Origin of the sequence: Arenibacter algicola, from assembly GCF_000733925.1 — a bacterium.
GTDB lineage: Bacteria > Bacteroidota > Bacteroidia > Flavobacteriales > Flavobacteriaceae > Arenibacter > Arenibacter algicola.
Window position 1 is genome coordinate 2,941,242 of record NZ_JPOO01000003.1, and the last position, 230,686, is coordinate 3,171,927.

192 protein-coding genes (2 of these 192 only partly in view) are annotated in these 230,686 nt (G+C 39.0%); 99 read left to right on the forward strand and 93 right to left on the reverse strand.

Annotation, left to right across the window (positions count from 1 at the left end; genetic code table 11):
- The 3 genes from U735_RS0123220 to U735_RS0123230 form a co-directional block, all read right to left on the reverse strand.
- Positions 1-1,253, reverse strand: the 5' portion of a protein-coding gene (locus U735_RS0123220; protein WP_051892314.1) for a T9SS type B sorting domain-containing protein. The gene continues 15,802 nt to the left of window position 1, outside the view; only the first 1,253 of its 17,055 coding nucleotides appear in the window; its start codon is at positions 1,251-1,253; its stop codon lies off the left edge, out of view.
- A gap of 606 nt (positions 1,254-1,859) precedes the next feature.
- On the reverse strand, positions 1,860-3,947 hold the full coding sequence (locus tag U735_RS0123225; RefSeq protein ID WP_031446104.1) for a PorP/SprF family type IX secretion system membrane protein: 2,088 nt from the start codon (positions 3,945-3,947) through the stop codon (positions 1,860-1,862).
- Between the two features lie 6 nt (positions 3,948-3,953).
- Complete coding sequence (locus U735_RS0123230) at positions 3,954-6,221, reverse strand: T9SS type B sorting domain-containing protein (protein WP_031446105.1); 2,268 nt, start codon at positions 6,219-6,221, stop codon at positions 3,954-3,956.
- Positions 6,222-6,472: 251 nt separating this feature from the next.
- On the opposite strand from U735_RS0123230, the gene U735_RS0123235 reads away from it, so the two are divergent.
- The 4 genes from U735_RS0123235 (at position 6,473) to U735_RS0123255 (ending at position 9,441) form a co-directional block, all read left to right on the forward strand.
- Positions 6,473-8,158, forward strand: coding sequence for a glutamine--tRNA ligase/YqeY domain fusion protein (locus U735_RS0123235; protein ID WP_031446106.1), 1,686 nt, complete (start codon positions 6,473-6,475; stop codon positions 8,156-8,158).
- A 375-nt stretch (positions 8,159-8,533) separates the two neighbouring features.
- Positions 8,534-8,863 carry a YtxH domain-containing protein gene (locus tag U735_RS0123245; RefSeq protein WP_031446107.1) on the forward strand — a complete coding sequence of 110 codons (330 nt, stop codon included), beginning with the start codon at positions 8,534-8,536 and terminating at the stop codon, positions 8,861-8,863.
- Positions 8,864-8,874: 11 nt separating this feature from the next.
- Positions 8,875-9,219 carry a phage holin family protein gene (locus U735_RS0123250; protein ID WP_031446108.1) on the forward strand — a complete coding sequence of 115 codons (345 nt, stop codon included), beginning with the start codon at positions 8,875-8,877 and terminating at the stop codon, positions 9,217-9,219.
- A gap of 6 nt (positions 9,220-9,225) precedes the next feature.
- Entirely contained in the window at positions 9,226-9,441 is a 216-nt protein-coding gene (locus U735_RS0123255; RefSeq protein WP_031446109.1) for a DUF6327 family protein, read from the forward strand.
- A gap of 85 nt (positions 9,442-9,526) precedes the next feature.
- Here U735_RS0123255 and U735_RS0123260 read toward each other — a convergent pair whose 3' ends face one another.
- Together U735_RS0123260 and gltX are read right to left on the reverse strand one after the other, a co-directional pair.
- Positions 9,527-10,456 (reverse strand): SPFH domain-containing protein, encoded by a 930-nt coding sequence (locus U735_RS0123260; protein ID WP_031446110.1) that lies wholly within the window; start codon positions 10,454-10,456, stop codon positions 9,527-9,529.
- 160 nt (positions 10,457-10,616) lie between these two features.
- On the reverse strand, positions 10,617-12,128 hold the full coding sequence (gene gltX / locus U735_RS0123265; RefSeq protein ID WP_031446111.1) for a glutamate--tRNA ligase: 1,512 nt from the start codon (positions 12,126-12,128) through the stop codon (positions 10,617-10,619).
- Positions 12,129-12,238: 110 nt separating this feature from the next.
- Between gltX and U735_RS0123270 the strand changes: the two genes are divergently transcribed.
- The 9 genes from U735_RS0123270 to U735_RS0123320 all read left to right on the forward strand — a co-directional run bounded on the left by U735_RS0123270 (position 12,239) and on the right by U735_RS0123320 (position 24,553).
- Positions 12,239-15,691 (forward strand): hypothetical protein, encoded by a 3,453-nt coding sequence (locus U735_RS0123270; protein WP_031446112.1) that lies wholly within the window; start codon positions 12,239-12,241, stop codon positions 15,689-15,691.
- Positions 15,684-16,103 (forward strand): rRNA maturation RNase YbeY, encoded by a 420-nt coding sequence (gene ybeY, locus U735_RS0123275; protein ID WP_031446113.1) that lies wholly within the window; start codon positions 15,684-15,686, stop codon positions 16,101-16,103. Before U735_RS0123270 ends, ybeY begins: the two co-directional genes overlap by 8 nt.
- Before the next feature lie 5 nt (positions 16,104-16,108).
- On the forward strand, positions 16,109-17,977 hold the full coding sequence (mnmG, locus tag U735_RS0123280; protein WP_031446114.1) for a tRNA uridine-5-carboxymethylaminomethyl(34) synthesis enzyme MnmG: 1,869 nt from the start codon (positions 16,109-16,111) through the stop codon (positions 17,975-17,977).
- A gap of 747 nt (positions 17,978-18,724) precedes the next feature.
- Positions 18,725-19,555, forward strand: a complete 831-nt coding sequence (locus U735_RS0123285) for a class I SAM-dependent methyltransferase (RefSeq protein ID WP_031446115.1) — start codon at positions 18,725-18,727, stop codon at positions 19,553-19,555.
- A gap of 298 nt (positions 19,556-19,853) precedes the next feature.
- Positions 19,854-20,360: an OmpH family outer membrane protein gene (locus tag U735_RS0123290; protein ID WP_031446116.1), complete on the forward strand. Its 507-nt coding sequence runs from the start codon at positions 19,854-19,856 to the stop codon at positions 20,358-20,360.
- Between the two features lie 947 nt (positions 20,361-21,307).
- Positions 21,308-22,006, forward strand: coding sequence for a TIGR04282 family arsenosugar biosynthesis glycosyltransferase (locus U735_RS0123300; RefSeq protein WP_031446117.1), 699 nt, complete (start codon positions 21,308-21,310; stop codon positions 22,004-22,006).
- Positions 22,007-22,205: 199 nt separating this feature from the next.
- On the forward strand, positions 22,206-22,541 hold the full coding sequence (locus tag U735_RS0123310; RefSeq protein ID WP_031446119.1) for an arsenosugar biosynthesis-associated peroxidase-like protein: 336 nt from the start codon (positions 22,206-22,208) through the stop codon (positions 22,539-22,541).
- Positions 22,542-22,670: 129 nt separating this feature from the next.
- Complete coding sequence (gene arsS, locus U735_RS0123315) at positions 22,671-23,726, forward strand: arsenosugar biosynthesis radical SAM (seleno)protein ArsS (protein WP_031446120.1); 1,056 nt, start codon at positions 22,671-22,673, stop codon at positions 23,724-23,726.
- 212 nt (positions 23,727-23,938) lie between these two features.
- Positions 23,939-24,553 (forward strand): TetR/AcrR family transcriptional regulator, encoded by a 615-nt coding sequence (locus U735_RS0123320; protein ID WP_031446121.1) that lies wholly within the window; start codon positions 23,939-23,941, stop codon positions 24,551-24,553.
- 223 nt (positions 24,554-24,776) lie between these two features.
- Here the strand turns inward: U735_RS0123320 and U735_RS0123325 are convergent, their stop codons facing one another.
- From U735_RS0123325 to U735_RS0123335, 3 genes are all read right to left on the reverse strand, one after another.
- A complete protein-coding gene (locus tag U735_RS0123325; protein WP_051892362.1) occupies positions 24,777-25,787 on the reverse strand; it encodes a glycosyltransferase family 9 protein in 1,011 nt (336 codons plus the stop codon).
- 150 nt (positions 25,788-25,937) lie between these two features.
- Positions 25,938-26,540, reverse strand: coding sequence for a DUF4254 domain-containing protein (locus tag U735_RS0123330; RefSeq protein WP_031446123.1), 603 nt, complete (start codon positions 26,538-26,540; stop codon positions 25,938-25,940).
- Between the two features lie 163 nt (positions 26,541-26,703).
- Positions 26,704-27,642: an LTA synthase family protein gene (locus tag U735_RS0123335; protein ID WP_031446124.1), complete on the reverse strand. Its 939-nt coding sequence runs from the start codon at positions 27,640-27,642 to the stop codon at positions 26,704-26,706.
- A gap of 39 nt (positions 27,643-27,681) precedes the next feature.
- Here U735_RS0123335 and U735_RS0123340 point away from each other — a divergent pair, with 39 nt between their 5' ends.
- Positions 27,682-27,903, forward strand: coding sequence for a DUF6341 family protein (locus tag U735_RS0123340; protein ID WP_031446125.1), 222 nt, complete (start codon positions 27,682-27,684; stop codon positions 27,901-27,903).
- 241 nt (positions 27,904-28,144) lie between these two features.
- Here U735_RS0123340 and purD read toward each other — a convergent pair whose 3' ends face one another.
- From purD to U735_RS0123495, 28 genes are all read right to left on the reverse strand, one after another.
- Positions 28,145-29,416: a phosphoribosylamine--glycine ligase gene (gene purD / locus U735_RS0123345; RefSeq protein ID WP_031446126.1), complete on the reverse strand. Its 1,272-nt coding sequence runs from the start codon at positions 29,414-29,416 to the stop codon at positions 28,145-28,147.
- Between the two features lie 47 nt (positions 29,417-29,463).
- Positions 29,464-30,441: a UDP-glucuronic acid decarboxylase family protein gene (locus tag U735_RS0123350; RefSeq protein ID WP_031446127.1), complete on the reverse strand. Its 978-nt coding sequence runs from the start codon at positions 30,439-30,441 to the stop codon at positions 29,464-29,466.
- Entirely contained in the window at positions 30,438-31,610 is a 1,173-nt protein-coding gene (locus tag U735_RS0123355) for a glycosyltransferase family 4 protein (RefSeq protein WP_034248711.1), read from the reverse strand. The genes U735_RS0123350 and U735_RS0123355 overlap by 4 nt, the downstream gene beginning before the upstream one ends.
- 40 nt (positions 31,611-31,650) lie before the next feature.
- Positions 31,651-32,847, reverse strand: coding sequence for a glycosyltransferase family 4 protein (locus tag U735_RS0123360; protein WP_031446129.1), 1,197 nt, complete (start codon positions 32,845-32,847; stop codon positions 31,651-31,653).
- A 4-nt stretch (positions 32,848-32,851) separates the two neighbouring features.
- Entirely contained in the window at positions 32,852-34,435 is a 1,584-nt protein-coding gene (locus tag U735_RS0123365) for an alginate lyase family protein (RefSeq protein ID WP_031446130.1), read from the reverse strand.
- A complete protein-coding gene (locus tag U735_RS0123370) occupies positions 34,417-36,537 on the reverse strand; it encodes a bi-domain-containing oxidoreductase (protein ID WP_031446131.1) in 2,121 nt (706 codons plus the stop codon). Before U735_RS0123370 ends, U735_RS0123365 begins: the two co-directional genes overlap by 19 nt.
- Positions 36,538-36,688: 151 nt before the next feature.
- Positions 36,689-38,044, reverse strand: a complete 1,356-nt coding sequence (locus tag U735_RS0123375) for an O-antigen polymerase (protein WP_031446132.1) — start codon at positions 38,042-38,044, stop codon at positions 36,689-36,691.
- Positions 38,045-39,268, reverse strand: coding sequence for an O-antigen ligase family protein (locus U735_RS0123380; RefSeq protein WP_031446133.1), 1,224 nt, complete (start codon positions 39,266-39,268; stop codon positions 38,045-38,047).
- Positions 39,269-40,387, reverse strand: coding sequence for a glycosyltransferase family protein (locus U735_RS0123385; RefSeq protein ID WP_031446134.1), 1,119 nt, complete (start codon positions 40,385-40,387; stop codon positions 39,269-39,271).
- 40 nt (positions 40,388-40,427) lie between these two features.
- The gene (locus U735_RS0123390; RefSeq protein ID WP_031446135.1) at positions 40,428-41,354 is read right to left on the reverse strand and encodes a hypothetical protein; all 927 of its coding nucleotides are present in this window, start codon (positions 41,352-41,354) and stop codon (positions 40,428-40,430) included.
- Between the two features lie 292 nt (positions 41,355-41,646).
- Positions 41,647-43,500: an asparagine synthase (glutamine-hydrolyzing) gene (asnB, locus tag U735_RS0123400; RefSeq protein WP_069858091.1), complete on the reverse strand. Its 1,854-nt coding sequence runs from the start codon at positions 43,498-43,500 to the stop codon at positions 41,647-41,649.
- 102 nt (positions 43,501-43,602) lie between these two features.
- Positions 43,603-45,093 carry an MATE family efflux transporter gene (locus U735_RS0123405; protein WP_146032778.1) on the reverse strand — a complete coding sequence of 497 codons (1,491 nt, stop codon included), beginning with the start codon at positions 45,091-45,093 and terminating at the stop codon, positions 43,603-43,605.
- Positions 45,068-47,011, reverse strand: a complete 1,944-nt coding sequence (locus U735_RS0123410) for an alginate lyase family protein (RefSeq protein ID WP_031446139.1) — start codon at positions 47,009-47,011, stop codon at positions 45,068-45,070. Before U735_RS0123410 ends, U735_RS0123405 begins: the two co-directional genes overlap by 26 nt.
- A gap of 19 nt (positions 47,012-47,030) precedes the next feature.
- A complete protein-coding gene (locus U735_RS0123415; protein ID WP_031446140.1) occupies positions 47,031-49,148 on the reverse strand; it encodes a bi-domain-containing oxidoreductase in 2,118 nt (705 codons plus the stop codon).
- 1 nt (position 49,149) lies between these two features.
- Positions 49,150-50,772: a hypothetical protein gene (locus U735_RS0123420; RefSeq protein ID WP_031446141.1), complete on the reverse strand. Its 1,623-nt coding sequence runs from the start codon at positions 50,770-50,772 to the stop codon at positions 49,150-49,152.
- Positions 50,773-50,778: 6 nt separating this feature from the next.
- On the reverse strand, positions 50,779-52,152 hold the full coding sequence (locus U735_RS0123425; RefSeq protein ID WP_180994007.1) for an MBOAT family O-acyltransferase: 1,374 nt from the start codon (positions 52,150-52,152) through the stop codon (positions 50,779-50,781).
- 74 nt (positions 52,153-52,226) lie between these two features.
- A complete protein-coding gene (locus tag U735_RS0123430; protein WP_031446143.1) occupies positions 52,227-52,766 on the reverse strand; it encodes a hypothetical protein in 540 nt (179 codons plus the stop codon).
- A 5-nt stretch (positions 52,767-52,771) separates the two neighbouring features.
- A complete protein-coding gene (gene wecC, locus U735_RS0123435) occupies positions 52,772-53,986 on the reverse strand; it encodes a UDP-N-acetyl-D-mannosamine dehydrogenase (RefSeq protein WP_031446144.1) in 1,215 nt (404 codons plus the stop codon).
- Between the two features lie 92 nt (positions 53,987-54,078).
- Positions 54,079-55,212 (reverse strand): non-hydrolyzing UDP-N-acetylglucosamine 2-epimerase, encoded by a 1,134-nt coding sequence (wecB, locus tag U735_RS0123445; RefSeq protein ID WP_031446145.1) that lies wholly within the window; start codon positions 55,210-55,212, stop codon positions 54,079-54,081.
- A gap of 8 nt (positions 55,213-55,220) precedes the next feature.
- Complete coding sequence (gene rfbD, locus U735_RS0123450; RefSeq protein WP_031446146.1) at positions 55,221-56,036, reverse strand: dTDP-4-dehydrorhamnose reductase; 816 nt, start codon at positions 56,034-56,036, stop codon at positions 55,221-55,223.
- A complete protein-coding gene (rfbC, locus tag U735_RS0123455; protein WP_031446147.1) occupies positions 56,015-56,560 on the reverse strand; it encodes a dTDP-4-dehydrorhamnose 3,5-epimerase in 546 nt (181 codons plus the stop codon). Before rfbC ends, rfbD begins: the two co-directional genes overlap by 22 nt.
- An 80-nt stretch (positions 56,561-56,640) precedes the next feature.
- Positions 56,641-57,504 (reverse strand): glucose-1-phosphate thymidylyltransferase RfbA, encoded by an 864-nt coding sequence (gene rfbA / locus U735_RS0123460; protein WP_031446148.1) that lies wholly within the window; start codon positions 57,502-57,504, stop codon positions 56,641-56,643.
- Positions 57,505-57,644: 140 nt separating this feature from the next.
- On the reverse strand, positions 57,645-57,953 hold the full coding sequence (locus U735_RS24770; RefSeq protein WP_051892316.1) for an endonuclease domain-containing protein: 309 nt from the start codon (positions 57,951-57,953) through the stop codon (positions 57,645-57,647).
- Positions 57,954-58,052: 99 nt separating this feature from the next.
- Positions 58,053-59,096, reverse strand: coding sequence for a dTDP-glucose 4,6-dehydratase (gene rfbB, locus U735_RS0123475; protein ID WP_031446149.1), 1,044 nt, complete (start codon positions 59,094-59,096; stop codon positions 58,053-58,055).
- Positions 59,097-59,099: 3 nt separating this feature from the next.
- Complete coding sequence (locus U735_RS0123480; protein ID WP_031446150.1) at positions 59,100-60,158, reverse strand: hypothetical protein; 1,059 nt, start codon at positions 60,156-60,158, stop codon at positions 59,100-59,102.
- A 3-nt stretch (positions 60,159-60,161) separates the two neighbouring features.
- Entirely contained in the window at positions 60,162-61,847 is a 1,686-nt protein-coding gene (locus U735_RS0123485) for a DUF6909 family protein (RefSeq protein WP_031446151.1), read from the reverse strand.
- A 151-nt stretch (positions 61,848-61,998) separates the two neighbouring features.
- A complete protein-coding gene (locus U735_RS0123490) occupies positions 61,999-63,504 on the reverse strand; it encodes a GH3 auxin-responsive promoter family protein (protein WP_031446152.1) in 1,506 nt (501 codons plus the stop codon).
- Between the two features lie 6 nt (positions 63,505-63,510).
- A complete protein-coding gene (locus U735_RS0123495; protein ID WP_031446153.1) occupies positions 63,511-64,380 on the reverse strand; it encodes a M23 family metallopeptidase in 870 nt (289 codons plus the stop codon).
- A gap of 198 nt (positions 64,381-64,578) precedes the next feature.
- Here U735_RS0123495 and U735_RS0123500 point away from each other — a divergent pair, with 198 nt between their 5' ends.
- From U735_RS0123500 to tnpA, 6 genes are all read left to right on the forward strand, one after another.
- Positions 64,579-64,764 (forward strand): Sec-independent protein translocase subunit TatA/TatB, encoded by a 186-nt coding sequence (locus tag U735_RS0123500; RefSeq protein ID WP_031446154.1) that lies wholly within the window; start codon positions 64,579-64,581, stop codon positions 64,762-64,764.
- Positions 64,765-65,112: 348 nt separating this feature from the next.
- The gene (locus U735_RS0123505) at positions 65,113-70,302 is read left to right on the forward strand and encodes a T9SS C-terminal target domain-containing protein (protein ID WP_031446155.1); all 5,190 of its coding nucleotides are present in this window, start codon (positions 65,113-65,115) and stop codon (positions 70,300-70,302) included.
- 36 nt (positions 70,303-70,338) lie between these two features.
- Positions 70,339-71,259: a PorP/SprF family type IX secretion system membrane protein gene (locus U735_RS0123510; protein WP_031446156.1), complete on the forward strand. Its 921-nt coding sequence runs from the start codon at positions 70,339-70,341 to the stop codon at positions 71,257-71,259.
- 10 nt (positions 71,260-71,269) lie between these two features.
- Positions 71,270-73,930 (forward strand): OmpA family protein, encoded by a 2,661-nt coding sequence (locus U735_RS0123515; RefSeq protein ID WP_083260556.1) that lies wholly within the window; start codon positions 71,270-71,272, stop codon positions 73,928-73,930.
- Between the two features lie 425 nt (positions 73,931-74,355).
- Positions 74,356-74,526, forward strand: coding sequence for a DUF6747 family protein (locus tag U735_RS26160; protein ID WP_316933036.1), 171 nt, complete (start codon positions 74,356-74,358; stop codon positions 74,524-74,526).
- Positions 74,527-74,816: 290 nt separating this feature from the next.
- Complete coding sequence (gene tnpA, locus U735_RS0123520) at positions 74,817-75,251, forward strand: IS200/IS605 family transposase (RefSeq protein ID WP_031445594.1); 435 nt, start codon at positions 74,817-74,819, stop codon at positions 75,249-75,251.
- Between the two features lie 77 nt (positions 75,252-75,328).
- On the opposite strand, the gene U735_RS0123525 is transcribed toward tnpA, so the two are convergent.
- The 3 genes from U735_RS0123525 to U735_RS0123535 form a co-directional block, all read right to left on the reverse strand.
- Positions 75,329-76,321 (reverse strand): DUF4837 family protein, encoded by a 993-nt coding sequence (locus U735_RS0123525; RefSeq protein WP_031446158.1) that lies wholly within the window; start codon positions 76,319-76,321, stop codon positions 75,329-75,331.
- A 12-nt stretch (positions 76,322-76,333) separates the two neighbouring features.
- Entirely contained in the window at positions 76,334-77,971 is a 1,638-nt protein-coding gene (locus tag U735_RS0123530; RefSeq protein ID WP_034248714.1) for a lytic transglycosylase domain-containing protein, read from the reverse strand.
- Positions 77,972-78,085: 114 nt separating this feature from the next.
- Positions 78,086-79,276 (reverse strand): phosphoglycerate kinase, encoded by a 1,191-nt coding sequence (locus U735_RS0123535; protein ID WP_031446160.1) that lies wholly within the window; start codon positions 79,274-79,276, stop codon positions 78,086-78,088.
- Positions 79,277-79,507: 231 nt separating this feature from the next.
- Here U735_RS0123535 and U735_RS0123540 point away from each other — a divergent pair, with 231 nt between their 5' ends.
- From U735_RS0123540 to U735_RS0123550, 3 genes are all read left to right on the forward strand, one after another.
- Entirely contained in the window at positions 79,508-80,659 is a 1,152-nt protein-coding gene (locus tag U735_RS0123540; protein ID WP_031446161.1) for a DNA polymerase III subunit, read from the forward strand.
- Positions 80,660-80,688: 29 nt separating this feature from the next.
- Positions 80,689-81,087: a hypothetical protein gene (locus tag U735_RS0123545; protein ID WP_031446162.1), complete on the forward strand. Its 399-nt coding sequence runs from the start codon at positions 80,689-80,691 to the stop codon at positions 81,085-81,087.
- Between the two features lie 404 nt (positions 81,088-81,491).
- Entirely contained in the window at positions 81,492-82,271 is a 780-nt protein-coding gene (locus U735_RS0123550; protein ID WP_031446163.1) for a patatin-like phospholipase family protein, read from the forward strand.
- A 52-nt stretch (positions 82,272-82,323) separates the two neighbouring features.
- Here the strand turns inward: U735_RS0123550 and U735_RS0123555 are convergent, their stop codons facing one another.
- Positions 82,324-83,373: a ferredoxin--NADP reductase gene (locus tag U735_RS0123555; RefSeq protein ID WP_031446164.1), complete on the reverse strand. Its 1,050-nt coding sequence runs from the start codon at positions 83,371-83,373 to the stop codon at positions 82,324-82,326.
- Between the two features lie 128 nt (positions 83,374-83,501).
- Between U735_RS0123555 and U735_RS0123560 the strand changes: the two genes are divergently transcribed.
- The 18 genes from U735_RS0123560 (at position 83,502) to U735_RS0123650 (ending at position 100,756) form a co-directional block, all read left to right on the forward strand.
- A complete protein-coding gene (locus U735_RS0123560; RefSeq protein WP_031446165.1) occupies positions 83,502-84,974 on the forward strand; it encodes a DUF5687 family protein in 1,473 nt (490 codons plus the stop codon).
- Between the two features lie 6 nt (positions 84,975-84,980).
- Positions 84,981-85,676: an ABC transporter ATP-binding protein gene (locus U735_RS0123565; RefSeq protein ID WP_031446166.1), complete on the forward strand. Its 696-nt coding sequence runs from the start codon at positions 84,981-84,983 to the stop codon at positions 85,674-85,676.
- A gap of 247 nt (positions 85,677-85,923) precedes the next feature.
- Positions 85,924-88,467: a type IX secretion system periplasmic lipoprotein PorW/SprE gene (porW, locus tag U735_RS0123575; RefSeq protein WP_031446168.1), complete on the forward strand. Its 2,544-nt coding sequence runs from the start codon at positions 85,924-85,926 to the stop codon at positions 88,465-88,467.
- 19 nt (positions 88,468-88,486) lie between these two features.
- On the forward strand, positions 88,487-88,918 hold the full coding sequence (locus tag U735_RS0123580) for a bactofilin family protein (protein WP_031446169.1): 432 nt from the start codon (positions 88,487-88,489) through the stop codon (positions 88,916-88,918).
- On the forward strand, positions 88,896-89,126 hold the full coding sequence (locus tag U735_RS0123585) for an AtpZ/AtpI family protein (RefSeq protein ID WP_031446170.1): 231 nt from the start codon (positions 88,896-88,898) through the stop codon (positions 89,124-89,126). Before U735_RS0123580 ends, U735_RS0123585 begins: the two co-directional genes overlap by 23 nt.
- Positions 89,126-89,512: a DUF6168 family protein gene (locus U735_RS0123590; RefSeq protein WP_031446171.1), complete on the forward strand. Its 387-nt coding sequence runs from the start codon at positions 89,126-89,128 to the stop codon at positions 89,510-89,512. The genes U735_RS0123585 and U735_RS0123590 overlap by 1 nt, the downstream gene beginning before the upstream one ends.
- A 124-nt stretch (positions 89,513-89,636) precedes the next feature.
- The gene (gene atpB, locus U735_RS0123595) at positions 89,637-90,713 is read left to right on the forward strand and encodes a F0F1 ATP synthase subunit A (RefSeq protein ID WP_031446172.1); all 1,077 of its coding nucleotides are present in this window, start codon (positions 89,637-89,639) and stop codon (positions 90,711-90,713) included.
- Positions 90,714-90,746: 33 nt separating this feature from the next.
- Positions 90,747-90,938 carry an ATP synthase F0 subunit C gene (gene atpE, locus U735_RS0123600; protein WP_031446173.1) on the forward strand — a complete coding sequence of 64 codons (192 nt, stop codon included), beginning with the start codon at positions 90,747-90,749 and terminating at the stop codon, positions 90,936-90,938.
- Between the two features lie 89 nt (positions 90,939-91,027).
- On the forward strand, positions 91,028-91,528 hold the full coding sequence (locus U735_RS0123605; protein WP_031446174.1) for a F0F1 ATP synthase subunit B: 501 nt from the start codon (positions 91,028-91,030) through the stop codon (positions 91,526-91,528).
- Between the two features lie 10 nt (positions 91,529-91,538).
- Complete coding sequence (gene atpH, locus U735_RS0123610; protein ID WP_031446175.1) at positions 91,539-92,078, forward strand: ATP synthase F1 subunit delta; 540 nt, start codon at positions 91,539-91,541, stop codon at positions 92,076-92,078.
- A gap of 58 nt (positions 92,079-92,136) precedes the next feature.
- Positions 92,137-93,711: a F0F1 ATP synthase subunit alpha gene (atpA, locus tag U735_RS0123615; RefSeq protein ID WP_031446176.1), complete on the forward strand. Its 1,575-nt coding sequence runs from the start codon at positions 92,137-92,139 to the stop codon at positions 93,709-93,711.
- Positions 93,712-93,815: 104 nt separating this feature from the next.
- Positions 93,816-94,676, forward strand: coding sequence for an ATP synthase F1 subunit gamma (gene atpG / locus U735_RS0123620; protein ID WP_031446177.1), 861 nt, complete (start codon positions 93,816-93,818; stop codon positions 94,674-94,676).
- Between the two features lie 189 nt (positions 94,677-94,865).
- Entirely contained in the window at positions 94,866-96,329 is a 1,464-nt protein-coding gene (locus U735_RS0123625) for a lipopolysaccharide biosynthesis protein (protein WP_031446178.1), read from the forward strand.
- Entirely contained in the window at positions 96,326-96,760 is a 435-nt protein-coding gene (gene dut / locus U735_RS0123630; protein WP_031446179.1) for a dUTP diphosphatase, read from the forward strand. Before U735_RS0123625 ends, dut begins: the two co-directional genes overlap by 4 nt.
- A gap of 178 nt (positions 96,761-96,938) precedes the next feature.
- Positions 96,939-97,871 carry a tetratricopeptide repeat protein gene (locus U735_RS0123635; protein ID WP_031446180.1) on the forward strand — a complete coding sequence of 311 codons (933 nt, stop codon included), beginning with the start codon at positions 96,939-96,941 and terminating at the stop codon, positions 97,869-97,871.
- Positions 97,872-97,875: 4 nt separating this feature from the next.
- A complete protein-coding gene (locus U735_RS0123640) occupies positions 97,876-98,661 on the forward strand; it encodes a DUF4292 domain-containing protein (protein WP_031446181.1) in 786 nt (261 codons plus the stop codon).
- Between the two features lies 1 nt (position 98,662).
- The gene (locus tag U735_RS0123645; protein ID WP_031446182.1) at positions 98,663-99,907 is read left to right on the forward strand and encodes a murein hydrolase activator EnvC family protein; all 1,245 of its coding nucleotides are present in this window, start codon (positions 98,663-98,665) and stop codon (positions 99,905-99,907) included.
- 12 nt (positions 99,908-99,919) lie between these two features.
- Positions 99,920-100,756 carry an aldo/keto reductase gene (locus U735_RS0123650; RefSeq protein WP_031446183.1) on the forward strand — a complete coding sequence of 279 codons (837 nt, stop codon included), beginning with the start codon at positions 99,920-99,922 and terminating at the stop codon, positions 100,754-100,756.
- On the opposite strand, the gene U735_RS0123655 is transcribed toward U735_RS0123650, so the two are convergent.
- Positions 100,753-101,265, reverse strand: a complete 513-nt coding sequence (locus tag U735_RS0123655) for an acyl-CoA thioesterase (protein ID WP_031446184.1) — start codon at positions 101,263-101,265, stop codon at positions 100,753-100,755. The two genes, U735_RS0123650 and U735_RS0123655, sit on opposite strands and share 4 nt — an antisense overlap.
- 57 nt (positions 101,266-101,322) lie before the next feature.
- On the reverse strand, positions 101,323-102,273 hold the full coding sequence (locus tag U735_RS0123660; RefSeq protein ID WP_031446185.1) for an HU domain-containing protein: 951 nt from the start codon (positions 102,271-102,273) through the stop codon (positions 101,323-101,325).
- Between the two features lie 104 nt (positions 102,274-102,377).
- Between U735_RS0123660 and dprA the strand changes: the two genes are divergently transcribed.
- Positions 102,378-103,481, forward strand: a complete 1,104-nt coding sequence (dprA, locus tag U735_RS0123665) for a DNA-processing protein DprA (protein ID WP_031446186.1) — start codon at positions 102,378-102,380, stop codon at positions 103,479-103,481.
- Positions 103,482-103,666: 185 nt separating this feature from the next.
- On the opposite strand, the gene U735_RS0123670 is transcribed toward dprA, so the two are convergent.
- Both U735_RS0123670 and trpS read right to left on the reverse strand, forming a co-directional pair.
- Entirely contained in the window at positions 103,667-107,416 is a 3,750-nt protein-coding gene (locus U735_RS0123670; RefSeq protein ID WP_031446187.1) for a carboxypeptidase-like regulatory domain-containing protein, read from the reverse strand.
- Positions 107,417-107,481: 65 nt separating this feature from the next.
- Positions 107,482-108,450 (reverse strand): tryptophan--tRNA ligase, encoded by a 969-nt coding sequence (gene trpS / locus U735_RS0123675; RefSeq protein ID WP_031446188.1) that lies wholly within the window; start codon positions 108,448-108,450, stop codon positions 107,482-107,484.
- Between the two features lie 71 nt (positions 108,451-108,521).
- Between trpS and U735_RS0123680 the strand changes: the two genes are divergently transcribed.
- Positions 108,522-109,262: a lysophospholipid acyltransferase family protein gene (locus tag U735_RS0123680; protein ID WP_031446189.1), complete on the forward strand. Its 741-nt coding sequence runs from the start codon at positions 108,522-108,524 to the stop codon at positions 109,260-109,262.
- Between the two features lie 36 nt (positions 109,263-109,298).
- On the opposite strand, the gene U735_RS24775 is transcribed toward U735_RS0123680, so the two are convergent.
- The 4 genes from U735_RS24775 to recA all read right to left on the reverse strand — a co-directional run bounded on the left by U735_RS24775 (position 109,299) and on the right by recA (position 113,073).
- Positions 109,299-110,798, reverse strand: a complete 1,500-nt coding sequence (locus tag U735_RS24775; RefSeq protein ID WP_034248718.1) for a porin family protein — start codon at positions 110,796-110,798, stop codon at positions 109,299-109,301.
- 38 nt (positions 110,799-110,836) lie between these two features.
- Positions 110,837-111,379, reverse strand: a complete 543-nt coding sequence (locus tag U735_RS0123690; RefSeq protein WP_031446191.1) for an RNA polymerase sigma factor — start codon at positions 111,377-111,379, stop codon at positions 110,837-110,839.
- Positions 111,380-111,399: 20 nt separating this feature from the next.
- Positions 111,400-111,876, reverse strand: a complete 477-nt coding sequence (locus U735_RS0123695) for a hypothetical protein (RefSeq protein WP_051892317.1) — start codon at positions 111,874-111,876, stop codon at positions 111,400-111,402.
- A 189-nt stretch (positions 111,877-112,065) separates the two neighbouring features.
- On the reverse strand, positions 112,066-113,073 hold the full coding sequence (recA, locus tag U735_RS0123700) for a recombinase RecA (protein WP_031446193.1): 1,008 nt from the start codon (positions 113,071-113,073) through the stop codon (positions 112,066-112,068).
- 580 nt (positions 113,074-113,653) lie between these two features.
- Here recA and trhO point away from each other — a divergent pair.
- From trhO to U735_RS0123740, 8 genes are all read left to right on the forward strand, one after another.
- Entirely contained in the window at positions 113,654-114,685 is a 1,032-nt protein-coding gene (gene trhO / locus U735_RS0123705) for an oxygen-dependent tRNA uridine(34) hydroxylase TrhO (RefSeq protein WP_031446194.1), read from the forward strand.
- Positions 114,686-115,017: 332 nt separating this feature from the next.
- Complete coding sequence (locus U735_RS0123710; protein WP_031446195.1) at positions 115,018-116,187, forward strand: PSP1 domain-containing protein; 1,170 nt, start codon at positions 115,018-115,020, stop codon at positions 116,185-116,187.
- Entirely contained in the window at positions 116,180-116,665 is a 486-nt protein-coding gene (locus tag U735_RS0123715; protein ID WP_031446196.1) for a gliding motility lipoprotein GldH, read from the forward strand. The genes U735_RS0123710 and U735_RS0123715 overlap by 8 nt, the downstream gene beginning before the upstream one ends.
- Before the next feature lie 4 nt (positions 116,666-116,669).
- Positions 116,670-119,012, forward strand: coding sequence for a penicillin-binding protein 1A (locus U735_RS0123720; protein WP_031446197.1), 2,343 nt, complete (start codon positions 116,670-116,672; stop codon positions 119,010-119,012).
- 120 nt (positions 119,013-119,132) lie between these two features.
- Positions 119,133-119,834, forward strand: a complete 702-nt coding sequence (locus U735_RS0123725) for a CoA transferase subunit A (RefSeq protein WP_031446198.1) — start codon at positions 119,133-119,135, stop codon at positions 119,832-119,834.
- Positions 119,835-120,001: 167 nt separating this feature from the next.
- Positions 120,002-120,358 carry a four helix bundle protein gene (locus U735_RS0123730; protein ID WP_031446199.1) on the forward strand — a complete coding sequence of 119 codons (357 nt, stop codon included), beginning with the start codon at positions 120,002-120,004 and terminating at the stop codon, positions 120,356-120,358.
- Positions 120,359-120,467: 109 nt separating this feature from the next.
- A complete protein-coding gene (locus U735_RS0123735) occupies positions 120,468-121,121 on the forward strand; it encodes a 3-oxoacid CoA-transferase subunit B (RefSeq protein WP_031446200.1) in 654 nt (217 codons plus the stop codon).
- Between the two features lie 456 nt (positions 121,122-121,577).
- The gene (locus U735_RS0123740) at positions 121,578-122,093 is read left to right on the forward strand and encodes a GNAT family N-acetyltransferase (RefSeq protein WP_031446201.1); all 516 of its coding nucleotides are present in this window, start codon (positions 121,578-121,580) and stop codon (positions 122,091-122,093) included.
- A gap of 27 nt (positions 122,094-122,120) precedes the next feature.
- Here the strand turns inward: U735_RS0123740 and U735_RS0123745 are convergent, their stop codons facing one another.
- The 6 genes from U735_RS0123745 to U735_RS0123770 all read right to left on the reverse strand — a co-directional run bounded on the left by U735_RS0123745 (position 122,121) and on the right by U735_RS0123770 (position 127,856).
- The gene (locus U735_RS0123745; RefSeq protein WP_031446202.1) at positions 122,121-123,278 is read right to left on the reverse strand and encodes a methionine aminotransferase; all 1,158 of its coding nucleotides are present in this window, start codon (positions 123,276-123,278) and stop codon (positions 122,121-122,123) included.
- A gap of 30 nt (positions 123,279-123,308) precedes the next feature.
- A complete protein-coding gene (locus U735_RS0123750; RefSeq protein WP_031446203.1) occupies positions 123,309-123,782 on the reverse strand; it encodes a very short patch repair endonuclease in 474 nt (157 codons plus the stop codon).
- Positions 123,783-123,893: 111 nt separating this feature from the next.
- Complete coding sequence (locus U735_RS0123755; RefSeq protein WP_031446204.1) at positions 123,894-124,640, reverse strand: succinate dehydrogenase/fumarate reductase iron-sulfur subunit; 747 nt, start codon at positions 124,638-124,640, stop codon at positions 123,894-123,896.
- A 109-nt stretch (positions 124,641-124,749) separates the two neighbouring features.
- On the reverse strand, positions 124,750-125,112 hold the full coding sequence (locus U735_RS0123760; RefSeq protein WP_031446205.1) for a four helix bundle protein: 363 nt from the start codon (positions 125,110-125,112) through the stop codon (positions 124,750-124,752).
- A gap of 38 nt (positions 125,113-125,150) precedes the next feature.
- Positions 125,151-127,166, reverse strand: a complete 2,016-nt coding sequence (locus U735_RS0123765) for a fumarate reductase/succinate dehydrogenase flavoprotein subunit (RefSeq protein ID WP_031446206.1) — start codon at positions 127,164-127,166, stop codon at positions 125,151-125,153.
- A 12-nt stretch (positions 127,167-127,178) separates the two neighbouring features.
- Positions 127,179-127,856 carry a succinate dehydrogenase cytochrome b subunit gene (locus U735_RS0123770; RefSeq protein WP_031446207.1) on the reverse strand — a complete coding sequence of 226 codons (678 nt, stop codon included), beginning with the start codon at positions 127,854-127,856 and terminating at the stop codon, positions 127,179-127,181.
- Positions 127,857-128,243: 387 nt separating this feature from the next.
- On the opposite strand from U735_RS0123770, the gene U735_RS0123775 reads away from it, so the two are divergent.
- A complete protein-coding gene (locus U735_RS0123775) occupies positions 128,244-128,609 on the forward strand; it encodes a hypothetical protein (RefSeq protein ID WP_031446208.1) in 366 nt (121 codons plus the stop codon).
- Between the two features lie 70 nt (positions 128,610-128,679).
- Here the strand turns inward: U735_RS0123775 and U735_RS0123780 are convergent, their stop codons facing one another.
- Positions 128,680-130,401 carry a M28 family peptidase gene (locus U735_RS0123780; protein WP_031446209.1) on the reverse strand — a complete coding sequence of 574 codons (1,722 nt, stop codon included), beginning with the start codon at positions 130,399-130,401 and terminating at the stop codon, positions 128,680-128,682.
- Between the two features lie 186 nt (positions 130,402-130,587).
- Between U735_RS0123780 and U735_RS0123785 the strand changes: the two genes are divergently transcribed.
- Both U735_RS0123785 and U735_RS0123790 read left to right on the forward strand, forming a co-directional pair.
- On the forward strand, positions 130,588-131,880 hold the full coding sequence (locus U735_RS0123785) for an aminopeptidase P family protein (RefSeq protein WP_031446210.1): 1,293 nt from the start codon (positions 130,588-130,590) through the stop codon (positions 131,878-131,880).
- A gap of 360 nt (positions 131,881-132,240) precedes the next feature.
- Positions 132,241-133,146: a sugar phosphate isomerase/epimerase family protein gene (locus tag U735_RS0123790; protein ID WP_051892318.1), complete on the forward strand. Its 906-nt coding sequence runs from the start codon at positions 132,241-132,243 to the stop codon at positions 133,144-133,146.
- A 97-nt stretch (positions 133,147-133,243) separates the two neighbouring features.
- Here the strand turns inward: U735_RS0123790 and brnQ are convergent, their stop codons facing one another.
- The gene (gene brnQ, locus U735_RS0123795; RefSeq protein WP_031446212.1) at positions 133,244-134,536 is read right to left on the reverse strand and encodes a branched-chain amino acid transport system II carrier protein; all 1,293 of its coding nucleotides are present in this window, start codon (positions 134,534-134,536) and stop codon (positions 133,244-133,246) included.
- Positions 134,537-134,800: 264 nt separating this feature from the next.
- On the opposite strand from brnQ, the gene U735_RS0123800 reads away from it, so the two are divergent.
- On the forward strand, positions 134,801-135,052 hold the full coding sequence (locus U735_RS0123800) for a hypothetical protein (protein ID WP_031446213.1): 252 nt from the start codon (positions 134,801-134,803) through the stop codon (positions 135,050-135,052).
- Between the two features lie 178 nt (positions 135,053-135,230).
- Here the strand turns inward: U735_RS0123800 and thiL are convergent, their stop codons facing one another.
- Entirely contained in the window at positions 135,231-136,274 is a 1,044-nt protein-coding gene (gene thiL, locus U735_RS0123805) for a thiamine-phosphate kinase (protein ID WP_031446214.1), read from the reverse strand.
- Positions 136,275-136,444: 170 nt separating this feature from the next.
- A complete protein-coding gene (locus tag U735_RS0123810; protein ID WP_031446215.1) occupies positions 136,445-137,899 on the reverse strand; it encodes a Gfo/Idh/MocA family protein in 1,455 nt (484 codons plus the stop codon).
- A gap of 344 nt (positions 137,900-138,243) precedes the next feature.
- Here U735_RS0123810 and U735_RS0123815 point away from each other — a divergent pair, with 344 nt between their 5' ends.
- From U735_RS0123815 to U735_RS0123880, 14 genes are all read left to right on the forward strand, one after another.
- Positions 138,244-141,177: a PA14 domain-containing protein gene (locus tag U735_RS0123815; RefSeq protein WP_051892319.1), complete on the forward strand. Its 2,934-nt coding sequence runs from the start codon at positions 138,244-138,246 to the stop codon at positions 141,175-141,177.
- Between the two features lie 398 nt (positions 141,178-141,575).
- Positions 141,576-141,905 carry a HesB/IscA family protein gene (locus U735_RS0123820; RefSeq protein WP_031446217.1) on the forward strand — a complete coding sequence of 110 codons (330 nt, stop codon included), beginning with the start codon at positions 141,576-141,578 and terminating at the stop codon, positions 141,903-141,905.
- A 99-nt stretch (positions 141,906-142,004) separates the two neighbouring features.
- Positions 142,005-143,450 carry a Fe-S cluster assembly protein SufB gene (sufB, locus tag U735_RS0123825; RefSeq protein WP_031446218.1) on the forward strand — a complete coding sequence of 482 codons (1,446 nt, stop codon included), beginning with the start codon at positions 142,005-142,007 and terminating at the stop codon, positions 143,448-143,450.
- Between the two features lie 132 nt (positions 143,451-143,582).
- Entirely contained in the window at positions 143,583-144,335 is a 753-nt protein-coding gene (sufC, locus tag U735_RS0123830) for a Fe-S cluster assembly ATPase SufC (RefSeq protein ID WP_031446219.1), read from the forward strand.
- A 61-nt stretch (positions 144,336-144,396) separates the two neighbouring features.
- Entirely contained in the window at positions 144,397-144,759 is a 363-nt protein-coding gene (locus U735_RS0123835; RefSeq protein WP_031446220.1) for a four helix bundle protein, read from the forward strand.
- 51 nt (positions 144,760-144,810) lie between these two features.
- On the forward strand, positions 144,811-146,127 hold the full coding sequence (gene sufD / locus U735_RS0123840; RefSeq protein ID WP_031446221.1) for a Fe-S cluster assembly protein SufD: 1,317 nt from the start codon (positions 144,811-144,813) through the stop codon (positions 146,125-146,127).
- 40 nt (positions 146,128-146,167) lie between these two features.
- Positions 146,168-147,394, forward strand: a complete 1,227-nt coding sequence (locus U735_RS0123845) for an aminotransferase class V-fold PLP-dependent enzyme (protein ID WP_031446222.1) — start codon at positions 146,168-146,170, stop codon at positions 147,392-147,394.
- Between the two features lie 106 nt (positions 147,395-147,500).
- Positions 147,501-147,923 (forward strand): SufE family protein, encoded by a 423-nt coding sequence (locus U735_RS0123850; protein WP_031446223.1) that lies wholly within the window; start codon positions 147,501-147,503, stop codon positions 147,921-147,923.
- A 61-nt stretch (positions 147,924-147,984) separates the two neighbouring features.
- Positions 147,985-148,317 carry an SUF system Fe-S cluster assembly protein gene (locus tag U735_RS0123855; protein WP_031446224.1) on the forward strand — a complete coding sequence of 111 codons (333 nt, stop codon included), beginning with the start codon at positions 147,985-147,987 and terminating at the stop codon, positions 148,315-148,317.
- 94 nt (positions 148,318-148,411) lie between these two features.
- Complete coding sequence (locus tag U735_RS0123860; RefSeq protein ID WP_031446225.1) at positions 148,412-148,915, forward strand: DUF2480 family protein; 504 nt, start codon at positions 148,412-148,414, stop codon at positions 148,913-148,915.
- A 70-nt stretch (positions 148,916-148,985) separates the two neighbouring features.
- The gene (locus U735_RS0123865) at positions 148,986-149,918 is read left to right on the forward strand and encodes a DUF3078 domain-containing protein (protein WP_031446226.1); all 933 of its coding nucleotides are present in this window, start codon (positions 148,986-148,988) and stop codon (positions 149,916-149,918) included.
- Positions 149,919-150,639: 721 nt separating this feature from the next.
- Complete coding sequence (locus U735_RS0123870) at positions 150,640-151,464, forward strand: alpha/beta hydrolase (RefSeq protein ID WP_146032777.1); 825 nt, start codon at positions 150,640-150,642, stop codon at positions 151,462-151,464.
- A 15-nt stretch (positions 151,465-151,479) separates the two neighbouring features.
- The gene (locus U735_RS0123875) at positions 151,480-152,976 is read left to right on the forward strand and encodes a leucyl aminopeptidase family protein (RefSeq protein WP_031446228.1); all 1,497 of its coding nucleotides are present in this window, start codon (positions 151,480-151,482) and stop codon (positions 152,974-152,976) included.
- A 164-nt stretch (positions 152,977-153,140) separates the two neighbouring features.
- Positions 153,141-154,340: an ATP-grasp domain-containing protein gene (locus U735_RS0123880; RefSeq protein ID WP_031446229.1), complete on the forward strand. Its 1,200-nt coding sequence runs from the start codon at positions 153,141-153,143 to the stop codon at positions 154,338-154,340.
- Positions 154,341-154,387: 47 nt separating this feature from the next.
- On the opposite strand, the gene U735_RS0123885 is transcribed toward U735_RS0123880, so the two are convergent.
- The 6 genes from U735_RS0123885 to hflX form a co-directional block, all read right to left on the reverse strand.
- Positions 154,388-155,581, reverse strand: coding sequence for a hypothetical protein (locus U735_RS0123885; protein ID WP_031446230.1), 1,194 nt, complete (start codon positions 155,579-155,581; stop codon positions 154,388-154,390).
- 11 nt (positions 155,582-155,592) lie between these two features.
- Complete coding sequence (locus U735_RS0123890; RefSeq protein ID WP_031446231.1) at positions 155,593-156,417, reverse strand: type 1 glutamine amidotransferase; 825 nt, start codon at positions 156,415-156,417, stop codon at positions 155,593-155,595.
- Positions 156,418-156,430: 13 nt separating this feature from the next.
- Complete coding sequence (locus tag U735_RS0123895) at positions 156,431-157,525, reverse strand: carboxylate-amine ligase (RefSeq protein WP_031446232.1); 1,095 nt, start codon at positions 157,523-157,525, stop codon at positions 156,431-156,433.
- 36 nt (positions 157,526-157,561) lie between these two features.
- Positions 157,562-158,740, reverse strand: a complete 1,179-nt coding sequence (locus U735_RS24780; RefSeq protein WP_034248721.1) for an ATP-grasp domain-containing protein — start codon at positions 158,738-158,740, stop codon at positions 157,562-157,564.
- Positions 158,741-158,760: 20 nt separating this feature from the next.
- Positions 158,761-159,465 carry an esterase family protein gene (locus U735_RS0123910; RefSeq protein WP_031446234.1) on the reverse strand — a complete coding sequence of 235 codons (705 nt, stop codon included), beginning with the start codon at positions 159,463-159,465 and terminating at the stop codon, positions 158,761-158,763.
- A gap of 243 nt (positions 159,466-159,708) precedes the next feature.
- Positions 159,709-160,920 carry a GTPase HflX gene (hflX, locus tag U735_RS0123915; protein WP_031446235.1) on the reverse strand — a complete coding sequence of 404 codons (1,212 nt, stop codon included), beginning with the start codon at positions 160,918-160,920 and terminating at the stop codon, positions 159,709-159,711.
- Positions 160,921-160,997: 77 nt separating this feature from the next.
- Between hflX and U735_RS0123920 the strand changes: the two genes are divergently transcribed.
- Together U735_RS0123920 and U735_RS0123925 are read left to right on the forward strand one after the other, a co-directional pair.
- Positions 160,998-161,972, forward strand: coding sequence for an endonuclease/exonuclease/phosphatase family protein (locus U735_RS0123920; protein ID WP_031446236.1), 975 nt, complete (start codon positions 160,998-161,000; stop codon positions 161,970-161,972).
- Between the two features lie 151 nt (positions 161,973-162,123).
- Positions 162,124-164,328 (forward strand): S8 family serine peptidase, encoded by a 2,205-nt coding sequence (locus U735_RS0123925; RefSeq protein ID WP_034248723.1) that lies wholly within the window; start codon positions 162,124-162,126, stop codon positions 164,326-164,328.
- Positions 164,329-164,354: 26 nt separating this feature from the next.
- On the opposite strand, the gene U735_RS0123930 is transcribed toward U735_RS0123925, so the two are convergent.
- From U735_RS0123930 to hemA, 14 genes are all read right to left on the reverse strand, one after another.
- Positions 164,355-165,068, reverse strand: coding sequence for a 3'-5' exonuclease (locus U735_RS0123930; RefSeq protein WP_031446238.1), 714 nt, complete (start codon positions 165,066-165,068; stop codon positions 164,355-164,357).
- A 306-nt stretch (positions 165,069-165,374) separates the two neighbouring features.
- Positions 165,375-165,848, reverse strand: a complete 474-nt coding sequence (locus U735_RS0123935) for a methylated-DNA--[protein]-cysteine S-methyltransferase (RefSeq protein ID WP_031446239.1) — start codon at positions 165,846-165,848, stop codon at positions 165,375-165,377.
- Positions 165,848-166,969, reverse strand: coding sequence for a CNNM domain-containing protein (locus U735_RS0123940; RefSeq protein ID WP_031446240.1), 1,122 nt, complete (start codon positions 166,967-166,969; stop codon positions 165,848-165,850). The genes U735_RS0123935 and U735_RS0123940 overlap by 1 nt, the downstream gene beginning before the upstream one ends.
- 48 nt (positions 166,970-167,017) lie before the next feature.
- Positions 167,018-168,334: a serine hydrolase domain-containing protein gene (locus tag U735_RS0123945; RefSeq protein WP_034248904.1), complete on the reverse strand. Its 1,317-nt coding sequence runs from the start codon at positions 168,332-168,334 to the stop codon at positions 167,018-167,020.
- A gap of 10 nt (positions 168,335-168,344) precedes the next feature.
- Positions 168,345-168,857, reverse strand: a complete 513-nt coding sequence (locus U735_RS0123950; RefSeq protein WP_031446242.1) for a DinB family protein — start codon at positions 168,855-168,857, stop codon at positions 168,345-168,347.
- Positions 168,858-168,929: 72 nt separating this feature from the next.
- Complete coding sequence (gene hemB, locus U735_RS0123955) at positions 168,930-169,904, reverse strand: porphobilinogen synthase (RefSeq protein ID WP_031446243.1); 975 nt, start codon at positions 169,902-169,904, stop codon at positions 168,930-168,932.
- A 75-nt stretch (positions 169,905-169,979) separates the two neighbouring features.
- Complete coding sequence (locus tag U735_RS0123960; RefSeq protein WP_031446244.1) at positions 169,980-170,366, reverse strand: YchJ family protein; 387 nt, start codon at positions 170,364-170,366, stop codon at positions 169,980-169,982.
- Positions 170,367-170,418: 52 nt separating this feature from the next.
- Complete coding sequence (locus tag U735_RS25840; RefSeq protein WP_180994006.1) at positions 170,419-170,586, reverse strand: hypothetical protein; 168 nt, start codon at positions 170,584-170,586, stop codon at positions 170,419-170,421.
- A gap of 19 nt (positions 170,587-170,605) precedes the next feature.
- Positions 170,606-171,508: an oxygen-dependent coproporphyrinogen oxidase gene (gene hemF / locus U735_RS0123970; RefSeq protein WP_031446245.1), complete on the reverse strand. Its 903-nt coding sequence runs from the start codon at positions 171,506-171,508 to the stop codon at positions 170,606-170,608.
- Between the two features lie 252 nt (positions 171,509-171,760).
- Positions 171,761-172,510 (reverse strand): EI24 domain-containing protein, encoded by a 750-nt coding sequence (locus U735_RS0123975; protein WP_031446246.1) that lies wholly within the window; start codon positions 172,508-172,510, stop codon positions 171,761-171,763.
- A gap of 174 nt (positions 172,511-172,684) precedes the next feature.
- Entirely contained in the window at positions 172,685-173,716 is a 1,032-nt protein-coding gene (hemE, locus tag U735_RS0123980; protein WP_031446247.1) for a uroporphyrinogen decarboxylase, read from the reverse strand.
- 85 nt (positions 173,717-173,801) lie between these two features.
- Positions 173,802-174,479, reverse strand: coding sequence for a uroporphyrinogen-III synthase (locus U735_RS0123985; RefSeq protein ID WP_031446248.1), 678 nt, complete (start codon positions 174,477-174,479; stop codon positions 173,802-173,804).
- Positions 174,480-174,509: 30 nt separating this feature from the next.
- Positions 174,510-175,421 (reverse strand): hydroxymethylbilane synthase, encoded by a 912-nt coding sequence (gene hemC / locus U735_RS0123990; protein WP_031446249.1) that lies wholly within the window; start codon positions 175,419-175,421, stop codon positions 174,510-174,512.
- On the reverse strand, positions 175,418-176,674 hold the full coding sequence (hemA, locus tag U735_RS0123995; RefSeq protein WP_031446250.1) for a glutamyl-tRNA reductase: 1,257 nt from the start codon (positions 176,672-176,674) through the stop codon (positions 175,418-175,420). The genes hemC and hemA overlap by 4 nt, the downstream gene beginning before the upstream one ends.
- 204 nt (positions 176,675-176,878) lie before the next feature.
- Between hemA and U735_RS0124000 the strand changes: the two genes are divergently transcribed.
- On the forward strand, positions 176,879-177,769 hold the full coding sequence (locus U735_RS0124000) for a helix-turn-helix domain-containing protein (protein ID WP_031446251.1): 891 nt from the start codon (positions 176,879-176,881) through the stop codon (positions 177,767-177,769).
- 201 nt (positions 177,770-177,970) lie between these two features.
- Positions 177,971-178,780, forward strand: a complete 810-nt coding sequence (locus U735_RS0124005) for a ThuA domain-containing protein (protein WP_034248725.1) — start codon at positions 177,971-177,973, stop codon at positions 178,778-178,780.
- Positions 178,781-179,443: 663 nt separating this feature from the next.
- Here the strand turns inward: U735_RS0124005 and U735_RS0124010 are convergent.
- Entirely contained in the window at positions 179,444-180,409 is a 966-nt protein-coding gene (locus U735_RS0124010; RefSeq protein ID WP_034248727.1) for a glycoside hydrolase family protein, read from the reverse strand.
- A 421-nt stretch (positions 180,410-180,830) separates the two neighbouring features.
- On the opposite strand from U735_RS0124010, the gene U735_RS0124015 reads away from it, so the two are divergent.
- From U735_RS0124015 to U735_RS0124045, 6 genes are all read left to right on the forward strand, one after another.
- A complete protein-coding gene (locus tag U735_RS0124015) occupies positions 180,831-181,613 on the forward strand; it encodes a glycoside hydrolase family 16 protein (RefSeq protein WP_031446254.1) in 783 nt (260 codons plus the stop codon).
- 78 nt (positions 181,614-181,691) lie between these two features.
- Positions 181,692-182,138, forward strand: a complete 447-nt coding sequence (locus tag U735_RS0124020) for a GNAT family N-acetyltransferase (RefSeq protein WP_031446255.1) — start codon at positions 181,692-181,694, stop codon at positions 182,136-182,138.
- 429 nt (positions 182,139-182,567) lie between these two features.
- Positions 182,568-184,034 (forward strand): Gfo/Idh/MocA family protein, encoded by a 1,467-nt coding sequence (locus U735_RS0124025; RefSeq protein WP_031446256.1) that lies wholly within the window; start codon positions 182,568-182,570, stop codon positions 184,032-184,034.
- A 159-nt stretch (positions 184,035-184,193) separates the two neighbouring features.
- On the forward strand, positions 184,194-184,655 hold the full coding sequence (locus U735_RS0124030) for an FKBP-type peptidyl-prolyl cis-trans isomerase (protein ID WP_031446257.1): 462 nt from the start codon (positions 184,194-184,196) through the stop codon (positions 184,653-184,655).
- Between the two features lie 658 nt (positions 184,656-185,313).
- Positions 185,314-185,808 carry a GyrI-like domain-containing protein gene (locus U735_RS0124040; RefSeq protein WP_031446259.1) on the forward strand — a complete coding sequence of 165 codons (495 nt, stop codon included), beginning with the start codon at positions 185,314-185,316 and terminating at the stop codon, positions 185,806-185,808.
- 2 nt (positions 185,809-185,810) lie between these two features.
- Entirely contained in the window at positions 185,811-187,598 is a 1,788-nt protein-coding gene (locus tag U735_RS0124045; protein ID WP_031446260.1) for an SGNH/GDSL hydrolase family protein, read from the forward strand.
- A 179-nt stretch (positions 187,599-187,777) separates the two neighbouring features.
- Here the strand turns inward: U735_RS0124045 and U735_RS0124050 are convergent, their stop codons facing one another.
- From U735_RS0124050 to U735_RS0124060, 3 genes are all read right to left on the reverse strand, one after another.
- Positions 187,778-188,620, reverse strand: a complete 843-nt coding sequence (locus U735_RS0124050) for an N-acetylmuramoyl-L-alanine amidase-like domain-containing protein (protein WP_031446261.1) — start codon at positions 188,618-188,620, stop codon at positions 187,778-187,780.
- Between the two features lie 310 nt (positions 188,621-188,930).
- Positions 188,931-192,464, reverse strand: coding sequence for a TraB/GumN family protein (locus tag U735_RS0124055; protein WP_031446262.1), 3,534 nt, complete (start codon positions 192,462-192,464; stop codon positions 188,931-188,933).
- Between the two features lie 123 nt (positions 192,465-192,587).
- On the reverse strand, positions 192,588-193,661 hold the full coding sequence (locus U735_RS0124060; protein WP_031446263.1) for a mechanosensitive ion channel family protein: 1,074 nt from the start codon (positions 193,659-193,661) through the stop codon (positions 192,588-192,590).
- Positions 193,662-193,981: 320 nt separating this feature from the next.
- Here U735_RS0124060 and hemH point away from each other — a divergent pair, with 320 nt between their 5' ends.
- Together hemH and U735_RS0124070 are read left to right on the forward strand one after the other, a co-directional pair.
- On the forward strand, positions 193,982-195,013 hold the full coding sequence (gene hemH / locus U735_RS0124065) for a ferrochelatase (RefSeq protein ID WP_031446264.1): 1,032 nt from the start codon (positions 193,982-193,984) through the stop codon (positions 195,011-195,013).
- Positions 195,013-196,401: an MATE family efflux transporter gene (locus U735_RS0124070; protein ID WP_031446265.1), complete on the forward strand. Its 1,389-nt coding sequence runs from the start codon at positions 195,013-195,015 to the stop codon at positions 196,399-196,401. Before hemH ends, U735_RS0124070 begins: the two co-directional genes overlap by 1 nt.
- Before the next feature lie 84 nt (positions 196,402-196,485).
- Here U735_RS0124070 and U735_RS0124075 read toward each other — a convergent pair whose 3' ends face one another.
- Positions 196,486-197,265: a hypothetical protein gene (locus tag U735_RS0124075; RefSeq protein WP_031446266.1), complete on the reverse strand. Its 780-nt coding sequence runs from the start codon at positions 197,263-197,265 to the stop codon at positions 196,486-196,488.
- Positions 197,266-197,504: 239 nt separating this feature from the next.
- On the opposite strand from U735_RS0124075, the gene U735_RS0124080 reads away from it, so the two are divergent.
- From U735_RS0124080 to U735_RS0124100, 5 genes are all read left to right on the forward strand, one after another.
- The gene (locus U735_RS0124080; protein WP_031446267.1) at positions 197,505-198,056 is read left to right on the forward strand and encodes a CopD family protein; all 552 of its coding nucleotides are present in this window, start codon (positions 197,505-197,507) and stop codon (positions 198,054-198,056) included.
- A gap of 116 nt (positions 198,057-198,172) precedes the next feature.
- Positions 198,173-199,597: a sensor histidine kinase gene (locus tag U735_RS0124085; RefSeq protein WP_031446268.1), complete on the forward strand. Its 1,425-nt coding sequence runs from the start codon at positions 198,173-198,175 to the stop codon at positions 199,595-199,597.
- Between the two features lie 67 nt (positions 199,598-199,664).
- The gene (locus tag U735_RS0124090) at positions 199,665-200,447 is read left to right on the forward strand and encodes an enoyl-CoA hydratase/isomerase family protein (protein ID WP_031446269.1); all 783 of its coding nucleotides are present in this window, start codon (positions 199,665-199,667) and stop codon (positions 200,445-200,447) included.
- A 22-nt stretch (positions 200,448-200,469) separates the two neighbouring features.
- Complete coding sequence (locus tag U735_RS0124095) at positions 200,470-202,041, forward strand: hypothetical protein (protein ID WP_031446270.1); 1,572 nt, start codon at positions 200,470-200,472, stop codon at positions 202,039-202,041.
- 113 nt (positions 202,042-202,154) lie between these two features.
- A complete protein-coding gene (locus tag U735_RS0124100) occupies positions 202,155-203,228 on the forward strand; it encodes a PA0069 family radical SAM protein (protein WP_031446271.1) in 1,074 nt (357 codons plus the stop codon).
- A 653-nt stretch (positions 203,229-203,881) separates the two neighbouring features.
- Here U735_RS0124100 and U735_RS0124105 read toward each other — a convergent pair.
- From U735_RS0124105 to U735_RS0124115, 3 genes are all read right to left on the reverse strand, one after another.
- Positions 203,882-204,538, reverse strand: a complete 657-nt coding sequence (locus U735_RS0124105; RefSeq protein ID WP_031446272.1) for an HD domain-containing protein — start codon at positions 204,536-204,538, stop codon at positions 203,882-203,884.
- Positions 204,535-205,272 (reverse strand): lysophospholipid acyltransferase family protein, encoded by a 738-nt coding sequence (locus U735_RS0124110; protein ID WP_031446273.1) that lies wholly within the window; start codon positions 205,270-205,272, stop codon positions 204,535-204,537. Before U735_RS0124110 ends, U735_RS0124105 begins: the two co-directional genes overlap by 4 nt.
- Positions 205,273-205,353: 81 nt before the next feature.
- Positions 205,354-205,764: a BrxA/BrxB family bacilliredoxin gene (locus U735_RS0124115; protein ID WP_031446274.1), complete on the reverse strand. Its 411-nt coding sequence runs from the start codon at positions 205,762-205,764 to the stop codon at positions 205,354-205,356.
- Between the two features lie 137 nt (positions 205,765-205,901).
- On the opposite strand from U735_RS0124115, the gene U735_RS0124120 reads away from it, so the two are divergent.
- The 4 genes from U735_RS0124120 (at position 205,902) to U735_RS0124135 (ending at position 209,547) form a co-directional block, all read left to right on the forward strand.
- Positions 205,902-206,639 carry a tellurite resistance TerB family protein gene (locus U735_RS0124120; RefSeq protein ID WP_031446275.1) on the forward strand — a complete coding sequence of 246 codons (738 nt, stop codon included), beginning with the start codon at positions 205,902-205,904 and terminating at the stop codon, positions 206,637-206,639.
- Between the two features lie 37 nt (positions 206,640-206,676).
- Complete coding sequence (locus tag U735_RS0124125) at positions 206,677-207,261, forward strand: HupE/UreJ family protein (RefSeq protein WP_031446276.1); 585 nt, start codon at positions 206,677-206,679, stop codon at positions 207,259-207,261.
- 210 nt (positions 207,262-207,471) lie between these two features.
- Positions 207,472-207,906 (forward strand): deoxycytidylate deaminase, encoded by a 435-nt coding sequence (locus U735_RS0124130; RefSeq protein ID WP_031446277.1) that lies wholly within the window; start codon positions 207,472-207,474, stop codon positions 207,904-207,906.
- Positions 207,907-207,921: 15 nt separating this feature from the next.
- Complete coding sequence (locus U735_RS0124135) at positions 207,922-209,547, forward strand: S41 family peptidase (protein ID WP_031446278.1); 1,626 nt, start codon at positions 207,922-207,924, stop codon at positions 209,545-209,547.
- Here U735_RS0124135 and U735_RS0124140 read toward each other — a convergent pair.
- Together U735_RS0124140 and U735_RS0124145 are read right to left on the reverse strand one after the other, a co-directional pair.
- A complete protein-coding gene (locus tag U735_RS0124140; protein ID WP_031446279.1) occupies positions 209,544-209,747 on the reverse strand; it encodes a hypothetical protein in 204 nt (67 codons plus the stop codon). The genes U735_RS0124135 and U735_RS0124140 overlap by 4 nt on opposite strands.
- Before the next feature lie 20 nt (positions 209,748-209,767).
- Positions 209,768-210,346: a MarC family protein gene (locus tag U735_RS0124145; RefSeq protein WP_031446280.1), complete on the reverse strand. Its 579-nt coding sequence runs from the start codon at positions 210,344-210,346 to the stop codon at positions 209,768-209,770.
- Positions 210,347-210,496: 150 nt separating this feature from the next.
- Between U735_RS0124145 and U735_RS0124150 the strand changes: the two genes are divergently transcribed.
- A complete protein-coding gene (locus U735_RS0124150; protein WP_031446281.1) occupies positions 210,497-211,069 on the forward strand; it encodes a DUF3109 family protein in 573 nt (190 codons plus the stop codon).
- Here the strand turns inward: U735_RS0124150 and U735_RS0124155 are convergent.
- Positions 211,059-212,810: a tetratricopeptide repeat-containing sensor histidine kinase gene (locus tag U735_RS0124155; RefSeq protein ID WP_232233323.1), complete on the reverse strand. Its 1,752-nt coding sequence runs from the start codon at positions 212,808-212,810 to the stop codon at positions 211,059-211,061. The genes U735_RS0124150 and U735_RS0124155 overlap by 11 nt on opposite strands.
- A 237-nt stretch (positions 212,811-213,047) precedes the next feature.
- The gene (locus U735_RS0124160; RefSeq protein ID WP_031446283.1) at positions 213,048-213,782 is read right to left on the reverse strand and encodes a LytR/AlgR family response regulator transcription factor; all 735 of its coding nucleotides are present in this window, start codon (positions 213,780-213,782) and stop codon (positions 213,048-213,050) included.
- 318 nt (positions 213,783-214,100) lie between these two features.
- Between U735_RS0124160 and U735_RS25640 the strand changes: the two genes are divergently transcribed.
- From U735_RS25640 to U735_RS0124180, 4 genes are all read left to right on the forward strand, one after another.
- Positions 214,101-214,274: a hypothetical protein gene (locus U735_RS25640; protein ID WP_157365041.1), complete on the forward strand. Its 174-nt coding sequence runs from the start codon at positions 214,101-214,103 to the stop codon at positions 214,272-214,274.
- A gap of 495 nt (positions 214,275-214,769) precedes the next feature.
- Positions 214,770-218,768 (forward strand): two-component regulator propeller domain-containing protein, encoded by a 3,999-nt coding sequence (locus U735_RS0124170; RefSeq protein ID WP_051892322.1) that lies wholly within the window; start codon positions 214,770-214,772, stop codon positions 218,766-218,768.
- Between the two features lie 699 nt (positions 218,769-219,467).
- Entirely contained in the window at positions 219,468-220,454 is a 987-nt protein-coding gene (locus tag U735_RS0124175; RefSeq protein WP_031446286.1) for a ribonucleotide-diphosphate reductase subunit beta, read from the forward strand.
- Positions 220,455-220,585: 131 nt separating this feature from the next.
- Positions 220,586-223,057 carry a ribonucleoside-diphosphate reductase subunit alpha gene (locus tag U735_RS0124180; RefSeq protein ID WP_031446287.1) on the forward strand — a complete coding sequence of 824 codons (2,472 nt, stop codon included), beginning with the start codon at positions 220,586-220,588 and terminating at the stop codon, positions 223,055-223,057.
- Between the two features lie 481 nt (positions 223,058-223,538).
- Here U735_RS0124180 and U735_RS0124185 read toward each other — a convergent pair whose 3' ends face one another.
- From U735_RS0124185 to U735_RS0124195, 3 genes are all read right to left on the reverse strand, one after another.
- Positions 223,539-224,453, reverse strand: a complete 915-nt coding sequence (locus U735_RS0124185) for a hydroxypyruvate isomerase family protein (protein ID WP_031446288.1) — start codon at positions 224,451-224,453, stop codon at positions 223,539-223,541.
- Between the two features lie 108 nt (positions 224,454-224,561).
- Positions 224,562-225,209 (reverse strand): gluconate 2-dehydrogenase subunit 3 family protein, encoded by a 648-nt coding sequence (locus tag U735_RS0124190; RefSeq protein WP_031446289.1) that lies wholly within the window; start codon positions 225,207-225,209, stop codon positions 224,562-224,564.
- A complete protein-coding gene (locus U735_RS0124195) occupies positions 225,209-226,921 on the reverse strand; it encodes a GMC oxidoreductase (RefSeq protein ID WP_031446290.1) in 1,713 nt (570 codons plus the stop codon). Before U735_RS0124195 ends, U735_RS0124190 begins: the two co-directional genes overlap by 1 nt.
- Positions 226,922-227,056: 135 nt before the next feature.
- On the opposite strand from U735_RS0124195, the gene U735_RS0124200 reads away from it, so the two are divergent.
- The 4 genes in view from U735_RS0124200 to U735_RS0124215 are tightly spaced (at most 18 nt apart) and all read left to right on the forward strand, a layout consistent with a single transcriptional unit that may run on beyond the window.
- Complete coding sequence (locus U735_RS0124200) at positions 227,057-228,046, forward strand: sugar phosphate isomerase/epimerase family protein (RefSeq protein WP_031446291.1); 990 nt, start codon at positions 227,057-227,059, stop codon at positions 228,044-228,046.
- Positions 228,047-228,057: 11 nt separating this feature from the next.
- Entirely contained in the window at positions 228,058-228,501 is a 444-nt protein-coding gene (locus U735_RS0124205; RefSeq protein WP_031446292.1) for a DinB family protein, read from the forward strand.
- A 16-nt stretch (positions 228,502-228,517) separates the two neighbouring features.
- Entirely contained in the window at positions 228,518-229,747 is a 1,230-nt protein-coding gene (locus U735_RS0124210) for a nucleoside permease (RefSeq protein ID WP_083260558.1), read from the forward strand.
- Between the two features lie 18 nt (positions 229,748-229,765).
- Positions 229,766-230,686: the 5' portion of a Gfo/Idh/MocA family protein gene (locus U735_RS0124215; RefSeq protein ID WP_031446294.1), read on the forward strand. The gene runs 216 nt beyond the window's last position; 921 of the gene's 1,137 nt are visible here — the first part of the coding sequence; the start codon lies at positions 229,766-229,768; its stop codon lies beyond the right edge, outside the window.

Here is a 230,686-nt window from a genome sequence, read left to right on the forward strand (position 1 = left end):
TCATTTCCAACGTTTTGGAATGTTAACACATAATCCAAGGTCTGTCCCAGATTTACTCCTTGTCCGGTAATATCATTGCCGGCAATATCTTCAACTGTTTTGGTTAAATTAATGATGGGTTCAATAATTTCAACATCAAAGGAGGTAAAGAAAATATCGTATTTATCCTGTGAGGAACTTGCCCTCAATGTTGCCCCTGTTTCACTGTTGGGGATAACACCATTTAAGGGGTTGTTGATATTAAAAAAGTCAACATCCCAGCCCAAAGTATTTATGGAGTTTGGGTTCCTGTCCATGACAATGGCATTGGCACGGGTAATATTGCTGTTAAAGAAGTTATTGGTCGGGTTTACCGTATTTCCTAAAGCTGTGTATGTAAGGTTAGAGTTGGCCTTAATGGAAAGTCCGTCACCGCCAATTCTGTTATCCCCTTCCAAAGTACCCACCCCAAGCTGAGCAATAACTGGAAATGGAGCGGGAAGGGTTGTAAAACCGTTTACAGGAATGTCTACGGTTTGTCCAGATTTGATGCCTGCGTAACCGTCAAAAGTGGTGATATATTTTCCTGGTAAATTAGGGTCTTCATAGACTACGACCATTTTCCATCCTCCGGAAACACCTCCGGAAATACTGCTTCCTGAACTTGCCCTTATGTTGGCGGCAAAATATTCCCCATTGGGGTCGGCCATTCCGGCAACGATGGAAGTAACATCCTTATAACAGGCGTATGGGCTGTAATAGCCAAAATCGGCGTCTCCTGCACCGTCGAATAATATTTCATCTGCCGTTAAGTCTTGATAAGTACCTCCTGGAATCTTAAATTTAAGTTGGTCGAAACCTGTTCTGTTACTTGCGCTGAATACTGCCGACCAGTAAAGTCCGGCATAACGTACTATGGCGCAATCGGGGTTGGGAACGGTTAAAATTGCACTACTGGAACTAAATGTTGAGGCATCGCCGTCGATATCGATATACTGCATATCCAGGTCGTCGTTGTATTCCGAAGAGCTACCTGTGTCATTATAAGGATCGTTTGGACCCACTGCCGGCACCCAGACTCTATTGTTACCTTTTCCCTGCCAATAACCATCAGCCTGTCTGTTGACGATATTGTTGGCTATAAACGTTATATCACCACGGAGTTCATTTTCATAACGAACATCAAAGTTGTTTTTTACTTGAGAATAGGCAGAGAAGAAGCCTAATAGTAAAAAACAGGTCAGCAGTAATTTTTTAGTATTTTTTGATCCCATTAGGTAAATTAGTTTGGTATGGCATACATTATTAAGTGATTTGGGTCGCTTATAATGTTTACTTGGAAGGTTGGGTTTTTGTGAACTTTACCGAGAATTGTTAAAAACATTCTTGATAAGTTTCCAAAAACCGAACATTCATAACAAATATTAACCTTAATAGTGAGCTGTGGAATTTAATGTTGTAGGGGTGTTCTAATATGTTGTGAAATGCTTTTATTGTATGGTTAGGCATTTTTTTAAAAGCAGCTTGTAAGAATTTAATTTTGAAGGAACTATGTATTATTGCTAGTTAAACCCTTGCTTAGTTGGAATAAAATAGGACCTTTTAGATACAGGAGTATAGAACAGAGATGATAGATTTACCTTAAAGGAAAATATTTTTAATAATCAATTTGTTGTCAAAGGCAAAACCTAATATCAATATTTTCACCTGAATGGGATTGCCCAGGATGATGTTGTTGTAAATGATGAATGTCGGAATTTAATATCTCTTTGCCATATTGATCACAACGGTATTTCGATTATCAAACTTGCAATCTTAAGTTTAGGATTATATACACTTGAATAGATTGGTTATTCCATTTTTTAAATTGACCCACCCGATCATGTCATTTGATTTGGCGTTACCCGCATGATCCACATTTTATCGTTGTAAGTATCGTTGATCTTGGAATAATAGGAAACCAAGGCATTGTTCCAGGATTCGTGCCTCTTAAGATATACATATCTATAGTTATTTTCAGGGTTAATGAAATAACTGGCACTTAGTCCTTGTGCATTTAACATTTTTACAAATCTATTGGCATTGTTGGCACTGGCGAATACATTGGCAATAATATAATATCCGGTTCCAAGACCATTTATTTTGTACACTTTGGCCGTAGGATCATTGGAGGTTACATTGTCTTTAACCACAACATTTTTCTGAAGTTTGTCCAAAGCATATTGTGATGATTTTTCCTTGATTTTGTTTACGTTTTGTACATAAGCCCTATCAGCGTCCGTATAACGGGTGTTGTCCACATTCATAATCCACATATCCTTGGAATAGGTTCCATTGATGTTGGATTTATGTGCGGCCAATGCCTCCTGCCATGTATCATACCTTTCTAGGTATACATATTTAAGTCCATTGTTGGAATTTTCGAAATAGTCTGCCCTTACTCCATCATTGGCAAGTTCCGTTACAAACTTATTAAGATATTTTTCGCCCTTATAGACATTGGCTACAACATAGTAACCGTCGGCTACCCCGTCCAAATTTCTAAATTTTCTACTCTTAATATTGTTTTGTTGTGCTACCCTTGTAAACTCATCTTGTTCAGCTTCTTCAGCCTCTGCTTTGGGAGTGATTTTGGTTTCAACTGTTCTTGTCGCTATAGCATCCTTGGTTTTGTCCACAGGTTTTATAACGTTTGGTTTATTTTCTTTTGGATCGGGCTTGGAATTATTCACCAGACCCCCGTTTTCATTGTTAACGAGATACATTTTTTTGGCTTTTTCCTCAATGTCCGGACGCTTGCCCTGCGTTTCTTCGCGGACCATTCTCATTACCATTTCAAATCTGCGTTCCAAATCTTTTTGACGGTTGGTTTCCGATGAATCCTGACGGAACATTAACTCGGCCAATATTGCATCATTTTCTGCCAATGCCTTCTTCAGTTTTTCAATTTCCAGTTGTTGTGCAGTAAGGGTATCTTCCTGTTCTTCTTCATTTTCTGCCAATTCCTCGTAACCTTCTTCCAACATTACACGATCTTCTGTAAGGTTTGGGGTTATGGAGTAGGCAAAGGATATTTCATGTGTTAATCCAAAATTGTCAAAATTGTTGGACATACCTTTTTCCATAGTATAGCCTAAAGAGATCCGGCGGTTTATGTTAAAACCTATACCTGCGGAGGCACCATAGAAACTATCATAACCACCTTGTAACCAACCCAGTTTTGGCAGGTCCAGGATAAGGCTTCCACCCAGCACTACCTCTTCATTCCCAATTTTTCTAACCCTGGCCAAAGGCATTAAACGACCTGCTTCAAAAATGCCGGCACCGTTTTCAAACTGATGGGTATATTGTAAATGTCCTGAGAAGGTTTTATCTCCAAATTCCGTTATTGTTTCACTGCTCTTAAGGTTGTAATCAAATAGGTTTTCTGCGAAAACACCAAAATCAAACTTGCCATAAGAAATATTGAATCCCGGTTGAAAGGACAAAAGGTTGGAATCCTGTAACCCGTTTAGGGCTGGATCATTGGGATCCAAAGCATTGGCGCGGTTTCTATCAAATCCACTGTTGTAATAAGCTAGATTTGCTCCAAAAGTAAAATTACTCTTGTCGCTTAATTTAATGCCATATGCATAGTTGGCCATAACGCCGTAGTTGGATATTAATCCCTCCCTTTGTGTATATAGGCTAAGTCCCAAACCGCTACGGTCATTAACACGACCACTGTAACTAAGGAAATAGTCTTGGTTGTTATCATTGAAAGATACCGATTGGTTTCTGTGTAATAGATTTATATAGGACTTGTCTTCCCTTACCGTAGAAAATGTGGGGTTAATAAGAAACCTATTGAATTTTAAGAGGTTCTGTGAGGGAACATCGTAAGAAACAAACGGACTTTCCTCTTGCCCCGTAACCTTGGAAAGACAGAGTAATAAAAAGATTATATATAAATAGTTTTTCTTGAACATGGTGCATTAACGTATTACTGTAATAGTACCTTTCTTTAGAGTTTCCTTGGCATTTTTAATGGTATAATAAAACACCATATTTTGCTTTGGGAATTTCATGGAAGCTTCTGGCCAGTTATTCTTGTATTGGTTCTGGCTAAGTACTTCCTCTCCTTTGTCATTATAGATAATAACTGAAATATTGGGGTCTTTAGTATATGTATTGGGAATAATCCATTGGTCGTTATACCCGTCCCCGTTGGCAGTTATTACATTTGGAATACCAAAGGTGTCTTGATAGGAGGCGGAAAATGATTTGGAAACCTCGCAATTGTTTATCGTAGCAATTACCATATAATTACCTTCCTGTGTAATGGAAACGGTGTCCGTATCACTCAGCAAAACATTGTTTTGGTCGTACCATTTATAAGTTGTGGCCCCGCTGGCTGATATAATTTTGCTACCTCCTTCGGGAAAGACCACTTCGTTATTGGCTGTGCTGAGGGCTATCAAGGAATCGTCTAAGGGAGAAATAATAATCTCGTTGGATCGAAGATCACAACCGTTTTTCTGTACTATTAGTTGATAGGTTCCGGCTGCGTTAACAGATAGTGATTCGCTCAAGGTATTTAAGTTTACCCCATCTTTAAACCAATCAAAACTTTCTCCTGTTAATGTTGTGGTTGTTGAAATGTCTATAGTATCGCTGGAATTACAGATGACGGTACCAGTGGATGATATGGTCAAGGTTTCGTTGGTCAATAAACGTACCGGTAATACATTGGAAGTTGAATTAAAACTGTCCAAGCTGCCCTGAACCCTATATTCCCCGTTTTCATTGGTATTCGTTAAACTTATATTGCTTCCGTTGGCAGCTGTAATATTGGCTCCGTCCTTCGTCCATTGGTAAGAGAAATTGCTTTTAAGATCGGCGGTCACATCGGTTTTGGTACCATCTGATAGGACGGCGTTGATTCTACTGACCTCTATGGCTACACTTGTATTAATACAATCGGTATATTCTGTGGTATAGTTGGTAATCAATTCAAAGGAATCAGGATTTACCAATGTAGTAGTTTCCGTGTTCTTGGTGGCAGACGTACAGGCACCTCCGCTTAGAGTTACTTCCGCATAATAATTGCCTACTGCATTTGCTGTATAGGAACTGTTTGTTGCCCCAGGAATTAAGGTGTCATCCTTATACCATTGGTAGGTTACGGAGGAGGCATCGGAGGATGCGGATAAATTTGCAGTTGCTCCTGGCAGTATGACCATGTTGGCCGGGTTGTCCCTAGACACTGTAAAAAGTCCGGCATTGGTAATGCTTACGGTATTGGACGTTTCTGTACAAATGCCATCTCCCTGTATCTTTACAGAATAATCGCCAGGAAAATTGGCATCATTGGTATCTATGTTATAGGTATATGCTCCTAAGGTACTTGGTTGTACAATTGTTGATCCCTTATACCAGGTGTAGGCAAGGTCCGGATAGTTCATGTTTGCCTCAAGTGGCGCGTAACTTTGACCTGAACACAATGCAGTTTCGGCCGGTGGGTTTAGGGCCAAGCCTACACTGGTTCCTATTTCAACCTCAATGGAAAGCGATTGGGTATTGGCCGATCCTGAACAGGTGGACCCGTAATCCAATTCAACAACATAATAACCACTTTCGGAAACTTCTATGGAAGTACCGCTTCCGCTACTGGTAAAGGGTGATGTATTCTTATACCAATTATACCGATAAGTTTCTGGATTGGGTACATTGTATACTTCCAGGGTGGTTGTTCCCCCATTGCACAATTGTATTTTCTGCGCTGGCGGCGCTCCAGTGTCGCCCAATTCCCTGATAGCCAGTGTGGAATTGAAGTCTATATAATACATTTCAAAGGCATCCGATACGGGACTTGTTTTGGCAGGACTTGTACTTCTTACCCTAAATCTGTAGGCATCTCCCCTGGTATCTGTTGGCAATGCAAATGAAAATTCAAAGTCAAAGTCCGAATTCTTGTCCGCTACCCTGGCCAGTTCCGTAGGGCTGCCAAAGGACCCGGAGGCATCGGATAATTCCAAAACAAATTGATTATCACTGTTTACAGTGGGTAGCCAAGTGAAGTTTATAAAATATTCATTGAAAGTTGCAGATGCACAGGCAGCGGTCCAAACCGAATTGCCCGCTAGATTAGGGTTATCGGCTGGAGTAGGTTTGTTCAGGGTCTGGGCTGAAATTGAGCTTGCACCCAACAGCATCAATGTTAGAACGAAAGGTAGTAGGTTAATATTTTTGTTCGGCTTCATGAGATGTTGTAGTTAGGGGTTACTACCAGCTTTTATTGTTGATAATTATCAGATAACTTTTTGAATAAATTGGGAACACATTGAATTACAAAGTATTCAACAACAAATATGTTATATAATTATAATACTGGAAATTTAAAGTTGTAAGGGTATTTAAATCTGTTGTGAAACCCACTTAATTGTATGCTATGCGTATTTTATCGTCGGCTTTACCTGCATTTTCCCTACATTTGCGCATCAAAAAGGAGAATATGAGTGAAGCATTAAAATCGCTAAATTTTATTGAACATATTGTTGAGGAAGATTTAGGGAACGGCTTTCCAAAAGAGAAGCTAAGATTTAGATTTCCACCTGAGCCAAATGGTTATTTACACATTGGTCATGCGAGCTCAATTTGCCTTAATTTCGGTTTGGGACTAAGGTACGGGGCTCCTGTAAATTTACGTTTTGATGATACCAATCCGGCCAAGGAGGAACAGGAATATGTAGATGCCATTAAGGAGGATGTTAAGTGGCTTGGTTATGAATGGGATACGGAATGTTTTGCTTCGGATTACTTTCAACAGCTTTATGACTGGGCTATAGAGTTAATAAAAACTGGTAAGGCCTATGTAGACAGCCAAACTTCAGAGGAAATTGCCGTGCAAAAGGGAACTCCCACAGAGCCTGGAACACCAAGTCCATTCAGGAACCGGTCCGTAGAGGAGAATCTACAGTTGTTTCAAGGGATGAAGGAGGGTAAGTTTAAGGAAGGAGAGCATGTTCTAAGGGCAAAAGTGGATATGTCTTCCTCCAATATGTTGATGCGCGATCCTATAATGTACCGTATTTTGTATAGGGCACACCATAGAACAAATACCGATTGGTGTATTTATCCTATGTACGATTGGACACATGGGGAGAGCGACTATATTGAGCAGGTTTCCCATTCCTTGTGCACGCTAGAATTTGCTATGCACCGGGAGCTTTATGATTGGTTTTTGGACCAAGTGGTAGATAAAAATTTGGTACGGCCCAAACAAAGGGAGTTCGCCAGAAGAAATTTTAGCCATACTGTAGTAAGTAAGCGCAAGTTGCTTCAATTGGTGGAGCAGGGTTTTGTGAAGGGTTGGGACGATCCCAGAATGCCTACTATATCGGGGTTGAGAAGAAGGGGCTATACTCCAGAATCCATCAGGAATTTTGCAGATACTATCGGTATAGCTAAAAGGGACAATGTTGTGGATGTTTCCTTGCTGGAATTTCATGTTCGCGAACATTTGAATAAAATTGCTCCTAGGGTTATGGGTGTTTTAAATCCGTTAAAGGTTGTATTGACCAATTACCCCGAGGGGGAGGAAGAATGGTTGGAAGCGGAAAATAACCCGGAGGATGACTCGGCAGGCTTTAGACAGCTTCCATTTTCTAGGGAACTATATATTGAGAAGGAAGATTTTATGGAGGAGGCCAATAGAAAATTCTTTAGGTTAAAGCTCGGAGGCGAGGTTCGATTAAAGAATGGTTATATTATAAAGGCCGAATCCTGTACGAAAGATACCGATGGGAATATTATTGAGGTGCAATGTACTTATGATCCTAAGAGTAAAAGTGGAAGTGGTACGGAGGAGAGCTTAAGAAAAGTTAAGGGAACCTTGCATTGGGTTTCTGCAAAGCATGCCCTTAGCGCTGAAGTGAGATTGTATGATCGTCTTTTTACTGATGAAACTCCGGATGCACACAAGGACAAGAATTTCTTGGATTATATTAATCCTGATTCCTTGCAGATTATCACGGCTTTTGTAGAACCGAGTTTGGCCAATGCAGCAATTGGGGATCGCTTTCAATTTCAACGCATGGGTTATTTTAATATTGATCCGGACAGCAAACCTGAAAAGTTGGTTTTTAATAGAACTGTAGGTCTAAGGGATACCTGGGCCAAAATTCAGGAAAGAAACTAACATAAGTTAAGTTTATACCTTTTGATATAACAATTGGTATTTTCTATAAAAAATGAAGGCCACAGCTCGCGAATGCTGTGGTTTTTTTTTGGGCCAAGGTAATTCCATAACAGTTGGTATTTTGGTCTGTTGTAAGGCCTTTAATTGGATTTTGGTTGAAATATTATCGATTTAGGGAGTTTGAATCAAAAGTTTGATGGATAGCGTCAATCAGTGATCCTCCTTTCCTTTAATTTTGAGTTTTACGCCTTATAAGAATATTTCAGAACACGGAATTTCAATTATGTAGGTTTTCCTCAATTTGAAAAATAGAAGTATAGGAAATTCATATGGGGCTCCCAAATTTATTATTAATAACAATATAAAAATAAAATTATGACAAACGATAGTGGGAATACTTTATTAGCTTTATTAACAGGTGCAGCCATAGGTGCAGGAATAGGAATTTTGTATGCACCTGATAAAGGGACCAAAACTAGAAAAAGGATTAAGAAAAAGGCCATGGAGACAACAGATGACCTAACTAGTAGAATATCCCATGCAAAAGAAGAGCTTACCAAAACGGCAGAGGCCAAGAAAATAGATTTTGAGCAGAAGTTGGAAGAGACTATTTCCAATATGAGCTACAAGGCAGACGACATTATAATAGCACTGGAAAAGAAGTTGGCCGATCTTAAGAATAAGAATGCACAACTGCAAAAATAAGAGACGACTATATGGCCTTAGAGGAAATTAAGGAAAATCTTTCTGAAGTTGATGGGGATATCCGATCCTATTTGGAAAATACCGGGGAGTATTACAAACTTCAGGGGTTTAAAATTGGAATGCGGAGTATGACCTCTTTTGCCAAGATGTTGATGTTGGGAAGTATTGCCTTACTTGCCTTGTTTATGTTGTCTTGTGCGGCTGCATTCGGCATTGGAGTTTGGTTGGAAAATACTTTTTTAGGGTTTTTGTTCGTGGGTCTGTTTTATGGTTTAATTGGAATCATATTTTATTTATACAGAGATATGTTGGACAAGCCTATGCTAAAGAAATTTTCTGAATATTATTTTGATTGATGAGTTATGGCAAAACAGGTTTTCACTTCTTTTGATGAAATAGATCAAAGGTTGACTATTTTAAAATTACAGAGAGAAATTGACAAAGAGCAGTTACGACTGCACCTCAATAGGACAAAGGCTAATTTTTATCCTACAAATTTGTTGGGGGGCGTTAGTGGAATAGCCCAGAAATTGATTATTTCCTTTGTTGCAAAGAAAATATTGAAAAGATTTAGCTAGTTCCCTTTTTTAGGCTAATAAAAAACCTTTTACGACTTGTTTTCTACAAATTGTAAAAGGTTTTTGATTTAAAAGGTCAATTGGACTACTTGGGGTCTTTCTTTTTGTTTTGCGTTTTCATAGATTCCCCTATCATATTACTGGCTGTAAAGGAGGCTACCATATTGTTTAACATATCACTCCCGGCTTGTGGCGAATTGGGCAACAGAATTAAATTTGTGTTTGTAGCTTCCCCAATAGATTGTAGTGTATCATAATGTTGTGTAACCACAATTAGTGCAGAGGCTTCTTGGGAGTTTATGCCCACTTTGTTCAATACTTCTACAGATTCCTCCAATCCACGTGCAATTTCCCTACGTTGATCTGCAATACCTTGTCCTTGCAATCTTTTGCTTTCAGCTTCGGCCTTTGCCTTTTCAACTATTAGAATACGCGCTGCATCACCTTCAAACTGGGCCGCAATTTTTTCCCTTTCAGAGGCATTAATGCGGTTCATGGCTTCTTTTACCTGAGCATCAGGGTCAATATCCGTTACCAAGGTCTTTATAATATCATAACCATAATCCAACATGGCATCTTGAAGCTCTGTTTTTACAGCAATGGCGATATCGTCCTTTTTTACGAAAACGTCATCCAGCTTCATTTTGGGAACTTCCGCACGGACAACATCGAAAACGTAGGAGGTTATTTGATCATGTGGATATTCCAATTGATAAAAGGCTTCATATACTTTGTTCTTAAGAACAACATATTGGACGGATATTTTAAGTTTTACAAATACATCGTCCAAAGTTTTGGTCTCAACAATCACATCCAATTGTTGAATTTTAAGCCCAACGCGGGCTACAATGCGGTCTACCAGCGGAATTTTCATGCCTAAACCGGAAGTTCTCACGCTATTGAATTTACCAAAGCGCTCGATGATAACAGCTGTTTGTTGTTTTACCGTAAAGAAGGAAGAAAATAGAATAACAAAACCGATAAGTAATAACGGTATCAGTAAAAATGAACCCATGATTTAGTGTTTAAAATTAGCTAATGAATTTACAAAAGACTTTGTTGATATGTTGCAATTTTGGCAAATATGTTACAAAGCTTTTGTAATACTATTAAAATAGTACTCATCTAAATGACTAATGCATATTCATATTGGGCAGATTACTATATCGTTTATTTTAAAGCACTGTGATGGCCGTTTTAATTCTATTGATACTATCTGTTTTGCCTATAAGTGCCATTATATCAAAAATATGAGGTCCTTTCATCTCACCAACTATGACCAATCTTAGAGGGGGCATTACTTTTCCGAAAGATAGCTCATTTTCTGAGATCCATTGTTTTACTTGAGATTCAAGATTTTCCGATCCAAAGTCTTCTGTTCCTTCTAATAGGGATATCAATTGGGTCATAATGGCAGCAGTGTCTTCTTTCCACTGTTTTTTAACGGCCTTTTCATCATATTCACTTGGAGCCAAAAAGAAGTAACTTCCCAATTCCCAAAAATCCTTGACAAAAGTAGCACGTTCCTTGATCAAGGAAACCACTTGCTTTATGTAATCGCCATTATTCTTGTCCTTTGGCAAATCCAATTCCTTGTTTTTAAGGCTTAGCATAAATGCATTGGCTAGATCGGTATTGTCATAGGTTTGCATATAATGCTGATTGTACCATTTGGTTTTGTCTGGGTCAAAACGTGCTCCAGATTTGTTTACCCTTTCCAAACTGAAAGCGGAAATAAGTTCCTCTAGGGTAAAAATCTCCTGTTCGGTGCCAGGATTCCAGCCCAATAAGGCCAAAAAGTTGGTAACAGCTTCCGGAAAGTACCCTTCCTCTCTATAGCCAATGGAATCGTTCCATGAAAGGGGAAATACGGGGAAACCCATTTTCTCCCCATCCCTTTTGCTAAGTTTACCTTTGCCCACAGGTTTCATTATTAGGGGTAGATGGGCAAATTTTGGTGCTTCCCATCCGAAGGCATCATATAGTTGTTTATGGAGGGCCAAAGAGGGTAACCATTCCTCTCCGCGGATAACATGGGTAATTTCCATTAAATGATCGTCAACAATATTGGCCAAATGATATGTGGGCATGCCATCGCTCTTAAACAGTACCTTATCGTCCAAGGTATTGGTGTCTATTTTAATATCGCCCCTTATAATATCGTTTAGATGTAGTTCGGTATCCTGAGGTGTTTTAAAACGTATTACAAATTCTTCTCCAGCTTTGAGTTTAGCATTTGTTTCTTCTGTGCTTAGGGACAAGGAGTTGGAAAGTTTTAACCTGTTGTGATAGTTGTATATGAAGGTTTTACCTTTTTCTTTATGGTCTTTTCTGTGAAAATCCAAATTTTCACTGGTATCGAAGGCGTAATAGGCGTGGCCTTTATCAATAAGTATATCCGCGTATTTTTTATATAGTTCTTTCCTATCACTTTGTCTGTAGGGACCATAGCCGCCATCTTTTCCTGGGCCTTCGTCGTAGGGTATATTACACCAATTTAGGGAGTTTATTATGTATTGTTCGGCCCCCTGAACATATCTAGTTTGGTCTGTGTCTTCTATTCTTAGAATAAAGTCGCCCTTATGCTTTTTGGCGAAAAGATAATTGAATAAAGCGGTTCTTACACCGCCTATATGTAGAGGTCCTGTTGGACTGGGAGCAAAGCGAACTCTTACTTTCTTGGTCATGAAGTATTATTTTTGCGCAAAGATACATAAAGCGTTCTATTTTGGGATTCGGTTTTGGGGCCTTTGGGACTAGGTTGCTTTTTTGTACCTTGGTTATAAAATGATCTATTTTGGATAATTATAGTAATATTTTAGAAAAGCTTAATGCCTTTATTGCAAAGTTCTATACCAAGATGTTGCTTAAGGGTGTGCTTCTTTTTATAGCCTTTGGGTTGCTTTTCTTTTTGTTGGTTTTAGGTATAGAATATTTTTTGTGGTTAAATTCTGTTGGACGTTTGCTACTGTTAGTACTATTTGTTGGAGTGGAGTTCTACCTAGTTTGGAAGTTTATTATTACGCCTTTATCGTTTTTATTAAAATGGAAGAGAGGTTTGAGCAATAAGGAGGCATCCTTGTTAATTGGAGAGCATTTTCCGGAGGTAGAGGATAAGCTTTTTAACCTTTTAGATCTGGCTGAAAGTAGTGAGAAGTCAGAATTGCTTTTGGCGAGTATTCAACAGCGATCTATGGACTTGAGTGTTGTTCCTTTTGTAAAGGCTGTGGATCTTAAGGAGAATATGGGATATGCCAGGTATTTGCTCCTTCCTCTGTTAGTTTTTGGGTTAATTTGGATCTCGGGTGATATAGCTTCCTATTTCGGTTCTTATAAAAGAGTGGTGAATTACGACTTGGCTTACGAGCCGCCGGCACCTTTTGCCTTTAAATTGCTTACTTCTGATCTGGATGTATTGGAGGGCGAGTCCTTGACCGTTTCTGTGACTACCGAGGGACGTGTAAAACCTGAGAATGTTTCTATAGTTTTAGATGGGGAAGAGTTTCTTTTGCCATCTAATGAGGGATTTTACCAGTACAAGTTTAATTCGCCTTTGGAGGGTACTTCTTTCTATTTTGTTTCAAATGGCTTTAGGTCCAAGGAGTTTTTTTTAAAGGTAATTGCTGTTCCCAGTATAGTTGATTTTGATTTGATTTTGGATTATCCGGATTATACCGGAAAGCGGGATGATATAATAAAAAGTACTGGTAATGCGGTTTTTCCCGAAGGTACATTTGTTTCGTGGAGGATGAAGACCAGGACTACCGAGGAGGTGCTTTTTAGGGTGGGGGATAGTATTGAAAATTTTAAAAGGTCAGGAGATGCTTTTAGTTTGGACAAGCGTGTCTTTTCCGATTTGGATTACGAATTGTCTATTTCTAATGCTAACGTAGATAATTATGAGAGTTTGGGATATCGCTTTACGGTTGTTAGGGATGCCTATCCCAGTTTGCGGGTAGATCAGGTGCTGGATTCCTTAAACCCTAATGTGTCTTATTATGTGGGGGAGGCAACGGATGATTACCAGTTAAGTGCTGTTAGGTTTATTTATTATAAGAAAGGGCAAGAGAAGAAGAATGTTTTGGTTCTGTCCAAACCAAATGTTAATTATAACAAGTTTTATTACACCTTTCCATCGGGTTTGGATTTGGAAGAAGGCGAGGCGTATGATTACTATTTTGAAGTGGTGGATAATGACGCTATTCACAAGGGCAAGGTTACTAAGAGTCAGGTGTTTAGCTCGGCATTTATGAACGCTAACCAGCTGAAAGAGAAGGGGTTGGAGTTTCAAAAATCTGTTCTTAAGAATTTGGATAGATCTTTGGAAATGTCTAAGGAACAACAGGAGAGCTTAAAGGAAATTAATAGGCAGGAAAAGGAAAACAGTATACTTAGTTTTTCTGATCAGAATAGAATTAAGGATTTTTTAAAGAAGCAAGAGTTGCAGGAGGACTTAATGAAGAAGTTTAGTGGGCAATTGAAAGATAATCTTAAGAAGACCGAAGAGGATAATAAATTAAAAAAACTGTTGGAGGAGAGGTTGGAAAGGATGGAATTAGAGGCGAAGAAGAATGATAAGCTCTTGGAGGAGCTGAGTAAATTGACAGATAAATTGGATAAGGATGAATTGGCTAAACGCTTGGAGGAGCTTGGAAAGAAGCAGAGGAATGCGGATCGTAACCTAGAACAGTTGTTGGAACTTACTAAGAGATATTATGTTCAGCAAAAGGCTGAGCAATTGGGGGTCGATTTGGATAAATTGTCCAAGGAGCAGAAGGATATGGCTGAGAAGAAGTTGGGTTCGGAATTGGAGCAAAAGGAACAGGATTCCATAAAGGCTAAATTCGAGGAGATTAGTAAAGAGGTTGAAGAATTGATTAAGGATGTTGCGAGTTTAAAGAAACCTATGGAATTGAAGGTTGATATGGGTAAGGTTGAGGAAGTAAAGAAGGATCAAGAGGATGTAATGGAAGAACTTTCCAAGCAACCTTATGGTGATAAATCTTCTTCTGAAAAGGCTAAGTCTAAACAAAAATCGGCGGCCAAGAAGATGAAAGAACTATCACAGGATTTATTGTCCGCTTCTTCGGGCGGTGGAGGTGGTTCTACTACCGCCGAGGACGCTGAAATGTTAAGGCAATTGTTGGACAATTTGATTACTTTTTCGTTTAAGCAGGAAGGTTTGTATAGGAGCTTGGGGGAATCGGAAATGTCCGGTAAGGTAAATACGCTTAGTATTAAAAGGCAGCAGGAATTGAGGGAATTGTTTAAACACGTTGATGATAGTTTGTTCGCCTTATCCTTAAGACAGGCCGAACTTTCCGAATTTGTAAACGAACAAATTACTGAGGTGTATTATAATTTGGATAAGGCCTTGGAGAGTATGGCAGAGAGTGAAATGTATCAAGGTGCGTCTTATCAAAAATATGTTTTGAATGCTTCCAATAGTCTCAGTGATTTTTTGGCGAATGTCTTGGAAAATTTGCAACAGAGTATGAGTGCCAGTTCGGGTAAAGGGAAGGGAAAGGGTTTTCAATTGCCGGATATCATTATGGGGCAGGAAAAGTTGGGTGAGAAAATGGGTGAAATGGGTAAAAAGGGTTCAGAAGGAAAGAGTTCTGGTGAAGGAAAAAAGGGTAGTGGACAGGGAGGTGAGTCCGGAGAGAAAGGTAGCGAAGGTGGGGATGGGAATGGTCAGGAAGGTGAGAATGGAGAGAAAGGTAGTGAGGGCAAAGGTAAAGGTACTAAAGATGGTGAAGGCTCCAATAGTGGTGGAGGTGGAAAAGGAAGTGAGATGGGTTCTGGAGGTAGTGGGAATGGACCTAACGAAGAGGAGCTTAATGAGATTTATGAAATTTATAAGGAGCAGCAGTTGTTGCGTGAGCAATTGGAAGAGCAATTAAAGAATCTTATAAACAATGATGACCGTGAGTTGGGTGAGAAATTGGTACAGCAGATGGAGGATTTCCAGAACGATTTATTGAGAAATGGGGTTACCCAGCAAACTATGAGTAAAATGAATAACATTAACAGGGAAATGTTAAAGTTGGATAATGCTGCTTTGAAACAGGGAAAGACCAAGGAAAGGGAGAGCAATAGTAGTAATGATTTGTTTCAGAACCCGATTCTTACTAGGCCTTCAATATTAGATAATTATCGTAATGATTTGGAGATTTTAAATAGACAAGCATTACCTTTGCAGCAAAATTTTCAGATTAGGGTTAAGGATTATTTTAAAATTGATGATTGATTTTCACTACGAGACGGATTTTGGTATTGACAATGAATCCAAGTTTGCCGATTGGGTTAGTAGGATAGTGCTTTCTGAGGATAAGGCTTATTCGCAATTGGATTTTATTTTTTGTGATGATGAGTATCTTCTGAAGATCAATCAGGACTATCTTGATCATGACACTTATACGGATATTATTACTTTTCCTTATGAAGATATGAATGGAATAGCGGGTGATATCTTTATATCTGTTGATCGTGTCAAGGAGAATGCGTCTGATTTTGGTGTTGAGTTTGATCTGGAATTGAAGAGAGTTATGGCTCATGGGGTACTTCACCTTTTGGGGTTTGGCGACAAGAGTGAAGAGGAGGCCTCGCAAATGAGGTTAAAGGAAGATGAAAAAATTAAATTGTTCCACGTGGAACATTGAAAGTTATGTTTGAAAAGGAATACGATGTTATAGTGGTTGGTGCGGGTCATGCTGGAGCTGAAGCTGCTGCTGCTGCGGCTAATTTGGGCTCTAGGACCTTGTTGGTTACCATGAACTTGCAGACTATAGGGCAAATGTCCTGTAATCCGGCTATGGGAGGAATTGCTAAGGGTCAGATTGTTCGTGAGATTGACGCTCTTGGTGGATATAGTGGTATTGTTAGTGACAAGAGCGCTATACAATTTAAAATGCTTAATAAAAGCAAGGGTCCGGCTATGTGGAGTCCCAGAACACAAAATGATAGGATGCGCTTTGCTGAGGAATGGCGTATGGCTCTGGAGAATACTCCCAATGTGGATTTTTATCAGGAAATGGTGTCTGGTCTTTTAGTGGAAAATGGCAGAGCTGTGGGGGTGAAGACTTCTCTTGGTTTGGATATCAGATCTAGGTCCGTTGTTCTTACCAACGGAACTTTTCTTAATGGTTTAATCCATATTGGTGACAAGCAGTTTGGTGGAGGAAGAGCTGGTGAAAAGGCGGCTACTGGTATTACCGAACAATTGGTGAGTTTGGGTTTTGAGAGCGGTAGAATGAAGACTGGTACTCCACCTAGAGTGGATGGTCGTTCCTTGGATTATTCTGTTATGATTCCCCAACCAGGGGATGAAATACCTGAGAAATTTTCTTACTCCAATACCAAGGCCTTGACCCATCAGCGGGATTGTTATATGACCCATACGAGTCTTTTGGTTCACGATTTGTTAAGGGAGGGTTTTGATCGTTCTCCTATGTTCAATGGTAGAATTAAGAGTTTGGGCCCTAGATATTGTCCCTCTATTGAGGATAAGATCAATCGGTTTGCAGATAAGGATAGCCATCAGTTATTTGTTGAACCGGAGGGCTGGAATACGGTGGAGGTTTATGTTAATGGATTCTCAACTTCCCTACCTGAGGATGTTCAGTATAAGGCTTTAAAATCTGTAAAAGGGTTTGGGAATGTTAAGTTTTTTAGGCCGGGTTATGCCATCGAGTATGACTACTTTCCACCCACACAGTTAAAGCATACCTTAGAGACCAAGCTTATTGAAAATCTTTATTTTGCTGGTCAGATTAATGGAACTACAGGTTATGAAGAGGCCGCATCCCAAGGTCTTATGGCTGGTATAAATGCTCATTTGAAAATTAATGAAAGGGAGGCATTTATACTTAATAGGGATGAGGCATATATTGGAGTTTTGGTGGATGATCTTATAACGAAGGGCACAGAGGAGCCATATAGGATGTTTACTTCCAGGGCTGAATATAGGACCCTTTTGCGACAGGATAATGCCGATTTAAGACTCACTCCAAGGAGTTATGAAATGGGACTGGCTAAGAAGGATAGGCTTGAAAAGATGGAGGAGAAGGAGCGAAAATCTAATGCTTTTGTGGACTTCTTTAGGGAGACTAGTTTTAAACCGGAAGAGATAAACCCTATTTTAGAAGGATTGGATTCATCCACGGTTAAACAGCCTGATAAGATGTTTAAAGTGTTTTCAAGGCCGAAAGTTACTATGGATCATATGTTGCAATTGGAAGGGGTTTCAGAGTTCGTTTCTGATAATAATTTGGATAGGGAGGTGCTGGAACAGGCAGAAATTCAGGTTAAATATTCAGGATATATTGCCAAGGAAAAGAACAACGCGGATAAGCTCCAACGATTAGAGAATATTAAAATCCCTAAGGATTTTGATTATAGTAAGCTTAAATCCCTTTCTTATGAAGCACGGGAAAAGCTTAAGGCAATACAGCCTGTGACTATTTCCCAAGCATCTAGAATTAGCGGTGTTTCTCCTAGCGATATTAGCGTTTTACTGGTCTATATGGGCCGATAATTTGCCAAGGGAATTGAATGTTCCACGTGGAACATTTCTATTGTTAAAGTCGTTTTTAAGGCTGATAAAACGTTTAAAAATATAATTTTTTAGAAGGGTGTTTGCGTACTAAAATTGGCAAACATTTTTTTTTATGGCAGTCGTTTTTGTTTAGGCATTGTTTTGGAAGAGCATAAAATTTGGATTAAATAATTCAATTTTTGTGCCCAGAAATCCTAAGTGAAATTATGTAATTCCCTAGCATGTCTAATTTAAAATTGTAGAACATAAATGGACAGAGGAATTAGGATTTCCAATTAGGTGGAAATTATGGTTTATTATTTTCGATAATTAGTAATTTATTTCAGGATTGGTTTAGTTAGAATTCAATCTAGATGGATTAAGTAATATTTTGTTTCTTTCACAAATGTAATTGTCCATGGTGCCATAATTGTTTTTTAATTCTTTGGATTTGTTCTTTATCTGGTCTTTGTGATTTCAATTTATGATTTAGTCCAATAATTGGTGCTACTTATTAAATTCTTTTAGCTAGGCTGGGGTTGCAGTATAAAGTAAACTACCTTGGGAACCCACGACGCATTGAAAGGAAATTCAAGTTGAATTTCTCGGCCCGCCTGAATGGAACGGGCGGGCAGGTTTAAATCTCGGTTCTCGAGTAGAATCTTCCTGTGATTTCACTTTCATGTACTACTGTTTTGAAGTATCTTCGTTGCTTCTAAAAACAAATATTATTCACCCATCGTAACCATGAAAGTTTATTTGGAAACCAAAGATTATACCCTCACAGGAGAGTCGTTTAAATTACTGCACGATCCTGTCCTGGACATGTTGGTTACTGAACCGCAACCGGAAAATCTCGCGACATATTATGAGAGCGAAGATTACATTTCCCATACAGATGCCAAGAAGTCTTTGGTAGATAAGATTTATCATACCGTAAAAGGATATAATCTAAAAAGTAAGTTGTCTCTGATTGATTCTTATGCTGCTTCAAATAAAAGACTTTTGGATGTTGGGGCCGGTACTGGAGATTTTTTGGCTGTAGCTAAGAAATATGGCTGGGAAGTTGCCGGAGTGGAACCCAATGAATTGGCTAGGCTTAAGTCAAGTGAAAAAGGGGTGGTACTTTTGCAGAATTTAGACGCTATTCCAACCAGTGATAAATATGAGGTCATTACACTCTGGCACGTTTTGGAGCATTTGCCCGATCTTGAATCCCAAATTGCAAAATTGGTCGGACTCCTAACTGATAATGGAACCCTAGTTGTGGCTGTTCCTAATTTTAAATCCTTCGACGCAAAGTACTATAAAGAATTTTGGGCGGCTTTTGATGTACCTAGACATCTTTGGCATTTTTCCAAAAGGAGTGTGCAGAGCATCTTTGCAAAACATGGAATGAAATTGGTGCGGACGAAGCCCATGTTTTTTGATGCTTTCTATGTTGCGCTGCTGTCGGAAAAATATAAGAACGGTAAACAGAATTATATTAGGGCATTTTGGATTGGGCTTATGTCTAATATACGGGCTTTGGTTTCTAAGGAGTATTCTTCGTTGATTTATATATTGAAGAAGGCTTAATAGCTATTTTAAGAGGCTTTAAGGGGGTTTTATCGAGTGAAACGACTAACGGCATTAAGCGCACCGGAAGGGCTTTAAATGGCCACCCTAAGACCCTGTACAAAATAAATTGTATTGATTGTGTTGTGTTTTTCAATCAATTTTATCTATCGATGTGGTTTGTGCTAGTTTCAATTGCTCAAATGGGTATAAAGGGAGGTATTGGATCTGTAGGAGCCGGCTATTAGGAATAATTATAATTTTTCTCTTATTATAAAAAAGCTTTTCTATTTTTGCCCAAATTTAAACTAAAGAGAAAATGAAAAAATTAGTTTTGGCGTTGGTATTAATAGGAGCAATATCTTGCCAACAAGAAAAAATAGCTTTTGTAGATAATGTGAAGTTAATGGATACTTATCAGGAGAAGGTGGATATTGAGGCTAAGTTCAAAACAAGAACTGAAACTTTTGGTAAAAAGAGGGATAGTATATCCCAAGCTTTTCAAATGGAAGCCCAAGCTTTCCAAGCCAAGGCACAAAAAATGGCCCAGGCTAAGGCACAAGAGGAGTATGGTCAGTTACAGCAGCGTAGTCAGTTTATAGGACAACAGTTGCAACAAGAAGAACAGCAATTACAGATGCAGGGCCAAACAGAGATGGATAGTCTCGTATCTAAGGTTAAAAGGGAAATTAAAGCATATGGGGAATCAAACGGCTATTCCTTTATATTAACCGGTGGAGATGGGGGTAGTGTTCTTTACGGGAAAGAGGCACATAACGTAACCGATGCCATCGTTAAAATTCTAAACGATAATTATAAGAAGTAGTATTTTATAAAAAGCTCTTTAAATAGGGCGCATTTATAAAACCTCCGAAGTGATCTTCGGAGGTTTTATATTTTGATATAAAACCATTCTCAATCGTCTTTTCTTCCTATCCTATAGACCTACTTTTTATTAATCCCATACCGTGTAGAGGATGAATACATTTGTGTAAGAAACGTGAGTTCGACATAAAATATTATCAATACATTGATTTAATGTAAGTTATAATAAATGCTACGGTCCCCTCGAGCGGAGTCGAGAGGTTATTTTACTGTAATGTATTTACAATGAGGTCTCGACTCCGCTCGACCAGACAGATGTCATATAAACAATTGATTTTAAATAAAATACATATCGAACTCACGTTAAGATGTAAACATTATGGGTGAATTTTCCAGAGGTTCTTTATTCGGTTTTGGGCAGCGACTCTAAAATTTTCCACACTTTATGGTCTGCCAAATTATAAAAATGAATATTCATTTAGCTTTTAGAATCTGCACCAAAACTGCTGAAAAGATTGAGTTTTATTTTTGGTTTTTCTTTAGAAATTTAAAAGTTGACTCCCTTGGAATTCCTTTGTTTTATGATCACTTCATGGTAGGGCACCGTGCTAATTAATGAACTTCGGATATAAGCTGAGGAGTCAAAGGAAATGCTTTGATCTGGCATTCTTCCTATTTTTGTTCCAATAATTCCACCAACTGAGTAGTCGGGCTCCAAGCATTTAAAAGTTCCTGGGAGACCATTTATGGGGCTTAGTCGATATATAGGGGCACTTTATCTATATATTTCAATTGGAAAGTACTTTATTCCGGATAAAAAACCGACTTATTAGTTTAATTTTGAATAAAAGGTAGATTCAATTGCATACTTGCCGTAATGAAATTGAATCAAAAGCGACTATACATAGGTGTAGGTTTTTAGCCAAGGATTATGCAACTGTAGTATCAATGCTGGAACATTATAAAATAGATAGTACCGCAATTCTGATATTTGCCAATTCCTCTAAGGAGGAATTGAAATATAAGACTATACCCAAGGGCAGTATTTTGTTTGATGGGTTAACAGAAAATGCCTTGAACACAGCAAGGAAAACGGGTCTTCCTTATTTTCTAATATCGGAAAAAGAACAAAAGGGAAGTTCCTTTGGAGAAAGGTTTGTTAATGCCATTGGTTCCATTTTTGCTATGGGCTTTGATAATGTAATTACTATTGGCAATGATACACCCCAATTAAAAGTCTCCGATCTTGCCAGAACTTCGGAACTAATAGGTGCACGGAAATTTGTCTTGGGTCCTTCCAAGGATGGTGGATTTTATTTAATGGGACTTCATAAATCCCATTTTGATACCAAGGCTTTTAGGCAATTGCCTTGGAGAACAAATACACTTACCAATAAAATAACGGGTTTAATTGAAGGCTACAACGTAGATGTAATTCAACTTCGAGTCTTGTTGGACTTGGATACCACCGCAGATTTAAAGAGGATCCTAAAAGGATTAAAATTTAGTACAGGGAAGATCTATCAAATAATCCTTTCCTTAGTTATACCTATCGTAAAAATTAATGTTCAGGGATCCATTCTGCAAAGTTTTCATTTTAATAGTACTTATTTTAACAAAGGCTCCCCTGTCCACTTCATCAACTAGTACTGGTTAAGGAAATCTATTTCCAATATACTCTTCACCCATATCCTGGTAAACTTTAGTAAGCGGACAAAAGCCCGGTATAGGGTTTTGCTGCCCTAGTTTAGGTTTCACTTTAATGTTGGGTGAATAAAATAAATTATTAATAGTGGAAGCCAAAAACAACTTAGGGTTTCCATAATAACTATATAAAATATATATCATGGCAGATTCTTATTATGACCCGGCAGATTTACGGAAGTTTGGAAAAATTACGGAATGGAGCGAAGAACTGGGAAACAAGTTTTTTGATTACTATGGAAAGGTATTTGAGGAAGGAGCCCTTAGTGCGAGGGAAAAATCCCTAATCGCCTTGGCGGTGGCCCATGTGGTCAAATGCCCCTATTGCATTGATGCCTACACCAAAGACGGTTTGCAAAAAGGAATAACCAAGGAAGAGATGATGGAGGCGGTACATGCAGCTGCGGCTATTGAAAGCGGTGCTACCTTAGTACATGGAGTTCAAATGATGAACAAGTACAATAAGCTATCCATGTAAAATATATGGCACTGCGAATAATTTTTGAACAATGTTATAGCGAAAATTTTGCTGGCTTATGGGTTGAAATACCGGGAGCTTTGTTATTATTTAAGGCTATTACATGCTAAATATCGAATACACAGTAGAATGGCAACAAAATCTTTAAAAGCAAGGCATAATCCCCTTGTCACAGATAATAAACAATTGGAAATTCTAGAAGGCGGTATTTTCGAAAATAGGGAATTACCCTATTTTAAGGATAAAATCGCCCAAATAGGACGGTTTCCATTGCGCCCCAAAAAATTGGAAATCCTACAGATCAATGTTGGTTATATGTGCAATCAGGTTTGCGAACACTGCCATGTGGATGCAGGTCCGGATAGAAAAGAAATAATGACCCGGGAAACCATGGAGCAATGTTTGGAGGTTATACGCAATACCGGTGCCCATACCTTGGATCTAACAGGAGGTGCCCCTGAGATGAACCCTAATTTTAGATGGTTTGTGGAAGAGGCTGCCAAGGCTGGAGTACAGGATTTCATAGTACGTTCCAACCTAACTATTATTAGAGCCAATAAAAAATATCACGATCTTCCGGAGTTTTTTAAAAAGCACAATATCCATGTTATTTCCTCAATGCCGCATTATACCCGTGGCAAAACGGACAAACAGCGGGGGGAAGGAGTGTTCAACAAGTCGATCAAAGCACTTCAGGAATTGAATGCAGTGGGATATGGTATGCCGGATAGTTCGTTGAGATTGGATCTGGTCTATAATCCCTCTGGCGCTTTTTTACCTGGTGACCAGTCGGCGCTGGAGCGCGACTTTAAGAAGGCGCTAATAGAGGATTTTGAAATTCAATTCCATAATCTCTTTGCCATAACAAATCTACCAATTGCACGTTTTTTGGATTATTTGATGGCTTCAGGGAACTATGAAGATTATATGTATTCCCTAGTAGAGGCGTATAACCCGTCTGCTGTGGAAAATGTTATGTGTACCAATACCATTTCGGTGAGTTGGGATGGATGGTTGTATGATTGCGACTTTAATCAGATGTTGGGCCTGAAAGTGGCCAGCAAAATCAAACACATAAAGGACTATAACGAAGAGGCTCTTACAGATAGGAACATTATAGTTTCACAACACTGTTTTGGTTGTACGGCAGGAGCGGGGAGTAGTTGTCAGGGGTCCGTTACCTAAAATCGCTATTTAATATTATGCCAAAGAGGTTCCTTGCAAATCGCTGGCGAAAGGACCAATTGGTTTGTTGAGGTTAAAAAAATTGCTTAACTAAAGTTTTTTAGTGCCTTTTATCGATTTAAACTTAATTTTAGCACTTTTTTTTAAATAAAAGGCCATAATTGGAGTTAGGGTAACAGACTTAAAGGTCTGTTTACCGAAAACCAAATCTTATGGATAAACAATTGAAACGCATGGCTACCATGCAACGTATACAAACTACTGGCTTGGAGGTTTTTTACCAAAAGGGCTATTTTAATACAAGTATAGACGACATTTTAAAGGAACTCTCCCTATCCAAAGGGGCCTTTTATTACCATTTTCAATCCAAGGAGGAGTATTTTATAAGTATTGTCCAGAACCTGCTTTTTAGAAGGGTGTACAGTAGTTTAATTGAACCTATTGAAGGCCAAGAAGATCCCTTGAACAAGATTGTTGCCTGTTTTGATGATGCCTTGGAAACTGCAGAGCACAACTTTCTGGATTACGGATTCGTTTTGAGCAACTTCATTACTGAATTTAACGGGAAGAACCCCGACATAATGAACTACCTACAGGATATTTTGAAGGTATGGGAAGTTAATTTGGTAACGGCCCTTCAAAAAGGAAAAACGGATGGATATGTAGACAGGCATGTAGATAGTGAAGCTGTGGCTACCTACCTCATTTCGTCCTATATCGGGATTCGGACTTTAATGGTTGAAGGTAACAGTAAGATGTTGCGATATAAGTATATTCAACAACTTCGTCAATACTTTAAATTAATAGAGTACAAAGAGCCGGCATAATTTAATAATTAGATTGAAGTGGGTATCGTTGTCATTTCGACCAGAGGGAGAAATCACACATGTGGCTCAATTCATCTAGGATAGAATTCCCACGTTGCCCAAGGTCTTCGGATTATAAGGCTACTTGTGCGACTTCTTGGAGCTCATGCTGTACTCTGTCGATGTGACTAGGCTAGTCAACCCAGCTGCTTACATTTCACGCTTCGCAAAATCACCCGACTATCTACGGTAATATTTTCTTGTTTAGGATTTCCTCAATTTTTGAAAGAACATTCTCAGGAGCAATGGAGCGCATTGCATTTTCATACCCAGGTGGGTATTTGTTTCCATAGACCGAAGTTGGGATCAATGGAAATTGCTCCCTATCCGCCAATAAGGCATTTCGGGGATCTTGTTTAAACGGATAGAATCCTGCATAGGGATGGGTAACTCCCCACAAAGTTATGGTAGGGATCCCAAATAATGCTGCCAAATGGGCATTGCCACTATCCATGGCCAACATCAGATTTAGCTGGGAGATTAAGGCCAATTCCTCCATGAAGGTCAATTTACCCACCAGATTAGTACTATTGCGGAATTTATCGGCCCATTTATCCAATAGTTCCTTTTCCTTTTCCCCACCACCAAAAAACAGAATTCTGTAATGATCGGTTGCGTTTAATGCAGTAACGACCTTTTCCATCAAATCCAAAGGATACATTTTACCATCAAAGGCTGCAAAAGGAGCAATGCCTATCCATTTTTGCTCTTTGCCCTTAATTAATTCCATTGTGGAAGGAGTTATTGCCCTTTTAGGCAGTGGACCAGCATTTTCCAAATCTATAGGTATTCCCAATTTCCCAAAAACATCCGCATATCGCTGGTGGGTAGTTTTCAAGGGTTCAAAAACCTTATTGATCAGGGAGGTCAATGCCTTCTTCTCTGCCCTGCCCTTATCTACTTGGATAAACGGAATGGATCCCAGCCTAAAATATTGCTTAAGAATGTTGCTGCGCAGCACATTGTGCAAATCGGCAACCATATCTATGTTCAGGCCTTTAAGTTCCTTGTAGAGCTTCCAAAGTCCAAAAACACCTTTGTGTTGGCCCTTTACATCCGCTTCATAAACCCTTACATTGTTAAGTTCAGAAAAAAAGGGGCTAAAAAACGCTCTGGTCAGTACGGTAACTTTAATGTGTGGATGTTGTTCCACCAAGGCCGATATAACAGGAACGGTCATGGCCACATCACCCATGGCCGACAATCGAATTACCAGAATATGTATTCCATTCCCGGTTAAAGAGGCAGGTTTTGCACTGCCATTTCTGGAGGTAACGGGAGTTTTTGGCGCTATTTCCATTTATATGTTCGATGATCCCTTAAATAGGGGATGGCAATTTTTGGTTTAGGGAGCTTTGCGGAGAACAGGATTTAGTTCATTATCATTGTACATTTTCATCTGCTTGTACACTTTCATGTATTTTTTCCCAGATTCGATGTCTTTTAATAATTGATCTATAGCAGAACATAGGTCCTTCTTTTGTTCCAATAGTACATTAAGTTTATTTTGGCATTTTTGGATATGTTCTTGGGAGGCATCCGTTCTATTTACCTCTTCCTGCATATGGTATATTTTCAGGGCCAAAATCGAAAGTCGGTCTATGGCCCAAGCCGGACTTTCGGTATTTATAGTGGCATCCTTCCTTTTTTCTACCAATTGGTATTTATTCAGAAAGTAACTGTCAATAAATTCCACCAGGTCTGTCCTATCCTGATTACTGGCATCAATCTGTCTTTTTAATTTTAGTGCGGCTACCGGTTCAATATTGGGGTCACGTATAATATCTTCATAATGCCATTGTACCGTATCTATCCAATTTTTGCGATATAGGAGATGGGATATATCGTCCTTTGGATAGGGGTTGTTAAACTCTTGGGATACGTCATCCTTTAGATGATATTTTTCGATGCTTTCTTCAAATATTTTAAAGGCAAAATCACTGAACATAAAGACAATATTTTACGGCAAAGATACCTTTTATTTAAAAAACGGATTTTATTTATTTAAAGGCTATTTCTGCCTAGTCCTTTTGTGTAATTATTTGTGTAAAGGGGAATGTTTTATGGAGTTCTCATTATAGATTGGTAAAAGAGCACTGCTAGGGATTATTTTACTTCATAAGCGCATTGGTCAGAAAAACGATAAAGGGAACTATAACGGATGCCATTAATACAATTTCACGGACACTATCCTTTTTAATGGATTGGACATAAGTGGTTATAAAAACTACTGCGGGGAAAAAGGTAATTAAAATAGGGTGGGTGTCGGGTGCGGATTTCAAAACTTTCACCAACAAGCCTATAAAAAAGAACAGGACTACAAGGCGCATGGTCACTATTTTGCCTACTCCTACACTACCCAGTTTTAAAAAAGCCAAAAAACCACAAAGCAAAACTATGGAAACATAAAGAAATAATATGGTGCTATTGCTCCAGTCATAGAAATAAACAGCATTGAACTGAAAGTCGAAATAATAATGATCCCTTAAAAAATCCATATTATTGCCCAGCGCCAGCACTGCCAGCATAATTAGTACCATAGCAATAATTGCAGTGAATGGGACCAACCAATTTGTAATATTCTTAGGTTCATAAAAGTATATGGCAACAATTACGACAACGAGATACAATATGGCCCAGTCATAGAATAAACTAGCTATCAATATCCAAAAAGAGGCATCGAAAATTTTTAATTTAAGGTTTTTAAGGCTCCGGAAACTTAAGATTCTACGGATGGCGAGTAATAAAAAAAAACTACAGAGAATGGCATTGGGGTCTAAAAGTACTTCCGGAAAAAGTACTATTAAAAGCGTGTAAAAAAGGATTGCCAAGGAATTGCCACCAGTGATCTTATTTCTTAGGGCAATAAAATTGACCACAAAAATGCTGAACGATAAGAAGCCCAGAATAGCTGTTTGTCCTAATAATTGTTCTGGTGAATAGGATTTTAGGAATATGAAAAAATGGACAAACCAATAGAAAAAAAACAGGAATACCAGCAGTATTATATAATTTATTGGTTTTGTTCTTCCAAAAATGCTTGAAATCATCCTAGGTTTTTATATTTTTGCAAGGTAAATATAATTAAGATGGATTCATTTTTTTACGGTATAGAGGATTTATTTGTAAATGTGCTTTTTGCACCATTTGACGCTATGCGTGCTATGGAGAATTGGTGGGGAGCCAATACATTAAATTGGATTTTTATGCTTATCGGCTCTGCTGCCTTTGTTTATTGGATGTTGGAGTTGAAAAAATACAATGATAGTGGTGAGGAGAATAAAGACGCAACCGCACACTCCTACCTATAAATATTAGTTGTATTTTCGTTAGAAACATGGCTTCTTTTTGAAGCTGTGGTTTTACCTGAATAAAATTTAAGAACAAAAAGTATATAAGAAGAGGGCGTCTAAAAAGTATTTCAACCCCTCCATAATTTGCGTATTTGAGAATAGTTCTCCGATACCTACCCGAATAAAAAAGAGGCTGTCTTGACTTTTTAGACAGCCTCTTCTTATACTAAAATATAGTATTTCTATATTTGGTTGATTATTATAGATCGAATCCTAGGTCTTTGCGAAAGTACATCTTATCAAATTGTAGTTTCTCCATGTTTTTATAGGATTTCTTTAGTGCTTCCTTGTAATCGGCACCATATGCGGTAACCGCCATAACCCTACCTCCATTGGTCAAGACCCGGCCTTCTTTTAACTCCGTTCCAGCATGGAATACCACGGCATCTTCTATATTCTCAAAACCTGTTATTTCCATTCCTTTCCCATAAGCTTCCGGATAACCACCGGACACTGCCATTACTGTGGTGGCAGCACGTTCATCTATTTCCAGGTCGATGCTATCCAAGTTTTGGTTTGCAACGGCTTCAAAAACCTCGACCAGATCATTTTTAATTCTTGGTATTACCACCTCGGTTTCAGGATCACCCATTCGCACATTGTATTCAATTACTTTGGGTTCGTCCCCTACTTTTATCAAACCTATGAACACAAATCCCTTATAAGGTAGATTATCCAATTTAAAGCCCTCTACGGTAGGCTTTACGATTCGCTCAAGTACTATATCCATAAAAAGCTTATCTGCGAAAGGAACTGGGGAAATGGCCCCCATACCGCCTGTATTCAATCCGGTATCACCTTCACCAATTCTTTTATAATCTTTTGCGGTGGGTAGGACCTTAAAACCTTTTCCATCGGTAAGCACAAAACAACTAAGTTCAATCCCATCCAAAAACTCCTCAATTACTACAGTAGTGCTTGCAGCCCCAAATTTGGAGTCGATCAGCATGGTCTTCAGTTCGTCCTTGGCTTCCTGTAGGTTATTTAGTATCAAAACCCCTTTCCCTGCAGCCAGTCCGTCCGCTTTTAATACGTAGGGTGGTTTAAGGGTTTCCAAAAAAGCATAGCCTTTTTCTAAAGTTTGGGCGGTGAAACTTTCATAGGCAGCGGTAGGGATGTTATGGCGCATCATAAACTCCTTGGCAAACTGCTTGCTGCCTTCCAGGGTAGCCGCTGCTTTTTGTGGGCCAATGACAGGGATATTTTTTAAGTCGGCATCATTGAGGAAAAAATCGTGCACCCCATTAACCAAGGGATCCTCAGGGCCTACAATGACCATTTCGATATTTTCCGAAAGCACACATTTTTTAATGGCCTCAAAATCGTTTACACCAATGGGTACATTTTTGGCTATTGCAGCGGTACCCGCATTGCCGGGAGCCACATAAAGATTTTTAAGTTTTGGACTTTGTTTTAGCTTCCAAGCTAAGGTATGTTCGCGCCCTCCGGCACCAAGGATCAGGATATTCATTCTTAAAAAATTTCCCCAAAAATACGGTTTGAAGGGGAAATATCCAGCTATTTGGTCAAGAATTCCCGGTGTTCTTTTTTTTGTAGTTCTTCTGGGGAAAGGGATTTGAAATATTCGTAGACTTTCTTAAGGCCCTCGGCCCTGTTCACTTTAGGCTCCCATCCCAATATTTCCTTAGCCCTCGTAATGTCTGGCTCACGCTGCATGGGATCATCTTGTGGCAAGGGCTTGTATATTATTTTCTGGTCCGTTCCAGTAAGTTTAATAATTTCCTCTGCAAATTGCTTGATCGTTGTTTCATGTGGATTGCCAATATTTATGGGATCGGTATAGTTGCTCATCAATAAGCGGTAGATACCCTCCACCTGATCGTCTATATAGCAAAAGGATCTTGTTTGGGAACCATCCCCAAAAACGGTAAGATCCTCGCCTCTTAGGGCCTGTCCCATAAAGGCAGGTACCACCCTTCCGTCGTTCAATCTCATCCTGGACCCATAGGTGTTGAAAATACGAACGATACGTGTATCAACGCCGTGAAAACGATGATAGGCCATGGTAATGGATTCCATAAATCTTTTGGCCTCATCATAAACCCCACGTGGTCCAATTGGGCTAACGTTGCCGTAATAGTCCTCACTTTGCGGATGCACTAGGGGATCACCGTACACCTCCGAAGTAGAGGCAACCAATATCCTAGCTTTTTTTTCTTTGGCAAGGCCCAACAAGTTTAAGGTACCCAAGGAACCAACCTTTAGGGTTTCAATGGGGATCTTTAAGTAATCTATGGGACTTGCGGGAGAGGCAAAATGCAGGATATAGTCGAGTTTCCCTGGAATATGTACAAATTTGGAGACATCGTGGTGTTGAAACTCAAATTGTTCCAAGGGGAAAAGATGTTCAATATTCTTAAGGTCACCGGTAATCAGGTTATCCATGGCAATAACGTAATAACCTTCTTTTATAAAGCGATCGCATAAATGCGATCCCAAAAATCCGGCAGCCCCGGTGATAAGTACTTTTTTCATTTGTCGTTATTCTTGTGGTTTCTTTGAGGACTTTTCTTTTTAATTGGGTTGTCCACTTTTTCTTTTATTTTTTCCACCTTTCGTTTAATTTTTATTTTTTGTTTTAATGTGGAAAAGCTGTAGTTAAATCTGAAAAAAATGTAGGCTAGCAAAATTACAACGGACACTAGAAAAATCACCATTCCTAAATTTTTGGCTGTACTACCTAATACAATGAAAAGCATTACAAAAATCAAATTAAAACAACCTACAAGAAAACTGGCTTGTTTATGGGATAGTCCCCAATAGTCTATTAAGACGTGATGGGTATGATTGCGATCTGGTGAAAATGGACCTTTTTTATTCACTAGGCGAATTGCAAATACCCTGGCGGTATCGAAAAGGGGAACAATTAAGATACTTATAGCTATTAAAGGAGCATTTTCCAATAAAAAGGGTAGGTCTACGTACGTATTCGGCTTTAAAGCAAGAAATTTGAGTGTTAAAATACTAATAATAAAACCTACAATTAAAGAGCCAGTGTCACCCATGAATATTTTTCTGTCGGAAGAGATATTAAATCCCAAAAATGCTATAAGACTAGCATTCATTGTGATAGATATTAGCGCATAATAATATTCCTCTGTCAAATAAAATATTGTTGTATATATAAGCATAATTACGACTCCCACTACGGAGGCTAGTCCGTCTATGCCATCTATTAGATTATAACTATTTATTATTGTCAACATCATGAAACCGCCAATAACAATATATAAATAATAAGGAATTTCGTTGATATTGAGGAAGCCATTCAGGGAGTAAATGGTAAACCCCTCATTCACTAAAACAAAAGAAATAGCTAATGTTTGGGCAATTAGTTTGGACCCAGCGGATATTACTACCAAATCATCCTTTAGACCTATTATAAAAAGTATTGTCAAACCCGGAATAATGTACATACCTTCTTCAAAGGTATTCCACCCACGGATAAAGAATAAGGCAATCACAAAGGTGTAATAAAAGGCTACACCCCCTAAGGTTGGAGTTTTATTCTGATGTGAACTTCTGTGGTTGGGATCGTCCATTAATCTTTTATATTCAACAACCTTAATTATTTTAGGGATGGTCAAATATGTAAGCAAGAAGGCTCCGATGAATACAGATATGGCGGTTTCTAGAAAATTCACGTTTTTTTAATCAAAAGTAAAGAACTTTAATCATTTTATATTATTTGTCAATAAACCTTAACATCTTCAATGCTAAGTGAGTTCTGTCAAAATCAATCAGCATTAATTTAAATATATTTGGATCAATTGTGATTTGATTTTTTAATAGCTGCATTTTTTCAAGAAAATCGACTTTATTTTCCGGAATGAAAGCTAATCCAACATTGTATTGTTGAATTAGGTTCTTTGCCTCTCCTTCTACACCTAGTAAAATGGGTTTGTGCATGGCTGTTAATTCAAAAATTTTTGATGGGATTACAGATTTAAAGGTGTCCGACTTCCTTAGGTTAACTAAGCCAACATCTAAAATGGATATATATTCGCTTACTAATTTTTTTTCGACCGGGTCTAACATAGTAACATTGTGGATGCCAAATTTTCTTTTTTGGGCTAATAGATTTTCTTTTTCAGCTCCAGTGCCTAAAAAAAGAAAATGTATTTTACTATCCTTAATATCCTTTGCACAGTCCAAAATAAAATCTAGTTTATGGGCCATACCATGTGTACCTATATAACCAATTATAAACTTACCTTTGAGACCATGTTCTTCCAAAAGCCTCTGATTTTTAGGCTTTGGACCATATAATTCCATATTTGCACCATTTTTTACAACTTCAATTTTATCTTCTTTAATTTTATGTTTATCAATTAATTGTTTTTTAAAAGAATCTGTTACTGTAATTATCTTCCATGCATTAAGATACATTTTATGCTCCAAATATTCAAAAAATGAAATCACAGGATTATTTTTCATTGCGCCAACTGCTTTTATCGACTCTGGCCAAATATCTCGTATTTCCATCACCCATTTCGCTCGTTTCCAAAATGAAAGCCAACGGCCAGAAATGGCAGTGAAAAATTGTGGCGAGGTTGCTATAATTACATCGCATTTTATAAATAACCCGATCAAGAATGAAGAGATCATAAAACTGATGTAATCTATAGTTCTTTTGAAAAATCCTTCATTTGCCGTTATATAGGTCCATACCCGAATCACTTTAATGCCATCAATAATTTCCTTTTGATAAAATTTGTTTTTATAGCCCTTATATACTTTCCCTTCTGGGAAATTCGGGACACATGTTATAACAGTTACGTCGACCCCGTTTTTCACCCATTCTTTACAATGTTCATGGGTTCTAGTAGCGGGAGCATTGAATTCAGGAGGAAAATTGTCAGTTAGAAAAAGTAATTTCATACCTCTAGTTAAAATTTATTGTAGTGGTTAAATCTGAAGTAAAGTTTATCACGATTTTTTTCGATTCTACTAGTTTATTAAATCCCAAGGAATATCGGTAGAAATTTATTTTAATGTCAACGTCTCCTTCCAAAACGACTTCAATATTACCATCTATAATGTGTATTATATTGTCGGTAATTTGAATACGGTTTACATCGGGGTGTAAATGAATAAAAGCGGACTTTTTATAGCCATTCCCTTTTGAAAAAGTATCCTGAATTATTATCTTGTTAGAATCACAGATAAAATTTCGAGTATGTAATATGCCTAGTTTTTTGTAGCCGTTATGTGTTGCGGAAACCGTATTGGTGTTTTCATTTAATCTTACAATTTTCGCACGACGAGCTACTCTAAATCCATCCCAAACTTCTGTTTGTTCTTGGTTATTTATTTCGACGGTGTTGTGACTAGCCGTACTTCTTTCCTTTATTCTCCTAGTATTTTTTTCGTAGGTGGAGATACCAGTATCTACTATTACAGGTTGATTTTTATAATACAATTCAAAATTAAAAGTATCTGAATGTGCATGTCCCGGCTGGTAACTTGGTCCAATATTTCCAACATCTACAAGCAATTCGTAGTTCTTTTTCCGAAACATTCTATATCCTGAATCTGATAATGGGATAGGTTTCCATTTGATTCCAAGTTGTTTGGCATAACTAAATAATTCATTGGATGTAGGGGCTATTCCATAAGTGGAATCATTTACCATTGGTACTGTACCGTTTTTTAAGGTAATAGCTTCTAACCAAGAAAGCATTTTATTTGCTTTTTTTTCCAGAAAGGGTAATAAAGTATCACTTTTCCAATTATTTAATCGAATTAGATTAATAATATCCAATAAACGATGGAGTAAAATTTGATGATACATGGGGGAAAGTTCAAAATGTCCGCCATCCTTTAATATTTGCTCCTTTAGTTCTTTTGTTAATATTTTTTTTGCCTCCCTATAAAAAGATTCATCCCTAAAATAGTATGCTCCAAACAATAAGGAATAACCATTTTCCAACAAATGGTTGCCCAATAAATGAAACTCCAAATTATGGATTAATCTTTGATAATGATTTTTAAGAACTTGGTTCACACCGTGATCATATATCGCATTATTGGATAAAAATTTAATCCAGTTGATGCCCCTCAATGATATTGGATAGGGTTCCTTTCCATCTTTTAGGGACTCTTCATTTTTTACATAGTTGTGAATTAACTTTAGACCTGTATCCGGGTTAATTAATTTTTGATTTAAAAAATCAAAATAGTTTAAATTGTAGGTCCAAAGTTTTCCATAGCCTTTATGATTCCAATTAATACAATCTTCAAAGTGGTATGTTAGATTAAGAAAAGTAAACGTATTTTCCTTTGTATAACTATTAGCATAAAAGAACTGGTCATACCAATTTAGAGGAAGTATTTGGGTTTTTAATTCTTTTACATAATTTCCTTTATATAATTTATTACGAATTAAATAATATAGTTGATAATATATTTGCTTTAGTCTAAGATGTTTTAGAGTTTGTATAAGCAGGTTTAACCTATTTGGATCCATTTGCCTTGTTTAAGAGATTCTATAGCTGCAAATGAGGTTTTTGTAGTATTAACAATCTCATCAAAAGGAATAACTGGATTTCCGCCCTTTTGCTGCTGTTGCAACAGTTCTTTAAATTGATTAAAATGGCCTTTATCCTGCTTGGAAGAATTGGTGCCCATTCCTTTAAAGCCATATGCCTTTAACTTTCTCCAATTATCCATGATTATAGTACGTTCCTCAGAGTATACTTCAACTCTTTCTTTTGAATATCCCTTACTTCCATTGGCAAAGTAATTTATAACCGCATTGGTTCCGTTCTCGTACTTTAATAAAATGCTAGCGTTATCCGTGTTTTCCTCAGGGTGGGTGCCCATTGCGCTCATGCAAACTGATGTAACCTTACTCCCTGCAAGGTAGGAGCACAAATCTATGTAATGGCATGCTTCGCCTATTATCCTTCCGCCTCCAATTTGCATATCATGGACCCAAACATCCAGGGGTATAAAACCAGCGTTCATTGTGGCTATTATATTTATAGGTGTTCCATTATTTCCCAAGAGCTTTTTCATCTTCCTGGCCAATGGAGCAAAACGCCTATTAAAACCAACGGAAACCGATACATTTTGAGAATTATAGGCTGTAACAATTTTATCTAATTCATGGTTGGTGAGGGCCAATGGTTTTTCTACAAAAACACTTTTACCCGCATTAATAGTTTCCAGGACCATTGGGGCATGTAAATTATGCTGTGTTGTAATAAGCACCAAGTCCACCTCATTGTCCTCTAAAATCTCTTTATAGTTTGATGTTGAATTGGCAATACCGTGGCGTTTTGCCATAATTGTGGAGGATAATCCTCCAGAACTTGCTATATATTTTACATCGGCTTTTATTTTTTTAAGATTAGGGAGTATGGTTGAGCTAGTAAAATTTCCTGCCCCTATAATCCCTATAATCCCTTTTTTACCCTGAAAATTTTTGTTGACTATATTTATTGTAGAGGTTGGAGTTTCGGTGGAATCATATTCCAAAACTGAAGCGATCGACTTGGAATTTGCCATTCCTCCGTAGACTTTTTGAAAGTCTTTTAGGGAAACCCTTTCGGTTATAAGAGGTTTTACATTAAGAACTCCTTTCGAAATTGCATTTAGTATGGCTTCAAAATTTCTTTTTTCTGTCCATCTTACATAGCCAATAGGATAGTCATGTCCTTTTTGTTCATATTCTTCATCATATCGTCCTGGACCATAGGAGCATGAGACTTGAAAGGAAATTTCTTTTTCATAAAAGTCGGCTCTACTTATATCTAACCCAATAACACCAACGAGAACTATTCTTCCGCGTTTTCTGCACATATTGGCAGATTGTGAAATAATCTCATTACTTTTATTTGATGCTGTAATAATAACCCCATCTGCTCCTATTCCATTGGTATAAGATCCAACAAACTTTATCTGATCGGTACCATCACCAGGATTAATGGCTATAATTCCTTTCTCTTTAGCTATTTTTACTTTTTCAGGATCAAAATCAAATCCGATTACATTACATCCATTGGCCAAAAGCAATTCTGCCGTTACCAAACCTATTAATCCCAAACCTACTACTACAATGGTTTCACCAAATGTTGGAATTAATAATCGTATTCCTTGTAATCCAATAGAACCTATCACTGTAAATACAGCTTCTTCATCTGATACGTTATCCGGGATCTTGGCAACTAAATTTTTAGGAACATTTACATATTCCACATGATTTCCGTTTGATGCAACTCGATCTCCTATCTTGAACTCTGTTACACCATTGCCTATTGCTACTACCACTCCAACATTACAATAACCTAAAGGTATAGGCTGATTAAGCTTGTTGAGAACAGCGTCCATTGTAGGTTTTAGTCCGTCTGTTTTTACTTTATCCAAAACCATTTTTACTTTGTCCGGTTGTTGTCGAGCTTTTTGGATAAAATTGGCTTTTCCAAATTCTACCAACATTCTTTCCGTTCCTAATGAAACCAATGACCTAGTTGTCTTAATTAGAACATGTCCGGTTTTGACCATAGGGACCGGTACTTCTTCCAATATAGTTTCCCCTTTCTTAAGGTCTTGTATGATTTGTTTCATATATAATTTTGAAGTGATGATTTTAACAAGTTGAGGATAATGAATTTTATATTCGGCAAACTTATCAAAAATTGATGTTTAATTTATTATTTATATTATTTCAATATACCTATTCCAATTATATTTTAGTGCTTTTTCTGAATTATTAACTCTAAGTCAATTTTCTTAAGACAATCTTAAAACCCTTTATTAAAAAGATCCATGTTAAAACAAAAAATACAAAACCATAGCCTAATAAAGCCCTGGGTAGACTTGCCTGAGATAGGTAATATGCGAAAACAAAGCAAAAAACAATAAAGATTAAGTTGATGCTATTCTTTTCTAATTTATCAAGGAAGGTATCTAAAGTTGAAATTGTAAGTCCTAAAAAGAGATTTCCTAATATCATTCCGAAATAGCCAAAGGCACCATAAAAGTCCATCACACTATTGATGGCCATGGAGCCTTCCACTTTTACGGTGGAAAAATAATCAAATATAACTTGCGTATCAGGGAAATGTTCAAAACCAAAAATCTTACTAAATAACCCTATATTAGTAAAGTAATAATAGTCGTTAACCTCAGGGAAATAGTGAACATAACAGAATGCAGGAACTGATAACCTTCCAAAAACTCTTGTCAAAACAATTTCGGAAAGTTTGGCACCCGCTTCAAAAACATTTTGAAATTGATAAGTTGTTGCGGAATAATAAAGAACTAACAAAAGCACAAATAGAAAACTTAAATACATAATATATTTACGCTTTCTGCTTTTTTTCGTTTTGATTTTCTTTAATTTTTTAGGGAATAGATTTTCTTTAAAAACGTACCCTGATATGAGGACTGAGAGCATGAAGATCATCAAAGGCCTCTTTTGAAAAAGAGCCAAAATCAGAAAAAAGGATATAAAGAACAACATCAAAAATAAAATCTTGTTCATAAGACGCTTTCTTTTCAATGACATATAAAATGCCACTATCGTAATAAATGGCAACACATTATAAATGAGAATAGTATATATATAACTCGATGTAATTGCTGCTCGGGATTGTAATATGGCCTCAGGCTGTCTTCCTAACAAACCATCTAATATGCCAATTATCAAAATGTCCCGTTTTATGAATAAATAAATAAATATAAATAATAGTACCCCAAACGTAAGTACATAGAAATTAACTCTGCTTAAATTGTCTTTTATATTTACGCTTAAATTAAAATGATTAATACATTTTACGCGTTTGTACATTATGGAAATACCAAAAACATAAGCGTACAAAACAGATAAAAAGCCAACTGTGCCTATGATTTGAGTTTTAATTATGTCTGCATCTGAAATTAGTTCTAGCTTAAAAGAATTAAAGGTGAGCAAGAAGTAGGGTTTGAAAAAAGGAAACGCCATAATGCCCGCTATTGAAAACAAAAGTGTAGCTATGAAAAAAACACCAAAGACATTCCAATTAAATATCAGTTGTCTGAATATAATTATATGTAACAGCAGTATGACTAATAAAAAATAGGTGATCACCATTTAATCTTTTTTGGCATTCAAGTACAAAAGGTAATTGAAACAGGTGTAAAAGGTTATTCCCCATTGACGACTTAAAATATTCTCCGTAAAACAACAACCCATAACAATTAGTGTAAAACAAAAGTAGATAAAATTGCTAGTTTTATATGCATGTATTAAAGCGTAACCGAGCACGTACAAGAATATAAACAGCCCGATGATACCATATCTCATCAAATAGTCTAAATACTGATTATGTATATTACTTTTTGATGTAATATTGTTCTTTTTATAAACTGCATGCAGATGGTCTTGAACATCGCCAGTTCCTACACCAATTATTGGATTATTTTCTATAATGGGTAGTGCTGCATTCCATAGTTTTATTCTAGTCTCACGTTCTGCTTTTTTCCCTTGATTCAGTTCTTCAAATCTTTCGGTTATTCGTTCTAAGGGCAATTTTAGATAAGAAGATGAAAAATAAGCAAATAGGGCAATTAATGTGGCGACAAAAAATAACAATTTCAACTTTTTCTGTTTGATTAGAATATAGATGATTGATCCCACTACTAGAATGGAATTTGAAATAATAGCCGTTTTGGCAACCATTTGAAGTAAGAAAAGGGATTGTACACAAATCAGTAGGAATAGTAACGCAAAGATTCGAGTGCTTTTAACCTGTCGAAGTTGATTTAAAATCAGTGTGTTTGAAAATAGAATATACATACCAAAATACGCATTGTGTACGCCTAACAACTTGGTGAGTTCGGCCCCTGTATATCGATACGATAGGAAGAGGTCTAATGATAAAGGAAATGTATCGCTTTTATAAAGAAATCGATATACTGTATCAAGTTCAAAAAGAAAAATTAGCACAAAGATAGAAACACAATAGACTCTGAAAAGTAGGGCTATGTTTTTAATCTGGTACACGCCATAAAACAAAGGGAATAATAGAAAACTAATCTGTCGACCAATCATTTCAAACCCCTTAGGGAGATTTTCGGTATACAAAAGGCCTAATAAATTTAAAGAAAACAGAGCCATCAAGCACCAAAAATACCAAGTGATTTTTAAATTAGCCTTTTTGTTTTTAATCAATACAAATAACTGCGCGGCAAATAGAATTGCAATTAATGGCGCGTTGAGTTTCTCAATAGCAAACGTGACAACAACACCTGAAAGCAGTAAAAAAACTACATCTAAGTTCTTTAATAGGGAATAAGTCGGCTCTGCGGTTTTCATTTATTGAATTAAAAAAGATTCTAGTTCTACGTAATCGGTATCGCCTAAATATAGATTTTTAGATAAGGTTTTGAAATGTAATTTCATTTTATCTGCATTGATCATAAGAAATTCAACCCCAGCTTCAATTTCACCTTCAACTTTGTAATCAATAGACACTCCTACACCATATTCTTTTACCTTTTCCTCTAAATAAGTATCCTTACTACACAGCAATGGAACACAATAATACATACATTCATAAAGCTTATTCGGTAACGCTAAGCGATTATTTAATGATACCTGATGAATATCATAAATCAAGTAAATAATGTCAATTGATTCGTAAATCCGTTTTGTGTCAGTAAATGCGTTGTAGGGGCCGAAGTATTTTATGTTGCTGTATTTCGCAGCATACTCTTCAACCACACCTTGATATTGACCTTTTCCATATACGTGAATTTCTACTTGAGCATGCTCTCGGTAAGTTTCAAAAAGTTTTATGTACTCATCTTTCCGTAACAATAAGCCAACAATACCGATTACTATTTTATCTGATTTTTGGTTATCTGTCGACTCAGTTATTTTTATTTCTTGGGAAAGCAATTTATTCTCCAAAATGAAAACGTCTTTAGAAAAGAACTTTTCGAAATGATAGGTATAGTACTTCTCAGAAGTTACGATCAACTTATCAATATGCTTTCGATAGAGGCGCTTTTCTAAACCACGCAATCTTTTCGCCATAAAACCATCACTAAAAACATATTTTCGAAGATCGGAAATCTCAATTGCCACTTTCGTCGAATCCCTTTTTCCAAATAACTTAAAACGGGAGAATAAGTACAATAAAAGCACATCAAGATTATTCACCAAAACGACATCAAACTCATTTGCATTGATAAGCTTTTTTATGCTTTTAATGGTTTTTAAATACGTCCAAATTCTCTTCACCGGTCTAGAAGCATTGGGAATCTGCCCAAAATTTTGACGAACCACACTTGCGTCAATAGAGCTATCTAAATCAGCTAAAGTTTTGCGCTGAAAATACGCTAGCGAAACGGTATTGTTTTTGGCTAAAAAATTGATTTGCTTAACAAATCTTGGGTTGGGTTGGTGAGATATGAAAAATAGAATGTTCACTTAGGGCTATTATTATGGTTTAAATATTCTAAGATACTTTTTAAAATTCAAATACTTCGTTCGTTCTGTATGAATAGAATTTAAGGGGAACCATATACTTGGCGTCCCTTTCCAAGAAATAACCCCTATTGTTCAAATCCCAATAGGCATAGGTAAAATATGATTTGCCCACATATAGATCATGAGAGGGGTCATAGAGTACATTTAGCTCTCTGTCGTTGGTGTATTGTATTAAAAAGCCTTGTTCACTTCTATTAAATGAAGTTATGAGTATCCCCTGTGCCAAGACTTTGGAGTTTAAACATTTCATGAAATTTTGAATTTCACTATTATCTTTCAAAATATCCACATCAAATTTACAGGTGGTGCAGAGTGCTTTTAAAACCTTTAAGTCTGATACTCGCTTTTCTTCATTTGCTATAATACCCAAATTATGTAATTTTATTATTACTTCTTCAACTCCATCAAATTTTCTGAGTGAAAGTATTGAACCTGTGTAATAATCTTCTAAGACCCCTATTTTTTGCCGTAACGATAATTTCCTATTTGGTGTCATATATACACTTACCTTATTTTCTAAAAAACAAGGTTGCAAATTACCCATATACAAGTTCTTTCTAATTTCTTCAAATGACAATCGTTCTTGATTTTTGCACGAAAAAACTGAATTATTAATTGTTGGGTCTTGCACTATATATTTTTTCAAACTTGGAATATAAACTTCTACAAAGACATGGCTATCCCTATATTTCAAAAAACCTTTCCAGCTACCGTCAATTACATCATACCGCTTAGCCTTAAAGCCCATAGCTCGGTAAACATCAAACAAAGTAGTGCTCATAAAACCACAATTTTCGCCTACACCCTGGGTTTTAAACATATAACCTAGCTCGTTGTAACGCTCTTTTTTTGGTCTTCTGCCTTCTCCTTTGTTTTTATAGTTGGTATGGTGAACTATTTCTCTCAATAGATCAGTATTTTCAACAGTTGCCTCTTCAAAAAAGTGGGGCTGAACTTGATGTTTGTCTGAGGTATAGTCAGTATGTAATGTTTTAAAGCAGAATCATTCCATTCCTCATTTATAAATTCCGGCATTGCTACATCCTTGAAAATATAACCCCTGTTTTTTGATTCCTTACAGGATATCAAAATAAATACAAATAAAATATATAGAGCTTTCATGCCTTTTTAGGAAGGATTTATACGATTTTAGTAATCAATTTTTTGAAATAAATTTAACATGTTTTTAGGTTCAAAAGTCATCCTTTTAAATTCTTATTACTGCGCTGCAAGTTCAAAATTAGCCACCTATTTAATGAATAAATAATCCATAAGCGATAACCTAATTGGGGATTTGGTTTTTTATTACCTAATTTTTTTAAGAAAGATTCTTGAATATACTTTTTTACCGGAGCATCATTATTATCGACTACTTCTTTTTTGAACATTTTTGGTAAGGATTCGGTCAAAAAAGGATGTAATAACATACCAAAACCGACTTTTTTACCATTGGTGATATAATCCGGTAGGTATTCCCTGGCAACATCTTTTATCATTGACTTCGCTCCGTTTTTCATTTTTAATTCGAAAGGCAAACTGGCACAATATTGAATTAGTTCAAAGTCCATGTATGGTGACCGGGCTTCTACACTTGCAGCCATAGTTGGGTAATCTACTCTTGCCAAGATGAGCTCGGGTAATCTCAGTTTATATTCCACGTTCAATACTTTTCTTAAAAAGTCTCCTCCTTTAACTTCTTGCATTAGATTATGTAAAACGGCATAAGAATTATAAGGTTTGCCCTTCCAGAACTTTTTCTTTTCAAATTCTGTAAAACCATGAACCTGTCTTCGGGAAACTACATCTCCCTTGTAAAAGAAGTCGAACCGTTTTTTTAAGGGAATGTATTTTAACAAACCCCTTAGAAAATTGGGCACTTTTTGTATAAACTGGTACTCTTTTAACATACTTATATATACTGGATAGCCGCCTAGTTCGTCACCTCCTTCACCGACCAACAGGATTTTTGATTTCGTACCTTGTGCTTCTTTAGAAATATAATAGAGTAAAACGGAGTTAGGATCACCAAAAGGCATATCCTGTAAAACATCGCAAAGCGTTAATAGTTCGGACTCGAATTTTTCTTGATTGATTTCTAATTGGGTATAATCAACACCGAGCTCTTTGGAAAATCTTCTGGCGTTTTCAGATTCATTGAACTCATGTGATGTCTCGTATTTTAAATTAATCGCATTGATATTTGGGTTGTCTTTTGAGCTGTACAAAAGATTCAAGGAGCTATCAACACCTCCACTTAACGCTACCGCAATGGGCACATCAGATACATTTCTGTATTTCATGGAGCGCATTAGCTTTTCCTTAATGGTATCTACTGCAGTATCATAGCTATCATCACATTTGGTATTTATGGCATCAGAAATATTCCAATAGGTGTTTTTTGTGAATTCTTTTTTTGAATATTTGATATAAGTGCCTACCTCCAATTTGGAGATGTTTGAATAGAATGTATCTGGTGCATTCACGGTCAAAAAAGATAGATAATGGTAAATCGCTTCTTCATTAATGGTTCTATCAATTTCATCGGATTCTAAAAGTGCTTTTATTTCCGAAGAGAAGTATAGCTTATCATTTACTCGGGAAAAATAAAGCGGTTTTTTGCCCATTCGATCGCGAACCAAAAACGTGGTTTGCTTTTTTATATCATACAAAGCAAAGGCAAACATGCCCTTGAACTTCCGCAAAGCTTTTTCTAGACCCCATTCTTTATAGGCATTGATAATGACCTCTGTATCTGAATGATCGGTTCGAAATTTTTGCGAACCCACAAGCTTTTCTTTTATTTCTGCATGATTGTAGATTTCCCCATTAAAAGAAATAATGACATCTTTATATACAGAAACCATGGGTTGATTCGCTTCATCTGATAAATCGATAATCGACAATCGATTATGTCCAAAAACTACAGAATGGTTTTTCCAAATTCCTTGATGGTCTGGCCCCCGATGTACGATAGCATTTCGCATTGCTATAAGGGATGCTTCGTCAGATGGGGTAATAGTATTGTAAGCAATTATTCCTGATATTCCGCACATAGATTATTTTCGACTGAGATTGGTTAAGTTGGTTTCGTTAGAAATTCCAAAGGTACTATTTCAGAATTCGTTTTCAATTCTTGAGTAGAAAAATAGTTGCTTTTATCTGACAAATCTATCCAAGAATTTAAACTCAAATGTGCTAAGCACATCTTTTACAAATACAATTCTGCCAAAAATAAAGAATCCTAAAAAACCTGCTGCCGTTAAAAATAAGGCGGCAACCAAACCAATCAAATTAGGGAAGTAAAAATTGATGAAATAGTTAATTCCAAAAAGAATCAGAGAGATAATCAAAAAATATACAAACTTGAAATATGTTTGCTTATATATTTCTTTTCGACACCAAGAAAAAGACCAAAGACCCATAATAACAAAAGCTAACATAAGCGAAACTGACAATGATATCAGCGTTTCGCAGAACTGGTTGAACACAAAGAACAATAGTACATGTACCAATGTTGCAATGGCGATTGAAAATAAATTTAATGGTTTGTAAAACCTAATTTCAATATAGCCCTTTAAGCCTTGAAAAATACAATAGGGCACCAGACCAAAAACCAGAATTTTAAACACAGAAACTGCATCGATAATCGTATCTTCTTTTGTTAGCCAAAAGCGAATTAGTACATCAATCCAATTGTACAAGATGACAATTACAAGTACACTAGAATAAATTACACCTCCAAATAAGAGATTTAAAGTTTTCTTTGGCTTGTCACTATCTGTGTTATGGCCCACAATAACCGATGACAATAATGATATCGGCTGAAGTATAATTAAAACTATCCTTGCCAAGGTAATCGCTATTAAGAAAGACCCTACTAGCTGATGGTCTTTCTTCACCAATAAAGACCCTATAGTAAGCATGAACATTTCTAAAAAAGTCATTGCAGCCCTTGGCAATCCGTATTTGAAAAAAGACCTGCTCTCAGATTGCAGCATTTTTTTAGAAGGGAATCTGTACAAATTCAATTGTAAAATAATATACCCCAAAATCAAGAGCTGAATGATAGCCATTATTATCAACGATAGAGTTAATACTTCAATCAAATTTTCGGAGTTAGCAACCATTAGAAATACTGCCAGCATCACCAAACTAGCATTCATCATATTGATGATATTATACATCAAAATTTTTCGAAGATTAAGGAAATAGGGAAGAATCAAATAGCTCAAATGCAAAATAGAAATATATACAAAGGTCAATGCCAGATAACTATTTCTGTCAGCTACATCGGGTAATAATAGCGTCTCTATAGCTTCACTGAAGGATGTAAACAAAATCAATAAAAATAGGGAGCTTGCCAGCCAAAGCACGATTGATATAAAGAAATAGCATTTTATCTTCTCAACATCATCTTTGTTCAAACTTGTAAAACGAATCAAGGCTTGTGAAGAACCTAACTGACTTAAGTTCGAAAAGGTTGGCGCCAACCTTCGAATTAACATAAAAGTGCCTAACAGAGCGGCAGAAAGATAAAACTCTGCCTCCTTAATCAACCAAAAATTAAAAAGCACAGCCAAAACAGCAAAAAGGGAACTAAATAATACGTCTAAACTAATTTTATTCATTCCCAGTTTCTTTTTCAATTGTAAAATGTAATTTACATGTACCCTCTATTTTCGTTTCAAAAGTGACCTTTTGCGCAGAAGTCTTGTGACCGTAGTTATAACTTAAATAATATGAAGAAATAGTAGGTTTTGAATTCTCATCGCAAGTAATTACATATTGCGTGACCCCAACAGTTGTCAAAACGTCATTCTCTCTAATCACGATTTTTACAGAATCAGAAAAATGCAAATGACGTTGTATATTATGCTCCGAATGGCAAGAAACAGCATCTATACAAGAAAGTTTAAATGTATTCTTATCCAATTCAAAAGTTCGTTGGTGTACAACTGGGTCCGGTAATCTTTCATAGCCCCCATGTTTGCCTCTAACAGTGACCTTTTCTTGATTCTCGTTAATCACAAGATTATATGGTTTTGCGATATCAGCAATACCCCAATTACCAATCAAAGGAGCTATTTCTTTTCCGTCTACGGTTAAAATATTGTGATAGGCTGAGGATTTCATTTCATTTTTTAAAGCTAAGTCCCCAGTATATGTATAACAGCCGGCATCGACAATGAAGTCTTGCCCATCAAGCATCAATTCAAAACCAAATAGATCATTGTGACCATGTCCTCCCCTTCCTTCCATACCAACTTCCCCAACATCCGTAATAAAATAATTCAATTTCTCTTTAACAACAACAAAGCCACCTTTTGAATAGTATTTATATCGAAATATATCTGAATTTTTGTCTAAAGTTTCTTGAAATGATTTTTGGTTAAAAATCCAAATTGAGGAGAGATATGTTGTTGATGAAATATTTAGGGTTGTATCACTAAAAAAATGACTTGCCAACTGCAAAATGTTAGAATGATCATTTAAATTAACTACATCATTCTGAAAAACCGAAGCACTATCGTTATCACCAATAATTGGTGTTGATTTATTCGGTTTACTGTAATCTTTTATAAATTTACAAGCGTTCCTAAGTTTATTTAGTGTCAGCGAATTTGTTGCTATTCCATAGCGTTTCATCACTATAAATGAAATTAAATAAAACTCAACAACAAGTCTGTGATAGGAAGTGGATTTTTCAAAATTTACACCATCCGCTAAAAATTGTAGGTGGAACTCTTTTTCTATATTCTTTAATGCATAATTAAACCATAATCTAGCCTCTTTATAAAATTTTTTATACACCTTACCTAATAATAGTAAGGCAGTTAAATTGGCGGAATAATGATTTCCCCTGATATCGGTATATTCAATATTTCTCCAAAGAAATATACCGTGCAATAACAATATTTCATTTATCAGGTTAACACTGTCGTCTGTTTTAGGGGATTCCAATAGAATCTCCCTTAGTTGGATTAAATTAATAGTTCTAACAGAAACTTCCATTGGATACCAATTGACAGAATAGGCTAATGGATTTTTAGATAACCAATCCAATAGGACGCTATGAACATATCCTAAGTAATCTTTATTTTCATTAATTTGATATGCCTGTGCAACGGTAATCAAAAAGCTTAACCGCGATAGTTCCCATGGGAATTTCACATCATATTTTTGTTCTTTTTCTTTTTCGTAGAATGCATAAGATTTGAAATAGGCGTTTTTCCACATTTTCGAGGTACGCCAATCCTTATTCCATGCAATAGGTAAATTAAAATGATAATCTACATCAAAAATCGAGATTTTTCCACTTTTAATTTTATCGGCATTTTCTATAATTTTGATTCTTAAGGTCTCTGTTATATTCAATGGTGATAAACTCTTATCAAAAAGACAACTTTTCTCTTTCCAGGGCTTGCGGTAAGTTGTAAACCTATTAATTTTCCGCTCAATTTTACCCCAAAATGTGATTCTAAAATAGAACTTCAGCTTAATTAGTTGGACAAATCTATACCAAACTACTGGAATAGGTTTTGATAAAATTGTTTTTATATTCATTTTCCCCTAATGACTAAATTTAAGCCTCCTGTATAAGAAATGTTGCTTGGGTGGTCTGAATCATATCTTCCAAATTTATGGCCCATGTACCTTTGGTTATGGCTTCATGCATATGCAGCAACTCTTCATATTGTCCTTTTTCAGGAATTTTGCCTGCCATTTCCTTCGGATTTACCCCATAACCTGTCAGTTTTTTGAAATCATCCATTACAATGGTTTTTCCATCGAAATGAACTTCTAAATTTTCCTTTTGATAACCTTTGTTCCCAGTTGAAAAATATTGGAGATTGCCTACAGAACCATCTTTGTATTTTAATACAATTGCTACATTATCATCTTTGCGAATTTGATAGTTTGACGGACTTAATTTCTCAACACTTACCGATATAATTGACGAATCCACCAAGTAGGAAATCAAATCTATAAAATGGCAAACCTCACCAACTACTCTGCCACCATGTTCATGTATGCAGTCATCCGAAGCTTTGAAACCAGCATTGATTCGGTAACTTACAAATAGTGGGTTAATGCGATTCTTGGTATGTTCATTTATCTCGCGAGCATATTTACTAAACCTACGGTTGAACCCTGTCAATAAAATAGGTTTGGTTTCCTTTGGATGCTCTTTATAAAACGTCACAATCTTATCCAGATCTTCTTGATTGGTCGCCAATGGTTTTTCCACAAAAACATGTTTACCAGCTTGCAAGGACTGCAATACTAATGACGCATGGTCTTTGTGTTGTGTAGTTATGAAAACCAAATCAACTTCAGGATCAGTTAATACATCGTCAATATTTGATGTTGCATATTTGGCATTGAAATGCGTGGCGACCGATTTGCCTTTATGTCCCGTTCTATTAACCACGGCATATAGTGCATACTTGTCCTTCATCTTTTCCATATTTGGAAGGTGCATAGCAGTTGCAAAACTTCCAGCTCCTATTAAGGCAACATTAAGCACTCCTTTACTGCTATAATTCGAGTTTACTATGACTTTTGATGTAAGCCTCTCCACGGTCTTTTCCTCATAACTCAATAAAACAATGATTGGCTTTTCAGGACCTTGAAGAGATGCATACGCTTCTTCCACTTGCCCTATAGAATAAACTTTGTTGATGAGTAAGTCAAGTTTCACTTTTCCTTCGCGGAGTAACCTGAGATATTCGGTCATGTTTCTGTTTTCTGTCCATCTCACATAGGCATATGGATAGTCATTCCCCAAATCTTCGTATTGACGGTCGTAACGACCTGGACCATACGAGGTTGATATTTTAAAATCAAGCTCTTTTTGATAAATATCTTCACGTTTGATTTCCATTCCTGAAACACCAACAAGGATAACTCGCCCCTTTTTCTTGCAGGCATTGAAAGCATCGGATAAGGGCTCGCTACTCGCTGTGGCAGCGGTAAATATAATTCCATCTGCACCGTAGCCCCCAGTAAAATCTGATACGGTTTTTACCAAATTAGTTTTCGCGGGGTTGATGACCAAATCTGCTCCCAATTCTTTAGCGATTTTCAAACGGTCTTCGTTGATATCACTAACTATAGTACGAACACCTGAATTTTTCAAAAATTGAATGGTTATCAACCCCAATATTCCTGCTCCGACAACCACTCCATACTCACCCATTCTCAAATCTGCACGTCGGACTCCCTGTAGTGCTATTCCCCCGAGTGTCACCGTTGAAGCTAACTGTAAATCAAGACCCTCAGGCACTTTCATTACCAAATTTTGTGGTACAACAGCATATTCAGCGTGATTGGCAATACCCGCACCGGCAGCAGCAACCTTATCACCTACTTGAAAATTCTTCACCGCGCTACCAACCGCAATTACAATACCTGCATTGGAATACCCTGTAGGCGTACCATATTTTACCTTTTGTTGTACTTTAGAAAATGCTTTGGATACACCGTGATCTTTCGCTAATTGAATCACCTTTTTCAGGTTTTCAGGCTGTTTCATGGCTCTGACCAATAAATTTTCGCCGCTATTACCAACACTTTTTAGTTCCGTGCCGGCAGAAATACAACTATAAGAAACGGCTATTAATACTTCTCCGGCTGATAATATTGGTGATGGCACTTCCTCAGCCATGACCTTTCCCTTTTTAATAATTGCTTGTAACATCTTATAAATTTAATTCGTTCTTAATAAAACCTGCTAATTTCTTGTGCCCAGCAGAACCAAAATGCAAAGGTTCTACCAAACCTTTCTTTTCTCCAGATTCAAACTCAATAAAATGAGTTTCGTCGAGTAATTCACTTGCATTTATTAATTTGATATTTCCTTTTTGGCATTTGTCTTTTAGGTTTGTTACAAATTTTTCTACAAAGTAATCTTGTTCATACCCCTTTTTAATTTCAGAATTGTAAACCGGTGGGATTAGTAAATATTTCTTAGTGTTAGAGTCCTCTGTATTTGAAAAGTAATCTACCAGATTTCCAGAATTCTCTATTATGTCTTCCCAAATATCATTATCAAATTTTAGAGTGTATACATCCTTTATCTGTGATTTTTCTTCCATATTATGGTTAAAGACGATGTTTTTGTCAACTATTTCGTAAATAGGTTTTACATATATATCATCAAACCATGCTGTTCCGCTACCTTGGGCTACAATTAAATAAGGTGAAATCGATTTTACCTCTTTGTCAAACTGCACAATTTCTTCAACGTTCTGCCATTGGCTTATTTCTGAACTGAACTCTAATCCCTTATAATACCATGTTTCGCTTCCATCAATAAAATCAATCTTAAAATCAATACAGTATAACTTTGTTCCAAATAGATTCTTACATTTACTCCAGCCCCCAAGTACTAACTTATTGGTTGGCTTTTCAAGTAAGATTTTTGAGCCTTTCCATGATGCTGTTGAACTTGAATCGCTTTTTATAATCTTTAATGATTTTTTACCTGAATGACTAATGTCATTAGACCAGCCAGATTTATTATCTAAATTTTGATTAAAGGTTCGCCACTCAGCAGGTTTTAGCTGTTTATCTTCTTTTTTAAATGCTAAAATGTTATCGATTTCTGTTCCAAACCAGGTTTTAATCGCTGACTTATAACTGTAAAAAGAACTCCATCGAATTAGTTGTTTATTGAAGATGTTTTCTACAGAATTATTTATTCCACTAATGGAAATTTCATTAAATATTGACTTTCCTTTTAAATAGGTGCCCTTTCTATCAATTTTTTCAAAAGTAATATTCTCAATGTCTTCAATTCCCTTCCTTGTATCCAATTCACGACAATCATAGGGCCCGATGCTAATTATTATTATATCAAAATTTAATATTTCTTGTACTTTTTTTAATACTTTCCGTTTTTCACTGACAGTCATTCCTCCCATAGACAAATTATAAACTATAACTTCATTGTTAAACTCCTTTTCAAGTAATTTATCTACTCTTCTTAAGTAATTATCATATGACCAATCATCATTTAATGTAATTAACTGTGATGATCCTAATAACAATATTCTTTTTTTTTCAGAATACTTCAGATTTCTTAGTACTTGCTCTATTTTAAGACCATTAGTGGGGTCAAACGTAACTTGATTTTCATTTATTAGGTTTTCCAAGATTTCAGAAGACTCCTTTCTTATACTTGTTAACTTTGCGTCAACTACAATAAAATGCTTACTATTCTCATCAGAATTGAACAAAAACAAAACAGCCCATGCCAGTGAAGTTATTACTATAAAGGATACAATAATCTGCTTTAAAAAAAGAAAATGATTTTTTGTCATATCTAACTAGAATTGAAAATATATAAAAGCCTGATTGTCATTGGAGCCAAAAAGAAGTACAAGAAATATTCCCAATCCAAATGCAGCTCCCTGTATGTAAGGATTATTAAATATATGGTCTTGTTTTTCCTCTACTATTTTAAAAAATTTTGAGCCTAAGAAATGACCAGTAATTACAATTGCCAATAAAGCTACTAATGCCATTGGAACAGTATAATTTACAGATTCTTTAAAGCTGAACATATTTTTAAGTAATAGTGCAGCATCATCAAATGTTTGCGCCCTAAAGAATACCCATGTAACCATGACAAACACCATGGTTACAATCCAAGAAAGCACAGTATATACTGAAGCACTTATTCTTGAGAATTTAAAACTGCTAGAATATCTTGTACTATACAATTTATGTGCTATCAAGGCCAACCCGTGCAATCCGCCCCAAACCACAAAATTCCAACTAGCACCATGCCATAATCCTCCCAGAAGCATGGTTATCATCAAATTTCTATAGTAAAATACTTTTTTTGACACTCTGCTTCCACCTAGTGGAATAAATAAATAATCACGCAACCATGACGATAGACTTATATGCCATTTTCTCCAAAACGCTGTAATATTGGTAGCATTATACGGCATATTAAAATTTTCCATAAGTTTTAACCCGAGTATGGCCGCTACGCCAATGGCCATGTCAGAATAACCTGAGAAATCGCAATAAATCTGCACGCTATATGCCATAACCCCAATCCAAGTAGATAAGGTTCCATGGAGGTCAGGATTAGCAAATACGGGGTCTGAGAATTTTGCGATATTATCGGCTATCAATACTTTTTTTACTAACCCGAGAATAAAATAATTCGCAGCTAACTGAAAATTGATATCCTTGAAATATTGATTGACTTTAAGTTGTGGAATAAAATCTTTAGCTCTTACAATAGGGCCAGCTACAAGCTGTGGAAAAAAGGTAACATATAATGAAAACTCGAAGAAATTCTTTGAAGGTTTCATTTTACCATAATATATGTCAATTGTGTAACACATTGATTGGAAGGTGTAAAATGATATCCCTACTGGCAAAACAACATCAACAAAAAAGTTAGCCCCAGAAATGTCGTTTAAAGTTCCGAGAAAAAAGTTAACGTATTTAAAATACCCAAGAAATCCTAAATTAGTTATTAGGCTTAAAATTAAAAAGAGTCTCTTTTGACTTTTCGAAGTGCTATTATAAATTTTTTGGCCTGCAATATAATCTACAATTGTAGAAAACAATATCAATAAGATGAATATTGGATTCCATGACATATAAAAATAATAAGATGCAAAAAGCAAGAAAATTATTCTTATTTTTAGTCGCTTATCATTATCCTTTATTGCTCCCAATATTGGCCAATAGACTATAAAAACAAACACAAAAAAAAACAAAAAAAGCGACGTTGAAAAGATCATAATTTCGGCTAACTAAACTCAATATTTAAAAGGGTCATCATTTTACCATATATACCGTCCTTAGGATCGTATATATACACTTTAATTTGAGCAAAGGATTTAGGGATTATTGAAAATTCATTTGAAACTATAACCAAGGAGCCACCCATTTCTTGAATTTTACACTTTGAGGCCAAGGTTTTTGCACCAGCTTTTTTATCTGCTTCGGTCGCGAACAAAGAAGTATCTTTAGGATATATTCTGAAAGCGATATTTAAATTCTGAATTTTACTTAAATTCGATTCTTCGTCCAAAAAATAGACTATTTTGTAAGTGTTATTTCCTGTTTTAACATAACCGATTTCATTTATCCTTATTTCTTCTGAAAAGTTATACCCTTCGTTAAAAATATAAGAAATTTCCGTGGTTAAATTTTCAGCTTGGGTATAATCAATCCTATTCTCTTCTTCTTGATATTCATTGTCCTTTGTTTTTTCATTCTTTTTGAAATTACAGGAAAAAAGTATTAGCCCAAAAATCAAGGCTATAATAAAATGTTTTTTTTTCATAATTATTATTTTTTATTGTAGTTGCAAAAATCCAATACCACCTTATCATTGGACAGTTCTAGTGTTTGGAATTCCTTATGTGCCACTAAAAAAGCTATGATGTCAGCCTCTTCAACAGCTTTCTTATAATCGGTCAATTTAAATACTTTATGTTCTGAAATATTTGGCTCTACAATAAAATACTCTTCGTTGTTGGCATTTTGCAATACTTTTTGTGCAATATATTTTGCTGGAGATTCCCTTAGGTCATCAATATTGGGCTTAAAAGCTAACCCCATTAAAGCTATACTAGGTTTGCGACCATGTTGCAATTCAAATTGTAACTTTGCAGTTTGTATTTTTTCGGCACACCAAAAGGATTTGTAATTGTTTATTTCCCTAGCTTTTCCAATAATTTGGGATTCCATAGGATATTCCGCAACAATAAAATAAGGATCTACTGCAATACAGTGCCCACCTACTCCACATCCGGGTTGTAAAATATTTACCCTAGGATGCTTATTGGCCAAGTCTATAAGTTCCCATATATTGATCTCTGCCTTATCACAGATTAAGGATAATTCGTTTGCAAAGGCTATTTGCACGTCTCTAGAGGAATTTTCAACTAGTTTACACATCTCTGCCGTACGCGCATTAGTTTTGTGTAATTCCCCCTTAATAAACTGCTTGTAAAATGCAACAGCCTTTTCTGTCGATTCTTTATTTACTCCACCAATAACTCTATCATTATATACCAGCTCGTACATAACGTTTCCAGGCAAGACTCTTTCAGGGCAATAGGCTATATTTAAGTTTCCTTCTAGTTCCGGACGTTCGTTATATATCAAGGACATCATCTTTTCAGTAGTTCCAACCGGGGAGGTAGACTCAATAATAAACAGATCATGTGCCTTCAATAATGGAATGACGGCTTTGGTGGCAGCCTCTACAAAAGAGATATCCGGTTCGTTCTTCCCTTTAAATGGGGTAGGCACCACAATAAGGTAGGTATTTGCTTCCACAGGTAAGGTTGCTGCTTTTAAATAGCCTTTATTTACCGCATTGGCCACTGCAGTATCCAATTCCGGTTCAACAATGTGGATTTTGCCCGCATTGATTGTTTCCACAACCTTTGGATTAATGTCTACCCCATGCACAAAAGTTTTATTTTGGGCAATTAACGCCGCAGTTGGTAGGCCAATGTAGCCTAGGCCAATCATTACTACTTCCGGTTTATTCATTTTATTTTGAATTGGTTAAATCAATGTTTTTATTTATTAGGACATTTTTCAACCTCCAAATTAAGGCATGTCCAACCTTTTGCATTGGAGTTTTAATTTCTTGAATCTAAAATATGGTTTACAATTCTGCTACAAGCATTACCGTCGCCATAAGGATTGTGTAGTTTCCCCATTTGCTCATAGAATTCGGCGTCGTTTAAGAGCCGTAAAGCTTCTGCTATAATTTTATCTTTATCTGTTCCTACCAAAAGTACAGTACCTGCATCAACGGCCTCAGGACGCTCAGTTGTGTCGCGCATAACTAATACCGGTTTTCCTAAACTAGGCGCTTCCTCCTGTACACCACCACTATCCGTGATGATCAGATAAGACTTTTCCATGAGCCATACAAAGGCCGGGTAGGAAAGGGGTGCTATAAGTGAGATATTATCGATATTAGCCAATAATTCGTATACTGGCTTTTGTACATTTGGGTTAAGGTGTACGGGATAAATAATTTGAGCATCTGGATTTTCTTCAGCTATAACTTTTAACGCTTCACAAATATTAATGAACCCCTGACCATGGTTTTCCCTTCTATGACCAGTAACTAGAATCAATTTTTTACTGTCATCTATAATAGTTTTTAATTGAGTAACCTCTGTATCTTGAAAAGAAGTACTATTTACCTTATTCACACTAAACAATAAAGCATCTATAACTGTATTTCCAGTTATAATAATACTTTCTTCTTTTTTATTCTCCCGAATTAAATTGGCCTTTGAGGTTGTAGTAGGTGCAAAATGTAAGTTACTTACTACCCCAGTTACACTTCGATTCATCTCCTCTGGGAATGGTGACTTCATATTAAAGGTTCTTAGACCAGCTTCTATATGGCAAACTTGCGCACCTGCATAAAAGGCAGCTAAACTAGTGGCCATAGTTGTTGTAGTATCCCCATGAACATACACATAGTCGGGTTGAAACGTTTCCAAAACAGGTTTTAAGTTGGTAATAATATCTGCAGTAAGGCTATATAAATTTTGATTTGGCTTCATTAGATCTAAATCAAAATCCGGTGAAATCTCAAAAAAATCTAAGACCTGGTCCAACATTTCCCTGTGCTGTGCAGTTATACACACCTTGGTTTCAAAATCATTAGAAAATTTAAGAAATTCTTTTACTAGTGGAGCCATCTTTATGGCTTCAGGACGCGTACCAAAAACTATTAAATTCTTTATTTTCATCTCATTGTTTAAAATACATCTGTTTCTTGACTAGCCAAAATGCTATATTTCGGCCGCTTCGCAAAACTACGATAATTATTCTCCTTGACAATTTTTGTAGTATTTTTCAAACCATTTTCATCCAGAATGTTGAGGGCAAAACCGTACCAGCTCATGGCAATACCGTCCGTAAAATGGTAAGTGCCATATTGCTGATTGCTATTGGCTACGAGGTTCAATAGATATTTGGCAAGGTTGACTGCATCGGTAGGGCAGCCAAACTGCGCGTCCGTAATACGCAACTCCTCTCCTTTATAGGCCTTTTCCAATATGACCCTGTAAAAATTCTTTCCATATTTTTTATGGTACAGCCAGGAAGTGCGTACTATATAATATTGGTCCATTATTTCTTGAATATATTTTTCACCTTCCCATTTGGATTTTCCGTATTCATTGATTGGGTTGGGCTGGTCATCAACCGTATATGGAGATCCTTTTTCTCCATCAAAGACATAGTCCGTAGAGATGTGTATTAGTGTTACATGATATTTCTTGCAGAGCAGGGCTAGGTTCTTAACAGCCTCTGCATTCACTTTAAAGGCCTTTTCCGGGCTTTTTTCGGCCTGTTCCACGTTGGTGTTGGCCGCACAGTTTATACAGTGTTCAAAGGCGCCCAATTCAATAGTTTCTTTTACTTTTTGTGAATCGGTTATATCCAAGTCCGTTGAATTCATAAAAACAAATTCCAACTTAGGGTAATCATGAGCCAAATCCTGAAGGCTTCGCCCCAATTGCCCCGATGCCCCTGTGACCAGGACACGCTTTATAGTTGTAGATCTTGCCATAGGGGTAGTTGTAAGTCTTTGGGGGATAGGATTACATGCATTCCTTTCAATTCCCAATCGATATCCAGTTCAGGGTCGTCGTATCTGATGCCTTTTTCGGCTTCTTTTTGGTAATGGGAATCGCACTTATAGGAAAAAATCACTTCTGGTGTCAGTGCCAAAAATCCATGTGCCATACCTTTTGGTATAAAAAGCGATTTTCTGTTTTCAGAGGACAGCTTAAGTTTAAAATACTGTCCGTAAGTATTGCTCTCCCTACGCAGGTCTACCACTATATCCAAAACCTCGCCGTGCACCACTTGTACCAGTTTTGACTGGGCATGCTTTCCTGCCTGATAATGTAAGCCACGTAAAACCCCCTTTTTGGAAACCGAAATATTGTCTTGAACAAAATTTATAGTCTTCCCAAGAGCTTTCTCCAAGTTTGTTTTATGGTAGGATTCAAAAAATATTCCCCGCTCATCTTCATATACCGTGGGCTCTAAAATAAAACAGCCTTTTAGCTGGGTCTCTGTAATTTTCAATATTTATTTTTTTATTATCTAGTTAAATAAAGTCTTTTTCGTATCAAAACAACTTCATCTGTTATAACTTAATTATCTAATCATTCTCCAATGAGGCCAATCAGGTATTTCCCATAGCCACTTTTTAGTAAGGGACTTGCTAGCTTTTTAAGCTGTTCTTTGGAAATATACCCCATGGTAAAAGCTACTTCTTCTATAGATCCTATTTTAAGTCCTTGCCTGTCCTCAATAACTTCTACAAATTGTGAGGCCTGCATTAGGGAAGCGAAGGTTCCTGTATCCAACCAAGCGGTTCCTCTATCCAAAATGCTAACCTGTAATTTTCCCTTTGCCAAATAAGCTTTATTTATATCTGTTATTTCCAGTTCCCCTCTTTTGCTGGGTTTAATATTTTTAGCAATGGCCACTACCTCATTATCGTAAAAATAGATACCGGGTACTGCATAGTTCGATTTAGGTTGTGATGGTTTTTCCTCTATACTAATGGCCTTTCCCTTCTCATTGAATTCCACCACCCCATAGCGTTCCGGATCCTGTACGTGATAGCCGTATATAATACCTCCATCGGGGTCGTTATTGGCCTGTAATAGGGTTGCCAGTCCTGAGCCGTAAAAAATATTATCACCCAAGATCAGGGCTACTTTATCGCTACCAATAAATTCTTCCCCAATAATAAAGGCTTCCGCCAGTCCGTTAGGGTTTTCTTGGGAAGTAAATGTAAAGGCACATCCCAATTGCGAACCGTCGCCTAAAAGGGCTTTAAATTGGTCAAGGTCTTTTGGTGTGGTTATTATAAGTATTTCCCGAATACCGGCAGACATCAAGGTGGCCAGGGGGTAGTAGATCATTGGTTTGTCATATATGGGCATTAGCTGTTTGCTCATCGCCAAGGTGATGGGGTATAATCTGGTTCCGGAGCCGCCTGCCAATATGATGCCTTTCATGCTGTTGTTGTTATGGAGTTATCTAGTTATCTGTTTGTCACAAATTATTCCCCCTTTGAAGGGGGCAAGGGGGATGTTATTTATCCATCATATAGTTCATCTATTTTATCTTTCAACACCAATAAAACGCTAAACATTGGTTACTTTATGTCAATATCGGAAATCCTAAGAAAGGTTACACCATATTGTTCTAGTTCATATTGTCTTTTATTGTCATAATGTTGTTTGTGATTATGGCTATTTCCATCAATTTCAATGGCCAACCTGATCTCATGTGAATAAAAATCAACAATATAATTTAACATCCGTACCTGTCGATGAAACTCAACCCCTAAAGCATTTCGCTTGATTTGGTTCCACAACAGTATTTCGGATAAGGTACTATTTTTCCTTAGCTCTCTAGTGAATGCTTTAAGTTTACGGTTGTATGGAATTATTCTGTTTTTCAAATAGTAAGTTTTTTACATCCCCCTATATCCCCCTTCAAAGGGGGATTTGTATGCAACAATTTTGTTGGATAATTCATAACTGATTCATCCATCATATCATTATTTGTATTGCCTCCAATAATATTCAAGGTATTCCCCAGAGGTAACATTTTTTAACCATTCTTCATTGGCTAAGTACCAGTCAATAGTCTTTTCCAGCCCTTCTTCAAAAGTAACCGATGGCTCCCAGCCTAATTCATTTCTAATTTTTGATGCATCTATTGCATACCGCAGGTCGTGCCCAGGTCTGTCCTTTACATAATTAATAAGGTTTTCACTTTCACCAACTGCTCTTCCCAGTCTTTTATCCATTTGTTTACAGAGCAATTTTACCAAATCTAGGTTCTTCCATTCATTAAAGCCCCCAATATTATAGGTTTCGGCTTTTTTTCCTTTATGGAGCACTAAATCGATCGCTAAGGCATGATCCAATACATATAGCCAATCCCTGGTATAATTGCCATCTCCATATACCGGCAATGGTTTATTTTTAATTATGTTGTTTATAAACAAGGGAATCAGTTTTTCCGGGAACTGATTGGGGCCGTAATTGTTGGAACAATTGCTGATTACATACGGAAGCCCATAAGTTTCTCCATAGGCCCTGACAAAATGATCGGAACTAGCCTTGGAGGCTGAATAGGGAGAGCTGGGGTCATAAGCCGTTGTTTCGGTAAACATTCCGGTATCTCCTAAGGTTCCATATACCTCGTCCGTGCTGATGTGATAAAAGCGTTTTCCCGTATAATCCGTTTCCCAGGTGGATTTGGCCGCGTTTAAAAGATGTACTGTTCCCAGAACGTTAGTTTTTACAAAGGCCATTGGGTCGTATATAGACCGGTCTACGTGCGACTCGGCAGCTAAATGAATGACAGCATCAAACTTATGTTTCTTAAAAATAGCATGAATAAAACCGGACTCCGTAATATCCCCTTTTATAAAGGTATAATTCGGGGCAGATTCTATATCCTTTAAGTTTTCAAGATTACCGGCATAAGTCAAGGCATCCAAATTATAGATATGATAATTTGGATAGTTGGTGACCAATCTCCTAACCACATGGGAGCCGATAAAGCCGGCTCCACCGGTAACCAAGATGTTCATAAACTATTCTTTTTTATAGTTTTTCAAATAGCTGTTTAAGTCCAAAAGACTTAGAATTATCAAGGTAATTCCAATGAATCCCAGCGGAATCCAAAATTTATAGCTATTCAGTATTCCCTTAACCTCTACTCCACGTCTAGGGAAGGCAGAGATTACGTTCAGTATACTGGACTTATTGGCGCGTTCTTCATTAAGTAATACCAAGTTTTCTTTCAACTTATCTACTTGGTTGATAAGGGCCAATTCTTTGTTTTCCTGACCTCCATTTTCTCCAAGACTAATATTGGTACCTTGTTGCGGCTTTTCAGCTTCTTTTTCCATTACCCTTTTGTATAGGCGCTGTAGGGAATCCACTTCCATTAATTGCTTTTTATACAGGCTGTCCTGTAATGTGATATTTTGGTCACTTATGCTCTGTTGCAACTGAAAATATTCGTTTCGGGAAATGGATTTGATAATAGAAGGCTGAATTTTTTTGGCAACCGTATTATTCGTTGCGGTTACTGAGATGGTGTGGAATCTTGCATCCATGGAGTTGAAATTTTTTAAATAATTCTCCATATCGATGGCTTTTTTGGTGGTCGAATCCAAACTACGTACAAACTTATCGAACAATTGTACCTTTTGGTTTTCATCCGAATAGGACTCTACTATAAACCTTTTTAATTTTGAAGCTTCGGAGACACCTACATCCAAGGCTTCTGCCAAGGCGGTGGAGTCTTCTGCTTGAGCCAGCTCATTATAAAAATTTACATTGTTGTACAATTGCTGTACACTGTTAAAATTGGGTTCCACAACCATGGTTGAAATAAATTTCGGCGTTTTAATCATGTCTAAATAGATGCCCAGAGCCAGACCTACGACGGCCGCAACCGTAAATTTTATAAAATGCTTTTGTAAAAAAAGCAGGAATAGGATAATCGTATGGAAAATACCTTTGAAAATATTACCAATAAAACGGAATAATTTCTTGAAACCGTTTCCAATTAATTGAAACAGTTGCCCCAAATCTACTTCCTCGGAAGAGGATGTGCTATTATTTGTCGGTTGTTGATTAGCCATAAACTAGGAATTAAATATTTGTGTTAGTATTTTGTCGGTTATTAAATAGGTTGGCTTAACCCCTGTGGTGCCCAAACCACCAGAAGCTAAGGTACTGCCTGTTTCTAAAGGATTATCGGAGGCATAATAGGCATAACGCACTTTAACGTCTTCCCGTATACTTTTTCTAATTTTGGAAGCCGATTGTATGGCCTTTTGATAATGCACACCTTCCATTTCCAATCCAATTACGTTCCAGGTAGATTCATGGAAGAATTTTAAAATGTCCTTATTTTGCAAGGAGGTTCCCAATACGGTTACCATGGCTCCTTGTAAAACTTTTAGTCCGTTGCCTTCAAAATCCTCTTTTCGCAATTCATTTTCAAAGGGGTAATTATCTGCCGTTCCTTCAAAAATGTGGGCGTCGGGAATCATTATATCCCCTTTGCCACCCTCCAGAATTCCTGCTTTTCCCATTATGGTTATGGAAGCCACATTTAAAAATACCTCTTGGTTTTTTTTAACCCTATAAGGTTTCAATAATTCATCAATGGTTTCATAGGCCTGTTCTCCAAAAGCATAGTCCATAACAAAGATAACGGGTTTTTCATTTTCTTGACAGTTTGTAGGTAATTCGTAACAACAGGCGCCTTTCCCCAATTTGGCCATGTCGAATATTTGTACGTCTATATTGGTGCCAGAAACGTCATCAATGGCATTCATTCCGTTTTTTTTAGCTTGGGCAATTACTTTTTCCCTTAAGTGGGAATTTTTGGAGATACTTAAAGCCTCATATATCTCCAAATTTGTCCTTCCTGCCAAGGTTTTTGACAAGGCTTTTTTCGCGAACAAGGAATTCATTACGCTGTGCATATTGGCACTTATAATATGTATGGGACGTTCTATAAGTCCGTTTTCCTGTAATACTTCCTTAATCCTGTTGGCCCAACGTTCCCCATGAATATGATGTCCCAACCGTTCACGTAACATAGGACTAAAAGTTATTGCCCTTTTATTCCCAGTGGTTTCTTCTTCTATGGCGAGTTTGCCCAACCAATAGATGATTTTTAAAAATCGTTCTGGATCGGCTGTTGTAGAAAGTTTTTTGTGAATGGCCATTACCTCAATAAAGGGTCTTCCCAAAATATTGGCCATATGTATTAGGGCTACTTCCCTTTCCCTTTGGCTAAGTTCTTCTTTATTAGCAGCCTGTTCCAATTTTACCCAGTCCCTTATGGTCTTATCCGTGTCTTCTATAAGGACCTTCTTGCTAATTTTCTCGGATTCGATGAACAAAAAGGTGAGATGGGTTAGAATATCGTAAATATCCGATCTGCCACGGGTTATCTCAATATTCATCTGTTCGTCATCTATCCTGTAACAGTTTCTGCGTCTTTTTGGTGGAATAATGGGCTTAAATTGGGAACCGGCATAGCCTTCATCCGAAGTGAGGTTTATAAATCTGCATTGTTCTATGCCTTCCGGCAATCTTTCCAAAACGTACATAAGCCCGTTTAGCTCGGCTTTTTCCTCAGCAATAGAACCGTATATTTCAGGGCGTAGCTGTAATAGGGACTGTCTTAAGGTTGCTCCGGAAACACCTGAAGGCTTGTAAAATCCACGGTTAAAAAGATGCCGCATTGTTATGTACAAGCGTTCAATGGCATTGGTGGAATCTTGTGCCCTGGTAGTATTAACGGATTTACTCATAAGCAGATTTCGTGCAAAACTACAATTTATATTGTTTATTTTATTTCCTGTGGAGCTTTTATCAGTTCACTTGCCAACACTAAAATTATAAATTTAGACTTTTAGGTAATCAATAATAGTAAATATTGAAAAATAATGGCTGGCTTTATTATCAGTTCTTCATTATTGACCAGCTTCTTAATCCATCGGCTACTTTTCTGTCATTGGATAAGCGCTGCACTTTGTTCTGACCTCCCAACTTTCCAATAGACTTCATATATTCTTGAAACCCATCTTTTTTTATTTGGGTAATTTTTAAGGTTTGGAGAATTTTGCCTTCAATTAAATCAAAATAATAAGTGTTTTGCTGCTGCAAAGATTTATCCAAGATGCTTATGAATTTTTTGATGTCCGACGGGGGATGTTCAAATTCGATTAGCCATTCGTGATAAGGAAGTTCTTTTTCTTCCGGATTAATTTGTGGGGCCACAGTAAATTCGTTTATACTGGCATCTGTACACTCTATGGCTTGTTTCATGGCTTCTTCTACTTCCTTGCCAATAACATGCTCCCCAAACGCGGATATAAAATGTTTAATTCTCCCGGAAACAATGATTTTAAAGGGCTTTAAGGAAATAAACTGAATGGTATCTCCAAGATTGTAAGCCCATAATCCGGCATTTGTAGATATGATCATGACGTAATTTACTCCCAGTTCAACATCTTTAAGGGTAATACGTTTGGGGTTTTCCACAAAGAATTCATCGGCTTTGACAAACTCATAGAAGATGCCCGAATTCAATAACAAAAGCATCCCATTTTCCTTTTGGGAATTTTGGTAGGCGAAAAATCCTTCACTGGCGGGGAAAAGTTCTATGCTGTCTACACGGCGCCCGATGAGGTTCTCAAATTTTGCACGATAAGGTTCGTAGTTAACCCCTCCATAAATGAAAAGCTGAAAATTTTTGAAGAGATCTCCTATCTTTTTTTCTGTTTTTTTGTTCAGCTTTTCAAAATACATTTGAACCCAAGAAGGTATTCCAGCAATAACGGTCATGTTCTCGTTTACCGTTTCCTCTACAATTTTGTTCACTTTGGTGTCCCAGTCCTCCAAACAATTGGTTTCCCAACTTGGCAATCTGTTTTTTTGTAGATAATTGGGAACATAGTGTGCGGATATACCTGATAATCTACCAATCTTTATCCCATTTTTTTCTTTCATTTCTGGACTTCCTTGAAGAAAGATCATTTTTCCATTCACAAAATCTGCATTTCCCGTTTCATGGATATAATTCAAAATGGCATTTCTGGAAGCTTCAACCTGGTACTTAATGGATTCGTGGGTAATGGGGATGTATTTAACCCCGGATGTGGTCCCTGAAGTTTTAGCAAAATAGGCAGGTTTACCGGGCCATAATACATCTTTCTGACCAGCTACTACTTTCTCTACATATCCCTTTAATTCTTCATAGTCCCTTATAGGAACCTTGTTGGCGAAGTCGGAATGCGATTTTATCTGTGAAAAATTGTGATCCTTACCAAAGTCGGTATTTTTGGCATTGGATATAAGCGATTGAAATACCTTCTCCTGGGTTTGAATGGGATTGTTTACCCATTTGGCAGTTTTCTTCGCGATATTCTTGGCAAATATTTTTGCTGCAAATGATTTTAAACTCATTTAAATTTATTTAAAATCTATAAAATTTAGTGGGTCTATGGGGCTACCATTGCTCCAGAGCTCAAAGTGAAGATGTGGTCCTGTGGTCAACTCCCCTGTATTTCCTACTGAGGCGATTACTTCTCCTGATCTTACCACATCGCCCTGCCCTTTGTTTAAGGACCCATTGTGTTTGTAAACGCTTAAGAGTCCGTCCATATGCTCCAATATAATTACATAACCGGTTTCCGCCGTCCATTCGGCAAAAATTACGGTGCCGTTGGCTACTGCCTTTATGGGACTGTCCATGGGGGCAACCACATCTACGGCAAAATGCTTGTTTTCCGCATTAAACTCTTGGGATATGGTTCCAGAAAGGGGAGAAAAAAGTACCTGCCCTGGGTTATTAATGTTTCTTTCGAACAAATTATACTTATCCTCTAAAGCTACCTGTGCCCTTAATAAGGAATCTTCCTTAATGGGTGTTAAATCTATGGTAGAAGGATCCAGTTTGTATTGATCAAATAGAGAGTCCCTGTTAATTTCATTATTTTCAATATCACCTCTCAGTACCTTTCTAATGTTTTCTAAATACCTGTTGGTATAATTTAGTGTGGCAACCAAAGAATCGGTTCTATAGGTAAGTTCTGTGGCCTGTCGTTTTAATTTAGTGGAAGAGTAGCCTGGAATATATTCCCGCAGTGGAGTAAATGCTATTAATAAAATGGTGAATCCTATCAATCCTATTATAAACAGGGAACCGGTTACAAAAACATTCATTCGGCTAAGCTTAAATGAAATTTTTTCTTCAAAGGTACTTTCATTCAAAATTACCAGACGGTACTTATGTAGGAGCTTCTGCTTAATTTCCTTTCTTTTCTTTACCTTTTTGGCCATAATGAACAAAGATAAGCTTAGTATTTAACTTTAATTCCTTTATTACAGAATTTGATTTTCCACAATGTTTTCACTGCAAAAGTATCTATTAGGAAAATATATTCTAATTTAGAATAATTAAAATATATTATAGACGTTAAAATTAACAGCATTCTAACATCTTTTTTAGTACCTTTGTTATTCGTAAATTATTATACCATGATAACTTTAAACACATTCTTAGCCATTGGGCCAATGCAAATCGCTTTGGTTGTGGCCATCGTCTTACTTTTATTTGGAGGAAAAAAAATTCCTGAATTAATGCGTGGATTGGGAAGCGGCATTAAAGAATTTAAAGATGCTTCCAAGGAAGACGATAAATTAGAGGAGAAAAAGGAAAAATAATAACTATATACTCTATAGTAGTTAAAAGCACTCGTAATACGAGTGCTTTTTTTTTGTTCAATTGTGGCCATTTGTAGGCCATGAATATTCAGTGGCATTTTATTCATCACTGCATTTTATCGATGAAGACCCTCCTTCAATGACTTCTCAGATGCCAGCCTAAAAGCATTTTTAGAAGGATCACTACACTATAACTTCATTTCACAACGGTAAAGCCTTAACACGCAACAATAAAAATGGCCTTTTTGGGTTAAGTATTAGTTTTGTTCATTCATCCCGTTTCATATGGGCTGTTTACGAAAAAATTAAAAAACCCCCCATAGGTTTATACCTATGTAAAATTTATTAATGAAGCATACTATAGGCAATCGCATCTTGTGTTTTTGTTGTTCTATCCTATTATTTTGGGTCGTTGATATTTCCGCACAATCCGGTGTTGCGGGAAATTTTGGTGTTCACGCAAACATATATTCGGGGGAGCCAAACGCGGGAAATGACGATTGGTTTGCCGGGAATTCTGGATTGGGTGTAATTGATGAAAGTAGTTTTGTTTCTTTTCAGGGAATAATAAATTCCGGTCAGAATACAGCTTTTCAAGCTTCCATGGCGAAGCCCAATTACAGTACCCAAAACGGGAGACTTTGGTATGGGGCTAATTTTGGGCATGATTATATTGCTGAAGAAAATGATAAGACGGCATTTTCCCAAGGGCAAAATGGGGACAACCCTGCCAATTGGCAAGTAAATCCTTCCAAAATTTCAAAAAAAGCCGATATAGTTGATTCCTTTGTACATGTCCGAAGGGATGGGGCCAACTTAACAGATGACCTCTGGGTAACAATGGCAGTAAGTACTTCGGATAATGGGGGGGCTCACTATACTGATGTGGAATTCTTTATTGAAGAAATACAATTGGTTGGAAATTCCTTTTCCAACTTAGGGCAGGAAGAAGGTCATACGGCTTGGCAATTTGATAATGATGGGAAGGTTACAAGAATTGGCGACCTTGATGTTGGATTTGACTATTCAGGATCTAGCGTAATGAGTTTGGATGTTAGAATTTGGGTATCCCGGGAGGATTATGTATCCAACACGGGATTTACCTATAATAGTTTTGACGGGGAAAGCGGTAGTTCAGTATATGGATATGCACATGTAGACTATGGGCTAAATTCCTTCAGTAAAATAAATAGTACTTCAACAACCGCTCCACCATGGGGTACTTATAAAGATGATTTAACTCCTTCGTCTACCTACGGTAAAGAAGCCTTTGCTGAGGTAGGACTTAATTTTACCGGCTTGGGTTTTGATCCAGCCGTGATTTTTGGATTGGATGGTCCTTGTTATTTTCCTTTTAGTGCGGTTTTGATAAAAACAAGGGGCTCTTCTTCATTCAGTTCTGGACTTGTAGATTTTGCCGGACCGTATCCATTCTTGGGAACGGCAACAGAAGGGAAGTTGGATACCAGTATTCTTGGTTCAATAAATTTTGACAGTTGCAATGCTAATCAAACCATAGCATTGGAGGCCAATTTTAAATCTTCTTCGGCGGTCTATTACTGGAAAGCGGTAACTCCTGATGTTACTTTTCCCGATGGAAGTACTTCAAAGGAAGGCGTAGGTCTAGATTTGGTAGATATTGAAAGCCCTGGAACCTATACATTAAATATAGCACCATGTCCTGGTTGTACGCCAGATTCTTCAAATGCAACGAGCATCACAGTTTATGCCAATCCTTGTGCAAATGATGACCAAGAGCAGGTAACCAGAAATAAGTCGGTCGTTATTCAGGTATTGGACAATGATATAGACCTTGACAATAATATCAATATAAATTCTATTGGCAATGTAGGACTTTTACAACCTGCCAATGGCACGGTAACTATATCCACTTCCACCGCTGAGATAATGTACACCCCAAATACTGGATATTTAGGTACAGATACCTTTGAATATAAAATTTGTGATACGGATGGACTTTGTGATGTTGGATTGGTGACTGTTGAGACTTTTGAGGAGATACCACCACCATTTATTGACTCCGATAATGATGGTATTCTGGACCGTTCGGATCTGGATGATGATAATGATGGTATTCCGGATATTGAGGAGTTAAATACCGTAATCGCAAATTCCCAACCACAATGTGGGGGTGAGACCACTTTGGATTTCAGTGCCAACGCAGTGTTGCTTTCAGGGACGGCCTTGCAACAAGGTGCGGTATATAGAATTCCGAATGTTACTTCAGGAACAGATGCCTTGATAACCATTGCACAGATTTATAATGCCACGGTAACCGAAATCGACAACAATAGTATGGCAAAAGAAGCCTTTAGGCCGTATACGGCTTTTAATTTTGCCAATAAAGGCGATCAAGGGCTTATAGAATATAAGATTCGCTTTGTGACTTCTGGGGGTTCAAATCCAGTGGTCCTTGATAAAATCTTTATGAATTTTAATGATATTGATGGCACCCATCAATATGGGGAACAGACTTGGAGCTACAACCCCACAAGTTATGTAATTTCAAGTCCGACCGAATTGACAATGTCCACAGACGGAAAGTGGGTAATAGGTACCGCTGGGACTACTACATATCCTTCAGGGAGCAATATTATTCCTCAGGTTAATTTTGGGGTTAATTATAATTCTAGGTCGGAAATATCTATTCGTGTAGGAGCCGTGGCAAGGGTTGCCGGTGCCTTCTCAACACAAAGACAACACAATATTGAATTTGGGTGCGTTACCAATTATATTGATCCCAGAATTTATGGCTTGGATAACGATTGGGATGGAGTAACCAACCAATTGGATCTTGATGTTGATAACGACGGTATATATGATGCTGAGGAAGCTGGGCACAACCAAACCCATACCAACGGGGTTGTTGATGGGCCATATGGCCTTAACGGTTTGGCAGATAGCGTAGAATCAGCTTTAGACAATGGCATCATCAACTATGTAATAGATAATACTGATGGTACTGCCGGACCGGATTATATGGATGCGGACAGTGATGATGACGGTTGTAGTGATGCCAATGAAGCCTATAATAATCCTAATTCAGATCAAGGGGACAATCCATTTTACGGAACAGGAGCCCCACCCAAAATCAATTCCAATGGAATAGTAATGGCTGCAACCTATCCCGTCCCCGCCGATGTTGATGGTAATGGAGTATTTGAATTTCAAGAAAATACCGCTCCGTATATCGTGACCCAGCCTATTGATAAATCTATATGTCCTGGGAACGATGCTTCGTTTTCTGTTCTAGCTGCCAATACGGATACATACCAATGGCAATGGTTAAATGGTTCTGTATGGGAAGATCTTTTGGAAAGTGGAACATATAGTGGGACAAAAACCAATGTTCTTGATATTACCAATGCTTTATTGGGCGATAACGGAAATTCGTATAGAGTAGTTATTGCCAACGCTACCCATATCTGTCCTGTGGACGCTTCAACCCCAGTAAAATTAAACGTATTATCCCCGCCAAGTGTAGTTGCCAATGCCTCGGCCACTGTGGTAAATGCAGGGGAAACTGTTGTTTTGACAGGTACGGGTGCGAATAGTTACATTTGGGACAATGGAGCCTCTGATGGAGCTCCTATCCCTATATTCTCCACCACTGTTTTTACGGTTATAGGCACAGATGCCAATGGTTGCGAGGGCAGGGACACGATCACTATTGTCGTCAATGGCATATCAGACCTTAGTCTGGCGAAAACTGCTGACAATCCCAAACCCAATATTGGGGAGAAAATAATATTCTCTTTAACGCTGACCAACAACGGTCCGGAGGAGGCAACAAATGTTATAGTAGAGGATCAAATTCCTGTTGGTTACACCATAAATGCTATAAATGATGGTGGTGTGCTAAATGGTAATAGTATTAGCTGGACGCTTCCAAGTATTGCTATGGGCACTCAGGTCCTTACTTACGAGCTTATAGTAAACGCGCCCACAGGAGCGGTGGATGAATATAAAAATATTGCTCAGATAACATCAGTGGATCAAATCGACCCCGATTCAAGTCCCAATAATGATGATAATGACCAGAGTGAAGATGATGAGGACAGTCATACGATTCCAACACCAACCGCAGACATAAATGTTTCTAAGACAGTGGACAAACAGGAATCATTTGTTGGCGACACAGTGACATTTACTATAGACGTTGTAAATAATGGCAACTATAGTGCGTCCAATATTATTATTCAGGATATACTTCCGTCAGGCTATGACCTAATAACTGCCAATAGCAATAATGGTAGTTATAATGCCTCAAGTTCATTATGGGAAATTCCTTTCATTGATGTTGCCGGAACAGCTACTTTGCAAATGTTAGTTACCGTATTAAATTCCGGTGATTATACGAACATTGCCAAACTGGTTAAGGTAGATCAATTGGATTCGGAAAATGCTAATGATCAGGATGAGGCCTATGTTTCTGTTGTCCCCATGGCAGATATAAGCTTAAAGAAAACGGTTAATAATAATATGCCCAATGTTGGGGAAGAAGTGGTTTATACTTTAACAGTTGCCAATGATGGACCGGATAAGGCAACCAATTTGCAAATAACCGATATACTTCCCTTAGGAATTACCGTTGGCAATATTAACGACGGTGGTGTCTTAAATGGAAATACAATTATCTGGAACGTTCCAAGCTTGGAGATTGGATCCATTGCCCTCACTTATGAGGGCACCATTAATATCCCACAAGGAGTTAATGGAGAATACAAGAATATAGCTCAAATAACCAAGGTTGATCAATTGGACATGGATTCCGCTCCCAATAATGACGATTATGATCAAAGTGAGGATGATGAGGACAGTCACACCGTTGGTACACCTATTGTAGATTTGGAAACTTTCAAAACGGTAGTGCCGCAAGAAGGCTATATTGGGGATGAGGTTGTATTTACTGTTAGGGTTATAAACCATGGACCATATGTAGCCTCCCATTTGGGAATAACGGAAGAGCTGCCAGCAGGATATGATTATGTTTCCTCAGAAACTGATAATGGTACTTATGATCCAACTAAGGGTATTTGGACTATGGATACTTTAGGAATTGAAGAAAGTTCAACACTGGAAATCAAAGCTACTATAACCGAATTGGATGATTATGTAAATGTAGCAACTCTAGCTTATGTTGATCAGTTGGATTTTAGACCAATCAACGACTCCTCTATGGCGGGAATTACCCTCATCGATCTGGAGGTAAAAGAAATAGATCAGGATTGTATGGTGATATTCAATGAATTTTCGCCCAACAACGACGGGTTAAACGATGTCTTTTTTATTGAATGTATAGAAAGTTACCCAAATAATTATCTTCAGATCTTCAACCGTTGGGGACAAAGAGTTTTTGAAACCACCGGGTATAAAAATGATTGGCATGGAACAGTGTCCAAGACCAATTATATGGGATCTGATAAGAATTTACCCGTAGGTACCTATTTTTATCTCCTCGATTTTGGGGACGGTATAACACCTATAAAAAGCGGATGGCTATACATTAGCCGATAATTTGACCATTAATTGTAATACAATAAATAAATTTTAATGATTTCCCCCAGATTTAGATTTCTTGCACTCCTTTTGTTGCCGGTGTTCTATGTGAGCCATGGTCAGCAAGAACCACAGTATACCCACTACAATTACAATACCATGACTGTAAATCCCGGTTATACCGGTTCTCGAGGTCATTTAACCATTTTGTCACTTTATAGAAGTCAGTGGGCGGGGATCGAAGGGGCGCCATCAACGATAACGTTCGGTATAGAATCGCCTATTGGTTTATTTGACGGGCTTGGAATCTCTATTGTACATGATCAACTTGGGCCTTCCCAAGAAACTTATATAGATGGTAATTATGCCCATAATCTAATCCTTAATAGAAGGGGGGACAGGCTGGCACTTGGTTTAAAGGCTGGTATTAAGTTTTTGAGTTTGGATTGGTCCAAAGGTAGATATAGGGAGCCTGAAGCAATATTTAATGAGAATATCAATAGTGAGGTTCTTCCAAGTATAGGGGCTGGCATATTTTATTATACCAATAAGTATTATATCGGTGTTTCAACCCCTAATATATTGACTGGTAAGCATTATGACGCCATAGCGGAATCTGAAGCTTCGGACTTGGTTCATCTGTATTTAATTGGCGGATATGTGTTTGATCTGACGCCTGATCTAAAATTCAAGCCTTCATTTTTTGTCAAGAATGTTATAGGAGGCGCTGTATCTATTGATACCTCGCTCAATTTTCTGACATACGAAACTTTAAATTTAGGCGTTAACTATAGACTGGAGGATTCTTTGAGTGCCTTAATTGGCTTTCAGATCAGCACCAAAATGAATATGGGATATGCGTTTGACTATAGTATTAATGAACTAAATAATTACAATTCGGGAACCCATGAGATATTTTTTAGATATCAATTGATTTCAAAAGACAAAAAGCTCAAATCCCCTAGATTTTTCTAACTGAACAACCATGAAACAACTTCTAACAGCCTGCTTGCTCTTTCTTGCTCTTATTTGCAGTGCCCAAGGAATAAGGAAAAACGTTTCCACATATTCGCATGCGCAATACTCGGAAATAGATATAAACACCAATAAGCAACAATCTAATTCAACCTCAGATTCCAACGGAAAGGTCACCCCTGAAATTTTTAGAAAAAAGGCTGCGGCAAACCACATAAAAAGCAGGACGTTTAAAAATATAAATGGTGCGGATGAAGGCTTTTATATTGTTTCTGGAGTATTCTCCGATTTGGGTAATGCTCAAAATCTGGCACAGAAATTAAAGGTTAAGGGATTTGCCGCAGGATATATTAGTAATCCTAGCAATGGTCTTAACTACGTCTATTTAAACAGATATGATACATTGGATAGCGCCATATCAGCTTGTAATTCCAAGTTGGATGGTACTTATACCGATCCATTTTGGTTAATGAACGTGGATAATGGAGGAAAATCCAAGAAATTAGAGATAAACGGGAATGGCACTGTTTCAAAATTACCTTTACCCAACACAGCATTGGACAAGAATTCAGCTCAAGAGGTAAAGGATTATCCTAAGGGCCTTAAAGCTCCGGATCAAGATGAGAAACAAGAGCCGAAGACCAATAAGGAAGAGACTAAAGAGGAATTGTCCTTAGAAGAAGTTACCTATGATATGCTGAGTCCTATCGAGGAGGATAAAAATGATGTGAGTAAGGTAAGGGGAACCAATTTTAATGAAAAGACAAGCCCCAATGCTACAAGGCTTATACAGAAAGCTGATCAATATTTTGACAAAATGTGGTATGCAGAAGCTGCCGAACTATATGAGGAGGCACTTAATAAAGACGCCAACAATTATTCCCTGGAAATTCTTCAAAAGGCTGGAGACTCCCATTATTACAATACGAATATGGAGCGGGCCTATTATTATTACAATATCATATTTGAAAGATATGAAGAGGAAGTGTCTCCAGATCAAATTTTTAAATATGCCCATACCTTAAAGGGTACCGGTAAATATTCCAAATCCAAGAGAATGATGCGTCTTTACGACAAACAGGTCGAGCAAGGTAATGTGGGTTCTAAATTGGATTTTAAGGCGAGCAAAAAAGAAGCCGTCTTGGACAAAATTCTAAATATGGAACTTAAATTTGGACTTAAAAACTTGGCCATAAACACCAAGTATTCAGAGTTTTCACCTATGTTCTATAATGATGATGAAATTGTATTTGCTTCCGCCAAAGACTCTTCTATTTTTAATACCAGACGGTATAAGTGGAACAATCAACCTTACCTTGATTTATATGTCTCCAAGGTAAATAAGGAATCCCAGGATTTAAAAGCGGCGATTAGATTTTCAAAAAAAATAAATTCCAAGTATCACGAAGCATCAGTGACCTTTACTCCCGATAATTCAACCATGTATTTCACTAGAAATAATTATGGTAAAAAATTAAAGAGGGATAAAAATGGAGTCAACCATTTGAAAATATATGTTTCCAAGAAAGTTGATGGGGAATGGATGGAAGCCGAAGAAGTGCCCTTTAACAGCGATGATTATTCTACCGGCCATCCAGCGTTAAGTCCGGATGGGAAAAAACTGTATTTTGTCTCGGATATGCCCGGAACCATAGGGGATACCGATATTTTTGTGGTAGATGTTTTGGATAATGGAAGTTACTCTGAGCCCAAAAATTTAGGTCCAGGAATAAATACGGAGCAAAAGGAAATGTTTCCTTTTATAAATGATAAGAAGTTGTACTTCGCCTCCAATGGCCATGTTGGACTTGGAGGACTGGATGTATACGAGGTAGCTTATGATGGGGAAGGATTTAAAGAGGTAATTAACATGGGTCAGCCCATTAACAGTAACAAGGACGATTTTTCATATATCGTTAATGAAGAGGATCAAAAAGGATATTTTGCCTCTAATAGACGTGGGGGTAAAGGGGACGATGATATTTATTCCTTTGAAAGACTGGTACTGGAAGAAGTGGTAAAGAATGCCATTTCCGGGGTTGTTACCGAATTGATTACTGGCGATTTAATGCCCAAGGCATTGGTTACCCTTTTGGATGAGAATAACATTAAATTAAAGGAAATGGTTACTGAAGATGACGGTTCCTTTGTCTTTGAAGATTTGGAGTCCAATACCAAATACACGATTAAAACAACCAGAAGTGAATTCTTTGAAAATGTGGTTACGGCCGAAACGAAGAAAAATGAGGTTGTAAATGTGGATATTACAATGAAAAAGTTAAAAGAGCTCATAGTAATTGAAGACGGGATCAAAAAGCTTAAGACCGATATGATTTTCTTTGATTTTGATAAATCCTACATTAGAAAGGACGCATCGCTGGAACTTGATAAATTGGTTGAGGTGATGACGGAATATAAGGATATGGTCATCAAGATAGAATCCCATACCGATTCTAGAGGCCCTGATGTCTACAATAAATACCTATCGGATAAAAGAGCCAAGTCAACAAGGGCATATCTTATTTCCAAAGGTATCTCGGCAGACCGCATTGAAAGTGCCATTGGTTACGGGGAGGAGCGTTTGATCAATGAATGTGGAAATGGGGTTCGTTGTAGCAGGGAGAAACACGAACTTAATAGGCGTTCCGAGTTTGTAATAGTAAAGATGTAATTTTAAGACATACCTGATCAATAGAGTTATAACCGCCTTTCTTTTATAGTAAAGGCGGTTTTTTTGTGCTTATCAATCCAGTAAATATACTGTTGAGTATAATGTTAAACTATTCAAATTGGTGAGTTTAAGGACAAGTTCTTTATGTAGTAAATTTTTTTGGGTTAGACAGAGGACCTATAAATACTTTAAGTCCTTGCATATTTAGACTGTTTTTGAACTTGGAGAAATCTATTACTGTATTTAGTTGGATTACATTATTCATAAGGTTAAACTTGGCTGGTAGTATTGGTTCAAATTAATTGTCAAACCCATTTTCACAACGCTTAAGGGTCTATTTACAACAAAAAAGTCCGATGAAATACCTAATCCTTAGATTTTGAGTTATATATCTAATAACCAACCATATAACCAAACCAAATATCATGAAAAACGTTCTATTAGTAAGAGAAATTTATTTAGAGGCATTTAGAAACCTGGGCCACGCTTTCGTTAAATCTTTTTTTAAGGTGATGAGCTGGTTTTGCTTTGCTAGTTTCTTAATTGTACTCTATGCATTTGTATTCAGAATTACAACGGGCTTTGCCTTTGATTAAAACCATACTAACCAACCAAACCAGAAAACGCCCGTGAGGGCGTTTTTTTGTTGCCTACAATTCTTCTTAATCCGTGAACTGGGTTTAGATAGAATTACGATAGGATGTTCTAAGCTGTTTTAATGCGTTTTTTGGGCGTTTGTAATATTGTTCAAGAAAAGATAAAGCCAAAAAAATAGGGCCCGTAAAAGGGCCCTAAGAAGAATATTTATTGGTCTCAGGTTAGGGAGTAAAACCCTGCAATTTATTGCAGCACTTTAGTACTGCGAAAAAATACATAATTTAGGGGTATGGGTCATACATTGAGAAAGGGATCGCATACCGTTATCCGGTTGACTTGTCATCTGGTTTGGGTTACCAAGTATAGATATAAGGTATTAAGTGGGGATGTTCAGAAGCGTTGTCGTGAGCTTCTCATGCAAATATGTGAAGCTGAAGGGATTGAGATTATGAAAGGAGTGGTGAGCTCCGATCATGTTCATATGCACGTTGAATACGCCCCTAGGATGAATGTAAGTTCGATGGTCAAACAAATGAAAGGCAGGACATCGAGAAAGCTCCAACAGGAGTTTCCTCATTTAAAGGAGCGCTATTGGGGTCAGCATTTTTGGGCGAGCGGTTATGGAGTCTGGAGTACGGGCAATGTAACCGATAAGATGGTCAATGATTATTTGGAGCATCATAGACGGGACGGTTCGGATAATTCCAATTTTATATTGGAATAGTCCCAGGGACTTTCAGTCCCTTGTAAAGAAAACCTCTGCACTTTCAGTGCAGAGTGGTTTAGTTTTTGAAGATGAAATTATTTTTTATCCGTGAACTTCACGGTTTTTAAAATGGCTTCAAGCTGGAACATATCGTCTCTTTTTTCAGTGGCTGGAGCGAAAACAAAACCTTCGATGACCACTTTCCTATTGTTTTTGTCGTCGTTTATGATGTAGGTCAGAAAAGGTCCGGCCATGGGATATCCACTTATCTCCCATATGCCCCTAACTTCGGCAGCCTTTCTATTGGCAATTTCCACTGGAAAAACGTATGGGGCAAAGGCTTTCTCGGTCATCATATAGGTTATTTTTCCAGGTACATCGGGCCCCGGGATATATTGCTTTCCTATAGAATCCCGCATGGCCACAATATCCTTGACAAAGGTGGAGTCGTTTTTAAAATAATCGTTGGGAATATCATATGCTATAATATTCATACTCCCTTTTTGGATCTGTCTGTCGATCCATATAAAATTGTTTTCCTGCTTGCCTAGTTTATAAATTGAGGGTAGGGACAGGGTTATGCCCAACTTGTCGTTTAATACCGTTTCCTTGCTAAGTGATTTTAAGAAGCGCTTTTGGGACTCTTGGATTTCGACCTCCTTAAATTCTTTGATAATCTCATCCGCTTTGGAATCCAAATTTGAAATAATTTCTTCATCCGTCCTTCCTTTGATGACTCCTACTTTTTGGGGAGTGGCATAGGTATCGGTTTTAATGTGGGCAAGGCTCAACGTATCCTGGGCAATAAAAAGTACCGAACGGGTTTGTATAATAGTGCCAGAGAAGACTTTTGGGGGCATTTGATTAATGGTGAAGAGGGGTTCCTCCCAAGAAAGGCCAAGAACTGGTGCTGCAAAATGCTGTCTTACCCGATCCCCAACTTTTCCTTCCCACAACTCATTGTCCATTACAACCGCCAAGGAATTTATGGCACCTATGGATTCTGGCAGATATTTCTTTTTCTCTTTTTCTTCACAAGAGACAATAATCAAAGAAAGTAATAATACTACTGCGCCAATTTTTTTCATATAGTTATTTATTTACGAAGAACAATCGCACAATTTTAATTTTGTGCCCGGTTTTATGTCATTACCACTAATACCGTTCCATTTTCGTAAATTATCTATACTAATTCCAGGATATTTTTTTGAAATGGTCCAAAGTGAGTCCCCACTTTTAACCGTATGTACCTTGGTACCCGCCGCAGCCACTGAATTTGTTGAGCTTTTGCTGGCATTTGTCGAACTTATTGATGAGGGAATTTTTCTTGGATAAATAGTCAATCTTTGTCCTATTCTAAGGTTATTGCTTCGTAGACCGTTCCAATTTTTAATTTGGCTAACACCCACTCCGTACCTTTCTGCAATCTTTCCCAAGAAATCGCCACTGCGAACCTTGTACGTAATTTGATCTTTGGATTGCACTATTTGTGGTAAGGGCTCTTCTTTGGATTTTAGTTGATTCTGCACATGGGCGTAGATTGCCTCCTCATTGGCGACAAATTTTCCTAATGCATCCACTGGAAGTCGCAGGGCATAATTTTTGTCCTTGACATAAGGTATTACCTTTAATTTGTAGGCCGGATTCAAAAACATCAATTCTTCTTCGCTAACATCTACCAATTCCGAGATTTGATTAAAGGTAATAGTGCTTTTCACATGTATGGTATCTGTCTCAAAATAAGGTCTATCCGTGACCTGTCTTGTAAAACCGTGTTCTTCCGCATATTCAAAAATATACATGGTAGCCAAAAATGCAGGTACATATCCGGCAGTTTCCCGGGGAAGGTTTCTTCTAATGTTCCAGTAATTTTTGTAGCCACCAGATCTTCTTATAGCCTTGTTTACATTACCTGGCCCTGAATTATAGGCCGCAAGGGCCAAATCCCAATCATTAAAAATATCGTGTAGCTTTTTAAGGTACAAACTTGCCGCTTTGGTAGAATTAATAGGATCGCTGCGTTCATCCACATAACTACTTACATCCAAATCGTACATTTTTCCGGTTCCGTACATAAATTGCCATAATCCAGTGGCACCTACCCTTGAGCGGGCCCTCGGATTAAGTGCCGACTCAACAATGGCCAAATATTTAAGTTCCAAGGGTACATTTTGATTGTCCAATTCCTGTTCGAACAAGGGGAAATAAAACTGGCTTATAGTCAACATCCTGCTCATCATATCCCTTTTACGGGTAAGAAAGTAGCGAATTACATTTTCCAATGAAGGATTGTAAACGATGTTAAAGGGGGTTTTTTGATTTAGGAGCTTCAGTCTGGCCTTTAAGGTATCCGTATCTACATTGAAATGATATACGGAATCTATTTCCAAGGAAGTAATGTCCTGATAAATGGAATCGAATAAGGAGGAACTATCGTACAACTCTTTCATCCATAGGCTATCGAACTTGGCAGTTTCCGGACGGTCCTTTAAATCGTACTTTTTTTGCCCTTTCACCAAAAGCAACGGATTGTCCTGAATATCATCCTGGGCCTCCATTGTTTCCATCTGCTCAACACCTTCCATATCCATGGCAGTAGTGTCCACTGAAATTTCTTGTAACTTTGGAGCGTTTAGGCCCTTTTTTGCAGTAGGTATTGAATCAAATTCCTGTGCTACGCCTGTAACCAAGAAACCCATAGACAAGACTCCCAATAAAATATATCTGGATGTTTTCATAAGGTTTGTTTTTTTAAGCGGGGCAGACTAAAATCGTGATTTTTTTCTAAACTTTAAAATTTAATTTTTAAAAGCAGATAAAAAACAGATAACCCATATTAAATAACGTGGTATTTATGCCAATATTGCTGCTATTCCGGGAAGGGTTTTGCCTTCAAGGCTTTCCAACATGGCACCTCCGCCAGTAGAAACATAGCTTACCTTGTTTTCAAAACCAAATTGCTTGACCGCGGCAACAGAATCTCCGCCACCCACTAAAGAAAAGGCACCTTTTTTTGTTGCTTCATCAATATAATTACCAATGGCAATGGTACCTTTGGCAAAGCTCTCCATTTCAAAAACGCCTATAGGACCATTCCACAAAATAGTTTTCGATTTTAAGATTATTTCTTTAAATATTTCCAAGGTTTTGGGCCCTGCGTCCAAACCTTGCCAACCTTCTGGAATCTCGTTGGAATTTACAATCTTGGTATTGGCGTTGTTGTTAAAGTCGTCCGCAGCCAAAACATCTACCGGGATATGCACTTCTACTCCTTTTTTCTTGGCCTGCTCAAGAATTTCCAAGGCCAATTCCATTTTATCGTCCTCACAGATAGAATCTCCAACCTTTCCGCCTTTGGCTTTAACAAAAGTGTAGGTCATTCCCCCACCAATAATAAGATGGTCTACTTTATCCAAAATGTTTTCGATAATCGTAATTTTTGAAGATACCTTTGCCCCTCCCAAAATAGCGGTCACTGGCTTTTCCCCTGTTCTCATAACTTTTTCTATGGCTTCAATTTCTTTGGCCAACAAGAACCCAAAACATTTCTTTTCTGGAAAAAATTGGGCAACTATTGTAGTGGAGGCATGGGCCCTATGTGCAGTTCCAAAGGCATCATTTACATAAACATCCCCTAGTTTGGATAATTGTTCTGCGAAGTTTTTGTCTCCTTTTTCCTCTTCTGAATGAAACCTTAGGTTTTCCAACAAAAGAACTTCACCACTCTTTAATTCGGCCACAGCCTTTTCTGCTACTGGACCGATGCTATCCGTTGAGAATTTTACCTTTACACCAAGTACCTCGGATACCTTGCTACAGATGTGTTCTAGGGACAGATCAGGATTCACTTTTCCGTCGGGCCTTCCTAAATGGCTCATTAGTACGGCACTTCCGCCATCTTCCAATACTTTTATGATAGTAGGCTTTGCAGCTTCAATTCTATTATCGTCGGTTACATTAAAATCCGCGTCCAATGGAACATTAAAATCTACCCTTATTAATGCTTTTTTACCTTTAAAATTAAAATCGTTGATGGTTTTCATTTGCCACTTATTTTTAGAGAGTGACAAATGTAAAGATTTATAGGTAGTGTTTAAAGAGACTATTCCATTTATTTACATGGTTTATGCCCCAATGTTGATTTTAGAAATGTAAATGGTTGCAGGTCAGGCAAAATGTGTAATGGTATTTTGAAAAGCATTGGCGTTTATTCCGATAATTTCCAAAGAGCCCGTAGCAACTAAATTTCGGATAAAAACCGCTATATTTGGGCCATGCTATTCAAGGATATTTTAGGACTTTCCCATATAAAGAATCATCTGGTATCCAGTGCCGATGCAGGTCGTATACCCCACGCCCAATTATTCGTCGGCCCAGAGGGCTGTGGCACCTTGCCAATGGCTTTGTGTTATGTGCAATACTTGCTTTGTTGCAACAGTGAGGGGGAAAATAATAACGGCAACAGCGCCTGTAACACCAAATTTAACTCCTTGGCACATCCGGATGTGCATTTTGCCTTTCCGGTTTCCAATTCGGATAAGGTAAAAAGCCATGCCGTTAGTGATCATTATTTGGAGGAATGGCGCCTATTTATAAAGGAACAGCCCTATGGAAATCTCTTTGATTGGTATAAATTAATAGGGATTGAAAATAAACAGGGACAGATTGGTGTGGACGAGGCCCAAGATGTGGTAAAGAAACTTTCTTTGAAATCATACGAAGGCGGATATAAGGCCCTGATTATTTGGATGGCCGAAAAAATGAATACCTCTACCGCCAACAAACTTCTGAAATTGATTGAAGAGCCGCCGGACAAAACGGTATTGATTTTAATTGCAGAAGATGAAGAACAAATAATCCAGACGATACGATCTAGGTGCCAAATATTGCATTTTCCCCGGTTGGCGGAAGAAGCCATTTCTCAGGCACTTATAGACAGGGGAGTTTCCGAGGAGGATGCCCATAGAATATCGCATGAAGCCAATGGCAATTTTAATAAGGCCCTCGATTTCATGAACAACGATTCCGAGGACTTGGTATTTGAGAAGTGGTTTGTGCAATGGGTTAGAAGCGCCTTTAAGGCCAAGGGCAACAAGGCAGCGATCCACGATCTTATTTCTTGGAGCGAAGTGGTGGCAAAGACAGGGAGGGAGACCCAGAAAAAGTTTTTGAATTATTGCATGTCCGTAATGAGGCAGGCCCTGTTGATCAATTACAATACCCGTGAATTGGCATTTATGAGGATTCATGTAGAGGGATTTCAATTGGAAAAGTTTGCCCCATTCGTACATGAAAATAACATTGTTCCCATTGTGAAGGAATTGGAGGACGCCATTTATCACATCGAAAGAAATGGTAATTCCAAACTAATATTGATGGATTTATCTATTAAATTAACAAGATTGTTACACAAAAAGGCCGCCTAAAGTAATTATATAATCATAAAGTCACTAACATGGACAACGTATTAACCAATCCCGCAGAATTACTCCTTCTTCTTTTTTTGATCATTACTTTTCTTCAAAGTGCATTGGACAAAATCTTGGACTGGAAGGGCAATTTGTCATGGTTAAAAAGTCATTTTTCCCAAACACCTTTTAAGAATATGGTACCCTTATTATTGGGTACGGTAATGGTTACGGAAATCGTGGCAGGGACACTTTGTACCATAGGATTTTATTTTCTTATTGTTGAAGGGGATGGATCTATTGCCTTGGCCGGCGCTATTTTTGCATGTCTGGCCTTGTTGATGCTGCTATTTGGTCAGCGTATGGCAAAGGATTACGATGGGGCAAGGACCATAGCCATATATTTTATGCCAGCAATCCTCTTGGTGTTTCTATTGCATTCCTGATATTAATGTGCCTCTGGATTTCTTGTCCTGCCTAGGCCATCAAAATATGCGGTTTTTATATCCATTTTGCGGAGTTTGTTTATTTTGGGCTACAACGTCCTTTCAATTCCGGAAAAGTATATAATAGTAAAGATTTAGCAGAACATACTGTTCGGTCGGTTTTTGGTACCACAACTTTACAGTCCTTACATTAAAAATCCGATTATTGGAACTAACGGGCGGATTAAAAGCGGAAATTCGTCAAAATCGGCTTGGCCAAAGCCAGTTTACCAACTGTCTAGTTTGTGGAACATTATTTATTTCTAATTGAATTTTTTAAAGTTAGGGCTGATATAGGTAATTTTGGGCTAATGTTTGGCAGGGATATTCCCGTTGTAAAACAGCTATGATGAACAAGGATTGAAATGGATTTATCGCAAATTAAATCAAAATCGGTTGGACTGGTATTGTCCGGAGGGGGCGTAAAGGGAATGGCACATATAGGGATGATCCAAGCCCTTAACGAATTTGGCATTAGTACCCGGGTCGTTTCGGGCACCAGTGTTGGGGCATTGATAGGGGCATTGTATGCCAACGGTAATTCGGTTTCCGAAATGCTTCAGTTTTTTAAGGAAACACCCCTCTTCCGCTATAATTTTATGACTATTTTAAAACCGGGCCTGTTGGACACGGAAAGGTACTTCGATTTGTTCTCAAATTATTTTCCGAGAAATACCTTTGAGTCTTTGCAGCGCAAACTTTATGTTGTAGCTACCGACTTGCAAAAAGGGGATGAAAAAATATTTTCTGAAGGGGAATTGATTAGACCTTTATTGGCCTCTGCAGCCTTACCTCCTGTTTTTAGTCCGGTGGCTATTAATGGACGTTTATATGCCGATGGAGGTATAATGAACAATTTCCCTTATGATGTAGTTGCCGTTTCATCAGATTTTGTAATTGGGAGTAATGTTTCCGGAATCAGGGAAATTCCCAAAGAAGGAATAAAGTCGTCCTTGCAGTTGGCCAATAGGACTACCTCTTTGATGATTTATGCCATTAACAGGAACAAAGTTAATAAATGCGACCTATTGTTCGAACCCAGAGCCTTGGAGCTCATTGGTATATTGGACAAAAAGGGAATTGAAAAAGCCTATACCATTGGTTACGAGCACGCCATAAGGGTAATGGAGCAGAAATTTCAGTAGACTTAGTGTCTATTATGAGCCGACTTGGAAATAGGCCAACAGCCCTTAGTGTTTACACATCGTCGTAATCCACGGTTAAAGTAGGGGTAGTGGGGTGCGCCTGACAAGTAAGGATCAATCCTTCGGCTATTTCACCATCGGTTAATATTTGGTTTTTTACCATGTCGGCCTTTCCTTCCTTGATACGCGCAATGCAACTGCTACATACTCCACCTTGGCAGGAATAGGGAGCATCTATGTTCTCTTTTAAAACGGCATCCAGTACCAGGGTACCTTTATCCATGGACAGGGAAAATTCCTCATCATCCACAATAACGGTAAGTTGGGTCTTTCCTTCCGGTTTCTCCGGAAGTTCGTCCTTGATCTCTGTTGAGGTAAACAGTTCAAAATGAATCTTATCCTCAGAAATGCCCTTGTCTTTTAGGTTTTCGGTCACCAACTGTATCATTGCCTCCGGCCCACAGAGATAATAATCGTTGAATTCCAGGTTTTTATGTTTGTTTTTGAGTACATAGTTAACCGTAGAGGCTTCTATACGTCCAAAAATAGATTCGTCCTCTTGGGTCTGACTCAAAATAAAATAGATATGAAACCTATTGGTATATTCTAATTGAAGCTTCACCAAATCGGTATAAAACATGGTTTCCTTATAGGATTTATTCCCATATACCAACACAAAATTATTTTTGGAATTGGATTCCAAAACGGTTTTGGCAATACTCATGATCGGAGTAATACCGCTACCTGCCGCAAAGGCCACTATGTTCCTTGGATTAGGAGAGGGTTTAAAAATAAATCGGCCTTCCGGAGGCATTACTTCCAATACATCCCCTACCTTAAGTTTGTTATGTGCAAAATCTGAAAAGCCCCCCTTGTCCACTTTCTTAACACCAATGGTAATGCCCTCACATTTAGGAGAGGAACTAATAGAATATGCCCTGCGCAATTCCTTGCCCTTTATTTCCTTTTTAATGGTGATGTACTGACCGGCAGTAAAGGCAAAGGTCTGGATCAGTTCTTTTGGAATGGCAAAAGTTATTGCAACTGAGTTAGGGGTAAGCGGTTTAATTTTTTGAACGGTAAGCGAATGAAATTGGGCCATATTAAATCTTTGGTGCAAAATTAAGCAAAGCAGGGAGGATTTAAAACGGGAAATTAAAAAAATACCAGCTGTTTGTAACAAATACCCTAAATTAGGCACTAATCTGTCAGATTTAACTATCCAAAAGAATGCTAAAGCACTTTCTTACGCTTGAATGGAAATCCTTTTTTAGATCCGCCTCTTTTAAAGCCAATCTTGCCATAAAGATCTTTATGGTTTTTGGGGCCCTCTATTTTATGGCTGTATTTCTAGGGCTTGGAATTGGGGCTTTTTATATCATTGAAAAGCAAGCTTGGGGAGACCCCCTCTTGGTGGTAAATAGGTTCATGGTTTATTATTTAGTAGGGGATCTGTACATTAGGTATATGCTTCAGAAAATGCCGATTACCAATATTAAGCCTTTGCTGTACCTACCTATTAACAAAAGTAAGATAGTAGGGTATTCCTTAGGGAAAACGGTAGTTTCATTTTTCAATTGGTCACATGCATTTTTCTTTGTGCCCTTTTCTGTAGTATTAGTGGTTGAGGGTTACTCCCCTATGGGGGTCATGGGTTGGCATTTGGGAACCATGGCGCTCTTTTTGTGCAATAATTTTATTAACGTATTGGTCAATAATAAGGACAATGTTTTTTACATGCTGCTGGGCCTTTTTTCGCTCTTGGGAATTTGTCAATATTATGGACTGTTTAATATAACAACCTACACCTCGCCATTTTTTAATATACTTTATGAGCTACCTTGGATGGCCTTTTTAACTTGGGGGTTGCTAATAGCGGTGGCAACTTCTGCTTTTACCTATTTTAAAAGGCATATGTATCTGGATGCCGGACTGGCGGGAAAGAAATCTATGGCCAAAACGGAGGACTATGCCTGGTTGAACCGTTTTGGGAATTTGGGTACATTTTTAAAGAACGATATTAAATTGATTAGGAGGAACAAGAGGTCAAAAACCGCTGTAATCATGAGTTTCTTCTTTATTTTTTATGGACTTCTCTTTTTTACGGGTGGTATAGAGGCTTACGACGGCCCGGTTTGGAAAATATTTGCCGGGATTTTTATTTCCGGGGGGTTCTTATTCAGTTTTGGTCAGTTTGTGCCAAGTTGGGACAGTTCATACTATCCCTTAATGATGAGTCAGAATATCAGGTACAGGGAATATTTAACTTCCAAATGGTACTTGATAATCATGGCTACCGCGGCAAGTACTATTCTAGCTTCCTTCTATATATACTTTGGCTGGGATGCCTATTTGGCGGTGATTGTTGGGGCCATTTACAATATTGGTGTCAATTCCTATCTGGTTTTATGGGGCGGGGCCTATATTAAAACACCCATTGATCTAACATCCAATAAAAAGGCATTTGGGGACAAACAGGCCTTTAATTCAAAAACCTTGTTATTGACTTTGCCCAAGCTAATTCTGCCCTTGGGGGTTTATGCCCTGGGCCATTATTTAATTAGTCCAACCGCGGGCTATATTTTTGTTGGTATGGCGGGGGTTATCGGATTTGGATTTAGAAATAAGGTGTTTGCCATGATTGAGTCCATTTACAAGAAGGAAAAGTATAAGACGCTTGCGGCCTACAAACAAAAAACATAAATAAGCATGATTACAGTCCAAAATTTAACAAAAAAATACGGGGAGTCCATCGTGTTAAATATTGAAAGTTTGGAAATCCCCAAGGGTCAAAGTTTTGGTCTAGTGGGCAACAACGGTGCCGGAAAGACCACGTTTTTTAGTTTAATGCTAGATTTAATTCAGCCTACTACAGGACATATCGTTAATAATGGCGTGCAAATAGATTCAAGTGAGTCTTGGAAACCATTTACATCGGCATTTATTGATGAGACCTTTTTAATTGGATACTTAACTCCGGAGGAGTACTTTTATTTCATAGGGGAACTGAGGGGTCGTAACAAGGCCGATGTAGACAGTTTGTTGGCCGGGTTCGAAGATTTTTTTCACGATGAAATTTTGGGTCAGAAAAAATACTTGAGGGACTTATCCAAAGGAAATCAGAAAAAAGTTGGAATCGTTGCCTCCTTCATTGGTAATCCCGAAGTAATTATATTGGACGAACCTTTTGCCAACTTGGATCCAACTACCCAAATAAAGCTAAAAGGGATTATCAAGGATCTGGCGGCCAGTAAAGAAGTTACCGTTCTGGTTTCCAGTCATGATCTTATCCATGTTACTGAGGTTTGCGAGAGGATCGTAGTGCTCAACAAGGGAGAGCTGGTAAGGGATATCCAGACCTCTAAGGAAACCCTTAAGGAGTTGGAAGTATTTTTTGGAGGATAAATTGTCCTGTAGCCGATAATGTCATTATCAATCAATCTTATTTTCCTCATCTCCCTTCAATATGGTTTTCTGCCGGTTTTAGGTTTTGCAAGCCTAAGTTGTGTTTTTATCAAGAATTTTGTTGCTGAGCTTTTCTTGGGCCAGGATAGGAATTATCCAATAACTAAAAATAATGCAGTTTTTGTCGACCAACTACATAATAATCCGGTCGTTTTTAAGTTAAGGATACGTACGAATACATAGAATTTTGAAGCTTCGCAATAAACTTATATTTTCGGTTGTTTTTGGAGGATTGGCGTTTAATGCCTGTTCTACCAAGAAAGACGCCCTTTTAAACCGCAATTGGCACGCACTTAACACCAAGTACAATACCCTGTATAATGGTAATATTGCTTTTGAAGAAGGGCGAGAGGGTCTCAATGCCGTATACCAGGATAACTATTGGGAAATATTGCCCGTAGAAAGACTAGAGGTCACCGAAGACATAAAGCTGGATTCCGAAGATAACAATCCCAATTTTCTTATTGCCGAGGAAAAGGCTACCAAAGCCATACAAAAGCACAGTATGGACATAAAGGACGAGGAGCGCAATCCCCAGACCGATGAGGCTTTTTTACTTTTGGGCAAGGCCAGGTATTTTGACCAGCGTTACATGCCTGCCTTGGAATCCTTCAATTATATCCTAAATAAATATACGCAGAGCGATAAGCTTAATGAAGCAACCATTTGGAGGGAAAAGGTTAATATTCGTCTAGAAAATGAGGAGCTTGCCCTAAGAAATTTAAAGCGTTTAATTAAGCAGGAATATTTAAGCGATCAAGAATATGCGGACGCCCGTGCCATGATGGGTCAGGCCTACATCAATCTTAAAATTCAAGATACTGCCATTCAGCAGTTGAAAATTGCATCGGTATATACCAAAAAGAATCCAGAGAGGGGTCGTTACTTATATATTATTGGTCAGTTGTTCAATGAATTGGGATATAAGGACAGTGCCAATTATGCCTTCGATAAGGTCATCGATCTAAATAGGAAATCACCCAGGGTATACATGATCAATGCCCATTTACAAAAAATTCAGAATACCGAACTTACCGACGACAACAGGGAGGAAATGTACGAGTACCTTACGGAATTGGAGGAGGACCGGGAATACAGGCCCTTTTTGAATAAAATATACCGTCAGGTAGCAGAATTCCATTTGGCAACCCAATCCGATAGCCTGGCCTTGGTGTATTACAACAAATCCTTGAGGGCCACTCAGAATATGCCCCAATTGAACGCCCTGAACTATGAAAATTTGGCGATTTATAATTTTGACCAGAATGAATACAAACCTTCTGGGGCTTATTATGACAGTGTGTTGCAGAATTTAAATGAGAATACCAAGAAGTACAGGGAGGTTAAAAAGAAACTGGATAACCTGGAAGATGTTATTAAATATGAGGAGGTGGTACAGTACACTGATAGTGTAATAACTTTATATGAGTTTTCAATTGATGATAGAATAACCTATTTCGAGGAGCATATTGCCCAATTAAAGGCAGTTGCCGAAAATGAAAGAAAGAAAGGGGAAAATATGGCCAATGCCGGTTTTGCCGCCTTTAGTAAAACAAAGGGAGGAAAGGAGAACCAAGGCAAGTTTTATTTTTATAACATAACCACATTGGGTTATGGCAAGAACGATTTTAAGACTAGATGGGGTAAGAGAACCCTAGAGGACGATTGGCGCTGGTCCAACAAATCCAAAGCACAAAATTTGGATGTAAATGGCGAAAATCCGGCCAATACTGCGGCGAATAATGTTGTGGCATTGGGGGAAGAGGAAAAATACAGCGTTGAGTTCTACCTAAGTCAAATACCTACGAATCCATTGCTGATAGACAGTTTAAGGACCGAGCGTAACTTTGCCAATTATCAATTGGGGTTGATCTATAAGGAAAAATTTAAGGAAAATCTTTTGGCGGCCGGTAAATTGGAGAGCGTGTTAAAATCCAATCCTGAGGAAAGGCTTATAATTCCATCTAAATACAACCTGTACAAGATCTACGAAGAGTCTGGAAGTTCGTTGGCAACGGATATGAAATATGACATCATTAAAAACCATCCCGAATCCAGATATGCGGAAATCCTTTTAAACCCACAGGCTATTTTAACCGGAAGTGCCGATAGTCCGGATGCCAAGTACCAACGTCTGTACAAAATGTTCCAAAATCAAGAATTTTTACAAGTAATTACTGGAGCCGAAGAAAATATCAGCAAATACACAGGGGACCCTATTGTTCCGAAGTTTGAAATGTTAAAAGCCAATGCCATTGGCAGGTTACAAGGGTTTGAGGATTTTAAGGAGGCCTTGAACTATGTGGCCTTGAACTATCCCAATAATCCCGAAGGTAAAAAGGCACAGACTATGGTGGCGGAACAATTGCCAAAGTTGGAACCCAAGGTATTTTCCACCGAAACCGAATCTACAGGTACGGGAAATTGGAAGGTAGTATTTCCACTTAAAATTAGGGACGATAAAAAAGCCCTTAGACTCAAGGAACTTTTGGAAAAATCCATAGAGGATCTTAAATATAAGAATGTGGTATCCAAAGACATCTATAATCTTGAAGATCAATTTGTGGTGGTTCATGGTTTTAAATCCAAGGACTTCGCTTTAGGTTATGCAGAATTGATAAAAAACAATAAGGATTACCGGATCGATGATGAGAATTTCGTAATTTTATCCAGCAACTATAAAATAATTCAAGTACATAAGAATATAGCAGATTATAAAGCTCAGCAATAAACCCCAAAACCTTAGCAAAATGTTTTCAGATAACAAAAAACCTCGTGTTATGACAGAATTAGGCGGACAACCCAACAGAATTGAAAAAAACACCAAGATCAAAGGTGACATTGTTTCCGAAGCCGATTTTCGGATCGATGGAAAATTGGACGGTAACGTAAAAACTTCAGGAAAAGTGGTCATTGGAATCGATGGTTATATTCATGGCAAAGTGGAATGTGTCAATGCCGATATTGAAGGTAATTTTAACGGAGAGTTGATCGTTGCCGATCTCTTGTCCCTAAAGTCCTCTGCAGTTATAGAGGGCACTGTAATGGTATCCAAATTGGCTGTTGAGCCTGGAGCTACCTTTAATGCTTCCTGTACCATGAAGGGCAAGGAGGGCAAAGGCGCTTTAAATAGCCCAACAAAACACTCAGCAACCAGCAATGAGCCAGCAAAAGCCTCCTAAAAATAATAATGGTTTAAAAAATGCGGCAATCCTTACAGGTGTTGCCATTGAAATGGGCGGAATAATTTTTTTGGCTGCCCAGGGAGGAAAGTGGTTGGATGAATATTTTGAAATGGAATCCAAAACCTTTGTTATAGTGCTTACTTTAGTGGGAGTGGCCGTTGCTATATACTTGGTTTTGCAGCAATTGAAACGCATAAAGTATTGATGTCCAAGAATAAATTTCTTTTTTCTTTTTATCTTTCCCTAATATTGTTGAGCCTGTTGGTTTTCTGCCTTCACCTACTGGCACTTTATTTGTTCGGATTTCCTTTATTGGACCATATGATCGTTTTGGCATATTTGCTCAATATGGTACTGGCCCTTATTATATTTTCGGTGCTTTACTGGTTTCGGGAGAAATGGAGGGATCAGATCGGATTTCTTTTTTTAGGCGGGAGCATGCTCAAATTTTTATTTTTCTTTCTCGTTTTTTATCCCTTCTATAATGCAGATGGGAACATGGAATCCTTGGAGTTTACCACTTTTTTTATTCCCTATTTGGTGTGCCTTCTTTTGGAGACATTCTTTACTGCCAGAATGCTAAATAGTTAGCTTCAATTTTGTTTTCCATATTACTTTTAAGTTATGGTCCAAAATAAACCGATTAATGCTTTTTTCTTTTTGAGATAAAAGCGTACATTTGCACGGATTTTTTGAGACCGATATTTTAAGCGATATGCAAAAACCATTTTACGTCAAAGTTCTTTTAGTTGCTACACTTCTTCTGGGTATCAATGCTTTCGCACAAGAAAAGGACCATTCGTCCAGCGAGGAAAAAGGAAGCCTAAAAACCGAAATCAAGGAATTTATTGGACATCACTTGTTGGATTCCCACGATTTTACCCTATTTACCATAGATGAAGAAAATAATGAGCACGTTGGTTTTCCATTGCCTGTAATTTTATGGGATAACGGCTTAAAGGTGTTTTCTTCCTCCAAATTTCACCATGGGGAATCTGTGGCAGAAGTAGACGGAAATTATTATGCCCTTTATCATGGTAAAATTGTAAAGACCGATGCAGAAGGGACCATAAACTACGATGAAGATCATCATGCGACCAATGTAAAACCATTGGATTTTTCCATTACAAAAAATGTCGTTTTTATATTTTTGGTGTCTGCCTTGATGTTGTTTTTATTTGGCAGAATGGCCAAATCGTACAAAACCAGTGCATTGCCAAAGGGCATAGGGCGCCTGTTGGAGCCTATAGTGCTTTATATTCGTGATGATATTGCTATTCCAAATATAGGCGAGAAGCATTACAAGAAATACATGAGTTATTTGTTAACGGTGTTTTTCTTTATTTGGATCATTAACCTTTTAGGCCTTACTCCATTAGGGGTAAATGTTACCAACAATATAGCGGTAACCTTTGCTTTGGCCATCCTTACCTATTTGATTACAACGTTTACCGCAAATAAGAATTACTGGAAGCATATTTTCTGGATGCCGGATGTTCCTGTGTTTATGAAGATTGTTTTGGCTCCGATCGAGCTTTTGGGAACCTTTATTAAGCCCTTCTCCTTAATGATTCGTTTGTATGCGAACATTACTGCAGGTCACGTAGTCTTGATGAGTATTTTGGGAATGATGTTTATCTTCAAAAACTGGATAGGAAGTCCATTGTCGTTTGGTTTGGCATTTGCACTTTCTTTGTTGGAGTTGTTGGTAGCGGCCTTACAGGCCTATATATTTACGATGTTGTCCGCCCTGTATTTTGGTTCGGCGGTTGAGGAACATCACGATCACTAAGAGTAGAATGTTTAATAATTAATTATATATATTATGGAAATCCCAACTATTGTAGGAGCTGGTTTGATCGTTATCGGTGCTGGTTTAGGTATTGGTAAAATTGGTGGATCTGCTATGGATGCCATCGCTCGTCAGCCAGAGGCTTCAGGTAAGATTCAAACAGCAATGTTGATTGCTGCGGCTCTTATTGAAGGTATTGGTTTTGCTGCGCTTTTCGCATCTTAGTCAAACAAAATAAAGAACGGCTATAACGGTTGGTTATAGCTGTTCTTTTACAATTAAAAATTAAACGTTTACATTTCATAAATTAGGACATGGAAAAATTAATAGAGCAGTTTTCATTTGGATTGTTTTTTTGGCAATTGTTATTGTTTATAGCAGTGCTTCTCTTGTTACGTAAATTTGCGTGGAAGCCTATTCTTGATGCCGTTGAGGATCGTGAATCAGGTATCAAGGACGCCTTGGCTGCAGCGGAGAACGCCAAAAAGGAAATGCAAAATGTTACTGCCGATAGCGAACGTCTTTTGCAAGAGGCAAGGGTAGAACGTGAGTCTATGATCAAAGAGGCCCGTGAGATGAAAGAGAAAATAGTTGCCGATGCTAAGGATTTGGCACAGGCAGAGGCTGATAAGATGATCAAGCAGGCCCAAGTTGCTATTGAAAGCGAAAAGAAAGCAGCGGTTGCCGATATAAAGAACGAAGTTGCCACCCTATCTTTGGAGATTGCGGAAAAAGTAATTAAAGGACAGTTTTCCGATAAGGCCAAACAAATGAAGTTGGTCGAGGACATGATCGGGGATATCAAGCTAAATTAGGAACTGGAATATGAACGAAGCTAGAGCAGCCGTACGTTACGCAAAAGCAATATTGGACTTGGGGGTAGAGAATAAGGCTATCGATCAGGTGGAGAAGGATTTTCGAAAAATAGTAGCTACTATTGCCGACAGCCCTGAACTTGAGGAAATGTTGGGAAGTCCCGTTTTAAAGGGTGAAGTTAAAAAGAAGGCATTGTCCGAAATTTTCTCCGGGAGCAGTTCTGTAACTGAGGGACTTATTTCCACTTTGGTGGATAATAAGCGAATTTCAATTTTGAAGGACGTTGCCGAGAAGTTCATTATTTTAAATGAAGCTCGTAAAGGTCAAGGAGTTGCTTTCGTAACCACCGCGGTACCACTAAGCGCTGATCTGGAAAAAAAGATATTGGGCAAAGTAGTTGAACTTACCGGTAATGAATCCACTATAGAGAACAAGGTGGATGAGAGCATTATAGGAGGTTTTATTTTGCGTGTTGGAGATTTGCAGTTCGATGCGAGCATCGCCAACAAATTGAGTAATTTGAAAAGAGAGTTTACAAATAGTCTATAAATAATTTTTTTGGACGATGTTGGGTTTCAATGTGGTCCTAATCTTATATCTATAACAAATGGCAGGAGTAAAAGCCGCTGAAGTATCAGCAATATTAAAGAAGCAGTTATCGGGATTTGAAGCATCAGCTTCATTAAACGAGGTAGGTACCGTTCTACAAGTAGGTGATGGTATCGCTAGGGTTTATGGATTGTCTAATGTCCAATACGGGGAATTGGTAGAATTTGAAGGTGGACTTCAGGGGATCGTTCTTAACTTGGAAGAAGATAACGTTGGTGTGGTATTGTTGAGCCCATCTAGAAATGTAAAGGAAGGATCTGTTGTAAAACGTACACAGACCATTGCCTCCATTAAAGTAGGTGAAGGTATTGTAGGACGTGTTGTAGATACATTGGGAGCGCCAATAGATGGTAAGGGGCCCATTACCGGGGATTTATATGAATTGCCATTGGAGCGTAAGGCGCCTGGGGTTATTTTCCGTCAGCCTGTAAACGAGCCACTACAAACGGGTATCAAGGCTATCGATGCCATGATTCCGGTAGGTAGAGGTCAGCGTGAGTTGGTTATTGGTGACCGTCAAACGGGTAAGACCACCGTTTGTGTGGATACCATTTTGAATCAAAAAGAATTTTATGATGCAGGGGAACCTGTATATTGTATATATGTTGCTATTGGCCAAAAGGCCTCTACAGTGGCAAACATAGCCAAAACCTTGGAAGATGCAGGAGCTTTGGCCTATACTACCATTGTTGCCGCAAATGCTTCCGATCCTGCTTCCATGCAGGTTTATGCGCCATTTGCCGGAGCAGCTATCGGCGAATATTTTAGGGATACAGGTAGACCAGCTTTAATTATCTATGATGATTTGTCAAAACAGGCGGTTGCCTATCGTGAGATATCATTGTTGTTAAGAAGACCACCGGGACGTGAGGCATATCCTGGGGATGTATTTTACCTACACTCCAGATTATTGGAGCGTGCTGCAAAGGTAATTGCCGATGATACCATTGCCAAGAACATGAACGATTTGCCAGAGGCTTTGAAACCTATGGTAAAAGGTGGAGGTTCATTAACTGCCTTGCCTATTATTGAGACTCAAGCAGGTGACGTTTCTGCATATATCCCTACCAACGTAATTTCCATTACGGACGGTCAGATCTTCTTGACCCAGGATCTTTTCAACCAAGGGGTGCGTCCAGCGATCAACGTAGGTATTTCGGTATCACGTGTTGGGGGTAATGCCCAGATAAAATCAATGAAAAAGGTAGCAGGTACCTTAAAATTGGACCAGGCACAATTCCGTGAATTGGAGGCTTTTGCCAAGTTTGGTTCAGATCTGGATGCCGCTACATTGAATGTTATTGAAAAAGGACGTAGAAACGTTGAAATTCTAAAGCAGGCACAGAACGATCCTTTTACTGTTGAAGATCAGGTAGCTATTATTTATGCTGGTTCCAAGAACTTGTTGAACAAGGTTCCTGTAGAGAAAGTAAAGGAATTTGAAAGGGACTATATCGAGTTCTTGAATGCCAAGCACAGAGACGTTTTGGATCAGCTTAAGGCAGGAAAGTTAACGGATGAGGTAATAGATGTTTTGAGCTCTGTAGCAAAAGATCTATCCGCTAAATATTAATAAAGTATTTTTTCTGTCCTCTTTTCAACCAAGAGGACAGAAAAAATTGAATAAATGAATGTCTAACACAGTATTCCTCTCCTTGGGGAGCTTAAGTGGAGCCTATGGCCAATTTAAAAGAAATACGTAATAGAATTGCTTCGGTATCTTCGACGATGCAGATAACCAGTGCCATGAAAATGGTATCTGCGGCTAAGTTGAAGAAGGCTCAGGATGCCATTACCGCAATGCGTCCATATTCCGATAAATTGTCGGAGCTTTTGCAAAGTCTTAGCGCTAGTTTGGATGCAGATTCCGGAAGCAAGTTTGCCGATAATCGTGAAGTAAAAAAGGTTTTGATCGTTGCCATTACATCCAACAGGGGTTTATGCGGCGCCTTCAACACGAACATCTTAAAACAAAGTGCTCTTTTGGCAAGGGAGACCTATGCTGGCAAACAGGTAGATTTTGTTGCCATAGGTAAAAAGGCTAATGATATTTTAAAGAAAAAGAACAAGGTTATTGCAAACCACAGTGCGGTTTATGATGATTTAACGTTCGATAATGTAGCTGTTATTGCCGAGGAATTGATGGATCTGTTTACCACAGGGGCATACGACAAGATTGAAATTGTATATAACAAATTCAAAAATGCCGCTACCCAAATAGTAATGACAGAGCAATTCTTGCCAATTGTTCCCGTAGAAGGTGAAGCCAATTCGGCAGCCGATTATATTTTTGAACCTTCCAAGGCCGAGATTGTGGAACAGTTGATTCCAAAATCATTAAAGACACAGTTGTATAAGGGGGTGCGTGATTCGTTTGCTAGTGAACATGGTGCCCGTATGACTGCTATGCACAAGGCAACGGACAATGCAACTGAGTTGAGAAATCAGTTGAAACTTACCTATAACAAAGCAAGACAAGCTGCCATCACCGGCGAGATCCTTGAAATTGTTGGTGGAGCTGAGGCCCTGAACAACTAGACGCTATTTAGGCGTTGAACATATAAGTTTTAAATAAAATTCCTGTCGTTATGGATAGGTTTTAAAACATAGAACCCCACAATATTGTGGGGTTTTTATATTTATGGAGTTATTTGTCGCATAAGCTAATTAACTAACTTTGCCCGCATTGATTAAATGCCTAATTTTAAAGCTAATTCATAGATTTCTTTGAATCCACTTAAAAAACTATTTAAACAGACGTTTATCTATGGCTTAGCTACGGTATTGCCCCGAATGCTATCGTTTCTTTTAACGCCCTTATATGTAACTGTTCTTCCCACAGATGGATATGGGGAGGTTTCCATTATTTTTGCTTGGTTTGCTATTTTTAATGTGCTGCTTGCATATGGCATGGAAACTGCGTTTTTTCGTTTTTACAACGATACCTCTTTAAATAAGAAAACCGTTGTTACCACTTCCTTAATTTCCATTGGGGTCTCTTCCTTTATATTCATGCTGTTAGCTTTTATGTTTAAGGGAACCATTTCATCAATAAGTGATATAGATCCCCAATTTATCACCTATGCCATATTGATCCTTGTTTTGGATGCTTTGGTAATTATTCCGTTTTCCTGGTTAAGGGCCAATGAAAAACCTATGCGCTATGCTTTGGTCAAAATTGCCAATGTGGTTATCAACTTAGGACTCAATTGTTTTTTCTTATTGATTCTTCCGATTATGGCGGAAAGTAATCCAGATTCGTTTTTAAGCGCTCTCTACAAGCCCAACTTTGAGATCTCCTACATATTCATCTCTATGTTGATAGCGAGTGGCATAACCCTCCTTTTGATGTTGCGGCTATATTTAAGAAGGCCCTACATCTTCGACAGGTTTATATGGACCAACATGATGAAATACGCTGCCCCTGTTTTAATAGCCGGTATTGCCTTTACCATCAATGAAGTATTTGATAGGATTATGTTAGATTGGCTTTTGCCAAATGATATTGCCGAGAGTGAAATCGGAAAATATTCTGCCTGCTATAAACTTACCTTGTTCATGACACTCTTTGCAACGGCTTTTAGGATGGGAATAGAACCTTTCTTTTTTAGTCACTCCAAAAGTGATAACCCCCAAAGGGCCTATGCACAGATCACCAATTATTTCGTGATCTTGGGAAGCGTTATATTACTTTCTGTTGTGGTCTATGCGGATGTCCTCAAACTATTCATTGTTCCCAATTCGGATTATTGGGAGGCCATGTCTGTGGTGCCCATAATTATTTTGGCAAGTTTTTGTCTGGGAATCTATCACAATCTATCGGTATGGTATAAGGTAACGGACCGTACAAAATTTGGGGCTTATATCTCCCTGATAGGAGCGGTATTAACGATAATTATTAATTATGCATTTATTCCCTATTTCGGATATGTGGCCTCTGCAGTGGCTACTTTGGTAGCTTATGGCTCCATGGTTATCCTTTCCTTCTTTTTTGGCAGAATGTATTACCCTATACCTTACAATCACAGAAAAATAATTTTTTATCTACTGGTTTCCATCTCATTTTCCATGCTATCTTTTTACGCTTTCAATCGTAATTTGATTATTGGCAGTATATTATTTATTATATTTTTGGGTATGGTATATAGGCTTGAAAGTGATAAGTTAAAACAAATATTTCTAAGAAAATGACTATAAAAATCATCAATAAATCTGTTCATCCCTTGCCCAACTACGAAACCTTGGCTTCTGCGGGGATGGATCTTAGGGCCAATCTAACAGAATCCATTGTATTGCAACCCATGGAAAGAACCATAGTAAAGACTGGTCTTTTTCTGGAGCTTCCAATAGGTTTTGAAGCTCAGGTGAGACCAAGAAGCGGGTTGGCGGCGAAAAAGGGAATTACTGTTCTAAATGCTCCTGGCACGGTTGATGCTGATTACAGAGGTGAAGTAGGGGTAATATTGATAAATCTTTCCACGGAGGCTTTCACAATAGAAAACGGGGAGCGTATAGCCCAATTGGTTATTGCCAAGCACGAAAGGGCAGAGTGGGACTTGGTCGAGGAGCTTTCCGAAACCTCAAGGGGCGAGGGAGGATTTGGGAGTACAGGGTTAAAATAAAACCCTGGCATAAACAGGGTGGGCTCTGGCATTATCACTAATTTTATGAAGGTTTTGGTTGTCTTTTTATTCTGCCATAAGAATCTGTTAGAATAGAAGTAATTTAGGGACAATCCAATATTGGGTCTGAAATTGCGTAGGATTTAAGGTTTATTTTCCTTTAAAAGGAATTCGTAATATGAGAAGGAGGGGCTACATTTTTATTTTCGCCTTGGGGCTAGTTTTAATCCCAGGACCTAGTTATGCCCAAGAAAATGAATTTAAGGAAGAGGAGAGTTCGGAGGTTTTTTTAGAGGAATATACCGATGAGTTTCAGGAAAAATTCTTTGAGGCATTAAAACAAAAGGGAATTGAAAACTACGATAGGGCAGTTAACCTACTCTTGGAATGTAAACGCTTGGACCCCAATAACTCGGTATTGGACCATGAACTGGCCAAGGCCTATTTGGCTTCCAAACAAGTTGTTTTGGCTCAGCAATATGGTATTTCGGCCTTGAATGCCAGGCCGGATAATCTGTGGGTGTTGAATACCTTGGTAGATATTACGCAACGCCAAGGGTTGGGTATGGATTTGATAAAGGATAAGATCCCTTATAATAATGCCAAGCTCCAAGAAAATCTTGCTTTGATCTATTTTAGACAGGAAAACTACGAAAGCGCCTTGAAAATACTTAACGGTATGAAAATTTCGGCATTTTCCAAAGATCTTTCCTCGAGAATACACAACCACATCAAGAGCAGGGAAAATACTGAAATTCAAAAGGATTCAATTATTGTGGAGGTCCAAAAAGAAAGCCCCATGGATAATTATGTAACCAATATTTCTGGCTTTTTGGAAAAGAGCGAATTTAAAAGTGCTGCATCCTTAAGTGAGGAGGCCTTGGAGAATTTCCCTGCACAGCCATATTTTTATTACACATACGGACTTAGTTTAAATAAGGTGAAGAAACATAAGGAGGCCATTGCCATATTGGAGTCTGGATTGGACTATTTATTGGACGATGCTGATCTAGCCAATAAGATGTACAAAGAATTGGTAGATGCTAACAATGCTTTGGGAAATTCTTCCAAAGCAAATATGTATCTTAGTAAATTAAAATCCGGGTCGTAAATCTATGAAATACAGTTTTAAAAGACTTCAAAAATGGGCTATTCTTGGCATTTTTGTGGTATTGGTGTTTTCGTGTAAGTCCACTAGCGTAATTAAAAGCGGTACTGTGGATGAAAATTTGACCGCAAAAGCGGTCATAAGAAACCACTATTACTCCCATTTTAATTTTAAGACCCTAAGTGGAAAGATGAGGATAGATTATTCCGACGGGGAGAGCACTCAAAGCGTTAGTGTAAGTTTTAGGATGGAAAAGGATAAGGCCATATGGTTAAGCGCGCCCTTGGGAATCGTAAAAGCCTACATTACTCCAAATAGGGTTTCGTTCTATAATAAGTTGGACAATGAGTATTTTGATGGTAATTTTTCCTATTTGAGTCAATTATTGGGAACCGACCTTAATTTTCAAAAAGTACAAAACCTTCTTTTGGGAGAACCTCTTTTCGATTTACGGGATGAAAAGTATATGGTGGATATCGCCAACAACAACTATCAGTTAAAACCAAAAAAGGCTGGGGATTTATTTAAAACATTGTTTCAAATAGAGCCTTTGAATTATAGAATGGCCACGCAACAGTTGTCGCAGCCATGGGAGAAACGATTGTTGGAAATCAACTATAAGACCTATCAAAAGGTTAATAAATGGGTCTTGCCAGGGGAGATAGATATTTTGGCCGTTGATGGGGACAATACCAATAATATTAAAGTAGAATTTAGGAATATGGAGTTCAATAGGGCATTGAATTTCCCATATAATATACCAAATGGTTTCAAAGAAATTGTATTAAATTAATATGGGAAGTAAGCACTCTTATATAGTTTATTTTCTTTTAGTTATGTTTGTTGGTATTGGCAATATTGCAATTGCTCAGACCAATGAACAGAAGGCATTGGAATCCAAGCGGGAACAACTCCAAAAGGAAATATCGGAAATTAATCGACTCTTGTTCGCGGAGAAAAAGGAGAAGGGCAATGTCTTGGAGCAGATGGAGGCCATGGATCAAAAAATAAATGTTCGCCAACAGTTGATCCGTGTTACTAACCAACAGTCCAACTTACTTAATAGGCAGATTAACACGAATGTTAGGAACATTGGAAAACTGCGTAACGATCTTGCTTTTCTTAAGGAAGAATACGGGAATATGATCCAAAAGTCCTATCAGAATAAATCCAGACAGAGTAGATTAATGTTTCTTTTGTCCTCTGAGAATTTTCTACAGGCTTTTAAGCGGTTTCAATATATGAAACAATATACCCAATACAGAAAGGAACAGGGCGAGCAAATTGTGGCCAAAACGGACGAGCTTACCCAATTGAACAAAGACCTTTCCGAACAGCGTAAGGAAAAGGACAAACTTGTGGCGGAAAATACCCAGATCAAAAATCAATTATACAAGGAAATCCAATCCCAAAAGGAATTGCTGAAGAGTATAAGGAAGAACGAAAGCAAATATGCTACGGCCATTGAAAATAAAAAGAAGGAGGCCAAACGGATCGATGAACAAATTGAAAGATTGATTCGCAGTGCTATTGCCGCCTCTAACAGAGAGGCTAGTAAGTCCAGCAGTTCAACCGCCACAAGTAGTAGTAAGTTCGTTTTGACTCCAGAGGCTACTATTGTAGCCAATAATTTCTCGGCCAATAAGGGAAAATTGATCTGGCCGGTGGAAAAGGGAATTAAAAGACAGGGTTTTGGTGTTTATAATGACGCCGTTTATCCAGGGATAAAGCACGAAAGCAATGGGGTAATCATTGCCACGGATGAGGGATCCAAGGCAAGGGCTATCTTTGAAGGGGAAGTTATCGCCATTCTGTCTGTTCCTGGGGGGAATAAGGGAGTACAGATTAAGCATGGAAATTATATAAGTACCTATTACAATCTTTCCAGAGTTTATGTAAAGAAAGGGGATAAGGTAAACACCAAGTCTGATTTGGGGGATATTTACACCAGCAAATCCAGCGGCACTACCCAATTAAAATTTTATCTTTACAAGGATACAACCCGCCTTAATCCTGAGGAATGGATATATCAACTATAAAATAATTTAAAATTGAAAAATTTAACGGATTTAAAAGGAACTTTTACGCTTCATAATGGCGTGGAGATGCCCTATTTTGGTTTAGGGGTTTATTTGTCCGAAGATGGAAAGGAAGTGACCAATGCCGTAAAATGGGCCTTGGATGATGGATATCGACATATAGACACTGCATCGGTTTACGGGAATGAAGAGGGTGTGGGCATTGGAATCAAGGAAAGCGGCGTGGACCGCAAGGACATATTTGTGGTGAGCAAGGTGTGGAATAGCGATCAGGGCTATGAAAGTACCATAAAGTCATATGAATCCAGTTTAAAGCGCTTGAATTTGGACTATTTGGACCTGTACCTAGTACATTGGCCTGTAAAGGGAAAGTATAAGGAGACTTGGCGTGCAATGGAATATTTGTACAAGCATAGGGGGGTAAGGGCTATTGGAGTAAGTAATTTTATGCAGCATCATCTCGAGGATTTACTTACTTCCTCGGAAATTGTCCCAATGGTGAACCAAATGGAATTTCACCCCTATTTGGTACAACAGGAATTGATCGATTTTTGCAATAAAAATACCATTCAGTATGAAGCCTGGTCCCCATTGATGCAGGGGCATATCTTTGAATTGGATATAATGAAGGACCTAGCGGCAAAATACAATAAGACCATTGCCCAGATTGTACTGCGCTGGGATTTGCAAAAGGGAGTTGTTACCATTCCAAAATCTGCAAAAAAGGAACGGATTAGGGCCAATGCCGATATTTTCGACTTTGAACTTACCGACGGGGATGTAAAAAAATTGGAGCAATTGGACCGTGGAAAAAGATTTGGTCCCGATCCCAATAATTTCGATTTTTAATCCATGAATAAGGCCTTGAGTTCGGTGGCATCTTTGGGCTTCATCTTGCCGGCGAGCACTAAACTTAGCTGCTTTCTACGCAGGGCGGCTTCAAAACGTTGAATCTCCAATTCGGTCTCTGGCTTTAATTCTGGAACTGTAGTAGGCTTTCCACTATCGTCCACAGCCACAAAGGTGTAGATAGCCTCATTTACCTTGGATTTCTCGCCGTTAAACCGGTCTTCCATCCAAACATCTATAAATACCTCCATGGAGGTCCTGAAGGCTCTGGAAACGGCTGCCTCAACCGTGACCACGCTTCCTACTGGAACAGCTTGGTTAAAGGCTACATGGTTTACCGAAGCAGTAACTGTTATACGTCTACTGTGGCGCCTGGCGGCAATACTGGCGGCACGGTCCATTCTGGCCAACAATTCGCCTCCAAACAAGTTGTTCAAAGGGTTGGTTTCACTTGGAAGGACCATATCGGTCATTAAGGTGCGCGATTCACTGGGCGTCTTTGGCTCCATACATTTCTTTTGGGCAAAGATACATTGCTAATATTAAGTTAAAAAGGAGAGTAAGAATTATTTTACGGAACGCAACCAAGCCTCTGGCGATTCGGACTGCTTAATTTTCCTTAAATAATTTAGGGCTTCCTTGGCATCGTCAAAACTGCCATAGGCTACCATATGCAAACCATATTGATTAACACCAAGATAGGAGGCATCGTATCCTTTTTCTTTAAGTTGAAGGACTTTCTTTTCGGCATTTTCCTGAATTCTAAAAGCTCCGGCTATAACTTGGTGCACACCACCACTTTTTTTGTTGGTGATGACATTTAGGGATACTGCAGGCAATTCCAAGGGAGCGGTATTGAAAAAGGTAGCTTCCTGGATATTTTTGGAAACTTGTTGATTAGCTTCCTGCCTAACCAATTCTTGGTCGTACATTTTCTCGTTATAAAGTCGGTAGCCAGTAAAACCTGTGGCAATGGCCAATAGTATTACCGCTGCATACTTTAAATAGGGCTTAAGGGTAGATTCTTTCCTAGCCTCAGGGGTAATCATAAATGGAATTTTCTCTTCCAGTTCAACCACTTCCTCCTTTAAAACTTCCCTAGAAATTGGGGTAGACACAAATGTGGACAATCCAAAGGACGAGGTAAGATAATTTACTTGGTACGAAGGCTGAAACTGGGTTTTTCCTTCTTTGTTCAACCATAACTCACCTATGTTGGGAAGATTCAATCTATTTCCTTCCTTAAGAAGTTTTTTCCACTTAAGGGACACGGCGGCTATTTGCTTTTGCATGTCCTCATAGGACATTTTTTCTGCATCGGCCATGTAGGAAACCAACAGTCCGTCATTGGAAGTCAGTTGTTCGTTAAAAGATATTACTTTTGAAGGAGGGTAGAACGAATTCGATGCATCATTGATAACGGCAGATTTAAGCTGTGTCAAAAAAGCACCAAATTCCGGCACCATTACACAATTGTATCTATAAAGCAGCTCCGCTATGTAATGTTCGGTTCCCATAGGGACAAAGATTATAAAAAATACACAAGTTCAAAACTCTTCACATAACTTTTTATTAACATTATAATTTATGTATTTTGTGAACAACTAAGCCGGTTCCATAAATGACTAGAGATGAAATAATTGCTATTCTTCGTTTGCAGAACGTTCCGAATATTGGCGACGTTACCGCAAAAAAATTAATATCCAGTTGTGGGAGTCCTTCGGCCATTTTTGAGGAAAAAATGACTCGTTTGAAAAAGTTGGATGGTATTGGTTACGGAATCTTAAAAGGACTTATGGATCGGGAGCATTTGGAGGCCGCTGAATTGGAATATGAGTTTATTAGGAGTCAGGAAATAAACCTTCATTATTTTATGGAGGACGGTTATCCCGCTTATTTAAAACATTGTATAGATAGTCCTATTTTACTTTTCAGTCAGGGGAACATAGATTTGAACCGCAGGAGGATCATAAGTATTGTTGGTACCAGAAATATTACCAGTTATGGCACTTCATTTTGCGAGCAATTAATAGAGGACTTGGCACCATTGGATCCAATTATTGTTAGTGGGTTTGCCTACGGGGTGGATATTTGTGTACAGAGGGCAGCCGTGAAACATGGTTTACAAACTATTGGATGCCTGGCCCATGGGTTGAATCAGATTTATCCAAAAATACATGAAAAATATGTGCCCGATATAAATAAAAATGGTGGTTTTTTCACTGAATTTTGGAGCACGAGTCAACCGGATAGGGAAAATTTTTTAAAGCGAAATCGGATTATTGCTGGTATGGGCGAAGCTACTATTGTAGTGGAATCTGCTGAAAAAGGGGGTAGTCTGGTTACCGCAGATATAGCCAACAGTTATAATCGAGATGTTTTTGCCGTACCTGGAAGAACCCAGGATAAGTACAGCAGTGGATGCAATAACCTCATTAAACATCAGAAAGCACAAATGCTTACCTCGGCCGCCGACTTGATCTATATGATGGGCTGGGAATTGGAAGAAAAGGAGCCCGTTTCCATTCAAAAGCAACTATTTGTAGATTTGGACGATACCGAGAAGGAAATCTATGATTATTTGCAGCAGGGGGGGAAACAAATGTTGGACCTTATTGCATTGGACTGTAAGTTGCCCATATTTAAGGTTTCCTCTACCCTCTTGAATATGGAAATGAAGGGAGTAGTGAGGCCACTTCCAGGTAAATTGTTCGAGGCTATCTAAATAATGACAGACCTGTTATTTTCTTTATTCAAAAATTAGCGCTGGAATTAGGGGAATGTGGTCGCTTATCGATAAAAGGCCACTGCAAATCCTTGATTTTGAACCATGGACCTAAACCATGAAGAGCCCAAACCGACTGGATGGTATATTGATGTAATAAAAGCGCTAAGGACAGTCTTTGTGAATCAATCGTCCGTACCAAAGATTTGTAGATATTTTCCAGGGGTTCCATAAGGGGATAATCCTACAATATCCACCTGAATTTGTTTGGCACTATCCGAATTATAAAATTGAAGTCGCGCATTTCCATTTTTGTCCGTTTTAAAGGAAGGATTCCAATAAAGTGTTGCGCGGTGATCCGGACCACTGTTTTCATCGGATACTACATTGTATTTAGGGGAATAGAACACTCGTTCGGGTGCATGGCCCATAACGGTAAAATCCGGTGATATTGCTGGGGCTATAAATTTACTTCCACCTCTTTTGGTATAGATAAGAATAACCCCATTGGCCCCACGGGAGCCGTATATGGCCGCAGATGGACCTTTTAATATTTCCACTCTTTCTACGGAATAGGTATCCATTGTGGCAATGTAGGTAGGTACGGGGCTTGGGGCCATGGATTGTTCCATGGATAAAGAAATGGCTGTGGGTGCAACGCTTGCCGCACCTTGGTCAGTAGAAGATCCTTGCCTTTGGGAGGCACGGGCCAGGGATGATGGCGAAGGATTATCATTATTGACAGGCATTCCATTAAGCACCCACAATGGCGTACCTCCATTCCTGATACTTACTGTATTGCCATTTACGGTGACGCCACTAAACCTTCTTACCAAATCAAGAACAGTTTGGGCGGATTGGTGATCTTCCATGTACAAGGTAGCATCAGGGGTCTGTCCGTACACGGAAGGAGAGGCGTTTCTGGATTTTTCAACCCTTTTTTCGGTAACTATTACTTCATCAAGTTTTGTGGTATTCCTTAGGTCTAAGGCTGGATCCAAATTTCTTTGGGGGTACCTAAAACCATTATAACTCTCGGCCTTTGAATTCGAGTTTTTAAATCTAGGAGGCGGAAGTACCGTTTGCCGTTTGTCCAAAATAATTTTTACATCAGTTGGTTTGTCCGAGGCGTCAAAGGCATTAAATGCAATATTGGTCGAGTCCTTAAAGTTAAAATCTGGAATGCTAAAACTTCCATCCAATGCCGTCCTTGTGGACAGCATGCCTAATTGCTCCCCGGATTTGGCAATTACGGTCATGGGAGTATTACCTAAGGGTTTATTGTTTAGACTCGTGGCCCTTCCTGAAATGGAAAGCCCTTTAACAAAATTGAAATCTTTGGGGGAATCCGTAACAGCATCATTATCTGACCAGGGGATTTTTCTCCATCCATGGGTAAGCATAACCAAATCCAGGGCGTGTAAGGTTGCTTTTTTCTGATTTCGAAAAAGTAGCCCAGGCTCGGTAATATTTCCTTTAAGATCGGACTGTAACAATAAGTGCGCGATAATATTGGCATCGTCCAGATTCTTTAAGCCTTGTTTTGTGTCCGTGGCCGCCATGGACAGTTCAGCTGACACAGGTCTGCCATCTGTATCTGTTACATGCACATCTACCGTAATTTCACTTCTGTCCTTTAATTTTTTAGGGTCCATTTTTGCGGTAATAACCAGTTCATCTTGATTATTGATGAATGCGATACGCTCGCACCATGCTTTTTTTTGGGCATCAAAGAGGGTGAGGGTCATAATTCCACTGGGCAGTTTACTTTTTGGAATCTCAAAATTCACAACAGGCTGGCCTTCAAAGTCAAATTTGCCTTGGTAATATTTTTTATTGTTTATATGCCCGATTACATAAAAAGACCTTTCACTAAATGTTTCGGTAGCCTGGATTTTTACCTGAATGCTTTTAGGGTTAACGTTATAGACGGTAATGGCATACCCTTCATTCATAACTTTTGGGAAGGGATATATGGAACCGTCGCTAAGGATTACTGAATACTGTTCGCCGCCCAAGGGCTTAAGGGTGAAAAATCCAGACCCTCTATCTATCGTAGCCAGAGTGGCAATAAAATTTCCTTTTGAATCGACCAATTGTCCTTTTATATTTCTCTCGAGTCCATCCTTGCCAATAGCTTTAAATGCAACTTGGCCCACCAAATTGGCCACCAAGTGCCCTCCTTCAGGGAAGAACTGTAAATCAATTTTATCTTCTTTTGGGGTAGCTGCAATAGGGGTACTGTTTTTATTAAGAACCTTTATGCCCTTGGTGTAAAAGAAATCCTGATCAAAATTTCGCATCCAATTGGTATAGGACCGCAACTGATAATTATCGGAAGGAAGGTTTGGGGGCAAATCAATGGAACCTATGGCCTTGCCATTTACAATTTCATGGGTTTGTGATAACACTATTTCATTTTTTGGATCAATTAGATCCACATGAAGCACCCTACTGCCTAAGGAAAAATGGTGATACGGGCCCAAAACCGTATATGCGGTGTACCACAGGGTTTCGCCAGATACCATTATTTCTTTGTCCATATGCAAATAGACTTTTTCAATGGGGTTGTAATTATTATATCGGTTCATCCAGGTCGACAAATCCTTTATAAATACGTCATTGGTCAAATCGGATTGAATCAATGCCACTTGATCTTTGCTATTTAGGAAGATGGATCCAAATGCACCGACTTTTGCGAAGGAGGCAATTACCTCTTCCTCTACAGGGGTCCTTTTTACAATTGGATTGTCTATCCAAAATTTTTCATCATATCCTATTTCGTCAAGTTTTTGCCAGTCACTTTTATTTTTCCCGAATTGTCCACCTAATTTTTTCCTAGAAGTAGGAGTGTAATGTTCAAAAAAAGTAAGGTTCGAGGAAGAATTGGTATGAAATTCGAATTTGTCATTTACATAGTAGTCAAATTCTTGGTTTATATTAATATAATCTATGGAAACATTGCTCTCATTTTCCTTCTTATATGCTATTTCAAAAGAGATATTATAGTCTTTCCATGCATTGTTGTTATTTTTCATGAGTTGCACAAATTTTAAATCGTCATGGGAAAGACTGCCGATAATCTTTAGGATATCGTAAGTATTAACGTTGATGTACACCTCTGACTCGAAGGTTGGGGTTTTGTTGGTTTTTATGGGCTGGAGCTTTAATACTGCAATTTTATCATTGCCGGATTGTATGTATTCAACTAGGTAGATATCATAAAAGACTTCCAAAGCAGGATGCATAGGAAAAATAACTTCTTCCGTGTTGGGTTGAAATGGAGAAATCAATCGGGTTAAAAGGGTGTAGTTTCTATTATGCAGGCCTCCGGGCTGTAGCGCATATCTACCTTCAATTATATCCCAATCTTCTATACCTAATGCATTATAACGTACGTCATAAATAATTTCGGAAAACTCGGAATACTGATCTCCATTTCTCGATTTTTGTCGGTAAAAGGCCCTACCGTAATTGGATTTAGAAGATTGGCTATTCGCTTTTTGAAATGCTTTTTTAGCCAATTCCATGGCATAAGGCTCTTTCTTGGATGCCATTACAGTGACCTCTTCAAGTATATTGGTCAAAGGAGTTAGTTCAACTACTAGGTTGCCAGGTTGTGCAATTTCGAGGGTAAATTTATTGTAGTTTATATGGGAAAATATAATTGTGGCGGGCAACGAATCCAATTGTACAACAAACTCTCCCAATTCATTACTTGCGGTTCCCCAAGGAGAGCTTGCAATTCCAATATTGCAAAAGGGTATGGCTTCTCCCGTGGCTTTATCTATGACCTTTCCGTTTATTTTAAACTGTTGGAAAATGTTCGGGCTTACCTTGGCCACTACCCCGGAATAACTTTTGGGAGTACCAAATAGTACAATAGAATATAGACAAACAGTGGATAATAGAATATAATGGGTAATCCGTGCCATTGCTTCCTTTATAGGAGCATTAAGTTACGAACTAAAAATTAAAATGGACAAGAGTTGCCCAAAAATCAATACCCCACCTTCATCCTTACTCTTTCCAGAACCCCATCGGCCACTATTTTGGCTTTTTTGGCGCCAAAAGCCAAGGCTTCATCCAGTTCGTTTAGATTATTCATATAATAATCGAACTTTTCCCTAGCTTCGCCAAAGCGTTCCAAGACCACTTCGTATAGCGCTTGTTTGGCATGCCCGTAGCCATAGTTGCCGTTTATATAATTGGTCCGCATTTCGGCAACTTGATTTTCTGTAGCAAGAATTTTGTACAGTGCAAACACATTATCCGTATCTGGATCTTTAGAGGCTTCCATAGGGGTACTGTCCGTTTGTATACCCATAATCTGTTTGCGCAATTGTTTGTCGGTTTGAAAAAGACTTATCAAATTCCCCTTGCTTTTGCTCATTTTGGAGCCATCGGTACCCGGGATATACATGGTCTCTTCCTGTACCTTTCCTTCAGGTATTACAAAAGTTTCTCCCAATTGGGCGTGGAACCTTGAGGCTACGTCCCGCGTCATTTCCAAATGCTGCAATTGATCCTTGCCTACAGGGACTATCTCTGCATCGTATAGAAGTATATCCGCAGCCATTAGCATGGGATAAAAGAACAAACCGGCATTTACGTCGTCCAATCTGTCCGCCTTGTCCTTAAAAGAGTGTGCTAGGGTTAGTCTTTGGTATGGAAAAAAACAGCTGAGGTACCAAGCCAGTTCTGCGGTCTGGGGGATATCACTCTGGCGATAAAAGGCGGTTTTATTAATGTCCAAGCCAAATGCCAACCAGGTAGCCGCAACAGCATAAGTGTTGTTTCGTAATAGCTCTCCATTCTTAATTTGAGTTAATGAGTGCATATCCGCAATAAAGAGAAAGGAATCGTTTGCTGGATTGTTTGCCATTTCTATCGCTGGGATGATCGCTCCCAAAATATTCCCTAGATGAGGGGTTCCTGTACTTTGTATACCGGTTAAGATTCTTGCCATTATTTTACTTTCAAAGAAGGCAAAGGTAAAAGAAATTCTAAAGAAGGACTAAAATTATTACTTTTGACCGCATGTTATCATTCCTAAAAAAAATAGGCCATACGCTCTACCGGATTTGGTTCTATTTTTTAGTGTTTTTGCCCATTTTAATAATGTTACCTTTTTTGGTGATTTTTACACTTTCCGAAAGGACTTACCCACAGTTTTTTTGGATGGCCCGAAATATTTGGGCCAATACTATTCTTTATGGCATGGGGTGTTTTCCGGTAATTGAGTGGGAGCAAAGGCTTAAAAAGGGTGAAAGCTATATGTTGGTCTCTAATCACACCAGTATGCTGGATATTATGTTGATGTTAAAAGTCAGTAAAAATCCTTTTGTTTTTATCGGGAAGAAAGAATTGGTGAATATTCCTTTATTCGGGTTCTTCTATAAAAGGGTATGTATTTTGGTGGATAGGGAGAGCGCTAAAAGCAGGACAGCGGTATACAGAAGGGCACAAAAAAGATTACAACAAGGCTTGAGTATATGTATTTTTCCGGAGGGCGGCGTACCCGATGAACATATTGTTTTGGACGACTTTAAGGACGGGGCATTTAAAATGGCCATTGCGCATAAAATTCCTCTAGTGCCCATGACATTTTATGACAATAAAAAGCGATTTTCCTTTACTTTTTTTAGTGGCCGTCCAGGGAGGTTACGCGTTAGGGTACATAAATTTTTTGCAACTCATAATCTTAAAGAAACAGATAAGATTGAGCTTCGGGAATCTGTAAGAGCGGTAATACTGAACGATCTAGAGCATTCCGATTAGGCTAACAATTCCCGTCAGCCAATCCATTATTTAGATTTAAAACTTGAACGTGAACCCGCTGTAAACCCCCAACGAATAGGGGTTAAAATTGCCCGATGTGTTCGAAAAGGTGTTCAGTTGATATTTAAAAACCGGCTCAACATTAAATTTAAGCTTAGGCGTAAACTTGTAATCCAGTCCAAGACCAAGGTTGGTGCTAAAATTAACGGAATTGATATTATTGGCTTCCCCAAACTCTGTAGTCTGTCCGCTGGATTCCAACACCACGGAATTATCCGTAAGAAATAGGGAACTTACCCCACCTATAATGTTGACGCCAAATTTACGGTTCAAGAGCGCATAGTTTAGTTCAAGAGGTACCTCCAAATACCCCATTTGTTGCCCCATTGTTCCTAAGCGGGTAGGGTTTTTGCCAGTTACATCCATAGCGAATACAGATCCGGGTTTGGGAATTACATTTTCGTTATTCGGATTATTCAAAATGATGGATTGGGAGTCATTGGAATAATCAATATTGCTTATTTGGTTACCCGTAGAAGCGTTAAAGGAGGATGTAAAGGAGACGTCGTTGGTATCATAACCATAATCTACCTTATGGATACCGGAGCGCAGGCTTAGTTTTTTGGAAATTTCGTAAGCTACCGTAATACCGTAACTCATGGTTACACTTCCTGTTTTGCTATTGGAGGCTAGAATGGAATTGATTGGGGATCCTTCACCCATACCGTTAAAGTAAACTGGAGCAATACTGGGACCTGCAGACCACTTTCCATTCTGGGTTTGCTTAACTTCAACGACCTCATTTTCTTCAATGGCCTCTAAAATGGATTTTTTATTTGATGGAAGGTCTTCAGAGATGACTTCAGGAGTTTTTTCAATGGGCTTGTTTGCGTTATTGTTTTCTTGATGTACAATGGCTTCCTCAGCAGGAATAGGCAACTCCTTAGAGGGTAATGTGTCCTCTTTTGGTTTTGGATATACGGAATTGGCCGGGTCTTGGCCAGCATTATTATCAATACTCTTAGTGCCCGATGCATTTGTTACCAATTCCTTGGATGCCGTGTGGGTTGGAATAGCGTTCTTTTGTCCTTTACCTGAGTTATCTTGTTTTGGGTTACCTTCTGCAGCTATGCTTCCCTTGTTGGGCAGGGGATCTGTAATTTTGTCCCTGGCCGTTTGGTCTGAGGCTTCAATTTTATTTTCGTCTAGTGTTTTCCCTTCATTACCGGTTATGCTGGTGGCTTCAATGGAAGATTCCTGTAAAATATTATCGTCCTTGGTACTTGGGGTATTATTTTCTACATCCGTAATAACCGGTGTTGCCGATTCGGAAGTGGAAAAAGGATCGATCGCAAAGAATAGGATGGCAAGTATTGCTGCCGCTCCTCCTACTTTCCACCAAAGGGGAATAAGCTTGCGGGATCGTTTCTTATTATCCAAGGAAGTGGCTATGGAATTCCATACTTTTTCGTCTGGAATTTCTTGGAAGTTGGCCAACTTCTCTTGAAATAATTTGTCTAAATTATTTTCACTCATGTTTTCAATTGTTCAGCAGGGATTATAATCCGGAGGGGTTACCCTTCCATTATAATTCCAGCTTTATTTGCCTCAATTTTTTCTTTTAATATCATTCTTGCTCTGGCAAGATTGGATTTGGAAGTCCCTAGGGACGTTCCCAACATTTCACTGATCTCTTTGTGGCTATAGCCATCCAACACATAAAGGTTGAAGGTTAAGCGGTATTTATTGGGAAGCTCTTGCACATAACTTAGCAAGGTGGCCAAATCCAGGTTTAAATAGCCCGAATCTTCTGGCATTTCATCCTCTATATTATCTGTGACCAGTGTTAAGGTCTCCTCTTTCCTATATTTTTGAAGTACTGTATTTACAGTAATGCGCTTTATCCAGCCTTCAAAAGAACCTTGGTGTTTAAACTGCTCAATTTTGCTGTAGATGGTCATAAAACTATCATGCAGATTGTCTTCGGCCTCCGTTTTATTGCGCGAGTATTTGAGACAAATTCCGAACAGTATCCGGGAATAGTCCCGGTATAACTGTTCTTGCGCTTGTCTGTTCCCCTTTTTGCAATTATTTATGAGCTCAACCAGGTTACTCAAAATATGGATTGGGTTATTTACTAATTCTTTAAGTTGGATGTGCCCATATCACTTTCGGGCGCTAATATAGCCGAACTATCTTCGTTGACAGGCACAGTAATTTCCAAATATGTTGGTTCTCCATTTGCATCCTCACCTGTCCAATATCTAAATAAATAGGGCTCATCATATAGGACCTCAAAGTTAAATGTTGCCACTAAGTCCTCACCGCTACCGGTACATTCTTCCTCGTCATCTTCAATAACAGTACCAATAGTAACTACCTTTCTAGTAGTTAAATCTTCTTTCACTACATCAAAACCTTCGAAAAAGGTACAATTATTCGGCCTAAAGTAAGTAACTTTTATTTTATAGATTTCACCATAATCAAATGACTCCGGCATTTCTACAGATTTTACCTGTAAAGCTTCAAAATGATAGTTAACATCGTCATCTATGTCACAAGATGTTAAAAGTGTAAAAGAGGCAACAAGCAGCAAAAAGAATACTCGTTTCATGTTCTTAATATTTAAGTTGTTTTATTATGGTTTTGGAAACCTTTTTTTCCTAAGAAATATGAATGGACATATTTTAATTTTTAGGGGCAAGTCGGTTTCATAACAATTGCTTTTGTTATTAAGATGTAAACGGGAAATAAAGGTTGCGTGGAGAAATAAAAAATCCCGATTTAATCGGGATTTTAAGGTTTATGACTTTACTGTTTTGATGGCTTCTTTAATTTTGCCTTCCAGTTCTTCGAGTAGTTCCGGATTGTCCAGTAGTAAACTTTTAACAGCATCCCTACCTTGGCCCAGCTTGGTATCGCCGTAACTAAACCAGGATCCACTTTTTTTAATAATTTCAAATTCAACACCCAGGTCGATTATCTCCCCTACTTTGGAAATACCTTCCCCGTACATAATATCGAATTCGGCGGTCCTGAATGGAGGGGCAACCTTGTTCTTCACCACTTTTACACGTGTCTTGTTTCCTTGTACGTCACCGTCGGTATCCTTAATTTGGGTAGATCTTCTTATATCCAAACGTACGGAAGCATAAAATTTAAGGGCGTTACCTCCTGTGGTTGTTTCCGGATTTCCGAACATTACCCCAATTTTTTCACGCAATTGGTTAATGAAGATTACTGTACAATTTGTTTTGCTGATAGAACCGGTAAGTTTTCGTAACGCTTGCGACATTAATCGGGCATGAAGCCCCATTTTTGAGTCGCCCATTTCGCCTTCAATTTCACTTTTTGGGGTCAGTGCGGCAACAGAGTCGATAACTACGATATCGATGGCACCGGAGCGTATTAGATTATCGGCAATTTCTAAAGCTTGTTCCCCGTGATCGGGCTGGGAAATGATAAGGTTATCAATATCCACCCCTAGTTTTTGGGCATAAAAACGGTCGAAGGCATGTTCCGCATCAATAAAAGCTGCGATACCTCCATTTTTTTGGGCTTCAGCCATGGCGTGCAGTGTAAGAGTGGTTTTACCGGAAGATTCAGGTCCGTAAATTTCAATTACCCTTCCTCGTGGATAACCTCCAACACCTAGTGCTACATCCAATCCCAAAGAACCCGAAGATATCACTTCTACGTCCTGTACTACACTATCTCCCATTTTCATTACGGCACCCTTGCCGTAAGTTTTATCCAATTTATCCAGGGTTAGTTTAAGTGCTTTTAATTTTGCGTCTTTTTCGGAACTCATTTTCATATCTTATTAGGGAGGCTAAAATACCAATTCTTTTTGCATAAAACCACCTATGGCAAGGATTTTATATGAAGAAATTAGTACATTATTTTATTATAATTAAAATTTTTTCTTGGCCCCACTTCTTTTGAAATGCCCTAATTTACAAGGGTTAATGGGCTGAGCCGCTACAAATTATGTAGTGCACCTATAAATTCTATCAATTATTTTTGACTTTGCACGCAACCTTTTTGCGTTTGTATCATCTAAAAAATAACTAACTCAAATTAGGTTGCTTATTGTTCTGGTAAAACAATAAGGGTTGTGGGTCAATATTTTATTTTAATTCTATGAAAAAGAAAAAATGATATTGACCTTAAAAAGGGTCTTGATATTTTCAAGATCCTTTTTTGCTTTATAGACTAACTCCTATTAATTCTGAAGTCGATAGTTTTATTTTGTATTTGTTTAATTGGGTTTACATGCTGGCCTGGGCCTTCCTGGAATTCAAAAAACGGGCATTATTCTTTTAATCCCGATCTATAAGTTCTATTTTTGCCTCATAAAATATTTCTTTAACTTAAAATATTAGTATAGCATGCAACTGTACAATACCTTAAGTGCTAAGGAGAGAGAGGCCCTTATAGAGGAGGCGGGATTGGAGCGCCTTACCATTTCTTTCTATCAATATGCACGTATTGGCAATCCGTCAATTTTTCGAAACCATTTATTTATTCATTGGAACGAACTGGATGTTTTGGGCCGTATCTATGTAGCCCATGAAGGCATCAATGCCCAATTATCCGTTCCTGCCGTAAATTTCAATGCCTTTAAGGCTCACTTGGATAGTATCACCTTTTTGGAAAATGTTAGGTTGAATATCGCTATTGAACAGGATAACAAATCATTTTTAAAATTAAAGGTCAAGGTTCGTGAAAAGATTGTTGCCGACGGCTTAAATGATGACTCTTTTGATGTTACCAATAAGGGAATTCATGTAGATGCCGTTAAGTTTAATGAACTTATTGAGGATTCCGATACTATTTTGGTAGATATGCGCAATCACTATGAAAGTGAGATTGGGCATTTTAAGAACGCCATTACCCCTGATGTGGATACGTTTAGGGATTCGTTGGATATCATTGAAAAGGATCTGGCAGACCATAAAGAGGATAAAAAATTGGTCATGTACTGTACTGGTGGTATTAGGTGCGAAAAGGCCAGTGCTTATTATAAGCACAAAGGATTTAAGAACGTATATCAGCTGGAAGGTGGAATTATAGAATATACGCGTCAGGTTAAAAATCTGAATTTGGAAAATAAATTCTTAGGTAAGAATTTTGTTTTTGATCATCGTAGGGGAGAGCGGATAACCGATGATGTCATCGCCAATTGCCATCAATGTGGCAGCCCTTGTGACAATCACGTGAATTGTGCCAATGAGGCATGCCATCTACTTTTTATTCAATGTGATGCCTGTGCAGAGGCAATGAACAACTGTTGTTCTGTGGATTGCAAGGAAATTCATGAACTACCTTTTGAGGAACAGAAAAAATTAAGGAAAGGAAAAGTGGTTGGTAACAAGATTTTTAAAAAGGGTCGTTCCGAGGTTTTGAAGTATAAGAAGTAAGTCCCTAGATACATCCGTTACTGGTACCTTGTCTTCATAGCTATTGCTTCACAGCAACAAATAACTGTTTTTCTATCAATTAATTAAACTTTGGGGACTAATTGTAAATAATGGTCCCTTTTAAAGTCGCGGGGTATTTTGTGTTTTTAAGGCAAAGATTAAGTTAAAAATTTCCTGCTTGGGGTCATTTTTCCCTGGTTTAAGGGACCTTTACGCGGACAACAAAACTCTTTCTTTTTATCGCATCAAAAAAACACTATCTTTACGTTTAATAATTTTATGAACCTTTTTTAGTAAAAGTGTTACATTTTTACTAAACCAAGATACGAAATATGGGTTGTAGCAGTTGTTCAACCGGTAAGGACGGACAGCCTAAAGGATGCAAGAGCAATGGTACTTGTGGCACTGATGGCTGTAATAAATTGACGGTATTTGATTGGCTTTCCAATATGTCACTTCCAAATGGGGAAAAACCATTTGATTGTGTGGAAGTCCGTTTTAAAAATAGTAGAAAAGAATTCTTCAGAAATTCCGAAAATCTTTCACTTTCCATTGGCGATATAGTGGCTACACAGGCCACTTCTGGCCATGATGTAGGTATGGTTACCCTTACGGGAGAATTGGTAAGGGTGCAAATGAAGAAAAAGAAGGAAGATTATAACAATCCGGAACTTCCTAAAATTTACAGAAAGGCTTCCCAAAAGGATATAGACATTTGGCAAAAATGTAGGGATAGGGAAGAGGAGATTAAGAAAAGGGCCAGAGAAATCGCCATTGTACTAAAGTTGCAAATGAAAATCTCCGATGTGGAATTTCAGGGAGATGGTTCCAAGGCTACCTTTTATTACACCGCGGAAGAGCGTGTGGATTTCCGCCAATTGATCAAGGACATGGCCAAGGCTTTTGGTATCCGAATCGAAATGAGGCAAATTGGCTACCGACAGGAAGCCCAACGTTTGGGAGGAATAGGTTCTTGTGGAAGGGAATTGTGCTGCTCTACATGGTTGACCGATTTTAGGTCGGTAAGCACTTCGGCGGCCCGTTATCAACAACTTTCCCTTAATCCCCAGAAATTGGCAGGGCAATGTGGTAAACTTAAATGTTGCCTAAATTACGAATTGGACGTTTATTTGGATGCCTTGAAGGATTTTCCAGGACAGGATACCAAGCTATTTACGGAAAAAGGGATGGCCTTTTGCCAGAAGGTAGATATTTTCAAAGCCTCACTTTGGTTTTCCTATAAGGATGAACCTGCCAATTGGCATGTCTTGTCCAAAGACCAGGTTTTGGAGGTGTTGGAAAAAAACAAAAAGAGGGAGAAAGTAGCCAGTTTGGAGGAATATGCGGTGGATAATGTTCAAGCAGTTGAAAAGGTTTTTGAGAATGTGGTAGGGCAGGATAGCTTAACGCGATTTGACACCCCTAAGAAAAGAAGGTCCAACAGGAACAACAAGAAAAAGAAACGAAGCAATTATAAAAAAAGGCCTACCAACAATGCTTAGGAGTTTGGGTGTAATTTTTTTAGTAATTTTTATGGTTTCCTGTGATAAGAAAACCGTAAAGTCCGATTATAGTCCAACACAGAATGGACGGTGGAACAAGGATAGCGTAGCAAAATTTTCCTTCCAGGAACTGGATACCCTTCAGAAGTATAATATGTTCATTAATCTGAGAAACGATGGGACATATCCTTACAGTAACCTTTTTCTAATTGCCGAATTAAGGTTTCCCAGCGGCGATGTAGTGCGTGATACCTTGGAATATGAAATGGCAAAACCGGACGGACAGTGGTTGGGAACTGGTTATGGAAGTTTAATGGAAAACAAATTATGGTATAAAGAAAACGTCGTTTTCCCGTCTTCAGGCGTATATACCTTAGAAATTTCCCATGCCATGCGTAAAAATGGCCAAGTAGATGGAATTGTCGAATTGGAAGGTATCACCGATGTGGGTTACCTAATCGAAAAAAGTAATCAGTAGGCTTATGGCAACAGCTACCAAAAAGAAGAAAAAAAGCAACAACAATTTTTTTAAGTTCATTAAATGGTTTTGGGTACTGTTTTTTATAGGTGTACTCTCCGTAGCAATGGTCTTCCTTTTGGCTTCTTGGGGTGCCTTTGGAGCTATGCCGGAATATGAACGTTTGGAGAATCCACAGACCAATTTGGCCAGTGAAATTATTTCCTCTGATGGAGAGACTTTGGGTAAATTCTATCTGGACGACAATAGGACCGATGTGGCCTACGAAGAGTTGCCGAAAACTTTGGTGCAGGCACTTGTGGCTACCGAAGATGCACGGTATTATGAGCATTCGGGAATAGATGCCAGGGGTACGCTTAGGGCCTTTGTCTATCTGGGCAAGAAAGGAGGGGCCAGTACCATATCCCAACAATTGGCGAGACAATTGTTTGTAGGGGTGCGTTCCAAGAATATTTTTGAAACTATTACCCAAAAAATAAAGGAGTGGGTGCTCGCCATAAGGTTGGAGCGGAGCTATACCAAGGAAGAAATCGTTAAGATGTATCTCAACATTTACGATTTTAATTATAATGCCGATGGTATCAGATCTGCCTCACGTATTTATTTTGGCAAAGAGCCCAAAAATCTAAAAATAGAAGAATCAGCGGTTTTGGTGGGGATGCTTAAAAACTCTTCATATTATAATCCTATTCGAAGGGAAGAATTGGTCCTAAATCGTAGAAATACGGTCTTGTCCCAGATGGCGAAATATGATTTTATCACGGAAAAGCAAAAGGATTCCTTACAGGCTTTAAAAATGGACATCAATTTTAGTCCAGAGTCGCATAGAGAGGGCTTGGCTACCTATTTTAGGATGTATCTTCAGGGCTTTATGCGAAAGTGGATAGAAAAAAACCCGAAACCGGCTTTAAAAGGGGAGAGTGATAAATATAATCTGTATTTGGACGGACTTAGGATATACACTACCATAGATTCCCGTATGCAAAAAAATGCAGAAGATGCCGTGGCCGAGCATATGAAAAAATTGCAGGCGGAGTTTTTTCATCAAAACACTCCCGACCGTAATAAAACTGCCCCGTTTATTGAAGAGGTACCTGGGGAAATAGACGGAATTATGGAGCGGGCCATTAAGTCTTCACACAGGTGGCATAACCTAAAGGACCAAGGGAGGAATGAAAAAGAAATAAGGGCTTCCTTTAATGAGCCTGTAGAAATGACCGTTTTTGATTGGAATAGCGATACCAAGGAAAAGGATACGGTAATGACCCCTATGGATTCCATTAGATATTATAAATCCTTTCTTAAGACGGCCATGATGTCTATGGAACCCCAAACCGGACATGTAAAAGCCTGGGTAGGCGGTATAGACTATAAGCATTTTCAGTATGACAACGTTATCCAAGGGAGTATGCAGGTAGGATCTACTTTTAAGCCTTTTGTATATGCCGCCGCTATAGATCAATTACGTCTTTCGCCCTGCGATATGCTTCCTGACAATCTATATTGTATAGAGGCCAATAAACACGGAAATCCTGACCCGTGGTGTCCAAAGAATTCTAACGGAGAATATTCCGGGGAAATGTTGACACTCAAAAATGCATTGGCCAATTCAGTAAATTCCATTACCGCCCAATTAATAGACAGGGTTGGTCCCAAGGCCGTGGTATCCATCGCCAAAAATTTGGGAATAACAGGAGAAATACCTGAGGTACCTTCCATTGCCTTGGGAACTGCAGACCTTAATGTGTATGAGATGGTTGGGGCCTATGGCACTTTTGCCAACCAAGGGGTATATGTTAAACCCGTTATGGTAACCAGGATTGAGGATAAGAATGGTACGGTATTGTACGAGTATGTACCGGAGACAAAAGATGTTTTAAGCAAGGATGTATCCTATGCCATGCTAGATCTTATGTCCGGGGTAACACAAGGAGGATCCGGGACAAGATTAAGAACCACGGGAGCAGAGAAATATAGACCGGAGTATAAGGAGATCATAACAGGTTATCCTTACGAGTTTAAAAATCCTATTGCCGGTAAAACGGGTACTACCCAGAACCAAAGTGATGGTTGGTTTATGGGAATGGTTCCTAACCTGGTTACTGGAGTTTGGGTAGGGGGAGATGACAAAGCGGTTCATTTTAGGACCATTACCTACGGACAAGGAGCTTCCATGGCTTTGCCAATTTGGGGCTTATATATGAAAAAGAACTATGCCAACAAGGAATTGGGTATTTCCGATGGAGAATTTGAAAAGCCGGAGAATTTATCTATTAACGTAGATTGCTCCAAGACTTCTACCGAGGAGGATAATAAAATTGATATAGAAGACGATTTGGATTTTTAGTATCAGAATAAATTATTGCCATAAATGCCCTTGCTTTTATCTAAAAGTTAAGGGCATTTTTCGTTAAAAACCCCTATTTTAGAGAGAGCAAGAAAATAGTTTTAATTAAGTCGGTTTTATATGATACGAAAAACAGTTGCCAACGTGCAGGAGGCCTTAAAAGGAGTAAAGGACGGGATGACTTTTATGTTGGGAGGATTTGGATTATGTGGTATCCCTGAAAATGCTATAGCCGCATTGGTGAAGATGGGAGTCAAGGATTTAACCTGTATTTCCAATAATGCCGGTGTGGACGATTTTGGTCTTGGGCTCTTGTTGCACAAAAGACAGATAAAGAAAATGATTTCCTCTTATGTGGGGGAGAATGATGAGTTTGAACGGCAAATGTTGAGCGGGGAATTGGACGTAGAACTTACCCCTCAAGGAACTTTAGCGGAGAAATGTAGGGCCGCACAGGCCGGTTTCCCCGCCTTTTATACTCCGGCCGGTTATGGAACGGAAGTGGCCGAAGGAAAGGAGACTAGGGAGTTCAATGGAAAAATGTATGTACTGGAAGAAGCCTTTAAGGCCGATTTTTCCTTCGTAAAGGCATGGAAGGGCGATGAGGCAGGAAATCTAATATTTAAGGGTACCGCCCGAAACTTTAATCCGGCCATGTGTGGCGCGGCCAAGATTACGATTGCCGAGGTAGAGGAGCTGGTGCCGGCAGGAGATTTGGACCCCAACCAGATCCATGTCCCTGGAATTTTTGTACAACGTATCTTCCAAGGTAAAAATTACGAGAAAAGAATTGAGCAGTTGACGGTTCGTAAAGTCAATTAAGCAATTGAATAATTTAAAAATGTAACAATTGGGATATAATTTTGATGGGTGCTGATATAAACGAGAAAGTAAATCTGGGTTTAAATGTAAGGCTTTGTACTTTTCTGGTTTGTTAAATGTGTGCTTTGTTGTAATGGCCAAAGAGTCACTTTAACTTTAAATTCGGTATGATAAATAGGGAAAATGCTGTCGTTCAAAAATCCATCGATGTTGCCATAAGGATAGTTGAATTTTGCGAAGTTTTAGAGGAGAAAAGAAAGTACGTTATTGCAACACAGTTGTTAAGAGCAGGTACAAGCATAGGTGCAAATATTCATGAAGCTCAAAACGCCGAAAGTAGGGCCGACTTTATTCATAAAATGAAAATTGCTGTGAAGGAGCTTGAGGAAACTAAATATTGGCTTGTTTTATGTGAACGGTCAAAGTCGTACCCTTTCGAAATCGATTTAAAAGAAAGCATTGATGAATTGGGGTTAATATTATATAAAATTATTAGCACCACTAAGAGGAATTCAAGATTGTAACCTAGGAACAACAAATTAATCTGTTGGTTAATTGGGAGATCGTCACATTAAGTTATGGGTCAATTATTAAATTATTTAATTGATACATTGCTAAATTATAACTTTAATTATGTTGGATAAAAACGGAATAGCAAAGCGCATAGCAAAGGAAGTCAAAGACGGATATTATGTTAACCTTGGAATTGGGATACCTACTTTGGTGGCCAATTTTGTAAGGGATGATATCAGTGTGGAATTTCAAAGTGAAAACGGGGTGTTGGGCATGGGCCCCTTTCCTTTTGAAGGGGAAGAGGATGCCGATATCATCAATGCGGGTAAACAGACCATAACAACCCTTCCAGGAGCCTCATTTTTCGACTCTGTAACGAGCTTTGGCATGATTCGGGGGCAACATGTAGACCTAACCATTCTGGGCGCCATGGAGGTTGCTGAAAACGGGGATATTGCCAATTGGAAAATTCCAGGTAAAATGGTCAAGGGAATGGGCGGAGCTATGGATTTGGTAGCTTCTGCTGAGAACATCATTGTAGCCATGATGCATACCAATAGGGCAGGCGAATCCAAGTTGTTAAAGAAATGTTCTTTACCATTGACGGGAGTTGGATGTGTAAAAAAAATTGTAACCAATTTGGCAGTACTGGATGTAACTCCCGAGGGATTTAAATTGTTGGAAAGGGCGCCTGGTGTTAGCGTTGATGAGATAGTAAAGGCTACTGAAGGGAATTTAATTCTGGAAGGGGATATTCCAGAGATGGATATTTAACCCGGGATGTTAAATTAAGTGTGTCAGATTTTATAGAATTTTCATCTTAAGTCACATTTAAATGTACAGTCTCTATTTAACATTTTGGAAAACATATATATCGATCAAAATAACTATTTTTATGCGCAGACAACAATTACTGTATATTTCACAACAATTTTTTAAATGTTGCGTTAATCTGAATTATATTGCATTTAATAACAGAAGTTAAACCCCAAATTTAACAACTACTAAACCTTAATTACTATGGAAGCCCAAATTAACCACCCCCGCGCTCAAAAAGAAATTCAAGTTTATCGAAATGACTTTTTCACGGGCATTGTAAGATTGACAAAAAAATTATTTATGCTATAGCATAAATCAAAAGTTTACAAAGGGAGCACTACTATAAAGTAGTGCTCCCTTTTTTGTTTTCAATCTAGTTGAAAATCGTAATTTTAAGAAGGAAAGTAAAGCATGAAACTACATTTGAGGCTGTGTACCATTAACGATTTGGGAGTTTTGGCCAATATGGGCAAAAGGACCTTTATAGATGCTTTTGAAAAGGACAATAAGCCGGAGGATTTTAAGGAATACCTTGATTCTGCTTTTGGCGAGGAAAGGCTTTTAAAGGAACTTCAGGATATTAATTCATCCTATTATTTTATTTATAAGGATTCCAGTTTGGTGGGATACATAAAGCTGAATGAAAATGAAGCCCAATCCGATATTAAGGACATCAATTCCATAGAGTTGGAGCGTATCTATGTATTGAGCGAATTTCAGGGCCAGGGAATTGGGGAGTGGATACTGGGGCAGGTAATATCCATGGCCAAAGCTAAAAATAGGTCTTATGTGTGGCTTGGTGTTTGGGAACACAATCCCAAGGCCATTAAATTTTATCAAAGATTGGGGTTCTATAAGTTTGGGAGCCATCCTTATTTTATAGGTAATGATGAGCAAACGGATTGGCTATTGCGGCTGGATATTTAAACGAGGTTTTTCACAAAATTATTTTATTTAAAGCTTGCTGAGAATTTCGGTGGCCTTTTCCAGAGTTTCGTTGGTTTTGGCGAAACAGAATCTTATTAAGCGATTGTCGATCCCTTTAGTGTTAAACCCGGAAATGGGAATGCTGGCTATTCTGTGTTCCGTTACCAGGCGTTCGGCAAAGACTTCGTCCGGTTCTTGGGTAATATCACTATAATCCACTAATTGAAAATAAGTACCTTGGGAAGGTTTTATTTTGAACCTTGAGGTAGATAATCCTTGAAGAAATAAATCCCGCTTTTCTTGATAAAATTGGTTTAAACCCAAATAGTGTTGAGGGTTTTTTAAATATGTGGCCAGAGCTTTTTGAACGGCATGGTCCGCGCTAAACACGTTGAATTGATGGGTTTTTCGGAATTCGAGCATCAGTTCGGCCGGACCCGCACAATATCCCATTTTCCAGCCGGTAATATGAAAGGTTTTTCCAAAGGAACCGCATACAAAGGTGCGGGAGGCAAGGCCATTATATTTTGAAGCACTTTCATGCTCGTGGCCGTCAAAAGTGATATGCTCGTATACTTCATCACTTATAACAATTATATCGGTATTTTCGAGACTCCTTTGCAATTCAAGCATATCCTCTTTGGAGATAATGGTACCACTGGGATTGTGTGGTGTGTTTATAATGACCATTTTGGTCCTAGGTGTAATTTTGGAGCGGAAAACCTCCCAATCTATCTTAAAATCGGTATTGTTTAGTTGAACAAAAACGGGAACTCCCCCGTTTACTTCAATGGCAGGTTCATAACAGTCGTATGCCGGTTTAATTACTATTACCTCGTCATTACTGCCAATAAAGGCCGTAATGATGGTAAAAATGGCCTGTGTGGCTCCGATGGTTACGGTTATTTCACTTTCCGGATGATAGTGCCTGCCATATAATTGTTCAATTTTTTCTGAGATCATTTCTCGCAGTTCCATTACCCCTGCCATAGGTGCGTATTGATTGTACCCTTGTTTCATGGCCAGTGTAACCAAATCTATCAAGGAAGGATCGGGCTCAAAATTGGGGAAACCTTGGGAAAGATTTATGGCACTGTGTTTCTGTGCCAATTGCCCCATTGTGGTAAAAATCGTAGTTTTTACTTTGGGAAGCTTGGAGGATATTTTGTGTTTATACTTGGGCATTGAAGAGCGTTTAAGATTTTTATAAGTAGGTTAGGAATGCTGTGATTGTAAATGGACAATTACCTTGTTTAGACATTGTTCCAGTTCTTTTTTGATTTCCCTCTCCCAAAATCTAAAAACGGTATAGCCCAATTGTTGTAGCTCGTGGTTTACTTCCTTATCCCGTTGAATATTACGTTCAATTTTTGGAATCCAGAACTCTTTGTTGGTTTTAATTTTTTGTTTCCTTTCCTCCCAATTATAACCGTGCCAATATTCCCCATCAATGAAAATAACGGTTTTATACTTTTTTAGGACTATATCCGGTTTCCCGATCAAATTCTTATAGTCTATCCTGTATCTATAACCCTCCGCCCATAATGCCCTTCTAAATTTCAATTCGGGGATGGTGTTCTTTCCTTTGATCTTTCCCATCATCTTGGAGCGTTGCGGCGTGGTATAGAAACCGGACTCTTCATTAAAACGTGGAACTATTATCCGTTCTTCCTTATATTCTTTTGGCATACTTAAAGATACTGGATTTTTAAGATCTAGGCATAGAAAAACCCCATTCCTGAAAAGGGATGGGGTCTGTTTCTGTATCTAATAAATTATATTTTAATCCGTATTATCGTACTAGCCTTTTATACTGGCACTGAAATACTCCCTGTTCATACGGGCAATGTTTTCCAAGGAAATTCCTTTTGGACATTCTACCTCACATGCACCGGTATTGGTACAGTTTCCAAATCCTTCCAAATCCATTTGGGCAACCATATTTTTAACTCGGTCTGTTGCTTCTACCTGTCCTTGTGGAAGTAAGGCGTATTGGGATACTTTGGCCCCTACAAACAACATGGCTGAAGAGTTTTTACAACTTGCTACACAGGCGCCACAACCAATACAGGTAGCGGCATCCATGGCCTCATCGGCCGCGTGCTTATCAATAGGAATGGCATTGGCATCCTGGGTATTTCCAGAGGTGTTGACGGAAATAAAACCACCAGCCTGTTGAATACGATCAAAGGAGCTGCGGTCAACCACCAAATCCTTTATAACGGGAAAGGCTTTTGCCCTAAATGGCTCAATGGTAATGGTGTCACCATCCTTGAACATTCTCATGTGCAACTGACATGTGGTAACCCCTCTATCGGGGCCATGGGCTTCTCCATTTATATACATAGAGCACATACCACAAATACCTTCGCGACAGTCATGGTCAAAGGCAACAGGCTCTTCCCCTTTATTGGTTAGCTGTTCGTTTAAAACGTCCATCATTTCCAAAAAAGACATGTGTTCTGAAATATCAGTCACTTTATAATCGACCATTTTACCTTTGTCCTGTGGTCCTTTCTGTCTCCAAATTTTTAATGTAAGATTCATATTGTTCTTGTTAATAAAAAGCTCCTTTCGGAATCTTCATAATTAAGTTTTGTAATCAAAGTTTAGTTACAGAATACAGAAATAAGAGTTAAGAAAATAGACCTCTTTATCACTGCAAACTATTTTGGAATCCCATTGTCATTTTTTGGAATTCCTCATTCTTTACTTCTAACTTTTCTAAAGTTTGTTCGTCTATATATTTTCTGTGGCGTGCAACTAATAATTGAGTGCCAAGTTCAAATGATGAACCTAAAGAAATATCGAGAAAATAAGAAAATGACTTGTCTGTTCTTGCAGATCCTTCAGCTATATTACTCGGCATCGAAATTGAACAACGGCTTAATTGATTACTCAAATCAAATTTTTCGTGCTTGGGAAATTCCTGCAAAATATCAGAAATATCATTTGCAATTTCTAACCCCAATTGCCAGATTTTCAAATTTTTATAATTATGTCGCTGACGAAAAGCCATTAAGTCTTTTTTCTCTTCTCTTTTTTCTTCACAAACACCTATTTATAACTTCTTTGTTTTAATTCAATATCCTTAAATTCCAATTGCTCTTTGTGCAAAACGGCATCCGAAGGTTCCCCTTTGTATTCCCAAGCTGCTACGAACGCATAATCTTTATCGTTACGTTTTGCTTCCCCTTTTTGCTCCCCATCGATTTCTACCGACTCTTCACGGAAATGTCCGCCACATGATTCCTCACGCATTAGGGCATCCTTGGCAAACAATTCGCCCAATTCCAAGAAATCTGCCACACGTCCTGCTTTCTCCAGTTCAGGATTCATTTCATTGGCCGATCCAGGAACTTTTACTTCTTTATAAAATTCTTCACGGATAGCCTTAATTTCCGCCATAGCTTCTTTTAGGCCTTCTGCGTTACGGGACATACCACATTTATCCCACATCACCTTGCCTAAACGTTTATGGAAATAATCTACCGAATGGGATCCTTTGTTATTGACAAAGAAATTGATTCTTTCGGTTACTTCCTTTTCGGCCTCGTCAAATTCGGGCGTATCGGTAGGAATTTTTCCGGTCCTAATTTCATGGGATAGGTAATCCCCTATAGTGTAGGGCAATACAAAATAACCATCGGCCAAGCCTTGCATTAAGGCAGATGCTCCCAAACGGTTGGCACCATGATCGGAGAAATTGGCCTCGCCTATGCAATATAAACCTTCAACGGTGGTCATTAGGTTGTAATCTACCCAAACACCGCCCATAGTATAATGGGTAGCGGGATAGATCATCATTGGGGTCTTATACGGGTTTTCATCTACGATTTTCTCGTACATCTGAAACAGGTTACCATATTTTTCCTCTACTACGGCTTCACCCAACTCAGTAATTTTTTCTTTGGAAGCATTTTGAATTCCTTGGATTTTTGCCTGTTCCAAACCGTATCTTTCAATGGCCGATTTAAAATCCAGATATACAGCTTCCCCAGTAGCGTTTACTCCAAAACCGGCATCACATCTTTCTTTCGCTGCTCTGGATGCCACGTCACGTGGTACCAGGTTACCAAAGGCAGGATATCTTCTTTCCAAATAGTAATCCCTTTGATCCTCGCTCAATTGGGTTGGTTTTAATTTTCCTTCCCTAATGGCCAACACATCCTCCATCTTTTTTGGAACCCATATACGGCCATCGTTACGCAACGACTCGGACATCAGGGTCAGTTTGGATTGATAGTCTCCAGATCTTGGGATACAGGTAGGGTGAATTTGGGTATAACACGGGTTGGCAAAAAACGCCCCCTTTTTATGTATTTTCCAAGCTGCTGTGGCATTGGATCCCATGGCATTGGTAGAAAGGAAATATACATTTCCATATCCTCCGGAGGCAATCACTACTGCATGTGCCGAATGGCGCTCTATTTCCCCGGTAACCAAGTTACGGGCTATAATACCGCGTGCCTTGCCATTTACTTTAACCACATCCAGCATTTCGTGGCGGTTAAACATTTCTATCTTACCACGGGCAATTTGTCTGTTCATAGCGGAATAGGCCCCTAACAACAATTGTTGGCCTGTTTGTCCTTTGGCATAAAAAGTACGTGACACTAAAACACCACCAAAAGAGCGGTTATCAAGTAATCCACCGTAATCACGGGCGAAAGGCACCCCTTGTGCCACACATTGATCGATTATATTGGTAGACACCTCAGCCAAACGGTACACGTTTGCCTCTCGGGAACGGTAGTCCCCACCCTTTACGGTATCATAGAACAAGCGATAGGTAGAATCCCCATCCCCTTGATAATTTTTAGCAGCATTAATACCACCTTGGGCCGCAATGGAATGCGCCCTTCGGGGGGAATCCTGATAGCAGAATGCTTTAACCCTATAACCTAGCTCGGCCAAGGTTGCAGCAGCAGAGCCTCCTGCAAGACCGGTACCAACAACAATAACGTCGATGTTTCGCTTATTGGCAGGATTAACTAAGTTTATTTTATCCTTATAGGTAGTCCATTTATCCTTTAATGGGCCTTTTGGTATTTTAGAATCCAATACAGACATAGAATTGTATTATTAATGGTTAAAATGGTGAAAAAGTGCAATGAAAATAAATCCCAACGGAATTAAAACAGCATATGCCTTTCCAAATCCTTTTAACCCTTTTACATATTTATTGTTGGCACCAACAGACTGAAATGCTGAACTAAAGCCATGAAGTAGGTGCAATGAAAGAAAAACAAAACCTATACAATAAAGGGCAACCCTCCAAATAGGCTCAAATTTGTGGACCAGTTCTTCGTAATAACGGTAACCTTCTCCATCGGCCAGCAAGCCGGACATGTCTCCTTGAATATACTTTGTGTTGATTTCAGGAAACCAGAAATCCAAGAAATGAATGATTAGGAAAACAAGGATAAATCCACCGCTCCATATCATATTCCTGCTCATCCATGTGGAATTGGCAGCACCATTGTTTTTGGCGTACTTGACAGCACGGGCATTTCTATTTTTTATTTCCAACACAAACCCCATAACAAAATGATAGACAACCCCAAAAAGCAGTACAGGCTGTAATAAATATTGTACAAGGGGATTGGTGCCCATAAAATGTGAGGTTTCATTAAAAGTATCCGGATTTAGAACAGATAGGATATTAATGGCAAAATGTTGAAGGATAAAAATCATTAAGAAAAAAGCGGAAAGGGCCATGGTGTACTTTCTGCCTATTGAAGAGTTTAAAAATCCACTCATTAGTTATTTGTTTTGATTGCAAATTTACTCCACAAACGAGTTACCAACAAATTTTGTTGAATTTATGTACAGTATTTAGAACCAATTTAAAGAATTCATCAATTCTGGAGAGGAAATAATAGAAAATCTTTTGTCATCCCACTTAGGAAATGGTTGGATAAAGTACATGCTTTCCTTGAGCGATCACTTTTAAGACCTTGTATTTCCGTAAGTATAGGTAACTAAAATGGTGATTTTAAGGAGGGTGCTGGTTCGATTTTTCGACGCAAATGTTGTTTGTAATGAAGGGTTTTTCTTGTTAAATTATTTAGATCTATCGGACAGGGCCATACTTTTATTGGTTTCTGAGCGTTAGAAACTAACCGAAAATTAAAATGGGAAAACCGAATGGTATTCTGGAAAAACTGGTCCTTAAACATTAAATTCTCCTTAATTGCGTTTTTTATAACTGCAATATTGGGCCTTGTTGGTATGGGAGCTCTTGGAGGTTTGTTGTATTACCCGGTTTCTTTTCTGTTCACATCTTATCCCGCCTTAAATGATTGGAGTGGCGACTGGGTATGGCCAAGCGTAATAATGGTCGGGATGTTATGGTCCTTTGGTTTTGTGTTTGCTGCAGTGGCCTGGTACTACATTCAAAAAATAACCCGATCCAAGGTCCTGCTTATTGCCGCATATTTGCTAATATTATGGTTGTGGGCGGCATTACTCTGGTGCTGGATGATTAAGGTCAATATAGATCAACTAACCTAGTGGAATTAAGAGCTGATTGTTGTCTGAATATTGGCATTTTTATTTGATGCCTAGGAATAGCCCAATAAGCCTATTTTTCCAATTCTTCGACAAACATTTTTGCCTGGGATTCAATTATGGCCTGGGCCTCTAAAATTGCTTTCTCCAAAATTACAGTATTTTCCGGGGAGGCCAAGTCTGTTGTTGACGCAATGGCCTTTAAATACCAATCTTCCCAAGCTTTTATTATAGCCACCTCACTTTCTAAGGGATTTCCGGTTTTAATGGCTTTTTCACTGAGCAGAAATTCCTCTGCAAGCCGATTTGTTGCCGCATCCCTCACTATTTTAACGATATCCATTGCTGCATAGGAATCGCCATTTACTAAGGTAAGGGCACTAGCCAAAGCTGCAATGCTCACATTTTTAAGGGTTTCTTGGGAGACCTTATCCAATCTGTCGCTATCGGTATGGTAAAACTGATCCGTAAAGTGCCAAAACAATAATCCGGGTATATTGCTGTCCAAAAAAGGGGTATGGTCACTGCCACCTTCATAGGGGTTGGTATTTACCTCCCAATTGGCAAGTTTTCCCTGCTTTAAAAAATTATGGATCATATAGTCATTTAGGTAATGGGGCTTCATATCTTCCAAGGTGAGCAGCTTGCCGCCCCACTCTGTATGTTTATCTTTTCCCCTAGTCCATATGGCACTTGGATCCGGCATTTTTTCTATTAAAAAAGAACCCCCCGTAATAGCAGTGTTTTCTCCTACCATATCCAAACTTAGTCCCCATTTTATACCCTTGGCCCTTTTCTCATTTTCTTGTAAGTATCTTTTTGTGGAAATAATTTCATCGCCCCAAATAAAGGTCATTGTTCTCTGGGCATCAATACTCTCATTCCTGATTAATTTGGCAACCACTGTGGCCATTTCCAATTGGGCACCTACTCCGCTGGCATTATCGTTGGCACCAGGTTCTTGAACATGTGCGCTGAACACCAGGCTTTCCTTTGGCATTTCGGAGCCCTTTATATTGGCAACCAAGGTTAGTTCCTCGGAAGGATACATTTTGCTGGAAATAAATACCTTGGCATATACTTTTCCTTTTTCCAATTCCGCCTTTAATTTTTCTCTTGCCCGGTAGGAAAGGGCAATTCCCCAAGTGTTTTTGGGATCGAAAGTCAAGCTTCGGAATTGGATGGAATTCACATTTATATCGGGCTTTAAATAGTCGGGATTGTCATAACTGAATATACCCAGGGCACCTTTTTTTAGCACCCCTTCTGTATAAATTTCAGGGGCATTTATTTCAGTAAAAATAATTTTGCCTTTTACAGAAACCTTTTGAAGATCATTCATGTCTTCGACATAAATAACCTCTCCGGTTGTTCCATTTTTTGGGGTCGAAATGGAATTTAGATAAACCATGTTCCTGTTGGAGGTGTAGGATAGCAATGGGGTATTTTCCCCAACTAGACTAATGTTTGCATCTACAATTTCCCAAGTAGGATGTTGCAAGGGCCTTTTTTCCAGTCTGTAGGTAAAACGATCTGTATTGGTTGCGTTGTCTTCCAAAACATAGCCCGCAGCTTGCAAGGATGCTGCCACTTTGTGGATGCTCTTATTAAAGCCTTCATTGCCTACCACCCGCCAAAACTGTTCTATGAATGCAGTAGTTTCATAGGCTTCATCCCCGCTAAGGTTGTTCCTAAGGATATTTAAATAATCGTCTGTGGTAACTGCAGAATTCTTTGTTTGTGCCCAGCTTAGGCAAACTAGGCTTAGAAATATAAGGAGTGGAATTTTGGTCATAACTATAGACAAATTTTTAAAGACCATATAAATAAAGGTACATGTCTCTTCTTCTCTATAAAATGGAAGGGCGAAGATATAATAATTTGGAGTTCCCCTACTTGGAATGGCAGTTTTTAAAATTCATTTAACGGTTTGTGGGTAAAGCATTTCCTAATTATTAAATTTGACGATAAAAGTAGAAAAATGAAATATCAGCAAATAGATCACAACTTGTTTGTAAAGAACCGCAAGAAATTTATGGCCAGAATGAAGCCAAAAAGTATTGCCGTTTTTAATTCCAATGACCTTTATCCTATTGGTGCCGATAGCACCATGCCTTTTGAACAGAATAGGGATCTGTTTTATTTAAGTGGAGCCGATCAAGAGGAAACCATTTTGTTGCTTTTCCCTGATGCCCATGAGAAAAAGCATAGGGAGATCCTGTTCGTCAGGGAGACCAATGCACACATTGCGGTCTGGGAAGGGGAAAAATTGACCAAGGAAAAAGCCACGGAAGTATCTGGTATCGAAACCATTTATTGGTTGACTGAATTTGATAAGATATTTTATGATCTTATGACCGAAGTGGAAACGATATATTTTAATACCAACGAGCATTACCGTCAGGCCGTGGAGACCCAAACAAGGGAAGATCGGTTTATAATGAAATGTAAACAGGATTATCCTGCGCACCAATGGGCCAAAAGTAATCCGATTTTACAAGAGATTAGGGGGGTAAAGGAGCCAGAGGAAATTGCTATCATGCAAACAGCCTGTAATATTACCGAAAAGGGATTCAGGCGCCTATTGCAATTTGTAAAGCCAGGGGTAATGGAATATGAAATTGAGGCAGAATTGCTACATGAATTTATTCGTAATAAGTCCAAGGGCTTTGCTTATACCCCAATTATTGCGTCCGGCAACAATGCCAACGTACTGCATTATATAGAAAACAATCGCGAATGTAAGGATGGGGATATGTTATTGATGGATGTAGCAGCCGAGTACGCCAATTATTCAAGTGATCTTACCCGCACCATTCCTGTCAACGGCAGGTTTACCCCAAGGCAAAAGGCGGTTTATGAAGCCGTACTACGGGTAAAGAATGACGCTACGGCCATGTTGGTACCCGGTACTATGTGGGGGGAATATCATAAGGAAGTAGGTAAGCTAATGACTTCAGAGTTGTTGGGCTTGGGCTTGCTGGATAAGGCCGATGTTCAGAATGAGGATAAGGACTGGCCCGCCTATAAAAAGTACTTTATGCATGGCACCAGTCATCACATAGGGTTAAATACTCATGATTATGGGGCTTTAAAAACACCTATGGTGGCCAACATGGTATATACTGTGGAGCCCGGAATCTATATTCCGGAGGAAAAAATGGGAATAAGATTGGAAGACGATGTGGTAATCCAAGAAAAAGGAGCTCCTTTTAACCTCATGGCAAATATACCTATTGAAGCAGCCGAGATTGAAGAGCTGATGAATGCTTAGAAACAAAGTCCAATTCTTGGAGCATATATAGGCAAAATGTACATAGTGCAAAGACCAAGTTTATAATTTAGAAGATCCCCGATGGCCCTGCCTCGGGAATTTTTTTTTTACCCACTCCATGCCTGTGCTCCGTTTTGGGATAGTTAGAGGTCACAACTGCTATATGAAGCTGTTAGAAGCAAGGCAAAACTAGAATTCCTCTTTTAGGGAAAGGTTTTATTATTATTGAGAAGAGGTAAATTACCTTGTTTATTAATTCAAGTTCCTATAACTTAACATACCGGCAAGGCGGGGTATTATACCAGCCACAGGCGGAACATTGGAATATTTGTTGTTTGGAATCCAAAATTGAATATAAATATGGATAATAAAAGAAGAAATTTCATTCGGGGTATGGCACTCGCTCCATTGCTATTGGGAACAAGGAATATTATGGCTGGCAATTACTCTGAACCTTTGGCCAATAATAGACTACAATATAGTGTCAATGCATTTTCCTTCAATTCCGCATTAAGAAGTGGTGAAATGACATTTTATGATATGATGGAATTTGCTGCGAATATAGGTTTGGATGCAGTGGATCTGACCGGATATTATTTCTCTTCATACCCAGATCCCCCATCCAATAGTGAACTTTTTGGTTTAAAACGAAAAGCGTTGGAACTTGGTCTGAATATCACTTGGACCGGTATTAGAAATAACTTTGTTAACCCTGATGCCGTTGCCCGTAAGGTTGACAGCGACATGATAAGAGAATGGTTAGGGGTTTCATCCAGTTTAGGAGCTACGATCATGAGGGTTTTTACTGGAAAATACAATGATGATGGATTTTCCAAAAAAGAAGTAAAGGAGTGGCTTATAGATGAGTACAAAATCTGTGCTAAGTACGGAGCTGAAAAGGGCGTAATCGTAGGTTTACAAAATCACAATGAATTTTTATTCACAAGTGAGGAAATTATTGATATAATAGTAAGGGTCAACTCTGAATGGTTTGGGTTAATTCTAGATATAGGAAGCTTGCATGCCGAAAATCCTTATGATGAAATTGAAAAGTTGGCTCCCTATGCAAATTATTGGTTTATCAAAGAACATATTTTCCCAAGTGGCATCAAAACCCCGGTAGATATGGAGAAAATTGCCGCTATAATTAAAAACCAAGGTTATCGGGGCTATATTTCATTTGAAAGTCTTTCTGATGGCGATCCCAAACAAATTATCACTTCCATGTTTAGTTCATTCAAAACTGAGTATGAAAAACTTAAATAGGGATAATCCGTCTTTTCATTCAATAAGAAGGCGGTTGTGAATAATGGGGCTAAATTTATGACTCAATCAAAAAATCAACTTTATACGGAGTGTTAATTCAAACCGATCGGGGTCTTTGTCCTAACGCGCCTTTTTCAGCCATATTCGAAATCGCAAAAGCAGCCACAGCTGGCAAAACCCAGCCCAACTGGTAGGCACTAAAAGGTATCCAGTCAAAAACTTCCTTTTTAGGGCCCCAGTTTCCCAAACTGCCCAAAAAATCCGGGATGCTAAAAATGACGGTAGTGATTACCACGGTCTTAAACACCATTGGTGAGGCCCATTTTTCTGGAATTACGTTAAGGAGGATCAATATTATGGTAATGGGGTATATAAACATAAGTGCGGGAAAAGCTACCGTAATAATATAGGCCACATTAAATTGCCCCATTACAATCCCAAGAAGGCAGCCCACTATAGCCGTTAGCAGATAGGCATGTTTGTATTTGGGGAGCCGGTCCTTCATAAAATCGGAAGACCCTGTAACAATGCCCACGGCAGTGGTAAAACAGGCCAGACTTACCAAAATGCTTAGGAAAATATTGGCGTTATTCCCTAGGCTTTGCTTGCTTATTCCGGAAAGCAATTCTATTCTGGTGATATTCAATTCAAAATTGTTGTGGTTTAGGGCTCCGCTAAGGATAAGGCCGGTGTATATTATAAAAAGGCTTAAGCCCGCCAACCAGCCCGCATTGCGGACCAAAGTTTTCTTGTCTTTAAAGGATGCGTTGGACTTTAGATTGATGGATACAATGATCACGCCTCCGACCACTACCGCCCCAATGGCATCAAATGTTTGGTAGCCTTCCAAAATTCCATGGCTAAAAGGACTGGTAATTTCGGTGGCCCCAAAATTGAAGTCGAACGTAAAAAGGCTCGTAACGATTATCAAAACCAAAATTAATATGATGGCAGGGGTAAGAAATTTGCCCAGTATGTCCAATAATTTGGATCGATTTATAGCAAAAATAAAAACCAAGGAAAAATAGACCACACTGCTGAGGAGGGCAGAAGAATTGAAGAAGGGCTGTACTGCTATTTCATGGGTAACGGCAGCAGTACGTGGTGAGGGCAAGCTCAAGGAAATAACATAAATCAATAAGGAATAGATAAGACTAAAATTAGGGGAGACCTTTTTTCCAAAATCATAAATGGTACCCTGTATTTTGGCATGGGCCAAAATTCCCAATATGGGTACCAAGACCGCAGACATTGCAAACCCCAGGGCCACCAGCCACCAATAATTTCCAGACTGAAACCCCAATAGGGGTGGGAGAATCAAATTTCCTGCCCCAAAAAATAAGGAGAATAGTGCAAAGGAGGTGACAAGGGTATCCTTAGTATTGTGCATTAAAGGCAATTTTGGCGAAAGATAGTTTAAAAACCGTTTAGTTTAATTTGGTATATAAACACCTAATATGTGCAGTTGGTCGAAAAAATCAAATTTTGCTAAAAAAAAACGAAAAAAAAACAGGTTGCACTCAATAAAAGGAAGGGTGTTGGCGTTAATTATCTGAAAGACATTTAATAAGTGCTTTCACCAGTTAACCTAAAGTTTAATTTTTGCATTTTACGGTCCCCTAAGCCTTACCAATGCCACCTAAAAACCTGCGTTATGAAGAAAGTTATGACAGACTATGGAACAAGACTCAGCGCCCTATGCTGCAGCATTTTTGGACACCACTACATAGTTTCCAAGAAGGTTACCTTACACATCAAGGAATACAAATGTGTTCATTGTAATAAAGAGGTGACTACGGATGTAAGTGGAAATCTATCCAACTTGACCCCGGAATTGCAGGATATAAACAATACCTTACAAGATATTTATCAGAAAAGACATAGGGCTACCCAACAGGTAGCCTAAACCATGCTTGGCAATTTAATTCCGACCTTAAGCGGTATCGGAGTTTTTGAAGTTATTCCCGTTAATTAATAGAACGCCCATATTCTTGGCTGTCCTGCGCCCCACGACAGTTAAGTAAGGAACGTCCTAGGTTTTCGGGAATTCTTTTTTCTAAATAATCCCAATAGATACCTTTCCTTTATGAAAATGAATTCCAACCCTGGGCGGTAATAGGGATTTTGGTGTTGCTTCTGGTAACCAAATGAACGCCTTCATTCTTCTCGGTCATATGGCCCACTACCGTGAAATGTGGATTACCCTTTATTTTTGGAAAATCCTTTTGGTCTATGGTAAACAACAATTCGTAATCTTCACCTCCACTTAAGGCTACCAATGTACTGTCCATTTTAAATTCTTCGCATGCCGAAATTACGGTAGGATCTAGCGGAATTTTGTCCTCGAATAAATTACAGCCCACCTCACTTTTATCGCAAATATGTAAAATTTCGGAGGAAAGTCCGTCGCTGATATCGATCATAGCGGTGGGGAGGATCTCCAACTTTTCTAACAAGCCTTTTATGTCCCTTCGGGCTTCGGGCTTTAATTGACGTTCTACGATATAGGTGTAAGGTGATAGGTCAGGTTGATTGTTTGGATTTACCTTGAAAACTTCTTTTTCCCTTTCCAAAACCTGTAAACCACAGTAGGCACCACCTAAATCTCCCGAAACTACCAATAGATCGTTAGGTTTGGCCCCACTTCTGTATACAATATTCTCTTCCTTGGCTTCCCCTATAGCTGTAACACTTACCAACATTCCTTTTGTAGAGGAAGTAGTATCTCCCCCAACTAGGTCCACCTTATATATTTCACAGGCCAGGGCAACCCCGCTATAAAATTCTTCCAAAGCTTCCAAAGGAAATCTATTGGAAACGGCAATGGAAACCGTTATTTGTGTGGCCGTGGCGTTCATGGCATAGATATCGGATAAATTTACCATAACGCTCTTATAGCCCAAGTGCTTTAAGGGCATATAACTAAGGTCGAAATGCACGCCCTCAATCAATAGATCTGTAGATATTACGGCCTTCTTGTCCTTGAAATCCAGGACCGCGGCATCATCGCCTATACCCTTAATAGTGGAAGTATGTTGTAAGGTGAAATTCTTGGTAAGGTGTTTTATCAATTCAAACTCTCCCAATTGATCCAGTCCCGTCTTTTCTTGATTCTTGTCTTCTATCATGCTGCAAAAATAAGTAGTAAATCCATTATATCCTTTCTTTGTGCTAAATAAAGACTTTCCTAGTGGATTTTCGGGTAGAGGAAAATTGGCATTAAAAAGCCGGACTTAAATAAGTATTCCAAGATACTTACCTAGTCCGGCGTTTTTTATTAAAATTATAATTAAGTGGTCTATCCTAAAGAATATCCAGCTCTATAGTTACGTTTTACATATTTGTTGGCTGGTTCAAAGTTGGTAACCCTCATATTTTCTGCATCCCACAACAAGCGTTTTCTTCCGTTGTATTTTGAACCTCCCCAGAAACTGCTCTGATCGGCATTAGGGTCTACTTCAAAATAGGCCTTAAGGGCCAAGTTACCTATAAGGATACTTTCGGTAAACGGACCGGCATAATCGAATGAAGAACTGGTTTCGGCATTGCCATAACCCGCCATACAGGCATTTACCCATTGTAAATAGTGACCTTCCGGAACTCTCGCAATTGTTTCTGCAACTTCGAACTGTTCGTTTAAAGATAACGGAAGCAATCTTGGATTGGCACCATAACAGTCGGCCAATAATTTTCCTTTGGTACCAATAAATAGTACACCACCATCCCAGTTGCCCAAAGCTTCGTCATCTCCCATTTCGTCTGGTCTTTCCGGTAGAAGTCCGCCGTCCATCCAAGTAACTTTTACAGTGCCTTTGCCATCGGTTCTTGGATAGCTCAAGTGTATCTTAGAGGAATTGGGGAAACTCTTAGGATAATCAGCTGTTTCAAATTTCCCTTTAAAGGAGTCGGAAACGCTACATTCAACTTGGTTAGGATATAGAATTGGTAGAATTCTGTATACAGGATCCATAATATGGCAGGCCATATCACCTAATGCCCCTGTTCCGAAATCGGACCAGCCCCTCCAATCAAAAGGAAGATAGGCATCATTATAATCGCGCATTTCAGCTGTTCCCAACCATAGGTCCCAGTTTAAGCCTTTTGGAATTTTATCTTTTTTAGTTGGTGTCTGTAATGCTTGTGGCCATATGGCCCTGTTGGTCCAACATTTCACCGTGTGGACATCGCCTATAATACCTGTATCATAGAGTTCTTTCATTTTACGGACTCCATCACCAGATCCACCTTGATTACCCATTTGGGTAACTACCTTGAATTTTTTTGCTGCTTCGGTAAGCATTCTAGCCTCCCAGATATCGTGTGTCAAAGGTTTTTGAACGTAAACGTGCTTGCCCATGGACATGGCCATATAAGCGGCAACGGCATGATTGTGATCTGGAGTCGATACCGAAACGGCGTCAATATTGTCCTTTTCATTTTCCAACATTGTCCTAAAATCGGCATAGTATTTTGCCTTTGGGAACGATTTCCTGGACTCTACGGCCTGTCTGTCATCCACATCGCAAAACCCTACAATATTAACATTGGGACTTTCTGCGAATGATGCAATATCACTTCTACCTTTACCACCGGCACCTATGCCGGCAATATTTAGTTTGTCACTTGGGGCAACATAACCCGGACCTCCCAATACGTGTCTTGGGACGATCATAAATCCGGCAGTTGCCAAGCCGGTACCTTTAATAAAATCTCTTCTCGAATTGTTACTAAATGCGGTCTTTTTTTTGGACATAATTTTTGAAAGTTTTCTATTTTTTTAAAATGGATTTGAATTTAAATTAATTTTCTGTAATCTACATAAAGATGATTTAATAAATTTCTATATATTTTGTTAATTTATCAGTTATTGTCTGGAAACTGTATTCTATTAGAAGATTTCAAATAGTTGTAAATAGTGGTTCAACGGTAAATATATGGAATGGAAATACATTTTGTAGTATAAATTTATTAGTGAAACTCAATTTTGAGTAGTCGGTAGGACGCACTGAAAATTGCAAGTTGAACTAATCCCGCCTTATTGGCAAACTTATTATATCTTGTAATATTATTTTACCAAAAAGTTTTTATAGTTAAAAAATGAAAAATACCATTTTCCCTCGCCTGCCCATTATCTTGTTTTTTATAGTTCTTAATCTCTCATGTGAGCATAAAGTAAATTATGAAAGACCTATTGATACATGGGTGTTTAGATCGGTCATGGATAAACAACCAAGAATGTTCACGGTTGCCCTGAACAAGGATTTGTATACTTGTTACAACCTGCAATCCGGAAATTTGTACAAAGTATGGAAAGGCGGGGTTAATTATGAGGGAGCCGTTTATACCACGGCCCATGGTATACAACCTACAAGTTTTGGTTTTGCCTATGTGCAGGATGATTCCCAGCAAACACAATGGAGTTTAAAGAGTGAAGATGGAATGGAAATTCCTGAAATCAATTATATGGGTTACTCCATGATTAACGGCCAAGTAGGAATAAATCTTGAATTGATATCAAAAACAGGAAAATCGGTTAAGATTCGTGAAATTCCTGAGTACACATGTGAAGAAGGTCGTACAGGATTGGTTAGAACCTTTACTATTCTTGAAGGTTCATCCAAAGACCTGGTACCCGTATTGAATTATGGTACTGACAATGAATTGATATTTAGGGAAGTCCTGCAGGGGGGTAAAAGAAATGAAAATAACAATGGGTTGGAGCTTGCTCAAAATACTGTGGTTAAGACGTATTTTAATCCTGTTCCGGCAGATTGGGCACCCCCAAAAGAAGATGATATGGGAATGATCGCGGTTGGAACAAAAATAGTTGAAAGTAGCGATTGTAGTGCCTGTCATCTTCAAAACGAAAATCTGGTTGGCCCTGCATATGATTCCATTGCTAAGAGGTACCCTTTTAATTGGGCCAGTATTGATGCCTTGGCAGACAAAATTAGGCTGGGCGGAACCGGGAATTGGGGAGCTATCCCCATGTCTGCCCATCCTGATATTTCCAGGTCCGAAGCACAGAATATGACCTTTTACATTTTGTCCTTGGATGGTGAGCCTGAACCTCAGGAAAGGGTTGTGGATATTGCATTGAATACACCCGACATCACTTTTGCCTTGGACAATGAGGATCGAAGAGGTGGTGATAAAAAGGAAAAACAGACCGGGGCCGCAGTAAGTTTATATTTGGTAAATGATAGTGGGGATCTGTATGAGGATCTGACCAAGAACACCCTGCCAATATTAAACGGAATCGCTCCTGCTATTCATTTACCTACCTCCGGGGTGTTGGGAGAAATAACCGAACATTTCTATATGGAGTTTAAAGGGTTTATAAAATCTGATAAAAAGGCAAACAAAACATTTAGACTAATTAGTGATGATGGTTCGGTATTGAAGCTTAATGGTTCCGAAATAATTGATAATAGAGGGGATCATGGTGCTGAGGCCGTAAACGCATTGGCGGTTTTGGAAAAGGGATGGAATGAATTTTTGCTGCAATTTCAACAAGGTGGCGGAGGTTATGGTCTTTCGCTTCAATGGTCCGATGATGGCGAGCAGTTTACTGTGGTCCCGGATTCCGTTTTTTATCACGACACCAGTGCTTTTCGGAAATTATTGCCTTATGTTTCAAAAAGGGCGAGTACGGTTCCCGGTGACCAAATGCCCTTGAATGCGGTGCACCCGTCTTTCGACATGTTTCAGGCCAAGCCCTCGGAATTTCATCCCAGGATAGGCGGTATAGATTTTATAGACAAGGACAAAATGGTCATCTGTACCTGGGACGCCTCCGGCTCTGTGTACATTTTGAAAAACTATAATACCGAAGACCCTGAATCTATAGAAGTAAAACAAATAGCCAAGGGATTGGCCGAGCCTTTGGGAATTAAAATGGTAGATGGGGAACTTTATGTGCTGCAAAAACAGGAGCTTACCAAATTGATCGATACCGATGGTGATGAGATAATAGACGAGTATCAAAAAGTTTGTGACTCCTGGAACGTTACCTCACATTATCATGAATTTGCCTTTGGATTGGTTTATAAGGAGGGTAGTTTTTATGCCACCTTGGCAACGGACTTAGGTTCGGAATTTAAAGAAGTAAAGGACAGGGGAAAGGTAGTAAGAATTAGCAAGGACGGAAGTGAAGTGGAGGTTATAGCCGAGGGCTTTAGAACCCCCAATGGTATTGCAGAAGGACCTGATGGGGCACTTTATGTGGCCGATAACCAGGGCAATTGGATACCAACAAGTAAAATTGTACGTGTGGAAAAGGGCAAATTTTATGGCTTTAAACATGCGGATTGGGAACGGGTAAAGGATTATAAGGAAGATCCTCCATTGGTATGGCTTCCGCATGGCGAAATTAGCAATTCCCCAAGTCAACCTGCCATTTTGAATATCGGACCCTATAAGGATCAAATGATTCATGGCGATGTTACCCATGGCGGCATTAAAAGGGTGTTTATTGATGAGGTGGAAGGCGTAAAACAAGGAGCTGTTTTTCGTTTTATTCAAGGATTGGATGCTGGAATAAACAGGACGGTCTGGGGCCCCGATGGCAACCTGTATGCCGGCGGGGTGGGATCCGGCGGCAATTGGAGGCATGAAGGGCGACTTTGGTATGCCTTACATCGCTTTAAATACAATGAAAAATCCACTTTTGAAATGTTGGCGGTCAGGGCGAAAAGCAAGGGTATGGAAATAGAATTTACCCAGCCGATAGCTTCTGATGATTTGGTGAATGCCTATGCTTTTGAGGCGCAACAATTTTATTATGAAGCCACAGAGGAATATGGAGGTCCAAAATTGCGAGAGGAAGAGCTTAAGATCAAAACGGTGAACCTATCTGCAGATAGGAAAAAAGTATTTTTGGAGATTGACGGTATTCAAGAAAACAAGGTGCTTTACATACATATAACAAAACCTTTTAAAAGTGAAAATGGCCAATCACTGTGGTCAACGGAAACCTGGTATACCATGACCAAAAAACCTGTGGACAGCTCTGGAATTAAAAAACCTTAAACCTTAGGTTCTTATTATGCCCAGTTATTTTAAGGCTTCCAAAAAGAACTATTTGGGCAATATTTCTTACAAAACCTGGTCAATGGGTTCTCACTGTTGGTCCAACGGACAATCCGTATAGATATTTTATGCAGCTCTATCCGGAGTATTTGCTAATTTTTTACTTTGAAAAACCATTGGTTATATACCATAATACGGGATTTTGGACCATAATTTCTAAGATATGTCCAAGCTGTGTTTCCAATAACGATCCTCTCGTAATAAATGGCCCTATTTAGTCATCCTTTCGTCTATAAGAAATTTTGATTTGGCTATTCGTTATATTAATGTTAGGAAATATGGTAAAACCCTACTTATGTACTATATTTGTAAACTATTTAGATTAAATCCAATTAAGAATGATTAAAGTATCTGAAACAGCTAAGCAGAGGGTAATGGCCCTAATGGCCGAAGGAGGCTTTGATGCCAGCAAGGATTACGTGCGGGTAGGTGTTAAAAGCGGGGGTTGCAGTGGATTGTCCTATGAGCTTAATTTTGATAAGAAAACCACGGAAACCGATAAAATTTTTGAGGATAACGCGGTGCGTATTGTGGTGGATAAAAAGAGTTTTCTTTATCTAGTGGGTACCGTGTTGGAATATTCCGGGGGACTTAATGGCAAAGGATTTGTTTTTAATAACCCCAATGCCCAAAGGACTTGCGGATGTGGAGAGAGTTTCTCTCTTTAATGTAGCAATGACGAACAAGTAAAAATGTACCAAAACGTGCATTAGAGATGAAAAGTAATTAACCAATTGTTACATTGAACAATTGTTAAATTAGGAAGAATGGCATATACAGAGGAAGAATTAAAGAAAGAACTGGAGACCAAAGAGTATGAATATGGTTTCTATACGGATATAGAATCGGATACGTTTCCCAATGGTTTAAATGAGGAAATAGTGATTGCTATTTCCAAAAAGAAGGAAGAACCTGAATGGATGACCTTATGGAGATTGGAATCTTTTAAAATCTGGAAGGAAATGGTGGAGCCCGAATGGGCGAATGTTAAGTATAAAAAACCTGATTTTCAGGCCATTTCCTATTATTCTGCACCAAACAAGAAACCGAAATACGATAGTTTGGACGAGGTAGATCCCGAATTGCTGGATACCTTTAAAAGATTGGGTATTTCTTTGGACGAACAGAAGAAGTTGGCCGGGGTGGCCGTGGATATCGTAATGGATTCGGTATCGGTTGCAACCACTTTTAAAAAGACCCTTGCCGAAAAAGGAATCATTTTTTGTTCCATTTCTGAGGCCATAAAGGAGCATCCGGAATTGGTCAAGAAATATATAGGTTCCGTGGTTCCCCAAAAGGATAACTTTTATGCAGCTTTGAACTCTGCGGTTTTTTCCGATGGGTCTTTCTGTTACATTCCAAAAGGCGTTCGCTGTCCTATGGAGCTCTCTACCTATTTTAGAATCAATCAGGCCGGAACCGGACAGTTCGAAAGAACCCTTGTGATTGCCGATGAAGGAAGTTATGTAAGTTATTTGGAAGGCTGTACCGCACCTTCTAGGGATGAAAATCAATTGCATGCCGCAGTGGTAGAATTGATTGCCTTGGACGATGCCGAAATTAAATATTCTACAGTGCAAAACTGGTTCCCGGGAAATAAAGAAGGGCAAGGTGGTGTTTTCAATTTTGTCACCAAAAGAGGCTTGTGCGAAAAGAATGCAAAAATATCTTGGACGCAGGTTGAAACCGGTTCTGCAGTCACTTGGAAATATCCATCCTGTATTCTTAAAGGGGACAATTCCATAGGGGAGTTTTATTCCATAGCCGTAACCAATAATTACCAACAGGCGGATACCGGTACAAAAATGATCCACTTAGGGAAAAATACCAAGAGTACCATTATTTCCAAGGGTATCTCGGCCGGGAAGTCCCAAAACAGTTACCGTGGATTGGTGCAGGTAAACAGTAGGGCGGATAATGCCAGAAACTTTTCCCAATGTGATTCCTTGCTTATGGGGAACGAATGTGGGGCACATACCTTCCCATATATAGAAGTAAAAAACAAGTCCGCACAAATAGAACACGAGGCCACAACCAGTAAGATAGGGGAGGATCAGATTTTCTATTGTAATCAGCGGGGAATAGATACGGAAAAGGCAATTGCCTTGATCGTAAATGGTTTTAGTAAGGAAGTACTGAATAAATTACCAATGGAATTTGCGGTGGAAGCCCAAAAGTTATTGGAAATAAGTTTAGAGGGATCTGTAGGATAACAGAAATTTTTAAATAGACCAGTGGGACCTTTAAACACAGGGGTAACATTTCTATTTCTTTACGCATAAAAATTAGATTTTAGTAAAATGCCGAAGGCGGCCAATTATTTTGAATAATTAGAATTAAGAACAATGCTGAAAATTAACAACTTACACGCTAGAGTAGAGGATAAGGAGATATTAAAGGGAATAAACCTAACGGTGAATGCAGGTGAAGTACATGCCATCATGGGGCCAAACGGTTCAGGTAAAAGTACCTTGGCAGCCGTTATTGCCGGAAAGGAAGAATTTGAGGTTACCGAAGGAGAGGTCTTCTTGGAAGGTGAAAACCTGGAAGACACATCACCAGAGGACAGGGCACATAAGGGTGTATTTCTGTCCTTTCAGTATCCTGTGGAAATACCTGGAGTTTCCGTTACCAACTTCATGAAAACGGCAATCAATGAGTCCAGAAAGGCCAAGGGATTGGAAGATATGCCAGCCAAGGATATGTTGAAGTTGATCCGTGAGAAATCTGAATTGTTGGAGATCGACAGAAAATTTTTGTCGCGCTCTTTGAACGAAGGCTTTTCTGGAGGAGAGAAAAAGCGTAATGAAATTTTCCAAATGGCTATGTTGGAGCCCAAATTGGCCATTTTGGATGAAACTGATTCCGGTTTGGATATAGATGCCTTGCGTATCGTGGCCAATGGGGTAAATAAATTAAAGAGCAAGGATAATGCTGTTATAGTTATTACCCACTACCAACGCCTGTTGGAATATATTGTACCGGATTTTGTACACGTATTACACAATGGAAAGATCGTAAAATCTGGCAACAAGGATCTTGCTTTGGAATTGGAAGAAAAAGGATATGATTGGTTGAAACAGGAGACCGTTATTTAGTTATAATGTTCAATGTTGAAAGTTTAAAAGTCAAAATTGCTTTCTGATAGCATTCCAAGAGATGGCCAAAATAAATTCGTTTGAAGAAATAAATGCTTGGAAAGAAAGTAGGGATTTCAATAAAGCTATTTATGAGCTGACGAATAGGGGTGATTTTGAAAAGGATTTTGATTTAAAGAGACAAATTAGGAGAGCTTCAGTATCTATAAGTTCCAATATTGCGGAAGGGTTTGAAAGAAATACAAATAGAGAATTTATTCATTTCCTATATGTTTCAAAGGCTTCTGCGGGAGAGGTAAGATCTCAATTGTATTTAGCGTTGGATTTAGGATATTTGGAGAAAGAAGAGTTTATTATTTTAAAGGAAAAAATTGAAAATATATCTAAAATGTTAAGTGGGTTTATCAAGTATTTGGATAATTAGACATATTACTTTCGAACATTTAACATTTAGACATTACAACTTGCAAAAAAGATGGATTTAAAAGAAAAATTAGTTTCCTCATTCTTGGCTTTTGAAAATAGTGTGGATGTAGATCATCCGGTACACGATATACGATCGGAGGCCATTAAGAATTTTGAGACAAAGGGGTTTCCTTCCAAAAAGGAGGAGGCCTGGAAATATACTTCCTTAAATACACTACAGAAAATAGATTTCAGCATCTTTCCTAAAAAGGAGAGTATGTTGGAATACAGGGATGTGAAAAAATATTTTCTTCATGAAATAGATACCTTCAAGATTGTTTTTGTGGATGGGGTATACAGTTCCTTTCTGTCGGAGACTACCCATGATGGTGTAGATGTATGTTTAATGAGCTCTGCTTTGAACAAGCCTATGTACAAGCAGATAATAGATGTCTATTTCAACAAAATAGCGTCCAAGGATGATTCCTTGACCTCGTTGAATACTGCATTCAGCAGAGAGGGAGCCTATATTTATATTCCCAAAAATAAGATTCCGAAAAAGCCTATAGAGATTGTTCATTTTTCAACTGGTAATGAAGCTGCGCTATTATTACAGCCTAGAAATTTGATCATTGCAGAGGAAAATGCGGAAATGCAGATTATAGAGCGCCATCAGAGTCTAACGGCCAATGAAGTGTTTACCAATTCGGTAACGGAGATATTTGCGGCCAAGAATGCCAATGTGGATTATTATAAGGTGCAAAATGATTTAACCACCGCTTCGCTGATAGATAATACCTATATTGATCAGAAGGACGGGAGTGTTGTAAGCGTCCATACTTTTTCTTTTGGGGGCAAATTGACCCGTAACAATCTTAATTTCTACCAAAATGGGGAACGTATAGATTCTACCATGAAGGGGGTTACCATTATTGAGGAAAAGCAGCATGTGGATCATCATACCTTGGTGCACCATATTCAGCCCAACTGCGAAAGTCACCAGGACTATAAGGGTATTTATGGGGAAAATGCCACAGGGGTTTTCAACGGGAAGATTATTGTGGACAAGATTGCCCAAAAGACCAATGCATTTCAGCAAAACAATAATATTTTGGTTAGTGATAGGGCTACCATCAATACAAAACCGCAATTGGAGATTTTTGCAGATGATGTAAAATGTTCCCACGGCTGTACTATTGGACAATTGGATGAGGAGGCCTTATTTTACCTTCAGTCCAGGGGGATTCCAAAAAAGGAGGCCAGGGCCTTACTTATGTATGCATTTGCCAACAACGTTTTGGAAAGTGTACGGATCCCGGAACTAAAAGTGAGAATCAATAAACTGATCGCCAACAAATTGGGGGTTCGTTTAGGATTCGACCTATAAAATCCCTGTTCAACCCAATTCCCATCATTGAATTTTTATCATGATACAAACTGTTCTAGATATATTAAGTATACGAAAAGACTTTCCAATACTAAATAGAAAAGTCAATGGGTATCCCTTGGTGTATTTGGATAATGCCGCTACCTCCCAGACACCACAAAAGGTTATGGATGCAATTGTGGACTATTACAGTAGGTACAACGCTAATATCCACAGGGGGGTACATACCCTCTCACAAGAGGCAACGGATATTTACGAACAGGCAAGGCAGAAAATACAAAAGCACTTTAATGCCGCCAAACCTCATGAAATTATTTTTACTTCAGGAACAACCCATGGTATTAATTTAGTGGCCAATGGTTTTGCCTCTTTTTTGAAAAAGGGAGATGAGATTATTGTTTCTGCCTTGGAACACCATTCCAATATTGTTCCTTGGCAAATGCTTTGCGAACGCACAGGAGCTGTTTTAAAAGTAATTCCAATGGGTTTGGACGGCAAGTTGATTATGGAGGAATACCATAAATTATTATCGCCCCGTACCAAATTGGTTTTCTGTAATCATGTTTCCAACGCATTGGGGACCATTAATCCTATTCAGGAAATTATAGATGCCGCGCATAAGGTTGGCGCTGCGGTCCTGATAGATGGTGCGCAAGCAGCTCCCCACATAAAGGCCGATGTACAAATATTGGATGTGGATTTTTATGTGGTTTCCGCCCATAAAATGTGTGGTCCCACAGGAGTAGGAATGCTTTATGGGAAAGAGGATTGGTTAAATAAATTACCGCCCTATCAAGGGGGGGGCGAAATGATTGCAGAGGTAACTTTTGAAAAAACCACCTATGCCGATCTTCCCCATAAGTTTGAGGCAGGTACTCCAAATATTTGTGGAGGTATAGCCTTTGGTGCTGCCTTGGACTATATGAATGCCATAGGATTTGAGGCCATTGCCCAGTACGAACACGAACTATTGGAATATGCAACCAAAGAACTTCTGGCAATAGACGGACTAAAAATTTACGGGGATTTAAAGGAAAAGACCGCCGTAATATCTTTTAATATTGAAGGGCTGCACCCGTATGATATTGGAAGTATATTGGATAAGTTGGGAGTAGCCGTAAGGACGGGCCATCATTGTGCACAGCCTATCATGGATTTTTATAAAATACCTGGTACGGTAAGGGCTAGTTTTAGTTTTTATAACACTAAGGAGGAAGTGGATATATTGGTAGCCAGCGTACGGAGGGCAAAGACAATGCTTTCTTAACTTCATTGGGTTAGTTTTCAATCTTTTAAATTGTTGATAAGCAGAATTACTTGTTGTATTTTTGCAGTGAATTGTTACCATTTTAATGTGGGCACAAAATTTAGATATGAGTATAAAGGAAATACAGGAAGAAATTGTAGATGAATTTTCCATGTTCGAGGATTGGATGCAGCGCTATGAATATATGATAGAGCTTGGAAAATCCCTTCCGATGATCAAGGAGCAATATAAGACCGAGGATAATATAATTAAGGGCTGTCAGAGCAAGGTTTGGGTTCATGCCGAATTGGAAGGCGATAAATTGGTTTTTACGGCCGATAGTGATGCTATAATAACCAAAGGCATCATAGCTATCCTGGTCAGAGCCTTCAGCAATCAAAAGCCTAAGGATATTATAGACGCAGATACCAGTTTCATTGATGAAATTGGCCTAAAGGAACATCTATCACCTACCAGGGCCAATGGCTTGGTAAGTATGATAAAACAATTGAAGTTGTATGCCGTGGCATACCAAACACAATTAAATTAATTTCCTTTATTGGGGAAATTATTGGACATAGCCTTTGTGCAAACCATAAAGATTTAAAATAATGAGCGAAGAATTAGAAACTATAGACACCCAGGAATTGGGCGAAAAAATAGTAAGGGTCCTAAAAACAATTTATGATCCGGAAATACCTGTGGATATCTATGAATTAGGATTAATTTATGATGTTTTCGTCAATGAGGACAATGAAGTTAAGATCTTGATGACCTTGACCTCCCCCAATTGTCCGGTTGCGGAGTCGTTACCAATGGAAGTGGAAGAAAAAGTGAAGTCCATTGACGAACTTAAGGATGTTGAGGTGGAAATTACTTTTGACCCGCCTTGGACTCAGGAATTAATGAGTGAGGAAGCCAAATTGGAATTGGGAATGCTATAGTTAGGGCTTCCGGTGTTTACTGCAATTGTTGATAAGGTATTATCGCGTAAACTTACTTGCCGTAATTAATCCATTATTGGAAAACTGAAAACTTATGTCTGAAATTATAAATCGTGTCTCCCAAAGTAAATTGGTAACCTTTAATCTTGAGGACTACTACCCCAAGGGAAACAGGGTAGTTCTGGATATTAAGGATTGGCTGTATGAAGGTTTAATCCTTAGGGAAAAGGATTTTAGGGCACAATTGGAGGATTGTGATTGGAGTCAATACAAAGATTGTTATGTGGCATTAAGCTGTTCTACTGATGCCATAGTGCCTGGTTGGGCGTATATGCTTATTTCCACTAAACTACAGCCCTACGCAAAGAAAATCATTATTGGGGATTTGGAAATGCTGGAATCCTCGCTCTATCAATCCGTAATAGAAAATTTGGATGTGTCCGAATTTGCGGATAAGCCCGTTATTATCAAAGGTTGTTCCAACAAACCTGTCCCAGCTAATGCATATTTATGGGCTACTACTAAAATTCAAACGGTTGCCAAAAGTGTAATGTACGGGGAAGCCTGTTCTTCTGTGCCACTTTTCAAAGCAAAATAACAATCAATATAATTCCCTCCTTTTTCTACATTCCTTATTTTTGCACTACTATAAATAAACACTAATTATTATGAGGAAAATTGTATTAGCTATAGTCGCATTGCTGGCTATGAACATCACTGTTGCCCAAACTTTGGAGGAATTAAAGGCGGAAAAAGCAAGTAAAAAGGATTCTATTTCAGCGATCCAAGGAAGGGTAGACGCCATTCAGGGAAAAATAGATGCCATACCTGGGTGGAAAAAGGGAGCTTTTGGAACCATTGGTGCCAGTCTCTCCGGATTTAACAATTGGTACTCCAAAGGCGCTCCAAATTCCAGCGCTGGTAATATAGGTATAACTGCAAATGCCTTTGCCAATCTTAATCAGCCAAAATACTTCTGGAGAAATTCATTGAATATCAATCTTGGGTGGGTAAAAATCGATGACAAGGATATTGATACCGATGATGATAGTTTCCGTTCGGCTACAGATGTTTTTAATATAACCTCATTATACGGTCAGAAATTGAGCGATAAGTTTGCTATTTCTACATTAGGGGAATATAGGACAACAATTATAGACAATTTTAATGACCCTGGGTATTTGGATTTGGGGGTTGGAGCTACTTGGACCCCGATAGCCGATCTAGTGGTGGTTATTCATCCCTTAAACTACAACTTTGTTTTTAGCAGTGAGGATACCGTCTTTGAATCTTCATTAGGTGCTAAAATAGTGGCAGATTATACAAGAAAATTGGGAAAGGTTAATTTTAAAACCAATTTGTCCATGTTTCAGAGCTATAAGAGTGCGGATTACTCCAATTGGACTTGGACCAACTCTTTTGGATATACTTTGTGGAAGGGGATTGGTCTAGGTTTTGAATTTGGCCTAAGAAACAACAGACAGGAAGCTTTGAGCTATGCTATTGACAATCTTGATGTGGGTGACCCTACGCCTACTTTCGATTCTATAGACAATGATCTGCAGACCTATTGGCTATTTGGATTAAATTACTCGTTCTAAAACGGATACCGATTAGTAAAAAAAATGAAAAGGCCCTTAAAAAGGGCCTCTTTTGCAAAGTAGGATTTGTCAATTTTGGTTAGGCGATATATATTTTAAATCCTGTAAGGATAAAACGTCTTTTGCTTGTTCAGCTAATGTATAGAGAAGTTGCTCGTCAAATAAACTTTTGTTGTGAATTGCAGGCTTTATGTGGTAAATCTTCATGTTGATGGTAATAATTTGATTTCATGGGATTATAATTCGGAAAAATGACCGATTTAATCAAAAAAAAAGCCCCTCTATGGAGGGGCAATTTTTTAGTCAAGTAGGTCTTTCAGTAAAATTTGGTTTATTATTTTAAAGCGTTACTTTAAGGTTAAGTGCTGATTTGGGGAAAAAGCACTTGGAATTAAGTTTCGCGTTTGATTTGGGGTGAAACACTATCACTTAAATACAATGTAAAGATAGGAGGATTGGACAGTTCCGCTTCATTTTTGTTGTGAACACACTCCAGAATGTTGTGAAAAAAATCAACGGTATCCTTTCTTCGATAAACAGCACAATTATTATTTCCCTAATCCTCTTTTTTACCCATTAATTAATTTGAAATCAACTATTTGAACTTTGAAATTGGGATTATTTGGTCCAAATATTGGGTGGACCAACAGATTGGGTTTACTTTGATGGCACTGTTGTTTTAAAACAGATTATCTTTGTCCGCATTTGTTGGGATAAAATTATGGAAAAGAGAATGTTAGAGCAGAATATCAACGACGAAAGAGGTCAAGGGGGAAATCCAATTTCCTACAGGCCTGAGATTCGCATAATAGCTGAGGATTATGAAATTCCGCAGTTAAATAGGAAAAGGAGAATATCGATACTCCTGCCCAAAAGCTATGGGTCTAGCGAAAAAAGTTACCCAGTACTGTATTTACATGATGGTCAAAATTTATTTGATGGCGGCGGGCCTTTTGGGAACTGGGCCATTGATGAAAAACTTTCGGATTTGGCAAGCAAGGGAATGGGAGATGTCATTGTAGTGGCCATAGACCATGCAGAGGAGGAAAGGGTATTGGAATTTTCTCCATTTAAGGAAACCAAATGGGGCAAAGGGGACGGTAAAAAGTACCTTAAGTTCTTGGTGGAAACCCTAAAACCCCATATCGACAAAAATTTTAGGACCTTAAAAGAAAGGGAACATACAGGAGTTGGAGGGAGCTCTATGGGGGGGCTAATAAGTATTTATGCAGGTTTAAGGTACCCTTCAGTGTTTGGGAAACTGATGATTTTTTCTCCTTCGCTCTGGATTACCCCTAAGATCTATTTCGATGCCATAGCATTTCATCAACCTTATCCCACGGATATCTATTTATATGCCGGTGGGGCCGAAAGTGTAAATATGGTAGGGAATGTCAAAAGATTGAAACAAATTCTTGAGGATAAGAACAAAGAGGGCGCTATGGTAAACATTGAATTACATATTGACCCCCAAGGAAAACACGAGGAATGGTTTTGGAGTCAGGAATTCCCAGCAGCCATGGAATTTCTTTATTATAGGAATTAAATATAAAACGCTTTTATGATCAGCATTGTAAAGAATAAAGATCTTTTTTTGGAAACCCTTATAATACCTTTGGTACAAGGGGAAATTTTGGAGTCGGACATTGTTAAATTAGCTGAGGAACTACAGCTCCCTAAGACACTGTTAACGGAACAAATAAAGGCTGAAAAAAAAGAAGTCTCCTTGTTTTACCCCGTTGCCCATAAAAGTGTAACGAGGGTATATTGTTTGGGCTTGGGAACAGACCCAACCCTTAAAATGGTGATAGACGCTTTTAAGCGCTTTCTTCAAATGGAAGCCGCCAAATTGCCTTCCAATTTGAGCATTGATATAAGCAACGGAAATTTTGACCCTGAATTTATATCAATATTGACTGAAGGCATTGTTAGTGGGTTGCTATTGGGGACTTACAAAAAGGGTTTGTACCAAACATCCAATTTATCTACGGATAAATGGGATTCAGAACCATTGAATTTGCAATTCTTTGTTGACGAAAAATTTGAAGATATAGTAAAAATCGCAGCAGACAAAGGCAGGGCCATAGCAGAAACCCAACTTAAAATACTAAGGTTGGTAAACTCCCCCAGCAATAAACTCACCCCTATTAATTTTGCCCAAGAAGCAGTTATATCCGGTAAGGAATTTGGTTATAAGGTGGAAGTCCATGACGAAAAGGCCATTGAAAAATTGGGATTATATGCACTCAAGGCGGTTGGCCAGGGGAGTGACACACCGGCCAGATTTATTGTAATGGAATACAAGCCAAAAGCAACGGGTTCACAACTTCCCACAGTAGGCTTGGTGGGTAAGGGGGTTACCTTTGATACAGGAGGTTTGTCCATCAAGGGTTCTTCCAATATGCATTATATGAAAAGCGATATGGGTGGAGCGGCAGCAGTTTTTGGAACAATGGAGTTGATCGCCAAACTTAAATTGCCTGTACATCTTGTTGCTATAATACCCACCACAGAAAACTGTGTAGATGCCAAAGCTTTAAAACCTGGAGATGTTATTGGGTCTTACGCAGAAAAAACCATTGAGATTATTGATACAGATGCAGAAGGTCGATTAATATTGGCAGACGGAATTGCCTATCTAAATAAGAATTACAGTCCGGATATAATGATAGACGTGGCTACCCTGACCGGAAGTTGTGTGCAAACCTTGGGCTATGAGGCAGGCGGGTTATTTACGAACAATGATGATCTTGCCCTTAAACTGACAAATGCCGGGGACCGCTGCGGGGAACGTTTGTGGCGACTGCCTTTATGGGATTCCTACGAGGGAGATATAAAATCTGATATTGCCGATGTAAAGAATTATAGTGGCAAGCCCATTGCAGGAGCTATCAGCGCTGCTAAATTTTTGGAGTTCTTCACCAATAAGCATACCAATTGGGCCCACTTGGATATTGCTGGGGTGGCCTTTGGGGATGCGGAGTTTTATACCCAGAAAACGGCAACTGCTTTTGGGGTTAGATTGCTTACAGATTTTATTGCAGGTTTGAAGAAATAGGACATAAATTTAATAACATATTTTTTGGGTTTTGTTGTTGGAATAATGGGCTATAATTGGAACAAAAATCTTTCAAAACCGAATTGAGAGTTTTTTTACAATGTTTCTAATGCTTATTAGGGATTATTAGGTATTTTACAGCTAATAAGTAATACTTCTGGAACATGACAGGAAATACCGACCAAACCACTTTTTTATGTATAAGCAGTTTTTTTAAGGGAGAAGATTTTCTAAGGTCGTGTAAGGCTTTGGGCAACAAGGTATTACTAATTACTTCCAAGGGTTTGGAACATAAGAAGTGGCCACGCGAATCCATTGATGAAATTTTCTACATGCAGGAAAGGCGTGAAGGTGTTTGGAATATGGACGATTTAATCTCGGGCCTCGCTTTTTTAATGCAGAACCAGAAAATAGACCGGATCGTGGCCTTGGACGATTTTGATGTGGAGAAGGCAACCTTGGTAAGGGAGCATTTTAGAATACCTGGTATGGGACAGACTACGGGTAGGTATTTTAGGGATAAATTGGCCATGAGAATGAAAGCCGAAGTGGCAAATATTCCCGTTCCAGCCTTTTGTCCATTATTCAATAATAGGGAAATAGATGAATATACAAAAAGGGTGACGCCCCCTTGGCTCATCAAGCCCAGATCGGAGGCCTCTGCAACGGGGATTCGTAAAATATTCTCTAGCGAAGAACTTTGGGCAGTGCTGGAATCTTTGGGCGATCGCAGACATGAGTACCTAATGGAGAAATTTGCTCCCGGGGATGTGTACCATGTAGATTCTTTATCAGTGGATGGTAAGATTGTCTTCACGCAGGCTTCCCAATATTTAAGTACCCCTATGGACGTGGCACATGGTCACGGTATCTTTAGATCCATCACACTTAAAATGGATTCTCCGGATGCCATAGGTTTGATGGAAATCAACGAAGAAGTCTTAAAGGCCTTCGGGATGCGTTTTAGCGCCTCGCACAGCGAGTATATTAAATCTAGGGACACTGGGAAGTTTTATTTTTTGGAAACGGCCTCAAGGGTCGGTGGGGCCCATTTGGCGGAAATGGTGGCCTTTGCTTCCGGAATTAATTTGTGGGCAGAATGGGCAGCGATCGAAGATGCCATGGCAAAAGGAAAAACCTACAAGCTACCTGAGGTAAAAAACCAATATGCGGGTATTGTGGTGTCCTTATGTCGATTTCAATACCCTGATTATTCCTGTTTTACAGACCAGGAAATATGTTGGCAATTACAAAAGGAATACCATATAGGTCATATTGTACAATCGGAGAGTCAGGAAAGGGTGTTGGAACTGTTAAATGAGCATACCAAACGCATCCAAATCGATTTTCACGCCAGTACGTGATATTATGCGGTATTGGGTTGTAGGAGGCAATGATTAAGGTTGTATTCCTAGTCTTCAAAGAAACCAACGCTGGCGCCTACCCAGTCCTTATCCTTATTATAGCGTACCCCTACCATTTCCCCTTTACTGATACGTACCAAATTGTTGACTACCCTTGCTTTTTTTTCACCTTTTTCCCATATCATCAGCATCCTGATTTCACATTTGGCCGAACCTGTTGGAGTGTTTATTACCGGTGCATAGGCTACTTTCTTCTGCAAGATGTAGTTTTCCCTATCTTGTACGGCATCAAGATCTTGTTTGGTAACATTGATGAGTACCCCCGATCCGGCGAAGGAAAATAAGGGCTTTAACACGTAGTTTTCAAGATCCTCGGGATACTTTTCCAGTTGGTGCAAAAAATGACATGGGGGCACATAAGTGCTGTTGATCAGGGGCATGGTAAATTTGCTTATCCTAAAAAACCAATTGGGGTGTCCTATCCATTCTACATTGTATTCCTTGGTAAAATCGAATTGCCGCTGAAGGTCATCCCTTTTAAAGAGCTCGTCAAAAATAACCCGGTTATATATCCTGCGTACTTGGATTTTTAATCCTTTTTGATCGGTGTAAAATACATTTTTCCCTTCCGTAATCAATTCGCTAATACACACCACCTTTATGCCCAAATGGTGGGCTGTCCCCAAAAAATCTATTTGGGTGGTTTGTTTGTGGGGCTCAATTTCGAGAAGTATCACATTTTCCGAGGAACAGTCTCCTACAATAATCTCCCTTAGTTTCTCAACATATTCTACGGAGGAAATACCGTTTAAATGATGATAGTTGGTAGGAATATCAAAGTGATCCCTATATCCCTTGGCCATGAGTTCCTGAAAAAAATAAAGGGTTGGAAATCCCTGTACTTCAACCATTTGTGGAATTAGCTTTCCCTTTTCATCCAAACATATTCCAAAATCCATTTGAAGAAAAGTAGTGTGTTCATCTTCACCTGGGACCAACCTGGACACATCTTGAAGGGCATTTTTGGTCAGCTCCTTAAAATCTGGCTTGCAGATAACAGCGTTGACCTCATCGCAGGCCTCCAATAATCTTTGCTTTAAATATTTGGGAATAAAGATTGGAGTCTCGGCAATCCGAAAGGAAGGTTTGTGGTTATAGGCCGAATGGATCCCTTCTAAAAATACCCTGTATTTATCATTCGTGAAGGCGGCATTGTACTGCTGACGAAGATGTTCTACCATGAAAACCTATGTTATGAGAGTTGTTTGGATAATCCAATCTTTTTAATGGCATTGTCAATAAATCCGGGGATTATGGAATTGTAGGTAGATTCCAAATTATCGGTATCCCTAATATGGGTCATCATATTGTCATATTTTCTTTTTCCGTAGGTGGCCACTACCTTCTCTTCGTTTTCCGCTTTGGCAAAGTGCGCTTCCATACTCACAGGTTCGGCCTCGGGATGAAATTGTACGCCAACGAATTCCTTCGAAAAACGTACCGCCATAATGGCCCTCTCGTATTCCACATGTGTCCTGATTTTCTCCAGCGCCAATATTTTAGCACCTTTCTCCTCAAAAACTTTCAATCGTGGTTGAACAAGTTGCCAATCCCTGGAATCTACTGCAAAGAACGGATCCGGTAGTTTGGAGAATAACTCATCGGCCTTACCATGTTTGGTCTTATGGATGGGTAGAACCCCGAAAGATGGGGATTTTCGCTTTGTAATGTCTCCTAGACCAAAATGGTGGCATACCATCTGATAGCTATGGCAAATAAAGAAAACGTATTTTTTGGGATAGTCACCATTTGCATTGTGTTCCCATAATTGGTCAATGAGGGAATAGTATTTTTTATCCCAGATGCCGTCCCCTTCCAAAGGATTACCTGGCCCTCCGGAAGATATGTAAATATCATAGCTGGTATCGGGAACTTCATTCTTGGTCCTAACGTCAAAAAAATGGTATTCTGCTCTGGCGTTGAATTTATCCAATATTTCCCGTATGCATCTGAGCCCTTGATTGGGAATTCCATTATATAGGTCCAAAACGGCAATCTTTTTTTTTCTATCCAACATTTTTCTTGTTCATTTAAATCCCTGCAACCGTCTCCTTCAAAATAAAATCGACCACATCATTAAGGTTTTTGGTTTTTTCAAAAACGGCCAATTGTCTGTCCGCCCCGGTCCCTTCATTCAATATTTTATGGATTTTATTGATTTCATCCCTGCTTCCAAGTTCATCTACCACATCATCTACGAATTCCAGCAACTCCAAAATTAATTCTTTTGTTGGAACTTCTATAGATTTTCCAAAGTCGATCATCTTGCCATCAATCCCATATCTTGAGGCCCTCCATTTATTCTCATTGATCAACGCCCTTTTGTAAATAATAAAGTTGAGGTTGCTTCTTCTTAAAATATAAAGTTTAGCCACCAAAGCCTGAATCAATGCCGTTATGGTGACAGTTTCATCTACGGTCAAGGGTACGTCACAAATCCTAAATTCAATAGTCGGGTAAAAAGGGTGTACCCTTACATCCCACCATATTTTTTTGGCGTTGTCAATACACTTTGTTTGCACTAGGAGATTAACATATCGCTCGTATTCCCCTGCACCGGTAAAGAAATCCGGAATACCGGTACGAGGAAATTTATCGAATACTTTGGTACGGAAAGATTTAAAGCCTGTATTTCTACCCTCCCAAAAAGGGGAGTTGGTAGATAAGGCGTATATATGGGGCAAAAAGTAGCGTACGGAATTATAGATGTGGATGGCCATTTCCCTGTCCTCAATGCCCACGTGTACGTGAAGTCCGAAAATAAGGTTGGACCTGGCGGCATCCTGTAATTCCTGAACAATTTCATCATATCTCGGGTGCACGGTTATCAATTGTTTTTCCCATTCGGAGAATGGGTGGGTACCTGCCGCGGCTATGCGAAGTCCTAGGCCGGAGGCAACCTCCGATATTGTTTTTCGCAAATGCGTTACTTGGGAGCGCACTTCCTTAATATCCTTGCAAATTACCGTACCCACTTCCACTACGGCCTGGTGCATTTCTGCCTTTACTTGTCCTTCCAAGATCTCATCGGCAATTTCTACAATTTTTTGCTCATGTGAAGTCAGTTCTCGGGTATTGGGATCTATTACTTGATATTCTTCTTCTACTCCTAATGTAAAATCCATTGGTCTCCAGGTATTACAGTTTGGGCATTGTCAAAATTATTTTGACTTGCGTTTGGTTGTTGTGGCCTTTTTGACCGGTTTTTTGGGGGCGGCTGCTGTTTTTTCGGCCTTCGTTGTCGTTGTTTTTTTAGCTACAGCTGTCTTTTTGGCTTCCGTTGTTTTGGCGGTTGGTACGGCCTTTTGTCCTTTGGTCGCTGCTGCTTTTGCCGGAGCTTTTTTTGCCACCGGGGCCTTTTTTGCGGGAGCTTTTTTGGCTGCTGGTTCTATTGTGGTAGGGGCAACCGCATTCTTGACAAATGTTCCCCAAGTAAGGTTCATCTGGCCTGGTTTGTGCTCCTGTGCCCTTTTTATGGCCATATTTGCAGCGGTCTCCACGACCCATTCGAAATTTTCCTGGCCAACGGAATTAATATCGGCATCCGGAGCCGGATTACAAAAATCTATTGCGTAAGGAATACCGTCCCTTACCGCGAATTCCACAGTGTTGAAATCATACCCCAAAGCTGCATTTAGTTTTATGGTGTAGTCCTTAACCGTATCCAATAGTTTTTTGCTCAAGGGAGGTCCGTCATGTACATACCTCAGGTGATGTGGGTTGCGGGGCTCATATTGCATAATACGCACTTCATTACCACCTAGGCAATAGCAGCGGAAATATTCGTTAAAGACGATTTCCTCCTGCAACATCATTATTAGTTGACCGGTTTCGCTGTGACTCTTAAAAAACTCATCGGCATTGTTAAGTTTGTAGACATTTTTCCAGCCGCCTCCAGCAAAAGGCTTCATATAGGCGGGAAAACCGATATGTTCAAAAATACCATTCCAATCCATGGGATACTTTAAATTCCGGAAAGAATTTTCTGTGGTATCATCCGGCCTCTCCTTTGATGGGAGAAGTACCGTTTTTGGCACAGGAACTCCAGTTTTTATAGCCAATGCATTATTGAAAAATTTTTCATCGGCACTCCACCAAAAAGGATTGTTGAGAACTGCGGTACCCGATATGGCCGCATTTTTTAGATATGCCCTGTAAAAGGGAACATCCTGGGAAATACGATCTATTATAACGGCATATTCCGTTGGGTCGGCCTGCATTACCTTATCTATCATAACGGCCTCGGCCATTATCCCATTTATTTTTTTCTCGTTTATTCTATCTATAAAGGCTTGTGGGAAGGTATTTTCCTGGCCGAATAGTATTCCAATTTTTTTCATACTGTATTTGGTATTAAAGTTTACATTAAGGATAAATAATGGGGAAACATTTCGCGCCATATAGGCCAGTCATGACTGGCGTTGGGTCTATTGTCCAACCAATGATCAATACCTTTATTTTTTAAAATTTCCGACATTCGGAGATTGGCACCCAAACAAATATCATGTTCGCTGGTGCCCAAAATTATTTTCATATTATACAGATCGGGATGATTCATATTGGGCAAATAATCCACTGGATTATTAAAATAAACATTGTCATCGTAATACCCGTCCAATTGGTCCCTGATATCGAATGCCCCGCTCATAGTAAAGAGGTGGCTAACCTTTTCGGGATGTCTAAAGGCAAAATTGGCCGCATGGTAGCCCCCGAAACTGCATCCTGAAACTGCTACCTTGCCAATGGGGGATTCGTGCTGTACTTTGGCAACTACTTCCTCCAAAATCATCTTGTCGTACCAAATATGGTTTTTAACACGGTCTGCAGGATGTATGGATCTATTGTACCAGCTGTATTCATCAATACTGTCCAAGCAATATACCTTCACCTTGCCTTGTTCTATAAACCAGGCAATGGAATCGATTAAATGAAAATCCTTGCTTTCGTAATACCTCCCTCTGGTAGTTGGAAAGATTAACAGAGGATAGCCCCAATGACCATAAACTATCATTTCCATTTCCTTGCTCAGATTCGGGGAATACCATTTATGATAGTTCTCTTCCAAAATGTATTAATTAATGGTTGGGGAAGTATCTCCTTGTCTTAAAGTTAGCCAAAATAATGATGCCAACAAATCTGTTTTAAGGAAAGATCGGCATTTATGGATATGCCTTAAGTGTGTTTTTTCCTCAGGCAGGAGGAAATGTTCCAAAGGCATTGATATTCAATGCCTTTGGATTTATGTTATAAATGGAAATTAGTATTTATGAAATGTAAATTTTTGTTTTTAGGCCAATATTGCTAATGCCTAATACTCATCCAAATGTTCCGGATATAGAAAGTTGTTATATGGAAATCTGGTTATGTGAATATCCCGAACCTCGTCGTAAACTCGTTTTCTGAATTCTTCCAAATTTTCCTTGTTCAGGGCCGAAATAAATAGGGCCCTATCGCCAACGCGGCGCATCCAGGTATTCTTCCACTCTTCAATGGTGAAGTGTTTATTGGTTTTTTCAGTAATCAAATCATCATCGTCAATGGTCTTGTGTTCGTATTGATCTATCTTGTTAAAGACCATGATGGTTTTTTTATCCGAACTTTTTATTTCCGTAAGAATTTGATTTACAGAGTCTATATGTTCTTCAAAATTGGGATGGGAAATATCAACTACATGTAATAACAGATCTGCTTCCCGCACTTCATCCAAAGTACTTTTAAAACTTTCTACCAATTGTGTGGGCAGTTTTCTAATGAATCCTACCGTATCACTCAGTAAAAATGGAAGATTGCCTATCACCACTTTCCTAACTGTGGTGTCCAAGGTGGCGAATAGTTTGTTTTCGGCAAAGACATCGCTTTTACTAATAACGTTCATCAAGGTAGATTTGCCTACGTTGGTATACCCTACTAGAGCTACACGTACAAGTGCCCCGCGATTGCCCCTTTGGGTTTCCATCTGTTTATCTACCTTCAACAACTTTTTCTTAAGAAGGGAAATTCGATCACGAACAATACGTCTATCGGTTTCTATTTCCGTTTCACCGGGTCCACGCATTCCGATACCCCCTTTTTGTCGTTCCAAGTGGGTCCAAAGACCGGTAAGTCTGGGGAGCAAATATTCGTATTGGGCCAGTTCCACTTGGGTACGGGCATAACTGGTCTGTGCCCTTTGGGCAAAAATGTCCAGGATTAAACTGGTACGGTCCAGGATTTTACATTTTAATTGCCTTTCAATGTTCCGCTGTTGTCCCGGAGTGAGCTCATCATCAAAAATTACGGATCCAATATCATTGCTCTTTACATAGGCCTCCACTTCCAACATTTTTCCGCTTCCAATGTAGGTTTTAGGGTTGGGCAAGTCTATTCGTTGTACAAAACGTTTACAAACCTCGCCCCCTGCAGTATAGGTAAGGAATTCCAGTTCATCCAAATATTCGTTTACCTTTTCCTCATTCTGGTCCTTGTTCATTACTCCTATGAGTACCGCCTTTTCATATTCTATGGTCTTCTTCTCTAGCATATCCTTATTTAAAGTACAAATCTAATCAATACTTGCCAAGGGTTTTTCGTAATTTAGCAATCGATTAAATATTTTGGATGAAATTTTCATTTTTTAAGAAGAAATCGATCAATACCCTCCATACTGTGGCTTTCTATAATCTAGAAAACCTTTTCGATGCCAAAAATGATTTTCAGACATTGGATGATGATTTTACTCCTAATGGATCTAAAAAATGGACCCCAAAGCGATATCAGAACAAATTGTCCAGACTGGCCCAGACTATAAGTCAAATTGGGCGCGAATCTACAGGTTTTCCTCCTGTATTGGTCGGTGTTGCAGAGGTTGAAAATGGGAAGGTAGTTCAGGATTTGTTGTCTACAGATCCCTTAAATGCGTACAACTATCATTATGTTCACTATGATTCCCCAGATGAGAGGGGAATAGATAATGCCTTGCTATACAATAGGGATAATTTTGAAGTATTAAGCTCAGAAGCAATTCCATTGATAATACTTAATGATAACGGCCAACGCGATACTACAAGGGATATATTATACGTAAGTGGAGTTCTAAATGGGGAAGAGGTCCATATTTTTGTGAACCACTGGCCTTCCAGAAGGAATGGGGAGGTAGAAACCGATTATAAGCGTATTGCTGCAGCGAGAACCATTATTGATTATATGGAGAAGTTGGAACAAAATGTGAAAAACCCCAATTATATTGTAATGGGCGATTTTAATGATGGCCCTTCCTCTGCCAGTCTCCAGACCCTGATGAGTAGGGATAGTTTGCATAACCCTATGGAGAGATTAAAATCACCTGATCGGGGAAGTGCCAACTATAAGAGGTCTTGGAGCCTTTTTGATCAAATTATAGTGTCCCATAATTTTTTTAATTACGAACGTGGCACCCACAGTTTTGCCGAGGCAAATATTTTTGATGAGGCCTTTCTCACGGAATATAAAGGTAAGTACAAAGGTAATCCACATAGAACCTATGTAGGAAGGCGATATATGGGAGGTTTTAGCGATCATTTTCCGGTTTACGTACAATTTAAGTTCAATATTTAAAATTTTTCTTTCCCCAAAGTGAACCTTTCATGTCGTTTTTTTGAAGGTTCACAACAAAACCATGCGTTTCATCGAATAAAAAGGTGCGTTAATCGATATTATTTGCTTGATATAGTATATTTGTAGTCCAAATCTTACTATAAACTTTATCATGGCTTACGCAAACCCTACTTTGTTAAAGATTAGCAAGTGTTTACTTCCAGTAGCTTTTTGCCTTACTGCCTATAGCTCGTTTGCACAAACCGAAAAACAAATCCATATTATTAAGGATAAGTACCGAAGTTCAAAATTAGGTGTATTTACCAATGACCTTAAAAAGAACTTTGAGAAGGATAACAATAGCTTGTTACAGGCTGCTAAGACAAACGGCTGGAAATTAACGGAAAGATTGGCAGACGGAAATTTTAGCGAACTTACTGCTATTGGCGATGATGGAACCCCTCTATATTACAGTACTTTCAGTACAACCATAAATACCGCTACCAGGGCCAACGCCCTACATGATAATGGTTTATTGGATTTAGGCATTAACGGAGAGAACATGATGGTTGGTATCTGGGACGGGGGAGCTGTCTTAACTAACCACAAAGAATTTGGCAATAGGGTACAGACTTTGGATGAGAGTGAAGTTGTGGATTCTCATGCCACCAGGGTTGCGGGTATTTTGGTTGCCGAAGGATTGGATACAAAATCGAAAGGGGTGGCCTACAGGGCAAAGGCTGTTTCCAACGACTGGAGAAGGGATAAAATTGAAGTTGCGGAAATGGCAGCCAATGGCATGTTGTTATCCAACCATTCTTACGGAATTATGTCCGACCGTGTGCCGGATTGGTATTTTGGATCCTATATCCAAGTTTCTAGGGATTGGGACAAAATTATGTACAATGCTCCATATTATTTAATGGTTACCGCTGCAGGGAATTCCCAAAAAAGCAAGGACAATGAGGCTCCTATTTTTGGTTCGGCTTCCAACGGTTTTGATCTGATGTTGGGATTTGCAACCTCCAAAAATGGCGTTACTGTTGCTGCGGCAGATATTGAAACCAACGATCAAGGGCAATTGTTAAGGGCTTCGGTAACTTCATATTCCAGTTTTGGACCTGTTGATGATGGTCGTATTAAGCCGGACATTGCGGCTTATGGTACCAATATTTATACTACCGGTATTGCAAATGACACCAAGTATGAGACCGCCAACGGAACATCGGTAGCTGCGCCGGGTGTAACCGGATCTATGTTGTTGATCCAAGAATATCAAGAACAAATGGAAGGTAGTTTTATGAGGGCTGCCACTTTAAAAGGATTGGTACTGCATACTGCAGACGATGTTGATGCTCCAGGTCCCGATTACAAAATGGGTTGGGGGGTTATTAATTCAAAGTCGGCCGTAGAGGCAATAGCCAACAAAGGGTTCTCCTCTATAATTTCGGAAGAAACACTTACCGAAGGTGAAACCAAAACTTATAAGGTTGTAGCAAATGGAACAGAACCATTATCAGCCTCCATTTCTTGGACAGACCCTGCTACAGGAGCAGTAAATTCGGGAACATTAAACGATATGTCAGCAGCCTTGATCAACGATTTGGATATTCGTATCATCAAGGATGGCAAAACCTTTCTGCCTTGGAAACTTAATGCAGCCAAGGCGGATGCTCCAGCTGTTAACGCAGACAACAGAGTGGATCCATTTGAAAAAATAGACATCCAGAATGCCAAGGGAGATTATACAATTACAGTAACCCATAAAAACACTCTTAACCAAGGGCCACAGAATTTTTCCATCATTGTTACAGGGATTGCCCTTACCGACTGTGTTTTAGTTACGCCTGAAGATGTTGAACTTACTACTTCTGATGAAACTGGGATAACGCTGAACTGGACGGCCAATACAGAAGCACTTTTTCAAATTGAATACAAAAAGAAAGGTAGTAGCGATTGGAATGTGGAAACAACCTTCGATAACTTTATTACCCTAAATAATTTAGTAGAGGGAACGGATTATAGTCTTAGGCTTAAGACATTTTGTTCCGAAAATATTAGTTCGGAATATAGTGAGGAATACGAATTCACCTTTAAAGGCTCCGAAACCAAACTTTTGGATTATATGGAATATGAAACCTTGACTTTGGAAGTACAGTTTTCCATTTTTCCCAATCCGGTGCAGACTTCAATGACCATTAATGGAGATGTTTCCGAAGATGCCATGTATAAAATAGTTTCCCTTAACGGGATTGTGGTAAAATCTGGGAAGGCAGAGCAAAAGCAGATTTATATTGCCGATCTAACGACCGGCCTATACGTGCTTACCTTAGCTGATCTGGAAGGATCAAAATCGATTAAGTTCTATAAGTCTTAATCTGGAAAGTATCAATTGTAAATACGCTAAATTCTTTTAATTTCACTTTCATCCAATAATTCATCATTCCGCAAGCGCAAAAATACCTGTGCTGTAGTGATCACGTCCAGTTCGCAATATTTTACAATGCGATCCAGGTCCTTGTCTTCATAGTAAACGGTTTTTACCATGCTGCCGTCTATATCCTCTTTTGGAGAGGGAATACCTAGGATATTGGCCATTAGCTTAAGGGAGGTATAATGCTTGTAGTCTCCAAATTTCCAAAGCTCCATAGTGTCCAAATGGGCAATTTCCCACGGCTTTTTTCCAAAAAGATCCAACTTGTTGGGCAGATCTACCTTGTTGATGATCATGCGCCTCGCGATGTATGGAAAATCGAATTCTTTGCCATTGTGTCCACACAACAGGTGATGGGGGCGATTAAAATGGGTGTCCAATAAATTTTTGAAATCTTTGAGGATTTTAGGCTCTTCTCCATAAAACGAAGTTACCCTAAACGTCCGATTGGTTCCTTTATAATTAAAATAGCCAACGGAAATAGTAATGATCTTTCCAAATTCTGCCCAAATTCCGGCCCGGTCATAGTATTCCTCGGCCGTAAATTCGTCTTTTCGCTGGTAGTGCGACTTATGTTCCCAAAGTTCTTTTTTGGTGTCGTCCAGCTTATTAAAATTCTCTTCTTCAGGAACCGTTTCAATGTCCAAAAAGAGTATATGTTCCAAGTTAATTTTATGTAACATCCAATGTTTCTTATGACCTAAATGGCTTGATTAAAATTTTGACAAAAGAAGGGGGAATTATAAATATACAAACAAATTTAGAACTGTGGTGAAGTGGATTTTAAGTGTTGTTTAGCGTCAATCTGTGGTATGGGGGTTTGGATATACGGTAATGCAGGAACCGACCACTTGGTTGGTATGCAACTCTAAATTTCCAATGCGGATTGGGGGTATTCCCATAAAGAACACGGTTTTATCGATGTAAGACAGCATAATCTGGAAATATGCCTACATGGGATGAACTACAAACCGTAGGGTCTCTAAAAATTAAAATAGTGTTTGCTGTTTTACAGGGCTTTCATGTTCCAAAAGCCATTTTTTACGGTGTAGTCCACCTGCATAGCCCGTTAAGGAACCATCACTGCCAATGACCCTATGGCAAGGCACAACGATCCATAAAGGATTTTGGCCATTTGCCGAAGCCACGGCCCTAATAGCTTTGGCATCGCCCAAGGTTTTGGACAGCTCCAGATAGGAAACTGTTTTGCCAAATGGAATATGCTGTAGGGCTTGCCAAACCCTTTTTTGAAAATCTGTTCCTTCGGGGTTGAGCGTTAAGCTGAATTCCTTTCGCGTACCTTCAAAATATTCCCGTAACTGATATACTGCATCTTCGAGTAGTTCCGGAACAATATCCGATACTTTTTCCTCACTATCGAACACGGTGATAGAGGTTAATCCGTTTTCATCGCCTTCAATTTTTGCGATTCCCAAAGGCGTATGTATAAATACAGTCTCCATTATTCCTTTTCTCTCTTTCCTGGAATAATTCCCAAGCGTTTTGCCCTTTCGTTCCAATTTTTCCGCGCCAGGTGCTGTAGGTTTTCCACATTATCGCTTTCATCCATGATTTCCAGACCCAATAATGTCTCCAAAATGTCTTCCATGGTTACAACCCCACTAACGGAACCGTATTCATCAACAACTAGGGCAATATGCTCCCTTTTGGAAATAAAGGTTTCAAATAACTCAGGAATTGGAGTTTGTCTGTTGCTTACCAATATCTCCCTCTTTATACTCGATAATGGTGCGCTGCCATTCTTTTTTATTATTTCCTCCAAGATCATGTCCTTTAGGACGAATCCAGTTATATTATCCATTTTTTTATTGAATACGGGAATTCTAGAAAATGGCATTTTGGGGTTTGCATTATAAAATTCCTTAATGGTGGCAGATTCCGAGGCAATTTTTACCACCGCCCTTGGGGTCATGATGTCCTTTACCTTAATTTCGTTAAAGTGTAGGAGATTTCTAATTATGGTGGATTCCGATTCTTGAAATACACCTTCCTCGTGGGCAATATCGGTCATGGCGCTAAAATCTTCCCGGCTAAATACACTTCCATGTACCCCTTTTTTTCCGACCAGTCTGGTGAAAAGCTGCAATATCCAAAGAATTCCGGTCCAGCGGAGGGCCCACACCATTATTTTTAGGGCAGTTGTAGAGGCGTGTGCCAATTGTTTCCAATAGGTAGCACCTATGGTCTTGGGGATTATTTCTGAGGCCACCAAGATTAAAATGGTCATGATGGTAGAAACCAATCCTACCATAGCGGCTTCTGAAAACTGCATTCCAAGAAGCGTATTTTCGGTATTGCCATATAGTTCAGAATATGCAATTTTAGCTTGTACCCCTACCAAAATTGCACCAACGGTATGGGCTATGGTATTTAAGGTAAGAATGGCAATAAGGGGCTTGTCCACATCTTTTTTTAATGCTTCCAGTTCCTGGGCAAAAGATTTGCCTTCCTTTTTCTTTAGATTGATAAAGGTTTGTGGAACACTCAATAGCACCGCTTCCAAAATTGAGCATAGAAAAGATACGAGGATGGATATGAGTGCATAAAATATAAGTAACCCCATAAAAAAGTATAAAATACTAAGGTACTAATTAAAATAGAATTTCTTAACTCAATCGATAATGGCGTCGTAAAATACTTGCTGTACCGCGGAGCGGATATTGTATTTATAAATATTGGCATGTGCCCTGCTGGGGTATACCCGGTTGGACAGAAATATGTAAACCAATTGAGTTTTGGGATCTGCCCAAACAAAGGTTCCTGTAAACCCGCTATGTCCAAAACTGTCCGGACTGGCACTTGGTGCAGGATAGGAATCGGCCAGAGTGAGCTCATGGTTGTTTAGATCGGGCTTGTCGAATATTAGACCTCTTCTGTTTTCGTTTTCCGGATATTGTACTTTAGTAAATTCCTTCACCGTGGCTTCGGACAAATACCGTTTACCGTCGTAACTGCCATATTTCATGTACATCTGCATTATTTTCGCCAAATCTGTTGCCGATGCAAATAGTCCAGCGTTTCCAGAAACCCCTCCCAATAGGGCAGCGTTTTCATCATGAACCCAATCCTTAGTAAGTTCATGTCTAAATAAAGTGTCTATTTCCGTGGGGACTATATTATTTTGATAGTTTTTGGTTTTGGGATTGAATCCCATTGTAGTTGCCCCTATAGGAGCATAAAAGTCTTGGGTTACATAGGTTTCGTAATCCGTATTGGTAAATTTTGAAATGATTTCCGGATATAGCAAAAACGTAAGTCCGGAATATTTGTATTTTTTAATGTCGGATACTTTGGAGCTGTTGATCTTTCGGTATATTTTGTTCCTAAACCGATCCTTGATATAAATATTATCATAGGCTTTGGTATTAAATCGACGACTAGGTTCGTGACGTACAAAACGATTTTTTACGGAACCATTTTTCTTCATCACCTCTTGAAGGAAAATTATGTAAGGTACCAATCCCGCCTGATGCGCAAAAACTTCCCTTATGGTCAGCTTCTTTTTATCCTTTCTATTTTTCCATTTAGGCCATAAGGTGCTAAATGGCGCATCCAGATCCAGCTTTCCTTCATCATGTAGTTTCATCAAGGCTGGTAGCGGCCCCATTATCTTGGTTACGGATGCCAGGTCATAGATATCCGTTAGGCTAACGGGCTGCACACTGTCATAGGTATGAAATCCATAGGCCTTATGAAAAATGATCTTGCTATTTTTGGCTACCAAGACCTGTGCTCCTGGGAAGGCTTCCTCTTTAATGGCAAAGGTCATTATGGAATCTACCTTGGAGTGGATGAACAATGAATCCATGCCTACAGCGGAGGGATTTTCATAGCTAAGTGCCTCAGGATTGGGTGATTGTGCGGATAAAAGTTGTGTATTAAAAATTATACTTAACAGTATAATAGCGGTATAATTACGTTTTTTCATAGCGAATCGGTTACCAACCCACATATTTTGGGGGTTCAATATTATTGAGATTTAAATATACAATTAATTGTCCCCGATGGTGGGTCACATGGTCCTGTAACAGATTTAAAATCTGTAATTTGGTTTTTTCACCTGCAAAAAATTCAACCTTTTCCGAAAGTACATCGGCAGAAGTGTTTTTCAAAATAGCGCTAACCCCATCAAATCCATCAACCAATAATTTTATGGTTTCTCTTTTTGTTAATGGGGAATTGTTGCCACTGCCCGTCTCGCTTAATTGCCTGCCAAAATAGGTGCTGCTTAACCAATCCATATTGCTTTTTATGTGTAGCAATTGATCTTGAAAATCTTTTTGTCTTTCAGTGGGTTTAAAATCATATTTCTCTTGCGGCATGGCCTCCGCAATGGCAACCAAATAGGATTTGGAATTCTCCCATTTTTCCAAAAAGGCGGGAATAACTATGTCTTGGGACTGTAAAGGGGTCATAAAAAGAACGATAAGTATAAAAAGAAAATCTTTCATATGGCAATGACATAAATTAAGCGCTAAAATAGCATTTGGCAAGGCTTTAGGTGAAATGTTGTGGACCCTGTTTTATCCCAATACACGGACTACATCCTTGGCAAAGTAACTGGCAATAATATTGGCTCCGGCCCTTTTAATGGCCGTCAGCTGCTCCATCATTACCGCATCGTGATCCAGCCAACCTTTTTCGGCTGCGGCCTTTACCATGGCATATTCACCTGATACCTGGTATACCGCTACAGGAACATCCACCTCATTTTTTATTTCCCTTACAATATCCAAATAGCAAAGGCCGGGCTTTACCATAACGATATCTGCACCCTCATCAATATCCATTTCAGTTTCCTTAATAGCTTCAAACCTATTGGCATAATCCATTTGATAGGTCTTTTTATCCCCAAAACCTGGAGCCGAGTCCAAGGCATCCCTGAAGGGACCGTAGAAAGCACTGGCATATTTTGCGCTGTAGCTCATGATACCCGTATCTATAAACCCTTCGTCTTCCAAGGCCTCCCTTATACTTAGAATTCTACCGTCCATCATATCGCTGGGCGCTACAAAATCGGCCCCGGCTTCCGCATGGCTCACGCTCATACTGGCCAAAACCTCCACGGTATCGTCATTTACGATCTGTCCGTCCTCTACAATTCCATCATGGCCATAGGAGGAATAAGGGTCCAAGGCCACGTCGGTCATAACCAACATGTCTGGACAGGTATTTTTAACTGTTTTAATGGCCCTTTGCATTAGGCCCTTGGGATTTACTGCTTCCTTGCCCTTATTGTCCTTTAAATGGTCCGGGACCTTAACAAAGAGTAGCACAGATTTAAGGCCCATGGCCCAAAGTTCTTTTACTTCCTTTTCCAAGAGATCCAAGCTATATCGGTAATAATTGGGCATGGATGCAATTTCTTCCTTGACCCCTTTACCTTCAACAACAAAAAGTGGCACTAAAAAGTCGTTCGGCGAGATAATGGTTTCACGGACCAGAGATCTAATGGCCTCATTGGAGCGTAGTCTTCTATTTCTTCTAAGTGGGTACATTTTATGATTATTTTGAAATTCAAAGATAAAGGAACAAGTCCTAAATTTTATAAATTGAATTGGTTAATCCTGTTATTATTTCGCTAGGCCCAAATACATCCAAAGGCCTTTTTCCTTTACGAATTCCGACTTTTCATGAATGACATCCACCTTGCCATTTTCAAAAAAATATGCGTTAAAGGTAACAGTGCCATTTTGGTCGTTTATTTCTCCCTTTTCCCTGTCCAAAACTTCCAACCTGATCCAACTGACAGATTTGGCCCAAGCTTCAATAGCTTTCTTTTCCTTAACAGGCCTGGTAGAGCTGTGGTGACTATCCATCAAGTAATTACCATTGCCCAATACAAAGGCGGAATACCGGGAACGCATCAACTGTTCTGCAGTGGTTGCGGTTGAAATGTCTTTATGTGCCTTACCGCAGCAATCGGCATAGGGCTTATGGGATCCACAGGGGCAATTCATGTTTTTTCTTTAATAAATTATTTTTGGTCTAAGACGTTGGTATTAAAATTAGCTACTTCTTTTCCTCGTTCTTTTTTTGTTCCCGATGATTGGCCATAATGGTCTTTAGTCGCTCTTTCTGGGTTTCCTTCTCTTTTTTGAGTTTGTTCTTTTTTCGGTTGAGGAGTTTGGTGTGTTTTGCCTTGTTGACCGTATTTTTTTCCTTGCCTTTTTTGCCCATAGTACTTTGTTTAGCTATGTTATACCCAGTCTTTGGGCTTTTCCAATACCTTTAGCAAACGCTCTTCTTCACTTCCCTTATCCGGATGATGGTCATAAACCCACTGAACATGTGGAGGTAGGCTCATAAGGATACTTTCTATTCTGCCATTGGTCTTAAGCCCGAACAAGGTTCCCTTGTCATGAACCAAGTTAAACTCTACATAACGTCCACGACGGATTTCCTGCCAATCCCTTTGTTCTTTGGAGTAGGGCAAGTCCTTTCTTTTCTTAACGATTGGCACATAGGCTTCCAAGAAGCTATTGCCCACTTCCGTTTCAAAATTATACCAATCTTCCATACTCATCTTATCGGTGGCTTTGCAATAGTCGTAAAATAGGCCACCGACACCCCGAGCCTCATTCCTATGGGTGTTCCAGAAATAATCGTCGCACTTTGTCTTATAGGTATTATAAAAATCTGGATTATGTTTGTCACATGCATCCTTGCAAACCTTATGAAAATGGCTGGCATCCTCATCAAACAGGTAGTAAGGGGTAAGATCTTGTCCGCCACCAAACCACTGGTCCACCAATTGACCTTGCTTATCGTACATTTCAAAATAGCGCCAATTGGCATGTACGGTTGGCACCATTGGATTTTTTGGGTGAATAACAAGGCTTAGGCCACAGGCAAAAAAATCGGCATCCTGTACCCCAAAATAGTTTTGCATGCTTTTTGGCAGGGCGCCATGAACGGCAGAGATGTTTACACCGCCTTTTTCAAAAACAGCACCATTTTCTATAACCCTGGATCGTCCACCTCCCCCTTCTGGTCTTTCCCAAAGGTCTTCTTTGAATTTGGCTAGACCATCCACCGCTTCCAATTTTGCTGTTATTGTATCTTGCAGTTGTTGAATGTATGCGTAAAATTTATCTTTCATATTTTTGCTTTTCTTTTTTTTAAACCTTGCAGGTCTTGCCTCCTCTCAACCTGGCGGGTCATGTGCTTCGTCCTGTTGATTGCCTAACCTGCAAGGTCTTGGCGACCTTGTAGGTTTTGTTCCTTTGCTATCTACCGATCATCATTTTCTCCGTTTCATGTTTTTAGACCAACAAGGTTTTTAAAACCTTGCAGGTCTTGCCTCCTCTCAACCTGGCGCGTCCTGGGTTTTGGAAACCTTGCAGGTCTCGTATCAGCCAATTTCTCTTTCCAATTTCAAAAGTTCTACCGTCTTAACAGTGGCAGCCGTTACGGATAAAGGCAGAACCAAGATTACCCCGATTACGGGGATAAAGAGAAAGAGCATAAATACAATGCCATTGCCAATGGCAACACCTTTGTTTCTGCTGACAAAGTTTATACTTTCACTATACTTAAAATGTCGCTCCAAAGTATAATCCATATTGCCAAATCCTGCATAAAACCCTTGAACCAGAAATAGTAGAATCGTTGATGCCAATCCTATTACTGGAATTAGACCGATCAATAATATAGGAATGGTCAACAGGATTTCCATACCTAAATTTCTTAGGTTGATACGGATTCCGCGCCAGAGCTGTTCCATAAAATTGGTGTCTCTATGGTTTTGCGCAAGGTTTCCCAATAAATGGGCTTCTATTGTTTCGGATACCGGGCTCATAAAAGGTGCAGATAGGGCTAAAACAATGTGTTTGTAAAGGATGAAGCCCAATACAATTATTAGAATTCCGCCGAAAACACTGCTAATTCCACTTACAGTGTGTTTTCCCCAATCCCATACCCACCATTGTGAAAGAAATCCGCCAATATCATCGGATAAGGCATAGGCCGATGAAAAAATGAGGATTGCTGTTGCCAAACTAATGAAGATGGGAGCCCAAAAATACTTCCATAGTCCCAATTGGGAGATAATCTTCAAAGTGCCCGAATAGGCTTTTATACCACTAAGTATATTTTTAATCATACTTTTGGTTTTGCGTAAGCGATTGCAGTGATATCCTTTTATTTTTTGGAATATTTTGAGATCCCCAGTTTAGAGCCCTTAATAAACAATACAACCGTTCCATAAAAATAAAAGATATAACGGAAAGCGCGACCCTTTTTGCCCTGAAAAGGGGAAGAAAGGGATACGCCCCTATTATTTTTGACCGTACTCTTTTACCGCATCTATAAAGGCCTTGGCATTGTCCAAGGGTACATTGGGCAAGATTCCATGTCCAAGATTCACCACATATTTATCCTTTCCAAATTCATTGATCATTTGAGTGACCATTTTTTTGATGACTGCTGGGGGCGAAAGCAATCTGGCAGGATCAAAATTACCTTGCAGGGTAATATTACCACCGGAAAGGTAGCGGGCATTTCTTGCGGAACAGGTCCAGTCCACACCAAGGGCAGCGGCACCAGATTTGGCCATATCGCCCAACGCGAACCAGCATCCCTTTCCAAAAACAATTACTGGAGCCTCGTCTTTAAGGGCATCTATAATCTGTTGTATATATTGAAATGAAAATTCTTGGTAATCTACTGGGGATAACATGCCTCCCCAAGAATCGAAAACCTGCACGGCATTTACGCCTGCTTTTACCTTTGCCTTTAGATAGGCGATGGTAGTATCTGTGATTTTTTGAAGTAGCTGATGAGCGGCCACTGGATTGGTAAAACAAAACTCCTTGGCCTTATCAAAGGTCTTGCTCCCCTGTCCTTGAACTACATAGCAAAGGATGGTCCATGGGGAACCGGCGAAACCGATCAAGGGGATGTCGTTGTTCAACAGCTCTTTGGTTGCCTTAATGGCCTGCATAACATAATCCAGTTCCACGTTTACGTCCGGGACTATAACTTCATCTACTCCTTTTTGATCATGTACGGGCTTCGGCAGATATGGTCCAAAATTGGGCTTCATTTGTACCTCTATATTCATGGCCTGGGGAATTACCAGAATATCGCTGAACAAAATAGCGGCGTCCATGCCGTATCTGCGTATGGGCTGAACCGTAATTTCACTGGCCAGTTCAGGGGTCCTACAACGGGTAAAGAAGTCGTATTTCTCCCGTATGGCCATAAATTCAGGCAAATATCTTCCTGCTTGGCGCATCATCCAAACTGGAGGGCGCTCTACGGTTTCTCCTTTTAATGCTCTTAAGAATAAATCGTTTTTTAAACTCATAATTTATAGCTGTAATTATTGCCTAATTAATTTAACGTATTCCCTTTGATTGATTCAACAAGGTTCTCCGTTAAATAGGCTATATTTAATTTATGTTAGTCCTACTGTATTCTACGGTCTTTTCCAAGACACTTTCTATCGTTGGTTTTTGGGCAATGATAATCCTTTTGACGTGCTTTTGAGCTTCAAAGGCAGTGGTGGTGCCAATGCAAAAAGCAACGCTATTTTTTATATTATTCTTGGCCGTATAGCTTTCTATACCACTAGGGCTAAAAAAAAGTATACCATCAAAATCGGTGCTAAAGGTAATGGGATTTGGATTATTTTGGTATACTATCTGTTCCTTAAATGTTACTTTATGTTTTGTTAGCAAGGAGGGAATTTCATTCCGTCGTTTGTCACCGCACAAGAATAAAAAAGATTCATTTGGATACTGATTTACTAAAATTTTTGCCAGTTCTGCTCCATAATTGGTCATTTTCAGGACATTTATGTCATTTTTTTCCAAAACCGACTTTGTTTTTTCGCCTACGCAAAATGCTGAATAATTAGCTTTTTTGACGTTTTGCGCGCCCATTGTTTGTAAAAAGGCCTTAACGGTATTCTGACTTGTGAATATAATATTTTTGAAATTTGGGTCTATTGGTGTCGTTAGGTAGTCAATCGTAATAGCATCATATTCTTCAACTTTGATATCGGCATTGGTGAGGATAGATTTTTGGGAGGAGGTAAGGATTTTAGTGGATAGAATGGTCATGCTCATGGTGCTTAGGTTTCTAGTTGCCGAGCAGGGTTAGGCCAGTTCCTTTTTAATCTTCTTCATCATTTCCGTACCACCATTGTTCAATATTTCTAGGGCGCACAGTTTTCCAAAGTCGGTATAATCTTGGGATGAAATCGATTTTTTGATCGATAATTTCTGTGTCCCGTCCAAGGATAACAATATACCTTCAAAATGGAGCTTGTCCTTTTCTATGTTGGCCAAGGCGCCAATGGGTGCGGTGCAACCCCCTTCCAATACTTGCAGAAACTCCCTTTCCACATGGGTACATATATCCGTAGCAGAATGGTTCAACTTGTGGACGGCTTCTGTTGAAAACGCATCGTTTTCCATACTAACTACAACCATAGCTCCCTGAGCCGGGGCTGGAACCATCCAGTCCAAGTCTATATGGTTCTGGGGCAGTACTTCTATGCGCTCCAGACCTGCCTTGGCAAATATGGCTCCGTTCCAAGGATTGTCCTGAAGTTTTTGAAGTCGGGTGTTAACGTTTCCCCTGAGGTCTACCACCTTATGGGAAGGGTGCTTATTTAACCACTGGGCCTGTCTTCGCAAGCTTCCAGTGGCAATAGTGCCCTTGGAGTTTAAAAAATCCAAATCTTTATAGACTAGAATATCTTGGGTATTTGCCCTGGGTAGTACAGCACTTTGAACAATTCCCTTAGGTAGTCTCGTTGGTACATCTTTCATGGAATGCACCGCAATGTCAACCTTGCCATTGATCATGGCGATATCCAAAGTTTTGGTAAATATTCCGGTGATACCCAACTCGTACAAGGGCTTGTCCAAAAGCAGGTCCCCGGTAGATTTAACAGAAATTATTTGGGTCTTATAGCCAAGGGCTTCCAATTGATCCCGAACAGTATGTGCTTGCCATAGGGCCAACTGACTATCTCGGGTACCAATGCGTATTATTTTACTCATTTAGTCTCCAATTCTAGTTGAAAAACTCGTTGTATAAGCTCTAAACTGGTATCGGAATCTATTTCGGTATCTTTAAGGTGATTGGCAAACTGTTTGGTAATTTTCTGAATAATACGTTCAGAGATAATATCGGCCTGTACGGAATTGAAATCTGAAAGCTTTTTGCTTTGGAAATCCAATTCCTCATCCTTCATGGTCTTCAATTTTTTCTTAAGCGCCTTAATAACTGGAGCAAACTTTCTAGTTTCCAACCATTTTATGAATTCTTCTTTTACTTCTTCAATAATTGCTTCTGCCTGGGGCACGGATTCTTTTCTTTTCTCCAAGGTATCATCTGTCATTTGGGATAAATGATCTAGATGTATAACGGTAACATTCTCCAAATCCGTTACATTGTCTGATACATTTTTTGGTATTGAAAGGTCCAAGATCAGCAAAGGCTTCTTAGTGTAGATCAACTCTTTGGAAATGGTGGGCGATTGTGCACCGGTGGCTACGATAAGCACGTCGGTATTTCTGATTTCGGTCTGTAGGTCTCCGTAATTTTTGACTACTAGATTGAATTTGCCGGCTATTCGCTCCGCCTTGTCCTTGGTACGGTTGATAAGGGTGATGTGAGAATTTTTGGTATGCTTAATTAAATTTTCACAAGTATTTCTGCCTATTTTCCCGGTTCCGAATAACAATATGTTTTTTTCGGATATGTCAGGAATGTTATTTATGATGTATTGAACCGAAGCAAATGCTACCGAGGTGGCGCCAGAAGAAATATCGGTTTCGTTTTTTATTCTTTTACTGGCTTGAATTACGGAATTGCACAAACGTTCCAAGAATGGGTTGGCTATATCCTGCTTTTTTGAACGATTGAAGCTTTGTCGTAACTGACTAATAATTTCGAAATCGCCTAAAATTTGGCTATCCAATCCTGTACCCATCCTAAATAGATGGTTTATGGAGTCGTTATTTTTATATACATAGGCCACTTCCTGGAACTCCTCTACGGTGCCATGTGTATTATCGCACAATAATTTTATTAATTGGTAGGGATGCTGGGCAAAACCATGCAATTCGGTACGGTTACAGGTAGAAGTTACCAAGAGACCGTCCAGTCCTATCAGTTTGGCCTGCTCCAAAATTCGATCAATGGCATTGTCATCCAGGCTAAATTTACCACGCACTTCGGCATCGGCCTTTTTGTAGTTAAGGCCTATGGTATAAAATGAATTATGTTTAGAAATATGATAATCTTTCATATGTACTCTTGAGAGCGCCACAAAAATAAGTGCATCAAACTTATAAAAATAACGCTAGAGGAACAATTAATATCGTTTGTGGTTTTTTAACGCTGTTTTGGGTGTTAAAACCCTTGAAATAGTATATTTTAGCGGTGTTAAGGGAATTCTCGCCAATGGTAATTTAGAATGTTTCTAAATAGATAAATTTAATATAATGTCGATATGGAGGAAGAAAATATCGCTCAAGGGTCTTTTGAGGAAGTGTTAATTGAAGACGGGTTCTATGTGTTGAAAATTCAGAACGATGGTATTCATAACCAGACGGTTACCCGCGAAATAGACAGTTCTTTTATTCAGTTTCATTTCTGTTTAAAGGGTAGTGCCAAGTTTGTATTCAATGAAGGAAGGTATGCCTTGGAGGTCAATGAAGATAACTCACTATTATTGTACAATACCCAAGTAGATTTACCACTTAACCTTGTTTTAAATTCCAATTCCTGGATGGTCTCCATAATAATGACCATCCGTAAATTCCATTCCTTGTTTTCCAAGGAGGCCGATTATATTCCTTTTTTAAGTGCGGACAATAAGGATAAGAAATATTACTCCCAAGAGGCCGTATCCCCTGCAATCGCCGTAGTGCTGAGCCAGGTTATGAATTATAACCTGCACCCTTCCATTAAAGAACTGTATATAAAAGGAAAGGTTTATGAACTGATATCGCTCTATTTTAATAAAAGTCAGGATGCCGATGTGGAACAGTGTCCATTTTTGGTGGATGAGGACAATGTTAAGCGAATACGGAAGGCCAAGGAAATAATAATTTCTAGAATGGCCGAACCGCCTAGTCTACAGGATCTGTCGGAAGAAATAGGATTAAGTCTCAAGAAGTTGAAGGAAGGCTTTAAGCAAATATATGGCGATTCTGTGTATAGTTTTTTATTTGATTACAAAATGGAATATGCCCGTAAAATGCTGGAATCGGGCAAGCACAATGTTAATGAAGTTGGACTAAAGGTGGGATATAGTACTTCCAGCCACTTTATAGCTGCCTTCAAGAAAAAGTATAGTACCACTCCCAAAAAATACCTGATGTCCTTGGCCAATGGCTAGTTGTGTTGTTTTTTAACCAATATTTTCAGGTTTACCATTCTAGCCTATTCCATGCAGTAAAAAATTATAAATTTTTATTTCTAACAAGACGGGGTATTATTGTGAGAACTCTGGCATATTTTGGAAATAATGATAAATTTTGTGTTTTGTTACCGTAAATTTTAGATATTTAGAACTTCAAATTGATAATCTACAATTTTTATGCACTTATATAAATGTACTATTGCCTTATTTGCACTAGTAGTTATGATTGGATGCGGTAGCAGCAAAATTCAAGAAGAAGTTACCATAAACCCCAATTTACACAATGCACCGGTAAAAGTACCCGAAAAAATTATCTCCTCCAATATTTTGGCAAAGGACAGGGTATTGGTTTTTAGTAAGACCAATGGGTTTCGCCATAAGTCCATAGAAAAGGGGGTGGCCACTTTCGTAAAATTAGGGGTAGCCAATAATTTTGCAGTATCCCATACCGAGGATTCTCTTCAATTTAATCTTGAAAATCTGAAAAAGTTTAAATTGGTGGTCTTTTTAAGTACTACTATGGATGTATTGGGCAACGAACAACAATCGGCCTTTGAGAAATATATACAAGATGGTGGAAGTTTTATGGGCGTTCATGCTGCGGCAGATACGGAATATGAATGGCCATGGTACAACAAATTAGTGGGGGCCTATTTTTTGAGTCACCCCAAACAACAAACGGCCAGGATAGACGTAGTAGACCGGAACCACCCGGCAACGAAACATTTGGCAGATATCTGGACCCATTTTGATGAATGGTACAATTATAAAAATATTAATCCTGAAGTTAATGTACTCATGAAATTGGATGAAAGCTCTTATGAGGGAGGTAAGAATGGTGATAACCACCCTATTGCTTGGTACCATGAGTATGATGGCGGACGAGCTTTTTATACGGGCTTGGGACATACGGAGGAAGCTTTTGACGATCTTAATTTCCGTCAGCATTTGGTGGGCGGAATCGAATATTGCCTGAAGAGGGATTAACTCTTGGGTATATACAACAAAGTAAACCACCAATACTTTGTATTTTTAATAACCACCAACCTTTACTGTAGTCCTGCAAGGTTTTATCGACACCCAATCAACCAACGCTAAATTTATTTAGTGTGTCGGTAACGATCTCGCAGGACTTTTTTTGTTTAAATTTTACTCGATAATCGAGATTAAAACCTGCCTGCCGCCTTTAGGCAGGTGCTCCGACGCTGTAAGTTCAGGCAGGAGTCGAAATCTAAGGGTTCTTTCAATGCTTCATGGTTTGGCACGGGGTAGTTTACTGAGGCCTATCTAGAGGGTTGCTTAGTTTAGGAGTATGGTTGTAGGGCATTTGCCCAATATATCACTTAAGAATAGGAACTGCCCCTATATCATGCTTGGATTAATAAATAAAAGCACATAAATCACAATTATACAGGGCGTTGATTGCATCCCAAAATAGACCAGGTAGTCGGTTTGTTCCGTTTTTGGTCGACTAGGCGTTAAAATTTTGGTATTTCATAGATTTAGTTACGTTTTATATCGAACTAATATGGCTCATCCGGATGTCCAGGTACAACAAGAACCGACCAAGCAGTGGGATTTACAGTTTTGGACAAAACAGCATCAAGCATCTAAATATGGCAGTTAATCGCTAGGAGAAAGAAGCTTTACTCAGTTCTTTTCGGGGCTTTTGGGGAAATGTACCTCTACCTTGTCGTGCATGGTATACAGTCTAAACAGGTCCCCATCCGGCACCAGGATTCCGCTGGATCTATTTTCCTCCATTATTGGATTTTGTGGGTATTTTTTCCAATGTAACAAGTCCTTAGAGGCAGCAACATTGGTGGACCATAGGCTCCAATCTTCAAATGGGGTGCCATGGTAATAGGCGTAATACCATCCCTTGTATTTAATAATCTGGTTTACGGCCACCCCGTATTTATCGTACGCTTCGGGCCCCATGGTTATGACGGGTTCATCCTGGGCATTGGTCCATACTTTTAGATCTTTGGAGGTTGCGAGCCATATGCCCAAATCGTTGCGCTCATAGAACAAATACCATATGTTGTTTTCCCTCCAAACTGTAGGGGTGCCGTAAGGACCTTCACTCAAAGGAGAGCCATCGGCATTGCGTATGTCCAGGGAACCACGGTCTGTCCAATGAATACGATCTGTGGAGGTAAGTCTATGGGCTATATCGTTTTTGCCTTCGGCAAACATATGATAGGTGCCATCTACCTTTATGACCATCATGTCCTCGGTCCAACTCTCATTAAAAACAGGGTTATTGTTATAGCGTTTCCAAGCAATACCATCTAAAGAAGTGGCATAGCCAAGGGCAAGGGGCTCCTTTTCGTTATTAAGGCCGGTATACCACATATGGTAGGTGCCCTCCTCTTTAAGGATATACCCCCTTTCCCTAATTTTGTGATCCCAGGTATCCATACCTGTACCGGTAAAAACAGGATTTTCTGCAGGGGTTTGAAAATGTGTCAGTTCGAAGGGAAAAGGTACCGAGTCTTTGGGTGAAACAACGGTCAGTTGTTCTGTGTTTGCATTTTTCTTGGTTTTTTGGTGGTCTTTGCAAGACAAAAGAAAGACCATAAGGGATGTAAGTACTAGAAAACGTGCTGTCATAATCCGGTTATTTTGGTGGTGTGGGTTTACTGGGTTTTATTGGAACAAGTAAGATAGTAATTCCTTTTTATAAGCCGCTGATTCATGGTAAAAAAAGCCTATTCAAGTGCTATGGTGTGTGAGGGATAGCAGTGAAAAGCCCACAGGCTGCAGGCCGAGGACTTGAAGCGGATAGCCCGGCCCTTAGGGACACACCCAAACAAATCTCTTTATGGTTAATATTATAACAGTTTTTGATAGAATCTGCCAGATAATGTCGATTCAGCTGTATTATCTTGCTGTTGGTCCAAATCAACAATGATATGTTGAATAAGCTGAATTTTGACGTTGGGGATATTCTTTTCAATATACAAAGTGTTGAAAAGACATAAGACCCGAAGACCTTTTGTGCATAACCTTTGACGGTTACAAATCCATTAAAATGAAGTTAACCCCTGTATTTTTATTCCTGTTTGTTTTGGGATTTGCTTTTGCGCAACGCCCAGCACAGGGACCTATGTCCAAAAAGCGGTTTAATCCCGAAAAAATGGGCTATAAATTGGTATGGGAAGATAACTTTAGGGGCAAAACTTTGGATACTACAAAATGGACCGTAAGAGGAGTGGGGCCAAGGGCCATAGCTTATGTGTCCGAGGAAGCGGTAAAAGTGGAAAAAGGATATCTAAAATTATATGCCCTTAAAAAAGGAGACTCTCTCTTGGGCAGTGCCGTAGGTACCCAAGGTAAGTTTATGTCCAAATATGGCTATTACGAATGTAGGGCCAAATTACAAAAATCACAGGGGGTTTGGGCTGCATTTTGGTTACAATCCCCCCAGATAAGCCAAGGGGAGGATCCGTCCAAATATGGGGCTGAAATAGATGTAATGGAGTTTTTTAAAAAATTGGGGACCGATATAGTATCGCACAATGTGCATTGGGCCTATGGGCCCTATCAGCAATCTACCAAGGGAATGCAGAGTTACCGCAGAGGGGTAAGTTTGTGGTTTCATACTTTTGGATTGGAATGGTTTCCCGACAGATATATTTTTTATGTTGATGGGTATAAATATTATGAGGTTACGGTAGGAATCTCCAATATTGAGGAATATATGATCTTAAGCATGGAATACCCGGGAAAAAAGGAAGAGATATTAAAAACGATTTTCCCCGATGTATTTATGGTCGATTACGTTAAGGTTTACCAAAAAGAGGAGGGTTATTAATTGGGTATAAATAAGTTTATTTAAATTTGCAAGCTTTTGAAACTGAGGTTTTAGAAGGAATATTTTAAAAATGAAACCATGAAAATAGCCCTACTACAAGAATCTGACGTAAACCCTGATATGGAACAGCAACTGGCCGGATTGTTCCGCCAATTGAATGCGGATATAAAACAGATGAACCTGAAACAGGTGCTCGACCCTGAAAATCCTATTTGCCTAGTATATTGTAAGGAAGGTGATAAGGTATTGGGAATGGCTTTGATGTGCACTTATACCGTTATATCGGGGTTTAAGGGCTGGGTTGAGGATGTGGTTGTAGATGTGGAACACCGGGGTAAGGGTTTAGGCCGAAAATTAATGGAGAAATTGGTAGAATTGGGAAAGGAAAAAGGCCTTACCGAAATCCTTCTTTTTAGCGCGGATAAGCGAATAGAAGCCATTAATCTATATAAAAGTTTGGGTTTTAAAGAAAAGGAAAGTCGTATTTACGTGCTTAAAACCGAATCTTTGATTAAAAAGGGTTAAAACCTTAGGCGTTATACTATTGTCGGCAGCCTAGAAATTTACAGCCACAGATAATATTTGATCCGCTTAAAATCCATTGTATATTTCCAATATACCCTAATATTGAAGGAGGACTTCCTCCTTTATTAAGCAAAATAGTATCTGGCATTATATTTTATGGAGTAATACGGCCGGACAGGAGAGCTGTTTAGGGTTTTCTCCTCATTTCTTCACCTTGCCTGTGCACCGGTGCCAAGGTTTTTTCCTAGGGTTAAAATTATAGCAGTTTTTGAGAGAATCTCAGACAGAATGTCCGTGAATATGTTTTATCTTGCTGTTTCCCAAGGAGATTCTTATAAATGTTTAGAACAATTTGGAATGTTTGGGAGAATGATGCAATTTTCTTGCATAGGATTAGATCAATAATGTAAACTGTAATAATCAACAATTATGAAGAAAAAAAAATCAAATAAGTCTGTGGATTCACGCAGATCATTTATTAAAAAAGGTGCATTGGCCTCCTCCATCTTTTTTGTGCCCAGGCATGTATTGGGGGGTGTAGGGTACACTGCTCCCAGTGACCGATTGAATATTGCGGCCATAGGTGCTGGGGGAAAAGGTGCCAGTGATATTCGTAATGCGTCCGTAGGAGGTAGGGAAAAAGTAGTTGCCCTGTGCGATGTGGATTTCTCCGGGTCGGCAAAAAAATCAGTTGAACTCTTCCCCAAAGCAAAACTATATGCGGATTTTAGGGAGATGTTGGATAAGGAGAAAGGGATCGATGCCGTGACCATATCCACTCCAGACCATGTACACGGACCTGCAGCTAAATATGCCATGGAGCGTGGGATAAATGTATATGTACAAAAACCAATGACCCACAATATACGGGAGGCAAGAATGCTGACCGAGATGGCCAGAAGCAATAAAATAGTGACCCAAATGGGGAACCAAGGAGGTTCCAATCCCTTATTGGGAATGGTTCAAAAATGGGTAGATTCCGGGGAACTGGGTAAGATATCAAAAGTGCAGGTGTGGACCAACAGACCTGTTTGGCCACAAGGAGGCGCATTCCCTAAACCGGATCCAAGCGCAAAACCTAAGGACCTTGATTGGGACCTATGGTTGGGGCCATCGGAATTTAGGCCTTACACCCCCAATTTACATCCCTTTGGATGGAGAGGTTGGTGGGAGTATGGTACCGGGGCCCTAGGAGATGTAGGATGCCATTTGATAGATATTCCTTTCAGGACCTTGGGGCTTAAATATCCAACAGATGCGGAATGTAGTGTGGGGGCGGTATATACCAATATGTGGAATGCGGATTATCATCCAGAAGGATGCCCTGCTTCCTCCTTTATAACCTTACATTTTGGGGCAACGGAAAAGAGTCAATCACCAATAGAGATGACCTGGAGCGATGGTGGCATTAGGCCGGCCCATCCGGAAATTATCCCAGCCGATCACGAAATTGGGGGTAATGGAAGTCAGAATGGGGTATTGATCATTGGGGAAAAGGGAATTATTTCTACCAATATCAACGATAGTTCCCCTTTAATGCCAAAGTTATATATGAACGATGGATCTACGGATTTTGGTCCTGAAGTGGAACCCAATGATGAACCGGAATACGGACATCAACGCTTATGGATAGATGCTTGTAAGGCTGGGTTTGGCAGTAAGGAACATCTTGGTTTAACCTCTTCTTTTGATTATGCAGGACCTATGACGGAAACCGTTCTTATGGGGAACTTGGCCATTCGCAGTTATTTGTTGCAAAGGGAGAACGAGAAGGGCAAGATGGAGTTCTTTGCCCGTAAGAAACTGCTTTGGGACGGGGAGAATATGCGGATTACCAATCTCGAGGAAGCAAATCAGTTTGTAACCAGAAATTATAGACCTGGCTTTGTAGTTTAAAGTAGTAGAGTAGGCAACTCAACACCCTTAAGGCTTTAAAAAAGGTTTTAAGGGTGTTCTGTTTTTAATAATTAACTAAAATTTATAAGCTCCATAAGGAATATGGGCATAGGGGTCTTTGCGTATTTTCCTATATTTGGCCCTTAAAAAAGAATAACTATGAAGAATACACTTTTTGCTTTGGCCCTACTGCTTTTTATTTCCTGTGATAACGAAAAGAAAACAGAGGAGGACATTGATTATGCTGCTAAGAACGAGGCGGATATCCAGGCATATGTTGAGGAGAACAATTTAACTGCTGTACGAAGTAATTCAGGTCTTTATTATGTAATCGAAGAAGAAGGTACCGGGACACAGGCGGTGGCCAATTCCAATGTAACCGTGGCCTATAAAGGGTATTTTCTTAATGGAGCTGTCTTCGATCAAAGTGATGCAGAGGGAATTACCATTGGTTTAAACCAGGTTATAGCAGGTTGGACAGAAGGGATTGCTTATTTTAAGGAAGGTGGTAGCGGAATACTTTTGGTGCCTGCCCATTTGGGATATGGTAGCAGGGATTATAATGGAATCCCTGGGGGTTCCGTACTTGTTTTCGAGGTCAGTCTTATTTCGGTAAATTAAAAAAAACACCTTATTTTTTACTTGTTTTTTGGCTTTTATCCAATGTAAGAACAAACTTAAGAACCAACCGTTAGGTTGGTTTTTTCTTTTTGTCGATTTTGAAATTTTCATATAAAGGTAGATTTAGGGTATAATTTGCCGACGTAATACCGAACTTGGCGCTAAGGGCTGCAAAATTCAATATTATACCGACCAATTGGTTTGCAATTGAGGCCAAAAGGGACTTTTGTCTTTGGAATATAGATATCATTTGTTATGTCCCCTTGAAGGTATTTTTACTCGATAATCGAGATTAAAACCTGGCTATCGCAGACAGGTGCTCCGACGCATGCCTGCCCGTTCCATTCAGGCGGGCGTCGAAATCTAAAATAAGGGTCCTTTAAATGTTTGGCGGGCCTGCCTATCGGCCTGCCTTTGTCGGTAGACAGGCCTGCCCCGAGGTAGGTCACTTTAGGTTGTTCTGGGATAAATTGAAGTAGGTAGGTTGGAATAATTTCTATCTCCGTGGCGGAAACGACTTTTGAAAGTCCAATTCTTTTAAATCAAGTGCTTATATTTAGTTTTTGATTCATGACTTAAAGTCTGATCAAAATAGTTTGGAAGGTATAAATAAGAAGAAATCGTAGAACAAGATTTTTATATTGGAATAATATATCTAATGGAAGCTCGAATAGCGGTAATATCCGAAAAAAAATTGATCGGAAACAGATTGGCAATGTCCTTAGCGGAGGATAGGACCAAAGAGCTTTGGCAAGGATTTATGCCCAGAAGAAAGGAAATCAGAAATCCTATTTCGGACGACCTGATGAGTATGCAAGTTTATGACAGTGCACTTAACTTTAATGAATTCAATATAGCTACCCAATTTGAGAAATGGGCAGTGGTAGAGGTGGAGGATAATACCAAAATACCTGAAGGAATGGAATCACATACCTTGACCGGAGGTTTGTATGCCGTTTTTGTCCATAGGGGATTGCCAAGTTCCTTTCCAATCACGATCCAGTATATTTTTGGAGAATGGTCGCCAAATTCGGACTATCAATTGGACCACGGGGAACATTTCGAGATTATGGGGAATAAATACAGGAATAACGACCCAAATTCAGAAGAAGAGGTCTTTATACCCATTAAAAGAAAAAATCAAGAAAAGTAGATATGGAAAACAAGTGGATTTTAAGCTTAGGGGCATTAATACTGCTATTTCAATTTTCAATTGCCCAAGAGGATGCTGATCTTATTTGGTGGAATCCAGCAGAATCCAATTCCTTGGTCCTTGAAGGCCAGGCTTGGCAAGGAGAGATAATCTCTACTTATCGGCGTTTGCCAAAACAGGCAGAGGGAGTTGTCCGTGAAGCGGTCTGGAACCTGTCCAAACATTCAGCTGGGCTTTCCCTTAGGTTTAGGAGTGATGCAAAATCGATTACGGTACGCTACAAGGTAAAAGGGAACCATGCCATGCCGCATATGCCGGCAACCGGAGTTAGCGGGGTGGATCTTTATGCCAAGACCAGTGATGGGGATTGGAGATGGTATAGAGGAAAATATTCTTTTGCCGATACCATTCAGTATAAATATTCCAACATCGATCCCAATGAGAAGTACCATGATAAGGGAAGGGAGTACCAGTTGTACTTGCCATTGTACAATGAGATGGAATGGCTGGAAATTGGGGTGCCGGAAGATGCGGTTATGGAACCTTTGCCCTTAAGGCAGGAGAAACCAATAGTGGTCTATGGAACTTCAATAGCTCATGGAGCCTGTGCTTCGCGCCCAGGAATGGCATGGACTTCTATTTTGGGGCGAGAATTGGATAGGCCACTTATTAATTTGGCATTTTCTGGAAATGGCAGAATGGAAGAAGAGGTAATCAATTTTATTGCGCAAATAGATGCTAAAATCTTTGTGCTGGATTGCTTACCGAATCTGGGTGCTACCAAGGATCGTTCGTTGGAGGAGGTGCGGCAGCTTATTATTTCCGGTGTGAAACAGATAAGGACAAAGCGTCCCTCAACGCCAATTTTGGTGGTGGAACACGACGGATATTCTGATGGGGCAGTGGATGTTGATCGTTACAAAACCTATACGGACTTAAATAGGATTGCCAAGGAGGCCTTTGCGCAATTACAGTCCGAAGGGTTGAGGGATATTCATTTGTTGACCAAGGAAGAATTGAATCTGTCCATGGAAAGTTTTGTGGATGGCACCCATCCTACGGATTTGGGAATGATGGAATATGCCGTGGCCTACGAAAAAGCCTTACGCGAGATATTGAAAGAGCCAATAGGAAGTATTTCCACGACTATTCCAGTAACCCAAGCTAGGGAGCCAGAAATGTACCTTTGGGAGGGACGTCATCAGGAATTGTTAGAAATGAATAGGGATAGTGCCCCAAAAATATGCTTTTTTGGAAATAGTATAACCCATTATTGGGGCGGTGAGCCAAAGGCAACTTTAAGCAATGGGGCCGATTCCTGGAAGGCCAATTTGGAGGAATTGCAGGTGCGCAATTTTGGGTTTGGCTGGGATAGGGTAGAAAATGTACTATGGCGCATATATCATGATGAATTGGATGGATTTGAAGCGGAGCAAATTGTGCTAATGATAGGTACCAATAACGAACATCTGAATACCGACGATGAGATATTGAAGGGACTGGAAATGGTAATCAATGCTATAAAGGAAAGACAGCCCAATGCTAGAGTGTTATTGTTGGGATTGTTTCCTAGGGTGGACAAGGAGGAACGTATGCGGAATTTAAATAATGGAATAGCTGCATTGGCAACTTCCAAAAATGTGGATTATGCAGATATCGGTAAAGTGTTATTGGGCAAGGACAATAAAATTGATGCGGGCCTTTTCTCGGATGGCTTGCATCCCAACGCCAAAGGTTATCGCAAGGTTGGCAAGATATTAAAACTAGCCCTTCAGGAAGGTAAAAACTAAAAGCCTTTAAAGTGATTTCACTCTACTCTTAGGGTGGGCCTGTTTTAGTAGTATGACTGTAGGAATAGGAATAGGAGCGCCAAGGGGTCTGTTGTTGCCTTTAGTCTATGAGATATTGTGTTTGAAGGCAATGTAATACGATTTATCAAATTTCAATTCAAGGTCAAAGGTTTACGGATTTATAATGGGCGTGCCACCATAATCCCCGTATTACTTTTTATACCTTTTAGGTAATCGGCCAAGGGTAGTTGAGAGACTTCTACCTTCATCGAGCCCGTAGAAGCATGTAGTAAATGTATTCTCCCATCAGCTTCCTTGGTAGCGATACCGGTATGGGTAATATCCAGTCCTTTTATGGAAGTGGTCAGGGCAATTATGTCTCCAGATTGGATCAAATGCTCCTGTCCTTCAATCTGGTCCTGGGGGAGAATGCAGATGGACAGTCTTTTTAGAAATTCCTCGGAGGATTTAATTTTATTATAGTTGTCCGTGTCTTTTAGAAATGGGTATAGATCACGATGCGTACTCATAAAATTGATGTCCTTACTACTTTCCAAACCGCCTATTTCCGATGTTATATCTTTTAAAAGACCTTTTTGCTCGTTGTTGGCAATCCATTCCGAGAAATAATGCAATCTTGAGGCATAACCATTGAGTTCACCGTCTTTATACCGAATGGATTCCAAATAGTGGGTATAGGAATCGAAATCCTTTTTATTGTTTTTCAACATAAGGCCAAAGGCAAATACATTTTCTACAAAGGTGGTACAGTCCAATCCTTGCAAATTAATGACCAAAGATTCCGTCTCCCCAATTTCCAAAGTTTTGGCCACATAGGGAGTTCCTATAAAGGTTTTTCCTATGGCTACCATGTTTGTTCCAATTTCTTGATTATCCAAATCCGAAATGGATATGATCTTGGAATGAAATGCTTCTTTGTCCTGAAGTGAACAAACGATATTTTGTGCAGATCCAAGGTGCACTAGGCATAGTAGCATTAGGTTAAAGACTATCTTTTTCATATAAAGTGTTAGTTTTATTATTGTTTAATAAATAGTTGTATATAAATGGATTAAAAAATTTTATTGTTATATATTATACTTTTCAGTATTAAAATTTTAGCAGCCTTCATCGTATCTGGCCCTTGTGTATTGAATTCTCTTTTTAGCGTGACTATATGGCGCTTTAAAATTCCTTTGCTGAAATTCTCAAAACATATCGCAGCCGGCAATCTCCTCAATGGGAACGCTTTTAAAAATATGCATTTTTCAAATTAATGGCTGCTGTCATGCTGCTTGTTGGCAAAATCTTTTTTGAATAATAGTCCTGTTTCTAATGGGAAAATCCTGTATACCCTGAAGGATTGTTCACAATGGCACGTTGCCTATCCTTTAAATTATACTCTTCGGTCGTTAATTTCAATACTTCTTCTTCGGTATTAATGTCAGCTATGCTAAAGCCTTTGTTGATATAATAGGGTTTGTACTGTAATTGATCGGTATTTTTAAATACTAACATGTACATTTTTAAATTGTTACTATAGTTGTCCTTATCTTTTACTTTAAAAAAGTAGCTATGATAATTTTTGGACGGATAAAACATTTTTTGGTCCAAGACGAATTCTATGGCATACTGTTCAGGGTTTAATTCCAGGGTATTGTAGAGAATGGATTCTGCTATAGCTTTTTGATTCCTATATCTGGAAGGGAAATAATCCAATTTTCCAATTTGCTGTAGCTTTTCAAAAAGTAGTAATCGGGTTTCGGCAGTTTCTGCCAGTGTATTTATTAAACTAGTTGGTATTTTATTGGGGCCAACAAAGGGGTTTTCTTCGTTTTTCAGGCGAAGGGCAATATAAGAGGCTTGAATTTGGGGGTCGTTTACGGTGGATAGGCGTTCAAAGAACATGGCAACCTCAGTTTCTTTGATATATGGGTATAACAACACCATATAGTTTTCCAATATGTCATAATTGTTATCAGGGTTGCCAGCTGGGAATTCCTCGTTCAACAAGTCCATGGTAAGGCCTAGTTGCCTCTTTAGTTGGATCTTGGCATCGTTGAGAATCTGGTTTTTATATTTTTTGTAGCTTTTTGGTTTTATCAATCCGCGGGCCTTAAGTTTTGCAAGCATAGAAAAAATTGGAGATTTATATTCTTCTATGGCACTGTAGTCCAATATTTCGGGAAATAATTTACGGGCAAGGGGAAGACTATCCAGATAGGGCTGGAATATATTTTGAATCTCCTGCTTACTGGAAACCAAGGGCAAATCGGTCGACATAAGTCGTAATAGGAGTTCTAAGGAACTTTCATTTTGGTTTTTGCTAATGGCCTGTAATATTTTCGTTTGTGCCTTGGAGTTGTTGTAAGACCTTGCGTAGTAGTATTCGAAGAAGCTGGTGGCATCGACGTCTGGCATTTCGGCCAATTTTTGGATTAAATAGGCCTGTAAATATTTCTGATTGTCCTTAAAGTTGAATTCTGAGATGTAATATTTCAGGGAATCGGCATGCTTTTTATTAAACTTTAAGAACGCGTAGCCATCATGTACTATACTGTCGTTCTGTTTAATAGCCTTGAAAAAATTGGCGGTATTATCGCTTAAGATGGAGGGGCCTACAAGGGTGTCCAAGGGTGTGAAATTGTTAAAGAATTCTGTGACGAATTTACTTGGGGGTTTAACGGTGTCAATTAATGCCTTTACCTCATACAGCAGCCCCCCTTTAACAATGTTCTTTATCAATATTCCTCTGGTACTTGCCGTATCGGTGAGGGTTAGATTTATTTCATGGTATTTTTCATTGTACCGTGGGCGTTCTTCCCTAATGATATTAAATGTATTTTGACGGTACAATTTTCTTCTTAGCAGCCAAACCGAATCTATACTTGGAAACATTAGAAAATCATGGGCCTTGTTTACGGTTACCAAGATGGCCTCATTATTTTTATTCTGATAAACGGTTTTCTTGGTGTAGGCGCTATATGGTTTTGGTTTCTTGTGGCGCTCATAGTAATTATTGCTGTTCTCCACAAATTTTGGTGGGTCAACGGGGCTGATGGTAGAAAAAAACATAGCAGTATCCCGTATTTTTTTGAACTCTTCGGTATAATTTGGTTCCCTGATCTTAAATGAATTGAAATAGTGCTGTGCCTCAGAACTGTCTTTGGTTATGTTGCCCAAGAGATAATAATTGTTTTCCCGAATAATGGTCTTTAAATAAAGCCTTTGTAGGCCGTTGGGACCAAACTGGGCAGAAGAGGTTAGGCTTTGGTCTGAGAGTGGACCATATTCCGGTAGCAATTTAAGATCCTGATAAAATCGGGATTGAATTTGTTTTAGTTCAAAGGAATCCTGTTCAATAAAATTAAAATCGTTCAGGGTTGCTTTTTTCAGAAAAAAATAGGAGGAGGTTTCTGGGTCCACCGCTTCAATAAAACGATTGCCTTTTCTTTTTCGATTGGTAAAATTGTACATGGAGGGCATTTTAACTTCAAAGTCATCGAATTCCGAAGAAAGTATCGTTTGTTCTTTTTTTAATGATCTGAAATTGATGCTATTAAAAATAGTGTCCGAATGTTTTACCACATAATCCCCTTGGCCGCTCATTTTAAAAATAAGTATTTCCAATGGGGTAATGTAGATATGATACCGCTGAAAATCTCCGTTTTTCAACTGATTTTTTATATCCAAACCAGGATATATCGCGTTTTCTATTTTCGTCTTTTCCAGGATCTTTCCGGGAATATTCTCGAACAGAAGTTTGTCCACATCATCCAAGGAGTAGGTGTAGTCTTTTTTTAAATGGTTAAAAGTGGGAATGCGATTCACCATAATATAACCGCCATTGGCCAAATCGGGCGAAATATAGGTGGTGTTGGTATATTCGGCTATTGGATATAGCTTGTTGGGCAAAAGAAGACTAAAAAGTCCATCATCAGGAGTCCTGGTACTATATTCATTAATGAGGGTTTTGGCTTCCAAAGAATCTTTTAAGGCCCTTCCTTTATTGGAAAATCGGGAGGTTAGTGGTTGAACCTCGTATCCCATATTTCTAAGGAGTTGTATAACTCCCTTTTTCCCTGGAAGGTGGGCAGCCCCAATCCCGGCAAATACTTTTGCCGTATGCATTAGGGAATCCAACCGTCCTGCCATATTTATGTTACGGGCATAGAGCATATTCTGCAAATAATACTCGGTATACATGGCCTGGTCAAGGGAATCGATAAGATTGATATTGCGTTCCCTATAGGCGTCCTGCAAAAGCGACATTACATCTTGGGTCTGCATCTTTTTTTGAAGCCATTCGTCCGGTTTTGGTTTCATGGCATTCATATTGGCCCTGCCGACCAAGGCTCTGGATTCCTCCAAATCCTCCAAGGCCTTAATAGGCTTGGAATACTTTTTTCCGGCTTGATAAATGAACATGTCCAGATAGGTTTCTTCCTCAAAGTTTTGGGAACTTTCATTGGTTCTGTACAGGATATTGTTCACTAGACGATCATCCAAGGCAAGATAGGAGGAGACTATCTCCCTGCTTGGGTTTTTAATGGTAAAGGGGTATATATAAAAACCTTTGGTTACAAATCCGGTACCATAGCCTATGCCGCTACTTCTCATTTTTCCATAATCCTCCAACCAGGTATCCGGGTCCGATTCCAAGGCCACAACTTCACTTTTATCCAAAGCTTCGTAAAAAACGTCGTCCAACCTAAAGGCAATTTTTTGACTTACATGCATGGTTCCGTACAAATAGGATGATTCCTTTAGATTATTCCCGGATATTTCCCAGAGTAGACTATTGTCTTCCTGGGCAAAAATTCCCTGGGAAATCAATAGAAAAAGAAAACCTAAATAAATGCGCATACCAGAATCCAAATTTTAGTTAAAAATGCTTCAAAAATCATTAGGAATAAAAGCCTAGCACATAATTAACGTTTTATTTGTATTGAAGCACCATATTTCATGCCATACTTAATGCAATGTCGCTTATTTTTGAAAAGGTTTGGTAGGAAGTTGGTCCTTAAGGTATAAACGCGTATGCGGCAGGCTTTCCGGAAAGTTTTTTTGTAAATAACCAATTAGTTTTTCCCTTACCAAAACCCTAAGGTCCCAGGCCGTAGGTGAATCAACGGCGCTCATTAGTGCCCTTATCTCCACGCTTTGGGCCTTAGCATCCGTTACTTGGAGCACATTTACCTTGCCGTCCCAAAGATCAGTGGAGTTCAATATTCTTGTGAGTTCCTCCCTTAGTTTATCGAAGGGAACATGATAATCTGTGTGAATAAAAACGGTTCCCATTATATCTGCAGATGTTTTGGTCCAATTCTGAAAGGGTTTTTCTATAAAGTAGGTGGTGGGTACTATAAGTCGCCTTTTATCCCAGATATTGATTACCACATAAGTCAAGGTAATCTCCTCTATTCGGCCCCACTCGCCTTCCACAATTACTACGTCATCAAACTTGATGGGTTGGGTAAAGGCAATCTGTATACCGGCCAGTATACTTCCAATTAGTTTTTGTGCAGAGAAACCTATGATAATACCTGCTACCCCAGCCGACGCAAAAAGACTTACCCCAATTTCACGGATACTTTCAAAACTCATTAAGGCCGCTCCTAAGGCCAATACTATCACCACAACAATAAAGATTCGCTCAAGAATATTGAATTGGGTATAAATTTTTCGAGCTTTTAAATTATCGGAGGTTCCTACGTCATAATTTTTGATAATCAAATTTTTGGAAACTTTTAAAGCCACTAAAATCAACCAGGTTATGGAAAATATGATCAGGAGGGTACTGGTCTTTCTTATAACAAAACTATAATCGTTTAGATACAATAAGGTGTGTAGTGATTTTGAGCGAAGTAAAAATGACAGGAACAATATAAAAAGTGGCATACTCACCCTTTTCATGGCATCCTTGGGAATTAGATATTTTGGGTTACTTCCCAATTTGCGTAAGATAAAATAGGTACTGATATAAAGAATGGCCAGAAGGACAAAAGTGCCCGTAGCGTAAAGGAGGGTCTGGTTGTCTATGTTTTTAAATATTTGCTCCATCTAGGTCTGGCTTATGTTAATAATGACTTTAACTTACTAAAATCTATTCAATATAAAAATTTCGGGCCAGTATATTGCTTAGATTAACTTTCAACAGCCTTTAAAGTGACTGTTAAAAGGCTAGGAGGGGGCCGGCCCATGAACAAAATGGAGGCATTGGAAATAAAATACTAACTGGTATTTAAATTGACATTTTATGTCCATGCCCAATAAATTGTTCCTGTCTATGCCGGTATAGATAAACTATTTATAGGTTTTAAATTATAGTTGCTCCGCAAGTGTTATTTTTGCTGAACAAGTAAATTGATAAAAAAGGAAGAATGAAAGGAGTTTTGTTGGTAAACCTAGGTTCCCCGGATAGTCCCACACCTAAGGATGTTAAGCCCTATTTGGACGAGTTTTTAATGGACGAAAGAGTTATAGATGTCCCCAATTGGTTGAGGAATATTATAGTGCGGGGCATTATTCTGCAAACTAGGCCTAAAAAATCGGCCGAGGCCTATCAAAAGATTTGGTGGGAAGAGGGATCTCCCTTAATAGTAATCTCCGAACGATTTGCCGACAAGGTAAAAGAGCAAAGTGAAATTCCGGTGGCCCTGGGAATGCGTTATGGCAGTATGACGATAAAGAATGCCTTGGGGGAGCTGTCCGAAAAAGGGGTAGACGAGGTGCTTTTGGTTCCATTGTATCCACATTACGCCATGTCTTCCTATGAAACCGTGGTGGTAAAGACCATGGAGGTCAAGGATGAGTTTTTTCCCAAGATAAAAATTACAACCCTTCCAGCGTTTTACAATAACAAGGATTATATTGAAGTACTTTCAGAAAGTATTGCAGCGGGGCTAAAAGGTTTTGAATATGATCATATTTTATTTTCATATCACGGTATTCCCGAAAGGCATATTAGAAAGTCCGACCCCACAAAATTTCATTGCAAGATAGATGAAAGTTGCTGTAAGACCAATTCGGTGGCGCATCATACCTGCTATCGTCATCAGTGTTATGAGATGACCGAGAAAGTAAAGGAATATCTTGGACTTTCCAATGATAAAGTTAGTCTTTCCTTTCAGTCCCGATTGCCGAACGATCCTTGGTTGAAGCCCTATACCGACTTTGAATTTGAGCGTTTTGGGAAAGAGGGTATTAAGCGTTTGGCGGTAATTACCCCGGCCTTTGTTGCGGATTGTTTGGAAACCTTGGAAGAGATTGCCATGGAAGGCAAACATCAGTTCCAGGAAGCTGGAGGGGAAGATTATAAGCATATTCCCTGTCTTAACGATAACGAGGAATGGGTAAATTTAATGGTAAAGTGGATCGGGGATTGGCAGACTAAGGAAACCCTTCCTGTGTAATGGCCAAGGTTTCCTCAGAACAGTTGGGTAGAGAACCTATAGGGAAATTGCTGGTAAAACAGGCGGTACCGGCTTCAATAGGTATTTTGGTCATGTCACTTAACGTTCTGGTCGATTCTATTTTCGTGGGTAACTGGATCGGTTCCATAGCCATTGCTGCCATCAATGTAGTACTTCCGGTTTCCTTTTTTATAGCGGCCCTTGGCATGGCCATTGGTATTGGAGGTTCCAGTATTATTTCACGTGCCTTGGGTGAAAACAATAAGGAAAAGGCCTTAAAGACATTTGGAAATCAAATTAGCCTGACACTTCTGGTTACCATTGTTATGGTGATTTTGGGGCTATATTATGTAAATAGCCTTATTCCGGCCTTTGGTGGCAAAGGGGATATTTTTGGACCTGCAAAGATATATTATATCATTGTGCTTTACGGGGTTCCATTTTTGGCCCTATGCATGATGGGGAATACCGTGATTAGGGCGGAAGGTAAGCCTAGATTTGCCATGAATGCCATGATAATTCCCTCGGTGGGGAACTTATTGATGGATTATATCTTTATCTATGTTTTTGACTGGGGAATGGAAGGGGCAGCTTGGGCCACCACCATTGGGTATTTTCTTTGTTTTGCCTATATCCTGTATTTTTTTCTTTCGAAAAATTCCGAACTTAAATTGAATTGGTCCCATTTTGGATTCGATCGTCCAATCTTAAAGGAAATTGGGGCTTTGGGATTCGTAACCTTGTCCAGGCAGGCTGTAATAAGTTTAATTTATCTGCTGATGAACAATATCCTGTTTGGACTGGGAGGAGAGGCCATGATTGCTGTCTATGCCATTATTGCACGGATGCTAATGTTTGCACTGTTTCCTGTTTTTGGGGTCACACAAGGCTTCCTGCCTATTGCAGGATTTAATTACGGAGCCAAAAAATACCAAAGGGTACGGGAATCGATCAATACAGCTATACTTTATGCTGCTGGCCTGGCCTTTGTAGTGTTTGTAGGGCTTATGATTTTTCCTGCTGAGATTGCCGCCTTGTTTTTAAGTAACCAGCCAGACATGTCGGCCTCAGAACTGGCCATGAATTCATATGTTTTGGAACACACCCCCTCGGCCATGCGCTGGGTTTTTGCGGCAACGCCCATTATAGCCGTTCAATTGATTGGTGCAGCTTATTTTCAGGCCATTGGGAAAGCAGTACCTGCGCTATTGTTGACCTTGAGTCGACAAGGCTTCTTTTTTATACCGCTCATTTTAATTTTACCAAATTACTTGGGAGAACTAGGAGTATGGATATCTTTTCCAATAGCTGATGTCTTGGCAACTTTTGTAACGGGCTATTTTTTGAGGAAAGAGGTGAGAGCAACCTTGGTGGAAAAGCATGAGTAATACAGGCTGTAAGAAATCTGCATTCTTAAGTTCAAGAAGCTGTTCTTTCAACAGAAATCAATATAATATCCGTTTTTAATTAATTCAAAGTTTAAAAAAGGGATTGGATTTCCTATTGCTATATCCATGGACAAGTATTACGGATAGAAGAATAGCACTACACGCCAATGCCGTATATGCTAGGATTTCCATACTGCCCTGATGCCTAATATAAATTGCGAACAGTGCCCAGACACCAACAGCGGCAAATTCGCGCATACTTCTTTTATAAATGATGACCAGATTTATCAAAGTGGCAACCAGCATTAAGACAATGGTCCATTGCACTTCTGTAAGAAACCCGCCATTCCATCCTATTTTGGTGAGATAAAGGGCAATGTTGGCTATCGTGGCAACGGTAATCCAACCGCTGTAAAGACATATGGGCCACCAGGAAAAGGCAATTATTTCTTTGGGGGCATCCCATCGTTCCATATTGGTATTGATAATAATTTTAATCAATGAAAATAGGATGCCCGCCATAATAATAACGGTTAAGCCCATATATTCATAGGCAAAGGTAATCACCCACAGCCCATTCAAGATATTGGCAAGGGCAAACCAATATCCGGTCTGTTCAATGTATGCAAGATCTTTCTTATCAAAAACAACAACTTTAATTTGATATAGCGGATAAGCCAACAAACCTAAAAAAATAAGGCCCCAAATGGCAAATGCATAGCTGGCAGGTGTAAAAAGATTGGTGTACCGTTGACTTAATTCCCCTATAGTGGTATCATTAATGCGGATGGCCTGCGAAATATAATTTACGGCAATGACCAAAATCACCGAGAGCAGGTTTAAAATGGATAACTTTTTTTGCATTTACCCAAATTACGCAACTTTTGCAGGGAAAGAAGTCTTAATGCTCAAAAAATTAATCTTAATTTGATTACAGGACAGGTTGTATTTGTTTAACGTAATGCAATTTTGAGAAAACGAATGAAATTGGGGTATTTGTTATTCGGCGTTGACCACTGTTTTAGATGGGTAAACCAGTAAGGATACCAAAGATTAGTTTTTCAGAAATCCGTCTACTATCTTTACGGAACAATAGACATTGTATGACCGACTATTACAACTATATTAAATCCTTGCACCTCATTTTTGTAGTTACCTGGTTTGCAGGATTGTTCTATATCCCTCGTTTGTTTATCTATCATATCGAAGCCGATCAAAAACCGTCACCAGAGAGGGAAATCCTAACCCATCAACTAAAGTTGATGACCAAGAGATTATGGTTTATCATTACATGGCCGTCTGCCGTTCTAGCTACCTTATTTGCCATATGGCTATTGTTTTTGTATCCTGCCTGGTTGCAACAACCGTGGATGCACATAAAACTTGTCTTTGTGCTGTTGCTAATAATCTATCACTTAAAAAACCATCAGATCTTTAAACAGTTGCAGCGCGATGAGGTGAAATACACCTCCAAATTTATGCGCATATGGAACGAAGGAGCTACCTTAATTCTATTTGCAGTGGTTTTTTTGGTAATCTTAAAGGGAACCTTCAATTGGATTTTTGGTGTTGTCGGCATCATTGTACTGGGAGTGCTTTTAATGCTTGGTATAAGGCTCTACAAGCGGATCCGCGAAAAAAATCCAGAGGCTTAAGTGCCATTTCGCTTTAAATCGATATCCTTTTTGGCGTGATAATTGTTACCTTTAAGATTTAAAATATATTTCAATTGTTGAGAAACATTTCCTTGCGTTCCCGAATTTTTATCTCCATGATTTTTTGGGTGGTAATTGCATTTGTTTTGATTGCATCGGTCACTATATACCAGTACAGTGAGCAAAATAGGGATTACCATGCAGAACGTATGGAACGTAAGGAGGAACAGATTAAACAGAGCATTGATCTGGCACTTCAAAAGACTACCTTTCCTGTAACAACAGAAAACTTAGGTCATATTTTTCGTGATGAGATCTATGAGATCGCTCTGGTACAGAACATAAATTTTAATATTTATGATCTCGAGGGCGAGCTAATTAAAAGTTCCAGACCCAAGTTTGAGGTAGATTCCATTTCTACCTGTTTGGATGCAGAAGTGTTGAACAATTTGGCTTCCTCCCCGAACAAGAGGTATGTGGAACAAAAATCGGCCGCAGGCTATAGTTATCAGGCGTCCTACACCTATATAGACGACAAAAGGTTTAAACATGTGGGGATTTTAAACCTGCCGTATTTTGAGGACAACTCCTTTAATGACAAGGAGTTAAAGGAAATATTGTTAAGGCTTACAGGAGCATATTTACTTTTGATGCTCTTGGCCATTGGGCTTGCCTATTTTATTTCCAAATATATCACCAGGTCCTTGCAGACCATTTCGGACAGATTAAATCAGACCGATCTAACCAAGAGGAACGAAAAGATCATAGTGGAAAATCCCAGTGAGGAAATTGGAAAATTGATTACCTCCTATAACGAAATGATCGATGAGCTGGAAATAAGTGCTGCAAAATTGGCCAAAGGGGAAAGGGAGCAGGCATGGCGAGAAATGGCAAAACAGGTGGCCCATGAAATTAAGAATCCACTTACTCCCATGCGTCTAAGCGTGCAGAGTTTTGAACGTAAGTTCGACCCTAATGACCCGGACATTGCAAAAAAGGTTTCGGAGTTTTCAAAAACATTGATTCAACAGATAGATACTATGAGTAGTATCGCTTCTGCTTTTTCCAACTTTGCCAATATGCCTGCCCAGCAGAACGAGACCTTAAACGTTGTAAAGATCGTAAAAATGGCAGTGGATATTTTTGATGAAAACTATATTCATTTTTCCTCCGAGGAAGAGGAAATAATTGCCAAATTAGATCGGACACAATTAATAAGGGTCGTTACCAATCTGGTTAAAAATGCCACTCAGGCCATTGTGAATGTAGATACTCCCCATGTTTTGGTAACCGTCTACAAAGATGGGGATTTTGTAAAAATGACAGTGGAGGATAATGGGGTGGGAATCTCAATGGAATCGAAGGACAAGGTGTTCGAACCTAAGTTTACCACAAAGACTAGCGGTATGGGCCTTGGTCTGGGGATGGTAAAAAATATTGTTGAAACCTACAAAGGAACCATCAATTTTACTACCGAACCCGGCAAGGGTACTATTTTTACGGTACGGTTTCCCATCGCCAATGATGGCGGAAATACATAAGGCCTTATGGGCAAGAAAGTCAATATTAATATTTTGACAAATTGAGTTGAAAATTAATTTTAAAGTCATGAAATACGAAAATTTACTTATTACTACAGACAAGGAGTTGGCCATCATCACCATAAATAGACCAACAAAATTAAATGCACTTAATAAGGCAACCATCGAAGAACTGCACTATGCATTTAAAGGTTTGGAGAAAGATAAAAACATAAAGGTGATAATTTTAACGGGAAGTGGGGAGAAGGCGTTCGTGGCAGGGGCCGATATTTCCGAGTTCGCCAGTTTTTCAGAAAAAGAGGGTGCTAAATTGGCCGCTAAGGGTCAAAAACAATTGTTCGATTTTGTGGAAAACCTTTCCACGCCGGTTATAGCCGCCGTCAACGGATTTGCCTTGGGAGGTGGGTTGGAATTGGCCATGGCCTGCCATTTTAGGGTAGCTAGCCATAATGCCAGAATGGGCCTTCCCGAAGTTTCACTGGGTGTAATACCGGGCTATGGGGGAACACAGAGACTGCCACAGCTTATAGGGAGGGGCAGGGCCATGGAAATGATCTTAACAGCCAGTATGATCGATGCTGCCAAGGCATTGGAGTTCGGTTTGGTCAACTATGTGGTTGAGCAGGAACACCTCATGGATCTTTGTAAGAAATTTGCAGGTAAGATATCGAATAATTCGCCCGTAGCCATTAGTTATGCAATAAAAGCGATAAATGCTGGTTTTAACAATAGTATTAACGGGTTCAAAACGGAAATAGAGGCGTTTGGCAGTTGTTTTGGTACTTCTGATTTCAAGGAGGGAACCACTGCTTTCTTGGAAAAGAGGAAGGCCAATTTTCCGGGTGCTTAGAAAAAGCCCTAAATAGTTTGTTATGGATATTGGGAAAAATCTTGTGTTACCATGTTTGTTTTTGTGCTTTTTTTTCCTGACACAGGCTCAGCAATTGCCTGTTAAATATAGCTTTGGAGAAAAATATAACGATAGGTATAAATATTCCAATCTATTGGAAATTTCGGATGACGGAATGGGAGGCTCTATTTTGGTGCGTTCCTATTACACCGGCATAATCCTGAAGCCCAAAGGATATTATATTGAACATTACAATAAGGATTTGGACCTGGTAGGGGAATATAATTACAAGCTAAAAGGCCTTGATTTTGTAAATGCATTTGTAAAGAACGGACAACTTAATATCTTGTTCTTGGATTACAATCTTGGCAAAGGCTCCTATGATTATGTGGTACATAGAAGTCCAATAGACACTTTTAATTTTATTGAGGAGACCATTCTTTCCATACCTTCTGAGCAGGTAAGCGAACCTTTGGACCATAATTACTATAAGAGGAATTTTTCATCAGGTTTTACTACCACTGCTTTTCTTAATGAGGACAAATCCGCTATTGCCATCAGTACCCACTATAAAAAAGGAAAAGACGAAAAGCACTTTGTATATCTCTTCAATAGTGGCCTAAAAAAACTCATAGAATATGATTTTTCTGCAGAAATAGAGGAAAAGAACTATGCCTTTGAAAACATGGTTACTTCAAAAGATCTAAACCAAGTCTATCTGGTTGGTAAGGCCTATTATAAAAAGAAGCGTTTCGCGGCTACGGAACGCAAATTTCAATACGAATTGCTAAAGGTTGACAAGAATGGGGCCATTACACAGACTTTTGATGACCCAGGTAAATTTTCGGAAGCTTTAAAACCCGTTATGGTTAATGATAAGTTGATCTGTGTTGGTTTTTATGCAGACAGAAAGGACAATAGATATAATGGTTTGGCCTATTTTGAACTTGATAGGAATTCTTTGGGCATCAAGGCAAAAAAATACAATGCGTTTTCACAACAATTCATGGAGGATAAGTTTGGAAGGGAAGACGACACGGAAATTAAAAATTTGGTCTTTAAGAATGTCAGCGTTACCAAGGATAATTCCATTCTTTTTAATGCGGAGGAATACTTTGTTACCTCCAGTGTGCAGCAGGACCCAACCGGTTCCAGGGTGAAAATAGAAAGGTTTCATTACAACGATATTGTCAGTGCCAAATTAAATTCTGAAGGAGATATCATTTGGGCAAGAAATATTAATAAGTCAGAGGTCACCCAGGGAGATGGCGCTTACGCGTCATACAGTTCTTGTGCCAGTGGCGACAATACTTATTATTTGATCAGCACGGCCGCAGAAAATCCACAATTGTTAAGTGGTGAAAGGCTAGTTTTTAAACAGGGACTTAGCCGTAACAGAAATGTATTTATGATCCAATTGGACAAGGACGGGAAGATAAGTTATGAAAAGGTGATTGATGACCACGAAGCACGCCTCCCCTTAATGGTTTCCATGCCATTAATAGGCAAGGAAAACAATAATATGCTTTATTATGCCAAAAGGGGATCCAAAAAGCAATTGGTCAAGGTTGAAATTACCGGCCTTAATAAATAAGAACTCTTTCATAGATTCGCTATACCCCATACTCCTGGATAGGTCTGTTAATTAACAGATACAAATTGATTATTATTGGAAATAATCCATATTTTTGGATTAAATCCATTATTTTGCAAGAGAAAGAATATATCAAGGGTAGAGGGGCCCAGAAAAACACGAACAATAGGTTTGCCGAATTCTCCAATGAACTAAGGGACGATTTTTTGGAATTCTGCCGTATTGAAGGGGAGATATCGGATCGTAACAAGACGCAGTACCTTCCTATTTTTCCAAAGACTATTGTAAACAAAGTCAGTAGTCCCGATGTGGGCATGAATTATTCCCTCAATCCTTATCAAGGTTGCGAACACGGATGTATCTATTGTTATGCCAGGAATACCCACGAATATTGGGGCTATAGTGCGGGACTTGATTTTGAACGCAAGATTTTGGTCAAAAAGGACGCGCCTGCCCTATTGGAAGCTAAATTGAAAAGTAGAAGTTGGAAGGCGGCTACCATTGTCCTATCAGGGAATACGGACTGCTACCAACCTGCTGAAAAGCAATTTGGGATTACCAGAGCTTGTTTGGAAGTGTTTCTAAAATACCGGCATCCGGTGGGTATCATTACCAAAAATGTATTGGTTCTTAGGGATTTGGACATTCTTACACAATTGGCGCAGGAGAATTTGATTGCTGTAAATGTTTCCGTAACCTCTTTGTCCGAAGAAACCAGGCGCATACTGGAACCTAGAACGGCCACTATAAAAAAGCGACTGGAGACAATTCGGCACTTGGCCGAAAACCATATACCGGTAAATGCAATGTTGGCCCCTATTATACCCGGTATAAACAGTCATGAAATTCTTAACTTGGCCAAAGCCGTATGCGATGCCGGGGCACTTTCCTTTGGGTTCACAGTAGTTAGGCTTAATGGGGCCATAGGGCAAATATTTGAGGATTGGATAAGAAAGACCTTACCAGACAGGGCCAATAAAGTATTGCAGCAGATAGCGGACTGCCATGGGGGTTCTTTAAACGATAGTAGATTTGGTATACGTAACAGGGGTGAAGGCGAAATTGCCCAGCAAATTAAGGATATGGCCCATTTGGCGCGACAAAAATATTTTAAGGACAAAGTATTTCCAAAACTTAATACAGAGCTGTACGAAGCCTATAAGGGCGGCCAGTTAAAGTTATTTTAAGGTGAGTTCAACGTAAAAATAATTGCAAGACATTGATCTTGTGCAAATAAAAAAATTGCTACTGTCCCCTCGAGCCTGCCTGCCGAAGGCAGGTGGAGTACAGAGGTTTTTTTGACAGTTATATCTTTAAATTGAGGTCTCTCCCGATAACCATCGGGATGAGCCTGCTTGGCGGTAGGCAGGCTACCATTGACGTCTTTATTAATAGTCTCAATATGAATGATATGAATTGGTAACGATAGTCACTTCGACAGAGTCCCTTTTCGGGACGACGAGAAGTCACACATACTGGCCGGGAGCTGGATGTGCGATTTCTCATGTGCATTCGAAATGACGATCTGGAAACCTTCAGTTTATAACTCATACCTTTAACTGTCTCTCTACCTGTATCATATTTGATATTTACCCCAAAATCAAATTTTTAAAATCATGTCATTTTATCCGCTTGAAAAATAAAATTTCTTGGGTCTCGACCGGACAAAATTATCATAAATAGCTCATTAATAATTAAATATAATTAGAACTCACGTTATTTAAGCACATGGTTTTTAATATTCTTGGAGAAAGTATTGAAAACAAGCTTGGGTATAGAGTTCAGTCAAGCCTAAACCAATGGGTAATTTAATTATATCGAAGAGAATTTACGTTGCATATTAGGCATTACCGTTCCATTCCTTATAGAATTGCTCTAGATAGTCCAACATGAATTCGTGTCTTTTTTCAGCCAGTTTCTTGCCAGATTCAGTATTCATCTTGTCTTTTAGGAGCAGTAATTTTTCATAAAAATGATTTATGGTAGGCGCCTTGGATTTTTTGTACTCCTCCTTGGTCATTTGTAGGTTGGGAGCAATTTCCGGATTATAAAGCTCCCTATTCTTAAAACCACCGTAGTTGAAGGCACGTGCAATTCCAATAGCGCCAATGGCATCCAAACGATCGGCATCCTGTACCACCTGCAATTCCTTGGACGTAAATAGCTTTTTGGAATCCAAACTGGATTTATAGGATATATTTTCAATAATCTTTACCACGTGGTCCACTATCTTTTTATCTACCTCCAAAGATTGTAAAAACACAGATGCCATTTTTGGCCCAACGGTTTCATCCCCACCATTAAATTTAGCATCTGCAATATCGTGTAGCAATGCCCCGAGGCTAACCACAAGTACATCTACCTTTTCATCTTTTGCTATAAGAAGGGTGTTCTTAAAGACCCGCTGGATATGGAACCAATCGTGTCCCCCTTCTGCGCCTTTCAATGTTTCTTTAACAAAGGCAATTGTTTCCTCTATGATTTGGGTGTTGGTCATGCAGATGTAATTATGGCCTGGGTTATAGTTCTTTCAATGTTTTCTATGAGTTCTTCCACATCCCCGGCGTTTTCCAATGGCCTATGTACTTCAAAGCTTATGTGATTACCAATTCCATAAGGAAATTTGCCGTATTTCAACATTTTCCAGGAATTGTTGATGCTAATGGGGATAATCAGGGCGGAAGGGGCCTTTTTTAAAAGGATCTTTAATCCAGTGGTATGGAATTTTTTTGGTTGTCCCGTCTTACTTCTGGTACCCTCCGGGAATATAACGGCGGAACGATTGTATTTTTGGATATAAGCGCCCAGTTTTGCAATTTCTGTTAGGGACTGCCTATTATCCTTTCTATTTATGAGTACCGAACCGCCATGCCTTAGGTTATAGGACACGCTGGGTATTCCTTTGCCCAATTCCATCTTACTCACAAATTTGGGGTGATGTTTTCGCATGTGCCAAATAATAGGGGGTATATCGTGCATACTTTGATGGTTGAGCACAATAATGGCCGGTCTATCGGTTGGTATATCTTGTGGATTGTTAAAGGTATAACGGGTTCCAAGTACATGGGTACAGCGAAGCAGGCAGAGGTTCAATAGAGCCACACTTTTTCGGTGGGCATTATAGCCGAACCAATTAAAACAGACCCATTGAACGGGATGGAACAGAAGCAATGTTAACCCAAATAATATGAGGTAAAGGGCAGACAAAGGAAATGCCAATACTTTTTGCATGCTACAAAAATAAAAAACCGCTCTTTTACAAAGCGGTTTCATTCAATAATATTTAATGAATATTAATGGGGTATTCCCACATTAACAAAATTCGTTGTAAGCTTCCATTAAATTCTCTGCAATCACTTCTGCAGGCCTACCTTCAATATGATGACGTTCTATCATGTGTACCAATTCTCCGTCTTTGAACAATGCCATACTTGGCGAAGATGGTGGAAAAGGGATCATGGCATTCCTGGCGGCATTCACAGCTTCAGTGTCTACACCGGCAAAAACGGTTACCAAATGGTTTGGTTTTTTTGGATTCTGAAGGCTCATTTTGGCAGCAGGTCTTGCATTGGCGGCTGCACAGCCACAAACCGAATTGACCACTACCAAGGTAGTTCCTTCCTTCCCAAGGGCACTTTTAACCGCATCGGCTGTATATAGTTCTTCAAAACCGGCTATTGCCAAGTCTTGTCTCATAGGTTTTACTAATTCTGCAGGATACATAATATATATTTTTATTCGATTATTGATAAAGTTTTCAAAGATAACCATTTTAAGGCATCCTAACTAAATACCTTAACTTTTCATTAAACCTTCTATTGTACCTTAAAATTATATCTTTGCCAAAATTTGAAATAAAGATGATTAAATGGTTTGCCGCAATATTGGGGTATTATGTCTTTAGGTTTCCTGGGGCTATACTGGGATTTATTATAGGTAGCTTTTTCGATAATTTGAAAAGCTCTGGCAGTGGGGGAGGGCGTTCTGTTTTTAGGGATATTACCCAACAGCATGTATCTCCGGCCGATTTTGAGATCAATTTGCTTTCCCTTTGTTCCATTGTCATAAAGGCGGACGGTTCCGTTAGTCAGACAGAGATGGATTATGTAAGACGATATTTTGTAAGCACCTATGGGAAGGATAAGGCCAATGCCATTTTTAGGACCTTTAATGAGGTGGTTAAAAAAAGGGAAGTCTCGGCCGAACGTATATGCAACTATCTAAATCAGCGTACCAGATATGAAGTTAGGCTTCAATTATTGCATTTTTTGTTTGGTATAGCCCAAGCGGATGGTACCCTGCGCCCTGCGGAAATCGGTAAGATTTCGGAAATAGCAGGTTATTTTAGGGTAAGCAATATAGATTTTGAAAGTATTAAGGCCATGTTTATCAAATCGGCCGATAATGCCTACAAAATATTGGAAATTGAAAAAACGGTGACGGACGATGAAGTTAAAAAGGCTTATAGGACCATGGCCAAAAAATATCATCCTGACAGGGTAAATACTGAAAACGAAGCTATTAAGAAAGGGGCCGAGGAAAAGTTTAAGGAAGTTCAGAAAGCCTATGAGATTATTCAACAAGAAAGAGGTCTTTAGAACATTAATTAAATAAATCTAAATTTTATTCTGGACAATGGGAAATTTTTGGTTTTATATTCAGATGGGATTGGAGCATGTTTTGGATTTGGATGCCTATGACCATATTTTGTTCTTGGCAGCCCTGGCGGTTCCGTTTACCTTTGCAAACTGGAAAAAAATATTGGTGCTCGCCACTATTTTTACAATTGCACATTGCGCCTCCCTTGCCCTTTCGGTGTATGGGGTATTGACAGTTGATGTTGGGTTGATAGAGTTTCTAATTCCTATTACTATTTTTTTTACTGTTATTCACAATCTATTCCATGCCAATAAAGTCGCAGAGCATAGGGATATGGTACTTTATAGTGTAGCAACCGGATTCTTTGGCCTCGTTCATGGTTTTGGGTTCTCCAATTACTTTAAGATGCTGATGGCCGGGGAAGAGGAAAAAATCTCTCCCTTACTGGGTTTTGCGGTGGGTATAGAATTTTCCCAAATATTAATTCTACTGGCGGTACTCTGCATGAATTATATTGTAAGATCTTTATTTACGGTTAAACAACCTCTTTTTACCCAAGTTACATCGATTATTATCCTATTGATTACAATACCTATGTTGTTTGCTACGTTTCCTTGGTAGAGTTTGGCTAAATCTTAACCTTTCTGGATTGTATGGGTTGTAGCTAGAAGCTATCTTAGTATGGAAAAGTTATATTATTCCCAATTCGCTAATATTTTCAATAAAAAGTTCCCTTACCTTTGTAAAAGCAAACCATTGGGGTAACGGCTAAGGGGTCTGGAGACATTTATAAGGGAAATGGGCTCGTGAATAAATGGGAAAAATCAACGGATGAAGGAACGTAAACAGGAAAAGTACGACAAGGCTTACTTACGTATGGCCAGTGAATGGGGCAAACTCTCCTTTTGCAAACGCAAGCAGGTAGGGGCAATAATAGTGAAGGATAGGATGATAATTTCAGATGGTTACAATGGGACTCCGACCGGATTTGAAAATATTTGCGAGGACGAAGAAGGATATACCAAATGGTATGTTCTACATGCCGAGGCTAATGCCATATCCAAAGTAGCCTCTTCCACCCAGTCCTGTGAAGGTGCCACATTGTACATAACATTGTCACCTTGTAAGGAATGCAGTAAGTTAATACATCAGTCTGGCATAAAACGTGTAGTATATCAGACAGCTTATAAAGATAACTCTGGATTGCAATTTCTTGAAAAAGCCGGAGTGCAGCTCGTTCACCTGCCCATTATTGTGAACGTGTAAATGCCATTTTGAATCATGAAGAGAAAAAATTCCTACATATGGCCCACAATAATTGCCCTGGCTCTGGCCGCGGGTATATTCGTGGGTGGAAAATTGAATTTTAATGATTCTCCCGAGAAGCTTTTCACCACCAATTCAAAAAAGGATAAACTCAACAGATTAATAGATTATATAGATTACGAGTATGTAGACGAAATTAATACGGACAGTATTGTAGATGTCACCGTAAACAATATTCTGGAGAAATTGGATCCACATTCGGTTTACATCCCCAAACAGGAGATGGATAAGGTCTCCGAGAATATGAAAGGCGATTTTGTAGGGATAGGCGTTAATTTCTATATGTACAAGGATACTATTTCCGTGATTAGGACTATTGAGGACGGACCAAGCTTTCTCAAAGGTCTTCAAGCGGGAGACAGGATATTAATGGCAGATAATGATACTCTGTTCGGGGAAAACATCCCCAATAACCTGGTTGTTGAAAAATTAAAGGGCAAAAAGGGATCTCCGGTAAGATTGCAGGTTTATAGGAAGGACGATAATAGGACCTTTAGTGTAAATATAAAACGGGATGTGGTTCCCATAAAAAGTGTGGAGGCCTACTTTATGCTGACCAACGATATGGGCTATATCAAGGTCAATCGTTTTGCCGAATCAACCTATAAGGAGTTTAAGAAGGCCTTGAGAAAATTAGAGGCCCAAGGAGCAAAGAAATTAACCTTGGATCTAAGGGATAACCCCGGGGGATATTTGGGGATTGCAGAACAAATGGCGGATGAATTTCTGGCCGATGGGAAATTGATTTTGTTCACCAAAAACAAAAAGGGCAAGATAGATAAAGTGTTTGCTACTAAAAAAGGGGATTTTGAGGATAAACCCGTGTACGTGTTAATTAATGAGCGTTCCGCTTCTGCCAGCGAAATCATAGCCGGATCCTTACAGGATAATGATATAGGCACTATTGTTGGGCGCAGGTCTTTTGGCAAGGGTCTGGTGCAGCGCGAAATGGATTTGGGGGACGGCTCTGCCGTTCGCTTAACCGTATCCCGATATTATACCCCTACCGGGCGTTCCATTCAGAAATCCTACGAAAAGGGAAACAAGGATTATTATCAGAAATTTACAGATCGCTACCATAGCGGGGAACTAATTTCGGTAGACAGTATTAAAGTAGCCGATTCACTAAAGTTTAAAACTCCAAAAGGCAAGGTGGTCTATGGCGGAGGAGGTATTATCCCGGATGTTTTTGTGCCCATTGGGTCCAACGAATCGGAATATTTTGAAAGCATGGAAAGTTTGGGCTTTTTGTCCTATTTTGTGTTTGAGCATTTGGATGGGAACAGGGCACAGTATAAAGGGTATTCCAAAGAAGAATTTATAAATAACTTTAGAGTGGATGATATCCTTTTTGAGGTATTTATAGATTATTGTCTGGAAAGAAATATCAAGTTGGACTTTTATGCTTTTGAAGAAAGGATAAAGCTATATATTAAGGCAACCCTGGCAGAACAGTTGTTCGACCCCAATGTCTATGCCAAAATAAAAAGTGGCGGGGATGATATGTTAATGAAGGTGCTGGAATTGGATAAACCAACTATAAGGCAAAAAGAAGCTGATAGGATCGAAGCTACCAACTAATCCTGCTCAATTTTTTTCTGGATTTTTTTGGAAGTACTATAAATCAACAAAAGTACTATGGCACATAAGGCGGCCAAGATTCCAATTAAGGCTATTATGCTATTTCCTTGAAAAGGTTCCTTAAAATCTACCAAGGTCACGTTATAGGCAATTAAGCCCAATCCCAGTACAATAAGAATTACTATTAAAATTTTGTTCATCTGATCGATTGCTTAAAAGATTAAAATAACTGGTTGATATTCGAGGTAAATAGCTTCACAGCGATGGCCAAAAGTATAACACCAAATATTTTTCGGATTACATTAAGTCCGTTTTTACCCAAAATATGCTCTATTCTTCTAGAGGACTTCAGGACAAAGTAAACAAAAATAACATTTATAACTATGGCAACAATGATATTCTCTACGTAGTATTCTGCCCTTAATGAAAGTAAAGTGGTTACTGTACCGGCACCGGCAATCAAGGGAAAGGCAATTGGTACTATAGAGGCGCTTTCGGGTTGATCGTCCCTGTATAGGGTGATTCCCAAAATCATCTCTATGGCCAAAAAGAAGATCACAAAAGACCCGGCAACGGCAAAAGAGTTGACATCGATCCCTATTAGATTTAAAATTTCTTCCCCTACAAATAAAAAGGCCACCATAATACAGGCCGAAACAACAGAGGCTTTACCCGATTGGATATGTCCCACTTTGTTCCTTAGGGAAATTATGATAGGGACGCTCCCTATTATATCTATAACCGCAAAAAGTACCATACTGGCAGTAACTATTTCCCGAAAATTAAAATTGAATTCCATAATTAAAAAAATATAATCCTAGTTTCTAACGTACATGTTGGCCTTTCCTAGCTAAGACGCGGCAAATTTACGTTTAATTAGGGGTATTTGGATTTATTTAAAGGAAAATATATGCCTTAAAGAATTATATTTGTCGCCTAATAAAATGGTATGTTCCAACTGGGAAAAACAATAGTATCGGAGGAAATTATTGAGAACGATTTCGTCTGTAATTTAAGTGCCTGTAAGGGGGCCTGTTGCGTTGATGGCGAAGCCGGAGCACCCCTTGAAGATAAGGAAACAGAGATTTTGGTAGATATCTATAGCAAGGTAAAACCCTTTTTACGTCCCGAAGGTATTGCTGAAATAGAAAAGCAGGGGGCCTTTATTCGTGGGGAGGATGGTGAATGGGAAACGCCTTTGGTGAATGGCAGTGAATGTGCTTATGTAATCTTTGATGACAAGGGTATCACCAAATGCGGCCTCGAAGAGGCATATAATCAAGGAGCTACCAAATGGAAAAAGCCTGTATCCTGTCATTTGTACCCCATACGTGTACGCGAGTATTCGGAACTTACGGCAGTGAACTATCATAAATGGGAAATCTGTGATCCTGCATGTTCCTTGGGCAAGGAGCTTAAGGTTCCAATTTACAAATTTGTAAAGGAGGCCTTGATTCGCAAGTTTGGAAAAAAATGGTATGCCGAATTGGAGCAAATTGCCCTAGAGCATACTAATGGGTAGGGATGTGTAGGACCACTTTGGTACCCAGGGCCACTTTATTGGAATCATACAGGTCAATTATTTCTACCTGAAAGGAGTTCTCAAAGTCTTTGGAAAAATTGGCCAACCTTTCCTTGGTAATATCGATGCCAATGGACTTTCGCTTCAAAATCTTACTTTCCTTTATTCTTTCGGAGGCCTCCCGGCCAACACCGTTATCGGTGATGCTTATTTGAATAAATTTCTCATTTTCCCTGCTTACGTGTAGATGGATCTTTTTCTCACCTTCTTTTGAGGAGAGTCCGTGCCAGAGGGCATTTTCCAGGAAAGGTTGGAGAATTAACGAAGGTATCTTAACGGTGTGCTCATCAATAGGTTCGTCTACCCGCACAGTGAAATTTATCTCGTGCGAAAATCTAATATTTTCAATGTTCATATAGAGGTCTATAGTCTCCAGTTCATCGGCCAGGGATATTTCTTTTAATGAGGAAGCTTCAAGAATTTTGCGGACCAACTTGGAGAATTTATTAAGGTAGTGCACCGCATTCTTCTTTTCATTGTTAATGATATATAGTTTAATTGAATTTAGGGAATTGAACAAAAAATGGGGGTTCATTTGGCTGCGCAACATGCTTTGCTCCAGTGTAAGGATCTGTTTTTCATTTTTTAGCTCTTTCTGTCGGTATAGTATATAAAGAATAAAAGTTAGAAGGGCCATCCCCAGGGCCCCAATGATCAGAGTGTTTGTTTTCTTGCGAAGCCGTAGGTTCATGAATTCGTTTTCCCTGGCCAAGGCTTCAATTTGGTTGGTTTTTTTCTCGGTTTCATATTTTATGATCAAATCGTTGATATAACGGCGATTGACCTCACTATTGATTTCTTCGTTGAATTTTTCGGCCATTTGGTAGTACTCCAAGGCATTCTTGTAATCGCCCTTGTAAGTGTATAATTTGGATAAGTAATTATAAGCATGGGCTATATAACTCGGTAAATGATGTTTTTTGGACATTTCCAACCCGGTCACAAGGTATTTTTCCGATTCTGCATATTGTTTTAACTCCATCAGGGCCCAGCCCATATTGATGTTTATGACAGCTACGATAGACATGTCCCCCAAAGATTCTGCAGCCAACAGGTTGGGTTCAAGAATTTCCAATGCCTGTGTTAATTTGTTTTGCTTTATATAGATCTGGGCAATACTATTTTTGCATATAACCCTTCCCTTATCGCTATCAATTTCGTTATTGTAATCCAAAGAGGTCCTGTAGTAGTGTAGGGCCTCTTCCAATTCACCCTTGTACTCCAAGCATTCCCCAATATTTTGATAGTTAATGGCGAGGCCTAACTTATTGCCAAGCTCCTTGGCAGAAGCCATTGCCCTTTTAAATTGAGCAATGGCTATATCGTATTGTTTCAGGATTAAATAAAGGTTACCTATGCTGTTAAGGGATACATTAATACTTTTTTTAAGATCATTGGAAGGATTGTTCACGCTTTCGGCCAATTCCAAAGCTTCCTGATGGTAATCCAGTGCAATTTTAATGGCGTCACTTCTTCTATAGACTACGCCCAACATATTTAAACTATAGACCCGGAACTCTAAGTTGTTATCTTGTAGGGCGGCTTCTAAGGCCTTTTCATGGAGGGCAACCGCCTTTGGGTAATTGGAAATGTCCCTATATTTTCTTCCAAGTTGGTTTAAGGCGTAGGACTGCCCTATAGGATATTTCTTTATTAGCGCTTCACTATTGAAATAACGCATGTAAATTGTATCAGTTCTTTTGGGGTTCAGCACAGAATCCAGTCCTTCATAGGTTGTTGGCCTTGCTTTTATTAGGCTGTCCGTTATTCTTTTAAATTCTTCTGAAACTACCTGCGAATTGGCCTTGGAAAGAGAAAGAGTGGCAAAAACTAAAAAAAAAAAGAAGCTAACTTTATTTAAGAATGGAAGTCGACAAATGATAGAAAAAAATAAAGAGGGAAATTTCATAATGATAGATTATATTAAATCTAGAAAGTCGGACTTTTTCTGTCTTGAAACAGGTATTTTATGGTTGGACTGTAATATTACGTAACCATCTGTTTTAAGAAACTCCTTTATTTTATTAAGGTTGATAATAAAGGAATTGTGAATTCTAAAAAAAGTATCCTTAGGTAGTATCTGATTTACCTCCTTTAATTTTTTGGTAAGCAAAATTTTTTGTCCATCGCTTAAAAATAAGGTACTGTAATTCCCATCGGATTCAGCAAATAGAATTTCATCACTTTGTAAAAATAATAATTTCCCGTCTGTATTTATAGTAATCTTTTTTTGAAGCGAATCGGAATTGAATTTCAACAATATTTTCTCCAGCTTTTCTGCAGTATAATTTTTGCTGTTGAACTTTTTTATTTTAGCGATGGTAGCATTTAAATCATCTGTGTCTATTGGTTTTAGAAGATAATCTATTGCTTCGTTCTTAAGGGCTTTTATCGCATATTGGTTATAGGCAGTGGTGATGACCACAGGAAATTCCTTGTTATGTAATTTCTGAATAAATTGAAATCCGTCCATTGTGGGCATTTCTATATCCAGGAATAAACAGTCTGGAGGGTTTTGCTCCAAATATTTTAACGCCTCAAAAGGATCCGTAAAGGAAGCTACCACTTTAATTTCATCACTAAAGTTGGTCAGCTCCCAAGAAAGACTCTGTAGGGCTTTAATTTCGTCGTCTACTAAAACTGCTTCTAACATAGTATAGGAAAGATACTCAAAATTAGAAATATTGTTCGTTAAGCTTTTAATATTTTGTGTCAATGGATTTGAATTGAGTATAGTTGGTGGTTATTGGATTAAGATTGGACCTTTAGGGAAAGATAGACTTGGGATAATGGTTTTCATCTGGGAATGGAATTAGAAGTATCTTGAATTTGCCCAATGTCATTTATACAGGAATTTTTACCATTTACACAATTAAGGGGTATATGCTCTTACATTTCATATACATTTGGTTCACCAATTGTTTTCTTCAAAGGGAAACATATTGGGTTTGATAGAACCAAAACCCAGGTGATGAATAAATGTATAGCTTTTTTTATCGTTTTAGTTTTAGTACTTGTTGTTGCTGTTCTTACGGACAATGAGCGGGCAACTTCCCATGAAAACAATTTAGTGGAACATAAGGTAGATACAAATAAAAATAGGTCTCTTGTTGATAATAAGGCTGTAACGGACAGGAGGTATTAAGAATTTAGTTTTGTAAAAATGATCTATAAACGGTTTATAATAATCAAGAGCATTCAATGACCATATATTAATTAGTAAAATTAACTGCCAAAAAAAGTGCGGTCCTGTAGGATTTTTTAATACGAACATGTCATTGTTGCGAAACTATCCGAAGGATGTTGATGTAAATTTGAAAAACGCAATCAACTTGTAGGTTTTGGAATGCGCATAGTCTTTAGGTTTCGGGGGAACTACCTAAACTTGTGTTTCCGATTCTCGTAATTCATAAACTCATTGCATCTGTTGGATCGCACCGATTTGGTGGTTATTTTTTTTCTTCTCTAAATGAATTTTAGAATAATGGGCCTAGCCTCCCAGGCCGCAATTCTTGTGTGGTCTATATTCCTAAAACAATATTTTCATTGATTTCTTCTCGGATATATCTTATCTTGTATCTAACCAATCAGGATAGGACCAACCGTGGACAAGAAAAAATTACTAAAACTTATCTTCACGATGTTCATTGGTGCAATTTATTTTAATTGTGCCCAGAGACTTTATGCCCAAGATCAAATCAAATTTAGACAGCTCTCGGTTAATGACGGACTTTCGCAGAACAGTGCCGTTTCCATTGCCCAGGATAGTATAGGGTTTTTGTGGATTGCCACCCAGGATGGCCTTAACAAGTACGATGGGAGTACCTTTAGTATATATCCTTTTACGTTTGCCGATGTTACCAGGGCCACACATAGCTATTTAGGGAAGGTTTATGTGGATAGGAAGGGTCATGTCTGGGCCATTCCCAATGATCGAATTCCTTATAAACTCGAAACCCAGTCCAATATTTTTGTTCCGCTTCAAGGAATTAACGACGCTAGTTCCATTTTCATGGATAAGGATTTTAATCTGTGGATAGGCACCTACTCCAACGGACTCTATTTAAAAAAGGCGGATAAGGAAGGGGTTGGTCAAATGCTTTCACCCAATATTGCGGGGGGCACTATTTATAACATCACCCAAAATGAAAAGGGTGCCCTATTGTTGTGCATGGACAATGAAATTGTGGAATATGATTACAGTAACGTTCGCGTACAAAAGGTAAAGGCCCAAACAACCAATGGCAATAGGGTAGTTGCCAATTTTAGTGATATTGCTACAGATAAACAGTCTAGGGAATGGATAGGCACTTTTGGCGCTGGACTTTATTTTAGGAATTCAGGGGAGAACGTATTTAAACGCGTGGAAGATTTGGGCTTTAAAGACAGTTTGTCAATGGATTTGAATATAACCGACCTGCATTTGGATGCAATGGATAGACTTTGGATCGCAACTTATGGGCAGGGACTCTATCTAATTAATTTTGAACAATTGTCAATTACCCATTTTAGTACAGCGAAGCATAACCCCACTGCCCTTCATTACAATGATATACTTAGTATTTATGAAGATTATTCAGGAACACTATGGTTTGGAACAGATGGGGCGGGAATTAGTTATTACGATCAATATTTGGAGAAATTTAATTCTTTTACGGATTATCAAACACCAGAGAATGTAAGTATAGATGTTGTTAGGTCTATTGTGGTAGATAGGGAGAAATCGGTTTGGATTGGTACTTCGGGCAAAGGTTTAACGCAGTATGTCCCAGAAGAAGATAGTTGGCGGACCTTTAAGGCGGGAAGCGAAAATGAAAATACCATTTCTTCCGATCGGGTCATGAGTTTAATGATAGATAAAGAGGATAATTTATGGATCGGAACCCAGGATGGCGGCCTAAACATGAGGGATGCCAAAGGTGATTTTGTGCATTTTTCCGATAAAAGTGAAAGTTTTCTTTCGGCAAATACCATTTGGTCCATTTATCAAGATGAGGAGAATCGGATCTGGTTGGGGACACGGGACCAAGGTCTTATTCAGTTTGATAGGGTGAAGGGTGAATTAAGACGGTATGATTACGATCCAAATCTTCAAAATAGCATACCCAGTAATAATGTAAGGGTAATTACCTCAGATGGCAAAGGAAATTTGTGGATAGGTACCGAAGGTCATGGAATTGCATTATTTGATATTAAGGAACAGACATTTACAACCCGCCAATTTGTATCGAATGGAAATTCCTTATCAAGCAATAGGATAAAATGCCTGTACTATGCACCCAATGATATACTCTGGATAGGTACCAATGGTTCCGGACTCAATGCGTACGACATTGAAAATAACAAGTTCTACGATTACAGTGTAAGGGACGGACTTGCCAATAATGTGATATACGGGATACTGTCAGATAATGAAGGATCCCTATGGTTAAGTTCCAATAAGGGCATTACTAAATTTACCCCGGCAGCCAATTTGGGGGATGCCCCCAGCATTGTAAATTACAATAATTATGAGGGCTTGGCGACAGAATTTAATACCGGTGCGTATTTTAAGGATGCCGATGGTAATCTTTATTTTGGGGGTTTGGACGGATTTTATTGGTTTAAACCTAAAAACATTAAGGAAAATACCATAGTGCCAAAGATTGCGATTACTGGTTTTGATGTGTATAATACATCCTTTCCAATCACGGATGGGCTGGCTCTGAAAGCAAATCAGAACACCCTATCCTTTAGCTTTTCCAGCCTGCAATATTCACTTCCAGAAAAAAACCAATACCAATATAAATTGGTAAATTTTGATAGTGATTGGGTGTATTCCGGGCAAAAGAACTTTGCTCGTTATACAAGATTGCCTCCAGGGGAATACGAATTTCAGGTAAAGGCCAGTAATTATGATGGGGTTTGGAATCATGAACCGGTTGGCTTTACTTTTTCCATTATGTCTCCATGGTATTTGACGCCCATAGCCAAATTTTCTTATGTTTTCTTGATTTTATTGCTGTCTTACGGTGTTTATAGTTATCTAAAATGGCAATGGCGATTGCAATTGAACTTACGCTTGAAAATGGAAGAAACCGAACGGTTTAAAAAGCTAAATCGTTTTAAATCAAAACTATATACCGATATCTCACATGAATTCCGAACTCCTCTGACCTTAATTGCTGGGCCTGTGGATTCGAAATTATCCCAGGGTGGACTGTCAGATATGGATTTTGCAAATTTTTCCATGATCAAGAGGAATGTAAACCGTTTAATAGCCTTGGTGGATCAGCTACTGCATTTGGCAAAATTGGAAAAGGGGAAATTAAAATTAAAGATTTCTAAAGGTGATATGGGTCTTTTTTTAGGGATGCTTACCTCTTCTTTTAGGTATAGGGCCGGTATCAAAAGGATTGATTATAAGGTTGATATAGATGAGTTGAGTCCTGTTTGGTTCGATGAGGATGCATTGGAAAAAATTATTATCAATCTTCTTTCCAATGCTTTCAAATATGTGAGTGAAGGAGGAATGTGTCAGTTCATTGCCAAAAGGGATGACGGAAGAGTGCAAATCAGTGTCAAAAATACGGTAGCACAATATTCAGAGGTGGATCTGGATAACCTCTTTACCCGATTCTATCAGCAAAATGAATATTCGGAGGGTGCCGGTGTTGGTCTTTCTGTTGTAAAGGAATTGGTGAGTTTGTATCAAGGAACCATAACCGTGCAAATGGAGGAATCAAAGCTCATCCACTTTTTAGTGACTTTGCCATTAATGAAGTCCCATTTTGCAAACTTGGACGTTGTGGAATTAGGAAAGGAGCCGGATGGCCCCCACTTAAATCCAGATTGGAACGATTATAAATTACCTATGCAAGGGGCTGCTCCTGATGGCGATTCCGGTGCCTTGCCTATTTTGTTAATTGTTGAGGACCATAAGGAGGTACGGGAATTTCTAAATTCGGCTTGGAAAACCAGGTATACGATTGTGGAGGCAGTCAATGGTCTTGAAGGAATAAATACCGCGCTGGAAGTGGTTCCGGATATTATAATATCTGACGTACGAATGCCTCTTTGTGACGGAATTGAACTTTGTAATAAATTAAAGACCGATGAACGGACCAGTCATATCCCCATTATTTTGCTTACGGCGGGAGTAGGTGAGGATCATGAGCTTCTCGGTTTGCAATCCGGGGCAGATGATTTTATTACCAAGCCCTTTAAATTAAAGATACTTCAGGCAAGGGTGGATAACCTTATTGGAAACCGAAAAATGCTACGGACCCGATATAGCCATGAGTTAATATTGGAGGCTAAGGACATAGCACTTACTCCTACGGATGAAATGTTTCTAAATAAATTACAAAGCGTTTTGGACGATAATCTTGCCGACCCTCACTTCAACGCGGTGGCTTTTTGTGAAAAGTTGGCTATGAGCCGCATGCAGCTTCATAGGAAACTTTTGGCCTATACCGGACTTTCCACTACTGCTTTTATTAGATCACAACGATTAAAACAGGCCGTCCATATTTTGAGGACCTCGGATGCATCCATAAGTGAAATAGCCTATGCCGTTGGTTTCAATACTCCCTCTTATTTTATCAAGTGTTTTAAGGAAACCTATAAGAAAACACCTACGGAATATCAGGACACCTAGGAATAGTACAACGGAGTACCAATGTTACATTTATTGCATACTTTGTTACATATCGCATATTCCTTCCGGATTATACAAGATATATTTGGAGTGTAGATGATTTGCCCAACCAACTAACGAAATGGGGTTTTTTGGATGCCAACATCTGCCATAGGTAGGATTTAGCGTGAACAATTACATTTCGATTTGGATAAAACCTATTGCGAAATATTAAAATACTATATTAACTCAAACTCCACAATTATGACAACTTCAAACATTAAGGCCGTAAGTTTAGTTTTTTTAGCAATGCTTGCCATTTCGGTATTTATGATCTTGGCTGCATTATCTCTCTAATTTTTTAAACTTAAATTAAAATAGACAAAAGGCAATTTCGTATACATGACTGTACAAACCAAGGGTTGGTTTTTGATAATGACATGTATAAACCAAAGAGTATGTTTTTTATATACTTTTTGGTTTATTTTTTTGGGTTAATATTTTCAAGAAAACCGTTCGGCTTTTTTTCATTTTGCTTTGTACTACAAAGGTAATGAACATCACTAGCGAAGTAACATTTCAACATTTTGTGTTAAAAACTTTGTGGTTAATAATGCTTATTGGGCTTTAGATATTGGGGGTATTTTGCAATCTTTGTTATCTCCTATCGAGGGCAAATTTTCGCCTAAGTTTAAGAAACCCTATAAATCTAAAAAAGATATGTCAGCAGCTATAGAGCCGATTCTGAAAGAAAACCTTAACCGATTTGTTATTTTCCCTATCAAACACCATGATTTGTGGGATTGGTACAAAAAATGTGAGGCTAGTTTTTGGACTGCTGAAGAAATAGACCTGCACACGGATCTTAATGATTGGACCAACAAGTTGAATAGCGATGAACGTTATTTCATAAAACATATTCTAGCGTTCTTTGCTGCATCTGATGGTATTGTGAATGAGAACCTAGCTGAAAATTTCGTAAGTGAAGTTCAATATGCCGAGGCAAAGTTCTTCTACGGTTTTCAGATAATGATGGAAAATATCCATTCTGAAACCTATTCTCTCTTGATCGATACCTACGTAAAGGATGAAAAGGAAAAAGACCTGCTTTTTAATGCTATAGAGAACTTTCCGGCCATAAAGAAAAAGGCGGATTGGGCTTTGAAGTGGATAGAGTCTCCAAGTTTTGCGGAGCGCCTAATTGCCTTTGCGGCAGTGGAAGGTATTTTCTTCTCAGGTGCATTTTGCTCTATATTTTGGCTTAAGAAAAGAGGGTTGATGCCAGGACTTACTTTTTCCAATGAACTAATATCCAGGGATGAGGGGATGCACTGTGATTATGCTGTTCATCTTCACAACAATCATCTTATAAACAAGGTGCCCAAAGCTCGGATTACCGAAATTTTGGTGGACGCCCTGAATATTGAAAGGGAATTCATTACGGAATCTCTTCCGGCCAGCTTAATTGGAATGAATTCAAAGTTGATGACACAGTACTTGGAGTTTGTAACGGACCGTTTGTTAGTGGAGTTGGAATGTGATAAAGTCTACAACTCTACCAACCCTTTCGATTTTATGGACATGATTTCCCTACAGGGTAAAACCAATTTCTTTGAAAAAAGAGTGGCGGAATATCAAAAGGCAGGTGTCATGAACAAAGATAAAGACGACGATTCCCAGAAAATCAGCTTCGACGCGGATTTTTGATGAGTAGTAGTATAGTAGAAATCCCCTTTGGGTTATAAGGGGATTTTTATGCGATTAATTTGATATGTTAACGTTTTTAACATATTGGGCCATAACCCAAAATTAAGTATCATTTAAAAAATTGTAGCAACATGTATGTAGTAAAAAGAGACGGAAGAAAAGAGCTGATGATGTTCGATAAGATCACGGCCAGAGTAAGAAAATTGTGTTATGGCCTTAATGACCTGGTGGACCCGTTAAAGGTAGCCATGAGGGTAATTGAAGGACTATATGACGGGGTAACTACTTCGGAGCTGGACAATCTGGCTGCTGAGATTGCGGCTACAATGACTACCTCCCACCCGGATTACGCAAAATTGGCGGCACGTATTTCTGTTTCCAACCTACATAAGAACACCAAGAAATCTTTTTCGGAAACGATGAAGGATCTTTATGAATATGTAAATCCTAGAACCGGAAAAAAGGCACCTTTACTATCCGATGAGGTTTATGAGGTTGTTGCTGCGAATGCGGATAGGTTGGACTCTACCATTATTTATAACCGGGATTTTGGCTACGATTATTTCGGATTTAAGACCTTGGAACGTTCCTATCTTTTGAAATTGAATGGGAAGATTGCAGAAAGGCCACAGCATATGCTTATGAGGGTGTCCATTGGGATTCACTTGAACGATTTGGAATCGGCCTTGGAGACCTATGAGTTGATGTCCAAAAAGTATTTTACCCACGCTACACCTACCTTGTTTAATTCGGGTACCCCTAAACCTCAAATGTCCTCTTGTTTCCTTTTGGCAATGAAGGACGATAGTATTGATGGTATTTATGATACGCTAAAACAAACGGCAAAAATTTCACAATCTGCTGGCGGGATAGGTCTTTCCATACACAATGTACGGGCCACAGGCTCTTATATCGCAGGTACCAATGGGACTTCCAATGGTATTGTGCCCATGCTGCAGGTTTTTAACGATACTGCGCGTTACGTAGATCAGGGCGGTGGAAAGCGTAAGGGTAGTTTTGCTATCTATGTGGAGCCATGGCATGCGGACATATATGATTTTCTGGATTTAAAGAAAAATCACGGTAAGGAAGAAATGAGGGCCAGAGACCTTTTTTATGCCATGTGGATTCCGGATTTATTCATGAAAAGGGTAGAGGCCAATGAAAACTGGACCCTAATGTGCCCTAATGAATGTCCTGGGCTCTTTAACCATCACAGTGAAGAATTTGAGAAGTTGTATACCAAATACGAAGCGGAAAGCAAAGGGCGTAAAACTGTGAAGGCCCGTGAACTTTGGGAGAAGATTTTGGAGTCACAAATAGAGACTGGTACGCCGTATATGCTTTATAAGGATGCCGCCAATAGAAAGAGCAACCAACAGAATTTGGGGACTATTCGCTCGTCCAACCTTTGTACGGAAATATTGGAATATACTTCCCCGGATGAGGTGGCAGTATGTAATTTGGCTTCCATTGCACTTCCAATGTTTATTAAGAATGGCGAGTTTGATCATAAAGAATTGTTTAGGGTAACAAAACGTGTTACCAAAAATTTAAATAGGGTAATAGATAGAAATTATTACCCCATTAAGGAGGCCGAAAATTCCAATATGCGCCACAGGCCTATTGGTTTAGGTGTTCAAGGTTTGGCAGATGCATTTATTATGTTGAGATTGCCCTTTACAAGTGATGCTGCCAAGGAACTGAACCAAGAGATTTTTGAGACGCTTTATTTTGCTGCGGTTACCGCCTCTATGGAAATGGCAAAAGAGGAAGGCGCTTACTCTTCCTATGAAGGTTCCCCAATATCCAAAGGAGAATTCCAGCACAATTTGTGGGGGGTTAAGGATGAAGAGTTGTCCGGTAGATGGGATTGGGCAAAATTGCGCAAAGAAGTGAAAAAGAACGGGGTTCGCAATTCCTTATTGGTGGCTCCAATGCCTACTGCTTCCACATCTCAAATATTGGGTAACAATGAGTGCTTTGAACCATATACCTCCAATATATATACGCGTAGGGTTTTGTCCGGGGAATTTATTGTTGTGAACAAGCACCTATTGGAAGATTTGGTGAATCTTGGACTTTGGAACGAAAATATGAAGCAGGAATTGATGCGTGCCAATGGTTCCGTTCAGCATATAGAGAATATTCCTGCCGAGATTAAGGAGCTGTACAAAACGGTTTGGGAATTGAGTATGAAGGATATTATTGATATGTCCAGGCAACGTGGATATTTCATAGACCAGAGTCAGTCCCTAAACCTGTTCATGGAGAACGCCAATTATTCAAAACTTACTTCAATGCATTTCTATGCCTGGAAGAGCGGACTTAAAACAGGAATGTACTATCTAAGGACCAAAGCTGCGGCAGATGCCATTAAATTTACCTTGGATAACAGCAAGAAGCAGGAAGTGCCCGTGGTTGCAGAGGTAGAAACCACAGTAGTGGCCCCTGCTGTTGCCAAGACCATTAAGGTGGAGGCCACTTCCGCCAATCCACAGGAGGCGGATGTTCAACCCATGACGGCCGCTGAGATGAAGGAATTGATCGCCAAGGCAAAGGAGGGTCAGGCAGATGATGATTGTTTAATGTGCGGCTCCTAAATGGCTTGTAAAGCATAATTAAGAAACAAAAAAATCCCCGAAGTACTCTTCGGGGATTTTTTTGTTTATAGAAACAGGGAAATATAGAGAATTACTCCTCCCAATTATTGTAGATCAAGATATTCCTATCTATTGGAGATATAAGGTTTTAGTAAAAGCGCGCATAGGAACGCTATACAGTAAATTACCAGAATTGTGATGTCCTTATCCATTTTGCCCCGGTTTAAATGGCTTTTAATTATATACGGTGGAAATTGAATAATGGACTATAATTATCTCAGAAATAAGAATATAGATTGATACACCATTTTTATTTTTTAAAATGATGGTGATATATTATTCGACCTAGGACGAATAATATCAAGTAAATTGCTATGGTGTAAAAATAAAGTTCCATCTTGTTTCTTTGACGGGGAAACAAGATGGAAACTTTCTAAAAACAACGTTAAATTCGGGGCCTTGGCCTTAAAAGGAATTTCGACTATAAAAAATTGTCTTCTGATTTATAGGCGTTTATCACGGCCATTTCACCTTCTTTGTCAGGTTTTGAATTTCCGTGTTCCATGCCTAGAACTCCTTTGAATCCCTTACTGTGTATATACTTGAATACATTTTTGTAATTAATTTCTCCTGTAGTAGGCTCTTTTCTGCCTGGATTGTCCCCTATTTGGATATAGTCGATCTCATCCCAGGTAAGTTCCATATTGTGGATCAGGTGACCTTCGGTTTTCTGCATATGGTAGATGTCGAACAATATTTTACAGGAAGGACTGTCCACCCCTTTACAGATCATATAGGTCTGATCGGAATTCTGCAGGTATAGATCGGGAGAGTCGGATAAAGGTTCAAGTACCATTACCAAGCCGTGGGGTTCCAAAATCTCTGCACCCCTTTTTAATGCTTCAATAACATTGCCATCCTGAATGCCGATCGGGAGTTTTCTTTCGAATCCACCGGGCACAACGGTCATCCATTTGGCATTGACTCGTTTGGCCACCTCCACGGCTCTTTTGCATCCGTCCAAAAAGATATCTATGTACTCCTGTTTGCCTGCGGCCAAGGTATTGGCCATGTTGCCTCCCTTGTCTATCACAAAAACACCCATGGTCATTCCTCTTTTGGCCAAGGTTTCGCCAATTTTGGTTTGGGTTGCCACATCCCTGCCCATCATACCATTGTCTTCGAATGCTGTAAACCCTTGGTCGGCCATAAAGTTTATTTGGTCTATAAGGTCATCGCCTGCAAGGTTCTTGAACATCCCAAAATGAGGGGCGTATTTTAAGTTGAACGTATGTTTCTGATTTAAAATAGGCTTGGCCCCATAGGCCAAAGAACCTCCTAGGGTAACCGCACTGCTGGTTAGGGCAGTTTTTTGGATAAAATCTCTTCTTTTCATTTTTTTGGATATGGTTGGAATATTATAAAAATAGTGCTAAAAGAACAGAATGCCATTGGCTATCCCAGTTCTTTTAGCTTTTTTGCAATTTTTGATAGTCATAATAATTTATAGGGACCAAGCTTTTCCCCCGGTCAGTTCCTGAAGGTCTCCACAGGCGATAAATTCACCAGGTACTGGCAAATAGGGCAGTACATTTTCTCCTACAAACTCGGATGACTTGTAGCCCAATATCACCAAGCCTCTTAAATTGTTGGCAAAGGCAAATCTAGACGCTTCATCCTCCAAGGAGGCGGTTTTGCCAGCCTTTACCGATTCGGTGTAAGAGTTTATTACCTTAAAGTTCTTGGCTTGGTCCTCTTTGGAAATTTTGAGGGCACTGGCAAGTACCGGTTCCAAATCTTCAGGGGTCAGGTCTGCAATTTCCTTTTTGCCGGAATCCTGCAGGGCCTTGTCCGTAAATTTCCCCATAGTCATCTTTAAAAGATCCTGCTGTTCCTTCTCCATTACCTGATCGGCAAAACGGTCAATAAAAATATGGACCTGTACTTCGGAGGCAGAAGGCGTGTCTGTCTTGGGGATTATAATATCTACCAAATGTGTAAGAACAGATCCTTCGGCAGATGTTAAAAAATCCGGAGTCCATACTATTGCAGCGTCTTTTTTACAACTTTGGACGATGCTGATCAAGGTTGGGGTGGCTACGGTGTATCCTAATGCCAGCCCCATATTCTTTAGTGCTTTTCTTCTATCCATTATATATTTCCTTTTTTAAGTTCTTTTACCGCATGGTCGGCCGCCCTAGCTGTAAAGGCCATGTAAGTCAATGATGGGTTAACACAACTGGCTGAGGTCATAAATGCCCCATCGGTAACATAAACATTGGGTACATCGTGTAATTGGTTGTTGCCGTTGAGTACAGAGGTTTTTCTGTTGCGTCCCATTCTAGCAGTACCCATTTCGTGAATGCCCAGCCCTAGACCGGTTGGACCGTCATGTCCTTTAACATCGCGCAATCCAGCCTTTTCCAGCATTTCTACCGCAGATTCCTGCATGTCCTTACGCATGTTGAATTCGTTTTCCTGTAAATCGGCGTCAAAGGTTACCGTAGGCAATCCCCAGCTATCCAATTTCTCGTAATCCAAGGTCATTCTGTTATCTTCATAAGGGAGCACTTCACCAAAACCGCCAATGCCCATTCTCCATCCTCCAGGTTTCAAAATACTGTCCTTAAAGTCTTTTCCGTAAGAGAGTTCAGCAACGGTTTCTTCCCAATTTCCTCTACTGGCTCCACCTTGATAACCGAAGCCACGCTTGTAGTCTTTTCTGTCGGAAGCACCTCCTAGATTCCTAAATCTTGGAATATATATTCCATTAGGTCTTCGGCCCTTGTAATATTTGTCCTCGAAGCCATCAAATTTACCGGAAGCACCTACGCCTAGATGGTGGTCCATAATATTTCTTCCCAATTGATCCGAGTCGTTGCCCATACCATTCGGGAAGCGGTCAGATTTGGATTGCATCAATATGGAAGTGGACGCTATGGCGGAGGCGCACAAAAAAATGACCTTTGCCTTAAACTCATGAGTTTCCTTGGTCAACCTGTCTATAACCTTTACCCCGGTAGCCTTTTTGGTATCGGGATCGTACATTACTTCATGGACAATGGAGTCCGTACGCAAGGTCATGTTGCCTGTGGCTTCGGCAGCTGGCAGGGTAGATGATAAACTACTAAAATAGCCTCCAAAAGGACATCCTCTTATACATCTATTTCTATATTGACATTTGGTGCGCCCGTCAAAATTTTTGGTCCCCGTAATATGGGCAACCCTACCTATGGTTACTGCGCGGTCGTCAAAGCCTTCAGTAACCTTGTTCTTAAAGTGCTCTTCCACACAATTCATTTCCATGGCCGGCAAAAAATCACTATCCGGCAACTGTGGAAGGTTAAGTGCTTCTCCACTTACACCTATAAATTCTTCCACCTTAGAGTACCACGGGGCAATATCTTTATAACGTACAGGCCAATCAACCGCAATCCCATCTTTTAGGTTGGCGGTAAAATCAATGTCGCTCCATCGGTAACTTTGACGTCCCCATTGTAAGGACCGCCCACCCAAGTGGTAACCTCTCATCCAGTCAAATCGTCTTATTTCATTGTACGGATGTTCCAAATCGTTTACAAACCACATTTTGCTTGCCGCATTGGTGGTATATCCTGTTCTATTCTGTTTAGGCTGTTTTTCAATATCTTCCCTAGTAGGTTCCCCGGCATTTGGAAAATCCCAAGGATCTAGATTGGCCGTCTCGTAGTCTTCGATGTGTTTCACCATCCTTCCACGTTCCAGAACAAGGGTTTTGAGTCCTTTTTCGCATAATTCTTTGGCGGCCCAACCTCCGCTAATTCCCGTGCCTACGACAATTGCATCATAAGAATCCTGCACTTCATTGTTATTCAACTTGCTCATTTATGAAATTGTTTATTTAATAAATTTATTAAATATAAAATTAATTTTTTACATTTAAACCCTATATATATTAATACTATGGCACTATAACGTTATAGTAAATGTTAATTCTTGGATTTAATCTCAATACTCAAAATGAAGCGTAAAAATTTAAAGATCAAAGGAATCAGTGTTGTATTGCTTGCCTTATTAATAAGTGTGTTGTCTTGTAAGGAAGCTCCTAAAGAGCAGCCTAAAGATATGGAGACCTCAGAAGTATCCATGAAAGCTGAGGAACCGTTTTTTAAATTGTCTTTGGCCCAATGGTCCATGCATAAAATGGTGCGTCAAGATGGAGTTGATCCATATACATTTGCCGAGAAGGCCAAGAATTGGGGTTTTACAGGATTGGAGTATGTAAGTGGTTTATATTATAAGGAATTGGAGGCTGCTAATTTTTCCAAGGAAGCCATGGCCGCCTTCGTTGAAAAATGTAATGCAGAAAGCAAAAAACATGGTATGCAAAATGTCCTGATAATGATCGATGGTCAAGGAGATCTTGCTACTACGGATGCCCAAAAAAGAAAGGAAGCAGTTGAAAACCATTATAAATGGGTAGATGCGGCTGCCGATATGGGTTGCCACGCCATTAGGGTAAACCTGTCAGGAAGCAAGGTTCCCGATGAGTGGATGGCCAGTTCTGTTGATGGTCTAACCCAGTTGGCCACCTATGCCAAGGGAAAAAATATTGAAGTTTTGGTGGAGAACCATGGCGGGCTGTCGTCCAATGCGGCTATGTTGGCTGAGGTTATGACCAAGGTAAATATGGACAATTGCGGTACCCTTCCTGATTTTGGCAACTTCTGTATTGAAAGAACTAAAGATGGTTGCGCCGAGGAGTATGACATTTATAAAGGAATTAGTGAACTAATGCCACATGCCTTGGCCGTAAGTGCCAAGTCTTACGATTTTGATGCCGACGGTAATGAAACTAAACTGGATTACCCAAGAATACTTAAAATAGTTAAAGATGCAGGTTATACCGGCTTTATTGGTGTGGAATACGAAGGAAGCGTTTTAAGTGAGGAGCAAGGAATTATCGCTACCAGGGATTTATTGATAAAAGCAGGTAAGGAACTTAATTAGCATTATATTTTATGAAGGCTTTTTTCAATCAGCTGTTCGATTATAACTTTTACTGTAATAAAAAATTGATTGAAGAGTGCCAAAAGCTGGAAAATGTTCCAGAAAGGACAACGGAGCTCTTCAGTCATATATTAAATGCGCACCATATTTGGAATTCCAGAATTCTTGGTAAAAAAGTGGAATACGGTGTTTTTCAGTTACACTCTATAAAGGATTGGGGCGACATACATTATGAAAATCAAAGGAGCTCTTTTGAAATAATCACCAATGTGGATAGTTTTGAAAAGCGCTTGGATTACGAGAATTCCCAGGGTAGATTGTTTACCAATACCATTCAGGATATGCTGTTTCATATCATAAACCATTCTACGCATCATAGGGCCCAGATTTCTGTGGATTTCAGAAATAACTCCATTGAACCCCTGGTCTTGGATTATGCCTTTTATAAGCGATGAATATACCAGCTAGACCGTGAATGTAAAAACCAAAGTTCAGTTGTCCTTAATGATGTTTCTCGAATTTTTTATTTGGGGAGGTTGGTTTGTAACCCTTGGCACTTTTTTGGGACAGAATCTCAAGGCCACTGGAGCTGAATCGGCAATGGCATATTCAACCCAATCCTGGGGAGCCATAATTGCACCTTTTATTATAGGGCTAATAGCGGACAGGTATTTCAACGCAGAGCGAATCTTAGGGATTTTGCATCTTCTTGGGGCTTTAATGATGTATCAAATGTATGTGGCCGTGGACTTTGCCGGTTTCTACCCCTATGTACTGGGATATATGATTCTCTATATGCCGACTTTGGCCTTGGTGAATTCTATCTCCTTCAGCCAAATGAAAAATCCCGCCAAGGAGTTTTCTTTTGTTAGGGTTTTTGGTACTATAGGTTGGATTGCGGCCGGACTAATAATTAGTTTTGTCTTCCTATGGGATTCGGAAAGCTCCAGGGAACTGGGCCTTCTGAAAAATACTTTTTTAATGGTGGCTATTGCATCTGCTGTTTTGGGGGTTTTTAGTTTTACCCTGCCCAAAACACCACCAAAGCTAAAAACGGATGAAAAGGTTTCCATTTCGGACATTTTGGGATTGGATGCCCTTAAACTTCTAAAGGATAGGAATTTCTTTATTTTCTTTCTTTCATCTATTTTAATATGCATTCCTTTGGCCTTCTATTACCAAAATGCAAATCCTTTTTTGTCAGAGATCGGAATGGAAAATCCAACAGGTAAAATGACTATTGGTCAGGGTTCGGAAGTTTTGTTCATGTTGTTATTGCCATATTTCTTTAAGAAATTTGGATTTAAGAATACCTTGATTGCCGGGATGTTGGCTTGGACCATTAGATATTTTCTATTTGCTTACGGAAATGCCGGAGATTTGGCCTTTATGTTAATATTGGGGATTGGCCTGCACGGTATTTGCTATGATTTTTTCTTTGTGTCCGGACAGATTTATACGGATTCAAAGGCAGGGAACAAATTTAAGAGTGCTGCCCAGGGATTGATAACACTGGCCACCTATGGAGTTGGAATGTTGATCGGGTTTTGGGTGGCAGGAGAAATAACGGATAGTTATAAAATTGGCGAAGGTGTACACAGCTGGAAGGATATTTGGACATTTCCTGCTATTTTTGCCTTAGGGGCAATGGTACTGTTCGCAATATTTTTTAAAAACGAAGAAGTTGAGTATAAAGAGTAACTTAGGAATAAATACATTATGAGCAAGAAAATTAGATTAGGAATTTTAGGGGGTGGAGGAGACTCCCTTATAGGGGTGTTGCATAGAGTGGCATCGCAGATTAATGATAATTACGAAATTGTTGGTGCAGTTTTCAATCCTGATTTTGAGGCAAATGTTGCTTTTGCCAAGGAAATAGATGTACCTACGAATAGGATCTATAAGGATTTTGATACCTTGGTGGAAGAGGAATTGAAACTTCCGGAGACAGAACGTATACAGGTATGCTCTGTACTTACCCCTAACTTTTTGCATTTTCCTATGGCCAAGAAGTTGTTGGAAAATGGGTTTCATGTAATTTGTGAAAAGCCCATGACCACCACCTACGAGGAGGCTAAAATATTACAGGCTACCTTGGAAAAGGCCAAGACTGTTTTTGCGGTTACCCATACATATACAGGGTATCCCATGGTTAGGCAAATGAGGGAAATGATAAAAGCCGGTGCTATTGGTAAAATTCACAAGGTGGATGCGGCATATTACCAAGGTTGGATCAACTCTATTATCCATGACAAGGCCAAACGCTCAACAGTTTGGAGATTGGACCCTAAAAAAGCCGGTATCAGTTCATGTATGGGAGATATAGGGGTGCATGCCTTTAATATGATAGAATATACTACCGGACTGACCATAAAATCCATTTTGGCAGATTTCAACTATTTGTACGAGGATAATCAAATGGATGTAGACGGTACGGTATTGATCCGAATGGATAAGCACGTGAAAGGGGTTATTCGCTCAAGTCAGGTTGCTACCGGGGAGGAGAACGGACTTTCAATTGCCATATATGGAGAGAAGGGCGGACTAAGATGGGAGCAGGAAAATCCCAATTACCTTTATGTCCTTAGCGATGACAAGCCGCTTCAGGTTTATAAGCCTGGCCATGCCTATAATTCCAAG

Excerpts from the sequence above, each read along its gene's own strand:
- atpB (WP_031446172.1), top strand. The coding sequence starts at position 89,637 with ATGCAAAAACCATTTTACGTCAAAGTTCTTTTAGTTGCTACACTTCTT.
- U735_RS0123365 (WP_031446130.1), bottom strand. The coding sequence starts at position 34,435 with ATGGATCCAAATAGGTTAAACCTGCTTATACAAACTCTAAAACATCTT.
- U735_RS0123515 (WP_083260556.1), top strand. The coding sequence starts at position 71,270 with ATGAAACAACTTCTAACAGCCTGCTTGCTCTTTCTTGCTCTTATTTGC.
- U735_RS0123320 (WP_031446121.1), top strand. The coding sequence starts at position 23,939 with ATGGATAAACAATTGAAACGCATGGCTACCATGCAACGTATACAAACT.
- sufC (WP_031446219.1), top strand. The coding sequence starts at position 143,583 with ATGCTGAAAATTAACAACTTACACGCTAGAGTAGAGGATAAGGAGATA.
- tnpA (WP_031445594.1), top strand. The coding sequence starts at position 74,817 with ATGGGTCATACATTGAGAAAGGGATCGCATACCGTTATCCGGTTGACT.
- U735_RS0123940 (WP_031446240.1), bottom strand. The coding sequence starts at position 166,969 with ATGGGGTTACTTATATTTTATGCACTCATATCCATCCTCGTATCTTTT.
- U735_RS0123680 (WP_031446189.1), top strand. The coding sequence starts at position 108,522 with ATGTTATCATTCCTAAAAAAAATAGGCCATACGCTCTACCGGATTTGG.
- sufB (WP_031446218.1), top strand. The coding sequence starts at position 142,005 with ATGGCATATACAGAGGAAGAATTAAAGAAAGAACTGGAGACCAAAGAG.
- U735_RS0123585 (WP_031446170.1), top strand. The coding sequence starts at position 88,896 with ATGAGCCAGCAAAAGCCTCCTAAAAATAATAATGGTTTAAAAAATGCG.
- U735_RS0123850 (WP_031446223.1), top strand. The coding sequence starts at position 147,501 with ATGAGTATAAAGGAAATACAGGAAGAAATTGTAGATGAATTTTCCATG.
- U735_RS0123655 (WP_031446184.1), bottom strand. The coding sequence starts at position 101,265 with ATGGAGCCAAAGACGCCCAGTGAATCGCGCACCTTAATGACCGATATG.
- U735_RS0124015 (WP_031446254.1), top strand. The coding sequence starts at position 180,831 with ATGAAGTTAACCCCTGTATTTTTATTCCTGTTTGTTTTGGGATTTGCT.
- U735_RS0123590 (WP_031446171.1), top strand. The coding sequence starts at position 89,126 with ATGTCCAAGAATAAATTTCTTTTTTCTTTTTATCTTTCCCTAATATTG.
- U735_RS0124110 (WP_031446273.1), bottom strand. The coding sequence starts at position 205,272 with ATGCAAAAAGTATTGGCATTTCCTTTGTCTGCCCTTTACCTCATATTA.
- thiL (WP_031446214.1), bottom strand. The coding sequence starts at position 136,274 with ATGATAGAAGACAAGAATCAAGAAAAGACGGGACTGGATCAATTGGGA.
- U735_RS0123820 (WP_031446217.1), top strand. The coding sequence starts at position 141,576 with ATGATTAAAGTATCTGAAACAGCTAAGCAGAGGGTAATGGCCCTAATG.
- U735_RS0123560 (WP_031446165.1), top strand. The coding sequence starts at position 83,502 with ATGCTAAAGCACTTTCTTACGCTTGAATGGAAATCCTTTTTTAGATCC.
- U735_RS0123950 (WP_031446242.1), bottom strand. The coding sequence starts at position 168,857 with ATGAAAGATTTTCTTTTTATACTTATCGTTCTTTTTATGACCCCTTTA.
- mnmG (WP_031446114.1), top strand. The coding sequence starts at position 16,109 with ATGTTTGAAAAGGAATACGATGTTATAGTGGTTGGTGCGGGTCATGCT.
- hemH (WP_031446264.1), top strand. The coding sequence starts at position 193,982 with ATGAAAGGAGTTTTGTTGGTAAACCTAGGTTCCCCGGATAGTCCCACA.
- U735_RS0123785 (WP_031446210.1), top strand. The coding sequence starts at position 130,588 with ATGAAATATCAGCAAATAGATCACAACTTGTTTGTAAAGAACCGCAAG.
- U735_RS0124155 (WP_232233323.1), bottom strand. The coding sequence starts at position 212,810 with ATGCGTTATTTCAATAGTGAAGCGCTAATAAAGAAATATCCTATAGGG.
- U735_RS0123325 (WP_051892362.1), bottom strand. The coding sequence starts at position 25,787 with ATGGGTGATGTGGCCATGACCGTTCCTGTTATATCGGCCTTGGTGGAA.
- U735_RS0124050 (WP_031446261.1), bottom strand. The coding sequence starts at position 188,620 with ATGAAAAAGATAGTCTTTAACCTAATGCTACTATGCCTAGTGCACCTT.
- U735_RS0123780 (WP_031446209.1), bottom strand. The coding sequence starts at position 130,401 with ATGACCAAAATTCCACTCCTTATATTTCTAAGCCTAGTTTGCCTAAGC.
- U735_RS24775 (WP_034248718.1), bottom strand. The coding sequence starts at position 110,798 with ATGAGTGAAAATAATTTAGACAAATTATTTCAAGAGAAGTTGGCCAAC.
- U735_RS0123230 (WP_031446105.1), bottom strand. The coding sequence starts at position 6,221 with ATGAAGCCGAACAAAAATATTAACCTACTACCTTTCGTTCTAACATTG.
- U735_RS0123350 (WP_031446127.1), bottom strand. The coding sequence starts at position 30,441 with ATGAAAAAAGTACTTATCACCGGGGCTGCCGGATTTTTGGGATCGCAT.
- U735_RS25840 (WP_180994006.1), bottom strand. The coding sequence starts at position 170,586 with ATGGGCAAAAAAGGCAAGGAAAAAAATACGGTCAACAAGGCAAAACAC.
- U735_RS0123490 (WP_031446152.1), bottom strand. The coding sequence starts at position 63,504 with ATGAGTTTAAAATCATTTGCAGCAAAAATATTTGCCAAGAATATCGCG.
- trhO (WP_031446194.1), top strand. The coding sequence starts at position 113,654 with ATGCAACTGTACAATACCTTAAGTGCTAAGGAGAGAGAGGCCCTTATA.
- atpE (WP_031446173.1), top strand. The coding sequence starts at position 90,747 with ATGGAAATCCCAACTATTGTAGGAGCTGGTTTGATCGTTATCGGTGCT.
- U735_RS0123235 (WP_031446106.1), top strand. The coding sequence starts at position 6,473 with ATGAGTGAAGCATTAAAATCGCTAAATTTTATTGAACATATTGTTGAG.
- U735_RS0123300 (WP_031446117.1), top strand. The coding sequence starts at position 21,308 with ATGCTGGAACATTATAAAATAGATAGTACCGCAATTCTGATATTTGCC.
- hemE (WP_031446247.1), bottom strand. The coding sequence starts at position 173,716 with ATGAGTTTAAAAAACGATTTATTCTTAAGAGCATTAAAAGGAGAAACC.
- U735_RS0124195 (WP_031446290.1), bottom strand. The coding sequence starts at position 226,921 with ATGAGCAAGTTGAATAACAATGAAGTGCAGGATTCTTATGATGCAATT.
- U735_RS0124105 (WP_031446272.1), bottom strand. The coding sequence starts at position 204,538 with ATGACCAACACCCAAATCATAGAGGAAACAATTGCCTTTGTTAAAGAA.
- U735_RS0123380 (WP_031446133.1), bottom strand. The coding sequence starts at position 39,268 with ATGAAAACCGCAGAGCCGACTTATTCCCTATTAAAGAACTTAGATGTA.
- U735_RS0123860 (WP_031446225.1), top strand. The coding sequence starts at position 148,412 with ATGTCTGAAATTATAAATCGTGTCTCCCAAAGTAAATTGGTAACCTTT.
- U735_RS0123875 (WP_031446228.1), top strand. The coding sequence starts at position 151,480 with ATGATCAGCATTGTAAAGAATAAAGATCTTTTTTTGGAAACCCTTATA.
- rfbB (WP_031446149.1), bottom strand. The coding sequence starts at position 59,096 with ATGAACATCTTGGTTACCGGTGGAGCCGGCTTTATCGGCTCCCATGTG.
- U735_RS0123535 (WP_031446160.1), bottom strand. The coding sequence starts at position 79,276 with ATGAAAACCATCAACGATTTTAATTTTAAAGGTAAAAAAGCATTAATA.
- U735_RS0124130 (WP_031446277.1), top strand. The coding sequence starts at position 207,472 with ATGAAGGAACGTAAACAGGAAAAGTACGACAAGGCTTACTTACGTATG.
- U735_RS0124135 (WP_031446278.1), top strand. The coding sequence starts at position 207,922 with ATGAAGAGAAAAAATTCCTACATATGGCCCACAATAATTGCCCTGGCT.
- atpG (WP_031446177.1), top strand. The coding sequence starts at position 93,816 with ATGGCCAATTTAAAAGAAATACGTAATAGAATTGCTTCGGTATCTTCG.
- U735_RS0123865 (WP_031446226.1), top strand. The coding sequence starts at position 148,986 with ATGAGGAAAATTGTATTAGCTATAGTCGCATTGCTGGCTATGAACATC.
- U735_RS0123770 (WP_031446207.1), bottom strand. The coding sequence starts at position 127,856 with ATGAGTGGATTTTTAAACTCTTCAATAGGCAGAAAGTACACCATGGCC.
- U735_RS0123730 (WP_031446199.1), top strand. The coding sequence starts at position 120,002 with ATGATAAATAGGGAAAATGCTGTCGTTCAAAAATCCATCGATGTTGCC.
- hemC (WP_031446249.1), bottom strand. The coding sequence starts at position 175,421 with ATGAGTAAAATAATACGCATTGGTACCCGAGATAGTCAGTTGGCCCTA.
- U735_RS0123290 (WP_031446116.1), top strand. The coding sequence starts at position 19,854 with ATGAAAAAATTAGTTTTGGCGTTGGTATTAATAGGAGCAATATCTTGC.
- U735_RS0124030 (WP_031446257.1), top strand. The coding sequence starts at position 184,194 with ATGAAGAATACACTTTTTGCTTTGGCCCTACTGCTTTTTATTTCCTGT.
- U735_RS0124170 (WP_051892322.1), top strand. The coding sequence starts at position 214,770 with ATGTTCATTGGTGCAATTTATTTTAATTGTGCCCAGAGACTTTATGCC.
- U735_RS0124055 (WP_031446262.1), bottom strand. The coding sequence starts at position 192,464 with ATGCGCATTTATTTAGGTTTTCTTTTTCTATTGATTTCCCAGGGAATT.
- U735_RS0123565 (WP_031446166.1), top strand. The coding sequence starts at position 84,981 with ATGATTACAGTCCAAAATTTAACAAAAAAATACGGGGAGTCCATCGTG.
- U735_RS0124085 (WP_031446268.1), top strand. The coding sequence starts at position 198,173 with ATGATTTTTTGGGTGGTAATTGCATTTGTTTTGATTGCATCGGTCACT.
- sufD (WP_031446221.1), top strand. The coding sequence starts at position 144,811 with ATGGATTTAAAAGAAAAATTAGTTTCCTCATTCTTGGCTTTTGAAAAT.
- U735_RS0123740 (WP_031446201.1), top strand. The coding sequence starts at position 121,578 with ATGAAACTACATTTGAGGCTGTGTACCATTAACGATTTGGGAGTTTTG.
- U735_RS0124090 (WP_031446269.1), top strand. The coding sequence starts at position 199,665 with ATGAAATACGAAAATTTACTTATTACTACAGACAAGGAGTTGGCCATC.
- U735_RS0123845 (WP_031446222.1), top strand. The coding sequence starts at position 146,168 with ATGATACAAACTGTTCTAGATATATTAAGTATACGAAAAGACTTTCCA.
- U735_RS0123945 (WP_034248904.1), bottom strand. The coding sequence starts at position 168,334 with ATGAAAAAACGTAATTATACCGCTATTATACTGTTAAGTATAATTTTT.
- atpA (WP_031446176.1), top strand. The coding sequence starts at position 92,137 with ATGGCAGGAGTAAAAGCCGCTGAAGTATCAGCAATATTAAAGAAGCAG.
- U735_RS0123800 (WP_031446213.1), top strand. The coding sequence starts at position 134,801 with ATGAAGAAAGTTATGACAGACTATGGAACAAGACTCAGCGCCCTATGC.
- U735_RS0123935 (WP_031446239.1), bottom strand. The coding sequence starts at position 165,848 with ATGGAGACTGTATTTATACATACGCCTTTGGGAATCGCAAAAATTGAA.
- asnB (WP_069858091.1), bottom strand. The coding sequence starts at position 43,500 with ATGTGCGGAATATCAGGAATAATTGCTTACAATACTATTACCCCATCT.
- U735_RS0124145 (WP_031446280.1), bottom strand. The coding sequence starts at position 210,346 with ATGGAATTCAATTTTAATTTTCGGGAAATAGTTACTGCCAGTATGGTA.
- U735_RS0123330 (WP_031446123.1), bottom strand. The coding sequence starts at position 26,540 with ATGTTCAGTGATTTTGCCTTTAAAATATTTGAAGAAAGCATCGAAAAA.
- U735_RS0123880 (WP_031446229.1), top strand. The coding sequence starts at position 153,141 with ATGACAGGAAATACCGACCAAACCACTTTTTTATGTATAAGCAGTTTT.
- dprA (WP_031446186.1), top strand. The coding sequence starts at position 102,378 with ATGACTAGAGATGAAATAATTGCTATTCTTCGTTTGCAGAACGTTCCG.
- U735_RS0123255 (WP_031446109.1), top strand. The coding sequence starts at position 9,226 with ATGGCAAAACAGGTTTTCACTTCTTTTGATGAAATAGATCAAAGGTTG.
- U735_RS0123775 (WP_031446208.1), top strand. The coding sequence starts at position 128,244 with ATGGTATTCTGGAAAAACTGGTCCTTAAACATTAAATTCTCCTTAATT.
- U735_RS0123260 (WP_031446110.1), bottom strand. The coding sequence starts at position 10,456 with ATGGGTTCATTTTTACTGATACCGTTATTACTTATCGGTTTTGTTATT.
- U735_RS0124140 (WP_031446279.1), bottom strand. The coding sequence starts at position 209,747 with ATGAACAAAATTTTAATAGTAATTCTTATTGTACTGGGATTGGGCTTA.
- purD (WP_031446126.1), bottom strand. The coding sequence starts at position 29,416 with ATGAATATCCTGATCCTTGGTGCCGGAGGGCGCGAACATACCTTAGCT.
- U735_RS0123605 (WP_031446174.1), top strand. The coding sequence starts at position 91,028 with ATGGAAAAATTAATAGAGCAGTTTTCATTTGGATTGTTTTTTTGGCAA.
- U735_RS0123670 (WP_031446187.1), bottom strand. The coding sequence starts at position 107,416 with ATGGCACGGATTACCCATTATATTCTATTATCCACTGTTTGTCTATAT.
- U735_RS0124175 (WP_031446286.1), top strand. The coding sequence starts at position 219,468 with ATGTCAGCAGCTATAGAGCCGATTCTGAAAGAAAACCTTAACCGATTT.
- U735_RS0123635 (WP_031446180.1), top strand. The coding sequence starts at position 96,939 with ATGAGAAGGAGGGGCTACATTTTTATTTTCGCCTTGGGGCTAGTTTTA.
- U735_RS0123735 (WP_031446200.1), top strand. The coding sequence starts at position 120,468 with ATGTTGGATAAAAACGGAATAGCAAAGCGCATAGCAAAGGAAGTCAAA.
- U735_RS0123885 (WP_031446230.1), bottom strand. The coding sequence starts at position 155,581 with ATGGTAGAACATCTTCGTCAGCAGTACAATGCCGCCTTCACGAATGAT.
- U735_RS0123250 (WP_031446108.1), top strand. The coding sequence starts at position 8,875 with ATGGCCTTAGAGGAAATTAAGGAAAATCTTTCTGAAGTTGATGGGGAT.
- U735_RS0123505 (WP_031446155.1), top strand. The coding sequence starts at position 65,113 with ATGAAGCATACTATAGGCAATCGCATCTTGTGTTTTTGTTGTTCTATC.
- U735_RS0123835 (WP_031446220.1), top strand. The coding sequence starts at position 144,397 with ATGGCCAAAATAAATTCGTTTGAAGAAATAAATGCTTGGAAAGAAAGT.
- U735_RS0123870 (WP_146032777.1), top strand. The coding sequence starts at position 150,640 with ATGGAAAAGAGAATGTTAGAGCAGAATATCAACGACGAAAGAGGTCAA.
- U735_RS0123810 (WP_031446215.1), bottom strand. The coding sequence starts at position 137,899 with ATGTCCAAAAAAAAGACCGCATTTAGTAACAATTCGAGAAGAGATTTT.
- U735_RS0123725 (WP_031446198.1), top strand. The coding sequence starts at position 119,133 with ATGATACGAAAAACAGTTGCCAACGTGCAGGAGGCCTTAAAAGGAGTA.
- U735_RS0124075 (WP_031446266.1), bottom strand. The coding sequence starts at position 197,265 with ATGCAAAAAAAGTTATCCATTTTAAACCTGCTCTCGGTGATTTTGGTC.
- wecC (WP_031446144.1), bottom strand. The coding sequence starts at position 53,986 with ATGAATAAACCGGAAGTAGTAATGATTGGCCTAGGCTACATTGGCCTA.
- U735_RS0123720 (WP_031446197.1), top strand. The coding sequence starts at position 116,670 with ATGGCAACAGCTACCAAAAAGAAGAAAAAAAGCAACAACAATTTTTTT.
- U735_RS0123890 (WP_031446231.1), bottom strand. The coding sequence starts at position 156,417 with ATGTTGGATAGAAAAAAAAAGATTGCCGTTTTGGACCTATATAATGGA.
- trpS (WP_031446188.1), bottom strand. The coding sequence starts at position 108,450 with ATGGCAAGAATCTTAACCGGTATACAAAGTACAGGAACCCCTCATCTA.
- U735_RS0124020 (WP_031446255.1), top strand. The coding sequence starts at position 181,692 with ATGAAAATAGCCCTACTACAAGAATCTGACGTAAACCCTGATATGGAA.
- U735_RS0123855 (WP_031446224.1), top strand. The coding sequence starts at position 147,985 with ATGAGCGAAGAATTAGAAACTATAGACACCCAGGAATTGGGCGAAAAA.
- U735_RS0124205 (WP_031446292.1), top strand. The coding sequence starts at position 228,058 with ATGAAGGCTTTTTTCAATCAGCTGTTCGATTATAACTTTTACTGTAAT.
- U735_RS0124000 (WP_031446251.1), top strand. The coding sequence starts at position 176,879 with ATGGAGGAAGAAAATATCGCTCAAGGGTCTTTTGAGGAAGTGTTAATT.
- U735_RS0124120 (WP_031446275.1), top strand. The coding sequence starts at position 205,902 with ATGATTAAATGGTTTGCCGCAATATTGGGGTATTATGTCTTTAGGTTT.
- U735_RS0123340 (WP_031446125.1), top strand. The coding sequence starts at position 27,682 with ATGGATTCATTTTTTTACGGTATAGAGGATTTATTTGTAAATGTGCTT.
- U735_RS0124115 (WP_031446274.1), bottom strand. The coding sequence starts at position 205,764 with ATGTATCCTGCAGAATTAGTAAAACCTATGAGACAAGACTTGGCAATA.
- U735_RS0123225 (WP_031446104.1), bottom strand. The coding sequence starts at position 3,947 with ATGTTCAAGAAAAACTATTTATATATAATCTTTTTATTACTCTGTCTT.
- U735_RS0123975 (WP_031446246.1), bottom strand. The coding sequence starts at position 172,510 with ATGATTAAAAATATACTTAGTGGTATAAAAGCCTATTCGGGCACTTTG.
- U735_RS0123420 (WP_031446141.1), bottom strand. The coding sequence starts at position 50,772 with ATGACAAAAAATCATTTTCTTTTTTTAAAGCAGATTATTGTATCCTTT.
- U735_RS0123485 (WP_031446151.1), bottom strand. The coding sequence starts at position 61,847 with ATGAGTAAATCCGTTAATACTACCAGGGCACAAGATTCCACCAATGCC.
- U735_RS0124190 (WP_031446289.1), bottom strand. The coding sequence starts at position 225,209 with ATGGATAGAAGAAAAGCACTAAAGAATATGGGGCTGGCATTAGGATAC.
- U735_RS0124010 (WP_034248727.1), bottom strand. The coding sequence starts at position 180,409 with ATGACAGCACGTTTTCTAGTACTTACATCCCTTATGGTCTTTCTTTTG.
- U735_RS0123750 (WP_031446203.1), bottom strand. The coding sequence starts at position 123,782 with ATGCCAAAAGAATATAAGGAAGAACGGATAATAGTTCCACGTTTTAAT.
- U735_RS0123765 (WP_031446206.1), bottom strand. The coding sequence starts at position 127,166 with ATGTCTGTATTGGATTCTAAAATACCAAAAGGCCCATTAAAGGATAAA.
- U735_RS26160 (WP_316933036.1), top strand. The coding sequence starts at position 74,356 with ATGAAAAACGTTCTATTAGTAAGAGAAATTTATTTAGAGGCATTTAGA.
- U735_RS0123710 (WP_031446195.1), top strand. The coding sequence starts at position 115,018 with ATGGGTTGTAGCAGTTGTTCAACCGGTAAGGACGGACAGCCTAAAGGA.
- U735_RS0123930 (WP_031446238.1), bottom strand. The coding sequence starts at position 165,068 with ATGTTACATAAAATTAACTTGGAACATATACTCTTTTTGGACATTGAA.
- U735_RS0124025 (WP_031446256.1), top strand. The coding sequence starts at position 182,568 with ATGAAGAAAAAAAAATCAAATAAGTCTGTGGATTCACGCAGATCATTT.
- U735_RS0124040 (WP_031446259.1), top strand. The coding sequence starts at position 185,314 with ATGGAAGCTCGAATAGCGGTAATATCCGAAAAAAAATTGATCGGAAAC.
- hemA (WP_031446250.1), bottom strand. The coding sequence starts at position 176,674 with ATGAAAGATTATCATATTTCTAAACATAATTCATTTTATACCATAGGC.
- U735_RS0124080 (WP_031446267.1), top strand. The coding sequence starts at position 197,505 with ATGACCGACTATTACAACTATATTAAATCCTTGCACCTCATTTTTGTA.
- U735_RS0123925 (WP_034248723.1), top strand. The coding sequence starts at position 162,124 with ATGGCTTACGCAAACCCTACTTTGTTAAAGATTAGCAAGTGTTTACTT.
- rfbA (WP_031446148.1), bottom strand. The coding sequence starts at position 57,504 with ATGAAAGGCATCATATTGGCAGGCGGCTCCGGAACCAGATTATACCCC.
- U735_RS0123580 (WP_031446169.1), top strand. The coding sequence starts at position 88,487 with ATGTTTTCAGATAACAAAAAACCTCGTGTTATGACAGAATTAGGCGGA.
- dut (WP_031446179.1), top strand. The coding sequence starts at position 96,326 with ATGACTATAAAAATCATCAATAAATCTGTTCATCCCTTGCCCAACTAC.
- U735_RS25640 (WP_157365041.1), top strand. The coding sequence starts at position 214,101 with ATGAATAAATGTATAGCTTTTTTTATCGTTTTAGTTTTAGTACTTGTT.
- arsS (WP_031446120.1), top strand. The coding sequence starts at position 22,671 with ATGGCAACAAAATCTTTAAAAGCAAGGCATAATCCCCTTGTCACAGAT.
- U735_RS0123555 (WP_031446164.1), bottom strand. The coding sequence starts at position 83,373 with ATGGCCCAATTTCATTCGCTTACCGTTCAAAAAATTAAACCGCTTACC.
- U735_RS0123370 (WP_031446131.1), bottom strand. The coding sequence starts at position 36,537 with ATGAAACAAATCATACAAGACCTTAAGAAAGGGGAAACTATATTGGAA.
- U735_RS0123525 (WP_031446158.1), bottom strand. The coding sequence starts at position 76,321 with ATGAAAAAAATTGGCGCAGTAGTATTATTACTTTCTTTGATTATTGTC.
- brnQ (WP_031446212.1), bottom strand. The coding sequence starts at position 134,536 with ATGCACAATACTAAGGATACCCTTGTCACCTCCTTTGCACTATTCTCC.
- U735_RS0123530 (WP_034248714.1), bottom strand. The coding sequence starts at position 77,971 with ATGAAAACATCCAGATATATTTTATTGGGAGTCTTGTCTATGGGTTTC.
- U735_RS0123430 (WP_031446143.1), bottom strand. The coding sequence starts at position 52,766 with ATGAAAAAAAAACATTTTATTATAGCCTTGATTTTTGGGCTAATACTT.
- rfbD (WP_031446146.1), bottom strand. The coding sequence starts at position 56,036 with ATGGCAAGATCTACAACTATAAAGCGTGTCCTGGTCACAGGGGCATCG.
- hemF (WP_031446245.1), bottom strand. The coding sequence starts at position 171,508 with ATGAAAGATAAATTTTACGCATACATTCAACAACTGCAAGATACAATA.
- U735_RS0123550 (WP_031446163.1), top strand. The coding sequence starts at position 81,492 with ATGGATTTATCGCAAATTAAATCAAAATCGGTTGGACTGGTATTGTCC.
- recA (WP_031446193.1), bottom strand. The coding sequence starts at position 113,073 with ATGAGTTCCGAAAAAGACGCAAAATTAAAAGCACTTAAACTAACCCTG.
- U735_RS0123660 (WP_031446185.1), bottom strand. The coding sequence starts at position 102,273 with ATGGGAACCGAACATTACATAGCGGAGCTGCTTTATAGATACAATTGT.
- U735_RS0123960 (WP_031446244.1), bottom strand. The coding sequence starts at position 170,366 with ATGAATTGCCCCTGTGGATCCCATAAGCCCTATGCCGATTGCTGCGGT.
- U735_RS0123715 (WP_031446196.1), top strand. The coding sequence starts at position 116,180 with ATGCTTAGGAGTTTGGGTGTAATTTTTTTAGTAATTTTTATGGTTTCC.
- U735_RS0123335 (WP_031446124.1), bottom strand. The coding sequence starts at position 27,642 with ATGATTTCAAGCATTTTTGGAAGAACAAAACCAATAAATTATATAATA.
- U735_RS0123540 (WP_031446161.1), top strand. The coding sequence starts at position 79,508 with ATGCTATTCAAGGATATTTTAGGACTTTCCCATATAAAGAATCATCTG.
- U735_RS0124005 (WP_034248725.1), top strand. The coding sequence starts at position 177,971 with ATGCACTTATATAAATGTACTATTGCCTTATTTGCACTAGTAGTTATG.
- U735_RS0123415 (WP_031446140.1), bottom strand. The coding sequence starts at position 49,148 with ATGTTACAAGCAATTATTAAAAAGGGAAAGGTCATGGCTGAGGAAGTG.
- U735_RS0123745 (WP_031446202.1), bottom strand. The coding sequence starts at position 123,278 with ATGCCCAAGTATAAACACAAAATATCCTCCAAGCTTCCCAAAGTAAAA.
- atpH (WP_031446175.1), top strand. The coding sequence starts at position 91,539 with ATGAACGAAGCTAGAGCAGCCGTACGTTACGCAAAAGCAATATTGGAC.
- U735_RS0123760 (WP_031446205.1), bottom strand. The coding sequence starts at position 125,112 with ATGGCTTTTCGTCAGCGACATAATTATAAAAATTTGAAAATCTGGCAA.
- U735_RS0124070 (WP_031446265.1), top strand. The coding sequence starts at position 195,013 with ATGGCCAAGGTTTCCTCAGAACAGTTGGGTAGAGAACCTATAGGGAAA.
- hflX (WP_031446235.1), bottom strand. The coding sequence starts at position 160,920 with ATGCTAGAGAAGAAGACCATAGAATATGAAAAGGCGGTACTCATAGGA.
- U735_RS0123360 (WP_031446129.1), bottom strand. The coding sequence starts at position 32,847 with ATGAAATTACTTTTTCTAACTGACAATTTTCCTCCTGAATTCAATGCT.
- U735_RS0124180 (WP_031446287.1), top strand. The coding sequence starts at position 220,586 with ATGTATGTAGTAAAAAGAGACGGAAGAAAAGAGCTGATGATGTTCGAT.
- wecB (WP_031446145.1), bottom strand. The coding sequence starts at position 55,212 with ATGAAAATAAAGAATTTAATAGTTTTTGGTACGCGTCCTGAAGCCATA.
- ybeY (WP_031446113.1), top strand. The coding sequence starts at position 15,684 with ATGATTGATTTTCACTACGAGACGGATTTTGGTATTGACAATGAATCC.
- U735_RS0123245 (WP_031446107.1), top strand. The coding sequence starts at position 8,534 with ATGACAAACGATAGTGGGAATACTTTATTAGCTTTATTAACAGGTGCA.
- U735_RS0123510 (WP_031446156.1), top strand. The coding sequence starts at position 70,339 with ATGATTTCCCCCAGATTTAGATTTCTTGCACTCCTTTTGTTGCCGGTG.
- U735_RS0123755 (WP_031446204.1), bottom strand. The coding sequence starts at position 124,640 with ATGAATCTTACATTAAAAATTTGGAGACAGAAAGGACCACAGGACAAA.
- U735_RS0124200 (WP_031446291.1), top strand. The coding sequence starts at position 227,057 with ATGAAGCGTAAAAATTTAAAGATCAAAGGAATCAGTGTTGTATTGCTT.
- U735_RS0123920 (WP_031446236.1), top strand. The coding sequence starts at position 160,998 with ATGAAATTTTCATTTTTTAAGAAGAAATCGATCAATACCCTCCATACT.
- U735_RS0124060 (WP_031446263.1), bottom strand. The coding sequence starts at position 193,661 with ATGGAGCAAATATTTAAAAACATAGACAACCAGACCCTCCTTTACGCT.
- U735_RS0123815 (WP_051892319.1), top strand. The coding sequence starts at position 138,244 with ATGAAAAATACCATTTTCCCTCGCCTGCCCATTATCTTGTTTTTTATA.
- U735_RS0124045 (WP_031446260.1), top strand. The coding sequence starts at position 185,811 with ATGGAAAACAAGTGGATTTTAAGCTTAGGGGCATTAATACTGCTATTT.
- U735_RS0124095 (WP_031446270.1), top strand. The coding sequence starts at position 200,470 with ATGGATATTGGGAAAAATCTTGTGTTACCATGTTTGTTTTTGTGCTTT.
- U735_RS0123480 (WP_031446150.1), bottom strand. The coding sequence starts at position 60,158 with ATGGCTAATCAACAACCGACAAATAATAGCACATCCTCTTCCGAGGAA.
- U735_RS0123545 (WP_031446162.1), top strand. The coding sequence starts at position 80,689 with ATGGACAACGTATTAACCAATCCCGCAGAATTACTCCTTCTTCTTTTT.
- U735_RS0123985 (WP_031446248.1), bottom strand. The coding sequence starts at position 174,479 with ATGAGCATGACCATTCTATCCACTAAAATCCTTACCTCCTCCCAAAAA.
- U735_RS24780 (WP_034248721.1), bottom strand. The coding sequence starts at position 158,740 with ATGAAAAAAATTGGAATACTATTCGGCCAGGAAAATACCTTCCCACAA.
- U735_RS0123645 (WP_031446182.1), top strand. The coding sequence starts at position 98,663 with ATGGGAAGTAAGCACTCTTATATAGTTTATTTTCTTTTAGTTATGTTT.
- hemB (WP_031446243.1), bottom strand. The coding sequence starts at position 169,904 with ATGTACCCACTTAGAAGAAATAGAAGACTACGCTCCAATGAGGCCATT.
- U735_RS0123695 (WP_051892317.1), bottom strand. The coding sequence starts at position 111,876 with ATGAAACGAGTATTCTTTTTGCTGCTTGTTGCCTCTTTTACACTTTTA.
- U735_RS0123895 (WP_031446232.1), bottom strand. The coding sequence starts at position 157,525 with ATGGATTTTACATTAGGAGTAGAAGAAGAATATCAAGTAATAGATCCC.
- U735_RS0124125 (WP_031446276.1), top strand. The coding sequence starts at position 206,677 with ATGGGAAATTTTTGGTTTTATATTCAGATGGGATTGGAGCATGTTTTG.
- U735_RS0123640 (WP_031446181.1), top strand. The coding sequence starts at position 97,876 with ATGAAATACAGTTTTAAAAGACTTCAAAAATGGGCTATTCTTGGCATT.
- gltX (WP_031446111.1), bottom strand. The coding sequence starts at position 12,128 with ATGACCAAGAAAGTAAGAGTTCGCTTTGCTCCCAGTCCAACAGGACCT.
- U735_RS0123285 (WP_031446115.1), top strand. The coding sequence starts at position 18,725 with ATGAAAGTTTATTTGGAAACCAAAGATTATACCCTCACAGGAGAGTCG.
- U735_RS0123790 (WP_051892318.1), top strand. The coding sequence starts at position 132,241 with ATGGATAATAAAAGAAGAAATTTCATTCGGGGTATGGCACTCGCTCCA.
- U735_RS0123410 (WP_031446139.1), bottom strand. The coding sequence starts at position 47,011 with ATGAATATAAAAACAATTTTATCAAAACCTATTCCAGTAGTTTGGTAT.
- U735_RS0124150 (WP_031446281.1), top strand. The coding sequence starts at position 210,497 with ATGTTCCAACTGGGAAAAACAATAGTATCGGAGGAAATTATTGAGAAC.
- U735_RS0123375 (WP_031446132.1), bottom strand. The coding sequence starts at position 38,044 with ATGGTGATCACCTATTTTTTATTAGTCATACTGCTGTTACATATAATT.
- U735_RS0123310 (WP_031446119.1), top strand. The coding sequence starts at position 22,206 with ATGGCAGATTCTTATTATGACCCGGCAGATTTACGGAAGTTTGGAAAA.
- U735_RS0123500 (WP_031446154.1), top strand. The coding sequence starts at position 64,579 with ATGATAACTTTAAACACATTCTTAGCCATTGGGCCAATGCAAATCGCT.
- U735_RS0124185 (WP_031446288.1), bottom strand. The coding sequence starts at position 224,453 with ATGAAAAGAAGAGATTTTATCCAAAAAACTGCCCTAACCAGCAGTGCG.
- U735_RS0124160 (WP_031446283.1), bottom strand. The coding sequence starts at position 213,782 with ATGTTAGAAGCAGTTTTAGTAGACGACGAAATTAAAGCCCTACAGAGT.
- U735_RS0123495 (WP_031446153.1), bottom strand. The coding sequence starts at position 64,380 with ATGGCCAAAAAGGTAAAGAAAAGAAAGGAAATTAAGCAGAAGCTCCTA.